217 protein-coding genes, 7 tRNA genes and 1 other RNA gene (2 of these 225 only partly in view) are annotated in these 224,744 nt (G+C 69.2%); 129 read left to right on the top strand and 96 right to left on the bottom strand.

The features are described from left to right. From ACFXP5_RS14405 to ACFXP5_RS14375, 7 genes are all read left to right on the top strand, one after another. A protein-coding gene (locus tag ACFXP5_RS14405; RefSeq protein ID WP_394545196.1) for a hypothetical protein crosses the window boundary here: on the top strand, window positions 1-418 show its 3' portion. It extends 11 nt beyond the left edge of the window; only the last 418 of its 429 coding nucleotides appear in the window; its start codon lies beyond the left edge, outside the window; it ends in the stop codon at window positions 416-418. Window positions 419-847: 429 nt separating this feature from the next. Beyond that, complete coding sequence (locus tag ACFXP5_RS14400; protein ID WP_394545194.1) at window positions 848-1,555, top strand: helix-turn-helix transcriptional regulator; 708 nt, start codon at window positions 848-850, stop codon at window positions 1,553-1,555. Window positions 1,556-1,631: 76 nt separating this feature from the next. Further along, a complete protein-coding gene (locus ACFXP5_RS14395) occupies window positions 1,632-2,006 on the top strand; it encodes a VOC family protein (RefSeq protein WP_394545192.1) in 375 nt (124 codons plus the stop codon). Window positions 2,007-2,199: 193 nt separating this feature from the next. Beyond that, the gene (locus ACFXP5_RS14390) at window positions 2,200-2,442 is read left to right on the top strand and encodes a PLDc N-terminal domain-containing protein (RefSeq protein WP_394545190.1); all 243 of its coding nucleotides are present in this window, start codon (window positions 2,200-2,202) and stop codon (window positions 2,440-2,442) included. A 56-nt stretch (window positions 2,443-2,498) separates the two neighbouring features. Then, window positions 2,499-2,855 carry a nitronate monooxygenase gene (locus ACFXP5_RS14385; protein WP_394545188.1) on the top strand — a complete coding sequence of 119 codons (357 nt, stop codon included), beginning with the start codon at window positions 2,499-2,501 and terminating at the stop codon, window positions 2,853-2,855. Beyond that, entirely contained in the window at window positions 2,765-3,706 is a 942-nt protein-coding gene (locus ACFXP5_RS14380; RefSeq protein WP_394545433.1) for a nitronate monooxygenase, read from the top strand. Before ACFXP5_RS14385 ends, ACFXP5_RS14380 begins: the two co-directional genes overlap by 91 nt. Continuing rightward, the gene (locus ACFXP5_RS14375; RefSeq protein ID WP_394545186.1) at window positions 3,685-4,236 is read left to right on the top strand and encodes an MmyB family transcriptional regulator; all 552 of its coding nucleotides are present in this window, start codon (window positions 3,685-3,687) and stop codon (window positions 4,234-4,236) included. Before ACFXP5_RS14380 ends, ACFXP5_RS14375 begins: the two co-directional genes overlap by 22 nt. A gap of 18 nt (window positions 4,237-4,254) precedes the next feature. Here ACFXP5_RS14375 and ACFXP5_RS14370 read toward each other — a convergent pair whose 3' ends face one another. After that, window positions 4,255-5,238 (bottom strand): helix-turn-helix domain-containing protein, encoded by a 984-nt coding sequence (locus tag ACFXP5_RS14370; protein WP_394545184.1) that lies wholly within the window; start codon window positions 5,236-5,238, stop codon window positions 4,255-4,257. Between the two features lie 96 nt (window positions 5,239-5,334). Between ACFXP5_RS14370 and ACFXP5_RS14365 the strand changes: the two genes are divergently transcribed. Beyond that, window positions 5,335-5,526 carry a hypothetical protein gene (locus tag ACFXP5_RS14365; RefSeq protein ID WP_394545183.1) on the top strand — a complete coding sequence of 64 codons (192 nt, stop codon included), beginning with the start codon at window positions 5,335-5,337 and terminating at the stop codon, window positions 5,524-5,526. Between the two features lie 396 nt (window positions 5,527-5,922). Here ACFXP5_RS14365 and ACFXP5_RS14360 read toward each other — a convergent pair whose 3' ends face one another. From ACFXP5_RS14360 to ACFXP5_RS14345, 4 genes are all read right to left on the bottom strand, one after another. Next, complete coding sequence (locus ACFXP5_RS14360; RefSeq protein WP_394529106.1) at window positions 5,923-6,606, bottom strand: DUF998 domain-containing protein; 684 nt, start codon at window positions 6,604-6,606, stop codon at window positions 5,923-5,925. Between the two features lie 78 nt (window positions 6,607-6,684). Next, entirely contained in the window at window positions 6,685-7,254 is a 570-nt protein-coding gene (locus ACFXP5_RS14355; protein ID WP_394545181.1) for a TetR/AcrR family transcriptional regulator, read from the bottom strand. Between the two features lie 67 nt (window positions 7,255-7,321). Further along, window positions 7,322-8,203 carry an alpha/beta fold hydrolase gene (locus ACFXP5_RS14350; protein ID WP_394545431.1) on the bottom strand — a complete coding sequence of 294 codons (882 nt, stop codon included), beginning with the start codon at window positions 8,201-8,203 and terminating at the stop codon, window positions 7,322-7,324. A 92-nt stretch (window positions 8,204-8,295) separates the two neighbouring features. Beyond that, window positions 8,296-9,237: a LysR family transcriptional regulator gene (locus ACFXP5_RS14345; protein WP_394545179.1), complete on the bottom strand. Its 942-nt coding sequence runs from the start codon at window positions 9,235-9,237 to the stop codon at window positions 8,296-8,298. Between the two features lie 123 nt (window positions 9,238-9,360). Here ACFXP5_RS14345 and ACFXP5_RS14340 point away from each other — a divergent pair, with 123 nt between their 5' ends. Further along, window positions 9,361-10,353, top strand: a complete 993-nt coding sequence (locus ACFXP5_RS14340; protein ID WP_394545177.1) for a DUF1852 domain-containing protein — start codon at window positions 9,361-9,363, stop codon at window positions 10,351-10,353. A gap of 20 nt (window positions 10,354-10,373) precedes the next feature. After that, entirely contained in the window at window positions 10,374-11,402 is a 1,029-nt protein-coding gene (locus ACFXP5_RS14335) for a methionine synthase (RefSeq protein ID WP_394545429.1), read from the top strand. A 46-nt stretch (window positions 11,403-11,448) separates the two neighbouring features. On the opposite strand, the gene ACFXP5_RS14330 is transcribed toward ACFXP5_RS14335, so the two are convergent. From ACFXP5_RS14330 to ACFXP5_RS14315, 4 genes are all read right to left on the bottom strand, one after another. Then, window positions 11,449-11,607 (bottom strand): hypothetical protein, encoded by a 159-nt coding sequence (locus tag ACFXP5_RS14330; RefSeq protein ID WP_394529102.1) that lies wholly within the window; start codon window positions 11,605-11,607, stop codon window positions 11,449-11,451. Window positions 11,608-11,710: 103 nt separating this feature from the next. After that, window positions 11,711-12,196, bottom strand: a complete 486-nt coding sequence (locus ACFXP5_RS14325) for a tetratricopeptide repeat protein (protein WP_394545175.1) — start codon at window positions 12,194-12,196, stop codon at window positions 11,711-11,713. Between the two features lie 52 nt (window positions 12,197-12,248). Beyond that, the gene (locus ACFXP5_RS14320; protein WP_394545173.1) at window positions 12,249-12,518 is read right to left on the bottom strand and encodes a hypothetical protein; all 270 of its coding nucleotides are present in this window, start codon (window positions 12,516-12,518) and stop codon (window positions 12,249-12,251) included. Window positions 12,519-12,618: 100 nt separating this feature from the next. After that, on the bottom strand, window positions 12,619-13,098 hold the full coding sequence (locus ACFXP5_RS14315; protein ID WP_394545171.1) for a DUF1990 family protein: 480 nt from the start codon (window positions 13,096-13,098) through the stop codon (window positions 12,619-12,621). 36 nt (window positions 13,099-13,134) lie between these two features. Here ACFXP5_RS14315 and ACFXP5_RS14310 point away from each other — a divergent pair, with 36 nt between their 5' ends. Further along, window positions 13,135-13,554 carry an NUDIX hydrolase gene (locus tag ACFXP5_RS14310; protein ID WP_394545169.1) on the top strand — a complete coding sequence of 140 codons (420 nt, stop codon included), beginning with the start codon at window positions 13,135-13,137 and terminating at the stop codon, window positions 13,552-13,554. Here the strand turns inward: ACFXP5_RS14310 and ACFXP5_RS14305 are convergent. The 4 genes from ACFXP5_RS14305 to ACFXP5_RS14290 form a co-directional block, all read right to left on the bottom strand. Then, window positions 13,518-13,946, bottom strand: coding sequence for a DoxX family protein (locus ACFXP5_RS14305; protein WP_394545167.1), 429 nt, complete (start codon window positions 13,944-13,946; stop codon window positions 13,518-13,520). The two genes, ACFXP5_RS14310 and ACFXP5_RS14305, sit on opposite strands and share 37 nt — an antisense overlap. Next, a complete protein-coding gene (locus ACFXP5_RS14300) occupies window positions 13,943-14,185 on the bottom strand; it encodes a helix-turn-helix domain-containing protein (RefSeq protein ID WP_394529094.1) in 243 nt (80 codons plus the stop codon). Before ACFXP5_RS14300 ends, ACFXP5_RS14305 begins: the two co-directional genes overlap by 4 nt. Continuing rightward, window positions 14,185-14,670, bottom strand: a complete 486-nt coding sequence (locus ACFXP5_RS14295) for a DUF2975 domain-containing protein (protein ID WP_394545165.1) — start codon at window positions 14,668-14,670, stop codon at window positions 14,185-14,187. Before ACFXP5_RS14295 ends, ACFXP5_RS14300 begins: the two co-directional genes overlap by 1 nt. A gap of 66 nt (window positions 14,671-14,736) precedes the next feature. Continuing rightward, the gene (locus tag ACFXP5_RS14290; protein ID WP_394545163.1) at window positions 14,737-15,078 is read right to left on the bottom strand and encodes a YciI family protein; all 342 of its coding nucleotides are present in this window, start codon (window positions 15,076-15,078) and stop codon (window positions 14,737-14,739) included. Between the two features lie 71 nt (window positions 15,079-15,149). Here ACFXP5_RS14290 and ACFXP5_RS14285 point away from each other — a divergent pair, with 71 nt between their 5' ends. Beyond that, window positions 15,150-15,536 carry a VOC family protein gene (locus ACFXP5_RS14285; protein WP_394545161.1) on the top strand — a complete coding sequence of 129 codons (387 nt, stop codon included), beginning with the start codon at window positions 15,150-15,152 and terminating at the stop codon, window positions 15,534-15,536. 102 nt (window positions 15,537-15,638) lie between these two features. On the opposite strand, the gene ACFXP5_RS14280 is transcribed toward ACFXP5_RS14285, so the two are convergent. Then, complete coding sequence (locus ACFXP5_RS14280) at window positions 15,639-16,343, bottom strand: spermidine synthase (protein ID WP_394545159.1); 705 nt, start codon at window positions 16,341-16,343, stop codon at window positions 15,639-15,641. 126 nt (window positions 16,344-16,469) lie between these two features. Here ACFXP5_RS14280 and ACFXP5_RS14275 point away from each other — a divergent pair, with 126 nt between their 5' ends. From ACFXP5_RS14275 to ACFXP5_RS14265, 3 genes are read left to right on the top strand one after another with little or no spacing between them, the layout of a single operon-like run. Then, on the top strand, window positions 16,470-17,048 hold the full coding sequence (locus ACFXP5_RS14275; RefSeq protein ID WP_394545157.1) for a TetR/AcrR family transcriptional regulator: 579 nt from the start codon (window positions 16,470-16,472) through the stop codon (window positions 17,046-17,048). After that, window positions 17,048-18,232 (top strand): GDSL-type esterase/lipase family protein, encoded by a 1,185-nt coding sequence (locus ACFXP5_RS14270; RefSeq protein ID WP_394545155.1) that lies wholly within the window; start codon window positions 17,048-17,050, stop codon window positions 18,230-18,232. Before ACFXP5_RS14275 ends, ACFXP5_RS14270 begins: the two co-directional genes overlap by 1 nt. Window positions 18,233-18,273: 41 nt before the next feature. After that, entirely contained in the window at window positions 18,274-18,441 is a 168-nt protein-coding gene (locus tag ACFXP5_RS14265) for a hypothetical protein (RefSeq protein WP_394529087.1), read from the top strand. A gap of 68 nt (window positions 18,442-18,509) precedes the next feature. Here ACFXP5_RS14265 and ACFXP5_RS14260 read toward each other — a convergent pair whose 3' ends face one another. Further along, window positions 18,510-21,026, bottom strand: coding sequence for a choice-of-anchor G family protein (locus ACFXP5_RS14260; RefSeq protein WP_394545153.1), 2,517 nt, complete (start codon window positions 21,024-21,026; stop codon window positions 18,510-18,512). Window positions 21,027-21,263: 237 nt separating this feature from the next. Between ACFXP5_RS14260 and ACFXP5_RS14255 the strand changes: the two genes are divergently transcribed. The 3 genes from ACFXP5_RS14255 to ACFXP5_RS14245 all read left to right on the top strand — a co-directional run bounded on the left by ACFXP5_RS14255 (window position 21,264) and on the right by ACFXP5_RS14245 (window position 23,762). Next, complete coding sequence (locus ACFXP5_RS14255) at window positions 21,264-22,208, top strand: aldo/keto reductase (protein ID WP_394529085.1); 945 nt, start codon at window positions 21,264-21,266, stop codon at window positions 22,206-22,208. A gap of 85 nt (window positions 22,209-22,293) precedes the next feature. Continuing rightward, window positions 22,294-22,806 carry a bifunctional nuclease family protein gene (locus ACFXP5_RS14250; RefSeq protein WP_394545151.1) on the top strand — a complete coding sequence of 171 codons (513 nt, stop codon included), beginning with the start codon at window positions 22,294-22,296 and terminating at the stop codon, window positions 22,804-22,806. Beyond that, the gene (locus ACFXP5_RS14245; RefSeq protein ID WP_394545149.1) at window positions 22,806-23,762 is read left to right on the top strand and encodes an LLM class flavin-dependent oxidoreductase; all 957 of its coding nucleotides are present in this window, start codon (window positions 22,806-22,808) and stop codon (window positions 23,760-23,762) included. Before ACFXP5_RS14250 ends, ACFXP5_RS14245 begins: the two co-directional genes overlap by 1 nt. A 183-nt stretch (window positions 23,763-23,945) precedes the next feature. Here the strand turns inward: ACFXP5_RS14245 and ACFXP5_RS14240 are convergent, their stop codons facing one another. The 4 genes from ACFXP5_RS14240 to ACFXP5_RS14225 are packed head-to-tail and all read right to left on the bottom strand — an operon-like array spanning window position 23,946 to window position 28,230. Further along, window positions 23,946-24,974, bottom strand: coding sequence for an LLM class flavin-dependent oxidoreductase (locus ACFXP5_RS14240; protein WP_394545147.1), 1,029 nt, complete (start codon window positions 24,972-24,974; stop codon window positions 23,946-23,948). Between the two features lie 54 nt (window positions 24,975-25,028). Further along, window positions 25,029-26,363 carry a glycosyltransferase family 2 protein gene (locus ACFXP5_RS14235; protein ID WP_394545146.1) on the bottom strand — a complete coding sequence of 445 codons (1,335 nt, stop codon included), beginning with the start codon at window positions 26,361-26,363 and terminating at the stop codon, window positions 25,029-25,031. Next, window positions 26,357-27,337 (bottom strand): glycosyltransferase family protein, encoded by a 981-nt coding sequence (locus tag ACFXP5_RS14230; protein ID WP_394545145.1) that lies wholly within the window; start codon window positions 27,335-27,337, stop codon window positions 26,357-26,359. Before ACFXP5_RS14230 ends, ACFXP5_RS14235 begins: the two co-directional genes overlap by 7 nt. After that, a complete protein-coding gene (locus ACFXP5_RS14225; RefSeq protein ID WP_394545144.1) occupies window positions 27,334-28,230 on the bottom strand; it encodes a WcbI family polysaccharide biosynthesis putative acetyltransferase in 897 nt (298 codons plus the stop codon). Before ACFXP5_RS14225 ends, ACFXP5_RS14230 begins: the two co-directional genes overlap by 4 nt. A gap of 138 nt (window positions 28,231-28,368) precedes the next feature. Between ACFXP5_RS14225 and ACFXP5_RS14220 the strand changes: the two genes are divergently transcribed. The 4 genes from ACFXP5_RS14220 to ACFXP5_RS14205 are packed head-to-tail and all read left to right on the top strand — an operon-like array spanning window position 28,369 to window position 32,451. After that, entirely contained in the window at window positions 28,369-29,493 is a 1,125-nt protein-coding gene (locus ACFXP5_RS14220; protein WP_394545143.1) for a glycosyltransferase, read from the top strand. Further along, window positions 29,490-30,629: a glycosyltransferase gene (locus ACFXP5_RS14215; protein WP_394529077.1), complete on the top strand. Its 1,140-nt coding sequence runs from the start codon at window positions 29,490-29,492 to the stop codon at window positions 30,627-30,629. Before ACFXP5_RS14220 ends, ACFXP5_RS14215 begins: the two co-directional genes overlap by 4 nt. Further along, entirely contained in the window at window positions 30,626-31,630 is a 1,005-nt protein-coding gene (locus tag ACFXP5_RS14210) for a glycosyltransferase (RefSeq protein ID WP_394545141.1), read from the top strand. Before ACFXP5_RS14215 ends, ACFXP5_RS14210 begins: the two co-directional genes overlap by 4 nt. Continuing rightward, on the top strand, window positions 31,627-32,451 hold the full coding sequence (locus tag ACFXP5_RS14205; protein WP_394545139.1) for a glycosyltransferase family 2 protein: 825 nt from the start codon (window positions 31,627-31,629) through the stop codon (window positions 32,449-32,451). The genes ACFXP5_RS14210 and ACFXP5_RS14205 overlap by 4 nt, the downstream gene beginning before the upstream one ends. 314 nt (window positions 32,452-32,765) lie before the next feature. On the opposite strand, the gene ACFXP5_RS14200 is transcribed toward ACFXP5_RS14205, so the two are convergent. Beyond that, window positions 32,766-33,143, bottom strand: coding sequence for a DUF2255 family protein (locus ACFXP5_RS14200; RefSeq protein ID WP_394545137.1), 378 nt, complete (start codon window positions 33,141-33,143; stop codon window positions 32,766-32,768). Continuing rightward, window positions 33,140-33,547, bottom strand: a complete 408-nt coding sequence (locus ACFXP5_RS14195; protein WP_394545135.1) for a (R)-mandelonitrile lyase — start codon at window positions 33,545-33,547, stop codon at window positions 33,140-33,142. Before ACFXP5_RS14195 ends, ACFXP5_RS14200 begins: the two co-directional genes overlap by 4 nt. Window positions 33,548-33,847: 300 nt before the next feature. Here ACFXP5_RS14195 and ACFXP5_RS14190 point away from each other — a divergent pair, with 300 nt between their 5' ends. Further along, the gene (locus ACFXP5_RS14190) at window positions 33,848-34,372 is read left to right on the top strand and encodes a DUF6611 family protein (RefSeq protein WP_394545133.1); all 525 of its coding nucleotides are present in this window, start codon (window positions 33,848-33,850) and stop codon (window positions 34,370-34,372) included. A gap of 7 nt (window positions 34,373-34,379) precedes the next feature. After that, window positions 34,380-36,290, top strand: coding sequence for a potassium transporter Kup (locus ACFXP5_RS14185; protein WP_394545131.1), 1,911 nt, complete (start codon window positions 34,380-34,382; stop codon window positions 36,288-36,290). A 24-nt stretch (window positions 36,291-36,314) separates the two neighbouring features. On the opposite strand, the gene ACFXP5_RS14180 is transcribed toward ACFXP5_RS14185, so the two are convergent. Beyond that, on the bottom strand, window positions 36,315-36,926 hold the full coding sequence (locus ACFXP5_RS14180; RefSeq protein ID WP_394545129.1) for a TetR/AcrR family transcriptional regulator: 612 nt from the start codon (window positions 36,924-36,926) through the stop codon (window positions 36,315-36,317). Between the two features lie 54 nt (window positions 36,927-36,980). On the opposite strand from ACFXP5_RS14180, the gene ACFXP5_RS14175 reads away from it, so the two are divergent. Together ACFXP5_RS14175 and ACFXP5_RS14170 are read left to right on the top strand one after the other, a co-directional pair. Continuing rightward, the gene (locus ACFXP5_RS14175; RefSeq protein ID WP_394545127.1) at window positions 36,981-37,778 is read left to right on the top strand and encodes an SDR family NAD(P)-dependent oxidoreductase; all 798 of its coding nucleotides are present in this window, start codon (window positions 36,981-36,983) and stop codon (window positions 37,776-37,778) included. Then, window positions 37,778-38,692, top strand: coding sequence for an SDR family NAD(P)-dependent oxidoreductase (locus tag ACFXP5_RS14170; RefSeq protein ID WP_394545125.1), 915 nt, complete (start codon window positions 37,778-37,780; stop codon window positions 38,690-38,692). Before ACFXP5_RS14175 ends, ACFXP5_RS14170 begins: the two co-directional genes overlap by 1 nt. Window positions 38,693-38,773: 81 nt before the next feature. Here the strand turns inward: ACFXP5_RS14170 and ACFXP5_RS14165 are convergent. The 4 genes from ACFXP5_RS14165 to ACFXP5_RS14150 all read right to left on the bottom strand — a co-directional run bounded on the left by ACFXP5_RS14165 (window position 38,774) and on the right by ACFXP5_RS14150 (window position 43,544). Continuing rightward, a tRNA-Ser gene (locus ACFXP5_RS14165) sits at window positions 38,774-38,861 on the bottom strand. Between the two features lie 64 nt (window positions 38,862-38,925). Continuing rightward, complete coding sequence (locus tag ACFXP5_RS14160) at window positions 38,926-41,256, bottom strand: transglutaminase TgpA family protein (protein WP_394545123.1); 2,331 nt, start codon at window positions 41,254-41,256, stop codon at window positions 38,926-38,928. Beyond that, on the bottom strand, window positions 41,243-42,502 hold the full coding sequence (locus ACFXP5_RS14155) for a DUF58 domain-containing protein (protein ID WP_394545121.1): 1,260 nt from the start codon (window positions 42,500-42,502) through the stop codon (window positions 41,243-41,245). The genes ACFXP5_RS14160 and ACFXP5_RS14155 overlap by 14 nt, the downstream gene beginning before the upstream one ends. A gap of 10 nt (window positions 42,503-42,512) precedes the next feature. Beyond that, a complete protein-coding gene (locus ACFXP5_RS14150) occupies window positions 42,513-43,544 on the bottom strand; it encodes an AAA family ATPase (protein ID WP_394529065.1) in 1,032 nt (343 codons plus the stop codon). A 115-nt stretch (window positions 43,545-43,659) separates the two neighbouring features. Here ACFXP5_RS14150 and ffs point away from each other — a divergent pair. Then, window positions 43,660-43,756: signal recognition particle sRNA small type (ffs, locus tag ACFXP5_RS14145), an RNA gene on the top strand. A gap of 16 nt (window positions 43,757-43,772) precedes the next feature. On the opposite strand, the gene ACFXP5_RS14140 is transcribed toward ffs, so the two are convergent. Continuing rightward, window positions 43,773-44,453 carry an NUDIX domain-containing protein gene (locus ACFXP5_RS14140; RefSeq protein ID WP_394545119.1) on the bottom strand — a complete coding sequence of 227 codons (681 nt, stop codon included), beginning with the start codon at window positions 44,451-44,453 and terminating at the stop codon, window positions 43,773-43,775. Window positions 44,454-44,571: 118 nt separating this feature from the next. Here ACFXP5_RS14140 and pta point away from each other — a divergent pair, with 118 nt between their 5' ends. The 9 genes from pta (at window position 44,572) to ACFXP5_RS14095 (ending at window position 58,236) form a co-directional block, all read left to right on the top strand. After that, window positions 44,572-46,740 carry a phosphate acetyltransferase gene (gene pta / locus ACFXP5_RS14135; RefSeq protein WP_394529063.1) on the top strand — a complete coding sequence of 723 codons (2,169 nt, stop codon included), beginning with the start codon at window positions 44,572-44,574 and terminating at the stop codon, window positions 46,738-46,740. Next, the gene (locus ACFXP5_RS14130) at window positions 46,737-48,008 is read left to right on the top strand and encodes an acetate/propionate family kinase (protein WP_394545117.1); all 1,272 of its coding nucleotides are present in this window, start codon (window positions 46,737-46,739) and stop codon (window positions 48,006-48,008) included. Before pta ends, ACFXP5_RS14130 begins: the two co-directional genes overlap by 4 nt. Before the next feature lie 159 nt (window positions 48,009-48,167). Beyond that, on the top strand, window positions 48,168-48,893 hold the full coding sequence (locus tag ACFXP5_RS14125) for an HAD family hydrolase (RefSeq protein WP_394545427.1): 726 nt from the start codon (window positions 48,168-48,170) through the stop codon (window positions 48,891-48,893). Window positions 48,894-48,933: 40 nt separating this feature from the next. Next, complete coding sequence (locus tag ACFXP5_RS14120; protein ID WP_394529061.1) at window positions 48,934-51,477, top strand: glycoside hydrolase family 65 protein; 2,544 nt, start codon at window positions 48,934-48,936, stop codon at window positions 51,475-51,477. A 213-nt stretch (window positions 51,478-51,690) separates the two neighbouring features. After that, entirely contained in the window at window positions 51,691-52,971 is a 1,281-nt protein-coding gene (locus ACFXP5_RS14115; protein WP_394545115.1) for an ice-binding family protein, read from the top strand. 294 nt (window positions 52,972-53,265) lie between these two features. Next, entirely contained in the window at window positions 53,266-54,351 is a 1,086-nt protein-coding gene (locus ACFXP5_RS14110) for an ice-binding family protein (RefSeq protein WP_394545113.1), read from the top strand. 131 nt (window positions 54,352-54,482) lie between these two features. Further along, window positions 54,483-56,711 carry a DNA polymerase III subunit gamma and tau gene (locus tag ACFXP5_RS14105; RefSeq protein ID WP_394545111.1) on the top strand — a complete coding sequence of 743 codons (2,229 nt, stop codon included), beginning with the start codon at window positions 54,483-54,485 and terminating at the stop codon, window positions 56,709-56,711. Window positions 56,712-56,713: 2 nt separating this feature from the next. Next, window positions 56,714-57,307: a recombination mediator RecR gene (gene recR / locus ACFXP5_RS14100; protein WP_394529057.1), complete on the top strand. Its 594-nt coding sequence runs from the start codon at window positions 56,714-56,716 to the stop codon at window positions 57,305-57,307. After that, a complete protein-coding gene (locus ACFXP5_RS14095) occupies window positions 57,304-58,236 on the top strand; it encodes a DMT family transporter (RefSeq protein ID WP_394545109.1) in 933 nt (310 codons plus the stop codon). Before recR ends, ACFXP5_RS14095 begins: the two co-directional genes overlap by 4 nt. Before the next feature lie 124 nt (window positions 58,237-58,360). Here the strand turns inward: ACFXP5_RS14095 and ACFXP5_RS14090 are convergent, their stop codons facing one another. Then, on the bottom strand, window positions 58,361-58,849 hold the full coding sequence (locus ACFXP5_RS14090; RefSeq protein ID WP_394545107.1) for a hypothetical protein: 489 nt from the start codon (window positions 58,847-58,849) through the stop codon (window positions 58,361-58,363). A 176-nt stretch (window positions 58,850-59,025) separates the two neighbouring features. Between ACFXP5_RS14090 and ACFXP5_RS14085 the strand changes: the two genes are divergently transcribed. The 18 genes from ACFXP5_RS14085 (at window position 59,026) to galE (ending at window position 81,358) form a co-directional block, all read left to right on the top strand. After that, window positions 59,026-59,574, top strand: coding sequence for a YegP family protein (locus tag ACFXP5_RS14085; RefSeq protein ID WP_394529054.1), 549 nt, complete (start codon window positions 59,026-59,028; stop codon window positions 59,572-59,574). After that, complete coding sequence (locus tag ACFXP5_RS14080) at window positions 59,567-61,228, top strand: serine/threonine protein kinase (RefSeq protein ID WP_394545105.1); 1,662 nt, start codon at window positions 59,567-59,569, stop codon at window positions 61,226-61,228. The genes ACFXP5_RS14085 and ACFXP5_RS14080 overlap by 8 nt, the downstream gene beginning before the upstream one ends. 174 nt (window positions 61,229-61,402) lie before the next feature. Beyond that, the gene (pstC, locus tag ACFXP5_RS14075) at window positions 61,403-62,461 is read left to right on the top strand and encodes a phosphate ABC transporter permease subunit PstC (protein ID WP_394529052.1); all 1,059 of its coding nucleotides are present in this window, start codon (window positions 61,403-61,405) and stop codon (window positions 62,459-62,461) included. Further along, window positions 62,458-63,900 carry a phosphate ABC transporter permease PstA gene (gene pstA, locus ACFXP5_RS14070; RefSeq protein WP_394545103.1) on the top strand — a complete coding sequence of 481 codons (1,443 nt, stop codon included), beginning with the start codon at window positions 62,458-62,460 and terminating at the stop codon, window positions 63,898-63,900. The genes pstC (ACFXP5_RS14075) and pstA (ACFXP5_RS14070) overlap by 4 nt, the downstream gene beginning before the upstream one ends. Beyond that, window positions 63,897-65,501, top strand: a complete 1,605-nt coding sequence (gene pstS, locus ACFXP5_RS14065; protein WP_394545101.1) for a phosphate ABC transporter substrate-binding protein PstS — start codon at window positions 63,897-63,899, stop codon at window positions 65,499-65,501. The genes pstA (ACFXP5_RS14070) and pstS overlap by 4 nt, the downstream gene beginning before the upstream one ends. 212 nt (window positions 65,502-65,713) lie before the next feature. Then, window positions 65,714-68,263: a hypothetical protein gene (locus tag ACFXP5_RS14060; RefSeq protein WP_394545099.1), complete on the top strand. Its 2,550-nt coding sequence runs from the start codon at window positions 65,714-65,716 to the stop codon at window positions 68,261-68,263. Between the two features lie 71 nt (window positions 68,264-68,334). Next, the gene (locus ACFXP5_RS14055; RefSeq protein ID WP_394545097.1) at window positions 68,335-69,444 is read left to right on the top strand and encodes a substrate-binding domain-containing protein; all 1,110 of its coding nucleotides are present in this window, start codon (window positions 68,335-68,337) and stop codon (window positions 69,442-69,444) included. A gap of 32 nt (window positions 69,445-69,476) precedes the next feature. Beyond that, window positions 69,477-70,547, top strand: coding sequence for a hypothetical protein (locus ACFXP5_RS14050; protein ID WP_394545095.1), 1,071 nt, complete (start codon window positions 69,477-69,479; stop codon window positions 70,545-70,547). A gap of 167 nt (window positions 70,548-70,714) precedes the next feature. After that, on the top strand, window positions 70,715-71,797 hold the full coding sequence (locus ACFXP5_RS14045; protein ID WP_394545093.1) for a WxL protein peptidoglycan domain-containing protein: 1,083 nt from the start codon (window positions 70,715-70,717) through the stop codon (window positions 71,795-71,797). Next, complete coding sequence (locus tag ACFXP5_RS14040) at window positions 71,797-72,633, top strand: hypothetical protein (RefSeq protein ID WP_394545091.1); 837 nt, start codon at window positions 71,797-71,799, stop codon at window positions 72,631-72,633. Before ACFXP5_RS14045 ends, ACFXP5_RS14040 begins: the two co-directional genes overlap by 1 nt. 206 nt (window positions 72,634-72,839) lie before the next feature. Then, window positions 72,840-73,637, top strand: coding sequence for a sortase (locus tag ACFXP5_RS14035; protein ID WP_394545089.1), 798 nt, complete (start codon window positions 72,840-72,842; stop codon window positions 73,635-73,637). Window positions 73,638-73,661: 24 nt separating this feature from the next. Continuing rightward, window positions 73,662-74,615, top strand: coding sequence for a phosphate ABC transporter ATP-binding protein (locus tag ACFXP5_RS14030; protein ID WP_394545087.1), 954 nt, complete (start codon window positions 73,662-73,664; stop codon window positions 74,613-74,615). After that, on the top strand, window positions 74,612-75,439 hold the full coding sequence (locus tag ACFXP5_RS14025) for an LmeA family phospholipid-binding protein (protein ID WP_394545085.1): 828 nt from the start codon (window positions 74,612-74,614) through the stop codon (window positions 75,437-75,439). The genes ACFXP5_RS14030 and ACFXP5_RS14025 overlap by 4 nt, the downstream gene beginning before the upstream one ends. 108 nt (window positions 75,440-75,547) lie before the next feature. Continuing rightward, window positions 75,548-76,834 carry an aspartate kinase gene (locus ACFXP5_RS14020; protein WP_394545083.1) on the top strand — a complete coding sequence of 429 codons (1,287 nt, stop codon included), beginning with the start codon at window positions 75,548-75,550 and terminating at the stop codon, window positions 76,832-76,834. 241 nt (window positions 76,835-77,075) lie between these two features. Beyond that, a complete protein-coding gene (locus tag ACFXP5_RS14015; protein ID WP_394545081.1) occupies window positions 77,076-78,146 on the top strand; it encodes an aspartate-semialdehyde dehydrogenase in 1,071 nt (356 codons plus the stop codon). Between the two features lie 47 nt (window positions 78,147-78,193). After that, entirely contained in the window at window positions 78,194-79,666 is a 1,473-nt protein-coding gene (locus ACFXP5_RS14010; RefSeq protein WP_394529039.1) for a malate:quinone oxidoreductase, read from the top strand. Window positions 79,667-79,677: 11 nt separating this feature from the next. Further along, window positions 79,678-80,283 (top strand): thymidine kinase, encoded by a 606-nt coding sequence (locus tag ACFXP5_RS14005; protein WP_394545079.1) that lies wholly within the window; start codon window positions 79,678-79,680, stop codon window positions 80,281-80,283. Between the two features lie 58 nt (window positions 80,284-80,341). After that, on the top strand, window positions 80,342-81,358 hold the full coding sequence (galE, locus tag ACFXP5_RS14000) for a UDP-glucose 4-epimerase GalE (protein ID WP_394545077.1): 1,017 nt from the start codon (window positions 80,342-80,344) through the stop codon (window positions 81,356-81,358). Here galE and ACFXP5_RS13995 read toward each other — a convergent pair. Continuing rightward, window positions 81,355-82,194, bottom strand: a complete 840-nt coding sequence (locus tag ACFXP5_RS13995; RefSeq protein WP_394545075.1) for a DUF1295 domain-containing protein — start codon at window positions 82,192-82,194, stop codon at window positions 81,355-81,357. The genes galE and ACFXP5_RS13995 overlap by 4 nt on opposite strands. 71 nt (window positions 82,195-82,265) lie before the next feature. Here ACFXP5_RS13995 and ACFXP5_RS13990 point away from each other — a divergent pair, with 71 nt between their 5' ends. Next, window positions 82,266-82,967 carry a FadR/GntR family transcriptional regulator gene (locus ACFXP5_RS13990; RefSeq protein WP_394545073.1) on the top strand — a complete coding sequence of 234 codons (702 nt, stop codon included), beginning with the start codon at window positions 82,266-82,268 and terminating at the stop codon, window positions 82,965-82,967. A gap of 4 nt (window positions 82,968-82,971) precedes the next feature. Here ACFXP5_RS13990 and ACFXP5_RS13985 read toward each other — a convergent pair whose 3' ends face one another. The 5 genes from ACFXP5_RS13985 to ACFXP5_RS13965 form a co-directional block, all read right to left on the bottom strand. Beyond that, the gene (locus tag ACFXP5_RS13985) at window positions 82,972-83,742 is read right to left on the bottom strand and encodes an HAD-IIB family hydrolase (protein ID WP_394529034.1); all 771 of its coding nucleotides are present in this window, start codon (window positions 83,740-83,742) and stop codon (window positions 82,972-82,974) included. Between the two features lie 74 nt (window positions 83,743-83,816). Continuing rightward, window positions 83,817-83,893: transfer RNA gene (locus tag ACFXP5_RS13980), tRNA-Pro, on the bottom strand. A gap of 105 nt (window positions 83,894-83,998) precedes the next feature. After that, window positions 83,999-85,513 carry a hypothetical protein gene (locus tag ACFXP5_RS13975; protein WP_394545071.1) on the bottom strand — a complete coding sequence of 505 codons (1,515 nt, stop codon included), beginning with the start codon at window positions 85,511-85,513 and terminating at the stop codon, window positions 83,999-84,001. Between the two features lie 117 nt (window positions 85,514-85,630). After that, on the bottom strand, window positions 85,631-86,542 hold the full coding sequence (locus tag ACFXP5_RS13970) for a metallophosphoesterase (protein ID WP_394545069.1): 912 nt from the start codon (window positions 86,540-86,542) through the stop codon (window positions 85,631-85,633). A gap of 11 nt (window positions 86,543-86,553) precedes the next feature. After that, complete coding sequence (locus tag ACFXP5_RS13965) at window positions 86,554-89,238, bottom strand: transglycosylase domain-containing protein (RefSeq protein ID WP_394545067.1); 2,685 nt, start codon at window positions 89,236-89,238, stop codon at window positions 86,554-86,556. Between the two features lie 99 nt (window positions 89,239-89,337). Between ACFXP5_RS13965 and sp36 the strand changes: the two genes are divergently transcribed. Beyond that, a complete protein-coding gene (gene sp36 / locus ACFXP5_RS13960; RefSeq protein WP_394529030.1) occupies window positions 89,338-89,556 on the top strand; it encodes a Sp36 family protein in 219 nt (72 codons plus the stop codon). Next, on the top strand, window positions 89,553-90,020 hold the full coding sequence (locus tag ACFXP5_RS13955) for a RidA family protein (protein WP_394529029.1): 468 nt from the start codon (window positions 89,553-89,555) through the stop codon (window positions 90,018-90,020). The genes sp36 and ACFXP5_RS13955 overlap by 4 nt, the downstream gene beginning before the upstream one ends. Window positions 90,021-90,578: 558 nt before the next feature. Here the strand turns inward: ACFXP5_RS13955 and ACFXP5_RS13950 are convergent. Together ACFXP5_RS13950 and acs are read right to left on the bottom strand one after the other, a co-directional pair. Continuing rightward, a complete protein-coding gene (locus ACFXP5_RS13950) occupies window positions 90,579-92,741 on the bottom strand; it encodes a PQQ-dependent sugar dehydrogenase (protein WP_394545065.1) in 2,163 nt (720 codons plus the stop codon). Window positions 92,742-93,027: 286 nt separating this feature from the next. After that, window positions 93,028-94,998 carry an acetate--CoA ligase gene (gene acs / locus ACFXP5_RS13945; protein ID WP_394545063.1) on the bottom strand — a complete coding sequence of 657 codons (1,971 nt, stop codon included), beginning with the start codon at window positions 94,996-94,998 and terminating at the stop codon, window positions 93,028-93,030. Window positions 94,999-95,375: 377 nt separating this feature from the next. On the opposite strand from acs, the gene ACFXP5_RS13940 reads away from it, so the two are divergent. The 13 genes from ACFXP5_RS13940 (at window position 95,376) to ACFXP5_RS13880 (ending at window position 108,181) form a co-directional block, all read left to right on the top strand. Further along, window positions 95,376-96,494: a TadA family conjugal transfer-associated ATPase gene (locus tag ACFXP5_RS13940; RefSeq protein ID WP_394545061.1), complete on the top strand. Its 1,119-nt coding sequence runs from the start codon at window positions 95,376-95,378 to the stop codon at window positions 96,492-96,494. Continuing rightward, entirely contained in the window at window positions 96,491-97,375 is an 885-nt protein-coding gene (locus tag ACFXP5_RS13935; protein ID WP_394545059.1) for a type II secretion system F family protein, read from the top strand. The genes ACFXP5_RS13940 and ACFXP5_RS13935 overlap by 4 nt, the downstream gene beginning before the upstream one ends. A gap of 64 nt (window positions 97,376-97,439) precedes the next feature. After that, window positions 97,440-97,655, top strand: a complete 216-nt coding sequence (locus tag ACFXP5_RS13930; protein WP_394545057.1) for a DUF4244 domain-containing protein — start codon at window positions 97,440-97,442, stop codon at window positions 97,653-97,655. Further along, window positions 97,652-97,996 (top strand): TadE family type IV pilus minor pilin, encoded by a 345-nt coding sequence (locus tag ACFXP5_RS13925; protein ID WP_394545055.1) that lies wholly within the window; start codon window positions 97,652-97,654, stop codon window positions 97,994-97,996. Before ACFXP5_RS13930 ends, ACFXP5_RS13925 begins: the two co-directional genes overlap by 4 nt. Next, window positions 97,996-98,325: a helicase gene (locus ACFXP5_RS13920; RefSeq protein WP_394545053.1), complete on the top strand. Its 330-nt coding sequence runs from the start codon at window positions 97,996-97,998 to the stop codon at window positions 98,323-98,325. Before ACFXP5_RS13925 ends, ACFXP5_RS13920 begins: the two co-directional genes overlap by 1 nt. A gap of 62 nt (window positions 98,326-98,387) precedes the next feature. Continuing rightward, window positions 98,388-101,138 carry a type I DNA topoisomerase gene (gene topA / locus ACFXP5_RS13915; protein WP_394545051.1) on the top strand — a complete coding sequence of 917 codons (2,751 nt, stop codon included), beginning with the start codon at window positions 98,388-98,390 and terminating at the stop codon, window positions 101,136-101,138. Further along, entirely contained in the window at window positions 101,135-101,755 is a 621-nt protein-coding gene (gene tmk, locus ACFXP5_RS13910) for a dTMP kinase (RefSeq protein WP_394545049.1), read from the top strand. Before topA ends, tmk begins: the two co-directional genes overlap by 4 nt. Before the next feature lie 73 nt (window positions 101,756-101,828). Then, the gene (locus tag ACFXP5_RS13905) at window positions 101,829-102,992 is read left to right on the top strand and encodes a DNA polymerase III subunit delta' (RefSeq protein WP_394529018.1); all 1,164 of its coding nucleotides are present in this window, start codon (window positions 101,829-101,831) and stop codon (window positions 102,990-102,992) included. Further along, window positions 102,989-104,518: an alpha/beta hydrolase gene (locus ACFXP5_RS13900; RefSeq protein ID WP_394545047.1), complete on the top strand. Its 1,530-nt coding sequence runs from the start codon at window positions 102,989-102,991 to the stop codon at window positions 104,516-104,518. The genes ACFXP5_RS13905 and ACFXP5_RS13900 overlap by 4 nt, the downstream gene beginning before the upstream one ends. Window positions 104,519-104,589: 71 nt before the next feature. Then, a tRNA-Thr gene (locus ACFXP5_RS13895) sits at window positions 104,590-104,662 on the top strand. A gap of 51 nt (window positions 104,663-104,713) precedes the next feature. Further along, on the top strand, window positions 104,714-105,109 hold the full coding sequence (locus tag ACFXP5_RS13890) for a hypothetical protein (RefSeq protein WP_394529016.1): 396 nt from the start codon (window positions 104,714-104,716) through the stop codon (window positions 105,107-105,109). Window positions 105,110-105,157: 48 nt separating this feature from the next. Further along, window positions 105,158-107,413 (top strand): MMPL family transporter, encoded by a 2,256-nt coding sequence (locus ACFXP5_RS13885; RefSeq protein WP_394545046.1) that lies wholly within the window; start codon window positions 105,158-105,160, stop codon window positions 107,411-107,413. A gap of 192 nt (window positions 107,414-107,605) precedes the next feature. Continuing rightward, on the top strand, window positions 107,606-108,181 hold the full coding sequence (locus ACFXP5_RS13880) for an isochorismatase family protein (protein WP_394545044.1): 576 nt from the start codon (window positions 107,606-107,608) through the stop codon (window positions 108,179-108,181). 51 nt (window positions 108,182-108,232) lie between these two features. On the opposite strand, the gene ACFXP5_RS13875 is transcribed toward ACFXP5_RS13880, so the two are convergent. After that, window positions 108,233-108,949: an alpha/beta fold hydrolase gene (locus tag ACFXP5_RS13875; protein ID WP_394545042.1), complete on the bottom strand. Its 717-nt coding sequence runs from the start codon at window positions 108,947-108,949 to the stop codon at window positions 108,233-108,235. 34 nt (window positions 108,950-108,983) lie between these two features. Further along, window positions 108,984-109,463, bottom strand: a complete 480-nt coding sequence (locus ACFXP5_RS13870; protein WP_394545040.1) for a MaoC family dehydratase — start codon at window positions 109,461-109,463, stop codon at window positions 108,984-108,986. Between the two features lie 223 nt (window positions 109,464-109,686). On the opposite strand from ACFXP5_RS13870, the gene ACFXP5_RS13865 reads away from it, so the two are divergent. Next, complete coding sequence (locus tag ACFXP5_RS13865) at window positions 109,687-110,571, top strand: helix-turn-helix transcriptional regulator (RefSeq protein WP_394545038.1); 885 nt, start codon at window positions 109,687-109,689, stop codon at window positions 110,569-110,571. Beyond that, window positions 110,568-111,269 (top strand): helix-turn-helix transcriptional regulator, encoded by a 702-nt coding sequence (locus ACFXP5_RS13860; RefSeq protein WP_394545037.1) that lies wholly within the window; start codon window positions 110,568-110,570, stop codon window positions 111,267-111,269. The genes ACFXP5_RS13865 and ACFXP5_RS13860 overlap by 4 nt, the downstream gene beginning before the upstream one ends. Window positions 111,270-111,285: 16 nt before the next feature. Here the strand turns inward: ACFXP5_RS13860 and ACFXP5_RS13855 are convergent, their stop codons facing one another. The 4 genes from ACFXP5_RS13855 to ACFXP5_RS13840 form a co-directional block, all read right to left on the bottom strand. Beyond that, on the bottom strand, window positions 111,286-112,014 hold the full coding sequence (locus ACFXP5_RS13855; RefSeq protein ID WP_394545035.1) for an MOSC domain-containing protein: 729 nt from the start codon (window positions 112,012-112,014) through the stop codon (window positions 111,286-111,288). An 84-nt stretch (window positions 112,015-112,098) separates the two neighbouring features. Continuing rightward, the gene (locus ACFXP5_RS13850) at window positions 112,099-112,665 is read right to left on the bottom strand and encodes a LysM peptidoglycan-binding domain-containing protein (RefSeq protein ID WP_394545034.1); all 567 of its coding nucleotides are present in this window, start codon (window positions 112,663-112,665) and stop codon (window positions 112,099-112,101) included. A 139-nt stretch (window positions 112,666-112,804) separates the two neighbouring features. Then, window positions 112,805-112,877 (bottom strand) — tRNA-Lys (locus ACFXP5_RS13845). 135 nt (window positions 112,878-113,012) lie between these two features. Continuing rightward, window positions 113,013-113,687 carry a fasciclin domain-containing protein gene (locus ACFXP5_RS13840; RefSeq protein WP_394529007.1) on the bottom strand — a complete coding sequence of 225 codons (675 nt, stop codon included), beginning with the start codon at window positions 113,685-113,687 and terminating at the stop codon, window positions 113,013-113,015. Between the two features lie 243 nt (window positions 113,688-113,930). On the opposite strand from ACFXP5_RS13840, the gene sigK reads away from it, so the two are divergent. The 4 genes from sigK to ACFXP5_RS13820 all read left to right on the top strand — a co-directional run bounded on the left by sigK (window position 113,931) and on the right by ACFXP5_RS13820 (window position 117,101). After that, window positions 113,931-114,521 (top strand): ECF RNA polymerase sigma factor SigK, encoded by a 591-nt coding sequence (gene sigK, locus ACFXP5_RS13835; RefSeq protein ID WP_394545033.1) that lies wholly within the window; start codon window positions 113,931-113,933, stop codon window positions 114,519-114,521. Beyond that, window positions 114,518-115,300 carry an anti-sigma factor gene (locus ACFXP5_RS13830; protein WP_394545032.1) on the top strand — a complete coding sequence of 261 codons (783 nt, stop codon included), beginning with the start codon at window positions 114,518-114,520 and terminating at the stop codon, window positions 115,298-115,300. The genes sigK and ACFXP5_RS13830 overlap by 4 nt, the downstream gene beginning before the upstream one ends. Window positions 115,301-115,362: 62 nt before the next feature. Next, window positions 115,363-116,001 carry a DNA-directed RNA polymerase subunit beta gene (locus ACFXP5_RS13825; protein ID WP_394545031.1) on the top strand — a complete coding sequence of 213 codons (639 nt, stop codon included), beginning with the start codon at window positions 115,363-115,365 and terminating at the stop codon, window positions 115,999-116,001. A gap of 215 nt (window positions 116,002-116,216) precedes the next feature. Then, window positions 116,217-117,101: an aminodeoxychorismate lyase gene (locus ACFXP5_RS13820; protein WP_394529004.1), complete on the top strand. Its 885-nt coding sequence runs from the start codon at window positions 116,217-116,219 to the stop codon at window positions 117,099-117,101. 315 nt (window positions 117,102-117,416) lie between these two features. Here ACFXP5_RS13820 and ACFXP5_RS13815 read toward each other — a convergent pair whose 3' ends face one another. The 5 genes from ACFXP5_RS13815 to ACFXP5_RS13795 all read right to left on the bottom strand — a co-directional run bounded on the left by ACFXP5_RS13815 (window position 117,417) and on the right by ACFXP5_RS13795 (window position 123,046). Then, entirely contained in the window at window positions 117,417-118,241 is an 825-nt protein-coding gene (locus ACFXP5_RS13815; protein ID WP_394545030.1) for a DUF559 domain-containing protein, read from the bottom strand. 565 nt (window positions 118,242-118,806) lie between these two features. Continuing rightward, the gene (gene pstB, locus ACFXP5_RS13810) at window positions 118,807-119,586 is read right to left on the bottom strand and encodes a phosphate ABC transporter ATP-binding protein PstB (protein WP_394529002.1); all 780 of its coding nucleotides are present in this window, start codon (window positions 119,584-119,586) and stop codon (window positions 118,807-118,809) included. 17 nt (window positions 119,587-119,603) lie between these two features. Further along, the gene (gene pstA / locus ACFXP5_RS13805) at window positions 119,604-120,719 is read right to left on the bottom strand and encodes a phosphate ABC transporter permease PstA (RefSeq protein ID WP_394545029.1); all 1,116 of its coding nucleotides are present in this window, start codon (window positions 120,717-120,719) and stop codon (window positions 119,604-119,606) included. Continuing rightward, complete coding sequence (gene pstC / locus ACFXP5_RS13800) at window positions 120,716-121,723, bottom strand: phosphate ABC transporter permease subunit PstC (protein WP_394529000.1); 1,008 nt, start codon at window positions 121,721-121,723, stop codon at window positions 120,716-120,718. Before pstC (ACFXP5_RS13800) ends, pstA (ACFXP5_RS13805) begins: the two co-directional genes overlap by 4 nt. A gap of 192 nt (window positions 121,724-121,915) precedes the next feature. Beyond that, complete coding sequence (locus ACFXP5_RS13795) at window positions 121,916-123,046, bottom strand: phosphate ABC transporter substrate-binding protein PstS (protein ID WP_394545028.1); 1,131 nt, start codon at window positions 123,044-123,046, stop codon at window positions 121,916-121,918. A 174-nt stretch (window positions 123,047-123,220) separates the two neighbouring features. Here ACFXP5_RS13795 and ACFXP5_RS13790 point away from each other — a divergent pair, with 174 nt between their 5' ends. The 3 genes from ACFXP5_RS13790 to ACFXP5_RS13780 are packed head-to-tail and all read left to right on the top strand — an operon-like array spanning window position 123,221 to window position 129,080. After that, entirely contained in the window at window positions 123,221-123,766 is a 546-nt protein-coding gene (locus ACFXP5_RS13790; protein ID WP_394545027.1) for a hypothetical protein, read from the top strand. Beyond that, window positions 123,763-127,725: a Pls/PosA family non-ribosomal peptide synthetase gene (locus ACFXP5_RS13785; protein WP_394545026.1), complete on the top strand. Its 3,963-nt coding sequence runs from the start codon at window positions 123,763-123,765 to the stop codon at window positions 127,723-127,725. Before ACFXP5_RS13790 ends, ACFXP5_RS13785 begins: the two co-directional genes overlap by 4 nt. Further along, window positions 127,722-129,080 (top strand): M1 family metallopeptidase, encoded by a 1,359-nt coding sequence (locus ACFXP5_RS13780; protein ID WP_394545025.1) that lies wholly within the window; start codon window positions 127,722-127,724, stop codon window positions 129,078-129,080. The genes ACFXP5_RS13785 and ACFXP5_RS13780 overlap by 4 nt, the downstream gene beginning before the upstream one ends. Here ACFXP5_RS13780 and ACFXP5_RS13775 read toward each other — a convergent pair. The 3 genes from ACFXP5_RS13775 to ACFXP5_RS13765 are packed head-to-tail and all read right to left on the bottom strand — an operon-like array spanning window position 129,034 to window position 132,752. After that, a complete protein-coding gene (locus ACFXP5_RS13775; RefSeq protein ID WP_394545024.1) occupies window positions 129,034-129,645 on the bottom strand; it encodes a 4'-phosphopantetheinyl transferase family protein in 612 nt (203 codons plus the stop codon). The two genes, ACFXP5_RS13780 and ACFXP5_RS13775, sit on opposite strands and share 47 nt — an antisense overlap. A gap of 3 nt (window positions 129,646-129,648) precedes the next feature. Continuing rightward, window positions 129,649-130,587, bottom strand: a complete 939-nt coding sequence (locus ACFXP5_RS13770; protein ID WP_394545023.1) for an NUDIX hydrolase — start codon at window positions 130,585-130,587, stop codon at window positions 129,649-129,651. Further along, window positions 130,584-132,752, bottom strand: coding sequence for an RNA degradosome polyphosphate kinase (locus ACFXP5_RS13765; protein ID WP_394528993.1), 2,169 nt, complete (start codon window positions 132,750-132,752; stop codon window positions 130,584-130,586). The genes ACFXP5_RS13770 and ACFXP5_RS13765 overlap by 4 nt, the downstream gene beginning before the upstream one ends. Window positions 132,753-132,891: 139 nt before the next feature. Here ACFXP5_RS13765 and ACFXP5_RS13760 point away from each other — a divergent pair, with 139 nt between their 5' ends. Continuing rightward, window positions 132,892-133,437, top strand: coding sequence for a hypothetical protein (locus tag ACFXP5_RS13760; RefSeq protein ID WP_394528992.1), 546 nt, complete (start codon window positions 132,892-132,894; stop codon window positions 133,435-133,437). Between the two features lie 30 nt (window positions 133,438-133,467). On the opposite strand, the gene ACFXP5_RS13755 is transcribed toward ACFXP5_RS13760, so the two are convergent. After that, on the bottom strand, window positions 133,468-134,160 hold the full coding sequence (locus tag ACFXP5_RS13755; RefSeq protein ID WP_394528991.1) for a winged helix-turn-helix domain-containing protein: 693 nt from the start codon (window positions 134,158-134,160) through the stop codon (window positions 133,468-133,470). Window positions 134,161-134,268: 108 nt separating this feature from the next. On the opposite strand from ACFXP5_RS13755, the gene ACFXP5_RS13750 reads away from it, so the two are divergent. The 4 genes from ACFXP5_RS13750 (at window position 134,269) to ACFXP5_RS13735 (ending at window position 137,527) form a co-directional block, all read left to right on the top strand. Beyond that, complete coding sequence (locus tag ACFXP5_RS13750; RefSeq protein WP_394545022.1) at window positions 134,269-134,559, top strand: hypothetical protein; 291 nt, start codon at window positions 134,269-134,271, stop codon at window positions 134,557-134,559. A 128-nt stretch (window positions 134,560-134,687) separates the two neighbouring features. Further along, window positions 134,688-135,287 (top strand): heme-binding beta-barrel domain-containing protein, encoded by a 600-nt coding sequence (locus ACFXP5_RS13745; protein WP_394528989.1) that lies wholly within the window; start codon window positions 134,688-134,690, stop codon window positions 135,285-135,287. Then, on the top strand, window positions 135,287-136,375 hold the full coding sequence (gene ygfZ, locus ACFXP5_RS13740; RefSeq protein ID WP_394545021.1) for a CAF17-like 4Fe-4S cluster assembly/insertion protein YgfZ: 1,089 nt from the start codon (window positions 135,287-135,289) through the stop codon (window positions 136,373-136,375). Before ACFXP5_RS13745 ends, ygfZ begins: the two co-directional genes overlap by 1 nt. A 15-nt stretch (window positions 136,376-136,390) precedes the next feature. Continuing rightward, entirely contained in the window at window positions 136,391-137,527 is a 1,137-nt protein-coding gene (locus ACFXP5_RS13735) for an FUSC family protein (protein ID WP_394545020.1), read from the top strand. A 10-nt stretch (window positions 137,528-137,537) separates the two neighbouring features. Here ACFXP5_RS13735 and ACFXP5_RS13730 read toward each other — a convergent pair whose 3' ends face one another. Next, the gene (locus ACFXP5_RS13730; protein ID WP_394545019.1) at window positions 137,538-138,332 is read right to left on the bottom strand and encodes a class I SAM-dependent methyltransferase; all 795 of its coding nucleotides are present in this window, start codon (window positions 138,330-138,332) and stop codon (window positions 137,538-137,540) included. Between the two features lie 39 nt (window positions 138,333-138,371). Here ACFXP5_RS13730 and ACFXP5_RS13725 point away from each other — a divergent pair, with 39 nt between their 5' ends. After that, on the top strand, window positions 138,372-139,121 hold the full coding sequence (locus ACFXP5_RS13725) for a phosphoglyceromutase (RefSeq protein ID WP_394545018.1): 750 nt from the start codon (window positions 138,372-138,374) through the stop codon (window positions 139,119-139,121). A 68-nt stretch (window positions 139,122-139,189) separates the two neighbouring features. Here ACFXP5_RS13725 and phoU read toward each other — a convergent pair whose 3' ends face one another. Next, on the bottom strand, window positions 139,190-139,858 hold the full coding sequence (gene phoU, locus ACFXP5_RS13720; protein ID WP_394545017.1) for a phosphate signaling complex protein PhoU: 669 nt from the start codon (window positions 139,856-139,858) through the stop codon (window positions 139,190-139,192). A gap of 169 nt (window positions 139,859-140,027) precedes the next feature. On the opposite strand from phoU, the gene ACFXP5_RS13715 reads away from it, so the two are divergent. Together ACFXP5_RS13715 and ACFXP5_RS13710 are read left to right on the top strand one after the other, a co-directional pair. Continuing rightward, complete coding sequence (locus ACFXP5_RS13715; RefSeq protein ID WP_394528983.1) at window positions 140,028-141,245, top strand: sensor histidine kinase; 1,218 nt, start codon at window positions 140,028-140,030, stop codon at window positions 141,243-141,245. Next, entirely contained in the window at window positions 141,242-141,925 is a 684-nt protein-coding gene (locus ACFXP5_RS13710; protein ID WP_394545016.1) for a winged helix-turn-helix domain-containing protein, read from the top strand. Before ACFXP5_RS13715 ends, ACFXP5_RS13710 begins: the two co-directional genes overlap by 4 nt. Window positions 141,926-141,973: 48 nt before the next feature. Here the strand turns inward: ACFXP5_RS13710 and ACFXP5_RS13705 are convergent, their stop codons facing one another. After that, entirely contained in the window at window positions 141,974-142,480 is a 507-nt protein-coding gene (locus tag ACFXP5_RS13705; RefSeq protein WP_394528981.1) for a DNA modification methylase, read from the bottom strand. Window positions 142,481-142,609: 129 nt separating this feature from the next. Here ACFXP5_RS13705 and ACFXP5_RS13700 point away from each other — a divergent pair, with 129 nt between their 5' ends. Further along, entirely contained in the window at window positions 142,610-143,092 is a 483-nt protein-coding gene (locus ACFXP5_RS13700; RefSeq protein ID WP_394528980.1) for a CarD family transcriptional regulator, read from the top strand. A 28-nt stretch (window positions 143,093-143,120) separates the two neighbouring features. Then, the gene (ispD, locus tag ACFXP5_RS13695; RefSeq protein WP_394545425.1) at window positions 143,121-144,314 is read left to right on the top strand and encodes a 2-C-methyl-D-erythritol 4-phosphate cytidylyltransferase; all 1,194 of its coding nucleotides are present in this window, start codon (window positions 143,121-143,123) and stop codon (window positions 144,312-144,314) included. 3 nt (window positions 144,315-144,317) lie between these two features. Here ispD and ACFXP5_RS13690 read toward each other — a convergent pair whose 3' ends face one another. Together ACFXP5_RS13690 and ACFXP5_RS13685 are read right to left on the bottom strand one after the other, a co-directional pair. Beyond that, window positions 144,318-144,782, bottom strand: a complete 465-nt coding sequence (locus ACFXP5_RS13690) for a GNAT family N-acetyltransferase (protein ID WP_394545015.1) — start codon at window positions 144,780-144,782, stop codon at window positions 144,318-144,320. A gap of 1 nt (window position 144,783) precedes the next feature. Next, entirely contained in the window at window positions 144,784-145,704 is a 921-nt protein-coding gene (locus ACFXP5_RS13685; RefSeq protein ID WP_394545014.1) for a DMT family transporter, read from the bottom strand. Window positions 145,705-145,767: 63 nt separating this feature from the next. Here ACFXP5_RS13685 and cysS point away from each other — a divergent pair, with 63 nt between their 5' ends. Genes cysS through ACFXP5_RS13670 form a run of 3 tightly spaced genes read left to right on the top strand, consistent with a single transcriptional unit; the run spans window position 145,768 to window position 148,840 of the window. Next, on the top strand, window positions 145,768-147,177 hold the full coding sequence (gene cysS / locus ACFXP5_RS13680; protein WP_394545013.1) for a cysteine--tRNA ligase: 1,410 nt from the start codon (window positions 145,768-145,770) through the stop codon (window positions 147,175-147,177). Then, a complete protein-coding gene (gene rlmB, locus ACFXP5_RS13675) occupies window positions 147,170-148,171 on the top strand; it encodes a 23S rRNA (guanosine(2251)-2'-O)-methyltransferase RlmB (RefSeq protein WP_394528976.1) in 1,002 nt (333 codons plus the stop codon). Before cysS ends, rlmB begins: the two co-directional genes overlap by 8 nt. Window positions 148,172-148,198: 27 nt before the next feature. Continuing rightward, complete coding sequence (locus ACFXP5_RS13670) at window positions 148,199-148,840, top strand: NAD(P)-dependent oxidoreductase (RefSeq protein ID WP_394545012.1); 642 nt, start codon at window positions 148,199-148,201, stop codon at window positions 148,838-148,840. A 25-nt stretch (window positions 148,841-148,865) separates the two neighbouring features. Here the strand turns inward: ACFXP5_RS13670 and ACFXP5_RS13665 are convergent, their stop codons facing one another. Together ACFXP5_RS13665 and ACFXP5_RS13660 are read right to left on the bottom strand one after the other, a co-directional pair. After that, window positions 148,866-150,167, bottom strand: coding sequence for a DUF4032 domain-containing protein (locus ACFXP5_RS13665; RefSeq protein ID WP_394528974.1), 1,302 nt, complete (start codon window positions 150,165-150,167; stop codon window positions 148,866-148,868). A gap of 74 nt (window positions 150,168-150,241) precedes the next feature. Next, window positions 150,242-151,345 carry an ABC transporter ATP-binding protein gene (locus tag ACFXP5_RS13660; protein ID WP_394528973.1) on the bottom strand — a complete coding sequence of 368 codons (1,104 nt, stop codon included), beginning with the start codon at window positions 151,343-151,345 and terminating at the stop codon, window positions 150,242-150,244. Window positions 151,346-151,588: 243 nt separating this feature from the next. On the opposite strand from ACFXP5_RS13660, the gene ACFXP5_RS13655 reads away from it, so the two are divergent. After that, a complete protein-coding gene (locus ACFXP5_RS13655) occupies window positions 151,589-152,584 on the top strand; it encodes a DsbA family protein (protein WP_394545011.1) in 996 nt (331 codons plus the stop codon). A 69-nt stretch (window positions 152,585-152,653) separates the two neighbouring features. Further along, window positions 152,654-152,726: transfer RNA gene (locus tag ACFXP5_RS13650), tRNA-Thr, on the top strand. Between the two features lie 133 nt (window positions 152,727-152,859). Here ACFXP5_RS13650 and ACFXP5_RS13645 read toward each other — a convergent pair. Beyond that, a complete protein-coding gene (locus ACFXP5_RS13645; RefSeq protein WP_394545010.1) occupies window positions 152,860-153,201 on the bottom strand; it encodes a DUF7882 family protein in 342 nt (113 codons plus the stop codon). A 205-nt stretch (window positions 153,202-153,406) separates the two neighbouring features. On the opposite strand from ACFXP5_RS13645, the gene ACFXP5_RS13640 reads away from it, so the two are divergent. After that, window positions 153,407-154,111 carry a GAF and ANTAR domain-containing protein gene (locus tag ACFXP5_RS13640; protein ID WP_394545009.1) on the top strand — a complete coding sequence of 235 codons (705 nt, stop codon included), beginning with the start codon at window positions 153,407-153,409 and terminating at the stop codon, window positions 154,109-154,111. Window positions 154,112-154,137: 26 nt separating this feature from the next. Then, window positions 154,138-154,845 (top strand): ANTAR domain-containing protein, encoded by a 708-nt coding sequence (locus ACFXP5_RS13635; RefSeq protein WP_394545008.1) that lies wholly within the window; start codon window positions 154,138-154,140, stop codon window positions 154,843-154,845. 30 nt (window positions 154,846-154,875) lie between these two features. Here the strand turns inward: ACFXP5_RS13635 and ACFXP5_RS13630 are convergent, their stop codons facing one another. Then, window positions 154,876-155,454, bottom strand: a complete 579-nt coding sequence (locus ACFXP5_RS13630; RefSeq protein WP_394545007.1) for a nitroreductase family protein — start codon at window positions 155,452-155,454, stop codon at window positions 154,876-154,878. Continuing rightward, window positions 155,451-155,858, bottom strand: a complete 408-nt coding sequence (gene msrB, locus ACFXP5_RS13625; RefSeq protein WP_394528967.1) for a peptide-methionine (R)-S-oxide reductase MsrB — start codon at window positions 155,856-155,858, stop codon at window positions 155,451-155,453. Before msrB ends, ACFXP5_RS13630 begins: the two co-directional genes overlap by 4 nt. 74 nt (window positions 155,859-155,932) lie before the next feature. Here msrB and ACFXP5_RS13620 point away from each other — a divergent pair, with 74 nt between their 5' ends. The 5 genes from ACFXP5_RS13620 to groL all read left to right on the top strand — a co-directional run bounded on the left by ACFXP5_RS13620 (window position 155,933) and on the right by groL (window position 159,994). After that, window positions 155,933-156,922 carry a DUF2332 family protein gene (locus ACFXP5_RS13620; protein ID WP_394545006.1) on the top strand — a complete coding sequence of 330 codons (990 nt, stop codon included), beginning with the start codon at window positions 155,933-155,935 and terminating at the stop codon, window positions 156,920-156,922. A 9-nt stretch (window positions 156,923-156,931) separates the two neighbouring features. After that, window positions 156,932-157,186 carry a DUF3263 domain-containing protein gene (locus tag ACFXP5_RS13615; RefSeq protein WP_394528965.1) on the top strand — a complete coding sequence of 85 codons (255 nt, stop codon included), beginning with the start codon at window positions 156,932-156,934 and terminating at the stop codon, window positions 157,184-157,186. Window positions 157,187-157,221: 35 nt separating this feature from the next. After that, window positions 157,222-157,830, top strand: a complete 609-nt coding sequence (locus tag ACFXP5_RS13610) for a LytR C-terminal domain-containing protein (RefSeq protein ID WP_394545005.1) — start codon at window positions 157,222-157,224, stop codon at window positions 157,828-157,830. Between the two features lie 165 nt (window positions 157,831-157,995). Continuing rightward, on the top strand, window positions 157,996-158,196 hold the full coding sequence (locus tag ACFXP5_RS13605; RefSeq protein ID WP_394518006.1) for a cold-shock protein: 201 nt from the start codon (window positions 157,996-157,998) through the stop codon (window positions 158,194-158,196). A gap of 178 nt (window positions 158,197-158,374) precedes the next feature. After that, complete coding sequence (gene groL, locus ACFXP5_RS13600) at window positions 158,375-159,994, top strand: chaperonin GroEL (protein ID WP_394528963.1); 1,620 nt, start codon at window positions 158,375-158,377, stop codon at window positions 159,992-159,994. 342 nt (window positions 159,995-160,336) lie between these two features. On the opposite strand, the gene ACFXP5_RS13595 is transcribed toward groL, so the two are convergent. The 6 genes from ACFXP5_RS13595 to ACFXP5_RS13570 form a co-directional block, all read right to left on the bottom strand. Continuing rightward, entirely contained in the window at window positions 160,337-160,624 is a 288-nt protein-coding gene (locus tag ACFXP5_RS13595; protein WP_394528962.1) for a WXG100 family type VII secretion target, read from the bottom strand. A gap of 115 nt (window positions 160,625-160,739) precedes the next feature. After that, window positions 160,740-162,449 carry a sensor histidine kinase gene (locus tag ACFXP5_RS13590; protein WP_394545004.1) on the bottom strand — a complete coding sequence of 570 codons (1,710 nt, stop codon included), beginning with the start codon at window positions 162,447-162,449 and terminating at the stop codon, window positions 160,740-160,742. Between the two features lie 82 nt (window positions 162,450-162,531). After that, window positions 162,532-163,224, bottom strand: coding sequence for a response regulator transcription factor (locus ACFXP5_RS13585; protein ID WP_394528948.1), 693 nt, complete (start codon window positions 163,222-163,224; stop codon window positions 162,532-162,534). Between the two features lie 134 nt (window positions 163,225-163,358). Next, window positions 163,359-165,011: a DNA repair helicase XPB gene (locus ACFXP5_RS13580; RefSeq protein ID WP_394545003.1), complete on the bottom strand. Its 1,653-nt coding sequence runs from the start codon at window positions 165,009-165,011 to the stop codon at window positions 163,359-163,361. A gap of 51 nt (window positions 165,012-165,062) precedes the next feature. After that, window positions 165,063-166,790 (bottom strand): helicase-associated domain-containing protein, encoded by a 1,728-nt coding sequence (locus ACFXP5_RS13575; RefSeq protein WP_394545002.1) that lies wholly within the window; start codon window positions 166,788-166,790, stop codon window positions 165,063-165,065. Next, the gene (locus ACFXP5_RS13570; RefSeq protein ID WP_394528945.1) at window positions 166,787-167,053 is read right to left on the bottom strand and encodes a multidrug ABC transporter ATPase; all 267 of its coding nucleotides are present in this window, start codon (window positions 167,051-167,053) and stop codon (window positions 166,787-166,789) included. Before ACFXP5_RS13570 ends, ACFXP5_RS13575 begins: the two co-directional genes overlap by 4 nt. Window positions 167,054-167,168: 115 nt before the next feature. Between ACFXP5_RS13570 and ACFXP5_RS13565 the strand changes: the two genes are divergently transcribed. Together ACFXP5_RS13565 and ACFXP5_RS13560 are read left to right on the top strand one after the other, a co-directional pair. Then, complete coding sequence (locus tag ACFXP5_RS13565; RefSeq protein ID WP_394528944.1) at window positions 167,169-167,552, top strand: cold-shock protein; 384 nt, start codon at window positions 167,169-167,171, stop codon at window positions 167,550-167,552. Beyond that, a complete protein-coding gene (locus ACFXP5_RS13560) occupies window positions 167,536-168,189 on the top strand; it encodes a DUF3027 domain-containing protein (protein ID WP_394545001.1) in 654 nt (217 codons plus the stop codon). Before ACFXP5_RS13565 ends, ACFXP5_RS13560 begins: the two co-directional genes overlap by 17 nt. A gap of 461 nt (window positions 168,190-168,650) precedes the next feature. Here the strand turns inward: ACFXP5_RS13560 and serC are convergent, their stop codons facing one another. After that, window positions 168,651-169,763: a phosphoserine transaminase gene (serC, locus tag ACFXP5_RS13555; protein WP_394545000.1), complete on the bottom strand. Its 1,113-nt coding sequence runs from the start codon at window positions 169,761-169,763 to the stop codon at window positions 168,651-168,653. A 136-nt stretch (window positions 169,764-169,899) separates the two neighbouring features. Between serC and ACFXP5_RS13550 the strand changes: the two genes are divergently transcribed. The 9 genes from ACFXP5_RS13550 to ACFXP5_RS13510 all read left to right on the top strand — a co-directional run bounded on the left by ACFXP5_RS13550 (window position 169,900) and on the right by ACFXP5_RS13510 (window position 180,427). Continuing rightward, window positions 169,900-170,598 carry an iron-dependent transcriptional repressor DtxR gene (locus tag ACFXP5_RS13550; protein WP_394528941.1) on the top strand — a complete coding sequence of 233 codons (699 nt, stop codon included), beginning with the start codon at window positions 169,900-169,902 and terminating at the stop codon, window positions 170,596-170,598. Window positions 170,599-170,836: 238 nt separating this feature from the next. After that, complete coding sequence (locus tag ACFXP5_RS13545; RefSeq protein WP_394544999.1) at window positions 170,837-171,781, top strand: M23 family metallopeptidase; 945 nt, start codon at window positions 170,837-170,839, stop codon at window positions 171,779-171,781. Window positions 171,782-172,118: 337 nt separating this feature from the next. Beyond that, on the top strand, window positions 172,119-172,616 hold the full coding sequence (locus ACFXP5_RS13540) for an HNH endonuclease (RefSeq protein ID WP_394528939.1): 498 nt from the start codon (window positions 172,119-172,121) through the stop codon (window positions 172,614-172,616). A 95-nt stretch (window positions 172,617-172,711) separates the two neighbouring features. After that, window positions 172,712-173,284 (top strand): cysteine hydrolase family protein, encoded by a 573-nt coding sequence (locus tag ACFXP5_RS13535; RefSeq protein ID WP_394544998.1) that lies wholly within the window; start codon window positions 172,712-172,714, stop codon window positions 173,282-173,284. 90 nt (window positions 173,285-173,374) lie between these two features. Continuing rightward, the gene (locus ACFXP5_RS13530) at window positions 173,375-174,094 is read left to right on the top strand and encodes a hypothetical protein (RefSeq protein WP_394544997.1); all 720 of its coding nucleotides are present in this window, start codon (window positions 173,375-173,377) and stop codon (window positions 174,092-174,094) included. Further along, a complete protein-coding gene (locus tag ACFXP5_RS13525; protein ID WP_394545423.1) occupies window positions 174,094-175,680 on the top strand; it encodes a DNA polymerase Y family protein in 1,587 nt (528 codons plus the stop codon). Before ACFXP5_RS13530 ends, ACFXP5_RS13525 begins: the two co-directional genes overlap by 1 nt. A gap of 33 nt (window positions 175,681-175,713) precedes the next feature. Next, window positions 175,714-179,127 carry an error-prone DNA polymerase gene (locus tag ACFXP5_RS13520; RefSeq protein ID WP_394544996.1) on the top strand — a complete coding sequence of 1,138 codons (3,414 nt, stop codon included), beginning with the start codon at window positions 175,714-175,716 and terminating at the stop codon, window positions 179,125-179,127. Window positions 179,128-179,172: 45 nt separating this feature from the next. Next, a complete protein-coding gene (locus tag ACFXP5_RS13515) occupies window positions 179,173-179,559 on the top strand; it encodes a UBP-type zinc finger domain-containing protein (RefSeq protein ID WP_394544995.1) in 387 nt (128 codons plus the stop codon). 94 nt (window positions 179,560-179,653) lie between these two features. Further along, window positions 179,654-180,427 (top strand): EAL domain-containing protein, encoded by a 774-nt coding sequence (locus tag ACFXP5_RS13510; protein ID WP_394544994.1) that lies wholly within the window; start codon window positions 179,654-179,656, stop codon window positions 180,425-180,427. Window positions 180,428-180,436: 9 nt separating this feature from the next. On the opposite strand, the gene ACFXP5_RS13505 is transcribed toward ACFXP5_RS13510, so the two are convergent. Next, entirely contained in the window at window positions 180,437-180,757 is a 321-nt protein-coding gene (locus ACFXP5_RS13505) for a DUF7882 family protein (protein ID WP_394544993.1), read from the bottom strand. A 172-nt stretch (window positions 180,758-180,929) separates the two neighbouring features. On the opposite strand from ACFXP5_RS13505, the gene ACFXP5_RS13500 reads away from it, so the two are divergent. Next, window positions 180,930-181,280 (top strand): hypothetical protein, encoded by a 351-nt coding sequence (locus ACFXP5_RS13500; RefSeq protein WP_394528932.1) that lies wholly within the window; start codon window positions 180,930-180,932, stop codon window positions 181,278-181,280. 25 nt (window positions 181,281-181,305) lie between these two features. Here the strand turns inward: ACFXP5_RS13500 and ACFXP5_RS13495 are convergent, their stop codons facing one another. From ACFXP5_RS13495 to ACFXP5_RS13475, 5 genes are all read right to left on the bottom strand, one after another. Continuing rightward, window positions 181,306-181,587: a hypothetical protein gene (locus ACFXP5_RS13495; RefSeq protein WP_394544992.1), complete on the bottom strand. Its 282-nt coding sequence runs from the start codon at window positions 181,585-181,587 to the stop codon at window positions 181,306-181,308. A gap of 6 nt (window positions 181,588-181,593) precedes the next feature. Next, window positions 181,594-181,977, bottom strand: coding sequence for a DUF7882 family protein (locus tag ACFXP5_RS13490; RefSeq protein WP_394544991.1), 384 nt, complete (start codon window positions 181,975-181,977; stop codon window positions 181,594-181,596). Window positions 181,978-182,096: 119 nt separating this feature from the next. Then, a tRNA-Arg gene (locus tag ACFXP5_RS13485) sits at window positions 182,097-182,168 on the bottom strand. Window positions 182,169-182,256: 88 nt separating this feature from the next. Continuing rightward, the gene (locus tag ACFXP5_RS13480) at window positions 182,257-182,601 is read right to left on the bottom strand and encodes a histone-like nucleoid-structuring protein Lsr2 (protein WP_394528929.1); all 345 of its coding nucleotides are present in this window, start codon (window positions 182,599-182,601) and stop codon (window positions 182,257-182,259) included. A gap of 30 nt (window positions 182,602-182,631) precedes the next feature. After that, on the bottom strand, window positions 182,632-183,486 hold the full coding sequence (locus ACFXP5_RS13475) for a helix-turn-helix transcriptional regulator (RefSeq protein WP_394528928.1): 855 nt from the start codon (window positions 183,484-183,486) through the stop codon (window positions 182,632-182,634). A gap of 132 nt (window positions 183,487-183,618) precedes the next feature. On the opposite strand from ACFXP5_RS13475, the gene ACFXP5_RS13470 reads away from it, so the two are divergent. Both ACFXP5_RS13470 and ACFXP5_RS13465 read left to right on the top strand, forming a co-directional pair. Further along, complete coding sequence (locus ACFXP5_RS13470) at window positions 183,619-183,975, top strand: DUF485 domain-containing protein (protein ID WP_394528927.1); 357 nt, start codon at window positions 183,619-183,621, stop codon at window positions 183,973-183,975. Beyond that, window positions 183,972-185,585: a solute symporter family protein gene (locus ACFXP5_RS13465; protein WP_394528926.1), complete on the top strand. Its 1,614-nt coding sequence runs from the start codon at window positions 183,972-183,974 to the stop codon at window positions 185,583-185,585. Before ACFXP5_RS13470 ends, ACFXP5_RS13465 begins: the two co-directional genes overlap by 4 nt. Before the next feature lie 81 nt (window positions 185,586-185,666). On the opposite strand, the gene ACFXP5_RS13460 is transcribed toward ACFXP5_RS13465, so the two are convergent. Next, window positions 185,667-186,176 (bottom strand): methylated-DNA--[protein]-cysteine S-methyltransferase, encoded by a 510-nt coding sequence (locus ACFXP5_RS13460; RefSeq protein WP_394544990.1) that lies wholly within the window; start codon window positions 186,174-186,176, stop codon window positions 185,667-185,669. Between the two features lie 224 nt (window positions 186,177-186,400). Here ACFXP5_RS13460 and ACFXP5_RS13455 point away from each other — a divergent pair, with 224 nt between their 5' ends. Next, window positions 186,401-190,078 (top strand): AAA family ATPase, encoded by a 3,678-nt coding sequence (locus ACFXP5_RS13455; protein ID WP_394544989.1) that lies wholly within the window; start codon window positions 186,401-186,403, stop codon window positions 190,076-190,078. Between the two features lie 216 nt (window positions 190,079-190,294). Here ACFXP5_RS13455 and mscL read toward each other — a convergent pair whose 3' ends face one another. Genes mscL through ACFXP5_RS13440 form a run of 3 tightly spaced genes read right to left on the bottom strand, consistent with a single transcriptional unit; the run spans window position 190,295 to window position 191,678 of the window. Then, on the bottom strand, window positions 190,295-190,726 hold the full coding sequence (mscL, locus tag ACFXP5_RS13450) for a large conductance mechanosensitive channel protein MscL (RefSeq protein WP_394544988.1): 432 nt from the start codon (window positions 190,724-190,726) through the stop codon (window positions 190,295-190,297). Between the two features lie 31 nt (window positions 190,727-190,757). Then, window positions 190,758-191,063, bottom strand: a complete 306-nt coding sequence (locus ACFXP5_RS13445; protein ID WP_394544987.1) for an FmdB family zinc ribbon protein — start codon at window positions 191,061-191,063, stop codon at window positions 190,758-190,760. 15 nt (window positions 191,064-191,078) lie between these two features. Then, window positions 191,079-191,678, bottom strand: a complete 600-nt coding sequence (locus ACFXP5_RS13440; protein ID WP_394544986.1) for a 5-formyltetrahydrofolate cyclo-ligase — start codon at window positions 191,676-191,678, stop codon at window positions 191,079-191,081. Window positions 191,679-191,743: 65 nt separating this feature from the next. Here ACFXP5_RS13440 and galU point away from each other — a divergent pair, with 65 nt between their 5' ends. From galU to ACFXP5_RS13410, 6 genes are all read left to right on the top strand, one after another. Then, window positions 191,744-192,634: a UTP--glucose-1-phosphate uridylyltransferase GalU gene (gene galU / locus ACFXP5_RS13435; protein ID WP_394528919.1), complete on the top strand. Its 891-nt coding sequence runs from the start codon at window positions 191,744-191,746 to the stop codon at window positions 192,632-192,634. Between the two features lie 23 nt (window positions 192,635-192,657). Continuing rightward, entirely contained in the window at window positions 192,658-193,287 is a 630-nt protein-coding gene (locus ACFXP5_RS13430; protein ID WP_394544985.1) for a GNAT family N-acetyltransferase, read from the top strand. 52 nt (window positions 193,288-193,339) lie between these two features. After that, the gene (locus ACFXP5_RS13425; protein ID WP_394544984.1) at window positions 193,340-194,212 is read left to right on the top strand and encodes an LLM class F420-dependent oxidoreductase; all 873 of its coding nucleotides are present in this window, start codon (window positions 193,340-193,342) and stop codon (window positions 194,210-194,212) included. A gap of 831 nt (window positions 194,213-195,043) precedes the next feature. Continuing rightward, complete coding sequence (locus ACFXP5_RS13420) at window positions 195,044-196,039, top strand: large exoprotein (protein WP_394544983.1); 996 nt, start codon at window positions 195,044-195,046, stop codon at window positions 196,037-196,039. Window positions 196,040-196,094: 55 nt separating this feature from the next. After that, window positions 196,095-196,167 (top strand) — tRNA-Ala (locus ACFXP5_RS13415). Between the two features lie 228 nt (window positions 196,168-196,395). Further along, on the top strand, window positions 196,396-197,733 hold the full coding sequence (locus ACFXP5_RS13410; protein WP_394544982.1) for a right-handed parallel beta-helix repeat-containing protein: 1,338 nt from the start codon (window positions 196,396-196,398) through the stop codon (window positions 197,731-197,733). A gap of 59 nt (window positions 197,734-197,792) precedes the next feature. On the opposite strand, the gene ACFXP5_RS13405 is transcribed toward ACFXP5_RS13410, so the two are convergent. The 4 genes from ACFXP5_RS13405 to ACFXP5_RS13390 form a co-directional block, all read right to left on the bottom strand. Beyond that, on the bottom strand, window positions 197,793-199,217 hold the full coding sequence (locus ACFXP5_RS13405) for a UDP-glucose dehydrogenase family protein (RefSeq protein ID WP_394528914.1): 1,425 nt from the start codon (window positions 199,215-199,217) through the stop codon (window positions 197,793-197,795). 98 nt (window positions 199,218-199,315) lie between these two features. Further along, window positions 199,316-200,386, bottom strand: a complete 1,071-nt coding sequence (locus ACFXP5_RS13400; RefSeq protein ID WP_394544981.1) for a right-handed parallel beta-helix repeat-containing protein — start codon at window positions 200,384-200,386, stop codon at window positions 199,316-199,318. An 11-nt stretch (window positions 200,387-200,397) separates the two neighbouring features. Further along, window positions 200,398-202,302, bottom strand: coding sequence for a right-handed parallel beta-helix repeat-containing protein (locus ACFXP5_RS13395; RefSeq protein WP_394544980.1), 1,905 nt, complete (start codon window positions 202,300-202,302; stop codon window positions 200,398-200,400). Continuing rightward, window positions 202,299-203,606, bottom strand: a complete 1,308-nt coding sequence (locus tag ACFXP5_RS13390; RefSeq protein ID WP_394544979.1) for a glycosyltransferase — start codon at window positions 203,604-203,606, stop codon at window positions 202,299-202,301. Before ACFXP5_RS13390 ends, ACFXP5_RS13395 begins: the two co-directional genes overlap by 4 nt. 312 nt (window positions 203,607-203,918) lie before the next feature. Between ACFXP5_RS13390 and budA the strand changes: the two genes are divergently transcribed. Further along, window positions 203,919-204,665 carry an acetolactate decarboxylase gene (budA, locus tag ACFXP5_RS13385; RefSeq protein ID WP_394544978.1) on the top strand — a complete coding sequence of 249 codons (747 nt, stop codon included), beginning with the start codon at window positions 203,919-203,921 and terminating at the stop codon, window positions 204,663-204,665. Window positions 204,666-204,689: 24 nt separating this feature from the next. Here the strand turns inward: budA and ACFXP5_RS13380 are convergent, their stop codons facing one another. The 6 genes from ACFXP5_RS13380 to ACFXP5_RS13355 form a co-directional block, all read right to left on the bottom strand. Further along, window positions 204,690-205,127 carry a pyridoxamine 5'-phosphate oxidase family protein gene (locus tag ACFXP5_RS13380; RefSeq protein ID WP_394544977.1) on the bottom strand — a complete coding sequence of 146 codons (438 nt, stop codon included), beginning with the start codon at window positions 205,125-205,127 and terminating at the stop codon, window positions 204,690-204,692. Between the two features lie 76 nt (window positions 205,128-205,203). Then, window positions 205,204-205,659, bottom strand: coding sequence for a SixA phosphatase family protein (locus ACFXP5_RS13375; RefSeq protein WP_394544976.1), 456 nt, complete (start codon window positions 205,657-205,659; stop codon window positions 205,204-205,206). 8 nt (window positions 205,660-205,667) lie between these two features. After that, a complete protein-coding gene (locus ACFXP5_RS13370; RefSeq protein WP_394544975.1) occupies window positions 205,668-206,033 on the bottom strand; it encodes a gamma-glutamylcyclotransferase family protein in 366 nt (121 codons plus the stop codon). Window positions 206,034-206,037: 4 nt separating this feature from the next. Further along, window positions 206,038-207,321 carry a DUF445 domain-containing protein gene (locus ACFXP5_RS13365; protein WP_394544974.1) on the bottom strand — a complete coding sequence of 428 codons (1,284 nt, stop codon included), beginning with the start codon at window positions 207,319-207,321 and terminating at the stop codon, window positions 206,038-206,040. A 22-nt stretch (window positions 207,322-207,343) separates the two neighbouring features. Further along, window positions 207,344-208,504 carry an acyl-CoA dehydrogenase family protein gene (locus tag ACFXP5_RS13360; RefSeq protein ID WP_394544973.1) on the bottom strand — a complete coding sequence of 387 codons (1,161 nt, stop codon included), beginning with the start codon at window positions 208,502-208,504 and terminating at the stop codon, window positions 207,344-207,346. Between the two features lie 33 nt (window positions 208,505-208,537). Beyond that, window positions 208,538-209,293 (bottom strand): alpha/beta fold hydrolase, encoded by a 756-nt coding sequence (locus tag ACFXP5_RS13355; RefSeq protein WP_394544972.1) that lies wholly within the window; start codon window positions 209,291-209,293, stop codon window positions 208,538-208,540. A gap of 63 nt (window positions 209,294-209,356) precedes the next feature. On the opposite strand from ACFXP5_RS13355, the gene ACFXP5_RS13350 reads away from it, so the two are divergent. After that, window positions 209,357-209,761 carry a pilus assembly protein CpaE gene (locus ACFXP5_RS13350; RefSeq protein WP_394528903.1) on the top strand — a complete coding sequence of 135 codons (405 nt, stop codon included), beginning with the start codon at window positions 209,357-209,359 and terminating at the stop codon, window positions 209,759-209,761. A gap of 48 nt (window positions 209,762-209,809) precedes the next feature. Here the strand turns inward: ACFXP5_RS13350 and ACFXP5_RS13345 are convergent, their stop codons facing one another. The 8 genes from ACFXP5_RS13345 to ACFXP5_RS13310 form a co-directional block, all read right to left on the bottom strand. Continuing rightward, a complete protein-coding gene (locus ACFXP5_RS13345; RefSeq protein WP_394544971.1) occupies window positions 209,810-212,248 on the bottom strand; it encodes a glycoside hydrolase family 3 C-terminal domain-containing protein in 2,439 nt (812 codons plus the stop codon). 40 nt (window positions 212,249-212,288) lie between these two features. Next, entirely contained in the window at window positions 212,289-213,518 is a 1,230-nt protein-coding gene (locus tag ACFXP5_RS13340) for an MFS transporter (RefSeq protein ID WP_394544970.1), read from the bottom strand. A gap of 96 nt (window positions 213,519-213,614) precedes the next feature. After that, window positions 213,615-214,766: an MFS transporter gene (locus ACFXP5_RS13335; protein ID WP_394544969.1), complete on the bottom strand. Its 1,152-nt coding sequence runs from the start codon at window positions 214,764-214,766 to the stop codon at window positions 213,615-213,617. 2 nt (window positions 214,767-214,768) lie between these two features. Next, window positions 214,769-216,058 (bottom strand): aminotransferase class III-fold pyridoxal phosphate-dependent enzyme, encoded by a 1,290-nt coding sequence (locus ACFXP5_RS13330; RefSeq protein ID WP_394544968.1) that lies wholly within the window; start codon window positions 216,056-216,058, stop codon window positions 214,769-214,771. A gap of 7 nt (window positions 216,059-216,065) precedes the next feature. Continuing rightward, window positions 216,066-216,842: a hypothetical protein gene (locus tag ACFXP5_RS13325; protein WP_394544967.1), complete on the bottom strand. Its 777-nt coding sequence runs from the start codon at window positions 216,840-216,842 to the stop codon at window positions 216,066-216,068. Further along, window positions 216,832-217,449, bottom strand: a complete 618-nt coding sequence (locus ACFXP5_RS13320; RefSeq protein ID WP_394544966.1) for a TetR/AcrR family transcriptional regulator — start codon at window positions 217,447-217,449, stop codon at window positions 216,832-216,834. Before ACFXP5_RS13320 ends, ACFXP5_RS13325 begins: the two co-directional genes overlap by 11 nt. A 185-nt stretch (window positions 217,450-217,634) precedes the next feature. Next, the gene (locus tag ACFXP5_RS13315; protein WP_394544965.1) at window positions 217,635-218,516 is read right to left on the bottom strand and encodes an intradiol ring-cleavage dioxygenase; all 882 of its coding nucleotides are present in this window, start codon (window positions 218,514-218,516) and stop codon (window positions 217,635-217,637) included. Window positions 218,517-218,591: 75 nt separating this feature from the next. Continuing rightward, window positions 218,592-219,797, bottom strand: coding sequence for an MFS transporter (locus ACFXP5_RS13310; RefSeq protein WP_394528895.1), 1,206 nt, complete (start codon window positions 219,795-219,797; stop codon window positions 218,592-218,594). 374 nt (window positions 219,798-220,171) lie between these two features. Between ACFXP5_RS13310 and nrdH the strand changes: the two genes are divergently transcribed. From nrdH to ACFXP5_RS13285, 5 genes are all read left to right on the top strand, one after another. Beyond that, the gene (gene nrdH, locus ACFXP5_RS13305; RefSeq protein WP_394528894.1) at window positions 220,172-220,405 is read left to right on the top strand and encodes a glutaredoxin-like protein NrdH; all 234 of its coding nucleotides are present in this window, start codon (window positions 220,172-220,174) and stop codon (window positions 220,403-220,405) included. A gap of 28 nt (window positions 220,406-220,433) precedes the next feature. Continuing rightward, complete coding sequence (gene nrdI, locus ACFXP5_RS13300) at window positions 220,434-220,898, top strand: class Ib ribonucleoside-diphosphate reductase assembly flavoprotein NrdI (protein ID WP_394545421.1); 465 nt, start codon at window positions 220,434-220,436, stop codon at window positions 220,896-220,898. Then, entirely contained in the window at window positions 220,880-223,036 is a 2,157-nt protein-coding gene (gene nrdE / locus ACFXP5_RS13295) for a class 1b ribonucleoside-diphosphate reductase subunit alpha (protein WP_394544964.1), read from the top strand. Before nrdI ends, nrdE begins: the two co-directional genes overlap by 19 nt. Before the next feature lie 28 nt (window positions 223,037-223,064). Beyond that, window positions 223,065-224,039: a class 1b ribonucleoside-diphosphate reductase subunit beta gene (gene nrdF / locus ACFXP5_RS13290; RefSeq protein WP_394528892.1), complete on the top strand. Its 975-nt coding sequence runs from the start codon at window positions 223,065-223,067 to the stop codon at window positions 224,037-224,039. 205 nt (window positions 224,040-224,244) lie between these two features. Beyond that, window positions 224,245-224,744, top strand: partial view of a TMEM175 family protein gene (locus ACFXP5_RS13285; protein WP_394544963.1) — the 5' portion only. The gene runs 109 nt beyond the window's last position; the window shows 500 of its 609 coding nt (coding positions 1-500); the start codon lies at window positions 224,245-224,247; the stop codon falls past the right edge of the window.

Raw genomic sequence — 224,744 nt, 5'->3', positions numbered from 1 at the left:
GTTGCTGTCACTGACCAGATCGATTCTGATCTCCTCCCTTCATGATGACCCCTCGCTCTGGGAGTTCGTGTGGACCGCTAACCGCATTTTGGGTCTTGATGACCAGTCGAAAACGTACCCAGAAAGGGCCGACCCCCTCGTTGAAATGTACGTGCTCCGGTCGATGCAGGAGCTCATGGATGAGGGGTGGGCGTACCCGGGAGACGACGTGCCTGTCGACGGTGCACCCCCCTCCGGGTTTGGGATGCCCGTGGTTGAACTAGTCAGATGGAACCTCGGCGTCGAGGAGTCGGTCGACCGCATACGCAAGGAGTGGCGGGAACTCAACCATCCTCTGTTCTCGGACGATGTCTGCCGGTTCGGCTCCACGCCTGCGGGCGCAGCGACGGGCAAGCAGCTAGCAACCGAATCGACCTAATCGTTGCGGAACCGGCTCCGTATGCGGGCATTGGGCTCGATCCGAACAACAGATATGCCGTCTTGCGGGCGGTTGGGCTAGGACTACGGTGATTCCAATGTCTGAAGAACCGCGCCCGACTTCGGCCTCAACGCGATACGTCCTGATCTCTCTTATGGCTCTATCGCTTCAAGGGGCGTTTCTTGTGAACGCTATTCAGCACTCCGGGGACGCGGGCGCGTGGGTGTTGTGGGGCGTGATACTTGCCTTCTCGCTCACCATGATTTTCATCGCAATGCGACGAGCGAGTCGGCTTGCGCGAGAGTTTCGCCAGCGTGAATGGGGCGAGAAGCCCAAGGGCGACTTTTCATAGTGCCTCCCTACAGCCCTAACCGCAAAGGGATCGGCTAACGGGCATCTACTGTCGGTCCGCGGATCTATGGTCAGGGTGTGACCCGCACCGACAGGCTCTACGCACTCGTGGAAGAGCTGCGGGCTGTGGCGCCACGACCGAGAAGCGCTCGGTGGCTTGCCGACCGGTTCGGCGTCAGCTCGAGAACCATCGAGCGAGACTTATCGGCGCTCCAGCAAAATGGGGTGCCGATCTGGGCCGAACCCGGGCGCACAGGCGGATACTGCTTGGACACGTCGCATACCCTCTCCCCCCTGGGGTTCACGGTCGACGAAGCTCTCACTGTGATGGTTGCCCTGGGCGCCCTGGCTACCAGCCCGTTCCGTGATTCGGCGACGTCGGCTCTCCGCAAGGTGGTCGCCGTCACGGACGATCGCAGGTTGGAAGAGACGGCCGACCTCGCTGCGCGCATCCATCTCCTCGGCGACGAAAAGCCAACCGAAGCGCCCCACGGTCTCGTTGCTGCCTTGCGAACAGGACAGGTTCTCCGGATCTCATACACCGACCGCGATGGCGGCGCGACCGAGCGGGACGTCGAACCGATGGGGTTCGTTGGCAAGGGTGACAACTGGTACCTGATCGCATGGTGTCGGCTTCGCGATGGTCTTCGCGCATTTCGGGGTGACCGGATCGTCCAAGCAGAGCCTCTGATTGAGCGGGCACCGCGTCGAACGCTCCGGGCGGAAGATCTCGGCATCGTCGAGGGACGGTTGCGAGCGATCGGACCGGGTCAGAACACGGCCTAAACACCGACACGACGGTGTCGCGGAGGGTGCCCAAGATGATGACGTCGGGCCGGACGGCGCGGCCGGAAGGAAAATAATGGACCTCGCCTCAATCCGCATCATCACGCGCGACGTCGACCGCCTCACCCGCTTCTACGAGGCGGTGACGGGAATCACGGCCACGCGGCCTGCTCCGGTATTCGCTGAACTTCGTACGACTTCGGGAGCCTTGGCGATAGCGAGCACGGCGACGGTTGCCATGCTCGGCGACAGCGCGCCACCGCCGGCCAGCAACAACTCGATCATCATCGAATTCCTCGTCACAGACGTCGACGCCGAATTTGTACGCCTCCACGACGCGCTCGAGGACGTCGTGCTACCGCCGACAACCATGCCCTGGGGCAACAGGTCCACCCTCTTCCGCGATCCGGACGGCAACCTCGTCAACCTCTTCTCACGCCCAGCCACGTGATCGAACGGTGCCCTCCACTTGCCCGTTGCGGATCGTCGGCTGTTGGTAAAGGCGTGGGTCCGATCCACCATCAGCGCCCTGGGGACGATCGCGGCAGATTCAAAATGGCCCGCCCCTAGGGATCTCTCAGCGGCCCGCGATAGTTGGCGAGGGCCAGCAATGATGAACGTAGGTGTGGCCTACCCTCTTCGATATGACCAATCCGTTGCTGCCCGCCGCCTATGACATCTGGTGGTCTGCCGCCACGGTTGTACTCTTCGCGCTTCTCCTGATCGCTCTCATCTCCATCGCTCGGCATGCGAAACGGTTGCCATCCGGCCAAGCGTTGATGTGGACAGTTGTTGCCATACTGATTCCCGTTCTGGGGCCTACGGCCTTATTCGCTATCGGGCGTCGCGCAGACGTTACGAAAACCGCGCCTGAGGCGCTCCGATAGACGATCGGCAGGACTTGCCTGGTGAGGATCCCTTCGCTGCCTCAGAGGAGAGAGTCATGAAGACCGTGCTGCCGGAACTGCTTCGGGAGCGAGTGCCTGTTTTCGCGGCTCCGATGGCGGGCGGCCCCTCTACTCCGGAGTTAGTGGCCGCTTCCGCCGCGGCTGGACACTTCGCACAGTTGGCAGGCGGTTACCGAACGACTCGCGAGATGTCGGAACAGATCGGCGCGGTGCGGGCTGAGGGTGCCCTGTTCGGGATCAATCTCTTCGTGCCCACCGTCGGGGCCCAGACCCGGCAGAATACCGACGCTATCGGGATCGGCTGCGCCCTGTCGCGGAACGGCTCGGTATCGCAGCTCTCTCGGCACAGCGCGAGGACGACGACTCGTGGGCAGAGAAAGTTGACCTGCTGATGCAGGACCCCGTTCCCGTCGTGAGCTTCACCTTCGGCATCCCCTCCGCGGGCATTGTGAAGGCCCTGCGCACTCGAGGGACAATCACAATGCAAACCGTGACGTCCGTCGAGGAAGCCCTCGCCGCGCGAGATGCCGGCATAGACGTGATCGTCGCCCAGTCCCGGGACGCTGGCGGTCACGTCGGGACCACCGACCCTCTGAGCGCGCTGCCCACCCATTCTCTTTTGGAACTCGTCCGCGAGATCCGCTCCGTGAGCACCCTGCCGATTATCGGAACGGGTGGAATCTCGACATCGTCCGCAGTGCACACGACGATGGCTGCGGGTGCCCAAGCGGTTGCCGTGGGGACCGCTTTACTCCTCGCCCCGGAGAGCGGCGCGTCAGCTGTTTACAAGACTGCCCTGCGCGATTCCAAGTACACGCGGACGCAAGTGACCCGCGCGTTCACGGGCCGCTTCGCCCGCGCGCTGGTCAATCAGTTCGTCGAGGACCATAGCGCTGCTGCGCCAGCCGGTTACCCAGCCCTTGCATCACCTGACCAAACCGATCCGGGCAGCGGGAGCTGCCGCGGGCGACGCGTCCGTCGTCCACCTGTGGGCAGGAACCGGATGGCAGCAGACGCGCGAAAGGTCAGTGGCCGCCACACTCGCCCAGCTTTCAGACGGCCTTTAGGCGCGGAAGGCCGACGCAATGAATCTCCGTCGGCGGTCGATGCGGTGCCCGGGTGTTCCGACTCCTGTTCAACCGGCCGTCGCCCCTTGCGACCGCGGTTGAATTTCTTCGCGAACCCTTCCGGTGGCAATGCCGCGGCAGCTACCGTGTCGGCATGGTCGCCGACGAATCGCTGACGGAGTCACGGAATGTCATTCGACGGTTGGTATCGGGCTGGGCGGGCACTCCTGCGTTCTTGTGCGACCGGCATTTCACTGTCATCGTCGCGAACGATCTGGCACATGCGCTCTCACCGGCGTTCCGCGAGGGGATGAATCTGGCGCGGTTCACGTTCATGGAGCCGAATGTCGACCGGCGGGACCCCGCGTACGACAGAGTTTCCCAGCAGGTTGTCGCCCTGCTCAGAGAATCGCTCGACGAGCACCAGGGCGACGATGTTTTCCGCTCCATCGTCGGAGACCTGTCGGTGGATAGCGATGAGTTCGCAACAGCATGGGCCGACGACACCTTGAAGGCGACGAGCCGGGGCGTGGCCGAGTTCGTCGACACCCGGGCAGGAAGCCTGAGGCTGCAGTACGAACTTCTCCGCATGCCCGGCAATGGGGAAGACACCCTATTCGTATGGGGCCCCGCTGATGTCGAGTCGACGCGCAGCGTCCGTAATCTCGTCGACTCCTCGACGCGAAGTCACGTGATCAGCAGCTGAATGGGGCGGTGAGCGGGACTACCTGGTCGGCCACCCGGTCAAAGGCCCGCGCAGCGGGCGCCCGGTCAGCTTGGCGTCGCGGATGCGCGTGATCAGTTCATGTGCGCGTGTTCCTTCTTGGGTGGGCATGACCACCATGAAGAACCCTCCCGGTACGTCGAGCACCTGCCACGGCACCGGAACGACCTCGCCGTCGAAATTGTTGAGGACTGTTCCGTTCGTGAACCCACCCGTCGGATGCTCGGCCCACAGTCGGCGGAAGACGGGGCTCTCGACAGACAGTGCCCCGACGATCTCCCTGAGACGCGCATTCTCCGGATCGCCGTGGAATCGCAGAGCCGCGAGGGATAAACGTGCACCCTCGACGGCATCCGCGTCGTCGGGGAAGAGTCTCACCACCTCGAAGTTCGCAATGACCAGGTTGTCCCCGTACAACTGGAGGCTGGGGATCATGAGGTCCGCCATCTCGTTGATGGCGACGATGTCTTGGTTGCTGTCGAAGACGTAGGCGGGCGCGCCAACATACTGACCGATCAAGGCCCGGAGGTCTTCACTGATCGGCACGGGGGCGTGATCCCGTCTCACCGGCTGAGGAGCCGGCGTGGCCAAGCGATAGAAGTACCGGAGCTCGTCCTTGTCGAGCTCGAGAGCGCGCGCCAGGTTCGCGAGCACCTGATCCGACATCTGGATGTCGCGACCCCGCTCGATGCGGATGTAGTACTCGCTGCTGATTCCGGCCAGTCCGGCAACTTCTTCCCGTCTCAGACCGGGCACCCGGCGCGGTCCCAATTCCGGAAGACCTACCGAAGCGGGAGTCAGCTGAGCGCGCCGCGATTTCAAGAAATGGGCGAGAGCGACCGAACGAGTAGAAACGAGAAGTCCTTTGTCCGAATCGGGATCGGGTTCACCTCGGGTGAGCGGATGCCGCTCGGGCGTACCGGGGCCGCCTGTAACGGTACCCGAGCTTCCCCAGGGCCTGGGGGGCCGAGATTCCACCCCCATGAGGAACCCCGATAGGCTCCCGTTCCGAACGGCGGTGATGGAGTTGAGGATGACGCTGCGCGTGGTCGGTGTCCTCCTCCTCGCAGCGGCCGTCGGGTGACGCTGACGGAAGCGGAACAGGAGGTGGGCGGCCACGGCGCGTACGCAGCGGCGCAGCTTTCGGGGGAGACCTGGCCCAGCCCGCTCATCGTCGAGATGGTTCGTGTCATGGAGGGCGAGACGGCCGCGTGGCGGATCACGACCTGCGACACAGCGACCAACGAGCTCTCCACGATGACGCTCCGCTGACTGTCGCGTCCCTCGGGGGACAACTACAGTCCTCACTATGGGAGCGAGCACGTCAAGGAGGCTCCGCTGGCTTGTCGCCGCGATCGTCGTCGTCGTCGTGGTGCCTCTGTTGGCGTTTGGGTACCAGGCCGGACAATGTATCGACTACGCAGGCGCAGCTGCTTCGGAAAGCCAATGCACAGTCGGTCCAGCGGTCGGATATCCGGGTGCCTGGGTGCTCACAGCCGCGGCGGCCCTGTTCGCGCTTTATGCGATCCGGCGCGCGTTTACTCCAAACCCCCACTGAGACCGGGGCAGTACCTCCAGTGTTGACTGGATCGGCGGGCGACCTGTTGCGCCCCGCTCCCTCCCTCTCGCTTCGTCCCACACGATCGGGAGGGCGCGGACTCGTCGGGATCAGCGGGCGGCGATCGTCGGGCTGCTCGCCTGACCCGCCGGCGCACGGTTGCTCCGGAGCAGTGAGATGGCGACGGCGACCTGCCAGATGACGATTGTGTAGACCGAAGCCCGTTCGATGGCGCCCGACGGCAGCCCGGCGCCGAAGGTGAGGAGCAGGGTGATCATCGCGGCCAGGCCAATGGCTCCGATGACGATGCTCGTGACGCCGATCACCCGTGTTTCGGGGGCCTTGCGCCAGTGGATGCCCAGGACGAGTGAGAGCAGGTTGCCGCCGAGGATGGCCAGGGTTGCGCCCGTGAAGTGAAGGGCAAGCGTGCCGTTCTCCTGCGCTTGCAGGGAACCGTGGAACGTACCCACGAGGATGTACCCGATCGTGACCACGACGGCCATCACGGCGGTAAACGTGCGGATGCGGCCGGTGAGGGTGCGGGAGAGCAGCAGGGTAGCGAGTCCGAAAAGCAGTCCCTGAATGATGAACCCGGAGTTCATGACGGCGTTGAGCGGCGAGTTCAACTCCCTGCCCTGGAACACGCCCGCGGTCGCCGAGCCCAGGTCGCTGATCCAGTTGTCGGCGTAGCTGTAGGCGGGTTGTTTCCACGCGGCGGCTGAGATGGCCTCGGCGGCCAGGTAGATCACGGAGCCGACGAGGAAGGCGGCGGCAGAGATCCTGCGAAGGGTCATGAGGTTTCCGATCTGTGCTGACTGATCAAACAGTCACATTTGGACCCAGTCGAGCGACGGGATCATGGGCGGTGCGGTTCAGAGGTGACGGATGCCGTGGGAGAGGGTCTGCGCCCACGTCGAATCGATATCGAACAGGTCGGCCTGGACGATGAGGTGGCACAGCTGCCCGTAGGCCATGAAGCGTTGCACCGCGTCGGCTCCGGCACCGGAGGAGTGGGCAACGGCATCCGTGGTCTTGGCCAACCCGCGCCGAACAGCGTCGCGGATCTCGGGCACGTCGCAAGCGCTCGTCGCGTGGACCTGGAGGGCGATCAGGTCGTGGTCAGCGATCAGCTCGACGTACGCGTCCCTCATCGCGATGAGCTTGTCGTCCGGATCGGTGGACGACGTCCGCCCGGCGCCGGCGATCATCGAGGCCGCGACCTGGTCGTAGCAGCTGTCCACCGCGTCGACGAAGAGTCCGAGCTTTCCGTCGAAAAGGCGAAACACGTATGCGGTCGATACTTCCGCGGCCGCGGCCACGTCGGCGACCGGGGTGGCCCGGTAGCCGCCTCGCGCGAATACCCGCACCGCGTGACCCAGGATGCGGCGCCGCTGCTCTTCCGCGGTCGACCTGGTGCCGGGTTCGTTCGTCTTGGTTCGCATGTGACTGATTGAACAGTAACAATGCCCTCTCTGTCAATCACAGGCCGTTCTCGTGAGCGGAAGCACGTCACCGCTCGGCGAATCGGCTCGTAGCCGCGAGGGTGAGTTCCTTCATGCGAGGACCGCCATGGCCCTCGCTCTCGACGATGTGGAGTTCGCTTCCGGGCCAGGCGGCGTGCAGGGACCACGGAGTGATCGCGGGGCCGCTGACATCGTGCCGGCCATGGATCAGAACACCCGGTAGACCCGCCAGTTGGCCGACGCGATTCATGATGGTGTCGCCATCGCGAAGGAAGCAATCGCTGGCCCAGTAGTGGGCGACCACCGTGGCGAAGTTTCTCTTCGCCCGGGCGTCGCCGAAGTCGAGGCGTCCCGACCAGCGCGGGTCGAGCGACCCGTGGGTGGACTCCCAGTCGATCCATGCGGATGCTGCGGCGTCGCGCTCGGGGGCCTGCTCAGCACGGAGGATCCGGGCGTACGCGTCGACAACCCGTTCACCCGGGCGAGCCCGAGACGCGAAGCGTTCCCACGCCTCCGGAAACAACGCGCGCATCTCGACTGTTATCCAGTCGATCTCCTCTCGACTGCCCGCCGTCACGGCGGTGAGAACGAGCTCTGAGACGCGCGAGCGGTGCTGCAGCGCGTACGCCAACGCCAGGGTCGACCCCCACGAGAACCCGTGAACGAGCCATGTGTCGATCGAGAGGTGTGATCTCAGCGCTTCGATATCGTCGATCAACGTTTGCGTCGTGTTGGTGCTGAGGGTGTCGATCCGATCGATCGCCCACGGGGTGCTTCTGCCACAGCCCCGCTGATCGAAACCGACGATCAGGTATTTCGCCGGGTCGAACCGGCGGCGGTATCCGCCCATCCCGAGCCCGCCTCCAGGTCCCCCGTGCAAATAGACCGCGGGTCGTCCGTCCGGGCGCCCCGACAGTTCGAAGTACACCTGATTGCCATCCGGGCGGCTCAGCCAACCGCTCTCGAAAGGTTCTGAAGCAGTGTGCACGCTGCGACGATACGGCGACCGCGCACCGGAGGCTAGCCGAGCAGCTCGACGCCGAAGCCGCCTACGACAGTCCGAAGTTCGGCCAGGTAACGCAGTGCCTGTTGGGTGAGTGGGATCGCGGAATGGCCGATCCAGCCGATCTCGATGCGTTCGTCCGCGTCGAGAGGGATGGCCACGATGGACGGGTCGAGGTCGTCGCTGATGATGCCCGTCGAGATCGTGTAACCGTCGAGTCCGATCATGAGGTTGAAGATCGTGGCGCGGTCGGAGACTCGGATCTCCTGCTTGCTCGACAGGGTGGAGAGGATCTCCTCGGCGAAGTAAAACGAGTTGTTCCCGCCCTGGTCGAAGGTGAGCCGCGGCAGGTCGGCCAGATCGGCCAGGGTGACGCGATCTCGAGAGGCCAAGGGGTTCTTCCGCGAGATGAAGATATGCGGGTCAGCGAGGAAGAGGGGGCGGAACGCGAGCCCGGAGTCGCGAAGCAGTTTGTCGATGACATTCCGGTTGAAGTCGTTCCGGTAGAGGATGCCCAGCTCGCTGCGGAGCGTTCGGACGTCCTCGATGATGTCCCAGGTACGTGTCTCCCGTAACGAGAACTCGTATTCGTGCGGACCGCTGTCCTTCACCATCCGCACGAAGGCTTCCACCACGAACGAATAGTGCTGTGCTGAGACGCCGAGCAGTCGGCGTGACGGGGGTCGTCCGAGGTATCGCTGCTCGAGGAGCGCCGCCTGTTCGGTGACCTGCCGGGCGTATCCGAGAAACTCCGCACCGTCGGGCGTGAGCGTTACCCCGCGGGCTGAGCGCAGGAGGAGGGCGCGACCCACCCGCGTCTCGAGGTCTTTCATCGCGGCAGACATGGTCGGCTGAGACACGTAGAGCAGGTCGGCGGCGGCGCTGATCGATCCCTCTGCGGCGACTTCGATGAAGTAGAGCAGTTGCTGGAGCGTGAAGCTGCCTGGTCCGCGAGCCATAGGGAGAGACTATTTGGATGCATAGGTGCGCCAAATTTGTCGATGGTTGAGCGTTTCGTCACGATGGCCCTATCAATTTCCGTCAGGCCGAGCCCGGCCGATCAGCTCCGGATTGGCCCGCTCATGGCGAACGAGTTCGCATTCCGCATTTCCACCACCCGTTTCGACGAGGACTATTCGCCCTCGGACAGTTCCCGCATCACGACGAACTTCGCGAATCTGGCTCGGGGGGAGCACCGCCAGGAAAACCTCCGCAACGCCCTGACGATGATCGACCGTCGATTCAACGACCTCGCATCGTGGGACAACCCGGACGGTGACCGGTTCACCGTCGAACTCGACATCGTCTCCGTCGAGTTGCAGTTCACCGCCGACGGCGCGGACCAGGAATTCCCGCTCCTCGAGATGCTCGACGTCCAGATCCTCGACAAACGCACCGGCGATCGCCGGCACGGGATCGTGGGCAACAACTTCTCGTCGTACGTGCGGGATTTCGACTTCAGCGTGCTGCTGCCCGCCGCCAACAAGACGGCGACAGGATTCACCGTCCCCGCCGACTTCGGCGACCTGCAGGGAAAGCTGTTCCAGCATTTCCTCGACTCCGCCGTTTACCAAGAACGCTTCCCAATGTCGCCCGTCATCTGCATCAGCGTGTCGACGAGCAGGAAGTACGTTCGCACGGCGAATCAGCATCCGATTCTCGGCGTCGAGTATCGCCAAGACGAGTTCTCTTTGACCGACGAGTACTTCGCGAAAATGGGACTGAGCGTGCGGTATTTCATGCCCCCCGGAAGCGTTGCGCCTCTCGCGTTCTATTTCCGAGGAGATCTGCTCAACGACTATTCCGACCTGCAGCTCATCGGCACGATCAGCACGATGGAGACCTTCCAGAGGATCTATCGACCGGAGATCTACAACGCGAGCTCAGTCGCCGCGGACGTCTACCGACCGAGCCTGGACCACCACGACTACTCGACCACCCCGATCGCCTACGACCGCGAAGAGCGCAGTCATCTCGCGGTGAAGCAGGGGAAGTACACCGAAGAACACTTCGTGCGGCCGCACCGGAAAGTCCTGGAGCGGTGGGCGGCCGACTACCCCACCCGCGTCTCATGACCAGCCGTGAATCGTCGACCGTGCTGACGATGTTGCCCACCGCCGTCGTCGGCAGCCTGCCGAAACCGTCGTGGCTCGCGAAGCCGGAAACCCTCTGGTCTCCGTGGAAGCTCGCGGGAGACGCCCTGGTCGAGGGCAAGCAGGATGCGATGCGCATCGCCGTGCAGGAGCAGCGCCACCGAGGCGTCGACATCATCAGCGACGGGGAGCAGACCCGTCAGCACTTCGTCACGACGTTCATCGAGCACCTCACCGGAGTCGACTTCGAGCAGCGCGAGACGGTTCGCATCCGCAATCGCTACGACGCGAGCGTGCCGACCGTCGTGGGCGCCGTGAGCCGTAAGAGACCCGTGTTCGTCGACGACGCGACGTTCCTCCGCCGGCAGACCGATCAACCGATCAAATGGGCACTCCCTGGTCCGATGACGATGATCGACACCCTCTCCGACCACCACTACCGAAGCCGCGAGAAGCTGGCGTGGGAGTTCGCAACCATCCTCAATCAGGAGGCGAGGGAGCTCGAGGCGGCAGGAGTCGACATCATCCAGTTCGATGAGCCCGCGTTCAACGTCTTCTTCGATGAGGTTCACGACTGGGGGGTGGCGGCGCTGGAAAGGGCGGCCGAGGGGCTGCGCGCCGAAACCGTCGTGCACATCTGCTATGGCTACGGCATCACGGCGAACACCGAATGGAAGGCGACTCTCGGTTCGGAGTGGCGTCAGTACGAGAAGACGTTCCCGCTCCTGCAGCGGTCGACGATCGACACCGTCTCGCTCGAGTCTCACCACTCCCACGTGCCCATCGAGCTCATCGAGCTCATCCGTGGCAAGAAGATCATGCTGGGGGCCATCGACGTCGCGAGCGAGACGATCGAAACCCCGGAGGAGGTCGCTGCCACCCTCCGCAACGCGCTCCCGTTCGTCGACGCGGACAAGCTCATCGCGAGCACCAACTGCGGCATGGCGCCGTTGTCGCGGAACGCTGCGCTCGGAAAGTTGAGTGCGTTGAGTGCGGGCGCCGCGATCGTTCGCGAGGAGCTCAGCGCCTAGGACAACCTGGCGAACCAGCGACGGGGAGGAGGCGGGCGAAGCCCTGCTAGGCGTCGAGAGGCTGCTGGGGTTGCGTGTCGCGAGTGCGATCCCGCATCACCCGAGGCCGAATGACGTAAAAGATCAGCAGAAGGATCAGCACCACGGCCAGGAGACCGAGATCGACCCACAGGATCAGCAGCAGCGTGAAGGGCTCCAGAAACACGCCCCGACAATAACTCATCCGTCCGGTGCTCGCCGAATGAGGATCGACCGGTGAGTATTCCGCTCGTGAATCCCCGGTGAGCGCGAGCTGAGGCGGCCGACCGTCAGCGCTCGGTCAGGGCCTCGGCATAGGCCCGAACCGAGCGGTGGTAACGGGGAAGAGTCGGTTCGATGGCCTCTATAGCAACGCGGAGTGCTGCATCGCTTCGGCCCGCGCTGTGCAGGGCCAGAGCGAGGAACACACGGGGCGCGGAACCGGTCGCCGGGTGCTCGGGGGCATCCTGGAGCATCGCGATCGCTTCCTCGATCCGGCCGAGGTTACGCAGGGTCGAGGCGTGCTGAACCACCAGCTGCGCTGCCCGCGCCGGGTCCACGGTGTCCAGGCCTGCGGCGGTGGCCAGCGTGTACTGAACGTCGGCCTCGGCCTCCCGGCCGCCGGAGTCGAGGGCGCCCCCGAGTTCGAACGCGCCGAGCGCAGGGTGCGGTGCGGCACCGGCGAGATCGCTCATCAGTTCGATCCGCCGCTGGTCATCGACGGCGTCGTCCACCCACAGGGCGGCGACGCGACTTTCCCAGTCCTCGGTGGTCACCTATCCAGGCTAGGGGGCCGTCGGTCGTGCCGACGATGCAAGGGCTCGAGGGCTACCTCCTGCGCGCGCCTCGAGGGGAAGCCGCGATCGCGCGCAATCCCCAGGAAAACGCAGCGGCGACAAGGGCCACGCTGACGGCGAGGGTCGCGACGATGGCGGCGTCGGCGAAGGGGCGGGCAACGTACGTGTACGTCGAGTGGGCGGCATCCCACACCTGCTGTTCTGCCGCGTAACCGGCACCGGTCAAGAAGACCGCCGGAATCAGCGCGAGCGCGGCGATAGCGAGCAGCGAAAGCAGAATGCGGCGGCGGTTCAGGGGCACGGGATCAGGATGGCAGGGCCGCGGCGTTGCAGGAAGGTCGTCACGCGTTCGGGTCCCTGCTGAACTACCCCGACCGTGGTCATCGCTTGACGGCAGCGGTTCAGCGGAGCGCGCGGAGGTAGCGGCGTCGCGCGACGACCTGCGCGACCCGAAGCAGCGGATACAGCGCTCGCCACGGCTGCCGGCCGGCCGGAGCGGTCAGCGACCGGATGGTGAGGAAGACGGCGTCACCGTCGCGGTGCACGATGAAAGCCTCCTCACCGGAGACGGGGTGACCGGGAAGGGTGCGGTACGAGAATCCGACCCGGGAGGGTGTGTCGACAACGGCGACCACCTGTACGGGCTCGCGGATCGTGACGCCGGCGACGCGGGCCGTGATCTCGAGAGTTTCCCCGGGGATGGCCGTGCGCTGGTCGTCTACCGTGAAGCCACTGCGGGTCTTCACGCGCCACCGCAGGACATCCTGGGCCGCGCGCTCCCAGCATCCGTCTCCGTGACCGATCAGCGCTGCGATCTCCGACCGGCGGAACCCGTCCGACCTGCCTTCGGGCCATGTCGGCAGCTCGGGGTGTGTGGCCATCCCGCCACCCTAGGGCCGCGACTTAGGGTGTTGATCATGTGGGCGATCCGACACGTTGCCGTGGGTCTGCTCGTGCGCAACGGCAAGATCCTGGTGGAGGAGGGTGCCGACCGCGTCAGTGGCGCAACCTATTATCGCGCTCCCGGCGGTGGGATCGAGGTCGGCGAGACTGCGGAGGATGCCGTCCGTCGCGAGTTCCTCGAGGAACTCGGGTTCACGCTCAGCGAGGTCGAACCGCTCGGCGTGCTGGAGAGCTCCTTCACCTACGAGGGAGAGTCGCGACACGAGATCACTCACGTCTTCGCGATATCCGCCGCCGACCCTCTCCCTGCGGCGACTGTCGAGGTTCGCATCCGCGACACCGGCGCGGTAGTCCGATGGATGGCCATCGAGAGTCTCGGGGCCGGTGGTCCGCCGCTCTATCCGCGCGGTGCGCTCGACCTCTTGCGGCGCTGAGCGCGCCACGCCCTCCAGGCCCCCGTGGACCAGAGCGCCCAGATCACGAGAAGAGGTTGGAAGAGAAGGCGGATCCCCCGGGAGAGGTCGGAGTCGAGCCCGAAGGCATCCGTACCGCTGAGGAACTGTTCGACGTTCCCCGGAAAGATGGCGACGAAGAAGGCGGCGGTGAGCCAACCGACCACCACTCGGTAGCGCGAGAGCACGATCAACGACGCGCCCAGGGCGATCTCGACGATTCCGGATGCGACGACCACAACGTCGACGGGAACGGGGAGCCATTGCGGCACCTGCGCGACGAACGAAGCGCGCGCGAAGGTGAGGTGGCCGACGCCCGTGAAGAGGAGCGCGAAGCCCAAGAGCCAGCGGGCGATACCGCGGACGCGGTTCATGAGACCTCCGCCGGCTGCGCGTGCTCTTCCACGCGGGCGGGTTCCCAACGCAGCAGGTCGCCGGGCTGACAGTCCAACACCTCGCACAGCGCCTCGAGAGTCGTGAAGCGCACGGCTTTCGCTCGCCCGTTCTTGAGCACGGCGAGGTTGGCGGGGGAGATGCCGATCCGCTCCGCGAGCGTGCCGACCGGCATCTTGCGTTTTGCGAGCATCACGTCGATGTCGACCACGATCGGCATCAGATGACCTCTTCGAGCTCGGAGCGGAGCTGGGCCGCCTCGGCTTCCCGCGAGATGGCTTGGCGCAGCAGCATCCGCAGGACGTAGACGACGAGGGCGACACCCGCGATGACCAGCGATGCTCCGCAAAGCAGACCCACGATGCCCGGCGCCGTTTCGCCCGGTGCCAGCATGACGGCGATGGCCGCTGTGGTCACCGACCCGGCGCAGACGGCCCCGATGATGATGTCGACATAGCGGAACGCATCTGGGGAGAAGACCGACCCGCGGCTCACCAGCGTCAGCAGCTTCCAGACGCACAGAGCAACCACCTGCAGGACGACGACCTCGAGGACGAGGAGCGAGACCGCGACGGACCGCACGCCGAGGGGAACGCCCTCCAGGTCGTTCCAGATGAGGGGGATCATCCCCACCTGAACGAGGAGTGACCCCGCGAGCGATAGCGCGATCACCACTTTCAATGCTGCGACTGCTGGTGTGTTCACTGGTCTCTCCTGCCGATAGACAGGAGAAATCTATCGATAAACAGGAGAAAAGACAACCCGCCCCCGTCAGGCGGTCGGGTCGTAAGCGAACTCCCGCACCTCTTGCGCGCATCGGCACGCGGTGGCCAGCTTGGCGGCCCACGACAGCGCCGCCTCGCGAGTGGGCAACTCGAGCACCGCGTAGCCACCCTCCAGCTGGCGAGTCCGCGGGTAGGTGCCATCGGTCACGGTGCCGTCGCCGTCGATCATCACGGGAGGGATGCTTTCGTCGATACCTCCGCCGAACACCCACACGCCGGCGTCCCTGGCCTCCTGAACGACAGCGTGCGAGGCGGCGGACACGGCGGGGAGCTCGTCAGCGGTGACGTCCATGGCTGTGCTCGGGAACGAAATGAGGTACTTGGTCATCGATGACTCCTCGCATTCGTGTGCTGAGGCCCACTATGGCGCGAGGCCCCGGCGGATTCTAGGGTGCAGGCATGACCCCATTCGCTGCCCTGACGGTCTTCGCCGGTCTGCCGGTGCGAGACCTGGAAATTTCGACGCCGTGGTACGCAGAGCTCTTCGGCCGAGCGCCCGATGGCCACCCGACCCCTCAGATAGCCGAGTACTACCTCGCAGAATCACGCGTGCCCGAGGAGGGCACCCTCCAATTGCGGGAGGATGTCGAGCGGGCGGGCGGCGGACTGGCCACCATCAACGTCCGTGACATCACGCCCGTGGCCGACGCCCTCGCGCGGCTGGGTGCCGAGTTCGCCACGCAGCAGTTCCCCATCCAGGCGGAGACCGTCAGTGCCGTCACCGTCGGAACCTTCCACGACCCCGACGGGAACGCCGTCACGATCGTGCAACCGCACCTCCGGTGACCGGCTGCTCGGCACGAATGCAGGACGTTCGACGGAGATCAGGACGAAAGAGCCGGTTTCTGTCCTGATCTCGGCGAATCTCCTGCAACGGGTACAGCCGCGTCAGCGCACGGTCGCCACGTAGACGGTGTTCGACGACGTGCCGCCCGTGAGGCGGTTGTCGAAGGCGATGACGTGGGCCGTGCTCCGCGGGAAGACGGTGGCGAGCACCGTCGCGAAGTCGTCGTCGGGCGGGTCGTCGGACCACAGGGCGAAGACCCCGCGGTCGGTGAGGTGACGGGCGAGGGATCGGAGGCCGGCCTCGGTGTACAGGTCGGCGTGGCTGGGATCGAGCGTGTGCCGTGGCGAGTGGTCCACGTCGAGCAGGATCACGTCGTAGCGGGCATCGTCCAATGCGGGCGCTCGCCGGACCACCGCGAAGAAGTCGTCGAGGGTGAGCGTGGTGCGCGGGTCTCGCACCAGCTGCTCGGATACCGGCAGCAGCTCCCTCTCATGCCAGCCGATCACGGCGGGAAGGGCGTCGATCACGTTCAGGCGTCGCACCCGAGGGTCGCTCAGCGCGGTCGCGGCCGTGTAGCCGAGGCCCAGTCCTCCCACGAGCACGTCGAGGTCGCTCCCCTCGGCTGCGGCGAGGCCCAGAGTCGCCAGCTCCTCCTCGGCCACGGTGAACAGGCTCGACATGAGGTACTCGTCCTTGAGCTTCACCTCGTAGATGAGCTCGCCGGTGGCCGGGTCGGTGCGCCGCCGGAGGGTCAGCTCACCCATTCGGGTCTCTTGCCAATCGAGTTCTTCGAATCGGGCGATCATGCGGGTTCTTCGTTCTCTGGGTGGATGCTGCTCGGTACCCGACGGTCATCGGCACTGGCTTCATCCTCCCCGATCACACGATGGAAGGGGCATTAGGTAAGTGCCTACAGGGTGTAGGTTGAGTCCATGCCCCGCACCCGCCTCGACACCGGCCGCGTGCTGGCGGCGGCGGCGGCCCTCGCTGACACCGAGGGGTTCGACGCCCTCACCGTGTCCGCGGTCGCCCGCGAACTGGGCGTACAGCCGGCCAGCCTCTACGAGCACGTCCGAGGGCGAGATGCGCTCCTGGACGGAGTGCAGCGACTCGCCCTCGGCGAACTGGGATCGCGCGTCGCCGACGCCGTCGCGGGGCGCTCCGGCCGCACCGCCCTGCAAGGACTCGCCGACGCCCACCGCAACTACGCCGCGGAGCGACCGGGGGCGTGGGCGGCGATGCAGCGCACCGCTTCGCCCGAGACCGCGCTATCGCCCGAGGCCGCCCGCGTTGCGACGCTGCTGCTGGCCGTGATCCGCGGCTATCCCGTTCCCAGCGACGCCGTCGTGCACGCGGCCCGCCTGGTCGGCGCGACGGTCAACGGATTCCTGGCGCTCACCCGATCGGATGCTTTCTCCCACCGCGCGGACGACCAGGAAGCATCCTGGACCACCGCACTCGACGCGCTCGATCGCGCACTCTCCACCTGGCCCCCCGAAGGAACCCCCTGATGATCACGACCCCGCTCACCCCCGATCTGGTCCGCGGCATCGCGGAGCTCGAACCGACGCCCCGCGGCCTGGCGCCGCACCGCCTGCCCGAATGGGTGCGTCGACAGTTTCCCGACCCGCAGCAGCTCGGGGTCGAGGCCCAGCCCTCGGGCGTGCGTGTCGCCTTCACGACGACCGCGACGCACGTTGAGCTCGTCTCGCAATCGAGCCGCGTCGTCTACCGGGGCACCGATCGACCCCGAGGGCGCGTGGACGTCGTCGTCGACGGGGCGCTCCACGCCCGCGATGAGCTCACCGGCGGCGACAGCGTGGAAGTCGATCTGCAGACCGGGGCGACGGAGGCCCACGCCGGGCCGCCGCACGTCACGACGGTCACCGATCTCGCACCGGGTGCGAAGACGGTCGAACTCTGGCTGCCCCACAACGAAACACTCGCCCTGGTCGAGCTGCGAACGGACGCCCGTGTCGAACCCGCGCTCGCCGACCGGCCGCTCTGGGTGCACCATGGCAGTTCGATCAGCCACGGCTCGAACGCTCTCGCCCCGACCGAGATCTGGCCGGTCGTCGCGGCGCAGGCGGGTGGTGTCGAGCTGCGCAACCTCGGGCTCGGCGGAAGCGCGATGGTCGATCCGTTCCTGGCGCGGGTGCTCCGCGATGCTCCGGCCGACGTGATCAGCGTCAAGCTGGGAATCAACGTCGTCAACTTCGACGCCATGCGGATGCGTGCCTTCGTGCCCGCCGTCCATGGATTCCTCGACACCATTCGTGACGGGCACCCCGATACCCCCCTGCTGCTGATCACGCCGATCTTCGCGGGCATCCACGAGAACACCCCCGGCCCTGGCGCTCTCGACCCGGCGACCTTCGGGTCGGAGCAGGTGCAGTTCATCGCCACCGGCACGCCCGGCGATATCGCGCAGGGCCGGCTCACGCTCGAGGTGATCCGAGACGCGCTGCGCGCTGTCGCCGCTCAGCGCGTGGACGACCCGAACCTGTACTTCCTCGACGGTCTGGAGCTGTACGGGGAGGCCGACGCCCTGGCGCTTCCGTTGCCCGATGCCCTGCACCCGGACTCCGAAGCGCACCGCCTCATCGGGCAGCGGTTCGCCGCTCATGCGTTCGGGGTGGGCGGGCCTTTTACCACGGAGATCGGAATCGCGGGTCGTCGGATCCGCGGCGAGTAGTCTGGGACGCGTCCGAACGTCCCCCGTGAAAGGACCGCTCCATGACCGTCATCGTCGTTCTGCTGGTCGCTTGGGCGGTGCTCACCGTCGTCGGATTCGCCCTCGAAGGCCTGCTCTGGCTCGGCGTCATCGGCATCATCCTCTTCATCGGAACCGTCGTCTTCGGCCTCGTGCGCCGCAACGTCGGCAAGAAGAAGCGTCAGGTCTGACGCTTCTTCCCTTGACATGACGAGAGCGGCGCCGGGGTGATCCCCGGCGCCGCTCTCGTTCGTTCCTCTCAGGCGAGGCGTCGGCGAAGCAGCAGGGTGGCCGCACCGCCCAGGAGCAGCAGCATCCCGAACCCGACGAGGGACGCGACGGCGCCGGTATCGCCACCGGTGCTCGGCAGTGCCCCGCCCCGACCGCCGGTGGCGCTCGAGCCGTCACCGGCGTCCGCTGCTGCTGGGGCGACGTACCGGAACACGCCCGCGTCGCTCGTGCCGGCGGGGGAGACCACGAGAACGACCGCGTCGCCCGGCGCGTTCGCCGGCGTGGTCACGCGCAACTCGGTGTCGCTGACGATCACCAGATCCGTTCCCGGGACACCGTCGAAGGTGACCGAGGTCACACCGTCGAGGTTCGAGCCGGTGACGGTGACCACTGTGCCGCCGCTGGTCGCGCCCGTGGCGGGTGTCAGCGTGTCGATCACGGGGTCAGGAAGGTCGAGGTAGCGGAAGGCGAACCCGAGGGAATCGCCGATACCGTTCGTGACGATCAGATCGACGAGCCCCGGCGCGTGCGGGGGCGCCATGGCTTCGATCTCGGTGTCGCTGATGACCGTGAACTCCGTGGCAGGGACGCCGTCGAAGGTGACCGACGACGTTCCGGTGAAGTCCTCACCGATGATCGTGACAACCGTGCCTCCGCTCTCGGGCCCCTGTTCGGGGGAGAGTCCGGCGATGGCGGGCGCAACCACCGGCAGGTATTCGAACGCGAGTGAGCTGTCCGACCCGTCCACGTTCGTGAGGGTGACCGCGACGCTGCCGGGCTCAGCCTGGGCCGGGGCGATCGCCGAGATCGTGCCGTCGGCGTTCACGGTGAACTCCGCCGCCACGGTGCCGAAGGTGACCCCGGTGGTGTCGGCGAGGTCGGTGCCGGTGATGGTGACGTCCGTTCCGCCGGTGACCGGCCCGCGCGGCGGGTCGAGTGACAGCCCCACGGGAGCTGCGAGAGCGACCGCCCGCACGGTGGCGGAAGCGAGATTCAGCTCGATGGTAGAGCCCAGGAGGTCGGGAGCGACCAGGATCGTCGCGGCGCGCTGAGTGAACGATCCGGCGTCCGTGCCGAGCCCATCTCGGAAATCACCGGGCCGCTCCTGCACATTCACCGTGATGGTCACCACCGTGTTGATCGCGTCGAACACGGGCGTCAGGGCAGTGATGGTGCCGGTGGCAGCATCCGTCAGATCCGCCTCGAGGCCGCCCAGGTCGAACGCCGCCGCCACCACGTCGCCGACGGCGGGCAGGATGCTGTCGACCGCATCGGTCGTGGCCGAGGCCAGGAACTCGTCGAGGTCCAGACCGACAATCTCGGTGTCCGCAACAGTCACCGTCGGTGCCGTGGAGCCGGCGAGACCGAGCAAGCCGCCGAGGGTGGTGTCGATCACCACGTCGAGCGTGCCGAGGTCGCCCTCGCCGGGGGAGGAGACCCCGGACGAGACGGCGATCTCGACCGCCGTCGAGGTGAGCACGTTCTCGATGGCCTCGTCGAGCGCGGCCGGAAGCTGGGTCGTGAGGATGTCGCTCAGGGCTTCCGTGATGGTCGGGTTGAGCGCGCCGTCGGAGAGCAGCACCGTGTTCGGGTCGAGGTCGTTGAGTGCGTACAGCTCGTCGAGATCGATCATGACCTCGCCGGTCGAGAGGGTGAGGGTGACCGGTCCGGACACGAACGCCTCGTCTGCCACCGTGTCGAGTGCGGTACCCAGATCGACTGTCACATCCGACGTGACCGTGGGGTCGTCGAGATCGATGTCCGCGAGCAGCAGCTCCTCGAGGATCCCGTCGAGCCCGCCGAGAAGGCCACCGACCGTGGTGTCGATCGCACCGTCGGTATCGGCGAGGGCGGTGAGTGTCGCACTCGCGTCGGCGAGCTCGCCGTCCAGCGTGGCAAGGGTCTCGGCGAGCACCGGCGAGGTGAAGGTGAGGTCGCCGGCGGCGATCTGATAGACCCCGGTGCTCGTTGCTCCGGTCGCGTCGCGGGTGGCCGTGGCCGTTGCCGCGACGGCTCCGAGCTCGAGGGACAGGTCGCTGAGCAGGCCCTGGACTTCCACGTCATCGAGCACGGGAGCGAGCTCCAGCGTGGTGTTCTCCCCGGGCGAGTCCGAACCCGCCTGAATGCCCCCGGTCGAGGTGATGAGTCCGGATGCTGCGTACGCGCCCGAGGAGTTGGAGCGCGAGTACTGACCCACGCCTCCGAGCGTCACAGCGCTCTCCGGTCCGAACAGCTGGACGCCGAGGCCGACGTCGATGGCGTCGAGCGCACTGACGGCGATGGGGGCGTTCACTTCATCGGCGGGCGGGAAGGAGGTGTAGGCGCCCTCCAAGGTCGCAACGGCGTTGAGGACACCGCCCGACAGGAGCAGTCCTTCGGCTTCGGCCCGGTCGGTCGGCAGCGCGGTCGCAGCGCCCCCGCCGACGCCGGCGGCGACGAGGCCGAGGGTCAGGCCGACGGCGATCGCCGTTCGTGTGCGGCGCCCCCCGGACTCACCTCCGTTCGACCTCGAGGTGGATGATCGAAAAGCGCGTCGTGTGAGCACAGGGAACCCCTTCATTCCGCCGATGACATTCCCTCCACCCTGCGGGGCGTGCTGTTCCCGGCGGCGACCGCGACGGGGAAACCAGTGTCCGCGGTTGCAAGCCCAGTGCCGCGGCCCTGCCGATCGGCGAAATCCCCGTAGTGTCCGCTCTGGTTCGCGGGCGTGAAGACAGCTACCCGATTCAGAAAAGACGCGAGGTCGGAATAGGGCCCTCGCCCTCGGGAGTTGTGGGTAGGTATGACGCGCATCGGAAACAGCGACCTCGACATCTTCCCCCTCTCCCTCGGCGGCAACGTCTTCGGGTGGACGGCGGATCGCGACACGTCGTTCCAGATCCTCGACGCCTTCCATGCCGGCGGCGGCGACTTCATCGACACCGCCGACTCCTACAGCGCCTGGGTCCCGGGCAACTCCGGCGGCGAGAGCGAAACCATCATCGGCGAGTGGCTCGCCTCGCGCCGCCCCGAGAACGTCGTGGTTGCCACCAAAGTCAGTCAGCACCCCGACTTCACCGGTCTCTCCGCGAAGAACGTGCGCGCCGCTGCCGAAGCATCCCTCAAGCGACTCGGCGTCGACACCATCGACCTCTACTACGCCCACTTCGACGACGCGAGCGTGCCGCTCGATGAGACCGTGGCCGCGTTCGGCGACCTCGTCACCGACGGACTGGTGCGCTACACGGCGGTGTCGAACTACAGCGCCGACCGCATCCGCGCGTGGATCGGCTTCGCGCAGGAAGGCGGCAGCGCTCTGCCCGTCGCCATCCAGCCCCACTACAACCTCGTGCATCGCAACGAGGTCGAAGACACGATCGTGCCCGTCGCCGAGGAGTTCGGCCTGAGCCTCGTGCCGTACTCCGCATTGGCGAGCGGCTTCCTCACCGGGAAGTACCGTTCGACGGACGCGGCCGGCCAGGCTTCCCCGCGCGCGCAGGGTGCGGCCAAGTACGCCACCCCGCAGGGCCTGAAGATCATCGACGCGCTCGAGAGCGTCGGCGACGCGCACGGCGTGTCCATCGCCGCGACGGCCTTGGCCTGGCTGCGTGCCCAGCCGACCGTTGCCGCACCGATCGCCAGCGCCAGCCGGGTCGACCAGGTCGAAGGGCTGCTCGATGGAGCCCGGGTCGAACTGACCCCCGACGAGGTCGCCGAGATCACCCGGGTGTCGCAGTGGTCGGCCTGATCTGACCGAGCCCCTCCCGGTGCTCGGCGGCGAGCAATAGCATTGCTGCGTTCGCCCGAGAACACCCCACCCGGAGGTGAGTCCCGTGATCCACGTGCGCGTGCTCGGAGTGGCGCTCGACGATTCGCAGCAGCACGTCATCCTGCTGAAGCCCGTGCACGAGCTGGGCGGCTCGGGGCGGCTGCTGCCCGTGTGGATCGGCGAGCAGGAGGCGACGTCGATCCTCATCGCGGTGCAGGGCGGGGTTCCGCCGCGTCCGTTGTCGCACGATTTGATCGTGCTGATGCTGCAGCAGCTCGGCGCCGATGTCGAACGCGTGGAGGTCACGCGCCTCTCTGAGGGCACCTTCTACGCCGAGATCACCTTGACGACGCCATCGGGCGTGAAGGTGATCGATGCTCGACCCTCCGACGCGATCGCCATCGCCCCCCGCACTGCGTCTCCCGTCTGGGTCGCCGACGAGGTCTTCGACGCCGCCGCCATCCCCGACACGGTCTCGGACGTCGAGGAGATTCCGAGTGACGGTGCCGAGGAGGAGAAGGTCGACGAGTTCCGCCGGTTCCTCGATGAGGTAGCCCCGGAAGACTTCGAGCCCTGATGACGCAGCACGCGATGCGCAACGGCATCCTTCTTCCCCGTGACCTCGCCGCGGACGGCCTCATCCCGTTCGCCGTCCAGGCCGAGACGTCGGGATTCGACGAGCTGTGGGTCGTGGAAGACCTGGGCTTCCGCGGCGGGATCGCGCAAGCGGCGGTCGCCCTGGCGCTGACCGCGCACCTGCGGGTGGGCATCGGCATCCTGCCCGCGGCCGTGCGCAACGTCGCCTACGCGGCCATGGAGGTCGCGACCCTCGCGCAGTTGTTTCCGGGACGCGTCAATGTCGGCGTCGGGCACGGGATGCCGGATTGGCTCAAGGCGGCCGGCACGTGGCCCGAGCGGCCGCTCGCCTACTTACGCGCGTACGTGCTCGCCCTGCAGGGTCTGTTGCGGGGCGAGACGGTCGCATGGGGCAGCGGTGAGCTCGCGCTCGACCCCGCGGCGGTTCCCGCGGTCGTTCCCGATGTGCTGCTCGGAGTGCGCGGGCCGAAGTCGCTCCAAGCGTCCGGTCGCGTCGCTCAGGGCACGATCCTCGCGGAGCCGAGCACCGAGGAGTACGTGACGGCGGCGCGCGAACAGATCGCGGCGACCGGCCCCCACCGCATCGTCGCCTACAACGTCGCGGCCGTCGACGATGATGGCGACGCAGCCGTGGCGGCTGTCCGCCCGGGACTGGAGTGGATCGGCGAGGCCGACTGGCTGCCGCACTTGCGCCCCATCGACATCGGCCCGGAGGTCACGGCTCTCCGAGCGCAGTCCGCCACGCGCGAGGAGTTCGCGCGTCGCCTGCCGCCCGAGTGGGTCGCACGCCTCGCGGTAGCGGGTACGCCCGCGGAGGTGCGCGAGCGCCTCGCGGGCCTTGCCCGTGCGGGTGTGACGACCTCGGTGCTCATCCCCGCGGGGCCCGACCCGCTCGCCGCTGTCGCTGCGCTCGGGCGGGCGCTCCCCGGCCGGTGACCGTAGCGCCGTCGGTCCGCAGCATCCGCCCCGCTTCCCCTGTCACGAACGGCGGGTGGGACCCGCGTTTTGCGACAGGGGAGCAGCGACGTGGCCATGAAAAGACTGCTCCCCCGTCACGAACGGCGGGTAGGACCCGCATTATGTGACAGGGGAGCAGCGAAGTGGGTGCCGAGGGGCGGGTCAGACGCGGGTGCCGACCCAGCCGAGGGCGGGAGCGACGTACTTCGCGAAGGACTCCACGAGGCGCAGGTTGAACTCGACGCCCAGCTGGCTCGGGATGGTGAGCATCAGCGTGTCGGCGCTGCGCACGGCGGCGTCATCGAGCAGCTGCTCGACGAGCACGTCGGGCTCGGCGGCGTACGACTTGCCGAACGTCGAGCGCATGCCGTCGATGATGCCGACCTGGTCGCCGTCCTGGCGTCCGCCGAAGTAGAGGTGATCCTCGGCCGTGGTGAGCGGGAAGATGCTGCGGCTCACCGACACGCGCGGGTCTCCTGCGTGTCCTGCCTCGCGCCACGCGGCGCGGAACGCGTCGATCTGCTGCGCCTGCAGCTCGTCGAACGGCAGCCCGCGGTCTTCGGTCAGCAGCGTCGAGGACATCAGGTTCACGCCCATGCGTCCCGCCCACTCGGCGGTGTCGCGGTTGCCCGCACCCCACCAGACGCGCGAGCGCAGGCCCGGCGAGAGGGGTTCGATGTGCTGCATCCCCGTGCCGCCGCCGAAGGGGCTCAGCGGGTCGCGCTCGGCCAGACCCTCGCCGTCGATCGCGCGCAGGAAGGTGTCGAAGTGCTCACGCGCCAGGTCGGCGCCACGCGGATCGGTGGCCCCGGTGAACCCGAACGCCTCGTATCCGCGGATGACCGACTCGGGTGAACCACGGCTCACACCGAGAGCCAGTCGGCCGCCGCTGATGAGGTCGACGGATGCTGCCTCCTCGGCGAGTGTGAGGGGGTTCTCGTAGCGCATGTCGATCACGCCGGTGCCGACCTCGATGCGCTGGGTGCGCGCGGCGATCGCGGCGAGCAGCGGCATCGGGGCCGACTGCTGGCGGGCGAAGTGGTGCACGCGGAAGTAGCTGCCGTCGACGCCGAGGTCGTCCATGCCCTGGGCGAGGTCGATCGCCTGCAGCATCGAGTCGCCCGCGGTGAGCATGCGTCCTGCGCCGAGGGGTCCGTAATGACCGAACGAGAGTGTGCCGAAGCGTTGCATGCCCTCATTCAACACCCGCGGGCGAAAATCATTCCCGCGAATGGACAGCGCGGCTCAGGCAAGGTGGTGGGGGTGGGCCCAGCCCCCGACGTACGCCTCGACCGCGGGGGCGTCGCCCAGCACGATCGCATCCGGCAGATCGAGCTCAGCGACCTCGAACGCGGCGTCAGTGCCCCAGCGACGCCGGCGCTCGTGAGCTCGACGGCTCTCTGCTCGCCCGAATGTCTCGCCGGAGGCGGCTCGCAGCGAGAGGGCGCCGATGTCGCCTTGTCCGAGGGAACGGATGCCGTCGGCGAGAGCGCTCGCCGAAGCGCCGCGCAGGGCGACCGGGCGATCGAGGTCGACCACCACCCGAGCGTCGGGGCGGTCGGGCCGCACCTCGCCCACTCGGGGATCCGCGGCGAACGGCCACGTCCCGGCGCCGTGCTCGAGCTGCACCCGTGCGCGGGGGAAAGCGGCGAGCACCGAGTCGACGCCGACGAAGGTCGCAGCATCCGGATGTCTGCCGTGCAGCCGGAAGACCACGTCGGGCGTTCCCGTGTCGATCCCGTGACCGCGCGAGCCGTCGAGCGGAATCGCCCGGGTGAGCAGCAGTGACTGGGCATTGCCGTCGCGGCGGCGTTCGGCGGGATCGAGCTTGCGCCCGGCCCACTCCGGTCCGTCGTGCCAGGCGACGGCATCGCGGACGTGTGCGAACACGGCGCCGTGCTGCCAGGCGCGGTGCGCCCACTCCCAGTCCTCGCCGCCGTACACGGTGAAGCTCTCGTCCATGCCGCCGAGCTCGTCGTAGAACCAGCGCGTGCACGCGAAAGCCGCGCCGATGATGTACCGGTACGAGCGGTCGTCGGCGTGCAGCAGATCAGCGGAGCGCTCGTACGCCTCGCTCAGCCAGGTCGGCTCGGGCAGCTCGTGCAGCTCGGCGGCGTTCTCGAGCGGAGCATCGAACGTGACGTCGCTGAAGTCGGCGTGGCGACGGCGCCCGACCGTCACCGCTTCGGGCAGCAGGGCGGGCAAGCGCGTGATCGCCCGCACGTACCCCGGCTCCGGCGCCGTGTCGGCGTCGAGGAAGCAGAGCACGTCGCCGCTCGCCGAGCGCGCCCCGAGGTTGCGCACCGCCGCGGCGCGGAAGCCGTCGTCGTGCTGGCGTACCAGCTCGACGCCCGGCGGCACCGCCGGCACATCGGGCGAGCCGTCGTCGGCCACGATGATCTGCACGAGGTCGGTGGGGTAGTCCTGCCGCTCGAGGGCGTGCAGCATCCGCCGCAGCTCTCGGGGTTGGTCGTAGTGGGTGACGATGACCGACACCGTCGGCAGGGGCTCGGGCAGGTGTCCGTCGAGCTCGTTCCACCCGTTGCCGCGCACCCAGGTGCCGAAGGGGGGCCTCACCACGTGAGCCCCCGCCACCAGGCGAGGTACGCCTCGGCCACCTCGAGGCGGCCATGCCCTACGGCGGTGTCGCCGAGCCAGGTCGATGCCGGGTCTCTAAGGGCCGCGGCCACCGCAGAGGCGAGGCGATCGGGGGCGGCGACGGTCACCGTGCCGGGGCGAAGCGCCGCCATCTCCGAGATGTAGCGGTTGGCGGTGGCGACGGGTCTGCGGCCGGCGGCGATCCAGCTGCCGAGCGACCCCGAGGCCGAGATGTGGCGGTGGGCGATCACCGGAACGGCCACGCTGCGCCCACGGCGCACGAGTGCGTCGTCGTCCAGGTAACCGGTGACCTCGACCGCGACGCCGCGGTCGGCGGCGGCCCGCACGAAGGCGTCGAGGTCGGCCGCGTGCCCCTCCGATGCCCGGCCGAGTACCGTGAGCGCGGGGACCCCGGCCGTCACCGCGGCATCGAGAGCTTCGGCGTGGCCCTTGCCGGGGTAGAAGAAGCCGAGCACCCCGATGCTGCCGTCGAGCGCCGACTCGGTGGAGCGGAGGCCCGGAATCCGGTCGATCGGCAGCGGGATGACGACCGCCCTCTGCGCGACCTCGTGCTCGCGCAGCAGCGACGCCTCGTGGGCGCTGTTGACCACGACCGCCGTCGCGGTGGCCGCGACGGCGCGATACGCCTCGCCACGGCGGATGAGATTGCGCTCGCCGTCGGAGGGTTGCGGCACGTCGTGGAACGTGACGGAGAACGGATGCTTCGCCGCGAGCCGGCGCACCATCTCGCTCGCCTCCTCGGGGGAAGAAGCCCACAGGCGGTCGGTGAAGTGCAGGTGCAGCGGGGTTCCGGGGGCCAGCTCGACCACGGCGGCGCGCAGGATGGCGAGGTCGATACCCGATGCTTCGGCAACAGCATCCGCCACCTGCTGCGCGTAGGTCGCGACACCGTGCTGGTGGACATCGTGCACGACGAGGCGGGGGAGTGCCCTCACGCGGCGCGCCAGCGCTCGAGCGTCGGCGCGAGACGCCGAACCGCGCGGGCGACGAACTCGGGGTGTTCGTGGTACCACGCTGCCTGAGCTGACTGCACGGCATCGGCGGTGACCGGTTCGCCGGTGATCACCCAATCGGGGGATGTCTCGGTATCGAGGTCCCATGCAGCGGCCACCCAGCTCTCCCGCGGGGCGATGATGCTCGACAGCAGCGGTCGGCCGGGGTCGTTCACCGTCGCCGCCGAGCCCAGGGCCGACAGCACGCGCTCGCCGAGGGTGAGCCACACCGGGTTGCCGGGGTGGTTGATCGTGCGCATCAGGTCGAACGACGGCTGGACGAACAGGTCGGAGATCGCGACGTCGATGACCTCTTCGCGCCGACGGAGCTCGGTGAGGGAATCCTCGCCGATCGCCCGCACCGCGGCGCGGCCCAGCGATTCGGGCAACGGGAGACCTGCGGCCCGCGCGAGTTCGCGGACGTCGTGGTAATCGACGACGGGAGGAGCCTCGGGCAGGGCGGGGTCGCGGATCACGGCCTGGAACGGATGCAGACCGGTGTAACGGACGATCGGGATGGTGAGGCCGCGTGCCGTCGGGGCCATCCGGGCGAGGATCTGCCGCGTGCCGAGGGGGAACCCGCGGTAGTCGTCCTTGATCGGTTGGGAGATCACGAACGCCACATCGCTGAGGAGACGATCGAGGTGCGGCAGGTCTTCGGCGGTGAGCTCGTGGACCGGCGGGATGCGCACCGTCGGGAACTCGGGCGACTGCAGCACGATGCGCAACGACTCCGCCTGGCAGTTGCCGACGACGATCGTGGCACCGGCCGGGTGCTCGGCGAGGTCGTAGAACTCGGCGTAATGCTGTCGCCGCGCCTCCGCGGCGGGGGTCATTATCACTGCCCGACCTCCATTTGCAACGGTCGGTTGCGGAGCGTCGTGTGATCCATAGTGATGAACGTAGCCCGAGAGCATCACCACCCGTCGTCCTGCGTATCTCCGTTGCCAAGATACGTTCGATGTTGTACCCCCGTGAAAACCCCACTCGCCAGGAGGTCGACCATTCACCAGACGCCCTCCGTCGACCGCATCCGGCTCGCCGCCGTGCCCGCGCAGCATCCCTACGTCCGGGCCGTGAGTGACCCCGACACCGTGACCGTATTGCCCGATCCCCTCCCGCCCGGAGCGGAACCCGGCCGGTGGTGGCCCCCGCAGGTGCTCGACGAGGGGTGGTTGGTGCACAACGCCGCCCGGTTCGATGTGCTCCACCTGCACTTCGGTGCGGAGTCGTACACGCCCGAGCACGTCGCCGCCGCGTTCGCCGCCGCCCGGCGCGCGGGCAAGCCGATCGTCCACACCGTGCACGACCTCCAGAATCCCCAGCTCGCTTCGCAGGAGCAGCACGAGCGGATGCTCGATGTGGTCGTCCCCTCCGCCGATGTGGTGATCACCCTCACCGACGGTGCTCGCGCTGAGATCGCGCAGCGCTGGGGGCGCGACGCGATCGTCATCGCGCATCCCCGGCTCGGGGACGCCGGCGAGCGCTTGCCGATCGGAAACTCGTCGTCGGTGATCACGGTGGGCACGCACCTGCGCGACCTGCGCCCCAACATTGACGCCGTCGGAGTGGCCTCCACCCTCGTGCGCGCGGTCGCGGGCCTGCGCGCGGCGGGCTCGAGCGTGCGCGCGACCCTGCAGATGAACGAGCGTGTGCGCAACGAGGACACCGCGATGCTCGTGCAGCAGATCGTCGCCGAGCACGACGGCATCGACCTCGTGCGTGGGCCGCGACTGCCCGACGAGCAGTTGCTGGCGGCTCTCGCCGACCTCGACGCCTGCATCCTGCCGTACGCGTACGGCACCCACTCCGGATGGCTCGAACTCTGCCACGACCTCGCCGTGCCCGTCGTGGGCCCCAGCGTCGGGCACTACCGCGACCAGCACCCCGCGGAGTACGCCCGTTTCGACATCGGCGACCCGGTGTCGCTCGCCGCGGCGATCGAACGGGCGACCACGCCCGCCTGGTCGCGGCCCGGCTCCGCTGCGCGCGCCGCCGAGGTGGCTGCGCGGGCGGGCGCTCGGGAGAGCGAGCTGGCCGAGGTGCGTGCCGCCCACACCGATATCTACCGTTCGCTCGTTCCGCGAGCCGCGGCATGAGCGCCCTCGGTCGGAGCCTGCCCGAGGGAGAGGCACTGCGGATCGCGGTGATCGCGCCGTCGCGCCATCCCATCCGCCAGCCCTACCCGGGTGGTCTCGAAGCGAGTGTCTGGGAGCGCGTACGGGGGCTGCGGGCCCGCGGCCACAGCGTCACCCTGTGCGGCCCGGAGGGGTCGGACTTCCTCACCGGACCGCGGCAGTTCGTGCTCCCGCGGCCGAAGTGGGGAACGATCGCGGAGGCGTCCGACACGGCTTACCCCGACGGCTACCTCGAATTGATCGAACGGTCGATGGGGGTCGCGATGGCCTACCTCGCCCGCAACCGTCGCCGCTTCGACATCGTCGACAACCACAGCCTGCACGGCACGCCGTTGTCGTGGAGCGACCGCATCGGCCTGCCGATGGTGACGACCCTGCACACGCCCCCGCTGCCGGCCATGCTGGCCGCCCAGCGCGGCATCGTGGGCGACCGGCACCGCTTCCACGCGGTCAGCCGGCACACCGCCGGCGAGTGGGCCGACGTCGGCGTCGACGCGACGGTCTTTCCGAACGGGGTCGACACCGAACGCTGGGCACCCGGCCACGGCGGCGACCGGTGGACGTGGTTCGGGCGCATCGTGCCGGAGAAGGCTCCGCACCTCGCCATCGACGCAGCGCGGCTCGCCGGCCGCAAGATCGTCGTGGCCGGCCGCGTCGGCGACGCCGAGTACTTCGCCACCGAGATCGAACCGCGGCTCGGCTCGCACGCCCGCTACGTGGGGCCGCTCCGCCAGAGCGCCCTCGCCCGCCTCGTCGGTCGGAGCGCCGTCGTTCTGGTGACCCCGATGTGGGAGGAGCCGTTCGGTCTCGTGCTCGCCGAAGCGCTCGCGACGGGAACCCCGGTCGCCGCTTTCGACGCGGGTGGGGTGCGCGAAGTCATCGGCGGCCTCCCCGGCACCGAGGTGGTGCCGCGCGGCGATGTCGTCTCGCTGTCGCTCGCGGCCGATGAGCTCGCCGCGCGTGCGGAGTACCCCGCCTACCGGGCCGAGATCCGCGCGGCAGCGGCCCTGCAGTTCTCCCTCGATCGGCGCCACGACGACCTCGAGCGCTTGATGTGGTCGTGGGTCGGCGACGAGCAGCGCATGGCGGTCGCGTGAGCGGTGTCGGCTGGTACGTGCACCATCACGGGCACGGCCACCTGACGCGTTTTCGCGCCGTGCGTCCGCACCTCGCGGGGCCTGTCGTCGTGTTCTCCTCGCTCGCCGCCCCCGCACACCTGCCCGAGGACACGACCTGGGTGGTCCTTCCCCGTGACGACGGCCGGTTCGTCGCCGGTGATCGCGAGGTCGACCCGCGCACGGCGGATCCGACGGTGGGTGGGATGCTGCACTGGGCGCCCCTCGGGCACCCCGGGCACCGGCGGCGCCTGACGACGATCGCCCAGGTTTCCACCGAACGCGCGCTCGACGCCTTCGTCGTCGATGTCTCGGTGGAGGTCGCTCTGTGGGTGCGCCTGCTGGGTCTTCCGGCCGTGGTCGTGACGCAGCCGGGGGAGCGCACCGACGACGCGCACGCCCTCGCCTACCGGGCGGCCGATCGCATCCTGGCCCCCTGGCCCGAGGGCATGGTCGCCTCCACCGCCCTCGACGCCGTCCGGGACAAGGTCACGTGGGTGGGCGGCATCTCCCGTTTCGCCGGGCGGGAGCGCACCCGCACCGCCGTTCCCGGAAGTGTGCTGGTGCTCGGCAGCGTGGCGGAACCGGGTGCCGTGACCGCCGCGGTAGCGAACGCCGAGGCCGCCGGGTGGAGGCTGCAGACGGTAGGAGGCGATGCTTCGGGGTGGCTCGATGACCCGTGGGATCTGCTCTGCGCCAGCGAGGTCGTGATCAGCGCGGCGGGGCAGAACAGCGTGGCGGATCTCGCCGCCGCCGGTTCGCGGGCGGTCGTCGTTCCGCAGGAGCGCCCCTTCGCCGAGCAGCTCGGCACCGCCGCGGCGCTCGCCGCAAACGGTCTCGCGGTCGTCGCACCGGCGTGGCCCGGCCGCGACCTGCCCGCGCTGCTCGCCCGAGCACGCGCGCTGCGGCCGGACTGGACGTTGTGGCGCACCGACGGCGCTCCCGAACGCGCCGCCGGCGTGATCGGCTCGGTCGCGGGGTGAGCGTGCGCACCGCCGTGGTGACCGTGGCCTCCCGGGCGCGCGCGGCGCATGTGTACCGCCAGCGCGCGTTCGTGAGCGCTCTGCACCGACCGCGTCTCCTGCGTGCGGAAGCGTGGCTCGACCCCGAGCCTCCGCCCGCCGATCCGCCCGCGCTGCACGTTCCACCCGGTGACCACGGGCTGCGCGTCGGGGAGGGGCGCAACGCCGCCGCCGACGCCGCGATCACCGCGGGCGCCGAGCTGCTGATCTTCCTCGACGCGGATTGCCTGCCCGGCCCCGAGCTCGTGGACCGTTACGTGCAGGCGGCGGCCGCGCTGCCCGGCAGCATCCTCTGCGGACCCGTGACCTATCTCGCGGAGGGGGTCGCTCCGGCGGGCCTGGCAGATCTGGACGCGCTCACCCGCCCGCACGCGGCGCGGCCGAACCCCGAGCCCGGCGCGATCGTGATCGCCGAGCCGGCGGACTACAACCTGTTCTGGTCGCTGTCGTTCGCCGTCGGCGCGGCGACGTGGCGGGCGTCGGGCGGGTTCTCCCCGGCCTATCAGGGGTACGGCGCCGAGGACACGGACTTCGCCTGGCGGGCCCGCGCGGCCGGCATCCCGCTCGCCTGGGTCGGTGGTGCCCACGCGTACCACCAGTGGCACCCGACGTCGGCGCCGCCCTGGCAGCACCTCGACGACATCCTCCGCAACGGTGCGACCTTCGCGGCCCGCTGGGGCGAGTGGCCCATGGGCGGCTGGCTCGAGCAGTTCGCCGCGGCCGGCGCGATCGAGTGGGACGGCGCCACCTGGCGCCGCGTGCCCGACCCGCCAGCATCCTGAGCCCCCCGCGCGGCGTAAGCCGCCCCGGCGGGGTCTTTTCGGCCCCGCGCGGACATAACTCCTCCACTCCGGGGCCCGACCGGGGCGTGTCGCGGCGTGTTCGAGCCCCGCGGAGCCGGAATGGAGGAGTTGTGTCCGCCCGCGGCTTTCGGCCCCGCCTGGCGGGTGAGCCGCCCGCGGGGGGCCTGACCCGCCCCGCGCGGACATAACTCCTCCACTCCGGGGCCCGACCGGGGCCTGTTGCGGCGTGTTCGAGCCTCGCGGAGCCGGGATGGAGGAGTTGTGTCCGCCGAGGGGCCGGCGGATGCTGCGGCTCAGCCGCGCGGGACGATCCGCAAGGTCGTGGCGACCGTGTCGGGGCCGGTTATCGGGTCGACGAAGGCCGGTCCGAAGCGGTCGTACTTCGCGTGCAGCACGTCGTCGAGGGCGTCGGCCACATCGGCATCGGCGGCCACGAACGCCACGTCCTTCTCGAGCCCACCCGCCGAGATTCGCCCGATGCCCGAGTGCTGGGCGCGCCGGAACCACCCGTTCTCCGGACCGTGGGCGGAGCGCACGTAGAGGTCTTCCCCCACCACGCCGCTCCAGATCGTCACGAACGGGCGCAGCGACCCGTCGGGGCGGGCGGAGGCGAGCCGCAGTTCCTCGGCGCCGCCGATCGCGCGCAGCTCGTCGGGCGTCCAGGCGCTCATGCTGACGGGTACTCGTCGGCGGTCAGCTTTTCGCCCCAGACCGTTTCGGGCTCGTCCGCGGTGCCCGATGCTTCCCAGAGGGCGAGGTGGCTCATGAACTCGTCGGTGGCCGCGCCGTGCCAGTGCCATTCGCCCGCGGGCGTGGAGACGGTGTCACCGGGGCGCAGTTCGATCAGCTCTTCACCCTGGCTCTGCACGTAGCCGTACCCCTCGGTGACATGCAGGGTCTGGCCGACGGCGTGCCGGTGCCAGGCCGTGTGGGCGCCGGGGGTGAAGCGCACCAGGTTCAGACGCACGCGTGAGGGCTCCTCGCCCTGGTAGTACGCGTTGAAGTACACGTCACCGCTGAACCACTCCTCGGGGCCCTTCACGGTGGCGGAAACGGGCTGCTTCTGGGTGCTCATGATGTTCCTTTCGTGCCGGATGGCTCGCGTCCATCCGATACCCCCCAGCATGGCCGCGGGAGTGCCGGTCGGTACAGGTACGGCCAGACCCTCCCTCCGACGACGCCCGAATCGCGTCTCTGTCTGCGTACCGTTCGGATCGCGCCCCCGCCCGTATGAAAAGCGTCAGGTGCCGTCTCGGACGGCGCGGGCGGGCGCACGATTACTGGGTGAATTCCTCTGCATCACCGTTCTCCCCCTCCTCGTCGCGCACCCCCGCGAGCACCGAAGACGGCGGCGTCGTCCTCGGCTACAACTGACGTGCCGCCTTTCGCGGGCGTCTATCGCCCCGTCGCGCCGATCCTCACCCGCCGGTCCTGCTGGGGCACGATCGCCGAGGCGTATCGCCCCGACGGCGCCATCCGCCACATCCGTGTCTACCCGCCCGGAACCTCGAACGGTGAGCGGCGGATGCTGCTGCTCGCCGATCTTTCGGTGGCGCTCGGCGCGGGAGTCGGGCTGATCATCGCGGTGCTCTTGCAGGTGACGTCCACCCTGGTGCTCGCCGGCCTCGTGCTCGGCGGGGGACTCGCGGTCTGGGCACTGCTGTCGGTGCTCACTCGGCGCCTGCGCGCCGGCATCCGTTCTCTGACCGCCACCGAATCGTGGGACGACGCGAGCGACGACGAGTTCGCCGCCCTCACGGTGTTCGACGCGGCATCCGCGGTCGCCGACCTCATGGACGCCGATCCGAGTCTCAGCGCGGTGGAGCGCGAGGTGCTCTGGGGGCGGCTGTACTTCCTGGTCCCAGCAGGGCGCCCGGCGGCCCTCGGAATACCGTCATAATCAGCGAGTGGTAGCTGAAGAGAAGCGAAGGTTCGCCAAGACGGCCCTGACGGTCGCCGCGCTCGGTGTCGTGTTCGGCGACATCGGCACGAGCCCGATCTACACGATCCAGACGGTGTTCAATCCGGCCGACCCGCACCCGGTGCCGGTGTCTCCCGAGAACGTGTACGGCATCGCCTCGCTCATCTTCTGGTCGGTCACACTCATCGTGACGATCGCCTACGTGGGCCTCATCCTGCGGGCCGACAACGAGGGCGAAGGCGGCATCATGGCGCTGCTGACCCTCGTCGGGAAGAAGACCGCCGCCGGTCGCCCGCGCACGAAGATGGTGCTCGTCTCCCTGGGCATCTTCGGGGCGTCTCTGTTCTTCGGCGACAGCATGATCACACCGGCGATCTCGGTGCTGTCCGCGGTCGAAGGGTTGCGCGTCGCCGCACCTCCGCTGGCCGCCTTCGTCATCCCGATCACCATCGTGATCATCATCATTCTGTTCTCGTTCCAGCGGTTCGGCACGGCCGCCGTCGCCCGGTTGTTCGGTCCGGTGATGGTGGTGTGGTTCGTCGCGATCGGGGCGCTCGGAATCGGGGGGATCGCTCGCGACCCCGAGATCCTGCTGGCGCTGTCGCCGACCTACGCGATCGCCTTCGCCGTGTCCAACCCCTCGGTCGCGTTCTTCGCCCTGGCCGCCGTGGTGCTCGCCATCACGGGGGCCGAGGCGCTGTTCGCCGACCTCGGTCACTTCGGGCGCCTGCCGATCGCGCGCGCCTGGTTGATCCTCGTCTTCCCGACGTGCATCCTGAGCTACTTCGGACAGGCGGCGCTGGTGCTGGACGACCCCGCCGCCATCGACGGTCCGTTCTTCCTGCTGATCCCCGGACCGCTGCAGTTCCCGATGGTGATCCTGGCCACCGCGGCCACGGTCATCGCCTCGCAGGCCGTGATCACCGGTGCGTTCTCGGTCGCCCGACAGGCCGTGCAACTCGGCTACCTGCCGCGCCTGCGTATCGAGCACACCTCGGCTCGCACGATCGGGCAGATCTACGTGCCCCTCATCAACTGGATCCTGCTCATCGCGGTCATCGTGCTCGTGCTCAGCTTCCGCGAGTCCTCGGCGCTCGCCTACGCGTTCGGCATGGCCGTCACCGGCACGATCCTCATCACGACGACCCTGTACCTGTACTACGCGCGGAAGGCGTGGCGCGCGCCGCTCTGGCTCGTGGTCGTCGGGGGTGGGGCGCTGCTCCTCGTGGAGGCGTTCTTCTTCGCCGCCAACCTCACGAAGATCACGCACGGCGCGTGGCTGCCCTTGGCGATCGCGGTCGTCGCCTTCCTGATCCTCACGACCTGGTATCGCGGGCGGGAGATCGTCACCGCGGAGCGCGAGGAGGAGGAAGGCTCGCTCGACACCTTCCTGGAATCGCTCCACGACCACATCATGCCCGTGGTGCGCGCGCCCGGCACCGCGGTGTACCTCAACCGCGGCTCGGCGACCACGCCGCTCGCGATGCAGGCCACTGTGAGACACCTCGGCTCGCTGAGTCAGAACGTGATCATCCTCTCGATCGAGACGGCGCAGACGCCGACCGTTCCCGACAGCGAGCGCGTGTCACCGGACTCCTTGCGTCACACCGACGACGGGATCATCCTCGTGCGGGCGCGGTTCGGCTTCATGGAGCGACCCGACGTGCCCGCGACCCTCGCGCTGCTCGACCCCGAGGGCCTCGAGATACCTGTCGACCTCGACAACGCCTCGTACTTCCTCTCCACGATCGACCTGCATCGGGGCAACGCGCCGGGATTCGCCCGCTGGCGCAAGGTGCTCTTCATCGCGACCTCGCGGGGAGCCGCCGACGCGGCGCAGTACTTCAACCTGCCACCCGACCGCACGATCCTGATGGGCTCCCGCATCGAGATCTGACCGGATGCTGTCGACCCGGCGGGTTCAGGGCTCGATCGACGCCTGGTGCAGCGGTGCGAGCGCGTTGTCCAGGGCCGCTTCCAAGGGCCAGGCGGATCGTTCCGGTTGACTCAGGATCAGCCCGCCCTGGATCGCGGCGAGGATGACCGTTGCGATCCGGCCGGGATCGGCCGACTCGTCGACGGCTCCCGCGATCTGCATCCGGCGAACGCCCGCGGCCAGCGCATCGCGCCACGCCCGCATGCTCTCCGCGAGGGTGCTCTCCAGCTCGGCATCGGTCTGGGCCGCCTGTGTCGCGAGCGACCCGACGGGGCACGCCCAGCGGCCCCGGTCGATGTAGTAGTCCACGAGCTTGATACGCCACCGCTCCCACGATTCCCAGGATCCGAGGTCGTGGATCTCGGGTTCCTGAGCCTCCAGCAGCTGGCGTCCCTCCCATTCGGCGACTTCGCGCACCAGCTCGGTCTTGCCGCGGGGGAAGTAGTGGAAGAGCTGGCTCTTGCTCGTCAGGGTCGCGGCCCGCACGGTATCCAGCGTGGTGCCGCCGATCCCCGAGGCCAGGATCTGCTCGCCCGTGGCTTCGATGATCCGCTGGCGCGTCAAGCGTCCCCGCTCGGTGATCTCGGCGCGTTCCATTCCGCCATCCTACGCGAATGGACCGTGCGGTCCAGGCTGTGATACCAATGGACCATGCAGTCCAACGACGATGTCCTCCAGTCCCTCCCCACCGATAGCCGCCTCTCCGGGCGCACCGCGATCGTGACCGGCTCCACGAGCGGGATCGGAGAATCGATCGCCCGCGTGCTGGCCGCCTCCGGTGCCGCCGTAGTCATCAGCGGTCGTGATGCAGTTCGCGCCCAGGCGGTGGCCGACCAGATCATCACCGCGGGAGGGACGGCCTACGCCGCGCCCGCCGATCTCGCCGGTAGCTACGACGACCTGCGAGCGTTCGCGGCCACCGCTACGCGGCTGCTCGGTGGTCGCGTCGACATCCTCGTCAACAATGCCGGCATCTACCCGGCGACACCCACGGCAGACCTCTCCGACGCCGACCTCGACGCGATGCTCGCGATCAACGTGCGAGCGCCCCACGTGCTCGTCGCCGAACTCGCCCCCGCCATGGCTGCCCAGGGGTCCGGCTCGATCGTGAACGTCGGCTCGTGGATGTCGCGGGTCGGTGTCCCGTTCGGGGCGATGTACACCGCGTCCAAGGCGGCGATCGAGCAGATGACCCGCACGTGGTCGGCGGAGTTCGGGCCGAGCGGGGTCAACGTGAACACCGTCGCACCCGGCGCGACGAGCACACCCGGAAACGCGGAGAGCGCCGACGTGCTCGCGAGCATGACCGCCGCGACGCCGGCCGGGCGCCCGGTGCGTCCGGTCGACATCGCCTTCGGGGTGCGCTACCTGGTGTCGGACGAGGCCGCCTTCGTCCACGGCTCGGTGCTCGACGTCGACGGCGGCATCTCCCACACGCGGGTCGGCTGATGAGCCCGACGTTCAGTGCCGATTCGACCGCGCTCGACGTGGTCGACGGCCTCGATCTGAGAGGCCGGGCCGCGATCGTCACGGGGGCGAGTTCCGGTATCGGGATCGAGACGGCGCGAGCACTCGCTTCGGCAGGGGCCAGCGTCACGCTGGCCGTCCGCGATACCGCGGCGGGCGAGCGTGCGGCCGCGTCGATCCGCTCGTCGACGGTCACCGGCGAGGTGCGCGTCGCCGAGGTCGACCTGGCGGATCTCGCCTCGGTGCACGCCTTCACGGAAGCGTGGTCGGGCCCGCTGCATCTGCTCGTGAACAACGCGGGGGTCATGCACCTCCCCGAGCGGCGCAACGACCGGGGATGGGAGATGCACATGGCCGTCAACCATCTGGGCCACTTCGCCCTCGCGACGTCGCTGCTGCCGGCCCTGATCGAGGCGGGGGACGCGCGGATCGTGTCCGTCAGCTCGAGCGGCCACGCGTCGAGCGGTATTCGCTTCGACGACATGTTCTTCGAGAGGGATGCTTACGACCCCGGTCTCGCCTATGGGCAGTCGAAGACGGCGAACGTTTTGTTCGCCGTCGAAGCGCGACGGCGCTGGGCCACTCACGGCATCACCACGGCGGCCGTCATGCCCGGAGGAATCTGGACGAACCTGCAGCGGCACTGGGATCCGGCCGTGCTCGCCGACATGAAGAGGCGGTATCCGACGAAGACCACGGCCCAGGGGGCGGCGACCTCGGTGTTCGCGGCCACCAGAGCCGACCTGACCCCGGGCAGCCCTGTCTACTTCGAAGATTGCCACCCCGCGTCGGTCGTCGCGCAGATCGCCGACGGCCTGCACGGCGTCGTGCCGCACGCTCTGGACCCGGCCTCCGCGGAACGGCTCTGGGACGCATCGATGCAGCTCATCGCCTGACCAGCCCGCAACGGCACCGAACGAGAAGAGCCCGACCAGTGGTCGGGCTCTTGGAGTGAGACGAGTCGCAACTCATCACGGTGGCGGAGGATAGGGGATTCGAACCCCTGAGAGCTTTCACTCAACACGCTTTCCAAGCGTGCGCCATAGGCCACTAGGCGAATCCTCCTGAGCCCCGGAGGGCCGACGATCATCCTACCCGGCGCGGGGCATCCGGACGAACGCCCCTCGCTTCAGCTCGTCGAGACCGATGCCGTGGGCGAGATCGTGCCGGCGTACGCGCTGCCGGGGCGCACGGCGAGCGAACGGGGCAGCACCTGTGCGAGGAGGCGACGCGTTCCCGACACGGTCGCGAGCAGCCCAGAACTCACGGTGTCCACAGCATCCATCAACTGCTCCCCCGACCCGGGGTCGGGTTCGCGCGCATAACTCGCCCGTTCGATCGCCGTGACGAGGGTGTCCATCGCCGTGGGGTCGGCCCCGCGTTGGCGCACCAGACGCGAACCAAAGGCGCGCGGACTCTCGGACGCCGGCACGGGGATCCCGAGGTCGACCGCCCGTTCCTGCACGGCGAGCCAGGCCGCCGCGGCGTCTCCGCCCCGGGCCTCCGCGCGACGCCGGCGACGGCGGAGAGCGCCGACGATACCGGGAACACTCACCAGGGCGAGCGCGGCCACCAGGGCGAGCAGGGCGGGCCAGAGGGGGCGGGATGCTGCCCCGCCGCCCGCGGCGGTGGAGCCGGGGTCGAGGTCATCGGCCGGTGACCCTCCCGCGCTCGCCGTCGGGGTGGGAGTGGGGGTTGCCGAGGGGTTCGCCGGAGCGCTGGACGGGGAGGCTCCGGAAGGAGTGGCGGGCGCGGCCGCGAAGTTCGTCGGCGTACCCAGGCTGTTCGTCGGCTCGAACGGTACCCAGCCGACGCCCTCGAAGAACACCTCGGGCCAGGAGTGCAGCTGCGTGCTGACGACCGAGTACACGGTTTGACCGTCGATGCTCTCGCCGGTGCTCGTGCCGGGGAGGTAGCCCACGACGATGCGGGAGGGCATTCCGAGGGTGCGCGCCATCACGGCGAAAGCCGAGGCGTAGTGCACGCAATACCCCTCGCGCACATCGAGGAACTGCGCGATCGCGTCGACCCCGGTGCCGTCGAACCCGTCGGAGACGGGGGAGTCGAGGGAGTACTCGAACTGCGAACCTCGGAACCAGGACTGCAGGGCGATGAGCGCGTCGTAGTCGTTGCGCGCGTTCTCGGTGACCTCGGCGGCCGTCTCGGCGATGACCGCCGGCATCTCGGCGGGGAGGTCGTAGACGTCGGGTTCGTCGGTGCCGCTGGCGTCGCGCAGCCGGATCTGATCGAGGTTCGGTACCGGGCTCGCGGTGACCGCCTCGTACGCCTGACCCTGCACCGTACCGTTTCCCGCGATGACGGTGCGGCTGGCCGGGGCGACGGACCAGTCGCCGTCGAGACCGGTCACGTCGGTCACCGGGTACGGCACCGGAGCCCACCGACTGTTCAGGTCGACGACGTCGACCCTGGCGGTCTGCGGCGTCACCTGGATGCCGGGATCGACGTCGACGGCAGGCAGGTCGGGGGCGTCGGCGGTGAGGGGGAGGGCGCGGTTCTCGTCAGGATCCCACACGCTGCCGTCGAACTCCGACAGGGTCGCCACGCGCAGGTAGGGCGCGCCCTCGCCCGTCCAGCGGACACGCAGCACCTCGACCGGATCGGGCTGACGGAGGTCGTCGCCGAGCTCGAGCGAAGCGTCGATGAGGGTGCCGTTGGCGCTCGCGCCACCCCCGCCGGCGCGGGCGAGAGGGGCGGGCAACAGCGGGCCGGCCACGAGAGCGATGACGACCGCGACCGCTCCGATGCCGAGTGCGGTCGCCGACGCGGTTCCCGCACCGGCGGGCGGCAGCACCGCGAGTGTGCCCCGCGGCGGGGGAGTCTCCGCGGCCGCAGTGCGCTGGCGGGCACGGGTGTCGACGCGGAGGAGATACAGGATGCTGATGGCCAACAGCACGAACGCCCAGGCATCGAAATCGCCCGGGACGGCGATCGAGGGGATGAGCGACACGGCCACGAGCCCGACCGCGGCGAGCAGGGGCATGCGCGCGGTGATCACGACGTGATCGAGCACGATGGCGAGCGCTCCGAGCGCGGAGACGATCAAGAACGACAGGGCGGCCCCGGCGTTGAGGGGGGCGGCGCCGACGGCCACGTCCTCGACGGCCGCGGAGAAGAGCAACGACACGAGCGAGAGGGTGTCGCCGGTCGGGATGACCACCAAGAGTCCGGTGCCTCGAGCGAAGAGGATCATGACCGCCGCGACCCAGATGGCGATCTCGGCGAGGCTCACGGCCACCGCCGCCCAGCGCAGGCTTCGAGCGGCGAAACCGGTGGCCAGCACGACGATCACCAGCATCGCCGCCTGCGTCACCCACGGACCGGCGGAGACCACCCGGAGAAGCGGGAGGGCCGATGCGCCCAGGGCGACGAGCACGCCGACGGCGAGGGCGAGGTCGACCCGGCGGGAGCGGCGACGGCCGCCTCCCTCAGGCGAAGCCATGACCGGCCGATCTCTCCAGGGCCGCGGCCCAGCCCTCGGAGATGTCGCTGTCGGCCGGCACCGCGGCCGCGTGCCACCCGTGCCCGACGGCGCGCGCCACGACGCCGGGCGCGGGCCGGGTGCTCAGGAGCACGGGGAAGGAGGAGTGGTGGGTCAGGGGTGCGAGGGCGTCGATCTCGGCGAGATCGACGCGGCCCGTGACGACGAAGACCGGACCGGCCTGGGTTCCCGCGAACATGCCCGCGGTGCGGGCCAGTCCGTCGCCCGCGCGTGCGATGAGCGTGGCGAACTGGGTCGCGAGGGCGTCGATCTCGTGCACTTCACCGCCGAGGATCCGTTCGGCGAGGGCCGTGCCGTCCGTGTCGAGGATGTCGACGGCGTACCCGTCGCGCACGAGTCGGGCGGCGGCGGAGACCGCGATCGAGACGGCCGTTTCGAAGTCCGGGTCCAGGCCCGGGGCGCGCGTGGCGTCGGCACCCCAGCGCGCGGCGCCCCGGTCGAGCACGACGGTGGCGCCCGGGCTCGCCTCCTGCTCCTCCTGGCGCACCATCAGGGTGTCGCGATGGGCGGTCGCGCGCCAATGGATGCGGCGCATCGAGTCACCGGGCGCGTACGGTCGCGCGACGAGGTTGTCAGCACCCTGACCGGGCTGTGCGGTGACCGTCTGCAGCATCCCTCCCGCCTCCCCGGCGGTCGCGGGAACGCTGGTCAACTCGAGCACGGCGGGTGCCACCGTCACGGGAGTCTTGCCGCCGCGGCGGACGCGCCGGCGGGTGAGTCCGAACGGGTCGGTCGCCGTCAGAGCGAACGGACCGAGGGCATGGATGCCGCGCGTGCGCCCGATGACGCCGTACCGCAGGTCGATCGTGCGTTCCTCGCCGCGCAGACCCGAACCCAGGGCGGGGAACACGCCGCGCCCGACACCGTCGAGGCCGGCGGATACGGCGTCGGTCCAGGTGCTGGCGGCGGCGGGAAGGGCGCTGCGGAGCGCGACGCGCACCGTGACGATGCTCTCGCGATCGACGGTGGCGACGTCGGGAGTCAGCGAGCGGGTGACCGCGTCGATGCGCCGGGTGAGCCACAGCGACACGAATCCCGCGAGCAGGGCGCCGACCAGCAGCACGCCGAAGTAGACCAGTTCGACCAGGCCTGCCGCATGGGCGACCACGAAGCAGGCCACCGCCAGCACGAGGGCGCCGGTACCCCGTGCGGTGAGGGGCCAGTTGCGCTGGAGCGCCCCGATCATGCCGGGCCCATCAGGGACGCGGCGCGAGGGGCACGCGCACGCCTGCGGCGATCTGCGTGAGCACGTCGGTGACCGCGTCCGCCGCCGAGCGGCCGCCCGCGGCGGCGCGCGTGGGGATGAGTCGGTGGGCGAACACCGGCACCAGCAGCGCGGTGAGGTCGTCGGGGATGACGAACCCGCGTCCGTCGAGCGCCGCCCGCACCTTCGCCGCACGCACGAGCTGCAGGGTGGCACGGGGGCTGGCGCCCAGGCGGAGGTCGGGGTGCGTGCGCGTCGCGCCGGCCAAGGCCACCGCATACTCCTCGAGCGCCGTGGCGATGTGGATGGCCCGGGCCCAGGCGATGAGGTCGCTCACCCGATCGGCGTCGACGACGGGGCGGATGTTCGACAGCGGGTTCACGGCGTCGCGCTGGCGCAGCATGAGCGCTTCGGCGGCAGCATCCGGATATCCCATCGAGATGCGGATCATGAAGCGGTCCCGCTGCGCTTCGGGCAGCGCGTACGTGCCCTCCATCTCGAGCGGGTTCTGCGTCGCGACCACGAGGAACGGGTCGGGCAGGGCGTGGGTGCGTCCATCGACGGTGACCTGGTGCTCCTCCATCGCCTCGAGCAACGCCGACTGCGTCTTGGGGGAGGAGCGGTTGATCTCATCGGCGATGACGATGTTCGCGAAGACGGCACCGCGGGTGAACTCGAACTCGCGGGCGACGGGATTGAAGACCGAGACGCCGGTGATGTCACCGGGCAGGAGGTCGGGAGTGAACTGGATGCGCTGCACGCTCGCGTCGACGGATGCTGCCAGCGCTCGCGCGAGCATGGTCTTGCCGACACCCGGCACGTCCTCGATGAGGAGGTGGCCCTCGGCGAGCAGGGCGACCAGCGCGGTGCGGACGGCTTCGGGCTTCCCGTCGATCACGCTCTCGACCGAACGGGTGATCTCGCTGGTCAGCGACGCGAAGGCGTCGGCGGTGAGGGGCTCGTCGGCCGCACGTCCGGCGGACCGGCCACGCAGACGCTGGTCGGTGGTCACTGTGTCTGTCATGGCATCCCTCGGGTGGCGGGGGGCTTCGGAGGCGACGGCGCCCGTTACCCGATCGTAACCCGTGGGCGCTCTGCCGGGCCTGCGAGGAAGCTGACCGCGTTCGGGTAAAGTAGACGTCGGCTCTCCGCGTGGCGGCATCCAGGCCAATTCCCCCAGGACGGAAACGTAGCAAGGGTAACCAGGCTCTACCGGGTGCGCGGAGAGTCTTTTCTTTGCCCTGGCGGCGACTCAGCCCCGGGCGGCGAAGGGTCCTTCGAGCAGCGACCACTGCAGCAGCATGATGGTCTTCGCGTCCTGGATGCGTCCGTCGCGGATCCATTGCCGCGCCTCATCGATGCCCAGTTCGACGATCTCGATGTCCTCGCCCTCCTCGGCGAGACCGCCGCGGTCACCGGTGCGCGTCGCCGCGTCGTACGGGGCGGCGAAGAAGTGCAGGCGCTCGGTCACGGAGCCCGGACTCATGTAGACGTCGAACACGTGCTCGACCCGGCCGATCGTGACTCCGGTCTCCTCCTCCGCCTCGCGGCGGATCGCGGTTTCGGGGTCGTCGTCGTCGAGCAGTCCGGCCGCCGTTTCGACCAGCATCCCGTCGGGGTGATCGTTGACGTAGACGGGAAACCGGAACTGCCGGGTGAGCAGCACGGTGCGCAATTCGGCGTCGTAGAGCAGCACGGTCGCGCCGTTGCCCCGGTCGTACGTCTCGCGGTGCTGCGTCGCCCATTCGCCGTCGGAGTCCTGGTAGTCGAGCGTCGTCTTGCGCAGCACGTGCCAGCCCGAGGCGAGCAGCTCGACGGCCCGCACCCGGACGCGCGGGTTGCGGTCGAGGTCGAGGCCCGTGCGGTCAAGGCCCGTGCGGCCGCGCGAATCGGGGATGTCGATGCCGGCTCGGCCGGTGGTCTGCTCACTCACGGCAGCGACTCTATGACAGCGACCCCACGACGCGTGGGGTGGGGAATTCACCCGATCGATGTCACGCGGTCGAGACATACCCAGCCGGCGCCGAGCGTGCCCGCTCTAGGCTGATCGCGTGGCGCAGAGCATTTACATCACCTCCGCCGAAGGGCATTCGGGCAAGTCCACCGTCGCGCTGGGCGTGCTCGACGCGTTGAGTCGAGCGACCCCGCGGGTCGGCGTCTTCCGCCCCATCGCCCGCTCGACGGTCGAACGCGACTACGTGCTCGAGATGCTGCTCGCGCACGACGGGGTCGACCTCGACTACGACGAGTGCGTGGGGGTGACGTACGACGACGTGCGGAGCGATGCGGATGCTGCACTCGCGCGCATCGTCGAGCGGTACAAGGCGGTGGAGGCCCAGTGCGATGCCGTCGTCATCATCGGCAGCGACTACACCGACGTGGGCAGCCCCGCCGAGCTCACCTATAACGCCCGGATCGCCGCGAACCTCGGTGCGCCCGTGCTTCTCGTCCTGGGTGGTCGCGCCCAGCAGGGGCTCAGCGAGCACCTCGGTGCGAGCGTCTCGCGCACCCCCGCCGAGATGGGCCAGATCGCAGCCCTCGCCCTCGTCGAACTCGTGCACGAGCGCGCCGAACTGTTCGCCGTCATCGCGAACCGCGCCGACCCCGAGCACCTCGAGGAGATCATCGCCGCGGTGAAGGCGGTCGTCGACGACGGGCCCGTGCGCGCAGCGACACCGGCCGCGGAGATCCCGGTGTGGGCGCTGCCCGAAGACCGCTTCCTCATCGCCCCCTCGGTGCGCGGGGTCCTGCGCGCGGTCGACGGTGAGCTCCTGAAGGGCGATCCCGCGCTCCTGACCCGCGAGGTGCTCGGCGTCGTCGTGGCCGGCATGTCGATGGTCAACGTGCTGCCGCGCCTCACCGAGTCGGCCATCGTGGTGATCCCCGGTGATCGCACCGAGGTGGTGCTCGCGGCCCTGCTCGCCAACGCCTCGGGCACCTTCCCCTCCCTGGCCGGCATCGTGCTCAACGGGGGGTTCGACCTGCCGGAGCCGGTCGATACGCTCATCAACGGCCTGGGCTCGTCGTTGCCCATCATCTCCACCGACCTCGGCACCTACGAGACCGCGGTGCGCATCATGAACACCCGTGGCCGTCTGGCGGCCGACTCGCAGCGGCGCTACGACACTGCGCTGGCGATGTTCGAGAAGCACGTCGACACGTCCGAGCTGACGCGTTCCCTGGGCGTCGCGCGTCCCTCGGTGGTCACCCCGCTCATGTTCGAATACGCCCTCGTCGAACGGGCGCGCTCCGACCGGCGCCGCATCGTGCTGCCGGAGGGCGACGATGACCGCGTGCTGCGCGCTGCGGCCACGGTACTGGCCCGCGGCATCGCCGACCTCACGATCCTCGGCGAGGAGATCGAGGTGCGAAACCGCGCGATCGAACTCGGTATCGACATCCGGGACGCCGAAGTGTTGAGCCCCTTCGACGCGGTCTCCGTGCAGCGCTTCGCGACGGAGTACGAGCGCCTCCGCGCCCACAAGGGCGTCACGTACGCGCAAGCGGCCGACACCGTCACCGACGTGTCGTACTTCGGCACCTTGATGGTGCACCTGGGGCTCGCCGACGGCATGGTGTCGGGCGCCGCGCACACCACCGCGCACACGATCCGTCCGGCCTTCGAGATCATCAAGACCAAGCCCGGTGTCTCGGTGGTCTCGAGCGTCTTCTTCATGGCGCTCGCCGACCGCGTGCTCGTCTATGGCGACTGCGCGGTCGTTCCGGACCCCACCAGCGAGCAGCTGGCCGACATCGCCATCTCCTCCGCGGCGACGGCGGAGCAGTTCGGTATCGACCCGCGCGTGGCGATGCTGTCGTACTCGACGGGCGAGTCGGGTTCGGGGGCCGATGTGGAGAAGGTGCGCAGCGCCACCGCCTTCGTGCGCGAGCGCGCCCCCGAGCTGCTGGTGGAGGGCCCCATCCAATACGACGCGGCCGCCGACGCCGCGGTCGCCAAGGCCAAGATGCCCGAGTCCGACGTCGCGGGCCGGGCGACCGTGTTCGTCTTCCCCGACCTGAACACCGGGAACAACACGTACAAGGCCGTGCAGCGCTCGGCCGGTGCCGTCGCGATCGGGCCGATCCTGCAGGGCCTCAACAAGCCGATCAACGACCTCTCGCGCGGCGCGCTCGTCGACGACATCGTCAACACCATCGCGATCACCGCGATCCAGGCGCAGGGCGAGATCGCCGTCCCCGAAACGGAGAACGCCTCGTGAGTGCCGTCCTGGTCGTCAACAGCGGATCGTCGTCCTTCAAGTACCAATTGCTCGACAGCGACACCGAAGAGGTGCTCGCCTCGGGTCTCGTCGAGCGGATCGGCCCGACCACCGGCGCCGAGCCCGGGGGCGTGGCCAAGCACACGGTCACCTCGGCGGCCCTGCGCCGAACGGACACCCCGCTGGCCGACGGGCCGGGGGAGTCGCCGGCGCTGCTGGATGCCACCTATTCGATCGAGGGGGAGATCCCCGATCACACCGTCGGTTTCCAGGTCATGCTCGATGCGTTCGCCGCCCACGGCCCCTCGCTCGAGAACAACCCGCCGATCGCGGTCGGTCACCGGGTCGTGCACGGCGGGGCGCGCTTCTTCGAGCCGACCCTGATCACCCCCCTCGTGGAGATCAACATCGACGAGCTCTCCGTGCTCGCCCCGCTGCACAACCCCGCCAACCTCGCGGGCATCCGCGCGGCCAAACACGCCTTCCCCGACGTGCCGCACGTCGCCGTCTTCGACACCGCCTTCCACCAGACGCTCGCGCCGGCGGCGTACACGTACGCGATCGATGCCGCGCTCGCGGAGGCGCATCGCATCCGCCGTTACGGGTTCCACGGGACGTCCCACAAATTCGTCAGCGAGGCCGCCGCGGCGTTCCTCCACCGCCCGCTGGGCGAGCTCAAGCAGATCGTCTTCCACCTCGGCAACGGCGCGTCGGCCGCCGCGATCGATGGCGGACGGTCGGTCGACACCTCGATGGGTCTCACCCCGCTCGAGGGCCTCGTGATGGGCACGCGCTCGGGTGACCTCGATCCCGCGGTGCTCCTCCAGCTCTCGCGACGTGCCGACATGAGCACGGGCGAGCTCGACGCGCTCCTGAACAAGCGCTCGGGACTGCTCGGGCTGGCCGGTGTCAGCGATATGCGCGATATTCGCGCGGGCGTCGAAGCGGGCGACCCGGCGATCACGCTCGCGTGGGACGTGTACATCCACCGTCTCCGCGCCTACGCGGGTGCGTACCTGGCCGAACTCGGCGGTGTCGACGTGATCACGTTCACCGCGGGAGTGGGAGAGAACGTGCCCGAGGTGCGCGCTGAGGCGTTGGCGACCCTCGGCTTCGCGGGCGTCGAGATCGACCCCGACCGCAACGCCGCCCGCGGCCGCGGGATCCGCGTCATCTCCACGGATGCCTCCCCGGTCACCGTGCTGGTCGTGCCCACGAACGAGGAGCTCGAGATCGCTCGGCAGACCCTGGTCATCGCTCGCCCCTGACCGCCCGCGCCGCTGCGCCGTTCTTCCGCCGTTCACCGGTGCCTCACCGCTCGGAAACACCGCGGCATCGAGGCAATCGCCGTGCCCAGTACGCTGGACCCACGGCACGAGGGAGCGCCGTCGCATCCGCTCATCCTGGAGGTTCCCGTGTCCGACGAACTGACCGCGCTGCCCGACCTCGCGTCGTACGAGGGCGTGCTGTTCGACCTCGACGGTGTGCTCACCCCCACGGCCGAGGTGCACATGCGCGCGTGGCGGTCGATGTTCGAGCAGCTCTTCGCCGACTGGCACATCACGCCCCCGTACACCGACCACGACTACTTCGAATACCTCGACGGCAAGAAGCGCTATGACGGCGTCGCCGGTCTGCTGCGCAGCCGTGACGTCGAGGTGCCGTGGGGAGAGCCCACCGACGCGCCGACCGCCGACACCATCAGCGGCATCGGCAATCGCAAGAACGAGTTCTTCACGAAAGCGCTGGAGACCGACGGCATCCAGGCCTACCCGGGTTCACTCGCCCTCGTCGAGCAGCTGCAGGCCGCCGGCATTCCGATCGCCGTGGTGTCGAGCTCGAAGAACGCCGAAGACGTGCTGCAGGCCGCCGGCATCCGTGATCGCTTCCCCGTCGTGATGGACGGCGTCGTCGCCGAGCGCGACCACCTCGCCTCGAAGCCCGCGCCCGATGTGTTCCTCGAGGCGGCGCGGATGCTGGGAGTCGAACCCGCGCGATCGGTCGCCGTCGAAGACGCCATCAGCGGCGTGCAGTCCGCCGCTGCGGGCGGTTTCGCGGTCGTCGTCGGTGTCGATCGAGGCGCCGGGGCGGACAAGCTGCGCGAAGCCGGGGCGACCGTGGTCGTCGACGACCTTTCCGCGTTCGTAAACTGACGTTTCGAGGAACCCGAAAATCCTCACCGGAAGGCATCACATGATGGATCGTGGTCGGTTCCCCGTCGACGAGTGGCGTCTCGTCGAGACCGAGTGGACGCTCGAGGACGCCGGGGTCACCGAGACCCTGTTCGCGGTGGGCAACGGCTACCTCGGGATGCGCGGCAACCAACCCGAGGGACGCTTCGCGTACGAGTCGGGCACGTTCATCAACGGCTTCCACGAGATCTTCCCCATCCGTCACGCCGAGCAGGCCTACGGCTTCGCCGAGGTCGGCCAGACGATCATCAACGCGCCCGACTCCAAGATCATGCGGGTGTACGTCGACGACGAGCCGCTGTCCTTCGACGTGGCGGACGTGCGCGACTACGAGCGCGCCCTCGATCTGCGCGACGGCGTGCTGCGCCGGCGCCTGCAGTGGTGCACCCCCTCGGGAAAGCTCGTCGAGATCGTGGACGAACGGATCGTGTCGTTCGAGGAGAAGCACCTCGCGGTGATGCGCTTGACCGTCACCGTGCTCAACTCCGATGCGCCGGTGACCATCAGCTGCCAGCTGCTGAACCGGCAGGACGGCGAGGGCATCTACGGCGGTCGTCCGATGACCGGCACGGTGAAGACGGGCTTCGACCCGCGCCGCACCGACAAGCTCGAAGAGCGGGTGCTGCAGCCGCAGGAGTACTGGCAGGACGGCGAGCGTTCGGTGCTCAGCTACCGCGTGACCGAATCGGGGATGACGCTCGCCGTCGCCGCCGATCACCTCATCGAGACCGAGAACGAGTACACCGCTCGCCGGCTCATCGAACCCGACATCGCCAAGAACGTCTTCCGTGTGCAGGCCAAGGCGGGCGTGCCGACGACCGTCACCAAACTCGTGAGCTACCACACCTCCCGCGGCGTGCCGGCGCGCGAGATCATCGACCGCTGCCGCCGCACGCTCGATCGCGTGCGATCGGAAGGGGTGGAGAAGGTGTTCGTGCGCCAGCGCGAATGGCTCGACGCGTTCTGGGAGCGCTCGGACGTGCGGATCGAGGGCCACCCCGACCTGCAGCAGGCGACACGGTGGTGCCTCTTCCAGGTGGCCCAAGCCGCGGCGCGCGCCGACGGTCAGGGCGTGCCGGCCAAGGGTGTGACCGGATCGGGCTACAGCGGCCACTACTTCTGGGACACCGAGATCTACGTCCTCCCGTTCCTCACCTATACGACGCCGCTCTGGGCGCGCAACGCCCTGCGCATGCGCTACCTCATGCTGCCGGCCGCCCGCCGTCGTGCCCACCAGCTCAACGAGGCCGGCGCGCTCTTCCCCTGGCGCACGATCAACGGTGAGGAGGCGTCCGCGTACTACGCCGCGGGCACCGCCCAGTACCACATCAACGCCGACGTGAGCTTCGCGCTGGCCAAGTACATCCGGGTCACCGGCGATGTCGATTTCCTCGATTCCGAAGGCGTCGACATCGCCGTCGACACCGCTCGCCTCTGGGCGACGCTGGGGTTCTGGCGCTCGAGCAACAACACGCACGACGGCGACGGCGACACGTTCCACATCCACGGGGTGACCGGCCCGGACGAGTACACGACCGTCGTCAACGACAACCTCTTCACGAACGTGATGGCGCGCTTCAACCTGCGCTTCGCGGCGCGCACCGTGCGCGAGATGGAGGAGGCCGACTACGACGCCTACCTCAGCATGGTCGAGCGGTTGAACCTCGACCCCTCCGAGCCCGAGATGTGGGACCGCGCCGCCGAGGCGATGCACATCCCCTACAGCGATGCCCTCGGCATCCATCCGCAGGATGCCGTGTTCCTCGAGCGCGAGATCTGGGACCTCGAGCACACGCCCGCCGACCAGCGCCCCCTTCTGCTGCACTTCCACCCCCTGGTTATCTACCGCTACCAGGTGCTGAAACAGGCCGACGTGGTGCTGGCCCTGTTCCTGCAGGGCAACCACTTCACCGCCGCGGAGAAGCTCGCCGACTTCCAGTACTACGACCCGCTGACGACCGGCGACTCGACGCTGTCGGGCGTGGTGCAGTCGATCCTCGCCGCGGAAGTGGGCTATCAGGATCTGTCACTGGAGTACTTCAAGGAGTCGCTGTTCGTCGACCTCGCCGACCTTCACCACAACGCCTCCGACGGCGTGCACGTGGCATCGGCGGGCGGTGTGTGGACCTCGCTGGTCTCCGGCTTCGGCGGTATGCGCGACCACTTCGGCGACCTCACCTTCGATCCGCGCCTCCCCGAGGGCTGGCCCTCGTTGTCGTACGTGCTGCACTGGCACGGCACGCCGCTGAACATCACGCTCACGGCCACCGAGATGACCGTCGAGGCTGGAGAGGGCGACCCCGTCGACTTCTCCGTCCGCGGCACCGGCTACGCCGTCCATGGCGGCACGACGCTCGTCGTTCCGCTCGATGGGCAGGGGCCGTTGATCGCCGGTCGGCCTTCCCTCCGTCAGTTCGCCGACGCTCGTCGGGAGGACGGCACCCTGCTGTCCGCCTCGGTGCCCACGGTGACGGCGGCCATTCCGATCGTCACGGAAGAGACGACCGAAATCGTCGGGGAATCGCCTGTCGAGGTGGATGTCTGATCGCGGAGCCGACCAACCTACCCGTCGGTACGGGATCGCGGAAGAGGGAATCCAATCCGGTGGGCAATGGCTATGCGGTTTCTACCGGGGTTTTACTGGATTGCGTCCCTGACCTCGCATTTGCGTAGGCGGAGCGCTCCTTCTCGCGGACACTGAGGGTGGCTCATTTCGGGCCGTGTTCTCCCGCATCTCGGGAGATTAGAGGCGGTTCCCATGGGGATCCACACGTCCACCCCGACCGAGCCGCAGCGCTCCTCGCGCTTGCTGCGTCGGGCCCGCACCCTCGGCGTCGTCACCTTCGCCGCGACCCTCATCGCCATGACCGCCGGCGCGTCCAGCGCCTCGGCCGCGACCGCCCCCGGACTGGGCGGAGCCGACTCCTACGTCGTGCTCGGTGGAAGCACCGTGACGAACACGGGATCCAGCGTCTTGAACGGCGACCTGGGCGTCAACCCGGGCGAGGCGATCACCGGCTTCCCGCCCGGCCTCGTGGCCGGCGGCACGACGCACGCGGGCGATGCGCATTCCCTCCAGGCGAAGAGCGATCTCGTCGTCGCGTACGACAATGCCAAGGGGCAGGCCCCCGACGTGACGGTGTCCGCGGACCTCGGCGGCCAGACCCTCGTCGCCGGCACGTACTTCTCCGCCTCGACGGCCGCGCTGACCGGCACGGTCACCCTCGACGGTCAGGGCAGCAACGACGGGGTCTGGATCTTCCAGGTCGGTTCGAGCTTGACGACCGCCAGCAGCAGCGTCGTCTCCCTGACCAACGGCGCCCAGCCGTGCAACGTGTTCTGGCAGGTCGGCGAGTCGGCCACGCTCGGAACCGGTTCCGTCTTCGTCGGCACGGTCATGGCCCTGACCTCCATCACCGTCACGAACGGCACGACGGTCGAAGGTCGGGCTCTCGCGCGCAACGGCGCGGTCACGCTCGACAACAACACGTTCGTCAAGCCGCGATGCGACGTGGTCTACGACGACGACGGTGACGACGGCACCGGCGGCGACGATGACGGCACGGGCGGTGGCGGTGACGACGGTACCGGCGGTGACGACGGTACCGGCGGTGGCGGAGACGATGGCACGGGCGGCGATGACGGTACCGGTGGTGGCGGAGACGATGGCACGGGTGGCACCGGCGATGACGGCACCGGCGGCACCGGCGGCACCGATGGCACCGGCGGTGGCGGAACGGGCGTAACGCCCCGCGACAGTTTCTTCGTCCCAGGTAACGGGGGAGAGGATGCCACCCCCGTAACGCCGGACACCACACCGGCGACGCCCAGCGTCACCGGGGGAGAGTCGACGCCCTTCTCCTTCCGGGATCGCGTGGCAGCATCCGACAGCTCGATGGACACGCTGGCCGCCACCGGGAGCGAGACCCCGAGCCTGTGGGTGCTTCTCTCGGCAGGCGCCCTCACCGTCGTCGGTGGAGGGGCGCTGATCACCCAGGCGATCGTTCGCCGCAACCTCCGACGGACGGATGCTGCCTGACAGGCGTCATCCTGCAGAGGCGACAACGCGCTTCGTGGCCATGGTCTCGAGGCGCGTTGTCGCGTCGACGGGGTGAATTGTGTCGATCGACAGAACACAGTAACGGTCCACAAGGTCACGCGAAAGAGGCAATCCAATTCGGCGAGGACCAGATACGCGGAAAGACGCGGTTCGCCCCGAAATAACCCTCTGATCACCCTCTTTCATAGGGAAACAAGTCCCCCCTCGGTACTCTGAGGTAATGCAATTCGGGGCTGTGCCCTCCCGCATTTCGGGAGGTTTGAGGGGGCTATCGTGAATTCGACCATTCCGTCAGAATCGCCGCGTCATCCGCGCTGGCGTCGGCCACGCGCACTCGGCGTCGCCACCTTCGCCGCGACGTTGATCGCCATGACCGCGGGCGCATCGAGCGCCTCGGCGATAGGTTCCGCTCCCGGCCTGGGCGTCGCCGATTCCTATGTCGTCCTCGGCGGGGCGTCGGTGACCAACACCGGCAGCAGCGTGCTCAACGGCAATCTGGGCGTGTCCCCGTCGTCCACCGTCACGGGATTTCCTCCCGGGCTCGTTCAGAACGGCGTGATTCACGCGGGTGACGAGAGCGCCGCCCAGGCGCAGGCTGCCGCTCTGACTGCTTACAACAACGCCGCCGGGCAGGCGTCGGACGCCGCATCACCCGCGGAGCTCGGCAACCAGACGCTCCTTCCGGGCGTCTACGAGTCGAGCTCCTCGGCAGGGTTGACGGGAACCTTGACGCTGGATGGCCAAGGATCCGAAGACAGTGTGTTCATCTTCCAGATCCCCAGCGCCCTCACGACGGCGAGCAGCAGCGTCGTCTCGCTCATCAACGGCGCATCGGCGTGCAACGTGTTCTGGCAGATCGGGTCATCGGCGACCCTCGGAACCGGCTCGCAGTTCGTCGGCACGATCATGGCCGACGCCTCGGTCACGGTCACCACGGGCACCACTGTCACCGGTCGCGCGTTCGCGCTGAACGGCTCGGTCACCCTCGATACCAACACCTTCATCGACTCCCGGTGCGCCACCGATGGTGGCGGGGGAGACGACGGTGACGGGGATGGCGACACGGGCGGCGGTACCGGCGGCGACGGCAGCGGCGGCACGGGTGGCACGGGCGGAACGGGTGGAACCGATGGGGGAACGGGTGGCGGAACCGGTGGCGGTACCGGCGGGCCCGGCACCCCCGGATTCGGGATTCCGGGCGGCCCGGGCGGACGCGGTGGGCTCGACACGCTGCCCGCGACCGGCGGCGACGCCTCGGCTCCGTGGCTGATCCTCGGGGCTGGTGCGCTCACCCTCCTGGGCGGCGCGCTCGTCACCCAGGCGGTGTACGGCCGACGGGTCCGGCGCTCAGCGGAATAGTTCCACCCGGCGCGTGATGCGCGATGAACGCGCTTCGGAGCAGTCGCCCCGGAGCGCGTTCATCGCGTCGGAGAGGAGAAGTCCCCAGGGCCGGCTCTCCCCGGCGCGATGTCGGTGGCACGCCGTAGGCTATGGGGGTGACGACAGCCCTTTACCGCCGGTACCGCCCTGAGGCGTTCGGCGAGATGATCGGGCAGTCCCAGGTCACCGATCCGCTCATGACGGCACTGCGCAGCGACCGCGTCGGGCACGCTTATCTCTTCTCGGGCCCGCGCGGGTGCGGCAAGACGACGTCAGCCCGCATCCTCGCCCGCTGCCTCAATTGCGCGGCCGGCCCCACCGACACCCCCTGCGGCACGTGCGACAGCTGCGTCGAGCTGGGGCGTGGCGGCGGTGGATCGCTCGACGTCGTCGAGATCGACGCGGCGAGCCACAACGGCGTCGACGACGCTCGCGACCTGCGCGAGCGCGCGATCTTCGCGCCGGCGCGCGATCGTTTCAAGATCTTCATCCTCGACGAAGCGCACATGGTGACGCAGCAGGGCTTCAACGCCCTGCTCAAACTCGTCGAAGAGCCGCCCGATCACGTCAAGTTCATCTTCGCGACGACCGAGCCCGAGAAGGTGCTCGGCACCATTCGTTCTCGCACGCACCACTACCCGTTCCGGCTGGTGCCGCCCGCGGCCATGCTGTCGTACGTGCAAGAGCTCTCCGAGACCGAGGGCGTGGCCGTCGAGGCCGGAGTGCTGCCGCTCGTCGTGCGCGCGGGCGGCGGTTCACCGCGCGACACCCTCTCGCTGCTCGATCAGCTGATCGCCGGGTCCGATGTGGCGGCCGAGTCGGGCACCGTCACCGTCCGCTACGAGCGCGCCGTCTCCCTGCTCGGCTACACGCACGCCGAGTTGCTCGACGAGGTCGTCGACGCCTTCGGGGCGAAGGATGCTGCGGCCGCCTTCGCTGCGATCGACCGGGTCGTGCAGACCGGCCAAGATCCGCGTCGCTTCGTCGACGATCTCCTCGAACGCCTGCGTGATCTCATCGTCGTGGCAGCGACCGGGCAAGGCGCCGCCGCCGTGCTGCGCGGATCGTCCGAGGAAGAGCTGCGTCGCATGGCCGACCAGGCCACCCGCTACGGCACCGACCGACTGTCCCGCACGGCTGACCTCGTCGTGTCAGCGCTCGACGAGATGACGGGAGCCACCTCGCCCCGGCTGCACCTCGAGCTGCTCGTCGCGCGCGTGCTGGCCGACGCCGGAGCTCCCCCTGCCGCGGCTGCGGCAGCATCCGTTTCTCCTCCCCCCGCAGCGGCTCAGCCGCCGACCCCGCCCGTGCGCGCCGAGGCGCCCGCGCCGGTGAGCGCCCCGGCCCCCGAGGCCGCGCGGCCCGAGCCGGCCCCCGCGGCCGACACCGAGCCCGCACGGCCCGCGCCTGCCGAGCCGGGCCCCGCGGCCGACACCGAGCCCCCGGTCGCAGAGCCCCCGATCGCCGACCCGCAAGAGAGCGAGCCGCCGCCCGCGGCCGACGCGTTCGCTCCCGCGGCCCCCGCCGGGGTCGTCACGGTGCAGCGCATGCGCGACGCCTGGCCCGAGGTGCTCGCGCAGCTCGAGACGCTGAGCCGCTCGTCGTGGTTGCTCGTCACGGCTGCCCGGGTCGTCGCGTTCGACGACGACGTGCTCACGCTCGCCTTCGCAAGCGCCGCCGATCTCGCCGCTTTCAAGAAGCGCGCAGCCGGATCCGGTCCCAGCGAAGACCTGCGGCAGGCGATCATGGGCGTGCTGGGCCTGCGCGTGAAATACCTCGCGAAGCACGACGGCGAGTCCGACGGCGGTGACGGCCCGGGGGCACCCGAGCGGCCGTCATCGACGCCGCCCGCCGCAGATCGCCAGCCTGCTCCGAGCTCGCCTCCTGCCCCGACTCCTGCGCCCGCGCCGTCTGCGCCGGTCACCGACTGGGCTGTCGCCACGATCCCGTCTTTTCCCGACTCGGGTTCCAGCGCGTCGTATGCGCCCCCGTCGGGCGTCGGCTCGGTGACGGCGCCGCGGTCCGTGAGCCAGTTCCCCGTCGACGACGAACCCGAAGACGCAGCCCCCGCCGCAACGCGCACGGCGACGCTCGCGTCGGTGCGCGAGGGTGCCGTTCTGCCCGAGCGCGAGGTCGAAGCATCCATCGTCGACGAGGACGCCGACGACCTGCCGCCGACGGAGGAGCCGCTCGACGTACCGGTGCCGCCCGTCGTCGCCCCGCGTATTGCAGCGACCAGTACCGGCGTACAGCGCTACGGCGAGCCCGTGGTGCGGCAAGTGCTGAGCGCGCGTTTCGTGCGTGAAGAGCCCTACGAAGCTCCGACGAGGTTCAACTAGCCATGTACGACGGCATCGTTCAAGACCTCATCGACGAATTCGGGCGCCTTCCCGGCATCGGACCCAAGTCGGCGCAGCGCATCGCGTTCCACATCCTGCAGACACCGTCCTTCGACATCTCGCGCCTCTCCGTGCTGCTGGGGGAGTTGCGCGACAAGGTGCGGTTCTGCGAGATCTGCGGCAACGTGTCCGAGCAGGATCGATGCAGCGTGTGCCGAGACCCGCGCCGCAACCCCGCGCTCATCTGCGTGGTCGAAGACGCGAAAGACGTGGCGGCCATCGAGCGGACGCGGGAGTTCCGCGGGCTCTATCACGTGCTGGGCGGCGCCATCAGCCCGATCGCCGGCATCGGTCCCGACGACCTGCGCATCACCTCGCTGATGCAGCGTCTCGCCGACGGCACGGTGCAGGAGGTCATCCTCGCCACGAACCCCAACCTCGAGGGCGAAGCGACCGCGACCTACCTGAGCCGCCTGCTGCACACCCTCGAGATCCACGTCACCCGCTTGGCATCAGGACTCCCGGTCGGGGGCGACCTCGAGTACGCCGACGAGGTCACGCTCGGTCGCGCCTTCGAGGGCCGCCGCACGGCGTGAGCACCGCGCCGGTGACCCGCTTCACCCCTCGCGCTTGGCTGTTGTTCGCCACGATGGCCGTTCTGTGGGGCGTGCCGTACCTCTTCATCAAGGAGGCTGTGGAGTCGCTGTCGCCTCCCGCCGTGGTGTGCATCCGCACTCTCGGCGCCGCCCTCCTGCTGTTGCCGTTCGCTCTTCGGCGCGGAGTGCTGCGCCCGGCTCTCCGGCAGTGGCGCTGGGTGCTCGTGTTCGCGCTGCTCGAGATGGCCGGGCCCTTCCTCCTCCTTGCCCACGCCGAGCAGACCCTGCCGTCGGGGATCACCGGGCTTCTCGTGGCGACGGTGCCGCTGTTCGCGGCGATCATCGCCTTCGCCGGTGGCGACCGGAGTGCCCTGAAGCCGTTGCGGCTCGCCGGGCTCGTGGTCGGGTTCGCGGGCGTCGCCGTGCTCGTCGCCGGCCCGGGGCTGTCCTTCGGCGACGGACCCCTCGGCGCCCTCGCCATCGCCGAGGTGCTGCTCGTCGCGGTCTGCTACTCCATCGCGCCGTTCGTCGTGACCCGCCATCTGCGGGAGGTGCCCGCGCTCGGTTCGGTCACGCTCTCGCTGCTCATCGTCGGTGTCCTCTACCTACCCGCCGCTCTGCTCACCACCCACTCCGCCCCGACGGCGCGCAGCGTGGTGTCGGTGGTCGCGTTGACGGTGCTGTGCACGGCCGTGGCGTTCCTGGTCTTCTTTGCGCTCATCGGCGCCGTCGGCCCTGCCCGGGCGCCGCTGTTCACCTATCTCAACCCGATCGTGGCGATCCTGCTCGGTGTCGTCGTGCTCGGTGAGCACCTCAGCCCCGCTCTGCTCCTCGGGTTCCCGCTGGTGGTCCTCGGCTGCTGGCTCGCGGCGACGGGCGGACGCTTGCGCGTGCCCCGTGATGCGCCGCCGCCGGTCGCGCCCGGCTGACGGCCGGCTCGCGTCGCATCGCCAACTCGGAGAATCGGCTCAACTCGGTGCGATCCCGGCGAATTCGCACCGAGTTCAGCCGATTCTCCGAGTTCGGTGAGCGGATGCCGGCGCCGGAACCCGCTCAGCGCAGCACTTCGACCAGTGCGACCCACGAGGTGACGATCGCCGACACGATCGCCAGGAGGCACCCGGCGGCCGCCAGCGCGAAAGCCGCCGCCGGCTCGCTGAACACGACGATGCCCGCCGCCGCGTAAGCCGCGACCGGGAGAAATCCCACGGTCCCCTTCAGAAGCCGGAGGCGATCAGCCGGGTCGGGGTCGCGCAGGATCACGCGCGCCGCATGGATCGCGAAGGCCGCTGCTCCCGCCGACGCCGCCAGCACAACGGCACCGAACCAGGTCGCCGAGATGTCGGGGACGAGTTGCAGGCCCCCCACGATGATCGCGAGCACCAGGGTGGCGATCGCTGCGGCCAATCGAGAGGTGACCGTGGCGGCCTTGACGATCACGGCGATGTTCACGCTCGAGGCGACGATGACGAGGCCGGCGAGAGCTGCGGTGGCGCCCACCATTGCGACGTTGAACTCGCTCCAGCCCTGCACTGCCTCCATGAGCGGATGCTAGCGCTCGGGCTGCCGGGAGGGGAGGGCGCGAGACGCTCACCGCTCGTATACCGATCGGCCACCTGTCGATGTGTCGCCGTACACGCGGACCAGACAGCTTCAAGGTCCGACGGTCGAGCGCGTTCATCAGGGACTCACAGGAACGGCCGGACGATGGGGGCACGATGAGCGAGGCGCTCCCTCGGCGTGCCACGATCGGCGGCCGTGTCGTCTTCGACACCTTCCGCTCGGTCTACGACCCCATGCTCGACTCGTGGCTGGTCTTTCGCGCGCAGATCCTGCCCGACGTCTCGGCGACACCCCCCGACATCATCGCCGCCGGCTCCGATCGCGAACGCTCCCGTGCCGGCCGGTACGGGGTCTGGCGCATCCTCGCCACCAACAATCGCGAGTTGGGGCGGGGCACCGGACTGTTCGCCACGCCGACCGATGCGATGCAGACGGTGACGGCTTTGCAGCGAGACGCCCCGCTGCTCGCCGCGGCCGTGGTGCGGGGGTCGGCGCCGATGACCCACGGCTGGGTGCTCCGCCGCGAGGGGGAGCCCGTGATGACCTCGTCGCGCTGGTACGAATCCGCATCCGAGGCCGCGACCGCAGCGCGCACGGCACGCGCCGTGCTGGGCGTCGCGACCATCGCGAACGGCGTCAACATCGGCACCCAGTCGGGACGCCGGTTGCGCCGCGAGATCGTCCCTGTGAACCCGATTGTCTGACGGGAACTCTGTCGACCCCGCGGGGCTCGTCGCTGGACGGTTTCGGGTTCTCGGCCTGCTCGGCTCCGGGGCGACCGCCTCGGTGTACGAAACTCTCGACACGGTCGACGGTGGGCGGGTCGCGGTGAAGGTGTTGCACCCGCACCTGGCTGAGAGGGGTGCGCTCCGCGACGCGTTCTTGCGGGAAGCGCGCACGGTGGGTGGCATGCAGCATCCGTCCCTCTGCCGAGTGATCGACTTCGGCGAGACGACGACCGACGGGGAGGCGGAGGCCTGGACGGCGTGGGAGGTGGCTCCCGGCATGACGCTCGCCGAGCACGTCCGCGAGCGCGGGCCGCTGTCGGTCCCGTCGGCTGTCGACATGGCTGCACGCGTGCTGGCCGGTCTCTCCGAACTCCACCGGGCCGGTCTCGTGCACCGCGACATCTCACCCGCGAACATCGTGATCGACGTGGATGCGGCCGGACGCCTGCGCGACGCCCGCGTCATCGACTTCGGTCTCGTCGATGTGGTCGGCTCCACCACCCGCGGCAGCGACGTCTTGCGGAGCGAGGACGGCGACGGCGTCGTCGGCAACGTGCAGTATGCCGCTCCCGAACTGTTGCGAGGGGAGGGCGTCGGCCCGGCGGCTGACCTCTACCAGCTCGCGGGTGTGCTGTACTTCGCGCTCGTCGGCAGCCCTCCGTTCCCGCGCGAGACCTCCGCCGCCACGATCCGGGCCCACCAGCTCGCCACACCCCCAACGGCCTCGGTGCGGGTCGCGGGGGTGCCCGTGGCGGTTGATCGCGCGATCGTGCGAGCCATGCTCAAGGACCCCGAGGCACGTTTCGCCTCGGCGGACGCCCTGCGCGCCGAGCTGCTCGCCGCTGCCGTGACGCGCACGGGCGCCGTCACCGCCGCGGTCGATCGCACGACGCGGACACGGGTCATCGCGGCGCCCGCACCACCGGCTCCTGTTCCGCCCGTCGGCGACGACGAACCGGTGGACCGCGCCGGGTCGCCGTGGATCTGGGTGCTGGCCTTGGTGTCGGTCGCCCTGGTCGTCGGAGTCGTCTTCGCCATGACGTCCGCACGCCCCGAGCAGGTGGCACGACCGACCGCGGCCCCGACGGCGGCGGCGACACCGACGTCCGCACCGCAACCTTCGGCGACACCGTCCGTCGCGCCGGTCGAGGTGGCTTCGGCGGCGGTCCCGGCCCTGGAAGGACTGGATGCGGATGCCGCCCGCTTAGCCCTCGAGGAGGCCGGCCTTTCGTTGGGTGAGGTCAGGACGTCGGATTCGGCGCGGCCGGCCGGCCTCGTCCTCGCGAGCGAGCCCGGGGTGGGTGCCTCGCTGCAACGAGGCGGGGTCGTCTCGCTGACCGTGGCCAGCGGGTCCAACGGGGTACCCGACGTGATGGGGCTCGAACAGCAGTCCGGAGCCGACGCACTCGCCGCTGCCGGTTTCATCCCCGCGACCAGTCCCCAGCCCAGCGCGTCGGCGAGTGGGACGGTCGTCGCCATTCAGCCCGGGGCGGGGGAGAGTGTGCCCCTCGGTTCCACCGTTGTCCTGGTTGTCGCCACACCGCTGCCGGTAAGCCCTCCGGTTGCGCCGTCCACCCCGACTCCCGCGCCGTCACCCTCGCTGACCCCGACGCCGGGGGCAACGCCCTGACCTCCCTCGCTCATGCTTGGGACAGTCGTCCTTCGCCTGCGGGACTCCGCCCGTTCACGTTCGGCGCCCACGATGACCAAGACCCGGCCGGAACCCGCCGCCGGTCGTTCTCTCAGGAAGCCCCATGAGTCGAGCTTTCCGCCTGCCCGCGGGCCCCTGCGGTGAGTCCCGCTCATGACGACCGTCGAACCCGACGACCTGACACAGCTGCTCACCCCTCCGCCGGACGAGCCGGCAGAGCGTACGTCGACGGTTGATCGGGCCACTGCGCGCGAGCTCAAGGCGCGTCCGACGCGATCCGACTCGATCTTCCGCACCCTTTCCTTCGCAGCCGGCGGCATCACGGTCGCCATCATGCTCGCGGTCGGCTTCTTCCTCGCGCTCCGGGGCGGCGAAGCGCTCAGCGTTGCCGGCCCCTCGTTCCTGGTGACCCAGGAATGGTCGCCGGAAACGCGGCAGTTCGGCATCGCCGCCGTCCTGTTCGGGACGTTCACCATCGCGCTGATCGCGACGTGCGTCTCCGTTCCGCTCGCCCTGGGGACTGCGCTTCTCATCTCCGAGATCGTCGCCCCCCGTGCGCGGTCGGTCCTGGTGAGTCTGGTCGACCTGATGGCCGCGGTGCCCAGCGTCGTCTACGGCTTGTGGGGCCTGTTCTTCCTCCAGGCGGCCGTCGTTCCCGTGGCCCAGTGGATCTCGACCTACTTCGGATGGATTCCCTTCTTCGCCGTCACGGGGCCGGACGGCGAGCGGCTGACCGATGCCAGCGCCTTCACCTCCTCGGCCTTGATCGCGGGCATCGTCGTCGCGCTGATGGTCGCGCCCACGCAGACCTCGGTCATGCGGGAAGCGTTCTCCCAGGCCCCGGTCGGCGAACGAGAGGGCGCCCTCGCGCTCGGCTCCACACGCTGGGGAATGGTCCGCACCGTGGTGCTGCCCTTCGGCCGGGGTGGCATCATCGGCGGCACGATGCTCGGGCTCGGGCGCGCTCTCGGCGAGACGATCGCCGTGTACATGATCATCTCGCCCATCTTCACCATCAACTGGCAGGTGTTGAAGACGGGCGGAAACTCCATTTCCGCCCTCATCGCGCTGCGCTACGGCGAAGCGAACGAGTTCGGGCTCTCGGCTCTCATGGCCGCCGGCTTGGCTCTGTTCCTGATCACCCTCGTCATCAACTTCACGGCGTCGTCCATCGTGGCGCGGTCGCGTTCCGGAGCGGAGAGCGACGGATGACCCTCGCGGCAGACGACACCATCACGACCTTCGTCGAGCCGGCCGACGTGCCGGACGCCTCGGTTCTCGCGGATCCAGCGGATGGGCGCGACTACCCCCGGACCGCCCTCCCCAGCCCGGGCGACACCCCGATCGGCCCCCGTCGTCAGCTCGGCGTGGCCGCCGCAGAAGAGTCGTTCAACGTTCTCGGCGCCCTGGGGGCATCCTTGGCCGTCGCGACACTGTTGTTCGGCTGGCTGACGCCGATGACCGGGGCGGTCGGATGGGCGGTGGTCAGCTACCTCGGATTCGTCGCCATCTATGCCCTGCTGATCGCGCTGCGTTCCGACCGGCTCGAGGTCGCGGATCGCGTGATGACGGCCCTTCTCTACACTGCCGGGGCGATCCTGCTCGCGGCCCTCGTGTTCGTCGTCGTCTTCATCATCATCCGGGGCCTGCCGGCGATCGTGCACCTGAACTTCTTCGTTGAGACGATGCAGTCGACCGGTCCCCTCGACTCGCTCGACAAGGGCGGCATCTACCACGCGATCGTGGGCACCCTCATCCAGATCGGCATCGCGTTGGCGATCGCGGTTCCGCTCGGGATCGCGACGGCCGTTTTCATGAACGAGATCGGTGGCCGGTTCGCACGGTTCGTCCGCACGATCTCCGACGCGATGACTGCGCTCCCCTCCATCGTGGCGGGCCTGTTCATCTACTCGGCCGTCATCATCCTCATCACCCACGAGCGCTCGGGTTTCGCGGCATCGCTCGCCATCACCGTGATGATGCTGCCCATCATCATCCGAGCCTCCGACGTGGTCCTGCGCCTCGTCCCGAACAACCTCCGCGAGGCGTCCTATGCTCTCGGAGCATCCCGCTGGCGCACCGTGTGGACGGTCGTGCTGCCGACGTCGCGTTCGGGCCTCGCCACGGCAGTCATCCTGGGAACGGCGCGCGGCGTCGGCGAGACCTCGCCGGTGCTGCTGACGTCGGGAGTGACCGCGTACCGGAACCTCGACCCGTTCCACGGGCCGATGATCTCGCTGCCGCTCCAGGTCTTCGACTTCGTCAAGTCGCCGGAGCCGAACATGATCGCGCGCGGGTTCGGGGCTGCCGCCACCCTCATCCTGCTCGTGCTTCTGCTCTTCATCGTCGCGCGTCTCGTCGGCGGCAAGGGGCCCGGTCAACTCAGCCCGCGGCAGCGTCGCGCCCGCTCGGCCGCGTCGATCGCCGACCTCGAGCGCATCAACCAGCGGACGAAGATGCGCGCTGCCATCTCCACCGCGCTGGTGGCACCGATCTCCGTCGCTGTGCCGGATTCGGGTGAGTTCGAGCCGTCGATCGCCGGTGACGAATCGGACGCGCCGGAAGCATCCCCACCGGCGGCTGGGCCAGCATCCGAACACACCCGAGTCATCTCTCCCGACCCCACCGATTCTCCGAAGGACCCCTCGTGATCCGCCGACGTACCCGCCTGCTCGCGACCGCTCTCGTCGCTCTCCTCGTCGCCGCCGGACTCACGTCGGGAGTGGGGCCCGCGGCAGTCGCGGCAGACTCCTGGGCTCGCATCTCGGGCACCGGCTCGACGTGGTCGCAGAACGCGCTGGACCAGTGGCGCACCAATGTGCAGAACAACTACGGGATGGCCGTCAATTACAACGGTGTCGGCTCCTCAGCCGGCCGGCGCGACTTCATCAGCGGCACGGTCGACTTCGCAGTCAGCGAGATCCCCTTCCAGGCCAAGCCCGAGGACAACACTGCACCCGAGGTACCGACGACCGGGTTCGCCTACATGCCGATCGTCGCCGGTGGTACGTCGTTCATGTACAACCTCAAGATCGGAGGAAAGCGCGTGACCAACCTCCGGCTCTCCGGAGAGGTCATCGCCAAGATCTTCAAGGGTCAGATCACCAAGTGGAATGACGGTGCGATCCAGGCCGACAACCCGGGTCTCGCGATGCCGGACAGGTCCATCGTGCCCGTCGTCCGTTCCGATGGTTCGGGCTCCACCGCCCAGTTCACGCTGTGGATGTCGAAGCAGCACGGCGGGGTGTGGAACACGGGAATGACCTCGCAATTCCCCACCCCGGCCAACGGCAAGGCGCAGAACGGCTCGCTGGGAGTCGCGGGGTACGTCAGCCAGGACTACGGCGAGGGCGCCATCACGTATGTCGAGTACTCCTACGCTCTCAAGTCGGGCTTCCCCGTCGCGAAGGTGCTGAACTCCGCCGGCTATTACATCGAGCCGACCGCGTCATCCGTCGCGGTCGCCATGCTGCAGGCGCGCATCAACACCGACCTCACCCAGATCCTCGACGGCGTGTACAACAACTCGGACCCGCGTACCTACCCGCTGTCGAGTTACTCATACATGATCGTTCCGACCGAGGTGGCGGGGATCTTCACGAAGGACAAGGGGCGCACTCTCGGCGCCTTCGCCGAGTACGTGCTGTGCGAGGGGCAGCAGCAGGCCGAGCAGCTGGGGTACTCGCCGCTCCCGATGAACCTCGTCATCGCCGGGTCCGACCAGATCAAGCGGATCCCCGGCGCGAACACGGGCGGCATCGACACGAACAAGTGCAACAACCCGACTTTCAAGCCCGGGGACTCGCCGTCGAACAACCAGCTCGCGGTCACGGCCAAGCAGCCGGCGGCCTGTGACAAGCAGGGGCCGGATCAGTGCACGACGGGTACGGCCGGCGCACCCGGCACCACGCCGGTGACGGGTTCCGGAGCAGGCGGCTCGTCCACGGATGCCGCAGCGAGCGCCGGTGGCGATGCGGCCGCCGCTGGGACGCCGGCAGCTGGAACAGCGCCGGCGGATGCCGGGCCGGCAGGAAGCGCCGCAGCACCGCTCTACGACGCGAATGGAAACCTGATCTCGAGCGCCTCCGCGGGAGGTGCTGCCGCAGTCTCATCGCCGTTCACCCTCGCCGAAGGCGGCTGGGGAGCGCCTCAGATCCTCATGCTCGCGGCGGGGATTCTGCTCCTGGCGGCGATCATCGCTCCGCCACTGACTTCCCGACGCCTTCGACGCGGATCGGGAAAGCGCACCTGAGCTGTCGGCGGGAACCGGGGTCGACACCCCGGCTCCCCTTGGCGTGCGAAAACGCCTCTCACCAGGACTTCTTGCTGCAGTAAGAACCCCGCCCCGGTGCGCCATGAGAAGGCGGGGCGTCGTTGATGGATTGTTCATCTGGATTTCAGAGCCCGCCCATAATTTCGAGTTGTCGGCAGGTCCCGTCTGCCGTCTAAGTCTGGAGAAGTACCGTGCCGACGGCTGCCCCCGAGCGCCGGTCGACGAGAGGCTTTCTGTCCGGTGTCACCGGCGTACTCGTCACCGCTTTCGTCTTCGCGACGATGACCCTGAGTGGTTTGGCGACCGCCCAGCCCGCCGCTGCTGACGACTCGACGGCGACGTCGGTGAAAGCATCCGATTACGACAAGGATGCGGCGAACTCCCCGTTCCCGGAGCTCGAGCTCACCGTCTCCCAGACGCGCGGACTCATCTCCCAGGGCATCGAGGTCGGCTGGACCGGTGGAAAGGAATCCACGCCGCCATCCAGCCAGACCGGCGGCGAGAACTTCCTCCAGTTCGCCCAGTGCTGGGGTGACGACCCGGCGAATCCCGGCCACCCCGACCGCACGACCTGCCAGTACGGCGCATTCGTGAGTCCCGGCGCCACCCGTGACGGCAATCGAGCCCCGGGAAGCGTCACGCCGGAGGACGAGCAGTATTCCACCCCCGACAACGGGTCGCTCGATCCCGGCTACACGGCCATCCCGTTCAAGTCGGCCAACGGCGAGACCATCGCAGCTGTCGTCGACAACAAGCGTGTCCCGGGCGTGAACGTCAACACCAATGCCTATTTCACGCAGTACACCTCCAATGAGATCCCCTGGGCGGGCTCAGGTGCCGACGGAACCGGCAGCACCAAGTTCGAAGTCCAGACCGTCGTGCAAGCGCAGGGTCTCGGGTGCGGGTCCCGCGTCACGGCCGCCGACGGCAGCGTGAGTGGCGCTTCGTGCTGGTTGGTCGCCATCCCGCGCGGCACGAGCGACGGCGGTGAGGCTTCCATCACCGCCTCCGGCCTCAACTCGGATGTCTGGAAGCACCACGTCGCCGTCAAGCTCGATTTCCGTCCCGTCGGGATCAACTGCGAGATCGGCGCAGCGGAGCGCCAGATCGCGGGCAGCGAGCTCATCGCGACGGCCGTCGGGTCTTGGCAGCCGAGTCTCTGTGCGGCCCCGGGCGGGGACGTCTACACGATCATCACGGGCACGGAGAGCGACGCCGTCGCGACAGCCAATTTCGCGACGGACACCTCCGCCCTGGCGCTGACCTCGCTGCCCTACAGCGGTGAAGGCACCGACAACCTCGTCTACGCACCGATCGGTCTGACCGCCGTCTCCGTCGCGTTCGCGATCGACCGTTTTCCCAAGCAGGACGGGACCGTGCCCGACGAGGTGCTCGACAAAGCGCGGTTGCCGTTCGAGTCGATGAAGCTGACGCCGCGTCTCATCGCGAAGCTCTTGACGACCTCGTATCGGGACTCCCTGCCGAACGACGCGGACCGCACGCACCTCGGTCACAAGAAGGGGGACGAGTACGTCCCCAATCCCCGGAACCTGCTGTTCGACCCCGATTTCCTGGCGATCAACGACGCGGAATGGGCGCAACAGGCGATCGCCGGGGTGGGTATTTCCGACATGCTCATTCCGCAGGGCCGATCGGACGTCGCCACGATGCTGTGGCGCTATGTGATGGCGGATGCTGACGCCCGCGCCTTCCTCGAGGGCAACCCCGACCCGTGGGGCATGGTCGTGAACAAGTACAGCTCGACCAACGGGACGATCAACCCCACCGGCACGGGTCTGAGCCTTCCGCGCGACAGTTTCCCCAAGGCCGATCCCACCGAGGTCGCCGCTCGGGATGACGGCCAGACCGCCATCAACCTCGTGACGTGGCGCCCGTACACGAACAACTTCGACTCGTCCGGGTACCTCACGCTCCGCGGTGACGCGCAAGCGCTGGGTTCGTGGGACGCGTTCGGAAATCCGCCGCGGTTCAGCAAGGTCACCCGCAGTCTCCCCGGGTCTCAGGCGGTCATCTCGGTGACGGACAGTTCAGCGGCCGAGAAGTATCAGCTGGTGACGGCGTCGCTCAAGACACCGTCGGGGAGTTTCGTTGCACCGACGACGGATTCCATCGCCGCGGCGGGAGCAGCCATGACGGCCAGCGCCGCGCAGCCGCAGGTTCTCGGCTTGGACCTGGGCTCGCCCGCGGTTCAGGCTGCGAGCTCCGCCTACCCGCTCTCGATGCCGGTGTACGCCGCGGCCAACCCGAGTCTGAGCGACGCCGACATGCGAGCGAGCTACGCCTCGTTCATCCGCTTCGCCTCCACGACCGGGCAGAACCCGGGCGAGCAGATCGGCGATCTACCCGCCGGTTATGCCCCGCTCCCCTCAGCCTGGCGCGACCAGGCGGCTGTCGCGGCCAACGTGCTCGAGAACGGCCTCCCGCCGGCGGCCACGCCGGGATCGGCACCGGTGAGCGAGCCTCTCGCGAACGGCACACCGCGCTCGACGACCTCGGCGGCGGGTGCCGCACCGGCCGCCCCCGTTGCGCAGGCCGCACCCGCGGCGGGGGAGACCAACCCCACCGCGTCCGGCGAGGTGGCGGGGGCACTCGCGGGCGCCGAAACCCCCGCTGACCCCGACGTCGCGGGACTCGCCGCCACGTTGCCCGCGAGCCTGCTCGCCGGCGCCTTGAGCGCCGCGGCGGTGCTCATCATTCCCCGACTTCCACGTCGAGCCTGACGTCGGACCTTCGCTTCACCTCACTGCACCACCCGAAACAACCATCCAACACCTCACCAGATAGGTACTCAGTGAAGCTCAAGAAGATTGCCGCACTCAGCGCGGCATTCGGCCTCGTCCTTTCGGGCGTCGGCCTCGCCACCGCAGCCTCCGCGGAGCCCGTGTCCAACAGCTACGTGGCTGTCGGTTCGGACACCCTGCAGGACTCGATGAACGCCCTCACCAACGGCACCAGCGCCTCGGGCACGTTCGTCCGCATCTCCGCGGGCGGCCAGAGCGTCGGAAACTACGACGCTTTCGGATCACCGGCCATCCAGACGAAGCCGAACGGCGTGTACTTCGCTCGCCCGAACGGATCGGGTGCTGGTCGTGACGCTCTGCGTCGCTCGCTCGACGGCAACACGTTCGCCGTGCAGGGCAACACCACTCCCGCCCGCGCCATCGCGGGTCAGGTCGACATCGCCCGTTCCTCGGGTGGACCGGGCTCCGGCACCACTGACGCCAACGGCCGTCTGCTCTACGTCCCCTACGCTCGCGACGCTGTCGCTTACGCGTACAAGGGTGGAACAGCAGCATGGGCGAACATCACCCCGGCGCAGTTGAAGGCGATCTACGAGGGCACCCTGACCTCCATCGACGGCGTCAACATCAAGCCCCGTCTGCCCCAGACGAGCTCCGGCACGCGCACGTTCTTCCTGGGCGCGATCGCGGTCACCAACCCGGCCGGCGTCGCTGACGCGTCGAACACCACGGTTCCCGAGAACGACGCCGCCGTCCTCGGTGACGGCGAGATCATCCCGTTCTCCGCGGCGAGCTGGATCGCCCAGGCGAACAACGTCTCGGGCGTCAACACCATCGCCACGGCAACGGGTGTGTCCCTGGGATCGCCCGTCGCAGGTCAGGCACCCTTCACGGGCACCGCTCCCGCGCTCGTACCCAACTCGGGCTTCTACTCGAACACCACGTTCGGTCGGGACACCTACCTGATCGTTGCTCGCTCGCGCGTGCAGCAGGCGTTCACCTACACCGGCTCGCTGCCGTACGACCCGGCCCTCTCCACCCTCGTCACGTCGCTCACGAACTTCGGAAACGCGCCGACGAGCGCGGGTGCCGTCAAGCGCAAGTTCGGCTTCCTCGCTCCGCTGTCCACCACCGCCATCACCGCGTACCCCGCGGGCTGACCCCTAACAGACTGGGAAACACGACAATGAACATGTTCACGTCCATCACCGCGAAGGCCGCCGTTGCCGGCGTCATCGCTGTGGCTCTGGTCGGTGTCAGCGTCACCGCTGCACAGGCCAAGGCCGAGGTCGGCACCGCGCCCGGCCAGTCGTCCGAAGAGATCTACCTGTGGGACGGCACCGAGGGTTCTGAGACCCTCATCCCCGACAACACGGGCGTCATGCAGTGGGGTCAGCGGATCTACGGTTACCCCAAGAACACCGGGTTCGACCAGTACGACACCTACTTCCAGGGACCGGCCGCCGCGACCAACGTTTCGGTCTTCCTCTCCAACCGGGGCGAAGAGCGCGACACCTCCAAGTGGATCTCGCGCGGCCCCAACGCCTTCGCAGACCCCGCCGCCAAGACGGTCCTGACCCCGATGCTCGCACCTGAGGACACCGCCGGTACCGCTCTCGCCAACGTCAAGGCGAACGGTGGCGACTACTCGCTCGGTATCGCGTACACGTCCGGCGCCGGCGTCACCGTCGAGGCTCCGACCTTCGTGCACATCAAGGTTCTGCCCGGTGGAAACTACACCTACGAGGCTTCGAACAGCACGATCGTGGATCCGCCCGCCGAGGGTGCTCAGACCGCCGACATCAACATCAACGCCGGCGTCATCGAAGGAGACGGTGCGTTGAAGCTCACCGTTCCGACCACCTCGGTCACGCTGGACGCCCCGGTCATCAACGCCGCCGGTCTCTCCGAGGCAAACGGCTCGATCACCGGCATCCAGGTCGACGACACGCGCAAGACGGCCGACCGCAAGGGTTGGAACCTGACCCAGTCGGTGAACAACTTCGTCAGCGGTGCCAACACCATCGACAAGAAGAACTTCGGTGTCACGCCGATGGTCATCAACACCACCCAGGGCGCCACGCCCGCCGCACCGCAGCCCGCGGGCTCCGCGGTCTACCCGGCACCGTTCGCCAGCGCCGAGGCAGGCACGACCGCTGGTACCGGAACCACCCTGAGCGCGGGCCTCAAGCTCATCGCTCCGGCGGGTACCCCGGCCGGCACCTACACCTCGACGATGACGCTCACGCTCGTCTCGAAGTAGGCCACACAAGGAGGGGGCGGCGCGCAAGCGTCGCCCCCTCCTTGCTTCCCCCCACCCATCCGTCCCTCGTTCACGCGTCGTTCAGCGACGCGCAGGGCGTCGGTAAGAGCACTCTGCGGAGATGTATCGTGCAGCTTTTCCCGAACGCGGTGCGCCCGAACGCCCGCATGACGCCAGCCATTCTGCTGGCGGCGATCGTCGGCGTATCCGTCGCCCTGAGCGGTCTGATGCCTTCGACTGCTTTCGCCGCAGACGACCCCGCCGAGGACAGCATCAGCATGTCCGCGCAACCCGCGAGCGAGGGTGGCACGGCGGTGCGCACCCGCTTCGACTATCAGGTCGGCCCCGGTCAGACTCTCGACGATGCCTATGTCATCACGAACGAGGGCACCACCGCTCAGACGTATGTCGTCTTCGCGACCGATGCGTTCAACACCGAGGATGGATCCTTCGCGCTGCTCGACACCGGCGTACAGCCCACCGGGGCGGGTTCGTGGGTGCGTTTCGGTACCGAGGCGTCCGTTTCGGTCACTTTGCAACCTGCCGAATCGTCGTCCGTCCCGTTCACGGTGGAGGTACCGGCCGATGCCTCGCCGGGTGACCACGCGGGCGGGCTCGTCGTGTCGCTGCAATCCCCGGAGGGCCAGGTTCTCGTCGACCGCCGCCTCGGCACCCGTCTGTACGTGCGGGTGCCGGGCGATCTGCAGCCCAGCCTCACCGTGGACGGGATGAGCACCTCCTACACCCCGAGTCTCAACCCCCTGTCGGGTGAGACCACCGTGACCTTCACGGTACGGAACGCGGGCAACGTCGCCCTCTCCGGTCAGCTGAAGACCGAGGTGAAAGGCCTGTTCGGCATCGGCCTCGCCTCGGCGGTGCAGCAGGACGTCTCCGAGATGCTGCCCGGGAGCACGCGAACGGTGACCGCCGTCGTGCCGGGAGTCGGCCAGTGGGTCTTCCTCAACCCGGTCGTCACGCTCTACCCGCAGGTCGACCCGACAGCGCAGAACCCCGGTCCGCTCCTCAGCGTGAGCCGCGACAGCATCCTGTTCGTCGTCCCGTGGGTGTTGCTCATCATCGTCCTCCTCGGTCTCGCTATCTGGGCGTGGATCTGGTTCAGCCGCCGCCGTGACGACCGCCGGGCCAAGGAGTGGATCGAGTACACCGAGGCCGAGGCGCGCCGCAAGGCCGAGGAAGACCGCGAACCGGTCGGCGCATCCTCGGGCGATGCACTGCGGTCCGGGTCGTGATGACCCGCATGAGGCCGCTGCCCACGCGCCGCCGCCGCGCGCTCCTTGCCAGCGGCGTGATCGTCGCGGTCGCGATGCTGTTCGGGAGCCCTGGCGTCGCGATGGCGTCGGCGCCCAGGGCCGCCGCCGCTACGGACTGCGCTGCGTCTGCTCCGGCGCCCTCCACCGAGCCTCCAGCCGAGGGCATCGATGTGACCGCCACCGTACTCGGCACCCCGTCATGCTCTCTGTCGGGCAACGGCACCGGGAGCGGGGTTGCCAACGGCACGGGTTCGGGGACGGGCAACAGTGGTTCGTCTCTCTCGAGCGGTTCTTCCTCCAACGTCCCGGCGACCGTCGCCCCCACGGCAACGACCCCAGCCGCGAACGGCGATGAGGTCGACCTGGGCGGTGTGATGTACGTCGGCGGGGTATCGAGCGCGAGCATCCCGTCTCTCAACCCTTTCGGCGGCACACTGCAGCTCTGGTTCACGGTGCGCAACGTGTCCGCGTCCACCATCGACGCGAAGGCGGACTTCTGGATGGAGAGCATCTTCGGAAACCGCATCTCCACGGCCGATGGTGTCCTCATCGAGGATCTCAAGCCAGGGGAGATGCGCACCGTCAGTGCTGAATTGCCGGGAGTGGGGCAGTGGTCCATCCTGAGCGCCCACACGCGCCTCACACCTCCCGACAGCGTCGACGGTACCGCGCTGACCCCGCTCACGCGCGATGCCACGGCATTCGCCTTGCCGTGGCTGTTCGTGCTTCTCGTCGCGGCGGGGCTGGCGACATGGGCCATCGTGCAGGTCCTGCGTCGCCGCGAAGCCACGCAGCCCGCGGGAGTCTTTGCGTGACGATCACCGAAGCGCCTCCGGAGGCGGCGCCCGGCTTCGATCCGCCGCCCGCCGCTGCGAAACCCGTCGTGCAGGCGCCGCCGCGCGCCCCCCGGCCGCCGAAGCCGCCTCGCCCGCCTCGTCGGCCCCCGCAGCCGCCTCGCGTCCGGCCACCTCTCACGCGTGGGGAAGCACTGGCGCGCAGTATCGCTGCAACGATCGCCGTCATGGTGGTGATGTTCATCCTGAATCTCACCGTTTTCAGTCACGTTCAACACCTCGTGTCTCAGCAACGGCTATCCGACGAGTTCCGGGCCCAGCTGGCCGCGGGGACCGCCCCCGTGAGTGAGGGGGACTTCAACGACGTCCTCCTCGCTGATGGTGTCCCGGTCGGCATCCTCGAGATTCCGAGCATCGGCATGTACGAGGTGATCGTCGAGGGCACCTCGTCGGCGGAGACGGCGACGGGCATCGGACACCAGCGCGACACGGTTCTCCCGGGCCAGTCCGGCGTGACGAAGCTCGCGGGACGCGCCGCCGCCTACGGCGGGCCCTTCTCGGGGATCTCGTCACTCAGCCCGGGCGACACGATCACCGTCAGGACCGGGCAAGGACTGCAACAGTTCGAGGTGCTCGGCCTTCGATACGCGGGCGACCCGACGCCGCCGAACCCGGTGCCGGGTGAAAGTCGGATGATCCTCATGACGGCGCGCGGCGCGCCGTACATCCCGACGGGCGTCGCGTACGTCGACGCGCGCTTGGTGTCGGAGACCCAGGACGCGGGTGCGCGCCAGACGACCCCGATCACGCTGCCTCCCGAGGCGAAGCCACTCGCCACCGACACCACCACGGTGTGGGCCCTCGTCTTCGCTCTCCAGTTCCTGCTCGTCATCGAGGTCGCAGCCGTGTGGGCATTCCGGCGCTTCGGGGCGCAACGGACATGGATCGTCTTTCTCCCGGTGCTCCTCCTCGCCGGGTTCCTCGTGGCAGATCAGACCACGCGGCTCCTCCCGAATCTGCTCTGACCCCTCACGTAGAAAGCCGTCTTCATGTCCGACGACACCACCACCGTCATCGATCCGGTTCCCGACCGGCGACACGACGACAGCCGCCAGCCGACGAGCCGCCGACGCCGCGATCAAGCCGGATATGTCGCGCACCCGACCGCGCCCGACGACGTCGCGGAACCTTTTCCGGGCTCCGTCGGGGATCCTCGCGAGATCGGCGCGCTGGCGTCGCTCGACGCCCGCAACATCACCGCGTGGTTCGGTGATCACCAGGTGCTGGACCGCGTCTCGCTGACCATGCCGGCGGGGGTGGTGACAGCTCTCATCGGGCCCTCCGGATGTGGCAAGTCGACGTTCCTCCGCATCCTCAACCGCATGCACGAGCTGATCCCGTCCGCATCCTTGGCGGGCGAGGTGTTCCTCGACGGCGCGGACATCTACGACCAGAGCCGCAAGCTCACCGAAGCGCGCCGCGACATCGGGATGGTGTTCCAGAAGCCGAACCCGTTCCCCGCCATGTCGATCTACGACAACGTGATCGCCGGTCTGAAGCTGACGGGCGTTCGGGCTTCTCGCGACGAGAAGGACTACCTCGTCGAACGATCGCTCACGTCGGCGGGCCTCTGGAAAGAGGTGAAGGACCGCCTCCGCGCACCGGGTGGCGGACTGTCCGGCGGTCAACAACAGCGCCTCTGCATCGCCCGTTCGCTCGCCATCAAGCCGAAGGTCCTGTTGATGGACGAGCCCTGCTCGGCCCTCGACCCGACCTCGACGCGCGTCATCGAGGAGACGATGGGGGAGCTGCAGAAGGAGGTCACGATCGTGATCGTCACGCACAACATGCAGCAGGCACAGCGCGTGTCGCAGCAGTGCGCGTTCTTCCTCGCCGCCCAGGGTCAGCCCGGTCACATCGTCGAGCACGGTGACACCGAGGCCATGTTCGGCTCGCCCATCGACCCCCGCACGTACGACTATGTCAACGGTCGCTTCGGATGACCTACCCCGATGTGTCGTCGCCGTTCGATCAGACGGCGGTCATCGACGATCCGCCCCCGCCACCGGCAGCTGACACCCCTGTCCGGAAGCAGGTGGCCATCATCGTGACGATCATCCTCTCGGTCGCCACGATCCTCGTGCTGGCTCTTGTCATCGCGGATTGGATCGCGCGGTCGGAGGTCGAGCGGACGATCGCGGACGAGTTCCGAGCAACATCCGGCTTACCCTCCACGCAGTTGGTGCAGGTCGAGGTCAGCGGCCCGGTTCTTCTGCAGCTTCTCATCCAGCGGTTCGACGAGGTCACGATCTCCTCGGACAACGTGAACATCGGGCCGGTGGGCGGTGATTTCCAGATGACTGCCCACGGCGTCTCCCTCGACCCGGGGTCCGAGATGGATGCCTTGAGCGGCGAAATCCGAATCAGCGGCGCGCAGGCGGCTGCGCTCTTCCCGAACCCGGGCGCCGTCGACGTCGTCTTCGGCAGCACCGAGATGTCCTTCGTCGTCGACCTGGGGGTGGGTGGGCAGAACGTCCCGTTCACTGTCGCCGTCACCCCGAAATTCGACGCCGGCCGCTTCACGACCGACCTGAGTTCGCTTACCCTGGCGGGCACCGCCATCACCGCCGCAGAAGTCGAGGGTCAGCTCGGGGACGGGGCCGCGGCGAGGATGCAGCCCACGTCGACCTGCATCGCGGAAGCGATCCCTTCCGGCCTTCACGTCACGGATGTCTTCCTCAGCGAGAACGAACTCGTGATGTCGTTCGAGGTTGATCCGCGCATCACCGTCGACCCCGCGCTGCAGCAGCCCGGGGCCTGCGCGTGAGCGCAGCTCGGTGGCCAACCGGGAGACACCGCGGAGCGAGCGCCCGCCGCTCCGTAAGATAGGGCGTTGGGCGAAGCATCCGCCCCGCTCGTTCCCGGGAGTACCCACATGGCGCTGATCGTCCAGAAGTACGGTGGCTCGTCCGTCGCCGATGCCGAGAGCATCAAGCGCGTCGCGAAGCGCATCGTCGACGCGCGGCGCGCCGGACACGAGGTCGTCGTGGCCGTCAGCGCGATGGGCGACACGACCGATGAACTGCTCGACCTCGCGCACGAGGTCGCCCCCATCCCCGCCCCGCGTGAGCTCGACATGCTGCTCTCGAGCGGCGAACGCATCTCGATGGCGCTGCTGGCGATGGCGATCCACTCCATGGGCTTCGAGGCGCGCTCGTTCACCGGCAGCCAGGCCGGCATGATCACCGACGCCACCCACGGCGCCGCCCGCATCATCGACGTGACCCCGATCCGGTTGCGCGAAGCCCTCGACGAGGGCGCGATCGTCATCGTGGCCGGCTTCCAGGGTTTCAATCGTGACACCCGCGACATCACGACTCTGGGCCGCGGCGGGTCTGACACGACCGCCGTCGCGCTCGCCGCCGCCCTCAACGCCGACGTCTGCGAGATCTACAGCGACGTCGACGGCATCTACACCGCCGACCCGCGCGTCGTGCCGAAGGCGCAGAAACTCGACCGCGTGTCGAGCGAAGAGATGCTCGAGCTCGCTGCGAACGGCGCGAAGGTGCTGTACATCCGCGCCGTGGAATACGCTCGCCGGCACGGCGTGCTCATCCACGCCCGTTCGACGTTCAGTTCGAGCGAGGGCACCTGGGTGCTCGACAATGCGCGACACTACGATCTCGTCCCCGAGGGAGAACAGATGGAAGAGCCCATCGTCGCCGGCGTCGCGACCGATCTGAGCCAGGCCAAGATCACGGTCATCGGGGTGCCTGACGTGCCCGGCAAGGCCGCCGACATCTTCAAGATCGTCGCCAAGTCCGGCGCGAACGTCGACATGATCGTGCAGAACGTCTCGGCGGCTGCGACGAGCCGCACCGACATCTCCTTCACGTTGCCGAAGACGGATGCGGCCACCGCCCTGCGCGCTCTCGCCGCCGAGCAGGCCGAAGTCGGATTCGAGAGCCTCGTGCACGACGACCAGATCGGCAAGCTCTCCGTCGTCGGAGCGGGAATGCGCACGCACTCCGGCGTCTCCGCGACGCTGTTCGAGGCGCTGAGTCTCGCGGGCGTCAACATCGAGATGATCTCGACCTCTGAGATCCGCATCTCGGTCGTGCTGCGCGGCAACGACGTCGCCGACGCCGCCCGCGCAGTGCACACCGCGTACGGCCTCGACGGCGACGGCGAAGCGACCGTGTACGCCGGCTCGGGCCGCTGACGTAGCAGCCGCTGTCCGGCCTCCGGTCGGTGAACCGCCTCGGCTGCGGCGGCAGGCGGACATAACTCCTCCATTCCGGTCGCCGGTGGTGGCACGGAGGCCGTTGGGGCGGATTTCGGTCGCAGTTTGGCGGAGTTGTGTTCGCCGACACGGGATGACCGGGCGTGCGGGCCACTAATCTGAGGGTTCAGACACGAATGGACGGTCGCGCGGCGGCCTCCCGAACACCCGAGGTACTGTCATGACCCGCATCTCCGATACCGGAATCTCCCTCGCCGTCGTCGGCGCCACCGGCCAGGTCGGCACCGTGATGCGCGACATCCTGATCGAGCGGTCGTTCCCCATTCGCGAGCTGCGCCTGTTCGCGACGGCTCGTTCCGCGGGCACCGCGATCGAGTTCGGCGGTCAGACCGTGATCGTCGAGGATGTCGCGACCGCGAACCCCGCCGGCATCGATGTCGCCCTGTTCTCGGCCGGCGCCACCGGCAGCCGCGCCCACGCGCCCCGTTTCGCCGAAGCCGGCGCCCTCGTGATCGACAACTCCAGCGCCTGGCGCATGGACCCCGACGTGCCGCTCGTGGTCAGCGAGGTCAACCCGCACGCGATCGCCGAGGCGCGCAAGGGCATCATCGCCAACCCGAACTGCACGACGATGGCGGCGATGCCGGTGCTGAAGGTGCTGGATGCTGCGGCCGGCCTCGAGCGACTGATCGTGAGCACGTACCAGGCCGTGAGTGGTTCCGGCCTCGCGGGCACCGAGGAACTCCTCGGTCAGATCGAAGGAGTCATGGCCCAGGGCGACGTGGAGCGTCTCGTCCACGACGGTTCCGCCCTGGACTTCCCGGGCCCCGACATCTACATCGCGCCCATCGCTTTCGACGTCATCCCCTTCGCGGGCAACCTCGTCGACGACGGGCTCAACGAGACCGACGAGGAGAAGAAGCTCCGCAACGAGAGCCGGAAGATCCTCGAACTGCCCGACCTCCGCGTCGCGGGCACCTGTGTGCGCGTGCCGGTGTTCACCGGTCACTCGCTGAGCATCAACGCCGAGTTCGCCCGCGACATCACCCCCGAGCAGGCCCGCGATCTGCTCGCCTCGGCTCCCGGCGTGCAGCTCGAAGAGGTGCCGACGCCGTTGCAGGCCGCTGGCACCGATCCCAGCTACGTCGGCCGCATCCGCGCCGACCAGTCCGCCCCCGAGGGGAAGGGGCTCGTGCTGTTCGTCAGCAACGACAACCTCCGCAAGGGTGCCGCCCTCAACGCCGTGCAGATCGCCGAGCTCGTCGCCGAGCGCCTGCTCACCCCGGCCTGACCCGGCGCGCGGGCGGGGGAGGGTCCCGACCGCCCTAGGATTGTCGGGTGAGCGAAAACATCGACGTGCTGCTCATCGGTGGCGGCATTATGAGCGCCACCCTGGGCACGTTTCTCAAGGATCTCCAGCCGGACTGGAACATCGCCGTCTACGAGCGGCTGAGCGACGTCGCGCTCGAGAGCTCGAACGCGTGGAACAACGCCGGCACCGGCCACGCCGCGCTGTGCGAACTCAACTACATGCCCGAGGGTCCCGACGGAACGCTCGACCCGGCCAAGGCCGTCACGATCAACGAGCAGTTCCAGCAGAGCCGTCAGTTCTGGTCGTCCCTCGTCGACGAGGGCGTGCTCGACGGGCCGTCCACCTTCATCAACTCCACCCCGCACATGACGTTCGTCACCGGGGAGAAGAATGTGGAGTACCTGCGCAAGCGGTACGAGGTGCTCAAGGAGCAGCCCCTGTTCGCCGGCATCGAGTTCAGCGACGACTCCCGCGTCATCAACGAGTGGGCGCCACTCCTGATGCAGAAGCGCGTGAAGGGCGAGCCGTTCGCCGCCACCCGCGTTCCCGCGGGCACCGACGTCGACTTCGGCTCGCTCACCCGCCAGATGTTCGCCAACCTGAAGGACAAGGGCGTCGACGTCGCCACCAACCGCGAGGTTCGGGGTCTGAAGCAGGAGAAGGACGGCACCTGGCTGGTCACGACGCGCGAGACCATCGGACGCACTCCCGGTCATGTGCGCGCGAAGTTCGTCTTCGTCGGTGCCGGTGGTTGGGCACTCAAGCTGCTGCAGCGCTCGGGCATCCCCGAGATCAAGGGCTACGGCGTCTTCCCCATCGGGGGACAGTGGCTGCGCACCCAGAACCCGGCCCTCGTCGCCCAGCACAAGGCGAAGGTGTACTCGCAGGCGGCCGTCGGGGCGCCGCCGATGTCGGTGCCGCACCTCGACACGCGCGTCGTCGACGGTGAAGCCTCGTTGATGTTCGGTCCGTTCGCGACGTTCAGCCCGAAGTTCCTCAAGAACGGCTCGGTCTGGGACATCGTGACCCAGGTGCGTCCGCACAACCTCTTCCCGATGCTGAAGGTGGCCGTCGACAACCCCGGCCTCATCAAGTACCTCGTCGGCGAGCTGCTGAAGAACCACGCCGCGAAGGTCGACAGCCTGCGCGAATTCATGCCGTCGGCGAAGGACGAGGACTGGGAGCTGCTCGGCGCCGGTCAACGTGCCCAGGTGATGAAGCGCGACCCGAAGAAGGGCGGCGTGCTGCAGTTCGGCACCGAGGTCGTCACGTCCGAAGACGGCACGATCGCGGGGCTCCTCGGTGCTTCTCCCGGTGCCTCGACGGCCGTGTCGATCATGCTGGGGCTGCTCAAGACCTGCTTCCCCGACAGGATCGACGCCTGGCAGCCGCGCCTGCGCGAACTCATCCCCAGCTACGGCACGTCGCTGAACACCCGTCCCGAGGCAGCCCACGAAGAGCTGGCCGAGACGGCGGCCGTGCTGCAGCTCACTGCCTGAAGCGGCGCATCATGGCCAAGCTGTACTTCCGCTACGGGGCGATGAACTCCGGCAAGTCGACCGCGCTGCTGCAGGCCGCGTACAACTACGAAGAGCGTGGTCAGCGCGTGCTGCTCGCCAAGCCCGAGATCGACACGAAGGGCGCTGACCAGATTGCCAGCCGCCTGGGCGTGAGCCGCACGGTCGACTTCCTGATCGGACCCGAAGACGATGCTCGGGATGCTTTTCGCGCGGCCGCGGGTGACGCCCCGGTCGCGTGCCTCCTCATCGACGAGGCGCAATTCCTCACCCCCGGTCAGGTCGACGACCTGTTGCGGATCGCCGTGCTGGATAACATTCCGGTGCTGGCATACGGCATCCGCACCGACTTCCGCACCGAGGCTTTTCCCGGGTCGGCGCGCTTGATGGAGCTCGCTCACAGCCTCGAAGAGTTGAAGACCATCTGCCGCTGCGGCCGCAAGGCCATCTTCAACGCGCGCCTGGTGGACGGTCGGTTCGTCTTCGACGGCGATCAGGTGGCGATCGACGAGGGGCAGACCTCGGGCGAGGTCACCTACGAGTCGATGTGCGCGGTCTGCTACCTCACCGAATCGGGCGGCCGGCTCGACGGTCGCTGAGTCGTCCCGAGCGGTCGCCACGGCTTCGAGCCCCGGGTGGGCTCGCTACGCTGAAGGCATGCGAGTTCTCCTTGCCGGTGGTGCCGGTTACATCGGCGCGCACACCGCCGTCGCCCTGCTGGAATCCGGCCACGAAGTGGTGCTGCTCGACGATCTCTCGGGCACCCAAGCCGTCGCCGCCGAGCGCGTCGAGACCATCACCGGCAAAGCCGCGCCCCTCGTGGTGGGCAATGCCGCCGACGACGAAGTCGTTGAGGCGGTCTTCGCCGAGCACGGCCCGATCGATGCGATCGTGCACCTGGCCGCGTTCAAGGCGGTCGGCGAGTCGACCCAGAAGCCGCTGGACTACTACGCCAACAACCTCGATTCGACCTTCGCGCTCCTGCGCGTGGGGCTGGCCCACGGCATCCGCTCCTTCGTCTTCTCGAGCACCGGCACCGTGTACTCCGACCCGGCCGACCTGCCGTTCACCGAGGACTCGACGACGAGCGTCGACCTGTCCAACCCGTACAGCAAGTCCAAGCGCATGAACGAGGTCATCCTCGCCGACGTCGCCCGGGTGAACCCCGACGTGAACGTCACGATCCTGCGGTACTTCAACCCGGTCGGTGCGCACCCGAGCGGCCTCATCGGCGAGGACCCGACCGGCATCCCGAACAACCTCATGCCGTACGTGTCCCGGGTGGCGATCGGCACGCTCGATCGGATCGGTGTCTTCGGCGACGACTACGACACCCCCGACGGCACGGGCCTGCGCGACTACATCCACGTCGTCGATCTGGCCGAGGGCCACGTCGTCGCGCTCGAGCAGGCCCAGCCGGGCCTCGCCGTCTACAACCTCGGTACCGGTGTGCCCGTCAGCGTGCTGCAGCTCATCGCATCCTTCGAGGCGGCGGTCGGTCGTGAGCTTCCGAAGGAGTTCCTCCCGCGCCGTGCGGGTGACGTCGCGGCCACGTACTGCGACCCCGCGAAGGCGGGGGCGGAACTCGGCTGGCGCACGCGGTTGACGATCGACGACGCCAGCCGGGACTACTGGAACTGGCAGAGCCGCAACCCCCGCGGTTACTCCGCCTAGGCGCTCACCTTCGCGCTGCTGCGCGGCGGCCACGGGATGAGCATCGACGTGGTCTTGCGGTACCCGGCGTAGGCGGGGTACTTCGGAGCCGTGATCGACTCCGTGAAGATCGTCGAGCCGATGAAGAGCACCGTGAGCAGCACCGGCCCGATGATCGAGGCGTTGATGAAACCGCCCCAGAATCCGGCGCCGGCGGTGACGGCGGCGACCGCGCCGAGCAGGTAGAACATCCACCACTGCGCCTGCTCGAAGAAGAAGTTGGGGTGGCGGCTGTAGCGGAACAGTCCGGTCGTGACGAAGCCGGGAGCGAGGTGTCCGCCGGCCGCCTTCTTCGCGCGGTGGAAGTTCCACTGCTGCTGATCGGCCGCGGTCTCGCCCACCAGGAAGGCGACGAAGAGTGCGCCCAGCAGGACGTCCCACCCGGTGAGGGCGGTCGGATGCTGCCAGCCGACGTAGGCGGGGAGGGTGATCAGCACGAGAAGGGCATTCTGGTAGAGCACGATGAAGAAGAGGTTGAACGCCTGGAACTGCAGCGTGCTCATCCGGCCGCGGAGCACCGCCCAGCGGTAGTCCTCCGTGCCGGTGTAGCCACCCTTGCGTGCGAAGTTGTACGTCAGGCGCGCGCCCCACAGGGTGGCGAGCACGGCCATCAGCAACAGCCGCGTGGCATCCTCGCCGTCGGCGAGTGCGGCGCCGGCGAAGATCCAGATGTACACGACGGGAACGATCGACCAGATGCGATCGACCCACGAGGTGTCCTTCGTGACGAGGGAGGCCACCCAGCATCCGAGACACGTCACCCCGGCGACGACAAGCACGATCCCTAGCGGATTCACGGGATCAGAGTAACCCCCGCGGTGTGGTCAGACCAAAGGCGATATCGTCGGCGGGGTCCTGAGGAGGCGCTATGGCGAACACCGCACCGCGAGCCTGGCAGGTCGTGCTCGAGAAGATCGAAGGCGATCTTCTCGCCGGCCGCCTGACGCCCGGCGATCGTCTCCCCGCAGAGCGCGACCTGTCCACCCAGCTCGGGGTGGGTCGCTCGAGCGTGCGCGAGGCTCTGCGGGTGCTGGAAGTGCTCGGCCTGGTGCGCACGGGCACCGGCTCCGGTCCGACATCGGGCGCCACGATCGTCGCGACGCCCCGCGGTGGGCTGTCGGCTCTGCTGCGGCTGCAGCTGGCGGCCAACGGCTTCCAGATCGATGACGTCGTGCGCACGCGTGTGACCCTGGAGTCCGACGTCGTCACCGTCCTCGCCGGGGCCGAGAGCCCCGATCTGCGAGCGGCGGTAGACAGCGCGGATGCGATGGCCGCCCCCGATCTTCCGATCGCCCAGTTCCTCGCCCTCGACCGGGAGTTCCACCTCGCGCTCGCCGAAGCATCCGGCAACGCCGTCGCCGCGGCGATCATGGTCGGGCTGCGCACCGCGATCGACGCGTACGTCGAGGCGGGCGCGACGCGTGTGCCCGACTGGTCGGCGACCGCGCTGCGGCTCGTGGCCGAGCACCGCGCCATCGTGTCGGCGGTGCGGGCCGGGGACGCCGAGGAGGCTCAGCGGCTGGTGCGCGAGCACATCGCCGGCTATTACCAGGAGGCGGCGGCCGTCTGACGGTTCAGCGGGCCGGCAGCGTGGGAAGCAGCTCGTCGAGGAATGCGGCGGTGTCCTCCCAGCCCTCCACGGCCTGGCAGCGCACGCCGAGCGCGAGCACGGGGTAGTCGTTGCCGTCGGGGTCGAGGCGGTCACCGACGAACAGCATGTCGTCGAGGCTGATGCCGGTGGCGTCGGACAGCTGCTTCATGCCGTACGCCTTGTCGATGCCGCGGTGGGTGATGTCGACCGAGGTCGAACCGCCCGAACGCACCTCGAGATCGGGGATGCGTGCGGCCACTGCTTCACGCAGGGCGTTCTTCTTCTCGCCTGTCGGATCCCAGGCCTTCTTCGCCTCGAGCGGCGCCCGCTGCCCGAGAGCCGAGAAGGTGATCTGCGAGCCCCGGTCCTCGAGGATGTCGCCCCAGGTCTCCGATTCCCAGAGGCCGAGTCGCTGCGCCTCCTCGCGCACCGCGTCCAGCGCCCGCGTCTTCTCGTCGTCGGTGAGGGAGTGGGCGTACAGGGTCTCGATACCGTCGGGCGTCAGTCGGTAGTACTGCGTACCGCACGTGGGGAGCAGGTGCAGGTGGCTCAACACGTCGGCGGACGCTGCCGGCAACCGGTCCACGACCTGGGACTCGAACTGCGCCAGTTGTCCGCCGGAGATGATCGCAACCTCCACGCGTTCGGCGAGGGCGATCAGCAGGTCGCCGATGCGGGGGTCGATCGCGCTCTTGGAAGGAGCGAGCGTGTCGTCCAGGTCGAAGGCGATGAGGCGCGGGGTGAAGTCGGGCACGAGGCTCCTGTCGGGGCGAGTGGCGTACACGTGACGAGAGGCCCCGCCGTAGACGGAGCCTCTCGAATGATATGTGGTCGGGGTGACAGGATTTGAACCTGCGGCCTCGTCGTCCCGAACGACGCGCGCTACCAAGCTGCGCCACACCCCGGAGCAACCGTTCGAGTCTACCTTGTGAACGCGGATGCGACGAACCCGCCGACGTCGGATCTGCGGGCCGGGTGGGCCGACGTCGGCGGGTCGCTCGAGGCTCGCCCTACCGGGGCGAGGATTCCGCCCGTCGGCGGCGCTGCATCAGGTGGGCGAGGAGCGCTGCCCCGAGGATCACCGCTGCGGCGCCTGCCCCGCCCAGGCGGGCGGTGGAGCCGTCGGGTCCGGTCGCGGCGAGGGCGCGCGGCCGCTCATCGAGCGGCGCCGGAGGCTGGGCTGCGGGCGGCTGCTCGGGTTGCGGCGGCGGAGGAGGCGCCGCTACGGTCACCATCTGGGTGGCGACCCCGAAGCTCTCCTGCCAGACGTAGCCCGGCTCGAGGTGGGGGACGGTGGCCTCGGCCTGAGAGCCGGCGTCGATCTGCCACACGGCGGTGTAGACCCCCGGCCCCGGCAGCGCCCAGTCGGATGTGACGCGGTACACCCCCGGCCCTTGAGCGGGGTTGGTCGTGAGTGCCAGGTCGCCGACGTGCTGGGCTTCGGCGGGCACGTCGCCGCTCTCGGGGAGCACCGTTTCGGTGCGATAGACGCGGGCGGTCGCCGAGATCGTGACGAACGCGCCGTCCGCCCCGCGTGGCCAGACCCCCTCGATCGCCTGCAGGTCGACGTCGTCGATGAACGGGCCGCCCTGCGCCTCCGGCTCGGCGACCTGGGTGGACAGTCCCGGAGAGAACACCACCGGTCGGGGAGCCGCATCCCTCGCCTCCGCGGCGAAGTCGACGCGACCCGCCGGGCCTGCGGTGTCCTGCTGCCCCGGGGTGGTGAAGTGCCGTACCGCGGGAGCCCACCCGGCGCTGCCGTGCACCGTGGCCTGCACGCTGAACGGGGTACCGTCGTCGGTCGGTGGGACGGCGGTGATGGGGTACGCGATACCGGGCGCTGCGCCGGCGAGCTCGGCGGCACCGGTGTCGGCGAACACCGCGTGGGTGAGTGTGATCGTGCCCGGCCCGGCTGCGTCGAAGGCCACCGAGCCCCGCCGGGCGTCTGCCGGATCGGTGGACAGGCTCAGCGTGGCGGTCGTGGTCGGGACCGCCACGGCGAGGGCTTCGGCGTAGTAGCTCTCGGCCAGGCTCCCCACCGCCCCGGAATGCTCGGGAGCGATGCTCGCAAGGCTCCAGTGCACGGCCTCGGCGAGCGAGTCGCCTCGGTATCCCCAGGCGTGCAGCGTCTCGGTGCGGTTCGCTATCGCCTTCACGGCCCAGCCCACAGCCGCACCCTGCACGGGGTCGGCGGTCTGGCCGTAGGTGCTGACGAGCATGTTGATGCCGGCGAGCTGATGCGGGGAGAGCCCGGCTGCGGAGTCGGACGAACCGTGGTCGGTGGTACCGCCGGTGGGCAGCGGCAGTCCGGGCACGATGCAGTAGGTGTGCACCCCGCCGACGAGCATCGAGCCGTGCCAGCCGTGTGCCGACAACGGGGCCCACGTGCCGAAGCCGGAGCCCTGATCGGCCGCCTGGGCGGGGGGCGCGACGACGGCGATGCCGGCGATGGCAAGCAGGGCGCCGACCAGCGCGGCCACGAGGCCTCGCCGTCGGCGCCGGGGAGATACGGGCACGGGGGTCATTTTCAGCATCCTCTCGACGTGTTCTTCGTCGATCGTCGGATGCGAGAGCGTGCTCAAAAGCTGCGGGCGGGTCGTTGTGGACAACCGTCCCGTCAACCGGGTCTGGGGAGGAGAGGTTCAGCGGGGGAGGAGGGTCAGCAGGGTGACCTCGGGACGGCACGCGAAGCGCACCGGCGCGTAGATCGAGTGGCCGATGCCGGCGCTCACGTTGAGCGGCGCGGTGCGGCCGTCGTGCGTCCACTCGCTGAGCCCGCGCGCCTGGTCGAGCGGGATGTCGCAGTTCGCCACGAGCGCCTCTCGGCTGCCGGGGATGCGCACTTGACCGCCGTGCGTGTGACCGGCCAGGAGGAGGTCGGCGCCGAGGTCGACGTACTCGTCCAGCACGCGCCGATAGGGCGCGTGCGTGACGCCCAGGAGCAGGTCGGTCTCACCGAGCGAGGCGCGGGCGTCGGGAAGGATGCCGAGGTCGTCCCAGTCGCGGTGGGCGTCGTTGACGCCGAGCGCGCCGACGCGTGTACCCCGCACCTCGAGGGCCGCGGCGGCGTTGTCGATGGGCGTCCACCCGAGGTCGTCCGAGAGGTAGGCGTCGAGCGCATCGACATCCATCTGCTCGACCTCGGGCTTTTTGCTCGAGGGGCCGGTGAAGTACAGCAGCGGGTTGCGGAAAGACGGACCCTGGAAGTCGTTGGAGCCGTGGACGAAGACACCGGGGATACCAGCGAAGGGCGCGTACGCCTCGCGCAGTCCGTCGAGGCCGTCGCGATGCCCGAGGTTGTCGCCGGTGTTGACGATGAAGTCGGGCCGGAGGCTCGCCAGGCTCGCGATCCATTGCTGCTTGCGGTGCTGCCACGGCGCCATGTGCGCGTCGGAGAGGTGCAGCACCCGGATCGCGTCGGAGCCGTGGGGCAGCACGCGCAGGGCGTGGTAGCGCACGGTGAAGAGGTAGCGCTCGATGCCGATACCCCATACCGCAGCGCCGACACCGACCGCCCCCACCGCCGAGAGGGCGGTGAGGGCGGTCTTGGCCACGGATGCCGCCACTACGGGCAGTCCCGCGCGCGGATGTCGAGCGCGATCTGCGTGCCACGGTTGACGACCGTGCCGGTGCCCGGGTTGGTGCCCGTGACGGCACCCTCCGCCGGGGCATCTCCGGCCTCGGCGCAGGTACCGATCGCGATGTTCGTGAAGCCGGCGCTCTGCAACTGCTGGGCCGCCTGGCCGGGGTTGCCGCTCACCGCGGGCACCGCGACACCTTCCCCGTTGCTGGGGCTGATCGTGATGGTCCCCCCGGCGGGCGCACGGCCCGACGGGTTCTGTGCGGCGACCACGTTCGTCGGCTGGTTGGAGTCGACGGGGTCGCCCACCTGCACCTCGAACCCGGCGTCGGACAGGGTGGCCTGCGCCTGGTCGATGGTCTGGCCGACGACATTCGGGACATCCTTCTGGATCTCGCGGGAGAGGTTCGTGTCGGGCGCGGGGAACTTGTCGCCGCCGTAGACGTCGTTCGCGACCGCTTGCACGTCCTTGGCCAGCGGATACCGGATGTCAGAGAGGACGCGCCCGCGGTAGTAATTCTTGAACGGGTTCAGGTCGCCGTTGGCGTTGCCCGCCCACACGGCCGTCGTGACGTTGGTGCTCGACTCGATCATCCAGGTCTGCTTCAACTCGTGCGAACCCGTCTTGCCGAGCACCGGGACGCCGTTGTTGGGGTTCGCGCGCGAGCCCGTGCCTCCCGAAACCATGACGCCCTGAAGCGCGTACGCCGCGGTGGCCGCAACTTCGGGGGTGATGGCCTGGGTGCAGCCGCGCGCCGGAATCATCTCGGGCACGTCGGCGCCGTCAGCGTTCGTGACGCGGTCGATCACCTGCGGCTTGCAGTACGAACCACCGTTGGCGATCGTGGCGTAAGCCCCGGCCATCGCCATCGGCGAGACAGCAGCGTCACCGATCACTCCGGCGGGGCCGGCGAGCTTGATGGGGGTCGCGGTGTCGTTGAGCACACTGCCGCCGAGGCTGCCGTTGTCGACGCCGAGCCGGCTCGCGACATTGCCGATGTCGCACAGGTCGAGCTGCGCAGCCATGGCCACGAAGCCGGAGTTGAGCGATTCTTTCGTGAAACGCATCGGGGTTCCGGTGTAGCCGCCCCCGCGGTCGAAGTTGTTCGCCTTCCACGTGGAGTTGTAGATCGGCCCGTCACAGCTGTTGAACTTCTTAATGACGGTGCTGCGACCGTTCACCGATTCGTTGACGGAGTGGCCCTTCTCGAGCCAGTCGATGAGGGTGAACAGCTTGAACGTCGACCCGGCTTGGAACCCGGCCGATGCGCCGAAGACGGGGTCTCCCGCGTAGACGATCGACGAGGCGTTCGGATCGTCCGAGCTGCCGGCCGTGTACACGGTGTTCTGGGCGATCGCCAGCACGCGCCCCGTCTTGGACTCGAGGTTGACGATCGTCGCGCCGTACTTCGTGTTCGGCATCGACTGCGGGGCGTAATCCGAGATCGACTTCTCCGCCGCGGCCTGGATGCGGGGGTCGAGGGTCGTGTAGATCGTCAGGCCGGCCTGGCGGAGGGCGCGCGTGCGGTCCTCCGGGGTGGCTCCGAACGAGACGTCGTTCTGGATCGTGGAGACGACATAGGCGCAGAAGTACGCCATGGCGCCGGTTGATTCACAACCGGTCTGCGGGTTGGTGATGGTGGGCGAGATCGGCTCGAGGATGGCAGCGTCGTACTGCTCCTGCGTGATCTTGCCGTCGTCGAGCAAGCGGCTGAGCACGTAGAGCTGGCGGCCCTTCGTGAGGCTGTACCCGTCGGCGGCCGCGGTGTACTGCTCCTGGGTGATGGCGCCCGCCTGCAGCTTGGAGTCCAGCGCCGCCAGCGTGCCCGCGGGAGCGTCGACGACGCCGTCGGGCTGGCCGTTGGAGGTGCTGTCGGGGCTGTCGATCTTGTACGTGTTCGGGTTCTGCACGATGCCGGCGAGAGTCGCTGCCTGGCCGAGCGTCAACTCCGAGGCCGGCACGTTGAAGTAGTACTTCGCGGCGGCCTGGATGCCGTACGTCGTGCGTCCGAAGTTCGCGATGTTGAGGTATCCGAGAAGGATGTCGTTCTTCGAATACTCCTTTTCGAGCTGGATCGCGTACCGCATCTCCTGCAGCTTGCGCTCGTAGCCCTCGGCGCCGGTGGCGTTCGTGGCCTCCATCCAGCAGTCCTGCAGGACGACGTCGCGGGAACGGATGAGTGTGCCGTCATCGGCGACCTCGTCGGTAGCATCCCGCTCGCACTGCTGGATCAGCACGTTCTTGACGTACTGCTGGCTGATGGACGAACCACCCTGCGTCTGACCGCCCTGCGCGTTGCTGAGCAGAGCACGGGTCGTGCCGATCAGGTCGACGCCGCCGTGCTGGTAGTAGCGGGGGTCTTCACTCGAGAGGATCGCGTCGTACATCACGGGGGCGACCTCGTTGAAGTCGACCGGCTCGCGGTTCTGGTCGTAGAAGGTGGTGCGCACATCGCCCATGACGATGGTCGTCGGCTGCATGAGCTCGTCGATCTTGAGGATGCTCGGCATGTTGTCGAAGAGCGTGATGGCGCTCGACGCAGCAGCACCGGATACCGCGATGGCGGGGGTCACCGTAGCGGTCACGAGAACACCCGCGACGACGCTCAGTCCGACCAGGCCCAGGAGTCCCCCGAGCGCGCCGGTAGGCGTCCGATTCTTGTCAGGCATAGGCTTGATGCTAAGGGAGAACCCTGGGGGAAGGCTCGATAGGCCCGCCCTGCCGCGGGGTCGGAATGCCCCGCTCACCTCGACGAAGCCGGAGCCGCGATGACCACGTGGGAGTACCTGACCACCCCCCTCCTGATCCACAACACCGCTGCGATCCTCAACAACTGGGGCAAGCAGGGCTGGGAACTGGTGCAGGTCGTGACCGGCCCCGAGGGCGGCCTCGTGGCCTACCTCAAGCGTCCGGTCGGCGCAGGATCGGCCAACGAGGGACTCGGCGCCGCGGCCACCGCCGCGCAGCAGTTCGGGGAGACCTCGTGACCGTCTCCGGCCTCCTCGCCGAGCTCGGCATCGAGCTGCCCGACGTCCCCACGCCCGCCGGCGCCTACATCCCGGCGAAGGTGCACGGGAACCTCGTGTTCACCGCCGGGCAGCTGCCGCTCATCTCGGGCGTCCTCCCGGCGACCGGCAAGGTGGGGGAGGGTCGCGACCTCATCGACCCCGCCGATGCCCGCGAGTACGCGCGCCTCTGCGCCCTGAACGCCATCGCAGCGGCCGCCGCCGCGGTCGGCGATGTCGACCGCCTCACCGGCGTTCTGAAGGTGACCGGGTTCGTCGCATCCGCCCCCGCCTTCGCCGGTCAGCCCGGCGTGATCAACGGCGCGAGCGAGCTGCTCGGTCACGTCTTCGGCGATGCCGGCCGCCACGCGCGCTCCGCCGTCGGAGTGGCCGTGCTGCCACTCGACAGCCCGGTCGAGGTCGAGGTCGTCTTCACGCTCGACTGAGCGCCAGCATCCATTGCCCGCCTCCGTGGCGCACAACTTCGGTGAGGTCGCGCACAACTCCGTCGGTCGCACACAACTTCGGAGCCGTCGGGCACAACTTCGGAGCTGCCGGGGCGACACGCCGTGGCGGAGGCCCGGTCGGGCCGATGCGGGCCGAAACCTCCGAAGTTGTGCGGGTCGCACCAGGGCAAGGGCCCGGGCGGCGGTGGGGCCAGGGCCCACAGCATCCGTCCCCTCCGTCGTGCACAGGTTCGGAGGTGCCGCGCACAACTTCGGAGATGTCGCGCACAACTTCGGAGCTGTCGGGGCGACACGCCGTGGCGGAGGCCCCGGCGGGCCACTGCGCGGCCGAAACCTCCGAAGTTGTGCGCGACGCAACAGCAACAGCAACAGCAACAGCAAACAGCAACAGGAACAGGAACAGAGCGGATGCTGGGGCCGCCAGCGCACGGATCGCCGGCGCCAGCGTCGAACTGCCCACGAATGGGGCAAGGGCCCGACCGGAATGTACCGGTCGGGCCCTCGCCGTCTGCTGGTGCCGCGGGAATCAGCGCACGCTCACCCGCCGAGGGTGACGTGCAGCAGTTTCTCGTTGCTGTTGTTCGCGATGCTGTCCTTGTCGCCCTCGTTGCTGGTGGTGAGCCAGAGGCCGCCATCCGGTGCTGGCTCGACCGTGCGCAGGCGCCCGTAGGTGCCGGCGAAGAAGATCTGCACGTTGGTGAGCGAACTGCCCGAGATGACCTCCCGGTAGAGGCGCGTACCGCGTTCGCACGCCACGTAGAGCACATCGCGCACGATGGCGATGCCGGCGCACGACCCGTCGGAGGTGAGGTACGTGTTCTTCGGAGCGATGTACCCGGCCGTCCCGCAGGCGCCCGACGTGCCCTCGCAGGCGGGCCAACCGTAGTTGCCGCCCTTGACGATGAGGTTCGTCTCATCCATCACGCTGTTGCCGAACTCCTGCTCCCACAGTCGGCCCTGCGAGTCGAACGCGATGCCCTGCGGGTTGCGGTGACCGTAGCTGTAGACGTAGTTGCCGAACGGGTTGTCGGAGGGCACCGAGCCGTCGGGGTTGAGGCGCAGCACTTTGCCGTTCAGAGACTGCAGGTTCTGCGCGTTGTCGCCGAACTGGGCATCGCCCGTCGTGGCGTAGAGCTTGCCGTCGGGGCCGAAGCGCAGCCGCCCGCCGTCGTGGAACTTGTTGCGCAGGATGCCGCTCAAAAGCACCTGCTCGCTGCTCAGCACGAGGGCGTTGTTCTCGAGCTTGATGCGCACGATGCGGTTGTCGGAGGGCGAGGTGTGCATGATGTACAGCCAGTGCGTGCTCGCGAAGTCGGGAGCGATGGCGAGACCCATCAGGCCGCCCTCCCCGTCGGTGCCCTGCACGTTCGGCACCGTGCCGACCGTGGTCTTCGCCCCCGTGGTGGGGTTCAGGAGCACGATGTCCTGCGCGTCGCGACGGGTGTAGAGGATGCTGCCGTCGGGCAGGGTCGCGAGACCCCAGGGGATGTCGGTGTCGGTGCCGATCTGAGTGACGCCGCAGACCGACTGCGCGCAACCGGTGCCGGTGGTGATCATGACCTTGTTGCTCTTCGGCGAGACGTTCGCCTGGCCGTCGCGGGCGACCACGTAGTACTGGTAGCTCGTGGCGGCGGCCAGCGCGCTGTCGACGAAGGTCGTGGCGGGGGTGACCGTGGCGGTGCCCGTGATCGAGCCGACCTTCACCGCGTTGCGGTAGATGTCGTAGGCGCGCACACCGAGGTTGTCGGTGGCCGCCGTCCAGGTGAGGGTGACCGTGGTTCCGGATGCGCGGGCCGTCAGGGCGGAGGGCGCGGTCGGCGGCGTGGTGTCTGCCTGGCAGTTGGGGGGCGAGATCTTCACGGTGGTGCTGGCCTGGGAAACGTTGCCCGCGGCATCCCGCGCATTCACGTACAGGCCCCAGGTGACGCCGCCGACGACGGTGAGAGTGGTCGAGAGCGAGGTGGCGGGGACCGACTTCATCAGCTGGCCGTCGTGGTAGACGTCGTAGAAGTCGACGCCCACGTTGTCGGTGGAGGCGTTCCAGGCGAAGTCGACCGACTCGCAGGAGAGGTTGGCGACCCGCGGAGAGCCCGGCACGGTGGGGGCCTGGGCGTCGACGGTGCCGAGGGTGGTCTTCCACTTCTGGTTGGCGCCGCCGTTGCAGGTGTAGAGGGTGACGAGGGTGCTGTTCGCGGTGGCCGCGCCCTTCACGTCGAGGCAGAGGCCCGACTGCACACCGGTGATGGTGCCGTTGGCGTTGATCTTCCACTTCTGGTTGGTACCGCCGTTGCAGCCGTAGATCTGCACGCCGGCCGGGGAGACGGTGGACTGGCCGACCACGTCGAGGCAGCGGGTGCCGTTGTAGAGGGTGAGCTCGCCCGCGGTGGTGTAGGTGAACGCCTGGTTGGCCTGGGAGTTGCAGTCGTAGATGTTCATGCCGGCGCCGACCGTCTGCACGTTGCCGATGACGTCGAGGCAGCGGTTCGACTGCGTGCCGACGATGGCGGCGGGGCCGGATACGGCGGCTGCCGCGGCGATCGCGGGTGCGGCGGCCGCGGGCGCAGATGGGACTGCGGCAACGGCACTGGCGGCGTTCGCGGTGGACGCGACGGCCGGGGTGAGCGCACTCGCGAGCACGAGGGCGAGTGCGGCGCCGAGGAGGCGGCGGCCCCTGCGGCGGCGGGGTGAAGACGTGGACATGAGGCCCTTCATGGTCGTGCTTCAGGAGAGGTGCGTCGATCGACGCACGTCGAGTAAATCCGACCCACGAGCGGTGCACACGCGACAATCGTCGCAACCGCCGTCCACCTCCGGCCACCGTCCGCACCCGGCCACGCCGCTCCGGTAGGGCGGGCCGCAGCATCCGCCCCGCACGACTTCGGAATCAACCGGCGACACGCCGTCGTGACCGCCCTTTACAGGCCGGGACGGCCACGAATCTCCGAAGTTGTGCGCGATGGCGCACGGGGCGAGCGGATGCTGCGGGCTACTTCACCTGGGCGCTGATCACGCTCATGACGGCGGTGTCGGCGAGGGTCGTGGTGTCGCCGACTTCGCGGCCCTCCGCCACGTCGCGCAGCAGGCGCCGCATGATCTTGCCCGAACGCGTCTTGGGAAGTTCGCCCACGATATAGATGTCGCGCGGCCGGGCGATCGGGCCGATCTGCTCGGCCACCCATCCGCGCAAGGTCTGGGCGAGTCCCTCGGCCGAGTGCGCCTTGAGGAAGCTCTGCTTCACGATCACGAACGCGACCACCGCCTGGCCCGTGGTCTCGTCGGACGCACCGACCACGGCCGCCTCGGCGACAGCCTCATTGCCCACGAGGGCCGATTCGATCTCGGCGGTGGACAGGCGGTGCCCCGACACGTTCATGACGTCGTCCACCCGCCCGAGCAGCCACACGTCGCCGTCGTCGTCGAGGCGTGCGCCGTCGCCCGCGAAGTAGTAGCCCTTGTCGGCGAACTTCTCCCAGTACGTCTCCTTGTACCGCTCGGGGTCGCCCCAGATCCCGCGCAGCATGCTCGGCCACGGCGTGGTCACGACGAGCAGGCCGCCGTTGCCCTCGCCGACGGGCTCGCCCGAGTCGTCCACGACGTCGATCGTGATGCCGGGCAGCGGCACCTGGGCCGAGCCGGGCTTGGTCTCGGTGATGCCCGGCAGGGCCGAGATCATGATCGCGCCGGTCTCGGTCTGCCACCAGGTGTCGACGATCGGAGCGGTCTCCTCGCCGATGATCGAGCGGTACCACATCCACGCTTCGGGGTTGATCGGTTCACCGACCGAGCCGAGCAGCCGCAGCGACGACAGGTCGAACTTCTGCGGCACCTCGCGGCCGATCTTCATGAACGAGCGGATGGCGGTCGGAGCGGTGTAGAAGACGGTGACGCCGTACTTCTCGATGACCTCCCACCAGCGCCCCGGGTGCGGGGTGTCAGGGGTGCCCTCGTAGATCACCTGGGTCGCCCCGTTCGCGAGGGGGCCGTACGTGACGTAGGTGTGGCCCGTGATCCAGCCGACGTCGGCCGTGCACCAGTACACGTCGGTCTCGGGGTGGATGTCGTGCACCACCCGGTTGGTGAACGTCGCCTGGGCGAGGTAGCCGCCGGAGGTGTGCAGGATGCCCTTCGGTTTCCCCGTCGTGCCCGACGTATAAAGGATGAACAACGGATTCTCCGCGGGGAACGCCTCCGCCGTGTGGTCGGGCGCAGCATCCGCGATCACCTCGTGCCACCACAGGTCGCGGCCCTCGGTCCACTCCACGTCGTTTTCGCCCCGGCGCACCACGATCACGTGCTCCACCGTGTCCTGCGGGCCGGCGCCGTTGCGGTCGGCGAGGGCCATGTCGACGGCGGGCTTGAGCGGCGACACCTTTCCCTTGCGGTAGCCACCGTCGGCGGTGATGACCACTTTCGCCGCAGCGTCGTCGATGCGAGCGCGCAGGCTGTCGGCCGAGAACCCGCCGAACACGACGGAGTGGATGGCTCCGATCCGCGCGACGGCCAGCATCGCCGCCACCGCCTCGGGGATCATCGGCAGATAGATGGCCACGCGGTCGCCCCGCACGACACCCAGGTCGGTCAGCACATTGGCGAGCCGCTTCACTTCCTCCGTCAGTTCGGCGTAGGTGATGCGGCGCTCGTCGCCGGGTTCGCCCTCCCAGAGCAGGGCGACCCGGTCGCCGTTGCCGGCTTCGACGTGGCGGTCGAGGCAGTTGTATGCGACGTTCAGCGCGCCGTCGGCGAACCACGTCGCGAACGGCGGGTTCGACCAGTCGAGGCCCTGCGTGAAAGGGGTGTGCCAGTGCAGCAGTTCGCGGGCCTGATCAGCCCAGAACCCTTCGCGATCGGCCGCGGCGCTCTCGTACAGCGCGGCCGTGCCGACGGCGGCGGCGGCGAAGTCGTCGGACGGCGCGAACCGCCGGGTCTCACTCAGCAGGTGGTCGATCTGGCTGCTCATAACGGGGCGCTCCTTCGCGTGGTTCCGGTGCCCGCGGCCCTCCCTCTGGGGCGGCCGGTCGGACACGCGCAAATCTAGCCAGCCGCAGCCGGGGAGGGCTACCTCCGTTAGTTGGTCGGCCGTGACGCCGCCCTCCGATTGGACGCCCAGCAACAGACGCGTAAAGTTGATTCCAGCCCGAACTTCGATTCCGGCATCTGCGCCACCCGCACCCCCCCAATCGTGGGTGTCGCAGGGCGGCATCCCAATCCCCCCATTGGGATGCCGCCACTCTTTTTTCCGGCATGCGGTCCTCCCCAACCTCGGACCTCGGCGGGTTGTCCACCGCGGGCCGTTCCGCCGGTGATCAGGCAGATGCTGGCACCTACCGTCGTGGCATGGCTCAACCGTTCGTCGTGGCTCCGCGTGCACGCCCCGGCGACGCCCCGTCGAGCGAGACGGTCGTGGACGTTCCGGCTGCCCCGATGGAGCCGGATGACGAGGAGGGCGCCGGGTTCCCGAGCCCCTCCGGCGCCCAGGCCGGCCGGCACCGCGCGGCGGCCGGCGTCGAGCCCGGGCGACACCCGGCTCTCGAATCCTTCGGGCGCTACCTCGACGACCCCGAGGTCACCGACCTCTTCGTCAACGGCGGCGACGGATTGTTCGTCGACCGCGGCAGCGGCGCCCAACGGGTGCGGGAATGGCGGGCGGCCGAAAGCGATGTCCGCGACCTCGCCGTCGCGCTGATCGGCCTCGGCGGGCGGCACATCGACGACGCGACCCCGTGCGTCGACGTGCGCCTCGATCGTGGGATGCGGGTGCACGCGGTGCTGCCCCCGATCGCGCAACGCGGTACGACGATCTCGATCCGGGTGCCGCGGCTCGCGGTGCCCGGTCTCGACGACCTCGCCCGCGCCGGTCTCGTCGACGCGTCGGGGCTCGAGAGTCTCGAGCGGCTCGTGCGCGAGCGCACCAACGTGCTGGTCACGGGCGCGGGTGGCGCAGGCAAGACCACCCTGCTGTCCGCGATGCTCTCGCGCGCCCCGGCCACCGATCGCATCGTCACGATCGAGGATGTCGCGGAGCTTCGCCCGCAGCATCCGCATCACGTCTGCCTCGAAGCACGCCAGCCGAACCTCGAAGGAGCGGGCGGCGTGGGTCTCGCGCAGTTGGTACGGGAGGCCCTGCGCATGCGCCCCGACCGGCTGGTGGTGGGGGAGTGCCGCGGTGCGGAGGTGCGCGAACTGCTGAGCGCGCTGAACACCGGCCATGACGGCGGCGCGGGAACCCTGCACGCCAATGGCCTGGCCGACGTGCCCGCCCGCCTCGAGGCGCTCGGCGCGCTCGCCGGGCTCGATGACAGGGCGCTCGCGCGCCAAGTGGTCAGCGCGATCGGCTGCGTCGTGCATCTCGCACGGGGCGCCGACGGCGTGCGCCGCGTGGTCGGTCTTGCCCGTCCCGCCCTGCGCGACGACCGGCTCGAGATGCACCCCCTCTCTCCGGCGGGCGCCTCATGAAGTGGCGTCGCTCCGCCGCGGTCAGCGACGCCGCGCTCGCCGCAGACAGCGTGCTGCGGCTGTCGGTGCTGCTGCGCGCCGGTGTCGCGCCGCTGCGCGCATGGACTTATCTCGCCGACGCGGGTGATCCGATCGCCGAACGGGTGCGCTCGGTGTTGGCGGCCGGCGCAGACCCGCGCGCCGTTTTCGCCGACGCCGGTGATCCGTGGCCCGACGTCGGCGCGGCGTGGCGGGTCGCCACCACGGTCGGCGCGCCGCTCGCCGGCAGCCTGCACGACGTGGCCGAGGCCCTGCGCGACGGGCAGCAGGCAGCCGACGAGGTTCGGGTCGCCCTCGCCGAACCCGCCGCCACCGCACGGCTGATGAGCTGGCTTCCGCTCGTGGCCGTCGGACTCGGGGTGGCGCTGGGTTTCGACACGCTCGCCGTCGCCTCGAACCCGGTGGGCATGGTCTGCCTCGCCCTGGGCGCCGCCCTCATCGTGGCCTCCCGACAGTGGTCGGCTGCTCTCGTCCGGCGGGCGCAGCCCGCACCGGGTGTACCGGGGATGGACGCCGAGCTCACCGCGATCGCGCTCGGCGGCGGAGTGTCGATCGAGCGGGCTCGAGCCCTCGTGCGCGAAGCGCGCCCCGAGGATGCCGGCGGCGACGTCGATCGAGCGCTCGCGCTGTCCCGCTCCGCCGGAGTGCCCGCGATCGACCTGCTGCGCTCGACCGCGTGGCTGGCCCGGCATCGCTCGCGCACCGAAGGACGGTTGCGCGCAGCATCCCTCTCCTCCCGACTGCTCCTGCCGCTGGGGGTGTGCACCCTGCCGGCCTTCCTGCTGCTGGGAGTCGCCCCGATGATGCTGAGCATCTTCTCCTCGGGGGTCCTGGCCATCTGATGCGACCCCACCGACCGTGCCCTCCGCCCCACACGCGTGCCCACCGACTGAGAAGGAACCCGCCATGACCCACTCCGCCCGAACGAAAGTCCTGCCGCGCCTCACCCGGCGACGGGCCGCCCGCCTGCTCGGCGACGACACCGGCGCCGCGACCGCCGAGTACGCGATCGCCACGATGGCGGCTGTCGCCTTCGCCGGCATGCTCGTGGTGATCATGCGCTCCGACGAGGTGCGCGGCATCCTCAGCGACCTCGTGCGCCGCGCGCTCACCGTCGAATGAGGTGCTCCCGATCCCGGCAGCTCGGCGAGCGGGGATCGGTCGCGGCGGAGTTCGCCGTCGTCCTGCCGGCCATCGTGCTCGTGGTGCTGTTCGGGGTGGGAGCCCTCAGCGCCGGAGCACGGCAGGTGCGGTTGCAGGATGCTGCGGCCGACGCCGCTCGCCTCGTCTCGCGCGGCGAAGATCCCGGGCGCGCCCACGCGCTCGTGGCGGCGGTGGGGGCGACGGCGTCGATCGAGCTGCGGGGCGACCTGGTGTGCGTGCTCGCCCGCGCCCCGGCGCCGATCGCACTGCCGCTGCCCGATGTGACGGCCTCGTCCTGCGCGCTCGCGGGAGGGCTCTGATGGCCGCGACCACGGCGGCGGTCGGGGTCATCGCCGCGGCGCTCACGCTGACGGTGGCCCTCGGCTCGGTCGCGGCGGCGTCCGTGCACGGTCAACGGCTGGCCGGCGCGGCGGACGCTGCAGCCCTCGCGGCCGCCGACGCCGCCAGCGGGGCGGTGGCGGGGGTGCCGTGCGAAAGCGCGGCCGTGGTGGCAGCATCCGCCGGCGCCGAGGTGACCGCGTGCGAGCTCGTGGGTCTCATCGCGACCGTGACGGTTTCCGCACCGTTCGGGGTGTTCCCCGCCGCCGTCCAGGCCCGCGCCGGGCCTCCGACTCGCGGTGCGCCCTGACGCGGCGAGGAGCCGACCCTCGGATCTCGTGTGTATGGTGTGCAACGAACGAAAGGACCTCAGTGGCAAACGGCAAAAAGCTCGTCATCGTCGAGTCCCCGACGAAGATGAAGTCGATCCAGGGCTACCTCGGAGACGACTATGAGGTGCTGAGCTCGGTCGGACACATCCGCGATCTGGCCAGCAAGAAGGACATCCCCGCCGAGAAGAAAGAGGCGTACGGGAAGTACTCCATCGACGTCGACAACGACTTCGACCCCTTCTACGTCGTCAACGACCGCAAGACCAAGACGGTCGCTGAACTCAAGCGCGCCCTGAAGACCGCCGACGAAGTGCTGCTGGCCACTGATGAAGACCGCGAAGGCGAAGCCATCGCGTGGCACCTCCTCGAGGTGCTCAAGCCCAAGGTCCCCGTCAAGCGCATGGTCTTCCACGAGATCACGAAGGATGCGATCCGCGCCGCCGCCGAGAACACCCGCGAACTCGACCTGGCCCTCGTCGACGCGCAAGAGACCCGTCGTGTTCTCGACCGGCTCTACGGCTGGGACGTCTCGCCCGTTCTCTGGCGCAAGGTCGGCTCCGGCCGCGAAGGCGCAGCGCTCAGCGCCGGTCGCGTGCAGTCCGCCGCCACCCGCATGGTCGTCGAGCGCGAGCGGGAGCGCATGGCGTTCGTCTCCGCGTCGTACTGGGACGTCGAGGCGCTCGCCGCCAAGGGGACCGCGTCGTTCACCACCCGCCTCGCCCGCGTCGGCGGTGCTCCGCTCGCTCGAGGCGGCGACTTCGACGACCGCGGCACGCTGAAGAAGGCCGTCGTCGTGCTCGACGAGGCCGCCGCGCGCCGACTCGCCGACGCTGTCACGGCAGCCGCGAAGGCGGAGGTCACCAGCATCGAAGCCAAGCCCGGCACGCGCAGCCCCAAGCCCCCCTTCACCACCTCGACCCTGCAGCAAGAAGCGGGTCGCAAGCTCTCGATGAGTGCGAAGCACGCCATGAGCGTCGCCCAGCGCCTCTACGAAAAGGGTTTCATCACCTATATGCGTACCGACTCGACCGCTCTGTCGGGCCAGGCGATCTCCGCCGCCCGCGAGCAGGCCGTGGCGCTGTACGGCGACAAGGCGGTGCCGGCCAATCCCCGCGTGTACCGCAACAACGCCAAGAACGCGCAGGAAGCGCACGAGGCGATCCGTCCCTCGGGCGAGCACTTCCGCACCCCCTCGTCCGTCTCGGGCTCGCTCGACCGCGACGAGCAGCGCATGTACGACCTCATCTGGAAGCGCACGGTCGCCAGCCAGATGTCCGACGCCAAGTACGAGACCACCACGGTGACGCTCGCGGTGCAGGCCGGTGACCAGGTGGCCGAGTTCACAGCATCCGGCACCGTCTACACCTTCAAGGGATTCCTCGAGGCGTACGAAGAGGGCAACGACGAGAAGCGACACGCCTCGGACTCCAGCGACGACCAGTCGCTGCCGGCCGTCACCGTCGGCGATGTGCTCGCCGTGAAGGATGTCGAGCCGAAGGGGCACGCCACCTCGCCGAAGCCCCGCTACACCGAGGCGAGCCTGGTCAAGGCGCTCGAGGAGAAGGGCATCGGCCGCCCCTCGACGTTCGCGAGCATCATCGACGTCATCCTCGATCGCGGGTACGTGACCAAGCGGGGGCAGGCCCTCGTGCCGAGCTGGCTCGCGTTCAGCGTCGTGCGGCTGCTCGAAGAGCACTTCGCCGACCTGGTGGATTACGACTTCACGGCCGCGCTCGAGGACGACCTCGACTCGATCGCCCGCGGCGAGCAGGGACGCGGCGCCTGGCTGCGCTCGTTCTACTTCGGCTCCGACGACCAGGTGGGCCTGCGCAACATCGTCGACAACCTCGGCGAGATCGATGCGCGTGAGCTCAACTCGACACGGATCACGGATGCTGCGACCCTGCGCTTCGGCAAATACGGCCCGTACCTCGAGATCGCGAACAAGGAAGACCCCGAGGCCAAGCCGCGGATCGTCAACGTGCCCGACGACCTCGCACCCGACGAGCTGACGCCCGATAAGGCGCAGGAGCTCATCGATGCCCCGGTCGCGGGTGACCGTGTGCTGGGCGAGAACCCCGACAACGGCAAGCTCATCGTCGTCAAGGACGGCCGCTACGGTCCGTACGTGCAAGAGGTCGACCCCGAAGACCCCGAGAACGTCGATGAGTCGACCGGCGAGGTCGTGGAGGCGCCGAAGAAGCGCGGGGCGAAGAAAGAGGTCGCCCCCAAGCCGCGCACCGCTTCGCTGTTCAAGTCGATGTCCGTCGACGAGATCGACCTCGACACCGCGCTGCAGCTGCTGACGCTGCCGCGCGTCGTGGGCGTCGACCCCGAATCGGGCGAGGAGATCACGGCGCAGAACGGCCGGTTCGGTCCGTACCTCAAGAAGGGCACCGACTCCCGCTCGCTCGACACCGAACAGCAGATCTTCGACTACACCCTCGAGGAGGCGCTCGCGAAGTACGCCGAGCCCAAGTACGGTGCTCGGCGCGCCTCGAGCGCCCTGAAGGAGTTCGACAACGATCCGGTGAGCGGCAAGCCGATCCGCCTCAAGGACGGCCGCTTCGGCGCGTACGTCACCGACGGGGAGACGAACGCGACGATCCCGCGCGGCGAGGTCGCGATGGACATCACCTTCGACCGCGCCGTCGAGCTCATCGCCGACAAGCGCGCGAAGGGGCCGGCTCCCAAGCGCGCCACCACGGCACGCAAGGCCCCCGTGAAGAAGGCGGCGGCGCCGAAGAAGCCGGCTACGCCCAAGAAGGCGGCGCCGAAGAAGACGTCGTGACGACGGGACTGTTCGTCACGTTCGAAGGCGGCGACGGCGCGGGCAAGACCACGCAGGCGCGCCTGCTCGAGGAGTGGCTGCGCGGGAGCGGCCGCGAGGTCGTGCGCACCCGGGAACCCGGGGGCACCGAGGTCGGCGTACTCGTGCGCGATATCGTGCTGCATCATCGCGGCGAGGTCGCGCCGCGAGCTGAGGCGCTGCTCTACGCCGCCGATCGGGCCCAGCACGTCGCGACGCTGGTGCGTCCGGCCCTGGACCGCGGCGACGTCGTGATCCAGGACCGCTACCTCGACTCCTCCGTCGCGTACCAGGGGGCGGGGCGGGTGCTGGATGCCAAGGAGATCCGCGAACTCTCGCTGTGGGCCGCCGACGGGCTGCTGCCCGATCTCACGGTGCTGCTCGACCTCGACCCCGAAGCGGCGCGGGTGCGCCTCGACGCCGACGACAAGCCGTTCGACCGGCTGGAGGCCGAGGAAGCGGACTTCCACGCGCGTGTCCGCTCGGCGTTCCTCTCCCTCGCCGCCGCGGAGCCTGACCGCTTCCTGGTGCTCGACGCCGCGCTCCCTGTGACGGAGCTCGCCGCCGCCGTGCGCGAGCGGATCGCCCCCCTCCTCTGACCCGCCTGCGCGGGCGAGCGGAGGCTGTGGAGCAGAGCGGATGCTGTCGGCGGGCCCGTCTAGGGTGGAACCCATGTCCGCAGCCCTGGCCGAATCGCCGCTCGGTTCGCCGTGGGATGCGGTCTGGGGGCAGCGCGAGGCCGTCGAGACGCTCCGGGCGGCTGCGGCCGACCCGGCGACACTCGCGCACGCCTGGCTGCTGACCGGCCCGCCGGGGTCGGGGCGCTCGACACTCGCGCGCGCCTTCGCCGCGGCGCTGATCGCCGAGCCGGGAGATGAGGCGGCCGTCCGTCAAGTGCTCGCGGGCACGCATCCCGACCTCACGGCCCTCCGCACCGAGCAGGTGATCATCCGCATCGACGAGGCACGCCGGCTCGTCGAGCGGGCGTACTTCGCCCCCTCCCTGGGGCGGCACCGGGTGATCGTCGTCGAAGATGCCGACCGCATGACCGAGCGCACCTCGAACGTGCTGCTCAAGGCTCTGGAAGAGCCGCCCGAACACACCGTGTGGGTGTTGTGCGCCCCCAGCGACGCCGATCTGCTGCCGACGATCCGTTCGCGCGTGCGCATGCTGCGCCTGCGCGAGCCCGAGGTCTCGGACGTTGCCGCACTGATCGTGCAGCGCACGGGCGCTCCCCACGACATCGCCGAGGAGTCGGCCCGCCACGCGCAGCGCCACATCGGCATGGCCCAGCGCCTCGCCACCGATGCCGACGCGCGAGCGCGGCGCGCCGAGACGCTGAGTGCCGTGCTGCGCGTGCGCGGTGTCGGCGACGCGGTGGAGGTCGCCGGCCAGATCGTGCGGGTCGCCACCGAGGACGCCAAGTCTTTGACGGCCACTCGCGACGAGCAGGAACGCTCCTCGCTGCTGCGCACACTCGGTGTGCCCGAGGGTGCGGCCGTGCCTCCAGCGGTGCGCGGGCAGCTCAACGCACTCGAAGACGACCAGAAGCGGCGGGCCACACGCAGCCTCCGCGACGGCATCGACCGCGTGCTCACCGATCTGCAGGCCCTCTATCGCGACGTCGTGGTGCTGCAGTTCGGCCGGGACGCCGACTTGATCAACCGCGAACTCGAGAGCGAACTGCGAGCGGTGGCCGCGGCGTGGACGCCCGAACGCACCCTGGCGGTCCTTGACCGGATCGCCGCCACCCGCAAGAACATGGAGCAGAACGTGGCACCGCCCCTCGCCCTGGAGAGCATGCTCATCACCGTCGCGAACGGTACCGCCCCGTGATCGGGGCGCGTCGAGCGTGGGTCGCGGCTCTCGCGGCCGCCGTGCTGGCGCTGAGCGGATGCTCGATGTTCGCGCCCGCTCCGCCGGCGCCCTCCGCGACGCCGGACATCTCGGGGGCGTCCGCCGACCTCCTGCCGTTCTACGGCCAGCAGATCGACTGGCAGTCGTGCGGTGCCGACGGTGCCGACTTCGACTGCGCGCGGGTGCAGGTGCCCCGCGACTGGGAGAACCCTGGCGTCGCCTCGATCGAGATCGCGATCATCCGCCACCGCGCGGGAAACGGCGCTCCGGTCGGCTCGCTGCTGGTCAATCCCGGCGGCCCCGGCGTCAGCGGTGTCGACTTCGTGCGCACCTCCCTCGCTAGCCTTGTCGACGCTCAGCTCGAGGATGCCTACGACGTGGTCGGCTTCGACCCGCGCGGCGTGGGATCGTCCACGGCGGTCAATTGTTACGACGGCGCCGACCTCGACGCCTATCTGTTCGACATCCCGCAGGCCGAGCGGGGGTCGGATGCTTGGGAGGCCGAGCTCGAGGCGCACAACGCCGCGTTCGCCCAGGCGTGCGAGGCCAACAGCAACGGCATCCTGCCCTACGTGTCCACCCAGAACGCGGCGCGCGACCTCGACGTGCTGCGCGCGGTGCTGGGGGAGTCGTCACTGGATTACCTCGGCTACTCGTGGGGCACCGCGCTCGGCACCGACTACGCCGAGCTCTTCCCCGACCGGGTCGGGCGGCTGGTGCTCGACGGCGCGCTCGATCCCTCCGTTCCCGGCTACCTCGTCGGAGTCGGGCAGATGGAGGGGTTCCAACGCTCCCTCGACGCGTTCCTCGCCGACTGCCTCCAGGGTCAGGACTGCCCGTTCCGCGGCACCGTCGACGATGCGCAGGCCGACCTCGATGCGCTGCTCGCGGCCGTCGACGCTCGCCCGCTCACGGCGGCGGACGGCCGCCGACTCGGTGCCGACACGCTCATGACGGCCATCCTCACCGCGCTGTACTCGCCCGGCAACTGGCCGTTCCTTGCACAGGCATTGACCGCGGCGCAGGACGGCGATCCCGCGCCCGCGTTCACGCTCGCCGACTCGTACAGCGACCGTCAGGGCGGGGAGTACCTCGGAAATTCCGAGGAGGCCTTCCCCGCCTACAACTGCATGGACTATCCGCTCTCCACCGATGAGCAGAACGACGAGGCTGCAGCCGACCTCGCACAGGTCGCGCCCCTCGCCGCGGAGTATTTGCTCGGCCCCGACGTCTGCGAAGACTGGCCCTACCCGCCCACCGGCACGCGCGAGCCGGCGTCGGCGCCGGATGCCGCGCCGATCCTCGTCATCGGCACGACGAGCGACCCGGCGACGCCGTACGAATGGGCGGTCTCCCTCGCCGATCAGCTCGAAACGGCCACTCTGATCACTCGGGTGGGGGAGGGACACACCGGCTATAACAAGGGCAACACGTGCGTCGACGACGCCGTGGATGCCTATCTGATCGACGGCACCGTGCCCTCGGGCGACGTCCGCTGCGAGTGATCGAAAGCGTGTTCGCGGTGCCCGTCCCGAGCGGGTAGGATCGATGATCGTGCATCGCGCAAGCGGCGCGCGCCACCTTAGCTCAGACGGCAGAGCGATTCACTCGTAATGAATAGGTCAAGGGTTCGATTCCCTTAGGTGGCTCCGGATGACGGGTCGCTCCGGCGGCCCGTTTCCCGTACCCCGGGAGGATTCATGACGAACGCCGTCGATGCGATCGTCGAGATCTTCACCTGGGTGGGCTTCGGCGCCGGCGCCCTGCTGGCGGGGATCGCTTTCATCCTCTACGTCGCCGACGGCACGTGGTTGCCCGTGCGGGCCATGATCGACGACCACGGCGACGACCGGGTCGCGCGCTGGTTCGACGCTGACGGGGGAGTCGGCGAGGCCCACCTCACCGCGGCGCAACGCGACGAGATCGGCGACGCCGACGCGGCCGACGTGTTCGTGCGCCAGGGGTCTCTCGATCGGATGCGACTGACACGCCGATCCCCGAACGTGCGCTCCGTTGCACTCCTCGCCGGCGGACTGATCGGGGTCGGCCTGGTGGCGACGATCATCTCCGTCGTGACGCTCTTCGCCCGAGGGTGAAGCGCAATCGTTATCCCGCGCGGTGCTATCGCTAGATAAGCTAGCGATATGTCGACTACGCGTAGGTCCTCTCGCCGTCCGACCCGCTGGCTCCGGGTGGGCATTCCCGCGCTGCTGGTGCTGGTCTGGCTCGTCGGCGGCTCCGTCGGCGGACCCTACTTCGGCAGAGTCGATGAGGTCGCGACGAACGACCAGTCGTCCTTCCTCCCGGAATCCGCCGACGCGACGCAGGTGAGCGAGCGACTCGCCGCGTTCACGGGGGACGACACCCTCCCCGCCCTCATCGTGGTGACCGCGGACGAGGGAACGCTCTCCGATCAGCAGATCGCGGCGCTGCAGGATCTGACCGACGACATCGCTTCGTCGGGGAACGTCTCGGGAGACGTCTCGCCGCCCGTGATCTCCGACGACGGCGAAGCCGCCCAGATCTTGGTGCCGGTCGACAGCTCCGGCGAGGTCGCCGAGAGCGTCGCCGAACTGCGACAGCTGGTGATGGACACCATCCCCGACGGCACCGAGGCGTGGGTGACGGGGCCGGCAGGGTTCACCGCTGATCTGGTGGCCGGCTTCCAGGGGATCGACGGCCTGCTGCTGATCGTCGCCCTCGCAGCCGTCTTCGTGATCCTCATCGTCGTCTACCGCTCCCCGCTCCTGCCCATCCTGGTGCTGCTCACCTCGACCTTCGCGCTCTGCGTCGCGCTGCTGACCGTGTGGTGGCTCGCCAAGGCCGGCATCTTCGTCCTCAACGGCCAAGTGCAAGGCATCCTGTTCATCCTCGTGATCGGCGCCGCCACCGATTACGCGCTCTTGTACGTCGCCCGCTTCCGCGAAGCCGTGGCCGACGGTTCGGCGCGGTGGGAGGCGACCACGCGCGCGTGGCGAGGGGCGTTCGAGCCCATCCTCGCGTCGGGGGGCACGGTCATCGCGGGTCTGCTGTGCCTGCTGCTGTCCGATCTCGCCACCAACCGGGCGCTCGGGCCGATCGCGTCGATCGGGATCGCCTTCGCGGTGCTCTCGGCGCTGACCTTCCTGCCCGCGCTGCTCGCCCTCACGGGCAAGGCCGCGTTCTGGCCCTTCTTCCCCAAGCCCCGCTCGCACGACGTGCCGGAGGACCTCGCCCAGCCGGTGTCGGGCCTCTGGCCGCGCCTGGCGCGGTTCGTCGCCCGTCACTCCCGGCCGGTGTGGATCATCTGCGTGATCGTGCTGCTGGGCGCATCCGTCGGCGTCACCCAACTACGCGCCGACGGCGTGCCCTCGAGCGATCTCGTGCTCGGCACCTCGCAGGCCCGTGACGGCCAGGACGTGCTCGCCGAGCACTTCCCGGCCGGATCGGGCAGCCCCGTCTACGTGCTCGTCCCTGAAGACCGGGTCGCCGACGCGGTCGCAGTGCTCGATGCGTCCGACGGGATCGACGCGGTGGCGGCAGCATCCGCCGACTCCCCGACCGGTCAAGCCGGCGTCACGATCGAGAACGGCGCGCCGGTGTACACGGCGGTCGGGCCGCCCGGTGGCCCCGCCCCGGCGCCGACCGTGTCGGACGGCGACGTGCTGCTGAGCGCCACGCTGACGGATGCTGCCGACTCCGTCGCCGCGGAGGACACGGTCCGCCAGCTGCGGAGCGACCTCACCGCGCAACTCGGCGACGGCACCGCCCTGGTCGGGGGAGTGACGGCGACCGACGTCGACTCCAATGCCACCTCGATCCGCGATCGCACCGTCATCATCCCGGTCGTCCTGGCGGTGATCCTCATCATCCTCATGCTGCTGCTGCGCTCGGTGCTGGCGCCGGTGATCCTGATCGGCACCGTGATCCTCTCGTTCGCCGCGTCGCTCGGTGTCAGCGCGCTCGTCTTCGACGGCATCTTCGGCTTCCCCGGAGCCGACCCCGCGGTGCCGCTCTACGGGTTCGTGTTCCTCGTGGCCCTGGGCGTGGACTACAACATCTTCCTGATGTCGCGCGTGCGGGAGGAGTCGCTCAAGCACGGCACGCGACCGGGAATCCTCCGCGGCCTCGTCGCGACCGGCGGCGTGATCACCTCGGCGGGGCTCGTGCTCGCGGCGACGTTCGCGGCGCTCGGTGTCATCCCGATCCTGTTCCTCGCCCAGATCGCGTTCATCGTCGCCTTCGGCGTGCTGCTCGACACGTTCGTCGTGCGCTCCCTGCTCGTGCCTGCCCTGTCGTACGACCTCGGCCGGCACATCTGGTGGCCGTCGAAGCTCGACCGGGCGACTTCTTCGCCGCCCGCCGAACACAACTCCTCCGATCCGGCGTCGCGGGCGGCGAATCGGGCCGGTCGGGGGTAGATCCCGCCCGGATTGGAGGAGTTGTGTCCGGGTCGGGGTCGTACCCTCGCACTTCGGCCGAATGGGCTCGTCGCCGCCGGCGGACACAACTCCTCCCATCCTGCTTCGCCGGCGTCGAATCGGCCCGCTCGGGGGTGGATCCCGCCCGGATTGGAGGAGTTGTGTCCGCGTCGGGGGTCGTACCCTCGAGTAATGACGCGCGCCCTCTTCATCGTCGATGTGCAGAACGACTTCACCGAGCACGGCGCCCTGGGCGTTGCCGGGGGCGACGAGGTCGCCGAGCGCATCTCGCGCTACCTCGACGCGCACGCGAGCGAGTACGAGATCGTCGTCGCGTCGCGGGATTGGCACGACGGCGACAACGACAACGGCGGGCATTTCGCCCCCGAGGGCCCGGACTTCATCGACACCTGGCCGGTGCACTGCGTCGGAGGCACGTTCGGGGCCGACTACGACGAGGGCTTCGACACCACCGCCGTGACGCACCACCTGAAGAAGGGGCAGGGCAAGCCCGCCTATTCGCTGTTCGAGGGGGTCGGCGACGACGGCGTCACTGCTGCCGCCTTGCTCGAGCAGCACGGCATCCACGACATCGACGTCGTCGGGCTCGCGACCGACTACTGCGTCCGCGCCTCAGCGCTCGACGCGCTCGCGGCGGGCCGCGGCGTGCGGGTGTTCAGCGACCTCGTGGCGGGTGTCCATCCCGAGTCCAGCGCCGCCGCTCTCGCCGAGCTCGCTGCCGCCGGCGCCGAGGTCCGGCCCGCGTAGGCCTGAAGGAACGAAGGGGGCGGATGCTGCAGCATCCGCCCCCTTCCGCTTTCAGCCGAGGTCGGCGATCGCGTCGATGATGAAGGTCGCGACCTCGGCGGGCTTCGTCTGCATCACCAGGTGCGGCGCATCGAGCTCGATGACCGTGCGCGCACCCGCTCGCTTGTACCCGAAGCGCTCGACGTCCGGGTTGATCGTGTGGTCGTTCTTCGACACGATCCCCCACGACGGCTTGGTCTTCCACGCGGCGACGGGCGCCGTCTCGGAGAACGCCACCGCGGCGAGCGGACGCTGCGAAACGGCGAGCACCCGGGCGGTGTCTGCGGGCACCCCGGCGGCGAAGACCTCGGGGAACGCGTCGATCTTGACCGAGACGTCGGTGCCGGGGTCGGCGCCTTCGATCGGGTAGGGGGAGTACACGAGGTTGGCCGCGAGATCGGAATCGGGGAAGCCGCCCTGCAGCTGTCCCAGGCTCTCGCCCTCGTCGAGCGCGTAGCCCGAGACGTAGACGAGTCCGACGACGTTGTCCGCGGCGCCGGCCACGGTGATGACGGCGCCGCCGTAGGAGTGGCCGGCGAGGATTACGGGGCCATCGATCTGCTCGACGAAGCTGCGGATGTAGGCGGAGTCGCCGATGAGGCTGCGGTTGAACACCGGGGGGACGAGCACCGTGTAGCCCTGATCGAGCAGGGCCAGGGTGACCGGCGCCCAGCTGGATGCATCGGCGAACGCGCCGTGGACGAGCACGATGGTGGGAGGTGTGGACATGAGTCGCTTCTTTCTTTGAGGGGGCGGAGGGCGTTCAAGCGGGTGAGCGGCGCAGGAGGTAGGTGTGCTCGCCGGTGAGCACGACCTCGGAACGCTGGTTGTGCACGGTGACGGCGGCGGTGACGATTCCGTTCGCGCCGTCGGGAGTGAGGGCGGTGATCTCCAGCTGCGAGTAGAGGGTGTCGCCGGCGTGCACCTCGACGAGGAAGGTCGCCGACACGGCGGTGAAGGCGATGAAGACCTCGCCGATCTCGTGGGGGAAGAGTGTGGCGCCGGGTGCGGTGAACGCGAGCACCTGCAGGCCGTGCACGACCGGGGCGCTGTGACCGTGCGCTTTCGCCCACACCTCGTCGTAGTGCACCGGATGGTTGTCTGCCGAGACGGCTTGGAACGCGGACGCGTGGGCGTCGGTGAGGGTGCGGCTCGGGGCGCGGTACACCTCGCCGACAGCGAGTTGCTCGAAGGTGCGTGGCGGCACGATGGCGAAATCCAGCGGGCTGAAGGCGGTGGCCATGAAGCGGTCCTTTCGGGGTGATCTGGGTGCGAACGCCTTCACTGTGCCGCTCGTTCGTCACCGCATCGCCCGGATTTCGGCAAACGGACGATCCGACGCAGAAAAAGCCGATTCCCTCGACAAACCGAGCAAGCCCTTCCCGGCGACGGGAGAGATGATCGGGGGGTCCGCTCATCCGAGGCGTCAGGGGGTACCCGTGCTGTTGCCGACCAATCCTTCGTGCGTGCTCGTACAGATGAGCGCTCGCACGTTGCGTGAGGCGCCGGCCCACCGGGTCATGTCACGGCACGATCTGGGCGAGTTGGCGTTGTCGCGGATCGCCTCGGTGGCGCAGACGGTGACAGCCCAGCTCCACGAGGTGCCATCGGATGCTGCGAACAGTGCGCAGGTGCAACTCGTGCACACCGGCCGCCTGGTGCTCGAGCAGGACGGCCGGCAGACGATGGTCCGAGCGGGCGAGATGGTGATCTACGACGTGAGTCGTCCCTTCTCGTTCGTGTACCCGGAGGAATTTCGCACCACCATCGTGCAGGTGCCCATGACGACTCTCGGGGTGACCCCGGCGCGCCTGCACTCGCTGTCCGAGCGGCCCGCACCGGACACGTCGGCGAACCGTCTGCTGGCGACGCTGACGCGGGCCATCGACGTGAACGGACAGACGCTGGGCGTCGCCGGGCGAGCGGCGGTGTCGCGAGCGCTCGTCGACGCGATCCGCCCCGTCACCGGGGCCCACCTCGGAACCGCCGACACGAGAGCGGGCCTGCTGGACGCCGCCCGTCACCGGGTACGGGGGCGTCTGGGGGACCCCGGGTTGACCGCGGCCTCGCTCGCCGCCGAGCTGCACGTTTCGGTGCGCACCCTGCACGCCGCTTTCGAGGACGCGCCCGAAACGCTCCGCGCCTCCATCCGCCGTCTGCGTCTCGAGCGTGCTCGCCACCTGCTCCTCGAGACGAACGAGACCGTCAGCCGGGTGGCGCTCGCCGTCGGGTATGTCGACGTGACGCACTTCATCCGCTCCTTCCGCGAGGCGACCGGTGCCACTCCCGCCCAGTGGCGCCGGGAACGTCTCGGCACGCTCCCGCTCGACACCGAGTCGGTGGACGCGTGACGACGGCGGAGGGCGGCCCCGAGGCGGTGGTGATCGCGGGGGCGCTGGACGACATCGCAACCATCGAGGTGCAGGATGCTCGGATCCTGGCGCACGGCCCCGGCTGGGCTGCGGAGACGCCGAGCGCCGGGGTGACGGTGATCGCGCCCGTGGTGTGGCTGACGCTCGCGGAGCGAGTGATCCTCGCCGCAGGACCGATCGATGCGCACAACGGCACCGGGGCGGTGCTGGCTGCGCTGCTTCCCCATCTCGCCGACGCGGGCACGGCCGTCGAGCAGCGCCGACTCGCGGTCATCGTCCGTGACCTGCTGTCTGCGATCGCGGTGGAGCGCAGCGACGCCGACGAGGGCCAGGTCGCTCCCGAGCACCGGGTGGTGGCGTGCGCGATGCAGGTCGTCTACGGGCGGATGCAGGATCCAGGACTCACGGGCGCGCAGATCGCCGGACGGTTGGGCGTGTCCATGCGCACGCTGCAGGCGGGGTTCCATGCGTCCGGGATCTCGCTCTCGGCGCGCATCCGCGCCCTGCGGCTCGAACGGGCGCGCATCGATCTGGAGTCGGGCCCCGCGACAGCATCACGCTGGAGCGCCGTCGGAACGCAGTGGGGGTTTCGCAACCGCGCGCACTTCGTCCGGGCCTGGCAACGCGAGTACGGGGTCGCTCCTGAGGCATTCCGCCTCGACCTCGTCAACAACTGACCTCGGAGCGCGTGCGTCACGCCGCTGGGCCACCGAACACGATCTCGTCCCCCACGTTCACGACCCCCTCGCCGTGCGTCGGCAGCAGCAGGATGCCGAGCGTCGCTTCAGGCTGCCCGAAGGTCGTCGTCAACAGGCGCAGCAGGCGGGCGTCGCGCTCGCCGGTGTCGGGGTTGGCCATGATCGCCGCGCATCGCTCGATGGGTTGCCGCACGTCGAAGAAGACATCGCCGATGCGGATGCTGCCTTCCCAGCCCAGCTCCTCCCACGGCTCGGTGCCCTCGATCACGATGTTGGAGCGGAAGCGGCGGTCATCCACAGGCGCGGAGACCTCAGCATCCACGTCTCGAACCGATGCCGCACCGTGCAGCGAGACGAAACCCCGCGGACGGTCTTGGAATCGCGAGGTGCGTCCGTCGCCGACCAGGCGCAGGGGAAGCGCGCCCTCCACGTCGAGCCGGCGGGCATCGGTCGTGGCGGCGACGTAAGCGGTCACGGCTTCTTCGAGTTCGCGGCGGCCTTGGTCGTCGAGCGGCGCCGCCACGAGCAGGCGTTCGCCCTCGGAGATGCGCAGGGTTGCGCCGTCGAACGCCAACCGCAGCCGCGCGAGCGAGGGGAAGTCCATGAGGGCGAGGCCCTGGCTCTTGGGCCAGTAGTCCAGGCCGCCACGGTCTCGGGGCTCGACGTCGGAGGCGAAGCGGAACGCCAGCACTCGGTCGCCGGCGATACGGCCGTCGGCCTGCACCGTGAGCTGCTGCTGCGGCTCGGGCGTGAAACCTTTGACGGGGTAGCGGTAGAGGGCGGCGACGTGGGGAACGCGCCCATCTTTTCACTGCGCCGTGGCTTCGCCCTTCTTGGGGCGGAGGATCAGGACGTCGCCGGGCTGGATCGTGCTCGGTCCGAAGCGGTCGTTGTAAGCCCCGATGGTCACGTAGTCGACGCAAAACCGCTCGCCGATACTGATCAGCGAATCGCCGGGCTCGACGGTGTACGTGGCGATCTGGCCGTCCGCGTTGTAACCGACCGCGCCTGCCGCTAGCTCGGTCGCACCCATGTCCACCAGCTCGCCGAGGAGGGCTGCGTCGGGGTCGCCTGCGCCGTACGGGGAGATCGCGGCGTTCGTCGTGCAATTGCCGGGGCCTTCCGCCGAGAAGGTCTGACCGTCGATGGTTTGCAGGCGCGTTCCGTCCTCCAGCACGAACGTCGTGTCATCTTCGAGCGGGGCGACCTGGTCCATGGTCACGGTGGTCGCGGTCGATTCGGTTACAACCGGACCGAAGAGTGTCCAGGACGAAGCAAGAGCGATGGTCGAGGCGACGGCCGGGAGAGCGAGAGCGACGAGGCCGCCCACGACGACGGCGCAGGCTGCCAGGGTGATCGTCTGCCTACGTTCCATCCGCATCAGCTTGGCAGGTGGACCGACGTCTCACCAGGGCGCGTCGGCCCCGTGGGGCTCGAAGCGTCTTTGTCCGGCGGGTTGCTCGCCAACACGCGGCTGACCCGAATCGGACGCCCTGAAGGGCAACCGATTCGCGTGGGCCCCGTGGGGCTCGAACCCACGACCCGCGGATTAAAAGTCCGATGCTCTACCGACTGAGCTAGGGGCCCGTACAGCATCCAGCCTACCCGGCGCGAAAGCACCGATCCGCGCGCGCCGGGCGCACGAAGAAGCGGCCGCCGGAACCCCTCGCCTGGGTTCCAGCGGCCGCCGTGTAGTCCAGCCCGAAGGCTGGCCCGGCCTTATTACATGGTCGGGGGCATGAGCACCGTGTCGATGAGGTACACGGTCGCGTTGGCGGTCTGGACGCCACCGCAGATGACGGCGGCCTGGTCGCCGACCATGATGTTGTCGCCGCTACCGGTGATCGTGAGGTCAGCGCCGTTCACCGTGGTGAAGGTGCCGTCGATCTCGTCGGGCGTCATCTGGCCGGGGATCACGTGGTACGTGAGGATCGAGGTCAGCAGGGCGCTGTCGGTCTTCAGCGTCTCGATGGTCGCGGGGTCGATCTTCGCGAAAGCGTCGTCAACGGGAGCGAAGACGGTGAACTCATCGCCATTGAGCGTGTCCACCAGGTTGACGTCGGGGTTCAGGCCACCGCTGACCGAAGCCGCGAGGGTCGTGAGGATGGGGTTGTTCGAGGCGGCAACGGCCACCGGGTCCTGCGACATGCCCTCGACGGAGCCGGCGCCGTCCGGAACGGCCGCAGCGTAGTCAGCGCAGCCGGAACCTACGAGGTTGGCCATGGGGTCCATGGTGTCGGCCGAGGGCGAGGCGCTCATCGAGGGAGCCGAGGACTCCATCGAGTCGCTGGACGGCTCAGCGGAGCTGGTCGAGCCCATCGAACAACCGGCGAGAGCGAATGCCGACGCCATGATGAGAGCGAGACCGCCGGTGATGTGCTTCTTCTTGGTAAGCATGACTTCCTCCGAAATCGTGAGCCCGGGAATCGGACTGCTGTACCCATCCCCGGTGCGGGGGAGGGATGCACCGTTGAGGCGGTGTACAGGCTGTTCGGGACGGGTTGCGAATCGGATTGCATGGATGCCGGCGGCCCGGCCCCGCAGCATCCGTTCACCTCGTCCGGCCCGCCGTGATGCACGACGGGACGGCTCACCGCAACGGAGTCGGGCGCCGGCAGGCGAGTGAGGCATGCTGGGGGGATGGTAATCGACGGTGTGGACGTGCCTGAGGATGGCGCTGAACCCGTCGACCATGTCGGCGAACTGCTCGCGCGCGTCGCGCGCGGAGACGCGGGCGCGTTCGCGCGCATGTACGACCTGATGTCCCCCCGGGTGTTCGGACTCATCCTGCGCGTGCTGGTCGACCGCTCGCAGAGCGAGGAAGTGCTGCAGGAAGTCTTCCTCGAGGTCTGGCAATCCGCAGCCAAGTTCGCTCCGAATAGGGGACAGGGAAGGTCGTGGGTACTCACGATCGCTCACCGCCGGGCTGTCGATCGCGTGCGATCTTCACAGGCGAGTGCCGATCGCGACATACGTGTGGGTTTCCGAGATCTTGATGTTCCCCACGACCACGTCGCGGAGACCGTCGAGTTGACGATCGAAGGTGAGCGTGTGGCGCAGGCTGTCGCAACGCTCCCTGCAGCGCAGCGCGAGGCCATCACCCTCGCGTACTACGGGGGATACAGTCAGAGCGAAATCGCCGCGCTCGTGGGTGCCCCGCTCGGAACGATCAAGACACGCATGCGGGACGGTCTGTCCCGCCTCAGAACTCAGATGGGGGTGACGACATGAATGAGACCACCTTCGCCGAACTCGCGGCCGGCTATGCGCTGAACGCGCTCTCCGACGCTGACCGCGACGCTTTCGAGACGGCTCTCGCGGCCCACCCCGAATGGGCTGCGTACCTTCAGGCCGACTCCGACACCGTCCTTCTCCTCTCCGACTCCGTCGCCCCGGTGATGCCGCCCGCACCGGTGCGTTCCGCACTGCTCGCGCGCATCGCGTCGACGCCGCAGACTCCGGATGCTGCATCTCAGCCCGCAGCCATCGACGAGGAGGATTACGCCGCCGCAGGACCTGCCCCCGTGGTGCCCACCACGACCCGCGCGGGCGCGGGCATGCGCCGCCGATGGTTCACCCTCGCGGCCTCGATCGTCGTCGTGCTCGCCCTGGGCGTCGGAACCGTCGTGATCGGCCAACAGCTCGCGCGCCCCGCGGCGGTGGTCGCGCTCGATCAGATCCAAGACGCCCCCGACGCCGCATCCGCCACCGTCGAACTCACCGACGGGGGAGCGGCGACGCTGCACTGGTCGGCCTCGCTCGGCGACGCGGTGCTGGTGTCCGACGGGCTGCCCTCGCTCGCCTCGGACGAGACGTTCGAGCTGTGGCTGGTGCGCGATGACGCCGCGATCGCCGCCGGAACCTTCACCACCGACGACGGTTCGGCAATGGCCGCGCTGGCGGCGGACTACCAGTCGGGCGACATCATCGCGGTGACCGTGGAGCCCGCCGGCGGAGCGCCCGAGGGCGTTCCGACGAGCGAACCGATCCTCGCGATCGCCACGGCGTGACTCCTGCCGCGCGCGGGGGTGCGCAGCATCCGCGTCCCTCCTCCGCGGGTTAGCCTGGAGGGGTGACGGACGACGAACGGGAGTACCACAAGCCGGTTCGCCGGCCCGCGGAACTCTTCGACCGACTCTTCTCGGGGGATGACCCGGCCGAGGTCTCACGCGTCGCGCACAGCACGGCGCACGCCCTGCTCGCGCGGGTGCGCGATGACCCCACCGCCGACGTCGTTCAGCGACTGGTCGCCTTCACCGACGACCACGGCATCGACGACATCGCGGAGCTGTGGTCTCGCTCGCCGGCGCGGTCGCTGCCGGGCGCGTTGTGGCGGCTGTACCTGCTGCAGCTGATGATCCACGACGATCCCCTGACCGCGGCGCTGCTGTACGAACGCGGGCGGGTGGAGATCGCGTCCGCGGATCCGGTCGTGGCGGGAGCGCCGACGCCCGCGAGCCCCGACGAACTCGTCGCGTTGATCGACACGATCCTGCGCGGGCTCTTCGAAGGCGATTTCGCCGTGGCCCTCGACCGCGCCGCCGCGTTCTGCCGCGTGCAGGCCGCCGGTGCGACGTACCTCGCGGATGATTACGAGGCCACGGAGCCCGACCGCGCGTCCGTCCTCACGACGCGGGCAGCCCGCCTGGCGACGTACGGCGCCGACCTCACGGCGTGCGCCGCCCTCCGGCGCCGCGACTCGCTCGACTGAGCTCTTCGGCCGCGACTGGCTCGACGGAGTTCTCGGCCGCGCCGTGCGAGCGCGCGTGCACCTGCGCGAGGGCGCGAAAAAGCCGGGCCGCAGAAACGCCTCTCGGCGCATGGCCGCTCGCGGCGGCAAATTTTGGAGCCCGGGGTTACTGCGGCCCGGCTACACCAGTGTAACAAGCGCGCTGGTCGGCTATTCCCACGGCCTAGGCTCGGGGCATGGCTTGGCGTCTCGCTCTCGTGATCGACCCCGCAGCATCCGATGATCCGCGAAGCGAGTTCGCGGACACCTTCACCCCTATCGATCCGACCGCCCCGGCGCTCAGCGTGGGGGAGCTGAGCACGCAGCGCGGAGACGGCATCTTCGAGTCGATCGGCGTCGTCAACGGCCATCCGCAAGAGGTCGGACCCCACCTCGAGCGCCTCGCGCACTCGGCGGCGCTGTGCGACCTCCCGGCGCCGAACCTCGCGCAGTGGCGACAGGCCGTGGCGCAGTTGGCGGATGCTGCCGAGCCCGGCGAGAGCGTCATCAAACTCATCCTCAGCCGCGGCGTCGAACACGGACCCGCTCCGACGGCGTGGGGAACCCTCGCCCCCGCAGCGGACAACTCCCGCGTCCGGGAGGAGGGAGTGCGGGTCGTCGCCCTCGATCGCGGTTACGGGGTCAACGCCTCGGTCGACGCGCCCTGGCTGTTGCTGGGCGCGAAGACCCTGTCGTACGCCGTCAACATGGCTGCGATCCGCGAGGCGAAACGGCGCGGCGCCGATGACGCGGTGTTCGTGTCGTCGGACGGGTACCTGCTCGAGGGGCCGACCTCATCGCTCGTGCTGCGCTTCGGCGACACCTTCGTCACTCCCGCGCCGGGAGGCGGCATCCTGCACGGCACGACCCAGTTGAGCCTGTTCGCCCACCTGGCCGAGCTCGGCTTCGCGACGGAGTACCGCGCCGTGGAGACCGACGAGCTCGGACGAGCGGACGCTGCCTGGCTCGTCTCGAGTGTGCGCCTCGCCGCGCCGATCGCCGCTGTCGACGGGGTTCCCCTCGCCGTCGACCGGGACTTCACCGCCGAGCTCAACGCCTACCTGTTGTCCCCCCGCGACTGACCCTCCCCGGGCGCCCCTGACCCGCCCTGTCTCCGCACAACTTCGGAGGTTTCGGCCGACACGCCGTTCGGCGGCGGGTCAGCCGAGCCGCTCGGGCGAGAACCTCCGAAGTTGTGCGCGCGGGGTCGGTCGCAGCATCCGCCGTGGATCGTTCCCCTGACGCGCCTCCACCGGGCGACCCCTTCGCGGCGCCGCACAACTTCGGAGGTTTCGGCCGACACGCCGTACAGCGGCGGGTCAGCCGAGCGCTGGGACGAGAACCTCCGAAGTTATGTGCGCGCGGGCGCGGCGCATCGGCCCCGGCACCCGCCCGGGTCAGAGGTGGCGGCCCGCGGCGAGCTGGGCGAGGATGGCCCGTTCGACCAACGGCCAGTCGTGCACCACGAGGGCGTAGTCGAAGCGGAGGGTGAGGTAACCCTGGGCGGCCGCGCGCGCGTCGCGCAGCAGGTCTTTGTGGCGGAGGTTCGCACCGTCGTGATTCTCGCGCCCGTCCACCTCGACGATGAGGTGCTCGCCGATCAGGAGGTCGACACGCCCGACGTTGGCGATGAACACCTGGGTGCGCACCACGAGACGATATCGGCGCAGCCGCCACCGCACGAGCGACTCCAGACCGCTGTCAGCGTCCCATCGAGCAAGCCTCAGGGCCTCGCGGCCGGCCTTGTTGGTGTGCGAGCGCAGCCAGGTCAGGCCCTTTCGAGTGACGCGACGCAGCCGCATGGCGGATTCGAGCGCGACGAAGAACTCCTCCGTCCCGCAGCAGCGCAGGATCTGGCGGAGGATCCGTGGAATCGAGGGCAGCCCGAAAGCATCCATCGTCTGCCGCTTGTCCCAGTGGATGACGCAGCGGCAGTCCTCCTCGTGCGGGTACTGGTGATCGCCGGCTCGCACGCCCACGTGAAGATCCGCCCCGTCGGCGAGGACCCACAGGCCCTCATGGCGTGCCGCGCTCAGGCAGTGGAGCGTCCCACCGTGCCGGGCCGCAGCCGTCGCCTCGTCGCACGCCTCGTCGGTGGCGTAGATCCCCCGACGAACGCGGGTCAGCGACCCCTCGGCCAGGGCGTGATCGATCGCCGTCCGCGACCATCCGTCGGCGCACAGACCGCGATACGTCGAGAACTCGCGGTCGATCGTGCACACGGCTCCACCCTCGCCGGTCGGTCCCGCGGCTGTGCCCTGTCAGGGCTCACCGGTGCACAACCGGCCCGGTCGAAGCGGCTGTGGAGGAACCGACGTCGTGCAGAACTTCGGATGCTTTGGCCGAAACCTCGGGAGAAACCCCGATCGGAGGGGGCGTAGGCGAAAGCTCCGAAGTTGTGCGGATGGGAGCGCCGGGAGAGGGGGTGAGGGCAAAGAGGGCGGGAAAGGAAGGGGGTGGGGGTCGGTCCACGCACAACTTCGGATGCTTCGCCCCGAACCCCGTGAGAAACGTCGATCGGTGGGGGTCTCGGGCGAAACCTCCGAAGTTGTGCGGATGCGAGAGCCGGGTGGAGGGATGGAGGGCAAGAGGGCGGGAAAGGAAGGGGGTGGGGGTCGGTCCACGCACAACTTCGGATGCTTCGGCCGAAACCCCGTGAGAAACCCCGATCGGAGAGGGGCGTGGGCGAAAGCTCCGAAGTTGTGCGGATGGTGGGGGGAGGAGGCAGAAGAGGGAGGGGGAAACACGAAGGCCCCCGCCGGAGCGGGGGCCTTCAGTGAGTTCGGATCAACCGAAGCGGCCCGAGACGTAGTCCTCGGTCGCCTTCACGGTCGGCTGCGTGAAGATCGCCTTGGTGTCGTTGTACTCGATCAGCTTGCCGGGCTTACCGGTGCCGGCGATGTTGAAGAACGCCGTCTTGTCCGACACGCGGCTGGCCTGCTGCATGTTGTGCGTCACGATGACCACGGTGTACTGGTTCTTGAGCTCGGAGATGAGCTCTTCGATCGCGTAGGTCGAGATCGGGTCGAGGGCCGAGCACGGCTCGTCCATCAGGATGACGTCGGGCGAGACCGCGATCGCCCGCGCGATGCACAGACGCTGCTGCTGGCCACCGGAGAGACCGGCACCCGGCTTCTCGAGGCGGTCCTTGACCTCGTTCCAGAGGTTGGCGCCCTGCAGGGACTTCTCGACCAGGGCGTCGGCGTCGGACTTCGACAGGCGGCGGTTGTTGAGTCGCACACCCGCCAGCACGTTGTCCCGGATCGACATCGTGGGGAACGGGTTCGGACGCTGGAACACCATGCCCACCTGGCGGCGGACGAGCACGGGGTCGACGCCCGGGCCGTAGAGGTTGTCGCCGTCGAGGAGGACTTCACCCTGCACGGAAGCGCCGGGGATCACCTCGTGCATGCGGTTCAGGGTGCGCAGGAACGTGGACTTGCCGCAACCCGACGGGCCGATGAAGGCGGTCACGCTGCGCGGTGCGATCTCGATCGAGACGCCCTCGACCGCGAGGAAGTCGCCGTAGTAGACGTTCAGGTCATTGACTTCGATGCTCTTGGACACGCTGAGTGCCTTCCTTGCTAGCGGGTCTTCGGCGCGAATGCGGTCGCGACGATCCGGGCGATGAGGTTGAAGATGACGACCAGGACCACGAGCAGGAACGCGGCGCCCCACGCCTGGGACTGGCTCGCGGAGATGTCGGTCGTCGGGAAGCTGTAGTTCGTGTACGCCATGACCGCGAGGGTCTGCATGGGGCCGGACGTCGGGTTGGTGTTCAGCGCGTCGGTGAAGCTCGCCGCGATGAAGATCGGTGCGGTCTCACCGACGATGCGTGCGATAGCGAGCACCACACCGGTCACGATTCCGCTCACGGCCGTGCGCAGCACGATCTTGATGATCGTGGTCGAACGCGGCACGCCCAGGGCGTACGACGCTTCGCGCAGTTCCATCGGAACGAGGCGCAGCATCTCCTCGGTCGATCGGACGACGATCGGGATCATCAGCACGCTCAAGGCCACCGCCGCGGAGATACCGCTGAACGATCCCGGTCCGAAGATGAGGGAGAACAGCGAGAACGCGAACAGACCGGCGACGATGGAGGGGATGCCGGTCATGACGTCGACGAAGAACGTGATCGCACGACGCAGCGGGTTGGTCGGCTGCGCGTACTCCGTCAGATAAATGGCGGTCAGGATGCCGATGGGCACCGAGATGAGGGTCGCGAGCCCCGTGATGATCAGCGTGCCGACGACCGCCTGCAGGGCGCCGGGAACGTACACGACCTCGAGGGTGTCGGGGTTGAACTGCGAGCCGCCGACCTTCGTGATGAAGTCCCAGTTCACGACCGAGATGCCCTGAGCCACCACCGTGAAGAGGGTGGACACCAGCGGAATGACCGCCAGCACGAACGCGCTGGTCACGAGGCCGCGGATGACGCGATCGGTCGCCTTGCGGCGGCTCTCGACGATGGCGGACGCCACCGCGATCGCGATCAGGTAGAGGATCGCGGTGAAGAACAGCCAGACGCCGATATTCAGGGTCTGAGTGACCGCGAACAGCACGAGTGCGACGACGACGGCCGTGCCCACGAGGATGGCCGGCTCGATGAACCGGGGCAGCTGACCACTCGTGAGCTTCGACGCGCTCGACGCGGGGCGCTGACGGGGGTCGGCGGTGTTGGTCGTGGTGGCGGTCATGCGCGCTTTCCTTCCTTACGGCGCTTGGTATCGCCCTTCTTACGGGTGACCAGGAAGCGAGCGAGCATGTTGACGCCGAACGAGATGACGAAGAGCATCAAACCCGTTCCGATGAGGGCGGATCGCTGCAGTTCGTCGGAGATGGGGAAGTTCAATGCGATGTTCGCGGCGATCGTCTGCGAGTTGTAGCCGTCCGTGAGGAGGTGCACGGAGAAGATCAGCGACGGCGAGATGATGAGCGCGATGGCCATCGTCTCACCCAGCGCGCGACCGAGTCCGAGGAGGGTCGCCGACACCATGCCGCTACGGGCGTAGGGCAGCACCGCCAGCTTGATCATTTCCCATCGAGTGGCACCGAGCGCGAGCGCGGCCTCTTCGTTGAGACGCGGGGTCTGCAGGAAGATCTCTCGGCTGATCGAGGTCACGATCGGCAGGATCATCACGGCCAGCACCACGCCACCGGCGAGCATCGTGGAGCCGGTCGAGGACACGGGGCCTTCGAAGAGGGGAATCCACCCCAGGTACTCATTGAGGAACTGCGACAGCGGCAGCAGCAGGGGGCGGATCACGATGATGCCCCACAGCCCGAACACGATCGAGGGGACGGCCGCCAGGAGGTCGATGACGTATCCCAGGGGGCCGGCGAGTCGCCGCGGGGCGTAGTGCGAGATGAACAGCGCGATGCCGATCGCAACGGGAGCGCCGAGGATCATGGCGATGAAGGCGGCCCAGATGCTTCCCCACAGGAGGGGGGCGACGTACTCCCAGAAGCTTCCCCACGGCACCTGCGCGGGGTTCTGGATAGCGCTCAGCGACGGATTGTCGACCCAGTTCGCCGAGATGGCGGGCAGACCCTGGATGATCAGGAAGATGGCGACGCCCGCCAGGATCACGAGGATCGATATCGCGGACGCGGTGGAGAGGCCGAGGAAGATCGTGTCGCCCGGACGGCGCTTCGCAGCGATCTTCGCGGGCGTGGGGGCGGAGGCGGTCGCGTTAGTCATTGCGCTCCTGTGGGTGACGGGTCGACACCTTGACTCCTTCAGTCGGGCTTCGCCGGGTGGTCGGGTTGCGCATGAGCTGGTCGGACACTCAGCGCGGCCTCCGAAGCAATGACTTCGGCAACCCCGCTCAGTGTTGTCCCCGGCCGAGGAGAACCTCGGCCGGGGACAGCTGTTTCAGATCAAAGATCTGAATTACTTGATCGCGGCGATGCTCTCCTGAGCGGCCTCGAGGATCTCGGTCGGCAGCGGAGCGGAACCGGCGTTCTTGGCAGCGATGGCCTGGCCATCGGTGCTGGTCACGAACGAGAGGTAGCTCTTCGTGAGAGCAGCCTGGTCGGCGTCCTTGAAGGTGGAGCAGACGACCGCGTACGAAGCCAGCGGGATCGGGTAGGTCTCAGCCGTCAGCTTCGAGTAGTCGAACTTCTTCGACAGGTCGCCGGTCACGCCGTTCGAGGCGTCGACCGCCGCGGCGGTGAACGTTGCGGCGACAGCGTCGGGGCTGAACTCGATGGGAGTTCCGTCCTGGATGATCGCGACCGAGCTGAGGTCACCGATAGCGGAGTGGTCGGCGTAGCCGATCGTGTTCGCACCCGACGTCACGGTGTTGACGACGCCCGAGCCGCCCTTCTGAGCCGACACGTTGCCGGTGACGGGCCACGCGTTGGCGGCGGGGTAGGGCCAGTCGGTCGTCTGCGCAGCGGCGAGGTAGTTGGTGAAGTTCTGCGTGGTGCCCGAGCCGTCCGAACGCACGACGGTGGTGATGGCGCCGGCGGGAAGCGCGGTGCCGTTGTCGGCCGTGATGGCGGGGTCGGACCAGTCGGTGATCTGCAGGTTGAAGATCTTGGCGATCGTCGCGCCCGAGAGCTTGAGGTCGGTGACGCCCTCGACGTTGTAAATGATCGAGACGCCGTCGAGGTAGACGGGGATGTTGATGCCACCCTCGCAGAGAGCCTGCGACTGCTCGGTCTGGTCGGCCTTCAGGGGCGAGTCGGAGCCGGCGAAGTCGTAGGCGCCGCTCAGGAAGTTGGTGACGCCACCGCCGGAGCCCTGCGACTGGTCGTAGTTCACGGTCACGCCGGCGACCTGCGCCTTGTACGCGCTGATCCAGGCGTTCTGGGCGTTGCCCTGGGCGCTGGAACCGCCCGCGGTCAGGGTGCCGGTGCCACTGGTGTCGATGGTCGCGGCGACCTCGTCGCTGGCTGCGGAGGACGAGGAGCTGGGGGCGGCGCTGGAGCCGGCCGTGCTGCCGGACGAGCAGCCGGCGAGGGCGAGGGCTGCGACGGCAGCCACGGCGCCCAGCTGGGCGAAACGAGTGAGCTTCACTGTGTGAATCCTTCGGATAAGGAGGAGAAAACCCGGTAAGGGTTCGAAACCCGGTGCAGGGTTCGCAGTGCACGCTAGACAGCCACTCTTAAGGGCCCGGGCTGAAGAGGTGAACGGAAGGTGAACGGCCCCGGGATTCCGCGGGTAAACGGGCCGCAAGATTAGGATGGGGTCATGGCTAAGACGACGAAAACCGAGCGCCGGGCATTCGACGCGTTGAAAGATGCCGCGGACGCATCCAAGACCGCGAAGAAGGCCGCGAAGACGCTCGAGGGCAAGCCGGCACGTGCCCTGAAGGAGCTCGCGAGCGAGGCGGCGGAGATCGCCGACCTGTCGAAGAAGGCTGTGCGCAAGCATCCGAAACGCGTCGCCAAGCGAGCCGAGAAGGTGACGGCGAAGACCGAGGCGGCCACCGAGGTCGCCCTGAAGGCCAAGCGCCGGCCCCCGATGGTGCTCAAGGGCAAGAAGGCCCCCATCACGGTGACGCCCTCGGCCGAGGCGCCGTCGGTCGCCCCTACCCCCGCGGTCAAGGCTCCCGGGGCCGTCCCCGACTCCCTCGAGGTCGCCGAGCTGCTCGTGGCCGAGGCGGCGGCACCCGTCGTGGTGTCGCACGAGAGCTGGACGGTCGCGCAGCTGCGGGCCCGGGCCCGCGATGAGGGTCGGGCCGGGTACTCCCGTTTGACCAAGAGCCAACTGGTCGAACTGCTCGGCTTGGCGTGACCGACCCCGCCTCCTCGACCGCACAGGCGGTACTCGACCGCTCGGCAGAGGCGCCGGCGCCGCGCACCCTCATCGACGTCCTCGCCTCCGTGGCGAGCCGCCATCCCGAGGCCTCGGCGATCGACGACGGCTCCGGCGCCCTCAGCTATCGCGAGCTGATGGCCCGCGTCCGGCTGACGGCCGCTCGTCTGCACGCGGCGGGCGTGCGTCGCGGCGACCGTGTCGGGGTGCGCATGCCGTCGGGCTCGAAGGAGCTTTACGTCTCGATCCTCGGCGTCCTCGCCGCGGGCGCCGCCTACGTACCCGTCGACGCCGACGACCCCGACGACCGCGCCCGCTTGGTCTTCGGCGAGGCCGGCGTCGTCGGGATCGTCACCGGCGGGGGCACCTACACCCCGACGTTGCCGGCCGAAGAGCAGGAATCGGATGCCGGCGCCGCCCTCTTCGCGGGAGCAGCCCCCCACCCGAGCACCCGGGCGATCGAGGTCGTGGCCCCACCCAGCGTCGACGATGACGCGTGGATCATCTTCACGTCCGGCTCGACCGGGGTGCCGAAGGGCGTGGCCGTGTCGCACCGCTCCGCCGCCGCCTTCGTCGATGCGGAGGCGCGACTGTTCCTGCAGGACGCTCCACTGGGTCCGGGCGATCGCGTGCTCGCCGGTCTCTCGGTGGCCTTCGACGCTTCGTGCGAGGAGATGTGGCTGGCGTGGGGGCACGGCGCATGTCTCGTGCCCGCTCCGCGCTCGCTCGTGCGCTCGGGGGAGGACCTCGCCCCCTGGCTGCTTCGGCAGGGCATCACGGTGGTCTCCACCGTTCCCACTCTCGCCGCGATGTGGCCGAGCGATTCCATCGAGAACGTGCGCCTGCTCATCTTCGGTGGCGAGGCCTGCCCGCCCGAACTGGCTGCCCGACTGGTCGCCGAGGGGCGAGAGGTGTGGAACACCTACGGCCCGACCGAGGCCACCGTCGTCGCGTGCGCCGCGCTGCTGGACGGCTCTGTGCCCATCCGCATCGGGCTGCCCCTCGACGGCTGGAAGCTCGCCGTCGTCGACGCCGCGGGCCACCGGGTCGCCGAGGGCGAGATCGGTGAGCTGATCATCGGCGGCGTCGGCCTGGCCCGCTACCTCGATCCGGCGAAGGACGCCGAGAAGTACGCCCCCATGCCGACGCTGGGGTGGGAACGGGCGTATCGCTCCGGTGACGTCGTGCGCTTCGATCGCGAGGGTCTGGTGTTCCAGGGCCGCGCCGACGATCAGGTGAAGGTCGGCGGACGTCGCATCGAACTGGGCGAGGTCGAGTCGGCCCTGCAGGATCTGCCGGGGGTGGCCGCGGCCGCCGTCGCCGTCCGGCACACCGAGGCGGGTGTTCCCATCCTCGTCGGTTACCTCGTCCTGGAGGGCGGGGGAGACCTCGACCGCGCCGCAGCGCGCGCCGCGCTGGGCGAACGGCTCCCGGCTGCGACCATCCCGCTGCTGGCCGTGGTGGACGAGTTGCCCGTGCGCACCTCCGGCAAGGTCGACCGGGCGGCACTGCCCTGGCCGCTCCCCGGTGTCGACGCCCCGGTGGCTGCCGGACTCACGCCCACCGAGGCGTGGTTGGCCGAGCAGTGGCAAGCGGTGCTGGGAGCTGCGGTTCCCGACCGCAAGGTCGACTTCTTCGATCTCGGAGGTGGCTCGCTCAGCGCCGCGCAACTCGTTTCGCGCATCCGCGCCCGAGTGCCGGAGTTCTCCGTCGCCGACATCTACGACGTCCCGCGTCTGGGTGCGATGGCCAAGGCGCTCGGTTCTCTCGACGAGGACGACGCGGCGGCGGCGTTTCACCGTCCGCTGCCGACCCCGCGCTCGACGCAGTGGGCGCAGACCCTGCTGGGGGTACCGTTGTTCATCCTGGCGGGCATCCGCTGGCTGCTGTACCTGCTGACCGCCAGCGCCCTGCTTCAGCTCGTCCCCGGGTTCGAGGTGCTCCCCGCCACGCCCTGGGGAGTGCTCGTGGTCGGGCTGCTCGTCTTCTCCACCCCGTTCGGCCGCATGGCGATCGCAGCGGCATCGGCCCGACTGCTGCTGCGGGGCGTCCGCCCCGGTGACTACCCGCGAGGCGGCAGCGTGCACCTGCGGTTGTGGCTCGCCGAGCAGATCGCCGACCAGATCGACGCCGTCGGACTCGCCGGGGCGCCGTGGATCTCGTACTACGGCCGGGCGCTGGGCGCCAAGATCGGTCGCGACGTCGACATGCACACCCTTCCTCCGGTGACGGGGATGCTGGAGATCGGAGACGGCGCTTCGATCGAACCCGAAGTCGACCTCACCGGCTACTGGATCGACGGCGACCTCGTCCGGATCGGGGAAGTGCGGATCGGTGCCCAGGCCGCCGTCGGCGCGCGCAGCACCCTCGCGCCCGGCACCCGGATCGGCCAACGCGCCGAGATCGCCCCCGGCTCCGCGGTCTTCGGCCGCGTGAAGGCCGACCAGTACTGGGCGGGTTCGCCCGCCGTGCGCGTCGGCGGTGCGGCCGAGGGCTGGCCCGTCGGACGCCCGCCCGCCCCGCACCGGTGGCTGTGGGCCTACGGCGCCTCCGCCGTCGTCCTCGCGCTGCTTCCCCTGGCAGCCTTCGCCGTCGGCGGCCTCGTGCTGGCTCAGGGTCTTCGCGGCGCGTCGGATCTGGCGACCGCCCTGGTTGCGGCCCTGGCCTGGCTCATCCCCGCCGTCCTCGTCGCCGGGGTCGTCTTCGCCGGCGCCGTGGTCGTGCTCGTGCGCGTCCTCTCGCTCGGGCTGCACGAAGGCACCCACCCCGTGCGCAGTCGCGTCGCCTGGCAGGCGTGGACCATCGAGCGGCTGCTCGACTCCGCCCGCACGATCCTCTTCCCGCTGTACTCGAGCCTGTTCACCCCCGTGTGGTTGCGGATGCTGGGCGCCCGCGTCGGGCGCGATGTCGAAGCATCCACCGTCCTGCTCATCCCCTCGATGACGCGCATCGAGGACGGCGCCTTCCTCGCCGACGACACCATGGTCGCCTCGTACGAACTGCACGGCGGGTGGCTGCGCATCGGACAGGTGCGCATCGGCAAGCGGGCGTTCCTGGGCAACTCGGGCATGGCGGCGCCCGGTCACCGGGTGCCGCGCGACGGCCTGGTCGCGGTGCTGTCCTCCGCCCCCCTGCGGGCGAAGGCAGGGTCGTCGTGGCTCGGCTCGCCCGCCGTGCGCCTGCGCCGTCTCTCGGCGGAGGGCGACGAATCGCGCACCTACCGTCCGACCACGCGCCTGCGCGTGGCGCGGGCCCTCTGGGAGCTCTGCCGCATCGTGCCCGTTGTCGTGACGTGCGGGCTCGGCCTGCTCGTGCTCTTCGCGCTCGCCGGCCTGTGGGTGAGCGTGGGTCCGGTCTGGACCCTGCTGCTGTCGGGTCTCGTGCTGCTCGCGGCGGGCGCGGTGGCCGCCGGGGTGACGACTCTCGCCAAATGGGCGATCGTCGGCCCGATCCGCACGGGGGAGCACCCCCTGTGGTCGAGCTTCGTGTGGCGCACCGAGGTCTCCGACACCTTCACCGAGATGCTCGCGGCACCCTGGTTCGCCCGCGCGGCCACCGGCACGCCCGCCCTGGCGATCTGGCTGCGCAGCCTCGGCGCCCACATCGGTCGCGGCGTGTGGTGCGAGAGCTACTGGCTGCCCGAACCCGACCTCGTGACCCTCGGCGACGCGTCGACGGTCAACCGCGGCTGCGTCGTGCAGACGCACCTCTTCCACGACCGCATCATGAGTCTGGATGCTGTCGAACTGGAGGCCGGTTCGACCCTGGGCCCGCACAGCGTCATCCTGCCCGCCGCGACCGTCGGCGCGCACGCGACGGTCGGTCCCGCCTCCCTCGTCATGCGCGGTGAGACCGTGCCGGTGGGCACGCGGTGGAGCGGCAACCCGATCGGACCCTGGCGCGCGGTGAAGGCGCGCGCCTACCAGTCCACCCAATGATCTCTTCAGCCGTCACACCGCTGACCTCGCCGAACCGGAAGAGCGTGACTCCGATCCTCCCCGACTCCTATACCCCGCAGAGCGGCGACCCGACGTTCGCCGTCGCCTCCTACGACCTGCGCCTCGACTATCGGGTGCGCACCAACCGCCTGGAGGGCGTCGCCGTCCTCGAGGCGGTGGCCGTGACCGAGCTGCGTACCTTCACCCTCGATCTCGTCGGGTTGCGCGCAAGCCGCGTACGGGTCGACGGGGCGGCCAAGACCGCGTACCGGCAGGGTCCGCGGAAGGTGCGCGTGACCCCGCCGCAGACCATCGCGGCCGGTGCGCACTTCACGGTCGAGATCGTCTACGCGGGCCAGCCTGCGCCACGGCGCTCGCGGTGGGGGGCGGTGGGTTGGGAAGAGCTCGAGGACGGGGTGATCGTGGCCGGTCAGCCGACCGGAGCTCCGACATGGTTCCCCTGCAACGACCGTCCGAGCGACCGCGCCCTCTACCGTCTCGAGGTGACCACCGACGACGGGTACGAGGTCGCAGCCACCGGGATGACCGGCCGGGTGGTCCGCCGAGGCGGCACCGTCACCACGACCTTCGCCTCCTCGACCCCCACGGCCAGCTACCTGGCGGCCGTGCACATCGGGCGCTATCGCACGTCGACGCTGCCGGGCACCGGGTCGGCGGGTATCCCGCAGGTGCGGGTGACCGCACCCCCGGCGTTGCGGGCGCGGGTCGCCACGGCTTTCGCCGCCGTACCGCGCATGCTCGCAGCGTTCGATGCCGCGTTCGGTCCGTACCCGCAGGACACCTGCACGCTCGTCGTCACCGCCGACGTGCTGGAGATCCCGCTGGAGGCACAGGGTCTCGCGGTCTTCGGTGCCAACCACCTGGTGCCGGCGGCCCAGCGACTCGTGGCACACGAGCTTGCCCACCAATGGTTCGGCAACAGCGTGGGCCTTGCTCGATGGCAGGACATCTGGCTCAACGAGGGCTTCGCCTGTTACGCCGAATGGGTCTGGTCGGAAGCATCCGGCTCCGCCTCTGCCGCGGTCCTCGCCGCAGCCGCGCATGCCGGTCTGCTCGCTCAGCCGCAGGATCTCGTCATCGCCGACCCGGGCGCCGACCTCATGTTCGACGACCGCGTGTACAAGCGCGGGGCGCTCGCCCTGCACGCGCTACGGATCCAGCTGGGCGACGGGGGCTTCTTCGCGCTGCTGCGGGAATGGGCGGACACCTACCGCCACGCGACAGTGGTCACCGACGACTTCCGCGCGGCCGTCACCCGAGCCGGGGGAATGGCCGCCGCCGCGGTGCTCAGCGCGTGGATCGATCGGGCTCCGTTGCCGCCGCTGCCGCGCTGAGCGGCTCTGCGGATGCGAAGAGCGCTGCGGGTGTCAGCAGCGCTGCGGGGGTGACGAGCGCTGCCGACACGACGATCCCCGGCGGGCCCGTCAGGTCGAAGCCGCTCAGCGGTGCGTAGCGCCCGGGCACCCGGGCGGCCCACCCCGAGGCTCCACGGGTCACCTCGACCTCGGCGGGCTCGATGCGAAGGCCGCGCCCGTCGGCTTTGAGCGCCGCCTCGACGCGGGTCCAGGCACGCACGTCGGCAGGGCGGCCGCGGCCGAGGACGCCGGTCAGGCCCGCGCGGTCGCGCACGCCGTCGACGAGCGGTTCGGCGTCGATGCCGAGTCGGGAGGCGTTCGCCCGCGCGGTCAGGCCGACGATCGCGTAGACGCCGGCGTACGTGACCGAGGCGAGCAGCGGGGCGTCATCGAGGCGTACCGGGCCGTGCGGGCCGCCGCAGAAGGGGCAGGGGTTCGAGATGCGCGCGGCCGGGACGAGGGTCCGGATCAAGCTCCACGCCACGTCCCGGCGGTCGTCGCCGTCGGCGACTGCCGCCCACACGAGGTGGACCGTCTCGGTCATGACTCAGAAGCGGGGATCGTGCGTCTCGATCGCGATGATGCCCGAACCGGGGTCATCGACCGAGAGATGGGCGACCGAGAACGCCGCCGTGTCCAGGTTCGACGGACTGCCGAGGTAGGCCCCGGGCATCGTGCCGGTCGTGTACGCCAACTCGGTCATGATGTCGGGCAGCACCGGTCCGTGACTGCAGAGCACGACGGGCTTGCGCGCAGCGACCCGTGCGCGCACGACGGTCTTCGCATCCGAGGCGCCGATCTCCCACGCCTCCTGACTGATGAGCTCCGTGCGTTCGATGCGGCGGCCGAGGGCGGCGGACAGCGGGGTCACGGTCCTCACGCAGCGCTCGGCGGGGCTCGACCAGATGCGGCGCACCCCGAACGCCAGCAAGGGGGCGACGAGGGCGTTCGCCTGTCGACGCCCGCGGGTCGTCAGCGGACGCTCGCCCTCCGTGCCCTCCCACTCGGTGCGCGCCTTCGCCTTCGCATGGCGGAGCGCCACAAGGGGGAAGGTGCGCAGCACCCCTTCGTCCACGCGCGCGGCGAACGACTCGAGGATCTCGCGGTCGACGGGGTAGCTCAGCCGAGCGCGCGCCTTCTTCAGACTCAGCCACTCGACGGCGGCGATCTCTTTGTTGGGCGTGAACGTGGAGGTCTGGATCGCAGCATCCGTCGCCTCGGCGGCCCAGTAGTGCACGATCTTCTCGCGCCCGTTCGGCAGACGGTAGTGCGAGACGCCGACCGGGATTCCGAGCGAGACGCGGATGCCGGTCTCTTCCCGGATCTCGCGGACGGCCGTCTCCATGAGCGTCTCGTTCGCCTCGACCTTGCCCTTCGGCAGGGTCAGATCACGGTAGCTCGCCCGCGAGACGAGAAGCACGCGCAGCTTGCCGTCGACGAGGCGCCACACCACTCCGCCCGCCGCGAAGACGGTCGAGTCGGTCACCGCACCGCCCGCGCACGTCGACGCCGCTGAATGTTCGCCATTGTGCGCTCCTGCATATCGACGAGCGGTTTGCCCTCGTCGTCGGTGCTGTGCCGGTACCACTCGCCGTCGGCGTCGAGGTGCCACGAGCTCGTCGTGGGGCTCATGGCCAGATCGAAGAGGTCGTGCAGCTCGGTGAGCTGCAGCGGGGCGATCACCCGCACGAGGGCTTCGACGCGCCGGTCGAGGTTGCGGTGCATCATGTCGGCGCTGCCGATGTACACCTGCGGGTCGCCGTCGTTGTCGAACGCGAAGATGCGGGAGTGCTCGAGGTAGCGACCCAGGATGCTTCGGACGGTGATGTTCTCACTCAGTCCGGGCACGCCCGGCTTCAGCGAGCAGATGCCGCGCACCCACACCTCGACCACGACGCCGGCCTGGCTGGCGCGATAGAGAGCATCGATGATCTGCTCATCGACCATCGAGTTGACCTTGATGCGCACCCGCGCCGGTCGACCCTCCTGGGCGTTCTGGCGCTCCTTCTCGATGAGGCGCAGCAATCCCTTGCGCAGGTGCAGCGGCGCCACGAGCAGACGCTTGAACTTCTTCTCGATCGCGTAACCGCTGAGTTCGTTGAACAGGCGGGTGAGGTCGCGTCCGACCTGGTCGTCCACGGTGAACAGCCCGAAGTCTTCGTAGATACGACTCGTCTTGGGGTTGTAGTTACCGGTTCCCACGTGGCTGTAGTGACGCAGCACGCCCTCTTCCTCGCGGATGACGAGCGCGAGCTTGCAGTGGGTCTTGAGTCCGACGAGGCCGTAGACCACGTGCACGCCGGCCTTCTCGAGCTTGCGAGCCCAGACGATGTTGTTGGCCTCGTCGAAGCGCGCCTTCACCTCGACGAGGGCCAGCACCTGCTTGCCGGCTTCGGCCGCGTCGATGAGGGCCTGCACGATCGGGCTGTCGCCGGAGGTGCGGTAGAGGGTCTGCTTGATGGCGAGCACGTGCGGATCGCGTGCGGCCTGCTCGAGGAAGGCCTGCACGCTCGTCGCGAACGACTCGTAGGGGTGGTGCACGAGCACGTCGCCGCGGCGGATGGCGGCGAACAGGTCGGCGCGGCCGTTCTGCTCGGCCGGCTGGAAGGCTGCCGCGGTCTTCGGCACGTGCGCCGGGTAATGCAGGTCGGTGCGATCGATGCGCGACAGGTCGAACAGACCGCGCAGGTCCAGCGGGCCGGGGAGGCGGTAGACCTCCTGTTCGGTGACGTCGAGCTCGGTGAGGAGCAGATCGAGTGTCACGTCGTCCATGTCGTCGGTGATCTCGAGGCGGATCGGCGGGCCGAACCGGCGACGCAGCAACTCCGCCTCGAGCGCCTGGATCAGGTTCTCGGTCTCGTCCTCCTCGATCGTCATGTCCTCGTTGCGGGTGAGGCGGAAGAGGTGATGATCGAGCACCTCCATCCCCGGGAAGAGGTGGCCGAGGTGGTTGGAGATGAGCTCTTCGAGCGGCAGGTAGCGCACGCGATCGCCGCCGCCGTCCACCCGCACGAACCGCGGCAGCATCGGCGGCACCTTCAGGCGCGCGAACTCCTGGCGACCGGTGCGTGCGTTGCGAACGCGGATCGCGAGGTTCAGCGACAGGCCGGAGATGTAGGGGAACGGATGCGCGGGGTCGACCGCGAGCGGCATCAGTACCGGGAAGACCTGCGTCTGGAAGTAGGTCGTCAGGCGGCCCTGATCCTCCTCGTCGAGCGAGCCCCACGTGACGACGTCGATGCCGGCGTCGGCGAGGGCCGGGCGCACCTGGTCGTTCCAGGTGGCGGCGTGGCGCAGCTGGAGGGCGTGCGCGTCGGCGGAGATGTCGGCCAGCACCTCTTGCGGGGAACGGCCGACGTTGGTCGGGACGGCGAGGCCGGTGAGGATGCGTCGGGCGAGGCCCGCGACACGCACCATGAAGAACTCGTCGAGGTTGCTCGCGAAGATCGCGAGGAAGTTCGCCCGTTCGAGCGTCGGGAGCGTGGGGTCTTCGGCGAGCTCCAGCACACGCTGGTTGAACGCCAGCCAGCTCAGCTCTCGATCGAGGTAGCGGTTCTCCGGCAGCTGTGCGTCGGCCGCTTCCACGGCCTCGTCGAAGTCGTCGTCATCCGCGTCTCCGAGACCCGAATCGAGGGCGTCGTGTTCGATCATTGCTTCATCATTGCAGGGTGAAGTGACACATGGATGAACGCCCGGGCGGCCGAACACCCTTTCGCCCGCGCGTCAACCCGTTCGACGGAGCTTTCGGCGGCGTGTGGGGTGGGCCCTCCCTGAACCGATCGGATAGACGATGTCATCACGCAACACCCTGGTCCGCTCCCTGCACGACCTCGGCCTCGCAGCCTGGTTCGGCGGCACTCTGATGGGTGCGGTCGGACTCAACGGCGGTACGGCCGCCGCCCAAGATCCCACGGAGCGGCTGCGCCTGTCCTCGCTCGGATGGGCGAAGTGGGCCCCCGTGCAGCTCGCCGCGATCGTCGTGCACGGCGTGGGCGGCATCGGACTCATCCTCGGCAACGAGGGACGTCTGGCCGCGCAGTCCGAGGCCCGCACCAATACGTCGGTGAAGCTCGTGGTCACCGCCCTCGCCGGCGGCGCGAGCCTTTACTCCGCCCTCCTCGGCGCGAAGATCGGCAAGCACGCGGCAGAGGGCGCCGAGGGCGTCACCGAACCCTCCGAGACGGCCTCGTCCGCCCTCAAGGCGGCTCAGAGCAAGCAGAAGGTGATGCAGTGGGTCATCCCGGTCCTCACCGGCGTGCTCATCGTCCTCGGAGCCCAGCAGGGCGAGCAGCAGCGCCCGGTCGCGGGCTTCCTCGACCGGTTCACCGGCAAGTAAGCCAGGCTTCGCCTCCGCGCCCCGTGCGTCTCAGGACGTGCGGGGCGCGACCGGTGGCTGGTCGTCTTCGTACACGTTGAAGCGGTAGCCCACGTTGCGCACCGTTCCGATGAGCTGCTCGAGGTCGCCGAGCTTGGCGCGCAGTCGTCGCACGTGCACGTCGACCGTGCGGGTGCCGCCGAAGTAGTCGTAGCCCCACACCTCGCTCAAGAGCTGCTCGCGGGTGAAGACCCGGGAGGGGTGCGTGGCGAAGAAGTGCAGGAGTTGGAACTCCTTGTAGGTCAGGTCGAGCGGCTTGCCGTGCACCTTCGCCGAGTACGACGACTCGTCGATCGAGATCCCGGAGGTCTGGATGCGACTGGACACCTGCTCCTTCGACATGCGCCCGATCGCGAGGCGCACGCGGGCGTCGACCTCGGCCGGCCCCGCGGTGACGAGGATCACGTCATCGACGCCCCAGTCCGTCGAGACCGCCGTGAGGCCTCCCTCGGTGACGACGAGCACCAAGGGCGCGTCGAGTCCGGTGGTGTTGAGGATCTTGCACAACGACTTCGCCCCGACCAGGTCGAGACGGGCGTCGACGAAGATCACATCGGCGCTGGGGGCGTTCACCAACTGCGCGGGCTCAGCGGGGATCTGCCTGACTCGGTGACTGAGCAACTCGAGTGAGGGCAGCACGGAACCTCCGCCGTGGGCGGAGCTCAGAACAAGAAGCTGTGCCAACCAGGACCTCCGATGTCGCGGCGTCCCGCGACGTGCCCATCTTAGGGCGCCGGGAACTCACCGGCGTTCGCGGTGCGCTGCGCGCCCGCCGTGCGCGACAATATGCGCATGGCCGTTCCGGAGCTCGTCCCACGTCGCACGGTCGGCGGAGTCATCGCCGTCTGGGTCGTCGCGGCGCTCCTGGGTATCGCGATCGCCGTCTTCGTCCCGGGTGACGGCCAGGCGCAGTGGCTCATCGTCGGACTCGGGGGCTGCATCGTGCTCTCCTTCATCGTGCAGCTCGGTTACGGGCGGTCGCAGCAGTTCGTCGAGCGGGTGGCCGCGAGCGTTCTCGGATCGCTGGTCGTGCTCGGCGTCATCAGCGCCGGGATCGGGCTCGCGGCGATCCTGCCCCGGTAGGATGGGCGCATGGATCTCCTCGCGCTCGAAGTGTTCTACGTGGGCCTGCTCGGCTTGGCGTCGCTCTCCATCGCCTTCGTCTCGGGCGTGGTGATCAAGAACCTCTACCGCGGTCAGCGCTGACGGCCATGTTCGACCTGCCGACCGATCTGCCCGCCGACCTGGCTCCCCTCTCGTGGCTCGTCGGAGTCTGGGAGGGCACCGGGGTCATCGACTACGAGGTCCCCGATCACCGCTACACCGGTGAGTTCGCCCACCGCGTGAGCTTCAGCCACGACGGCGGCGCACACCTCAACTACTCCGCGACCGCGTGGCTCGAATCCGACGCCGGTCCGATTCCCCTGGTCTCCGAGATCGGTTACTGGCGGCTCAGTCGCCCGGCCACCGACACCGACGCCGGCCCGGGCTTGCTCCCGCCGCGCACCTCGGGCGCGATCCGCACCGCCGACGATGTCGAAGCTCTGCGCAATGCGGAAGGCGCCTTCGACATCGAGGTGTCACTCGTGCACTCCGACGGCATCAGCGAGCTCTACCTCGGTCAGGCGAAGGGGCCCCGCATCGACCTGGCCACCGACGCCGTGGTGCGCCCCTCCGGCGCCCGCGACTATGCCGCAGCGACCCGGTTGTACGGGCTCGTCGACGGCCACCTGCTCTGGGCGTGGGACATCGCCGCCTTCGGCGAGGAGCTGCGTTCGCACGCCTCCGCGCGGCTCGCGCGGGCGGAGTGATGGGCGCGGACTACTCCCGCGTCGCCGGCGCCGTCGCGGACGAACGCGGGCTGCGTCATCTCGGCAGTCCTCTCGCTGAACAGCGCACGCTCGCCGAGGGGCGCGCTCTGGCCCCGCTCGGCGACCGCCGGGTGATCAGCGTCAGCGGCGAGGATCGACTCACCTGGCTGGATTCGCTGTCGTCGCAGGCGCTCAGCCACCTCGGGTCCGGGGTGAGCACCGAGCTGTTGATCCTCGACCCCCAAGGGCGTATCGAGCACGCCGCCGCCGTGGTCGACGACGGCGCGACGACCTGGCTGATCGTGGACGACACGGATGCTGCGGGCCTCCTCGCCTGGCTCCTGAAGATGCGCTTCCGCCTCCGCGTCGAGGTGCGCGACCGCGCCGACGAGCTCGCCGTCGTGGGCGGTACCGCCGCCGCGGTCGGTGCGCTCCGCGCGGAGGCGTTCTGGCACGACCCCTGGCCCGACGTCGCACCCGGCGGGCACGGTTACGCCCTCGTCGAGCCGCATCCGGGCCGCGAACGGGACTGGACCGAGGCGATCATCCCGCTCGCCGAACTCGACGCGATCATCGCCGCTGCCGAGCGCGGCGAGGCCGCGCTCGCGGGCCTCTCCGCCGTCGACGCCCTGCGGATCGCCGCCTGGCGGCCGCGGGCGAGCGCCGACGTCGACGAACGGACGCTGCCGCACGAGCTCGACTGGATGCGTACCGCGGTGCACCTGGCCAAGGGCTGCTACCGCGGTCAGGAGACGGTCGCGAAGGTGCACAACCTGGGCCACCCGCCTCGACGCGTCGTCGCGTTGCACCTGGACGGCAGCGAGAGCGTGCTGCCCGAGCCCGGCGCCGCCGTTCGCGACGGTGACTCCGTGCTCGGTGTGGTGACCTCGGTCGCCCTGCACTACGAGGAGGGGCCGATCGCCCTCGCTCTGATCAAGCGTTCCGCTCCGGTCGACGCCGACTTCGTGGTCGATACGGCGGACGGTCCGATCGCGGCGGCTCAGGAGGTCGTGGTTCCGCCCGATGCCGGGGCCACCGCATCCGTCCCGCGTCTTCCTCGTCTGGGCCGCCGCGCCCCCGCCTCATGATCGGATCATGGGGCCGTGGTGACACCGCCTGAGAAGACACCGCCGGCTGACGAGCCCACCCCCACCACGGGGGTGATCACGACCGGATGGCGCTCACGCTTCGATCTCCGCCCGGCGCTGGCGCGGGTGCGTGACTCCGCGACCGCCATCGTGCAGATCGTCGTCGCCGCCACGGGCGCGTATACGTTCGCCCAGCTCGTGCTGGGCCACCCCGTGCCCCTCGTGGCGGCGACCGTGACGGTGTCGAGCCTCGGGCTCGTCCGAGACGCGCGTCCTCGCCGCGTCGCGGAGACCGTCGTGGGGATGCTGGTGGGCATTCTGATCGCCGAGATCATCTACGTCGTCGCCGGCAGCGGGTGGTGGCAGCTCGCTCTTGCTCTCGGCGTCACCTTGATCGTCGCGCGCTTGCTCTCCGCCCAACCCGGCTTCGCGATCGCGGCGGCGATCCAGGCCCTCATCGCCCTGACGATCGCGGCGGGAGCGCCCCCGTTTCTCCGCCTCCTGGACGGGCTCGTCGGGGGAGCGGTGGCGCTCCTGGTGACCGCCCTCGTCCCGCGGACGGCCCGCCGCACCGAGCTGCGCGACGCGCTCGCGCTCTTCGACGGCTTCGAGAGCGCGGCTTCCACCCTCGCGCAAGCCCTGCGGCGGGGCGACCGGATGCGGGCCGAGCGGGGGCTCGAGAAAGCGCGCGCCCTGCAGTCGCGCGTCGACGCCTGGCGGACGACCCTCGAATCGAGCATCGGCATCGCCCGCATCTCCCCGTTCCTGCACCGGCAGCGCTCGGAGCTCGCCCGTCACGCCCGGGTGCAGCAATCGATGGACCTCGCGACGCGCAACCTGCGAGTGGTCGCTCGGCGCACCCTCTACCTCTCCGACGACGGCGTCGCCCGGCCGGTGGCCGCCGACCTGCTCGGCGAGCTCGCCCGCGGAGCGCGCCTGGTGGCCGACTCGCTCGACGACATCTCGCTCGAACCCGCCGCGCGCGCGACGGTCCGCGCGGTGGCCGCCCGCCTCGACCCGGAAGCGGTGCTTCCCGGCGCAAGTCTCGGGGAACACAACCTGATCGCGGCCCTGCGGCCGCTCGCGGTCGACCTGCTCACGGCGACCGGCATGACCTACGACGAGGCCCGTCGCGTCGTGCCGCGCATCTGAGCGCACACCCTCAGCTCGGCGCCACCGCGCTCCACGGCACGGTGATTTCCCCCAGCCGCCAGCGCGCCCGATCACGCAGCTCCCACCCCGACTGCGCCATCGCGCCCAGCGCGGTGCGCCACCGCACCACCGGCCCGAACGGCGACTGCACGGCCGCGCGCTCCCACTCCCGATCGAGGGCGGCGAAGAACGCGTGCACCCGCTCGCCGGGGACGTTGTGGTGGATGAGCGCCTTCGGCAGGCGCTCGGCGGCGATCGAGGGGCGCTCGAGGCCCGCCAGCCGCAGCGACAGGGTGAGCGTCTGCGGCACCGTGTCGGCGGAGATCTGCGCCCACGTCACGACCCGCCCGATCTCATCGCAGGTGCCCTCCACCAGCACGCCACCCGGGGCGAGTCGCCCCGCCATCCGCCGCCAGGCATCGCTAACGGCGGCCTCGTCGTACTGACGGAGCACGTTCATCGCGCGAACGATCACCGGGCGCCGGCCCGCAGGCAGCGGGATCTCGAAACCGCCGCGCCCGAAGGAGACGCCGGTCACGCCGCTCGCTGCCAGCTGTTCCTGCGCGCGTGCCACGCGGTCCGCGTCGATCTCCAGGCCTCGTACCTGCACATCAGCACGTTCTCGCCGCAGACGGGCGTGGAGTTCGAGGGTGGTGACGGCGCTCGCACCGAACCCCAGGTCGATCACGAGCGGGTCGTCGGCACGGCGGAGGGCCGGGTGCCGGGCGATCCACCGATCGACCCGGCGCAGCCGGTTGGTGCCGGTGGTGCCCCGCGTGACCTGCCCCACCACAGCCGCGCCCATGGCCCCATGATGCCAGCCCCCGCTGGATAGACTGGCGCCATGACTGCGCCTTCTACGCTCATCCTTCTTCGTCATGGCCAGAGCGAGTGGAACGAGCTCAACCTCTTCACCGGTTGGGTCGATGTCCGCCTCACCGAGCAGGGCAAGGCCGAGGCCGCGCGCGGCGGACAGCTGCTGGCCGAAGCGGGCCTCCTTCCCGACGTGCTGCACACCTCGGTGCTCAGCCGGGCGATCCAGACGGCCAACCTCGCGCTGGACGCGGCCGATCGACTGTGGATCCCGGTGACGCGCTCGTGGCGCCTGAACGAGCGCCACTACGGCGCCCTCCAGGGCAAGGACAAGGCGCAGACGCTGGAGGAGTTCGGTCCCGAGCAGTTCAAGCTGTGGCGCCGTTCCTTCGATGTGCCGCCGCCGCCGCTCGCCGATGACAGCGAGTTCAGCCAGGTGGGCGATCCCCGCTACGTCGGGATCGACGGCGACATCCCCCGTACCGAATCGCTGAAGCTCGTCATCGACCGCCTGCTGCCCTACTGGGAGTCCGCGATCGTGCCCGATCTGCGCGCCGGCAGGACGGTGCTCGTCACCGCGCACGGCAACTCGCTCCGCGGCCTCGTGAAGCACCTCGAGAACATCGGCGACGACGAGATCGCGGAGCTCAACATCCCCACCGGCATCCCGCTCGTCTACCGACTCGACGAGAACCTCGAGCCGCTCGGCAAGGGCGAGTATCTCGACCCCGCAGCCGCCGCCGCGGGTGCCGCGGCCGTCGCGGCGCAGGGCAAGGGCTGAATTCACGCGTGAAACGAAGAAGAGCGGATGCTGACAGCATCCGCTCTTCTTTCGTTACGGCGAACTGATCAGGCGACCACGACGCTCTCGTCGGCGCCGGCCCAGTCGCCGGTGGCGAGGTAGACCACGCGCTTGGCGACCGAGACCGCGTGATCCGCGAAGCGCTCGTGGTAGCGGCTCGCGAGGGTGGCGTCGACGGTCGTACCGGCTTCGCCCTTCCACGTCTCGCCCAGCACCTTCTCGAAGACGCTGAGGTGCAGCTCGTCGATCGAGTCGTCGAGGTTGCGGATCTCTTCCGCGTGCTTCAGGTCCTCGGTGCGCAGCAGCTCCACGAGCATGTGGGCGACCGTGACGTCGAGTTCGCCCATGCGGGTGAAGGTGGACTTGAGCCCGCGCGGGATCGCCCGCTCGGGGAAGCGCGAGCGGGCCAGCTGAGCGATGTGCTCGGCCAGGTCGCCCATGCGCTCCAGTGATGCGCTGACGCGCAGGGCCGTCACGACGATCCGCAGGTCGCGGGCGACCGGCTGCTGACGGGCGAGGATCTCGATCGCCAGCTCGTCGAGAGCTGCGGCCTTATCGTCGATCACGGCGTCGGCTTCGATGACCGCCTCGGCGAGGGCGACGTCGCTGCTCGCGAACGCCATCGTCGCCCGCTCGATTGCGACGGCGACGAGCTCGGCGATCTCGACCAGCCGTCCTTGGACGTCCTCGAGGGACTGGTGGAATACTTCGCGCATCGCACTAACCTTCCTGAGTCGCGGCACATCGGTTTACATCCCGCGACTCTGCGATTTTCTCCAGCCGAGGTTAACGAGCGGTGCCGTAGGAGTGAATACTAACGGCGCGCCTGGCCGCGCCACCGTCCGGAGGCGGGGGTTGACGTCTCCCGCCGTTTACCCTTGAGCCATGGATCAGACGCGGCTCGCGCTGCTCTCCCTTCTTCTGGGAGTGGTGATCGGCGGCAGCATCGTCGGTCTGGTCGTGACCGCTTTCCGCATGCGCGAGCGCGCGATGACCGCCACCTCGGACGAGATCCCGGAGGGCGTCGGCGAAGTTCTGGGCGCGATGGACGATGCGGCCATCGTGACGGATGCGTCCTCGACGGTGCTCGCCGCATCCGCCCCGGCGGAGGCGTTCGGCATGAGGGTCGGCGAGGTCGTCCCGAGCGACGAGGTGCGCACTCTGGCGCGCTCGGCCCGCACGACCGGCGCCACGGTCACCGAGACCCTTCGACTGCGACGCGGGAGCGCACCGGCCGAAGCGCGACTGATCGCGGCGCGGGCGACGGTCATCTCGCCGCGCCTCACGCTCGTCGTCATCCGCGACATCACCGAACGCGAGCGGGTGGAGGAGATGCGACGCGACTTCGTCGCCAACACCAGTCACGAGCTGAAGACGCCCATCGGCGCGGTCAGTCTGCTCGCCGAGGCCATCGAGTCCGCCGCCGACGATCCCGATCAGGTGCGGGTGTTCACCGCGCGCCTCAGCGCCGAAGCATCCCGCCTCGCCGCTCTCACCTCGCGCATCATGAGCCTCTCCCGCCTGCAGGCTTCGGACGAACTCAACGAGGTGCGCGACGTCTCGATCGACGAGGTCGTGGCCTCGGCCGTGGACGCCCACACCCTCCAAGCCGATTCCGCACAGGTGACGCTCGTCCGCGGGGGCACCCGCGGGCTCTACGTGCGCGGCGACGGGCAGGTGCTCAGCGAGGCGCTGGGCAACCTCGTCGCCAACGCGATCGCCTATTCTCCGCTGGGTTCGAGCGTGGGGGTGGGGGTCAAGGCCGTCGACCAGATCGTGGAGATCGCCGTCACCGACCGCGGGATCGGCATCCCCGAAGCCGACCAGCAGCGCGTGTTCGAACGGTTCTACCGTGCCGACCAGGCGCGCTCGCGCCGCACCGGCGGAACCGGACTCGGCTTGTCGATCGTCAAGCACGCCGTCCAACGTCACGGCGGCGAAGTCCGGCTGTGGTCTCGTCCCGGCCGCGGCTCCACGTTCACCATCCGCCTCCCGCTGACGGCGACGCCCGACCATGAGGCGCCGCGCACCAAGGCCCGCCGGAAGTCGCGCAAAGCGGCACCGGCGGTTCGCACCACACCCGTGAAGGGGGACACCGCATGACTCGAGTGTTAATCGTCGAGGACGAACCCGACCTCGCAGACCCGCTCGCCTATCTGCTGCGCCGTGAGGGCTACGACGTGGAGATCGCCGAGGACGGCGCGATCGCTCTCACGGCCTTCCGCGAGCGGGGAGCCGACATCGTGCTGCTCGACCTGATGCTGCCGGGGATGCCGGGAACCGAGGTGGCTCGACAGCTGCGGCTCAGCTCGGCGGTGCCGATCATCATGCTGACCGCGAAGGACTCGGAGGTGGACATCGTGGTGGGCCTCGAACTCGGGGCCGACGACTACGTGACCAAGCCCTACTCGGCGCGGGAGCTGCTGGCCCGGATGCGCGCCGTGCTGCGCCGCTACGCGCAGGTCGAGGCCGACCTCGACGATCGCGTGCTCAACGGCGGGCGGGTGATGCTCGACATCGATCGGCACACCGTGTCGGTGGAGGGCGGCGAGATCAGCATGCCGCTCAAGGAGTTCGAGCTTCTCGAGGTGCTCATGCGCAACGCCGGTCGCGTTCTGACCCGCGGTCAGCTGATCGACCGGGTGTGGGGCACCGACTATTTCGGCGACACCAAGACGCTCGACGTGCACATCAAGCGCATCCGCTCACGGATCGAGCAGAACCCCAGCGATCCGAGCATGCTCGTCACCGTTCGCGGGCTCGGCTACCGCTTCGAGGGCTGAACCCGGCGCTGATCGATGGGCTTCCCCTTCGGGGGGAGCCCATCTGGGTTAGGGCAGGAGGTCGCTGTAGTAGTCGAGGCGGCCGTCGAGGACCGGCACCTGGTAGAGCACGCCTTCGGCGTCACCCGACTGGAAGTAGACGGGGATCGTCTCGCCCGGGAGGGCGCCGATCGATTCGAGCTCGAGGGGTTCGGTGTCCTCATCGGGCGCGCCGAAACTGACGGTCTCATTGGCCGGCACGCGGACGGTGGCCGTCTGGGCGCTCGAGCCGTCGCCGATGTCGAGGGTGAGGGTCTCGGGGTCGTCGGTGGCGTTCACCACGGCCGCGATCATGGTGGCCGTCTCGCCCTCGTCATCCGTGATGATCAAGGCGTTGCGCACCTGCAGCGGCCCGGAGTCGGGGATGTTGACCCCGTCGCCCGGCGAGTACGGGATCTCTGTGGCCTGCTCGGACACCAGGGCGCAGCCTGACGTCCCGAGAAGGACGACGGCACCCAGGGCGACAGACGCGATGAGGCGGGAATTCACAGATCCTCCCAGCGGAGCAGACGACATCCCCTGCAGTCTATGCGGTCGCCGGTGCGAGCGGCGGACGGCCCGGCACCACAGGGCTGCCTGGGGGTGGAGAACCTTAGCGCAAAGCCGCCTGTGGTATCCTGGACGTTGCCGAAAGGACATAACTCCATGCTTTTTGAGGTTGGCGAAACCGTCGTCTACCCCCATCACGGGGCGGCCACGATCATCGAGGTCAAAGACCGGATCATCAGGGGCGAGACGAAGAAGTACCTGAAGCTCAACGTCACGCAGGGAGACCTCGTCATCGAGGTGCCTGCGGAGAACGTCGATCTGGTGGGTGTCCGCGATGTGATCGGTAAAGAGGGGCTCGACCGCGTGTTCGAGGTCTTGCGTGCCCCCTTCACCGAAGAGCCCACGAACTGGTCCCGCCGGTACAAGGCGAACCTCGAGAAGCTCGCTTCCGGTGACGTCATCAAGGTGAGCGAGGTCGTGCGCGACCTGTGGCGCCGCGACCAGGACCGCGGGCTGTCGGCCGGCGAGAAGCGGATGCTGGCGAAGGCCCGTCAGATCCTCGTCTCCGAGTTGGCCCTGGCCGAGAAGACCGACGAGGAGCGCGCTGGATTGGTGCTCGACGAGGTCCTCGCAAGCTGAGGCCGCCCGCTAGCGTGGGGTGGTGAGCATGCTCCCCGTCCCACGCCTTGCCGTCATCGTCGTCGCCGCCGGTGCCGGCACGCGCTTGGGCGCCGGAGGGCCGAAAGCCTTCATCGGCCTCGACGAGGACTCGATCCTTCGTCACGCCCTCGCGAACGTGTTCGCCGGGCCCGAGGCGCAGGTCGTCATCGTCACCCCGACAGGGTTCGAAGGCGACGCGCTGACCGATGCGCTCGCCGTGGCGGGCGACCGTCGTGAGCTGATCACCGTGGTCACCGGTGGACGCGCCCGCCAGGACTCCGTGGCGGCGGGGCTCGCGGCCGTCTGGGCAGACGTCGAGTACGTGCTCGTCCATGACGCTGCCCGCGCCCTGACCCCACCCGCCGTCTTCGATCGGGTGATCTCCTCGCTCGACGCCGGCCTACCCGCCGTGATCCCGGCGCTGCCCGTGGTCGACACGCTCAAACGGATTGCGGGAACCTCGGTGAGCGCCGCCGTCGATCGCTCCGAGATCGTTGCGGCGCAGACACCGCAGGGCTTTCGGCGAGACGTGCTCGTCACCGCGTACCGGGTGGCTTCCCGCGAGTTCACCGACGACGCGGCGCTGGTGGCGGACGCCGGGCACCCGGTGGCCGTCGTCGCGGGGGATCCGCTGGCCTTCAAGATCACCACCCCCCAAGACCTCGACCGAGCGCGTCACCTGGTTGCGCCGTTGCCGACGCGCGAGGTCAGCATCGACCCCGTGCCGAGCGAGCCGCGCGTGGGGGTGGGTACCGACGTCCACGCGTTCTCGCCCACCGGCACCCTCTGGCTGGCTGGTCTCGAATGGCCGGGCGAGCAGGCGTTGTCCGGTCACTCCGACGGTGACGCGGTTGCGCACGCGATCGTCGATGCCCTTCTGGCCGCGGCTGGACTCGGCGACATCGGTACGCACTTCGGGGTCGATCGACCCGAGTACGACGGTGCGCATGCCGACGTGTTCCTCGCCCGCACTCTCGGCCTGATCGGTGAGGCGGGGTGGCGCATCGGCAACGTCTCGGTGCAGGTGCAGGCTCAGCGTCCCCGTTTCGCCGCACGCCGCCGCGAAGCGGAAGCGACGCTGTCCAGCGCCCTGGGCGGTGCCGTGGTGTCGGTCAGTGCGACCACCACGGACGGCCTGGGATTCCCCGGCAGAAGCGAGGGCGTCTTCGCCGTCGCCGTCGCTGTGCTGCTGCCCGCCTGAGCGTCAGATCGCGCGGGTGAGGAACAACGAGAACGGGTCCTCCCGGTAGGGCGGAAACGGCGGACAGCGGGTGAACCCCTCCCGCTCGTAGAGACCGAGTGCCGGGCCGAAGGGGGCCGTCGAGCCCGTCTCGAGCCAGAGGCTGGTCATGCCGCGCGAGCGCGCCTCCGCGATCACGTGACGCAACAGCATCCGTCCGATTCCTTCACCGCGGAAGCGATCAGCCACGCGCATCGACTTGAGCTCACCGCGTTCGGCGTCGAGCGTCTTGAGCGCGACGATACCGGCGACCTCGGTGCCGACCCACGCCGACCAGAAAGTCACCTCGGGATGACGCAGGCTGTCGATATCGAGCGCGTGCACGCTCTCAGGGGGCGAGGTGGCCCACATGTCGGAGAGGTGGAACGCCACTAGCGCGCGCGTCGGCGCACTCGTGAGGTCATCGAGCCGGATATCCACGCTTGTCATCTCATCCCTCCATGGCGAACGGTCGGGGGTCGCGTCGGCTTCGCGAACCCCACGCGAGCAGCAGCAGTCCTGTGCCGAGCACGATCAGTCCGGCCACGGCGAGCGGCGAGAGCTGTTCCCCGAGCACCGCGACGCCGAGGAGCCCCGCCGTCAGCGGCTCGGCGAGGGTCAGGGTCGCGGCCGTCGCCGCGGTCAGTCGCTGCAGCCCCCAGGTGAAGAGCGCGTAGGCGATGGTGATGGTGGCGAGTCCCAGCCACAGGGCCATCACGACGCCGCGCTCGGAGGCGAGCCAGCCGAGGCCGACGAACGGCAGCACAGCGAGTGAGGCCAGGGCGGAGAAACCGCCCATGCCACCGGCGACGGTGAAGGCGTCCCACCCGGTCGAGAGCAAGCGGCGTTGCGCGTTCGCGAGCACCGCGAACGACGCGCCGGCTCCCACCGACCCGGCAAGACCCAGCGGGTCGGTGGCACCTGCGTCGGTCGACCCGCCGAGGGCGAGCAGCACGACCCCCGCCAGGGCGAGGGTCGTCGCACACGCCCACACGCGGGACGGTCGCCGCCGCGTGAGCAGCCACTCGATCGCCCCCGCCATCACCGGTGCCGAGCCCAACGCGACGACCGTCCCCACGGCCACCCCGTTGCGCTCGGTTCCGAGGAAGAACAGCGGTTGGTATACCGCGAGGCCGAGGCCGGCGAGGGCCATGAGCGCCACGGCCGATGGGGTGCATCGGGGGTGAACCGGCGATCGTCGTCGAATCCGTCTCCCCCAGAACAGGCCGATGACGGCCAGGGCAGTGCCGCCGATCACGAGACGCACCGCGCCGACCGCCCAGGGTGTGGTGTCCGCCGGACCGAGGGCCTGCGAAGTGCCCGAGGTGCCGAACAGCACGGCGGCTGCGATCACGGCGAGGAGGGCGGGCATCTTTCCTTTCTAGCGGCTGAGGCCGCCCGGATCGGAACCGGTGCCCCCGGGTAGGCTTGCGAGGTGAACATTCGGCTGTACGACACGAAAGCGCAGACCCTGCGCGACTTCGAGCCGCTCGACCCCTCGAATGTCACCCTCTACGTCTGCGGGCCGACGGTGCAGTCCGGCCCGCACATCGGCCATGTTCGCGCGGCTCTTGCCTTCGACGTCCTCCGCCGCTGGCTCTCCTATCGCTTCGGGCGCGTCACGTTCGTGCGCAACGTCACCGACATCGACGACAAGGTGCTGGCCAATGCCACGGTCGACGAGCCGTGGTGGGCGCTCGCGTACCGCATGGAGTTGGAGTTCGCGCGGGCGTACGCCGCGGTCGGCATCCTGGCTCCCACGTACGAGCCGCGAGCGACAGCGTCGATCCCGCAGATGCAGGAACTCATCGCCCGACTGATCGAGGCCGGGCACGCCTATGCCGCCGATCCGGCGACGGATGCTGCGGGCGACGTCTACTTCGACGTACGGTCCTGGGCCGATTACGGCTCGCTGACCCATCAGCTTCTCGATGCGATGGAGTCGGCCACGGACGCCGACCCGCGCGGCAAGCGCGACCCGCACGACTTCGCGTTGTGGAAGGGCACCAAACCGGGGGAGCCTGCCAGCGCCACGTGGGACTCACCCTGGGGGAGCGGGCGCCCCGGCTGGCACATCGAGTGCTCGGCGATGTCGCGCCGCTACCTGGGGCCCGAGTTCGACATCCACGGCGGCGGCCTCGACCTGCGTTTCCCGCACCACGAGAACGAGCTCGCGCAGTCGACGGCGGCCGGCGACGCCTTCGCGCGGTACTGGGTGCACAACGGCCTCGTGACCGTCGATGGGCAGAAGATGTCGAAATCCCTCGGCAACTTCGTGCTGGCCGACGACGTCCTTGCCGTGCGCGACCCGCTGGCGGTGCGTTACGCCCTGATGGCCGCGCACTACCGCTCGAACCTCGACATCTCCGACAAGGCGTTCGACGAGGCGGAAGGCGCGCTCGAGCGCATCGCGACGTTCCTGCAGCGCGCCGAGAAGTTCTCCGGCGATGCTCTCGGCGACCCGGGTGAACTTCCCGCCGCGTTCGCCGCCGCCCTCGACGACGATCTCGGGGTGCCCCAAGCCCTCGCCGTCATCCATGAGACCGTTCGCACCGGCAACACCGCCATCGACGGCGGAGACGTCGACGTTGCGGCGACCGCAGCGCAAGCGGTGGCGGCCATGCTCGAGGTGCTCGGCCTCACCGCGCTGCAGGACACTCGAGCGTCCGGGTCGGAAGCATCCGCCCTCGACGCCCTCGTGCGCACCATGATCGACCAGCGCGCCGAGGCGCGCGCAAGCAAAGATTGGACGGCGGCCGACCGCATTCGCGACGCGATCGCGGCGGCCGGCATCGTCCTCGAAGACGGTCCCGAAGGGACCCATTGGAGTGTGAACCGTGGCTAGTTTCGGAAACCCGTCCGCCGGGCGAGGCAAGAAGAAGGGCCCCACGAAGGGCACCGGCGGCAAGAACCGCCGCTCCCTCGAGGGGCGCGGACCGACACCCAAGGCGGAAGAGCGCGCCTGGCACCCGGCAGGCAAGCGCAAGGCGGCCCAGGAGCGGTTCACCGCTGCCGGGGGAACCGGTCGTCCGGGCGTGCGCGCGACCGGCGGCAACGCCAGCCGCGGCGGACGCCCCAAGCAGAGCGACGACACCGAGATCGTGACGGGTCGCAATTCGGTGCTCGAGGCGCTGCGGGCGAAGATCCCCGCGACCGCGTTCTACATCGCGCAGCGCGTGGAGATGGACGATCGCACCAAAGAGATGCTCGCCCTCGCCACGAACCGGGGCATCCCGGTTCTCGAGGTCACCCGTCCTGAGCTCGATCGCATGGCGGGCTTCGACGGTGTGCACCAGGGCGTCGCTCTGAAGGTGCCGCCGTACGAGTACGCGCACCCGCAGGACCTGCTCGAGAAGATCATCGCGAGGGGCGAGACGCCTCTGCTCGTCGCTCTGGACGGCGTGACCGACCCGCGCAACCTCGGCGCGATCATCCGCTCCACCGGGGCGTTCGGCGGACAAGGCATCATCATCCCGCAGCGGCGATCGGCCGGCGTCAACTCCGCCGCGTGGAAGACCAGCGCCGGAGCGGCCGCCCGCGTGCCGGTGGCGATCGCCCCGAACCTGACGTCGACCCTGAAGGAATTCAAGAAGCAGGGCGTCTTCGTTCTCGGTCTGGATGGCGGCGGCGACGTGTCGCTGCCGGCGCTGGATCTCGCCGACCGGCCCGTGCTGATCGTGGTGGGCTCCGAGGGCAAGGGCCTGTCGCGCCTGGTCACCGAGACGTGCGACCAGATCGTGTCCATCCCGATCTCCGCCACCACCGAGTCGCTGAACGCGGGGATCGCGGCCTCGGTCGCGCTCTACCAGGTCGCCACGCTGCGCGCAGTCCGCGAGTAGTCCCGCACGACGAACGGAAGGAACACCATGGCTCGGATCGCTGTCATCGGGGGAACCGGCTACGCCGGCCGGCACATCGTGGCGGAGGCGGTGGACCGCGGGCACACGGTCGTCTCGGTCGCCCGCACCGTTCCCAACGAACGCGTCGAGGGTGCGACCTACCTCGAGGGCACGCTGCTGGACGTCCCCGGGCTCGTCGCGGAGTTGGAGGGCGTGGACGTGGTCGTCTCGACAGTGCCGGGCCGCGGAGACATGCTCGGCAAGGTGCGTCCCGCCGTCGCCCAGCTGGTTGCAACTCTCCCCGACACCGTGCGCGTCGGTGTGATCGGCGGCGCCGGCGGCAGCCTCGCGTCCGCTGACGGACCGCGCCTGGTCGACACCGAGGAGTTCGCCGAGGAATACAAGCCGGAAGCCCTCGAGGCGGCGGACATCCTCGAAGACCTGAAAGCGCTGCCCGAGGATCGCGACTGGTTCTACATCCACCCGGCGGGCGGCTTCGGCGCGTGGGCCCCGGGGGAGCGCACCGGCACCTACCGTGACGGCGGCGACGTGCTCGTCGTCGACGAACAGGGCGAGTCGTACATCTCCGGCGCCGATCTGGCGGTCGCGGTGATCGACGAGATCGAGTCGCCCCAGCATCCGCGAGACCGCTTCACCGTCGGCTACTGAACCCGCCCCGCTCCGGGGGCGGTGCTCAGACCAGGTCGCGCCAGTTCACCTCGTCGGAGGCGTCGGTGGGGATGCTGCCGGTGATCACGGGCAGCGACAGGGTGTCGGTGGAGGGGCCGATCACCGTCGCCTCGTCGCGGCGGTGGCGCAGCACATCGTCGATGTACGACGTCAGCACCTCCGCCAGCGGTACCGACCGCCCGCGCGCCTGCGACATGTACCATCGGTGCTCGAGCACCTGGTGGAACACCTCGGCCGGCTCGAGCTTGGCGCGCAGGTCGAAGGGGATCGCCATCACGATGGGCTCGAAGACGCGGGTGAGCCACTCGTGCGCGACCATCTCCTCGTCGGCGCCCAGCCGTGAGATGCGTGCGCGGAACTCGTCGAGGTCGTTGAGCAGCCGTCTGGCCTGATTCTCCTCGACGTCGAGGCCGGTCAAGCGCAGCAGGCGTCGCTGGTGGTGTCCGGCGTCGACGACCTTCGGCTCGATCGAGACACGGGTGCCGTCGGGGGTGGTCAGCATCGACATCTCACCGATATCGAAGCCGAGCGCGTTCAGTCGCTGCACCCGCTCGGTGATGCGCCAGGACTCATCGAGACCGAAGGTCTCCTGGTCGGTGAGCGCCGCCCAGAGCGAGTGGTACGACGACATGATGCCGTCCGCGATCTGCACGGCATCGATTCCGCCCTCGAGGCGTCCGCCCGCTTCGAGGTCCATGATCTCGCCCGCGATGTTCGTGCGGGCGACGTCCAGATCGTGCGCCCGCTGGCCGGGGGTCAGGCCGCCCTCGTGCAGTTCGCCGGTCTCGGCGTCGACGAGGTAGGCGGCGAAGGCACCGGCGTCGCGGCGGAAGAGGGTGTTGGACAGCGACACGTCGCCCCAGAAGAAGCCGACGTTGTGCAGGCGCACGAGCAGCACGGCCAAGGCATCGACGAGGCGCGTCGCCGTGTGGGGACGCAGCACCTGGGTGAACAGGGCGCGATAGGGAAGCGAGAAGCGCAGGTGAGCGGTGACGAGCGCGGCCGGGAGGGGCTCGCCCTCGGCATCCGTCCGGCCGGCGATCACTGCGACGCGTTCGACGCAGGGCGCATCCAGGCGGTGGAGGTTTCCCAGCATGTCGTACTCGCGGCGTGCCATCTCCTCGGTCGTCTCCTTGATGGCGACCACCCGTCCTGACAGGTTGGCGAAGCGCACCAGGTGGCGCGAGAGCCCCTTGGGGAGGGAGACGATGGTGCTGCTCGGCCAGTCCGCGAGGGGCAACGACCAGGGGAGGGCCAGCAGACCGGGATCGACGGAGCTGGCGGTGATGCTGAGGGCGTCGGGCACGAGAAACCTCCCCGAGAAAAGGCCGCGGCGCGGGAGTCGGTTGACTTCCCGCGCCGCGGCGTTGCGAAAACGGATCAGGCGGAGGCGATGGCCCGGTCGGTCAGACGCTCGCCCGAGGTGACGTCGAAGACGTGCATGTGTCCCGGGACGGGCGCGAGCACGACCGACTCACCCGCGTTGGGGTGGTTGCGTCCGTCGACGCGCGCGACCAGGTCGGTGCGCTTGCCGCCGACCTCGGTGTGGCCGTACAGGTAGCCGTCGGCGCCGAGCTCCTCGACGAGGTCGACGGTGACCCGCAGACCCTTGCCGTCGGCCGGCGAGACCACGATGTCCTCGGGGCGCACACCGATGGTGACCTCGGAGCCGTTCGCCTTGCCGATGGTGTCGGCCTCGATGCCGACCACGGCGTCGCCGAAGCGCACGCCGCCTTCGGCGAGGTCGGCGGTGAACAGGTTCATCGCGGGCGAGCCGATGAAGCCGGCCACGAAGACGTTGTTCGGCTTCTCGTAGAGGTCGCGGGGCGTTCCGACCTGCTGCAGCACACCGTCCTTCAGCACGGCGATGCGGTCACCCATCGTGAGCGCCTCGGTCTGGTCGTGCGTGACGTAGACGGTGGTGACGCCGAGACGACGCTGCAGCGAAGCGATCTGCGTGCGCGTCTGCACGCGCAGCTTCGCGTCGAGGTTCGACAGCGGCTCGTCCATGAGGAACACCTGGGGCTGACGCACGATGGCGCGGCCCATCGCGACGCGCTGACGCTGACCACCGGAGAGCGCCTTGGGCTTGCGCGTCAGGTACTCCTCCAGGTCGAGCAGCTTCGCGGCCTCGAGCACGCGCGCGGCGCGCTCGTCCTTGCCGACGCCGGCGATCTTGAGCGCGAAGCCCATGTTCTCGGCGACGGTCATGTGCGGGTACAGCGCGTAGTTCTGGAAGACCATGGCGATGTCGCGGTCTTTCGGGGGCACGTCGGTGACGTCGCGATCCCCGATCAGGATGCGTCCTTCGTTGACCTCTTCGAGGCCGGCGAGCATGCGCAGCGAGGTGGACTTTCCGCAACCCGAGGGGCCGACCAGAACCAGGAACTCGCCATCGGCGACCTCGAGGTTCAGCTTGTCGACCGCGGGGCGGGTGCCGCCGGGATACAGGCGGGTTGCATTGTCAAACGTGACGGACGCCATGTTCTCTTCTCCTTCACCGGCAGGTACGTGCCGGACGATCCGTAGTGATGGAATGAGCGGGGCATGCCCCGGCGCCCCCCATTGGGCGCAGGGTCATTATGTCACGGCGTCCTCCCGCACGGGTGGTCTCTCGCATCCCGTCGTCTGGGCTTTTCCCAGCCTGCCTGGCTAGCATCGAGACACGACCGCGTTCCCGTGCGGCCCGCCGAAGCTCTTTCGGCGTGTGCTCTCCCAGAAGGTTTCATGCCCAACGACGACCCATCGAACGTGCCCGCCAAGCGCGACCGCCGCGAAGCGGTGCGCGAGAAGGCGCAGCAGGTTCAGACGAAGCAGTCACGCCTGCGCGTGCTGCGGCGCGTGCTGCTCGGCGTCGCCATCCTCGTCGTGGTGGGCGTTGCCGCTGTCTCGGTGAGCTGGGCGGTCACCTCCGCCACGTCGCGGCCCGTGCTGCAGCCCGACAACGCCGACGCCGACGGCTTCCTCGTGACCTCCGTGGCCGGTTCTGCCGACGCGGGAGTCGCCCCGAACCCCGACGAGGCCACGCCGACGCCCGGAACGGAGTCGGCGACTCCCACTCCCGAGCCCAGCCCCACCACCACGGCTGCGCCGCCCGTCGACATCCGCGTCTACGTCGACTACCTCTCCGCCGGTGCGCGGGAGTTCCAACTCGCGAACGCCTCGCAGCTGACGAAGTGGGTGGAGGCCGACACGGCCACCCTGACCTACTACCCCGTGGCGATGCTGACGGCGAAGTCGAACGGCACGAAGTACTCGCTGCGTGCGGCGAGTGCAGCCGCGTGCGTTGCGACCTACTCGCCCGACACCTTCTTCCGCTTCAACCACGAACTCCTGCGTGCGCAGCCGGGCATCGATTCCGACGGCCTGACCGACGAAGACCTGGCGAACCTGGCGATCGGCTCGAGCGCCGAGGACCCCGACGCGACCCGCACCTGCATCGAGGACGAATCGTTCGCGGCCTGGGCCAAGTCGGCGACGGACCGCGCCCTGAAGTCCATCCCCGGCACCGACGGTATGACCCTCACGGGGACGCCGGTCGTACTGGTCAACGGCACCCCGTACGTCGGTGCGCTGGATGACCCGAAGGAGTTCCAGCAGTTCGTGACGGCTGTGGCCAGCGACGCGTACTACCGCACCGCCAGCCCGACCCCGACGCCGACGGCTACCCCGACGCCGACGCCCACCGAGACCGCGACACCGTCGCCGACCGCCACGCCGTAAGCCCGCTCGTACCGCCGCCGACCGCCACGCCGTAAGCCCGCTCGTACCGCCGGATAGACTGGCGGTTCTGCCGGCTTGGCGCAATTGGTAGCGCACCGTACTTGTAATACGGGGGTTGCAGGTTCAAGTCCTGTAGCCGGCACGACGGGCGTCGACCCGCACGTTGTCATACGGGGGTTGCGGGTTCACGTCCTGTAGCCGGCACCAGGGGCGTCGACCCGCACGTTGTCATACGGGGGTTGCAGGTTCACGTCCTGCAGCTACCGCCGCCCAGGTCAGACCAGGACCGCGAGATCCTCGCTGACAGCGGTGCGTGCGTCGACGGCCGGCTCGCGGACGGCGTAGAGGCCCGTGGGGGAGTTGGCCGTATAGGTGAGGGCCTTCAACCACGGATGGCTGATGGCGGGCTGACGGCTGCCGTGGAACTTGAATTTTAGTCCGGCGCCCGGGTGGATCCACACCATGATGCGACCGGACCCGAGGCTGACGTCTTCTTTCCAACTGAAGAAGAAGCTCTCCGATCGGCGCAGCTTCGTCCCCATGACGATCTGCAGATGCGCAAGGAGCCGATCTTCGATCTCGGTCTTGGTGACGTTGTCGTACGTGAAATACCCCATGGCCCGACTTCCCAGTTCTTACGTGACGCGGCGAATGAATGAGCGTCGACCGGGGTCTGGGGCAACTACTTGCGAAGCTACACGCCGAGACGACATCCCACAACGCCCTCCCCGTCCTGATTGCATTTCAGCAGAGGATGTTAGCTTCGGAGTGACGGCACCAGGACCCAGCGCCACGTCACTCGATGAGGACAGGCGGTAATCCATGGGTAGGCCTTTGCCGGGCGATGATCGAGCTGCGTTCTCCGCGGCGCTCGCCCGAGTCACCGGAGCGCGGGCGGGCGACGATCTCTGCACGCCTTTCGTCGATGTCGTGGGCGTCAGCGGAGCAGCGATCTCCACCCTGGGGCGGCCGCTCGGCAGCGAGACCCTCTCGGCCAGCGACACCGTTGCGGCTCGGATCGCGGAGATCCAGATCGACCTGGGCGAAGGGCCGGGCTGGCGTGCCCTGAAGATGCGGCGCCCGATCCTCGAGTCCGACCTGCAGGCGGCCGGCGGCGCCGAATGGCCCCTCGCACGCGAGGCCCTGCGCGGACTCGGTATCGGCGGGCTGTACGCCTTCCCCCTGTACGTCGGGGAGCTCAGCGTCGGCTCCGTCGACCTCTACTCACCCACCCCGCACCGGCTGTCGCAGCGAGCGGTCGATGACGCCGGAGTCCTGGCGGTCATCGCATCACGGCGCCTGCTTCGTACCGCCCTCGACGATCTCGAGAACGTGGACGACGGTCTCGCCGACGGGCCCCATTCGCGGCGAGAGGTGCATCAGGCGTCGGGCATGGTCGCAGCCCAGCTCGGCCTCAGCGTCGACGACGCGATGCTCGTGCTGCGCGGGCGGGCGTTCTCCTCGGGACTCACCGTCGCACAGGTGGCGGCCGACGTCGTCGCTCGGCGCATGGTCTTCGAGCGCTGACCGACCCCGCGACCTACACTCGGACTATGGCCACTCGCGAAGATCAGCTTCTGCAGACAGTGTCGACGCTGGCCGACTCCCTCGTCGACGACTTCGACATCGTGGATCTCCTTCAGCTTCTCGTGGAAGAAAGCGCCCGCATCTTCGACGCCACGGCGGCGGGGATCCTCCTGGTCAGCCAGGATCGTGTTCTCGAAGTGATCGCCTCCACGAGCGAGCGCAGTGAATTCGTCGGGCTCATGCAGTTGCGCGCCGGAGAGGGCCCGTGCGTCGAGGCCGTGGCAACGGGCGCGGTCGTATCGGTGGCGGATCTCGCGAAGATCACCGACCGCTGGCCGGACTTCGCCGCCGATGCTCTCCGATCGGGCTTTGCCTCCATCCACGCCATCCCGATGCGCCTCCGCGACTCGGTGATCGGATCGCTGAACCTCTTCCGCGATCGTGTCGGTGAACTGAACGCCACCGACGCTGCGGCAGCGAAGACGCTGGCCGACATCGCGACGATCAGCATCCTGCAACACCGTCTCGTCGAAGAGTCCGTGGTCGCACAGGGGCAGCTGCAGCGCGCTCTCGACAGCCGAGTCGTGATCGAGCAGGCGAAGGGCTACATCGCGCAGAGCCACGACCTCGACATGGACGAAGCGTTCCGCCTCATCCGCGCCCACGCGCGCTCGACGCAGTCCCGGCTCAGCGACATCGCGGCCGACATCACGGCCGGACGCCTGACGCTCTGACCGCACAGCACGGCGGTCGCAGCATCCTGCTCACTCGTCGTCGGTCTGCTCCAGCTCGAGCGCCTTCTTGCCGCGCGGCATCCGCGAGAGGTGCCGGCGCGCGTCGACCGCTTTGCGCCGGGCCAGGCGGCGCACCGGCGGTTTGCCGCCGACGTACAGCCACCCCAGCAACTCTTCGTTCTTCTCCAGGCCGTGCGCTTTCGCGACCGCCTTGCTGCGTGTGTAGCTGCCGGTGCGCCACAGCACGCCCCACCCGGCGTCGTCCAGCAGCAGGCTGAGCATGTGGGCCACGCCCGAGGCGACCGCCTCCTGCTCCCACTTCGGCACCTTGTCGGTGCGTCGGTAGCTCGCCACGATCGCCAGGAGCAGGGGCGCCCGCATGGGCTTGGTCGAGAAGCCCTTCTCGCCCTCGGCCTTGGCGATCGCGCGGCCGAGCCGCTCCCGGTCGGTGCCGCGCAGTTCGACGACCCGCCACGGCCGCAGGGCGGAGTGATCCGCCACGCGCCCGGCAGCCGAGACGAAGGTCTCGATCTCGGCCCGCGTGGGTGCCTCGTCGGTGACTTTCGACCACGACCGTCGGGCTCGGACGGCCTCGAGCGCGCCTGTCACGCCTCGTCGCCCGGAGCGAACTCGAGGGCGAGGGAGTTCATGCAGTACCGGTCACCGGTCGGGGTGCCGTATCCGTCGGGGAAGACGTGGCCCAGGTGCGAGCCGCAGGTCGCGCAGCGCACCTCGGTGCGGGCCATTCCGAGCGAGCGGTCCTCGATGAGTTCGACAGCCTCGGGACGCACGGATTCGTAGAAGCTCGGCCATCCGCAGTTCGAATCGAACTTCGTGCCGCTCTGGAACAGCTCGGCGTGGCAGGCCGCGCAAGTGTACAGACCTGCTCGTGCCTCCTCGAGCAGTTCCCCGGTCCAGGCGCGCTCGGTGGCCGCCTGGCGGAGGACGGCGTACTGGTCGGGATCGAGCTCGGAGCGCCACTGCTCGTCGGTCTTGTTCACGGCGTAAGTCATGTGCTCCTCCTTTCCCCTCTATTCAACCCGACTGCAGAGGCGCCGGAGCCGTTCCAGCAGGGATGATGGGCGGGATGGATGAGGATGCTGCGGCCGCGGTCGCTTCCCGGTACCGCCGGTTCGCCGAGCTCGAGGCGCCGGGGCGTTCCGACCTCTACGCCGCGTGGGCCGACGGGGTCGCGGGCTCTCGCGTGGTGCAGGCCGTGTTGGCACGCATTCCGGCGACGCATCGCCAGCCTCCGCTGGTATTCGCGGTCACCCGTCTCCTCGGTGCGCCCGAGGCGGACTTCCCGACGTGGTCCCGATGGCTGGTCGCCCACGCGGACGAGGTCGTCGAAGAGTGCGGTGCGCGCAGCATCCAGACCAACGAACCCCTCCGGTGCGCAGCGCTGTTGCCCGCACTGTCGCTCATCGAGGGACCGATCGCGCTGCTGGAGGTGGGAGCGAGCGCCGGACTCTGCCTGTTCCCCGACCGGTACTCCTATCGATACGACGCCTCCGACGCGGTGGTGGCGCTCGATCCCGTCGACGGCGTGAGCGCGGTGGTGCTGGAGAGCACCCTGGTGGGGGCACCGCGGATGGCACTGCCCGAGATCGTCTGGCGCGCGGGGATCGACCTGCAGCCCCGATCGGCCGCCGATCCCGCCGACCGGGCGTGGATCACCGGGCTGGTGTGGCCGGGGGAGGAGGGTCGAGCCGAGCGGATGACCGCGGCGCTCGACATCGCCGCGTCCGATCCGCCGCTGCTGGTGGCGGGCGACGCGGTGGCGGGCCTGGCCGACCTCGCGGCGCTCGCACCCGCCGATGCGACGCTGGTGGTCACCACGCCGGGAGTGCTCGCCCACGTGGCGCGCGCGAACCGGGCCCCTCTCATCGCGGCTGCCCGCGCCGCCGGACGATGGATCACGCTCGATGACGTGGGGCTGCACGAGGGGTGGCGCGGTGTGCCCGACCCCTGGCCGCCGGGCTTCGCCCTCGCGCTGGACGGTGAGATCCTCGCGTCGGTCGATCCATTGGGCTCGCGCGTGGTGTGGCTCCGCGGTGGGGAGGAGTTCGGGGGTTAGCGTGACGAAGTGCCCCTGAGTGACCGTGATCGCGCCTTGCTCGCCTTCGAGGCGGAGTGGCGACGGCAGGGTGGCGCGAAAGAGGAAGCGATCCGCGCCGAGTTGGAGATGCCGCCCGCGCGGTACTACCAACTGCTGGGCCGGCTCATCGATACCGCCGAGGCGCTCGAGCACGACCCCATGCTGGTGCGGCGCCTGCGCCGCTTGCGCGACGCCCGCGAGGCGACACGCGCTGCCCGCGTGACGCGCGCGGGCTCGCGCTGACACGGCGCGAGCACCCTGGCGGGTAGCATCGTCGGGTGCCGAAAACGACCTTCCCGCGAGACCGCTTCGACGATCTCGCGGACGAAAGCGGCCGGGTCGGCGCTCATCGGGCCGAGAATCCGCGCATGCGCGGCGGCGCGATCTTCCTCTGGGCGGTCGCCGCGGTCGTCCTGCTGACGGTCGCCGGCATCTTCGCCACCCTGCTCATCTCGGGCCGCATCTCGCTGACGCCGGAGGCCGAGCCGACGGCGGCGCCCGCCCCCGTGGTCGTGCCGGTGCTGGACACCACCTCCACGGTGATCGTGTTGAACGCCTCTGGTCAGCCCGGACTCGCGACCGCCGTCAAGGACACGCTCGTCTCGGCGGGGTGGCCCGCGGAATCGGTGTTCCCCGGAGATGCGAGCTCGGGATTCGACACGACGACGGTCTACTACTCCCTGCCCGAGGACGAGGCGGCTGCGGCCGGAGTCGCCGAGGCCATCGGTGGCGCCGACGTGCAGCAGAGCAGCGTGTACGACGCCTACCCGGTCGAGGACGATCCTGACACCGACACCAACGAGACGGATGCGCTGCGCTTCGTGGTGGTCGTGGGCGCCGATCGTGCGACGGGGGAGACTCCGACGGTCGAGCAGACGGCCGGCTGAGCGCTGCCGGACGGGCGCACCGCCGCGCTCGCGCCCCCGAGAGGGCACTGTGTTTCGGGCCGGTAAATAGTTCGGTGCACGCGTGTCAACAGTTGCCCGTGCGGCCTGATCGGCGTCGCGCCGCGTGGTTACGATGGCGGCGTCCCACAGCATCAGGAGAGCAGCATGACCCAGGGCACCGTCAAATGGTTCAACGCCGAAAAGGGCTTCGGTTTCATCACCGCAGGTGATGGGCAGGACGTCTTCGTCCACTACTCGAACATCGACATGACGGGTTTCCGCGTGCTCGAAGAAGGGCAGGCCGTGGAGTTCACGGTCGGTACCGGTCAGAAGGGTCCGCAGGCCGAATCCGTTCGCGTGGTCTGACCCGCAGCATCCGCTTCACGCCGCAGCATCCGTCGTCGGATGCTGCGGCGTTTCTGCGTCCGGGAGCGGCGCGTGCAGCTTGCACTCGCCTTGGCAGAGTGCCAAGATGGGCATTAGCACTCGACTCCGTTGAGTGCTAAAGATCTGTTTACCCAACGTCCGGGAGGGACGACAACCCATGGCAAAAATCATCGCTTTCGATGAGGAGGCCCGTCGCGGTCTCGAGCGCGGCCTCAACATTCTCGCCGACGCCGTCAAGGTGACGCTGGGCCCCCGTGGCCGCAACGTCGTGCTCGAGAAGAAGTGGGGTGCCCCCACCATCACGAACGACGGCGTCTCGATCGCCAAGGAGATCGAACTCGACGACCCGTACGAGAAGATCGGTGCGGAACTCGTCAAGGAGGTCGCCAAGAAGACCGACGACGTCGCCGGTGACGGCACCACGACGGCCACCGTTCTGGCTCAGGCGCTCGTTCGCGAAGGCCTGCGCAACGTCGCGGCCGGCGCCGACCCGATCTCGCTCAAGAAGGGCATCGAGAAGGCCGTCAAGGCCATCACCGACGAGCTCCTCTCCAGCGCCAAGGAGGTCGAGTCCAAGGAGCAGATCGCTGCCACCGCATCGATCTCTGCTGCTGACCCCGCCATCGGCGCCCTGATCGCCGAGGCGATCGACAAGGTCGGCAAGGAAGGCGTCGTCACCGTCGAGGAGTCGAACACGTTCGGCACCGAGCTGGAGCTCACCGAGGGTATGCGTTTCGACAAGGGTTACATCAACCCTTACTTCGTGACCGACCCCGAGCGCCAGGAAGCGGTCTTCGAAGACCCCTACATCCTCATCGCGAACCAGAAGATCTCGAACATCAAGGATCTTCTCCCGATCGTCGACAAGGTGATCCAGGAGGGCAAGGAACTCCTCATCATCGCCGAGGACGTCGAGGGCGAAGCTCTCGCGACGCTCGTGCTCAACAAGATCCGCGGCATCTTCAAGTCGGTGGCCGTCAAGGCTCCCGGCTTCGGTGACCGTCGCAAGGCCCAGCTGCAGGACATCGCCATCCTCACCGGTGGTCAGGTCATCACGGAGGAGGTCGGTCTCAAGCTCGAGAACGCCACCACCGACCTGCTCGGCCGCGCTCGCAAGGTCATCGTCACCAAGGACGAGACCACGATCATCGAGGGCGCCGGCGAGGCGTCGGCGATCGAGGGTCGCGTCACCCAGATCCGTCGCGAGATCGAGAACACCGACAGCGACTACGACCGCGAGAAGCTGCAGGAGCGTCTGGCCAAGCTCGCCGGCGGCGTCGCCGTCATCAAGGCGGGTGCGGCGACCGAGGTCGAGCTCAAGGAGCGCAAGCACCGCATCGAGGATGCTGTCCGCAACGCGAAGGCAGCCGTCGAGGAGGGCATCGTCCCCGGTGGTGGCGTCGCGCTCATCCAGGCCGGTCACGCCGTTCTGGGTGGCCTCAACCTCACCGGTGACGAGGCAACGGGTGCGAACATCGTGCGCGTCGCCATCGAGGCTCCGCTCAAGCAGATCGCGCTCAACGCCGGTCTCGAGCCGGGTGTCGTCGCGAACACCGTCGCCGGTCTCCCGCTGGGTCACGGCCTCAACGCCGCGACCGGCGAGTACGGTGACCTGTTCGCACAGGGCATCATCGACCCGGCCAAGGTGACGCGCTCTGCCCTGCAGAACGCGGCATCGATCGCTGGTCTGTTCCTGACGACCGAGGTCGTCGTGGCGGACAAGCCCGAGAAGGCGGCGGCTCCGGCCGGCGACCCGACCGGCGGCATGGACTTCTGATCCCTCGCTGAATCATCGGAACGGCCCCTCCTTCGGGAGGGGCCGTTCTGTGTTTCGCCCGCTCCGTCTTCCGCCCGCTCCGCGACGTGCCCGTCGGGGACGCATGCCCGGCGGCGGCCTGCGGCCGTCGCCCCGCCAGTCCCGGTGCCAGCGTCGCCGACGGGCACATCGCTGCGCTCGCGCAGGCCCGTTCGATGCCGCTCCGCGACGTGCCCTTCGGGGACGCATGCCCGGCGGCGGCCCGGGGCCGTCGCCCCGCCAGTCCCGATGCCAGCGTCGCCGACGGGCACATCGCTGCGCTCGTGCAGACGCGTCGGGGACCGGAGGCGCTCCGGGCCTTGGTCAGCGGAAGAGGTTCGTGCTGGCGTGCTCGACGTCGGCGTACTGGCGGCCGGCGACGGTCAGCGCGCCGCTGATGTCGGCAAGGGCCTCCTCCACCTGGTGCTGGGTGGCGCGCCAGCGCTCGAGGACGCCCTGGAAGGCGACCGCGGCCGTGCCCGTCCAGGAACCCTGGAGGCTCGAGAGCTGGGAGAGCAGGGCGGAGGATTCCGCCTCGAGTCTGCTCACGGTGCCCTGAGCGGCGGAGGTGGCGGAGAGGACGGCGTCGCTGTCGACGGAGAAGATGGCCATGGTGGCTTCCTTTCGGGAGGATGCGCGCCACGCTACGTCCCGCTCGAGGGCCGCGCCGCAGGTTCGCTGCCCGCTGTGCAGGACTCCTGGTCCGACTGCTGCTGGGGAGGAGAGGCTACGACTCGGAACGAGTCTGCTGCGGGGTCGTGTCGGTCGCCGCTTCCGCGACAGCATCCTGTTCCTCCGCCAAGGGGAGCGAGACGCGGAATGTCGCTCCGCCGCCGGGCGTCTCGGTCACCGTCACGCGTCCGCGCAGCGCGTCGACGATCGAGGCGACGATCGACAGACCGAGGCCGGAGCCGCCGGTCTCGCGAGTGCGCGAGTTGTCGGCGCGCCAGAAGCGCTCGAAGATCTGATCGCGGATCTGCTCGGGAACACCGTCACCGTGGTCGATCACTTCGATCCACCCGAAACCGGACTGCCGGTCGGCACCGACGCGCAGACCGATCGGTGAATCCTCGGCCGTGAACCGACGGGCATTCCCGATGAGGTTGGCGATCACCTGACGGATGCGGTTCTCATCGCCCAGCACGACCGGTTCGACGACCTCGATGGGCTCGCCCAAGGGGCCGGCCACGGTCGTGTCGGCTGTCCCGTCGCCGCGCTGGCGGCGGCGCAGCCGCGAGATCGTGGCCCCGGCGATCGCGATCGCCGAGGTCGCGGGCGATCCTCGGCGCCGTAATCCGTCGGCGGGCGCCGCCGGAATGTCGTCGGGCGCGGGACCGGCCGGCGGGTCGGTCTGCTCCTCCGTCTCGGCGGTCACCCTCTCGATGAGGAAGATCTCGGCGCCGACGGTGGTGTCATCGACCGTGACCTCGCGCTGCGGCGCCGTGGCGCGCAGGTCGAGGGCGGCATCGCGCGCGATCGGGCGCAGATCCACCGGCGTCATCTCGACGTCGCGCCGCTCGTCCAGGCGCGCGAGGGCGAGCAGGTCCTCGACCAGGACGCCCATGCGGATGGCCTCCTTCTCGATGCGCTCCATCGACTGCGCAATATCCTCGTCGCTGCGGATCGCGCCCATCCGGTACAGCTCCGCATAGCCGCGCACGGTGACGAGCGGGGTGCGCAGCTCGTGGCTGGCGTCACCGATGAAACGCCGCATCTGCCGAACGGTGGAGTCTCGTTGACGCAGGGCCGCGTCCACGCGTCCGAGCATCGCGTTGATCGCCGCCTTGAGGCGCCCGACCTCCGTGCCGGGCACCACGTCGGCCAGGCGCTGGCTGAAATCGCCGGCCGCGATCGACATCGCCGTCTCCTCGACCTGACCGAGCCCCCGGAACGTGAGGGTCACGAGGTAGCGGGTGAGCACGGCGCTCGCGACGAGGATGAGCAGGGCCAGGATGCTGTAGATACCGAGGAAGGTGCCGACCACCCGCTCCGTCGGCTCCAGCGGTTGGATGACCATCTGGGTGTAGATCTGAGAGATGCCTTCGATCGGCAGTGGCGCCACGGCCGCGCGGAACTCCGCGCCCGTCTTCGGGTCGCGCATCGACAACGGCTCGTTCATCGAGAAGTACGTCTTCTCGAGGGTCCACACCTCCGGGATCGGAGGTTCGGCCTCATCCTTGGTCCCGTCGTAGAAGGCCTGGATCGCCCCCTCCGGGCTGTACACCACGATCAGGTTGCCGGTCTGACCGGCATCCTCGCGGGCACGGAAACGGACGGCGCCGTCCTCGGTGTCGATGGTGAACACGGTGCTCGCGATGTCGCCGGAGACCGACTGTTCCAGCGCAGCGTCCAGGTTCGTGATCAGCGTCGAGCGCAGGAACGCCATGGTGCCCGCACCCGCGGCGAACAGCCCGATCGCAAGCAACGCGACGGTCACCCCGGTGACTTTGGCACGCAGGCTGACACCGCGCCACCATCGGGTGACCGCGTCGAGGGAGTCGGGCAGGGGGAGCCTCCGCTCAGGCCGTCTTGCCGGCCTTCAGCATGTAGCCGAAGCCGCGCTTGGTCTGGATGAGCGACTCGGTGGAGTGCGGGTCGATCTTGCGACGGAGGTAGGAGATGTAGCTCTCCACGATGCCGGCGTCGCCGTTGAAGTCGTACTCCCAGACGTGGTCGAGGATCTGCGCCTTCGACAGCACGCGGTTGGGGTTCAGCATGAGGTAGCGCAACAGCTTGAACTCGGTGGGGCTCAGGTCGATCGAGACGTCGCCGATCGTGACGTCGTGGGTGTCCTGGTCCATCGTGAGCTCGCCGGCGCGGATGACGGACTCCTCGTCGGCCTGCATCGTGCGACGCAGGATCGCCTGGATGCGGGCGACGATCTCGTCGAGGCTGAAGGGCTTCGTGACGTAGTCGTCACCACCGGAGTTGAGACCGGTGATCTTGTCCTCGGTCTCGTCCTTCGCCGTCAGGAAGAGGATCGGCGCGGTGTAGCCCGCCCCCCGCAGACGTTTGGTCACGCTGAAGCCGTTCATGTCGGGCAGCATGACGTCGAGCACGATGAGGTCGGGTTCTTCCTCGAGCACGGCGGAGATGGTCTGCGCGCCGTTGGCGACGGCTTTGACCTGGAAGCCCGCGAAACGCAGGCTCGTGATGAGCAGGTCGCGGATGTTCGGTTCGTCGTCCACGACGAGGATGCGCGGTGCGGTCATGGCCTCATTATCGTGACTCAAACCATGTACAGGCTGGATATCGGGCGGATCGGCGCTCAGGCGGCCGGGGCGAGGATGCTGTCCGCGTCCTCAGTTCGACGCGCTGCGCTGGCTCAGCACGGACCCGCACGGCCTCAAACCGGCTGCGCCGCTGTGATGCTGTCCGCGTCGAGGATCGTGTACGCGTACCCCTGCTCGGCCAGGAAGCGCTGGCGGTTCTGAGCGAAGTCCTGATCGACCGTGTCGCGCGCGATGAGGGTGTAGAAACTCGCGGTGTTGCCCGACTTCTTGGGGCGGAGCAACCGGCCGAGGCGCTGGGCCTCCTCCTGCCGCGACCCGAACGATCCCGACACCTGGATGGCGACGGATGCTTCGGGGAGGTCGACGGAGAAGTTCGCCACCTTCGACACGACGAGCACCGAGATCTCTCCGACGCGGAACGCCTGGAAGAGTTCTTCCCGCTCGGAGACCGGAGTGGCGCCGGTGATCTTGGGAGCGCCCAGAGCTTCGGCGAGTTCGTCGATCTGGTCGAGGTACTGCCCGATCACGAGGATGCGCTCGCCGGCGTGCCGGTCGACGAGACCGCGCACCACGCTGATCTTCGCCGGCGCGGTGGCCGCGATGCGGTAGCGCTCGTCGTCGGCAGCCGCCGCGTACTCGAGGCGGTCGTTGTCGGGCAGGTCGATGCGCACCTCGTAGCAGGCGGCGGGGGAGATGAAGCCCTGTGCTTCGATCTCCTTCCAGGGCGCGTCGAAGCGCTTGGGTCCGATCAGGCTGAACACGTCGCCTTCCCGGCCGTCCTCGCGCACCAGGGTGGCGGTCAGGCCGAGGCGGCGACGGGCCTGCAGGTCGGCGGTGAGCTTGAACACCGGTGCGGGCAGGAGGTGCACCTCGTCGTAGATGATGAGCCCCCAATCGAGGGCGTCGAGCAGGGCGAGGTGCGCGTACTGACCACCGCGCTTGGCGGTGAGGATCTGGTAGGTCGCGATCGTGACGGGCTTTACCTCTTTGACCTGACCGGAGTACTCCCCGATCTCCTCCGCCGTCAGCGAGGTGCGACGCAGCAGCTCGTCGCGCCACTGCCGCGCGCTGACGGTGTTGGTCACGAGGATGAGCGTGGTCGTCTTGGTCTCGGCCATGGCGCCCGCCCCGACGAGCGTCTTACCCGCACCGCAGGGGAGCACGACGACGCCGGATCCGCCTTCGGTGAAGGTGTCGACCGCCTGGCGCTGGTACGGGCGCAGGCCCCACTCCGCCTCGTCGAGGTCGATGCGGTGCGGCGTGCCGGGGGTGTAGCCGGCGCGATCCTCCGCCGGCCAGCCGATCTTCAACAGCTCCTGCTTGATCTGGCCTCGCGCCCACGCGTCGATCGCGAAGGTGCCCGGGGCGGGCTGACCGACCAGCAGCGGTTGGATGCGCTTGTTGCGGGCAACTTCGGCCAGCACCGCAGCATCCGTCGACCGCAGCACGAGCACGCCCTCATCGTCGCGTTCGATGACGAGGCGGCCGTAGCGTCCGACGGTCTCGCGGATGTCGATGGAGACGGATGCGGGCACCGGGAAGCGCGACCAGCGCTCGAGGGTGTCGAGCATCGTCTCGGCGTCGTGGCCCGCGGCGCGCGCGTTCCACAGGCCCAGGCGAGTGACCCGGTAGGTGTGGATGTGCTCGGGGGCGCGCTCGAGTTCGGCGAACACCGCCAGTTCGTGGCGGGCGCTCTCGGCATCGGGGTGCGCGACTTCGAGGAGCACGGTGCGGTCGCTCTGCACGATCAGGGGGCCATCAGCCATAACGCTAAATTCTACCGGGGTCCGGGCGTACGGCGGCTCCTGTGGCGGGGATCAACCGGCGGGGCGCACGCTCACGATGCTGGTCAGCGGCAGCGTGCGTTCGACGTCGGCGCCGCGGTCGCGCCCCCGCAGCCGGCCGCCGCCGAGGCCGGTCGCCTCGAGCCGGAAGGTGCGCGTCGTGCCGTCGGGGAGCGCGACATCCACGTCGACGATCGCGCGGGCGCGCACGGCGTGGTCGAGTTCGCGCTCCAACCACGCCTCGTCGCCGTCGCTCGCCGAGGCGTGGAGACGCTCCAGGAGGGCGGCGTAACGCTGCACCGGGGCATCGAGCGGGGAATCGCCGGCGAGGCGGGCCCGATCGAGCGTGCGCGGCGCGCCCTGGGCGTCGACCGCGATGACGGGGTACTTCGCGTCCGCGAGCGCCCAGAACACGGTGTCGTGCGCGGCGCGTGAGACGAGTTCGTCGCCGTCGTCCACGAGTCCGAGCGGGCGCAGGGCCTGGTCGACCGCGATCGTGGCGAGCAGGGCGGGGTCAGCGCTGGTCACCCGGGTCAGTCCGGTGTCGGCATCGCGGTGCACGCGCACCCGGCCGTGCCGGGCGGCGGTGCTGTCGATCACGTAGGCGAGTGGCTGGGGGAGGCCCGTCAGGGACAGCTTCTGCAGGAAGTCGCGGAGGGACTCCGCGGTCTCGCCGCCCGTGATGGCCGCCGCGACCGTATCGGCGGTGAACCGGTACGTCGACGCCTGTGCGCGCGATTCGCGTCGAGCCATCGTGCGCAGCCGCACGTCCAGCTCGGGCGCGAGCGGGCCGGGCGCGATCGCGGTGAGGTCGTTCTGCAGGTACACCCGATCGACCTCGGGCGGCAGCATCCGCTCCCAGGAAGCGGTGTCGGCGTGCGCGCCGCGGGCGAGAGGTGCGGCCCACGTGGGCTCGGTGCCCTCGTCGGTCAGCAGTCCCCAGGCGGTCAGCCGTCGCCGCCACTCGGTGGCCACGGCGGGCCAGGAGCGGTCGAACGGGTAGGCATCGGGCCACTCGGGGGCCGGAATCCAGCCGCCCGTCGGTTCGCGAAGACCGGCGGGCAGGGCGTCGCGCAGCGCGAGCGCGATGCTCTCCCAGCGAGCGGCCGTGGTGGTGCGCAGCCATTCGCGACCGACCGGTGACACCAGGAAGGTGCGCTCCCGCCCGGTGAGAAGGCCGCCGGTCTCGGCGATCTCGACCAGCAGGTCGGCGTCCTCGACGGCCGGGATCGCGCCGGCCTCCAGGAGGCGTCGCCGGTCGACGGCGCCGAGGCTCCCCGACCCGATGCGCCCGAGCGGGGTCTCGAGGCAGAGCAGCAGGATGTCCGCGAGCGAGGCCGCCGAGGTGAAGGCCCGTTCCGCCGCGGTGGCGTCGTCGCTCGCGTTGTTCGTCGACGCTGCGGGAGCGGTCGGGGGCGCGAGGGCGCCCACCTGGCGAACGGCATCGGCGACAGCGTCGAAGATCTGCCCGTCGGTGCCGGCGAACGCCCGCCCGGCGAGGTCGGCCGCGGCAGCGTCGGTCAGGGCGGAGCCGGTCAGGACGGCGGCGGAGAGGGCGCGGGCGGGCGTTGCGGGAAGGGACTCGAGCGCTCGGGAGACGGCGGTGGGCTCCAGCATCCCGTCGGCAGCATCGAAGAAATCACGCCAGCCGACGGTGGGGGAGATGCCGCGGGCCGTGAGGAGCGCGGCGAGTTCGGGCGCGCTGAGCGTGGCGAGCATCGAAGCGAGCACGCGTTGGTCGGTGGCGGCAGGCACGGTCACCGGCCCCGGTTCGCCCGGCCCCTCCGCACGAAGCTCATGATGAGCACCGTGAGCATGAGCAGGAATGCCACGGGCAGTCCGATCATGGGCAGGACGATGACCGTGGGCCACAGCCCTTGGGAGAAGTCGGTGACACCCAGGGGCTGCGCGAGGATCACGGCGAAGAAGCAGACGACCGAGACGATCAGAAGCCCCAGCGACATGAACGCCAGGACGCGATCGATTCGGCGCACGGGAATGTCGCCGGGGCTGCGGGTGCTCATCCGGCTCAGCCTACCGCGTGGCGGGGTTGACGTAGTCTTGGATGAGGGGCCCGTCGGCCCCGACTCCACTCGTCCGCGTCTCGCGCGGACATCCGTTCCGCAGCGAGGTTGTGCGATGCCCACCGGCAAGGTCAGGTTCTACGACGAGGAGAAGGGGTTCGGCTTCATCACCTCTGATGACGGCCAGGACGTCTTCCTGCACGCCACCGCCCTCCCTGCCGGTACCGAGGCGCCCAAGGCCGGCACGCGACTCGAGTTCGGCGTCGCCGACGGCAAGCGCGGTCTGCAGGCACTGTCGGTGCGCGTGCTCGACACGCCCCCCAGCCTCGCCAAGCGGGCGCGCAAGCCCGCCGACGACATGGCGATCATCGTCGAAGACCTCGTGAAGCTGCTCGACGGCATCGGTGGCGACCTGCGCCGCGGCCGCTACCCCAGCGGCGCGCACGCGAAGAAGATCGCCGCCGTGCTGCGCAAGGTAGCTGATGACTTCGAAGCCTGAGTCGGCCGATCCCGAGCTGCTCGCCGCGCACGACCTTGCCATCGCCGCCCTGTGCGAGGTGACGCCGCCGCAGACGATCGGCGAGCCCGTCGGTTACAGCGTCGAAGACGACGGCGTCGTGTCGCTGCGGTTCGAGAATCGTCTCGCCGGGTACCCCGGCTGGTTCTGGACCGTCTCGCTCGCCCGTGTGGCCGACGCGGCTCCGACCGTGCTCGAGGTCGAGCTGCTTCCGGGCGCTGACGCGCTCGTCGCACCCGACTGGGTGCCGTGGGCCGTGCGGCTCGCCGACTACACCGCCGCCCAGTCGGCGCTCGCCGAGGCCGCGGACGCCGTCGGCGAGGACGCTGAAGAAGACGACGACTTCGACGGCGAGCTCGACGCCGACCTCGATGAGGACGCTGACGACGACGATGCCGATGTGGATGACGACGACCTCGACGAGGTGGTCGTCTCCTCGCGCCTGCACGCCGGCGACGTGGATGGTGTCGACATCGACGAACTCGACGACTCGATCTTTCCCGCCGATGCCGACTCGGACGACGCTGACTCGGACGACTCTGAGGTCGACGACGACGATGACTCGGACGACGCTGAGGTCGACTCGGACGACGAGGACGACGAGGACGACCGGGCTTAGTCCGCGCGAGCGGTCACCGCGCGCTCGCGCGGCAGCGTCCGCTCGCCTCATCCGCGTCGGAGAATCGCACCGATGTCGGAGCATTTCAGCGCGATGCTCCGACGATGGCGCGAATCTCCGACCGGGGTAGCGGGACCGGGCGCATCCCCACCCGGGAGCGGTCGCCGCGCGCTCGCGCGGCAGCATCCGCTCGTCTCACCCGCGTCGGAGAATCGCACCGATGTCGGAGCATTTCAGCGCGATGCTCCGACGATGGCGCGAATCTCCGACCGGGGTAAGAGGTTCGGACAACGCTGAGGTCGACTCGGGCGACGAGGACGACCGGGCGCATCCCCACCCAGGAGCGGTCGCCGCGCGCTCGCGCGGCAGCATCCGCTCGCCTCACCCGCGTCGGAGAATCGCACGAATGTCGGAGCATTCCAGCGCCATGCTCCGACGATGGCGCGAATCTCCGACCGGGGTCAGAGGCGCTCGGCGGTGAAGTCGATGCAGCGGATGAGCTGACGCACGTCCTCGGGCTCGATCGAGACGAACGTCGCGACGCGCAGCTGATTGCGGCCGAGTTTGCGGTACGGCTCGGTGTCGACGATGCCGTTCGCGCGCAGGCTCTTCGCGATCGCCGCCGCATCGATGTCGTCGGTGAAGTCGATCGTGACCACGACCGGTGAGCGGTCCGCCGGGTTGCTGACGAACGGCGTCGCGATGCTCGACGCCTCGGCCCAGGCGTACAGCGCGTCGGAGGACTCACGGGTGCGCGCGTCGGCCCAGGTGAGTCCGCCGTTGCCGAGGATCCACGCGAGCTGGTCGTCGAGCAGCAGCAGCGTCGTCAGGGCGGGCGTGTTCAGCGTCTGCTGCAGTCGCGAGTTGTCGAGCGCGTTCTTGAGGCTCAGGAACTCCGGAATGTAACGACCGGATGCTGCGATCCGCTCGATCCTCTCGATCGCGGCGGGTGACACGATGGCGAACCAGAGGCCCCCGTCGGAACCGAGGTTCTTCTGCGGGGCGAAGTAGTAGACGTCGGTCTCAGCGATGTCGAGGTGGATGCCGCCGGCCGCGCTCGTCGCGTCGATGACCGTGAGGGCGCCGGGGTCGCCGGCCACGCGGGTGATGGCGGTCGCGACTCCGGTGGAGGTCTCGTTGTGGGGCCACGCGTACACGTCGACGCCCTCGACCGCGGTCGCGGCGACACTGGTGCCGGCGTCGACCTTGCGTACGTCGGGCGCTTCGAGCCACGGGGTCTTCGCCGCGGCCGCGAACTTGCCGCCGAACTCTCCGAAGACGAGGTTCTGACTGCGGCGCTCGATGAGGCCGAAGGCGGCGGCGTCCCAGAACGCGGTCGAGCCGCCGTTGCCGACGATCACCTCGTACCCCTCGGGGATGCGCCAGAGGTCGGCAAGCTGGGCGCGCACGCTGGCCACGAGGTCTTTCACGGGGGCCTGCCGGTGGGAGGTGCCGAGGATGCTCGCGCCGCGCGTGACGAGGGCTTCGAGCTGGGCGCCGCGCACCTTCGAGGGTCCGCAGCCGAAGCGGCCGTCGGAGGGGAGCAGTTCTGTGGGCAGTTGCACGTGCGGCATGGCCTCCACTCTAGAGTCCGCCGGGTGCGCGCCCCGGAGCCGGGTGCGCGACCCGGAGCCGGGTGCGCGCCCCGGACCGGGCGTCCACCCCAGCGGATAGGCTGAACAAGCATGTTCGCCCGGCGGAGGAAGCCCCATGACAGACCTCATCGACACCACTGAGATGTACCTCCGCACGATCCTCGAACTCGAGGAGGAGAACATCGTTCCCCTGCGGGCGCGCATCTCGGAGCGGCTCGGACACTCCGGCCCCACGGTGTCGCAGACAGTCGGACGCATGGAGCGCGACGGACTCGTCGTGGTCTCGGAAGACCGCCGTCTCGAGCTGACCGACCCGGGTCGGCAGAAGGCCGTCGACGTCATGCGCAAGCATCGCCTCGCCGAGCGCCTCCTCAGCGACGTGATCGGCCTCGACTGGGCCTTCGTGCACGAAGAGGCCTGCCGGTGGGAGCACGTGATGAGCGAGCAGGTCGAACGGCGCCTCGTCGAGCTTCTCGGTCACCCCACGGAATCGCCCTACGGCAACCCGATCCCGGGGCTCGACCAGCTCGGAGATCACCCCGCGAAGACGTTCGAGCAGGGCGTCGTCGGACTCGTCCGCGCGCTCAACGAAGCGGGTGCGCCGATCACGGGCACCGTGCGGCGACTCGCCGAACCGGCGCAGGTCGACCCGGAACTGCTGCAGCAGCTCAAGCAGGCCGGCGTCATGCCCGGCGCCTCCGGCGACTACCGCTTCAATGAGGGCTACGTGCTCGTTCAGATGGACGGCAACGACGAGGGACTCGAGCTGCCCGTCGAGGTGGCGTCGCACATCTTCCTCGTCGACGAGCGCTGAGAGCGCTCCTCCCCAGTCGCCGGGCGCAAGGGGGTTATCCCCAGGGGCGCCGCCTGAGCGTGACTTATTCGTTACCTTCAGGTAGCTTGAGAACGTCCAGAGGCCGAGAAGCCCGCCATCGGACCCCCCCGCAGATTGCCTCATCGGCTCGTCGTCAGCAGGGGGTACCCGCACATCGTGCCCCACACTGAGTGTCGACGAGCCAGCGCCGTGTGCGCAGAGGCGCCGGAGGAAAAGCTTGGCTGAAAACACTGATTCCGTCGCGAGCGCACCCGAGCCCGACGCGACGGATCTCACGCGCAGAAGCCGTGTGCGCACGTCGACCCATCGCACGTCGACCCATCGCGTCACGGGCCGCGCCCGCGCACCGCGGGCGGTGCCGCGCCCGACGGCTCCCGTCCAGCGCGTGACCGTGCCCAAAGCATCCGCTCGTGCCCGGCTGAAGCCCGTGCGCAGCGCCGTGATCGTGACCATGGTGGTCGGACTCATCGCCACCGTCGCCCTCCCCGCCTACGCCGCCTGGCGCCCCGAAGCCGAGACGATGACCCTGCAGCAGGCCGCCGCCGACGATGCGCAGTCGCTCGTCGTGGCCTCCGATGCCGCCGCCGCCCAGCTCGACCGCAGCAGCTACTCGGCGACGACCGCCGAGGAGATCGAGAAGAAGAAGGCCGCCGAGGCCGCCGCAGAGCGCGCCCGTCAGCTCGCCGCCCGGGTCACGACCACCTCGACGTCGTCGTCGCCCTCCACCTTCTCGACCCCGATCGACCTCACCATGACCGCCCCCGGCTCGGGCGAAGTGCGTTGGCCCCTCTCCGGCTTCAAGAAGGGCCGCGGCCTGGGCGACTCCGGCTATCACCAGGGCGTCGACCTCCTCGCGTCGTGCGGTACTCCGCTCTTCGCCGCGGCCGCGGGCGTCGTGCGCGTCTCGCAGGAGAGCTTCGGCGGCTACGGCGTCGCCGTCACGATAGATCACGTCATCAACGGTCAGCGGGTCAGCACGCTCTACGGGCACATGACCTACGGCAGCCGGCAGGTCACCTCCGGTCAGACGGTCGAAGCCGGACAGTTGATCGGCCTCGTCGGCAGCACCGGCAGCTCGACGGCGTGCCACGTGCACTTCGAGGTGCACATCAACAACGCGGTCGTCGACCCGTGGGCCTGGCTGGAGCAGAACGCCAGCTGACGTCTTCACGTCGAAGCGGCGTGTCGGGGACGATTGTTCTCCGACACGCCGCTTTTCGTTCGCCGAACCGTGTACCTCGGGCGTGTCGGGGTGGGTTACCCTTTCCTCGACGCTGAGAGAAGCGGAGGACGCCGATGGGCAGTACACCTCGCATCCGCACCATGGATGCGCTCGGTCTGCTTGTCCTTCGGCATCGTATGAGCGGATGCTGCGGCCCGGCCGCAGCGCCCTGGCGCTGTCTGTGAAGACAGCGCTTTTTTCATACCCTCCGCCATCGCACGCGCCGCACGTCGAATAACCCGGGAAGCCGTCCCGGACCGTTCGAGAGGATGCTGAAATGCGCACTCTGGTACTCAACGCGGGCTACGAACCGCTCGCGGTGGTGTCGTTCAAACGAGCCCTCGTGCTCGTCATGAACGACAAGGCCACCGTCGTCGAGCACGTGGAGGGGGATCCGGTGTGGGGGAGCACCGGCCACTACCACCGGCCCGCGGTCATCGTCTTATCGCGCTACGTGCGCGTGCCGGGCGCTCGCCGGGTGCCGGTGACGCGGCGGGGCGTGCTGCGGCGCGACGCGCATCGTTGTGCGTACTGCGGCAAGGCCGCGTCGACGATCGACCACGTGCAACCGCGTTCGCGCGGCGGTAAGGACACGTGGGAGAACCTCGTGGCGTGCTGCCTGCGGTGCAACAACGTCAAGGGCGATCGCACCCCGCAGGAGATGGCGTGGGAGCTGCGGCTGGTGCCGCAGGCTCCCCGTGGATCCCAGTGGACCGTGCGGGGCACCGAGCGGGCCGATCCCCGCTGGGAGCCCTATCTCGCTCTCGCGGCGTGACCGGCGGCCATCGACGCGCTGATTCGACGGGATTGCGTCGCCGTCGTGGCAGCAATCCGGCGACCACCGTCGGTGGGGTGTGATGTGCTGGAGGCATGTCTCGTGCGCTCGTGGTCATCGATATGCAGCGAGGTTTCGACGACCTCGGGTTCTGGGGAGCGACGACGAATCCCGCCTGCGCGGCGAACGTCGCCGCCCTCGTCCAGGCGTGGGAGCGCTCGGGGGAGAAGATCGTCGTCGTCCGCCACGATTCGACGTCGCCCGGGTCGCCGCTTCATCCGGATGCTGCCGGCAACGCGCTGATCGACGAGGTCGCAGCGGCCCCCGCAGCGGTGCTGATCACCAAGCACGTCAATTCCGCGTTCTACGGTGAGCCCGACCTGCACGCCTGGCTGCAGGAGCGCAGCATCGATTCCCTCGTGATCTGCGGCATCCAGACCAACATGTGCGTGGAGACCACGGCGCGGATGGCCGGCAATCTCGGCTACGACGTCACGGTCGCGCTCGACGCGACGCGCACGTTCGATCTGGTCGCCGATATCCCGGGCCTGGGCACGGTGCACCGAACGGCCGACGAGCTGATGGCCGCGACCGCTCTCGTGCTGCAGGGCGGCGGATTCGCGCGGATGGCGACCACCGCCGAGCTGGTCTCCGAGTCTCGAACATAAGTAGCGAATATCGCCCGAAGGCCATGTCGGAGGCGCTCCATACGCTGATCTCATCTTGATCCGCTAGAACATTAGTTCTAGCCTGATTCGATGAGGGCGATCATGGCGACAGGCGCTGAGGCGGTGAGTGACATCCACGAGCTGCGCGCGCAGCTCGAACGGATGCAGGGGCGCCGCCTCGATGCACCGGTGCTCCCCACGCATCCGGCCTTCACTTCGCTGCTGCCCGGCGGCGGTCTGCGTCCCGGTGCCGCCTACGCACTGGCCCCCTCCAGCTCTCTGCTGCTCGCGCTGATGGCCCGGCCCTCTCAAGACGGACTGTGGTGCGGTGCGGTCGGCATGCCCGAGCTCGGCATCGAGGCGGCAGAACGCTACGGCCTCGACCTCGAGCGACTCGTGCTGATCCCCGACCCCGGACCCCGGTGGCTGGCGGTGACCGCCACGATCGCCGAAGTTCTCCCCGTGGTCGCGGTGCGGCCACCATCGCGGGTGACCGATGCCGAGGTGGCGCGGTTGTCGGCGCGGCTGCGCGATCGGGGCACGGTGCTGCTCGTGCAGGGCGCTTGGCCGCAGGTCGAAGCCACCATCGACGTCGCCGACCCGCGGTGGGAGGGACTCGGGGCGGGGCACGGCTATCTCGCGGGGCGTGAGCTCACCGTCACGGTGACGCATCGCCGCTCTCCCGGGGCGCGGAAGGCGCGGATGCTGTTACCCGCCGCCGACGGATCCGTCACCCTGCTGGGTCAGCCGAGCGAACGTGCGCGCCTGCGCGCCGTCCCCGAGGCGTACGAAACGGCGGCGGCCGGATGATGGACGCCCCCACCCGCAGCCTCGTGCTGTGGTTTCCCGATTGGCCGGTCATCGCGCACCACCGCGAGGCGGCAGCATCCGCGCGCCCTGAAACGCCCGTGGCGGTGTTCGCCCGCAACATCGTCGTCGCCTGCTCGGCGTCGGCGCGCGCTCGCGGCGTGCGCCGTGGCCAGCGGCGTCGAGACGCGCAGGCCGCGTGCCCGGGGCTCGCCGTGATCGCCGCCGACGACATGCGCGATCACCGGGCCTTCTCGCCCGTGGTCTCGGTCATCGAGCAGCTCGCCCCGGGCGTGCAGGTCATGCGTGCGGGCCTGTGCGCTCTGCGCGCCCGCGGTCCGGCGCGCTATTACGGCGGCGAAGCCGAAGCCGCGCGGGTCTTTCTGGCCGCGCTCGCCGAGCACGGGATCGCCGACGTGCGGGCGGGTGTCGCCGACGGGCCGTTCACCGCCGAGCAGGCCGCTCGCGCCGCGCGGGGCGACGATCCGGTGCGCGTCGTGCCGTCCGGAGAGTCGGCGGCGTTCCTCGCGCCGCTGTCGGTGGCCGTGCTCGACCCGGCGACAGGTTCGCCCACCGCGGGCACAGACTCGACGGGCGCGAAAGTGCTCTCCGACCTGCTCGCCCGCCTCGGCGTGCACACCCTGGGGGATTTCGCGGGGATGGACGTCGATCGCGTGCGTGAGCGGTTCAGCGAGCAGGGCGTGCGGCTGCACGCCCTCGCCTCCGGCCGCGACTCCCGACCGGTGCAGGCGCGCACGCCTCCCCCCGAGCTGCACCGGGAGATCGCTTTCGAACCCCCGCTCGAACTCGCCGAGCAGATCGCCTTCGGCATGCGCATCGCCGCCGATGAGTTCATCGCCGGCCTCGGCGCCGTCGATCTGGTCTGCACCGAACTGCGCGTCGAACTGGTCGGTGACCGGGGGGAACGCAGCGAGCGGGTGTGGTTGCATCCCGGGTCCTTCGATGCGGCGGCGGTGATCGATCGGGTGCGGTGGCAGCTGGCCGAAGACGGCCAGGGCATCTTCGGCAGCGGGGTGGCGAAGGTGCGCATCTCTCCCGAGGCGGTCGATGACGCCTCCCATCACGCGATCGGACTTTTCGGTGTGGGTCCCGAAGAACGCGTGCACCACGCGCTGTCCCGCGTGCAGGCGATGCTCGGGCACCGTAGCGTTGCGACGCCGGTGATCGGGGGCGGTCGGTGGTTGGCCGAGCGGCAGGTCGTCGTGCCGTGGGGGGATCGCGCCGTCACGGCGAAGGAGCGCTCACGGCCCTGGCCGGGCAGTCTTCCCGACCCGCTGCCGACGACCGTGTACCCCGAGCCGCGCCTCGTCGAGGTCACCGACCTCGCCGGAGCCGCGGTGTCGGTGGGCGAGCGGGAGGTGCTCAGCGCGCCTCCCGCGGTGTTGGACGCGGCGGGCAGGCGGCGACGCATCGACGCCTGGGCGGGTCCGTGGCCGATCAGTGAGCGCGGCTGGGATCCGCTCCGGCAGCGTCGCGCCCACCGTTTCCAGGTCGTCGACACCGACGGGGTGGCGTGGCTGCTGATCTGGGAGCAGGGCGAGTGGCGGGCGGAGGGTCGCTATGACTGAGCTCGTCATGGGACCCGGCAGGGGGAGGATCTGATGGGCTGGCACAATCCCCCCGTCAAATGGTCCGAGCTCGAACGAATGCTCAGCGACACGCGGCGCCCGCGCGACGTCCCCGCGGGCGCCGACGGCGGCGACAGTCCCGCCTGGTCGCACAAGCGCGGCGCCTATGTGCCGCCGAGCATCGAGCGCCCGGCCGAGGTGGTGCCCTACGCCGAGCTGCACGCGCACTCCTCCTACTCCTTCCTCGACGGCGCCTCCTCACCGGAAGAGCTCGCCGAAGAGGCCGAGCGACTGGGGCTGCACGCTCTCGCCGTCACCGACCACGACGGCTTCTACGGGATCGTGCGTTTCGCCGAGGCCGCCGAGCACCTGAAGGTCAAGACGGTGTTCGGGGCAGAGTTGAGTCTCGAACTGCCCAAACCCCAGAACGGAGAGGCCGATCCGGCCGGCGCGCACCTGCTCGTGCTCGCCCGGGGAGAGGAGGGGTACCACCGCCTTGCGGCCGCGCTCACCTCCGCTCAACTGCGCGGAGCGGAGAAGGGTCGCCCTGTCTACGACCTCGACGAGCTCGCAGAGCGCTCGGGAGGACCGACGGACCCGCACTGGGCCGTGTTGACCGGGTGCCGCAAGGGGGCGGTGCGTCGTGCGCTGGCGACGGAGGGGACGGATGCTGCGGCCCGTGAGCTCGATCGACTGGTCGCCCTGTTCGGCGTCGACGCCGTCCATGTCGAACTGATCGACCACGGCGATCCCCTCGATTCGCGCACGAACGACACCTTGGCAGCCCTCGCCGCCGAGCGCGGACTACCGCTGCTGGCGACGAACAACGTGCATTACGCCGCCCCTCAGCGCGAACTGCTCGCCGCAGCCGTCGCCGCCGTCCGTGCCAACCGGGGGCTCGATGAACTCGACGGGTGGCTGCCCGCCCATGCCGGCGCGCACCTGCGATCGGGCGCCGAGATGGCCCGCCGCTTCGCGCGCTATCCCGGAGCGGTGGCGCGCACCGTCTCGCTCGCCGACGAACTGGCGTTTCCTCTCCGGCGGGCGAAACCGGCTCTTCCGAAACAGAAGGTGCCGGAGGGGCACACCCCGATGACCTGGCTGCGCCACCTCGTCTGGGAGGCGGTGCCGCGGAAGTATCCCGGGTTGACGCCCGAGGATCACGATCGCATCGAACGCGAGCTCGGGGTGATCGAGATGAAGGACTTCCCCGGCTACTTCCTCATCGTGCACGGCATCGTTCAAGAAGCGCGACGCCGCGGCATCCTGTGTCAGGGGCGCGGTTCCGCCGCCAACAGCGCCGTCTGCTTCCTGCTGGACATCACCGCGGTCGATTCGATCTTCTACAAGCTGCCGTTCGAACGCTTCCTCTCGAGCCTGCGCGACGAAGAGCCCGACATCGACGTGGACTTCGATTCCGACCGGCGCGAAGAGATCATCCAGTGGGTCTACGAGCAGTACGGCCGGGAGCGCGCCGCCCAGGTCGCGAACGTCATCCAGTACCGCCCCAAGAACGCCGTGCGCGACATGGCCCGAGCGCTGGGCCATTCCCCCGGGCAGCAGGACGCGTGGTCGAAGCAGGTCGAGCGGTGGGGCGCATCGCTGGAGACCGGCGGTGATCACGACATCCCCGATCAGGTGATCGAGTTCGCCTCCGAGCTGCTCAAGGCGCCCCGCCACCTCGGCATCCACTCCGGCGGCATGGTGCTCACCGATCGCCCGGTCGGCGAGGTGGTTCCCATCGAACACGCGCGCATGGCGAATCGCACGGTCATCCAGTGGGACAAGGACGACGCCGCGTGGATGGGGCTGGTCAAATTCGACCTGCTCGGACTCGGGATGCTGGCGGCTCTCCAGTACTGCTTCGACCTCATCCGCGAGGCCACGGGCGAGGAGTGGGAGCTCGCCACCCTGCCGAAGGAGGAGAAGGCGGTGTACGACATGCTCTGCCGCGCCGATTCGATCGGCGTCTTCCAGGTGGAATCCCGCGCGCAGATGGGGTTGCTTCCCCGTCTGCAGCCGCGACGGTTCTACGACCTCGTCGTGCAGATCGCCTTGGTGCGGCCCGGTCCCATCCAGGGCGGGGCGGTGCATCCCTTCGTCCGGCGCAAGCTGGGGCAGGAGAAGGTCACCTATGTGCACCCCAAGCTCGAGCCCGTCCTCTCCCGGACCTTGGGGGTGCCGGTCTTCCAGGAGCAGCTCATGCAGATGGCCGTGGCGATCGGGGACTGCACGGCCGAGGACGCCGACCTGCTGCGTCGGGCCATGGGGTCCAAACGCGGGCTGGAGCGCATCGAGAGCCTCCGCGACAAGCTGTACGCGGGGATGGCGCGCAACAACCTCACCGGTCAGGTGGCCGACGACCTGTACGCGAAGATCCAGGCGTTCGCGAACTTCGGTTTCGCCGAATCGCACTCGCTCTCCTTCGCCCTCCTCGTCTATGCGAGCTCGTGGATCAAGCTCCATTACCCGGCGGCCTTCCTCGCGGGGCTCCTGCGGGCCCAGCCGATGGGGTTCTACTCGCCGGCGACGCTGACGGCCGACGCGCGCCGGCACGGCGTCGAGGTGCGTCGCCCTGATCTGCTGCGCTCCGACGTGCAGGCCACGCTCGAGCCGCTCGGCGACCCGGGCGCTTCGGAACCGACCGGGCTCGACGCGTGCGCGCACCCGCACCAGCCGCCGGTCGGAGAGTTCGACCGGCGTGAACCCGACGAGTACGCGGCCCACCGGCGCGACGGGGGATTCGTCGTACGGCTCGGGCTCGCCGGTGTGCACGGCATCGGTGACGCGGTCGCCGGTCGGATCGTCACCGAGCGGCAGCGCGGGGGAGCGTATCGCGACATGCGCGACCTCGTCCGCCGCGCCGCCGTCACCGCCGCCCAGTTGGAGTCGCTGGCGACCGCGGGGGCATTCGAGTCCCTCGGGCTGAGTCGACGCGAGGCGATCTGGCTGGCCGGTTCGGCCGCGCAGGATCGGGCGGAGTACCTGCCCGACTCCCTCGTCTCCGTGCAGCCGCCGTTGTTCACCGACCCGAGCAGCTATGAGGTTCTCGCCGCCGACCTCTGGGCGACCGGGGTCTCCACCGACGATCACCCGCTCGCGCACTATCGCTCCCAGCTCGATGCCCGAGGCGTGCTGACCTCTCAAGAGTTGCAGGCGCACGAATCGGGTCGCCGGATCGAGGTCGCGGGCCTCGTGACCCACCGACAGCGACCGGCGACAGCATCCGGAATCACCTTCCTCAACCTCGAAGACGAGCACGGTCTGGTCAACGTGATCTGCTCGGTCGGAGTCTGGGACCGTTATCGACGGGTGGTGCGCGATTCGCCGGCGCTCATCGTGCGGGGGATGCTGGAACGTTCGGTCGAGGGCGTCACGAACGTGCTCGCCGACGGATTCACCGACCTGCAGGTGGGGGTGGCGCACGCGTCGCGGGACTTCCGCTGACCGCGGGCGCACTCGTTAGACTCGGCTGATTCCGAGGGGACGGCGATGAGCACGGATCAGATCGACACCACCGCTGCACCGTCGGGCACCAGCTGCCCGGAATGCGACGAGCTCGACGGGTGGTGGGTGCATCTGCGGCGGTGCGCGGCGTGCGGACACATCGGATGCTGCGACGACTCCCTCGGACAGCACGCCACCGCGCACTGGCAGGAGAGCGGCCACCGTTTCATCCAAAGCTTCGAGCCCGGCGAGGACTGGTGGTGGGATTACGAGGCCCAGACCCCGGTCGAGGGTCCGGCGCTCGCGGAGCCGACCAGCAGGCCCGAGGATCAGCCCTCGCCCGGGCCGCTCGGACGTGTGCCGGGCGACTGGCGGCGACAGTTGCTGGCCCGCGCTCGTGCCCGCGCCGACGATGAAGCGGGGAAGCGCTGACCCCGCAGCCCGCTGGACGCAGCCGGTGCCGCCCTGTACCGTGCCAGAGAGCGAACGGACGCCACCGCACCGCGCGATGACCCGGGCGCAGCCTATGACCACTGAGACCCTGATCGACACCTTGCTGCCCACAGCCGTCGCCGACGGCGTTCTCGGAGCGGTGTTCCAGCCGCTCGTCGACGTGAGCACAGGACGGATCGTCGGTGCGGAAGCACTCGCGCGGTGGACGGATCCCGTGCTGGGTGAGGTTCCGCCCCACGAATTCATCCCTGTCGCCGAACGGACCGGGCTCATCGAAGACCTGGGCCTTCAGATGCTGCGTTCCGCCTGGCAGGCCACCGAGCGGTGGGGCGCCGCCGGTCATGCCGTCGGCGTTTCGGTGAACGTCTCCGCCCTGCAGCTCGCGACGCATCTGCTCGACGACGCCGTCGCCGGCATGGTTGCGGGCGGCCCGGGTGACGCGCAGCGCTTGACGCTCGAGATCACTGAGACGCAACTGTTCGGCGACATCGAGACCGCCTCCGCCCGGCTCCGCGATCTGGCGGCGATGGGGGCGCACGTGTCGATCGACGACTTCGGCGTCGGTTACTCGTCGCTCGAGCGGATCGAGGACCTCCCGGTGTCGGAGATCAAGATCGACATGTCGATGGTGCACGACTTCTCCCCGGGTGGCGAGGAAGCCCTGCGTGCCATCGCTGACTACGCTCACGCCCGCGACATCGAACTCGTCGCGGAGGGGGTCGAGACCCCGGAGCATCTCGCGCGCATCCGCGAGATCGGGTGTCACCGCGCGCAGGGGTACCTGTTCGCACGTCCGATGAGCGAGGACGCCTTCCTCGAGGTGCTCGAAGAGAACGCCGCGGCCTGAGCCCCGGCGTTACTCGGGCTCGGGGACGAGCCGCAGGCCCGATCCGCTGTTCGCCGAATCGGCCAGCGCGCTCAGCCACTTGCGATTCAACGGGCGCTCGTTCGGTCCGTCGAAGGCGAAGTACAGCGACGAGCTCTTCGAGATCCAGACCGTGCCACGCAGTCCCGGCGTTTTCAGGGCATCATCGCCGTGCACGCGGGGCTCGTCATCCCAGTTGAAGCTGAAGCTCTCGTCGCGTCGCAGCTTCGTGATGATCACGACGCGCAGGTGCTCGAGGCCTCGGTCATCGATGTTGATGGCGGGAGCAGTCCCGTAGATCAAATGGCCCATTGCCGCTCCTCTGCATGGTGTGCCGCGACTTCGCATCTTCCGAAGGGCACGATTCAGTTTAGAGCCCCCTTCGTTCGGCCACCCACCGCGACGATCTGTCTTCTCCTACTCGACGGAACCGTTCGGCAACAGGGTGAGAAGGAAGTGCGGTGCCGCGGTGTAGATGTGGAGCATGCACAGGATTCACTACGCGGGCGATTCGATCCTCACGGGCAGCGCGATCGCGCTCGGCCTGCTCGACTACGCGCGGGCGCTCGCGCAGGCCGGATCGGCCGACACGGTGAGCATCCCGACGCTCGACGAGAACTGTGGGGCGGGCCGTTCCGAAGTGCTGGTCGGGCCTTCGAGTCAATTGATCGCCGACGAGGAGAAGTCGCGCTGCGAGGAACTGATCGACGAAGGACTCGTGGCGGATCTGGCCGGCAAGTCCGACCGGTTGCGCCGCTATGGCACCTCCACGCCCCAGGACGCCCTCCCGCCCATCCAGCCCGGCGACGGCTGGTCGGAGTTCGACGGCATCTAGGTCGCGACGGAAAGCGGCGCCGCCGTCACACGTCGGGTCGAGCCCGCATCCGGTTGTGGATGTCCTCGACCGCCATGTCGGCGCCGTCGATCGTCGTCTCGAAGGCCCCGTCGTTGATGTGCGCGATCGCCGCGGTCGGCTGCAGCAGCACATCGCACATGCGGGCGGTGCCGCTCACGACCACGGGGATGCGGATCACATCGGTGAGCTTGCCCGCGGCCAAGGCCGAGGCGTACTCGATGACGGCTTTACCGACCGCGTCGGTGGTGAGCAGGGTCACCCCGGACGACATCATCAATTCACCCATGGGCGCTCAGACCGCCGTGGCCAGGTCGTCGCTCGGCATTGAAACCGCTGCCGGCTCGTGCACCGCGTACAGACCGCCCGGCATGTTGGCCGCGTAGCTCAGGGCGTTCAGCCACGCATGACTGATCGCGGGCTGCCTGCTGCCGGCGAAGCGGAACTTGAGGCCGACGCCCGGGTGTATCCAGACAGTGGTGCGGCCGGAGCCGAGGCTGACGTCGTCTCTCCAGGTGAAGAAGAAGCTCTCCGCGCGTCGGAGCTTGGTGCCCATCACGATCTGGAGATGCGCGAGAAGGCGATCTTCGATCTCCGTCTTGGTGTCGTTGTCGTACGTGAAGTACCCCACGATGGCCTCCGGCCTGACACCTCCCCATCGCGCGGCGTCCTGAGACATCAGGATGCGAGAGGCCGCAGGGTGAGGGGCGTCCGTTTCCTGTGACGCTCCTCGGCGATGACAGAAACGTCAAGGGGGTGTGCAGCGGGTTTCTCGCTGTCGCGAGAACCATCCGGAAGTGCCCCTGGAGGGACTCGAACCCCCAACCCTTTCCTTAGGACGGAACTGCTCTTCCATTGAGCTACAGAGGCCAGGACGTCAGTCTATCGGCGCGCTCGATCGTGCCCACCCGCGGGCGACGACCGGGGTGACGGCCCGGATGAGGAGCGGCGCGGCGGGTCAGTTCGCGGCGTCGTACGCTTCGAGGACGGCGGCCGGCACGCGACCGCGCTCGGACACGCTGTGTCCGTTCTCCTTCGCCCACGCACGGATCGCGGAATAGTCCCGCTGGCCGGTGCGTCGACGGGGGCGGGCGGATGCTGATCCCCCCGAGGTGCGCGAGATCGAGCGGGCGGCCTCTACATAGGGTGCGAGAGCGTCGCGCAGGGCCGCCGCGTTCTCCTCGGTGAGGTCGATCTCGTAAGCGATGCCGTCGAGGGAGAACAGAACGGTCTCTCCGGTCCCCACCTCGAGCTCGGTGCCATCCAGGTCATCAACGAGTTGGTGCACGATTCTTCGGGCCATGGACACACCCTACTGACTGAGCAGGCCAGGTCAGGGCAAGATTCCGGCGCGCCGCGCCCGGGTGACCGCCGCGTGACGGGTCGAAGCATCCAACTTCGCCATCGCCGAGGCGAGATACGACTTGACCGTCGTTTCGCGCAGGGCGAGCGTCGCGCCGATCTCGGCGTTGGTGGAGCCGAGCGCAGCGCACGCCAGCACGTCCAGTTCGCGCGGCGACAGCCGCACGTCGAGCGGCTCGGTGCGGGCAGGGGTCGCGTCACCCGAGAGGGCGGCGAGGCGATGCTCGAGGCTCTCCAGACGCGCTCGAACACCGAGATCGTCGACGGTCGCGACGATGCTGCGCAGCTCGGCGTAGGTCTCGCGCAGCTCTTCGCGCGCTCCCGCGGCGAGCGTAGGAGAGGGGGAGGGGAGGGCGGTGAGGCGGCGGTCGACCTCCTCGCGCACCCGAACCTCGGTGGCCAGCTCCTCTGCGACGCGAAACGCAGGACCTGCCACGACGTCGCCGACCGGCGCCTCGACCCACGACCCGCAGTAGAGCACGCCGCGGGCGAGGCCGGCGACGACGATGGGCACCGCGAACAGGGTCGCAACGCCCTCGCCGAGGATCGCGCGGTCATAGTCGTGGGTGATGCCCCGCGCGGTGCGGTAGTCGAGGGCGAGCCGGGGGCGCTTCTCGACGAGCGCGCGTCCGCCGAGGCCGCGGTGCGGCTTGACGACGAGACCTTCGATGCTGCGCGTACGCGCCCCGTGGATGGCGGTGACGTGCACCGCGCCGGCGTGTTCGAAACCCCCGAAGGCGATGGGGAAGCGGGTACGTCGGGCCAGGTCGCTCACGGCGCGCGTCAGAAGCGCTTGATCGCTGTCGTTGCCCGTTCGTGCGCCCACGCACTACCTACTTCCGGGGGTGACGGCACCGTCGCCGCCTTCGTAGCGTCGACCATACCACCGGGGGCATCGACGCCCTCGGCACTCGCCACCGGTGCAGCGACGCGCCGGTCAATGAGCCAAGGAGACCACATGTCGGACTCTCGCCTCGGCGCCGCCCCCACGGGCGGCATCGACTACATCGCGGTCGAGGAGTCGCCACCGTTCCAGGACCTGAAGCGCCGTCAGCGCAGCTTCGTGTTCCCGCTCGCGGTGGCGTTCCTCCTCTGGTACTTCGTCTACGTGCTGCTGTCCTCGTTCGCCACCGACTTCATGGCGCAGCGTGCCTGGGGAGACGTGACGGTCGGCCTGTTGTTCGGACTCGGCCAGTTCGTCACCACCTTCGTGATCACCATGACCTACGTCTGGTACGCCAACAAGCGTCTCGACCCTCGGGCCGAAGCCATCCGCGACGAGCTCGAAGCCGCATCGCTGGGAGACCGCTCATGAGCGGCGTCGTGCGCGCGGCCGTCGAGACCACGGAGAACAACCCCATCCTGAACATCTCGATCTTCGGCGCGTTCGTCGCGATCACCCTGTTCATCGTCATTCGGGCAAGCCGCAACAACAAGACCGCGGCCGACTACTACGCGGCCGGGCGTTCGTTCACCGGTCCGCAGAACGGCTTCGCGATCGCCGGCGACTACCTCTCGGCCGCGTCGTTCCTCGGGATCTGCGGCGCGATCGCCATCAACGGCTACGACGGATTCCTCTACTCCGTCGGGTTCCTCGTCGCCTGGCTGGTCGCCCTGCTGCTCGTGGCCGAGCTCATGCGCAACACGGGCAAGTTCACGATGGCCGATGTGCTGTCGTTCCGTCTGAAGCAGGGCCCGGTGCGGATGGCTGCCGCCCTCACCACCCTCGCGGTGTGCTTCTTCTACCTGCTCGCGCAGATGGCCGGAGCCGGCGGGCTCGTCTCGCTGCTCCTGGGCATCTCCGACCAGCTCGGACAGTCGCTGGTGGTCGCGATCGTCGGCATCCTGATGATCGTCTACGTGCTGGTCGGCGGTATGAAGGGCACCACCTGGGTGCAGATCGTCAAGGCGTTCCTGCTCATCGGCGGCGCCTTGGTGATGACGATCTGGGTGCTCGCCATCAACAACTTCAACTTCAACGCGCTGCTCGAAAGCGCGGTGGCCGCCTCGATCACCGAACCGAAGGACGCGATCCTCGGACCGGGCCTGCAGTACGGCAAGAACCCGTGGGACTTCGTCTCGCTCGCGCTTGCGCTCGTGCTCGGAACCGCGGGTCTGCCGCACGTCCTGATGCGCTTCTACACGGTGCCCACCGCCAAAGAGGCGCGCCGTTCGGTGGTCTGGGCGATCTGGCTTATCGGTGGCTTCTACCTCCTGACCCTGGTGCTCGGCTACGGCGCGGCAGCCCTGGTCGGCCCCGAGGCCATCAAGGCGGCACCGGGCGGCGTGAACTCCGCGGCCCCGTTGCTGGCGCTGGAACTGGGCGGGCCGATCCTGCTGGGCCTCATCTCGGCGGTCGCGTTCGCCACGATCCTCGCTGTCGTGGCAGGACTCACCATCACCGCGGCAGCGTCCTTCGCCCACGACATCTACGCCAACGTCATCAAGAAGGGCAATGTGCCCGCCGACGGTGAGGTGAAGGTGGCCCGTCGCACGGTCGTCGTCATCGGAGTCCTGGCCATCCTGGGCGGGATCGGCGTGCAGGGGCAGAATGTGGCCTTCCTCGTCGCCCTCGCGTTCGCGGTCGCCGCGTCCGCGAACCTGCCGACGATCCTGTACTCCCTGTTCTGGCGCAAGTTCACGACCCGGGGCGCGGTGTGGAGCATGTACGGCGGCCTCGCTACTGCGATCATCCTGATCGTGCTCTCGCCCGTCTTCTGGGGCACGCCCACCAGCGTGTTCAAAGACACCGGGGCGGCCATCTGGCCGCTCAACAACCCGGGCATCGTGTCGATCCCGGTCGGGTTCTTCCTCGGCTGGCTCGGTTCCGTGACTTCGACGCGCAAGGAGGACCCGCGGCTCGCCGCCGAGATGGAGGTGCGCTCGCTCACCGGGTTCGGAGCCGAGAAGGCCACCGACCACTGAGTCGAGCAGCCATCACGAAAGCCCCGACGAGCTGGGATCCACGATCCTGTCGCCGGGGCTTTCGTGTGCGCGGCGAGCGGCCTACTCGCTGACCACGCCCTCGAGGGCGAGCAGGGCGTGCTTCACTTCGGGGTGGCCGCCGTATTCGCCGATCGAGCCGTCGGCGCGCACCACGCGGTGCACGGGGACGACGAGGGAGAAGGGCGTGGTCCGACACGCCGCGCCGACGGCGCGTGCGGCTCGAGGGCTGCCCGCGAGAGCGGCGACCTCTCCGTACGACGCCGTCTCGCCATAGGGGATCTCGCGGATCGCCTCGAGCGCCTGTCGGGTGAAGCCGTTCGCGAGACGCCAGTCGAGCTGCAGGTCGAAGGTGCGGCGAGACCCCGCGAAGTACTCGTCGAGCTGGGTGCCCAGCTCTGCCGCCGCGGTGTCGTCGTGCTCCGGCGCTTCGCCCAGCACGCCCGAGATCCGGGCGATCGCCTCGTCTCGTGCACCGTGCTCGAGGCTCACGGCGATGAGGGCGTCGTCGGCGAACGCCGCCAGGACGTCGCCGACCGGAGTGGGGTGCCAGGAAGTGGTGAATCGGGTCATGAGCTCATCCTCGGGGGCGGACGCCCGGCGCGGCATCGCTCGGACGAGGTTGGGGACGGATGCTGCGCTCCGGCCGCCTGTGGAGGAACGGCCGATGATGCGGCGTGTCGTCCAATCCCGCGAAACTCGCCGCACGATACCGGGCACCACCCCCACCCGCGCCTAGTCTGGCTCGTGTGTGGCGAGCTGAGGACGTTGTCGTGGGTGCGGAGGGTGACGCATCGATGTCTTCCGTGAACCCGGGCGACCTCGGTCTCTCGGAACCCGGTGTGACCGTGATGCACGTCGCCGCTCCCGAACGGGCGCGCCTGCGGGCCGAGGCGACCGTGCTCGGCGGCCGCTCGACCCTGCTGCAGTTCGACGACGCCTCCGACGCGGGGATCGACATCACCAAGGCCCACCCCGGCAGCCTGCCCCAGTTCATCACCGGTCGCTCGACGCTGCTGTCGAACCTCTTCCGCGACGAGGTGGCCCTTCGGACCGCGCGGATGGCCGCCGAGCGCATCACCGCCAAGAACGTCGAGCTGCGGACGGCGCGCGGCCTCGAACCCGTGCACCTGGCCGTGGGCCTGGCCGCCTGGCGGGTCGGCGGCGTCGGGTGGTCGGCCCCCGTGCTGCTGCGCCCGCTCGCGATCCGCCGCCACCACGGCGACTTCGAGTTGAAGCTGCACGGCTCGTTCTCGGTCAACCCCGAACTGGCGAAGGCTTTCCGCACCCACTTCGGCATCCGGATCGACAGCTCGGCGCTCGCGGGGCTCGCCTATGACCGCGGCGTCTTCAAGCCGCAGCCGGTGATCGATCACCTGCGCGCGCTGACCACGCACCTGCCGACCTTCGTGGTGCACCCCAGGCTCGTCATCTCCTCGTTCGCCGACGTCGGTTCGGCGATGGCGCGCGACACCGCCGATCTCGATCACCCCCTGCTGAACGCGCTCGCCGGCCACCCCGCCGATCGCGCAAGCATCACCATCCGCCGCGCGACCCCCGTGGTCGCCGGCCCCGACGAGCGCGCACCGGCTTCGGACACCCTCCTGCTCGACGCGGACGCCGAGCAGGAATCCGTGCTCGCTCGTGTCGCCGCCGGCCACTCGCTCGCCGTGCACACGCTGCCCGGAACGGGCGGCACGCAGACCGTCATCAACGCCGTCGGCCAGCTCGTCCAAGCCGGCAAGCGGGTACTCGTCGTCAGCGCTCGACGCTCGACCCTCGAGGGGATCCGCCACCGCCTGGCCGGCATCGGTCTCGACGGCCTCGCGGTGTCCCCCACGCATGTGCGCCGCGATCTCATCCGCGCGATCGGGCGCAATGAGAAGGCCGAGCAGCCCCGCGTCTCCGACGTCGACGATGCCCTCGTGCGCTTGCGCACGGTGCTGCGCGACTACCGGAATTCGGTCACGGTGCAGCATCCGTCCCTCGGTGTCTCCGCCCTCGACGTGCTGCGCACCCTGACGACGCTTGCGAGCCGGTCACCGGCACCGTCGACGACGGCGCGCTTCGACGTCGCCACGCTCGAGCGCCTCGCCGACCGCCGCGCGGAGGCCGGGGCAGCACTGGCGGCTGCTGCCCGCCTCGGCGAGTTCCGTTTCGGTCCGAACGATTCGCCCTGGTACGGGGTGTCGTTCACCCGCACCGAAGACGCCCGCGCCGCACACGCGCTGGCGCGGAAGCTGCACAAGCAGGACGTGCCCAGCCTGCTGGAGCGCGGTTTCGAGTTGATCGCGCAGACGCGGATGCGCCCGTTCCAGACGATCACCGAGCTGGGCGAGTACCTCCGTCTGCTGCAGGGCATCCGGGATTCCCTCGACCGCTTCAGCCCGACGGTCTTCGAGCGGCCACTGGGCGAACTCATCCAGGCCTACGCGCCGCGGCGCGACGCGGGCGACATGAGCGGCCCGAACCGCCGCCGCCTCAAGCGCCTCTCGCGCGAGTACCTCCGGCCGGGCGTGCACGTGACCGACATGCACGAGGCGCTCGTGCGCATCCAGCAGCAGCGCACCGAATGGCAGCGCTTCGTCGAGGCGGGGGTCACCCCCGAGGTTCCGCTCGGACTCGCCGACGTGCACGTCGCCTGGCAGCGCGTCGACGCGATGCTGAAGGAACTGGACGACATCCTCGGCCGGAGCGACTCGCTGCGGTTGGCGACCCTCCCGGTGGCGCGCCTCGTGCGCACCCTGGCGGGACTCGCCGCCGACTCCACCTTCTTCGACAACCTGGTCGAGCGCGCGCAGCTGCGCAGCGAACTCGCCCACCTGGGTCTCGAACCCCTGCTGCTCGAGCTGTCCGTCCGTCACGTTCCCGAGGACCGCGTCGCCGCGGAGTTGGAATTCGCCTGGTGGCAGTCGGCCCTCGAACACCTGCTGCGCACCGATCGCGCCCTGCTGGGTGCGAACACCGCTGTCGTCGACCGGCTCGAACGCGACTTCCGACTCGTCGACGAAGCTCACGCCGCAGCATCCGGCCCCCTGCTCGCCGCCCAGCTCGCGCAGCAGTGGCGGATCGGCCTGGTCGACCACGCCGATGAGGCCACCGCCCTCAAGGACGCGCTCAAGCGCGGCGCGACGACGGCCGGCGAGCTCACGGACGCCGCTCCCCTCCTCTTGCGCACGCTGGCCCCGGTCTGGCTCGCCTCGCCCTACGAGGTGCCAGAGATCCCCGACACCTCCCCGTTCGACGTCGTGATCATCGCCGACGCCGGCGCGATCTGCCTCGCGGAAGCCGCCCCCGCGCTGCGCCGCGCCCAGCAGGTCGTGCTGTTCGGCGATCCCGTGACCCAGCGACCGACCCCGTTCCGCGTGAGCGCCACGTTCGCCGCCGACGAGGACGACGTCGAAGAGGTGCCGTTCGACCACACCTCGGTCTTCGAGCGCCTCGCCGAACTCCTGCCCGTCGAAACGCTCACGCGCAGCTACCGCGCCGGTGGCGAGGACCTCGCCGAACTCGTCAACGACGCGTTTTACGGCGGCGAGATCGTCTCGCTCCCGTGGGCGGGGTCCTACCTCGGTCGCGGCAGCCTGAGCGTCGACTACGTCGAAGGCGGCACGGGCGCCCCCGATCCGATCTCGGGAGCGGTCGAGAGCCCCGACGCCGAGGTCGCGCGCGTCGTGACCCTCGTCGTCGAGCACGCCGTGAACCGCGGCAACGAGTCGCTCATGGTCGTCACCGCCAGCGCCCGCCACGCCGAGCGCGTGCGCGCCGCCGTCGAAGCCGCCTTCTCCGGCCGTTCCGATGTCGCGGACTTCGTCTCGCGCGACACGGCGGAGCCGTTCGCGGTGCTCGCCCTCGAAGAGTCGGTCGCGGAGAGCCGCGATCGCGTGATCTTCTCGCTCGGCTACGGCCTCACCAAGCACGGCCGCGTGCTGAGCGACTTCGGCGACCTGTCCACCCCCGACGGGGAGCGGCTGCTCACGGTGGGGATGACCCGCGCGCGCCGCTCGATGGTGATCGTCTCCTCGATCCGACCCTCCTCCTTCGACGACGGTCGCCTCGAGTACGGGGCAGCGACCCTCATGGGCATCCTCGGCAACCTCGCCGCTCGCGGCAGGGACGCGCGCCTCGAAGACCTGGCCGATCCGCTCACCCTGGCGCTGGCCCGCGAGCTGCGGCGTCTCGGCATCGCCGTCGACGTGCACTATCGCGGGCTGCTGCCGCTGGTCGCGCACCACGGCGGCAAAGCGGTCGTGGCCGAGAGCGACCCCGAGACCATCGGCGATTCGCTGCGCGAGTCCTTGCGGTTGCGTCCGCAGATCCTCCGCCGCCTGGGCTGGCACTACGTGCGCGTGCACTCCTTCGACCTATATAGCGACCCGGCGGCCGTGGCCGCTCGGATCGCCGCGCTGCTGGGTCTCGAGGGCGACCGGCCGACCTCGGACACCACGACGCAGCCGATCGACGTCATTCAGTGAGATGTCGGCCGGCGACCCGCCGCCGACCGGCGGCCAGCGCATCGAGCGCGTTCCCGGTTCGCGTCGCGCGCGTCTGACGCCCGCGCCCGGAAGCTCGGCCGAACCGGTACCGGCCGACGACGACGCCCGAGACCGGACGCCGTCGGATTCACCTGCCTCCGGCCCGAACGACGAGCGGATGCTTCGCGACGTCCCCCCGCACTACTGACTGCTGCGTCAGACCTTCGCGGCAGAGCCGTTCTGCTTCTCCAGCAGATCGCGGATCTGCATGAGCAGCTCCTGCTCGGTGGGAAGCGTCGGGGTGTGATCGGCTCCCGTCTCGACGCCGGCGCGCGCGGCAGCCCGCTGCTTGAACCGGTTCATCGGGAAGACGAAGACGAAGTAGACGATCGCGGCGACGGCAACGAAGTTGATGAGGGCGACGACGATCGTGCCGAAGGCGAAGGTCGCTTCGCCGCCGGAGAGCGTGCGCACGGTCCAGTTCCAATCCGACAGGTCGCCCATCTGGAAGACGAAGCCGATCAGGGGGTTGATGAACCCCTGCACCATCGTGTTGACGATCGCGGTGAAGGCCGCCCCGATCACGACGGCGACCGCCAGGTCGATCACATTCCCGCGGAGGATGAACTCCTTGAAGCCCTTGATCACAGTGCGTCCTCCTTCTCCTCCGCGCGCGGGCTCACGACCCTGACGCCGGCGTGGTCGTCTTCGTTTCCGAGGTCGATCCTGTCGAAGATGACGAGGAGTCGCCACTCGCGGGGGAGGAGCTCGCGCCCGAGGCGGCAGCATCCGCCTTCTTGGTCTCCCCGGCGCGGGAATCGGTGCGATAGAAACCCGAACCGTTGAAGGTCACTCCGATCGAGCCGTACTCCTTGCGCAGGTCACCGCCGCACGTGGGGCATTCGGTGAGGGCGGCTTCGGAGAAGGACTGCACGGCATCGAAGCGGTGTCCGCAATTTTTGCAGGCGTACGCGTAGGTGGGCATGAAAGCTCCTGGGGGTCAGCGGTGGCTCGCAGCGGCGAACGTGACGGTCTGGGTCGGAGTGACGACGCCTGTGACGGGCTGGTCGTGCACATCGCGGGGAACCTCGTCGACGAGCTCGCTGTCGTAGATCGCGGCGTAGACGGGAGGGCAGCGTTCCATCGAGCCGATGGTCTTGTCGAAGTAGCCGCGACCCCAACCGAGCCGCATGCCCGACCGGTCGACGGCGGCCGCGGGGATGATGAGCAGATCGACATCGTTCACCGCGATCGGGCCGAGCACCTCGCCCACCGGTTCGGGCAGGCCGAACAGGCCCTCGGCGATGTCGCCGTCCGGGGTGGCGATCGACCAGTCGAGTAGGCCGTCGTCGCGGGTGATGGGGAGGAGGACGCGGATGCCGCGGGCCATCGCCCCCTCGATGAACGGGCGCGTGTCCGGCTCGGTCGAGGTGGAGAGGAAGCAGGACACGGAGCGGGCGCCGAGGCGATCGACGAGCGCGTCGAGCTGCTCCTGGATCCCCCGTGACGCGTCGAGACGAGCGGTCTGCAAGCGCGCGTTCCGCCGCTCACGCAGGTCTGCGCGCAGAGCGCGCTTTGCCTGGTCGATGCTGTCGAGCATGGTGTCGATTGTAGGCGCGCCCGCGCGTCACATTCCGTTCACATGAACCCCGCTACTGTGGTGCCATGTCGCACAAGCCCTTCAAGGCCGTTATCCCTGCCGCTGGACTCGGTACGCGTTTCCTTCCCGCCACCAAGGCGATGCCGAAGGAGATGCTGCCGGTCGTAGACAAGCCGGCCATCCAGTACGTGGTCGAAGAAGCCGTGGCTGCCGGCATCTCCGATGTCCTCATCATCCTCGGCCGCAACAAGAACAACATCGCCAACCACTTCGATGCCATGCCGGAGCTGGAAGAGAAGCTGCGCCAGAAGGGCGACCTCGACAAGCTCGCCAAGGTGGAGCACTCCTCCGACCTGGCCGATATCCACATGGTGCGTCAGGGTGAGCCGAAGGGCCTCGGCCACGCCGTGCTGCGCGCCGCCGGTCACGTCGGCGACCACCCCTTCGCGGTGCTGCTGGGCGATGACCTCATTGACGAGCGCGACCCGCTGCTGACGAAGATGCTCGAGGAGTACGACAAGCGCGGCGCGACCGTGATCGCCCTCATGGAGGTCGACCCCGAGCACATCCACCTTTACGGCGTCGCCGCGGTCGAGGCGACCGACGAAGAAGACGTGGTCAGGGTCACGCAGCTCGTCGAGAAGCCGTCGAAGGAAGACGCGCCGTCGAACCTCGCGATCATCGGGCGCTACGTGCTCGGACCCGACGTCTTCCCGATCCTCGAGAAGACCCAGCCGGGCAAGGGCGGCGAGATCCAGCTGACCGATGCGCTCGAAGAGCTCGCCAACGGCGGAGGCGAGGGCGGCGGCGTGTACGGCGTGGTCTTCCGCGGACGTCGCTACGACACCGGCGATAGAGTGGATTACATCAAAGCCATCGTGCAGCTCGCCTGCGACCGTGAAGACCTCGGCCCGCAGCTGCGTCCCTGGTTCAAGGAATTCGCGGCGACACTCTGACGCCGCCGGACGAGGGAAGTGCCATGGATCTCTCGGTCTCCCGTCAGCACGGCCCGATAGGCGTGCGCCTCGTGCGCGCCCGCGACGCGCGGGTGCTGCAGAACGAGCTGCTGTCGAACCGCCCGTGGCTGCAACAGTGGGAGGCGACGAGTCCGGACGGGCCCGTCTCCTTCGACATGCGGGTCGGTGTGCGGCGACTGCTGCAACAGCACCGTGACGGTCTGGGCGTTCCCCTCGTGATGGAGTACGACGGCCAGGTGGCCGGTCAACTCAACGTCTGGGGGATCGCCCGCGGTTCGCTCGCGTCGGCGACGATCGGCTACTGGGTGAGCGAGCGGTTCGCGGGGCGGGGGATCACCCCCACCTCCGTGGCGATGGCGACCGACATCTGCTTCGAAGAACTGCGGCTGCATCGGATGGAGATCTGCATCCGACCCGAGAACCACGCCAGTCTTCGCGTGGTCGAGAAGCTGGGCTTCCGTTACGAGGGTCTTCGCCGCCGTTACATCCACATCGACGGCGATTGGCGCGATCACTACGCCTTCGCACTCGTGCAGGAAGAGGTGCCCGAGGGCGTGCTCGAACGGTGGGTCTCGGGACAGGCGCCGCGGAACGCGGCGACCGTGCCGCCGACCGATCGCCTCCACACATGACCATCCGGTGACAACGCGTCCGTCGGGTTGTGGCGCGGGTTAGCCTGACGTCATGCAGGCAGGCTTCCACTTCTGGAACTTCACGATTCCCGGCGCTCCCCAGGCCCTCCCCTCCGTGCTCGCGCAGACGGCTCGCACCGCCGAGGAGGGTGGGTTCACGCAGTTCACCGTGATGGACCACTGGTTCCAGATGGAGTCCGCCGCTCCAGCATCCGAACCCATGCTCGAGGCGTTCACCACCCTCGGTTTCCTCGCGGGGCAGACCTCCACGATCCGCTTGGGCCCGCTCGTCGCCGGCGTGACGTACCGCTACCCCGGCTTGCTCGCGAAGATCGTCACGACGCTCGACGTGCTGAGCGAGGGCCGCGCGATGCTCGGCATCGGCGCCGCCTGGTACGACCGGGAGCACCGCGGCCTCGGCGTGCCTTACCCGGCCATCTCGGAGCGGTTCGAACGCCTCGAAGAGGCGCTGCAGATCGCGCTGCAGATGTGGAGCGACGACGACGGCCCGTACCGCGGCACCCACTACTCGCTGGACGAGACGCTGAACAGCCCGCGTCCGATCCAGTTGCCGCACCCCCCGATCATGATCGGCGGCAAGGGCGAGAAGAAGACGCTGCGCCTGGTCGCCCAGTACGCGCAGATCGTCAACCTCACCACCGATGACCCCGCCGAGGTCGCGCACCTGCTCGATGTGCTGCGCGCCCACTGCGAGCGGCTCGGCACCGACTACGACGCGATCGAGAAGACGGTCATCTCGGGCGGGACCGATCCCTTCGGCCCGGAGTTCCTGCCGCGCATGGAGAAGCTCGCTGCTCTCGGCATCACCCAGGTCGTCGTCGGGCGCAACCCCACCGACCCCGACCCAGTCGGCCAGGTCTCGCGCCTGTCGGAGCTGGTGCTTCCCCGCCTCGCCGCCCTCTAGCGGCTGCGGCGCCGGCGCCCGTTCGTTCGCCGTCCGTCCGTCCGTCCGTCCGCCCCTCCGTCCGTCCATCCGTCCGTCCGTCCGCACAACTTCGGAGGTTTCGGGCGAAGCGGGTGATTCGGGCGGGCCAGCCTGCGGAAACTCCGACGTTGTGCGCGGTTTCGGCGCCGCGCCGGTTCGTCTTCCCTTGAGGGTGGGCCGCAGCATCCTGCCCCTCCGTCGCCGGTCCTTCTCCGCACAACTTCGGAGGTTCTGGCTGACACGCCGGGGGACGGATGCTTGCGGCCGCGCTCGGCGCGAATACTCCGAAGTTGTGCGCGGGCCGGGGATCCGCGGCATCCGCCCGTGGCTCGGACCTCCGAACTTGTGCGGGGTTTCGGCGCCGCGCCGGTTCGTCTTCCCTTGAGGGTGGGCCGCAGCATCCTGCCCCTCCGTCGCCGGCCCTTCTCCGCATAACTTCGGAGGTTCTGGCCGACGCGCCGGGAGAACGGATGCTTGCGGCCGCCCGCGGCGTGAATACTCCGAAGTTGTGCGCGGGCCGGGGATCCGAGTCACCCGCCCGTGGCTCGAACCTCGGAACTTGTGCGGGGTTTCGACGCCGCGCCGGGTCGTCTTCCCCTGAGGGTGGGCCGCAGCATCCTGCCCCTCCGTCGCCGCTCCTTCTCCGCACAACTTCAGAGGTTCTGGCCGACAGGCTGGGGGACGGATGCTTGCGGCCGCCCGTGCCGCGAATACTCCGAAGTTGTGCGCGGGCCGGGGATCCGAGGCATCCGCCCGCGACACGCCTCGCCTTGACGGACGATTCGGATGCTGTCGCATACCGTGGTGCGCATGGGTGGACAGGTATGGGGTGGCGGGGTGATCGTCCTGGTGGCGGTCGTGCTGTGGCTCGTGTACCTGCTGCCGTCCTGGCACAGCCGGCACCTCTACACCTCCGCCGAGCGCAACGCCGTGCGCCTGAACCAGGCGCTCCGCGTGCTCGCGGAGACGAGTGAGACGCCGAGGGAAGTACACCTCGAACTCACCGCGCGCACCGCTCTCGCCCAGCAGAAGCTTGCTCGTCGCGCCCAAGAGGAGCGAGAACAGGCGGAGCTCGCGATCGCCCGAGCGCAGCTCGAGGTCGAGAAAGAACAGACGGCCGCCGATCGCGAAGCCGCCCTCGCCGAGATCGCCGCCGCCCGCGAGACCGCGCGCGCCGAGGCCGCAGCGGCCCGCCGCAAAGCGCGCGCCGAGGCCGTCGCAGCCCGCGCCGCCCAAGCCGCCGAACGCGCGGAGCCGAACGCACGTCGGGCGCGGACGCGCCGGGCGTTCCGCCTCACCACGACCCTGATCGCCGTCGCCGCTCTCGTTATCACCGGCGTCGGCGTGTGGCAGATAGCGGTCGGAGCTTCCGCCGCCCTCGTGTGGGCCGGCGCCACGGTCACCGTGATCTGCGGACTTGTCCTGCAGCGCCTCGCTCGGGTCGCCGCGCGCACCTCGGTGCACGCCGTCGCGGTTCCGGTCGAACGGGTGTCGTCGGCCGTTCAAGACGTGGCCCTTCCCGCAGAACGCGTCACCTCCTGGACCCCGCGCGAGTTGCCGCGTGCGCTCGTGTCGTCCGCGGGCTCGCGCGCCGCTGCCGTGCTCGACCAGCAGGCTGCTCGCGAGGCCCTCCGCGCGGCCGCTCGGGAGCAGGCGCTGCGCGAGATCGCCGAGCAGCAGGCTCCGCCCTCGATCGACACTGCGCGGGTTGCTCGGGCGTCGAAGTACGAGGGAATGGGCTACGTGGACGACGCCGAGATCGAGGCCCACGTGCGCCAGATATTGGCGCGTCGAGCGGTCGGCTAGCGGTCACCGCGAGCCGGGTCGGCCAGTCGGCCCGTGATAGTGTTGGTGAGTTCTCGGGCCTGTAGCGCAGTTGGTAGCGCGCCTCGTTCGCATCGAGGAGGTCAGGGGTTCGATTCCCCTCAGGTCCACCGAAGGACACCGAAATGCCCCCGCTTCGTCGGGGGCATTTTCGCGCCCGTCCGGTCCCGACATCCTGGGTGATCCACACCTCCACTGGGTTTGCAAGCCCCTTGCACGGGTTAACCCGAAAGCAGTTGTCCCTGCCCACGAAAAGTGCGACGTTGTCGACAAGGGGCTTGACGGGACATGGCGTGTTGTGCCCGACAACACGCCGTCCTCCATCCGAAGGACGCACAGTGCACACTCGAAACCAGACGAGGAGCTCTCTCTTCCGAGCAGTCCTCGTCGTCGCGGCGGTCGCCCTCAGCGCCACCGCGCTTCCCACCATGGCGACCGCGCTGTCGCCGGCCGTCGTTTCGGCGGAGGGGGCCGCTCTCGCCGGAAGCATTCAGCAGGACGGGGACTTCACGGTGAACGTGGCGGCGCCGGACGGAGCGAAGGTCAAGTTCAAGCTGGATGGCGCATATCTGGGGCAGGATGCTTCGGCGCCCTACTCGTGGTCGGTGCATGCCGACAGGGGGGCTCACACGGTGAACGTGCGATGGGAAGGCGACGCGGGTCGGCAGGAAGTCGATGTGGCGTTCACGGTCGGCGCGAGCACTCCGTCCTCGCCCCTCCCGTCGGCAACGCCCCGACCGTCGCCCACCGCCTCGACGTCACCCACGCCGGGCCCGACCCCACCGGTGTCCGGCAACAGTGTCGCCGTGTCGTCGACCGCACAGCTGACCGCTGCGCTGAAGGCCGCGAAACCCGGTCAGACGATTGCGCTGGCCGACGGAACCTACACCGGCGCGTTCATCGCGGCTGCCGCGGGCACCACGTCGCAGCCCATCACGCTGACGGGTTCACGCCGGGCCGTTCTCACCACGGGGAAGGTCTCCTCCGAGTACGGGCTGCACGTGACGGGGACGTATTGGAACCTCACCGGGTTCTCGGTGACCACCGCGGCCAAGGGGATCGTCCTCGATGGCGCCTCCCACACGATCATCGACGGTGTCGACGTGGGAAACACCGGAGCCGAAGCTGTCCACGTTCGAAAGAACAGCGTCTCGGTGATCGTTCGCAACTCGACCGTGCATGACACCGGACGCGTCCAAGCCGCCTACGGGGAAGGCATCTACATCGGCTCCGCGAAGAGCAACTGGTCCTCGGTCATGGGTTCGCCGTCGTCGCCTGATCGGTCCGACTACGTGCAGATCCTCGACAACACCATCGTGAACACGACGGCGGAGGGCATCGACATCAAGGAGGGGACGACCGGTGGGGTGGTGTCGGGCAACGTCTTCACCAACGCCGGGTACTCCGGGGAGAACTACGGGGACTCGTGGATGGATGTGAAGGGCAACGGCTACCGCATCACGGGGAACTCCGGCTCCACCACCCTGCTCGATGCGTTCCAGGTACACGTGGCGATCGTCGGCTGGGGTCGGGACAACATCTTCCGGGGCAACCTGGTGCGCGGGGGAGTGCCGGGCTTCGAGGTGTCGGTGCAGTCCGGCGCCGTAGGAACCGTCGTCGGTTGCGGTCCGACGGCCGCCGGCAGAGGGCTGAGCAACATCGCCTGCACGCCGTAACCGCAGCGTGGGCCGCTGCGACCGGAGCGAGATCACCCGGTCGCAGCAACCACGCCCCCTCAGCGGTGGAGGGGCGCCTCCGCGTCGTCGCGGGCGTCTTCGTGCAGCGCGACGGTCTGCGGATCCGTCGGCCGACCCAGTGCCCGGTAGACCCATCCGTCCGCACGGTAGGCGTCGGCGTCCAAGGCGTGGCGACCGTCGACGATCCTCCGGTGTGCGACCAGCTCACCGATCTCGGCCGGATCGGCGATGCGGAACTCGTCCCACTCGGTCAGAAGCGCGACGACGTCTGCCCCCTCCAACGCCTCACGCATGCTGTCGACGTAGTTCAGGTCGGGGTAGGCACGGTGCGCGTTCTCGTTCGCCTCGGGGTCGTAGACCATGACGGTGGCACCCTCCAGATAGAGGAAGCGGGCGACGTCCAAGGCGGGGGCATCACGAACGTCGTCGGAGTTGGGCTTGAACGCAGCTCCCAGGGCCGCGATCTTCTTCCCCGCGAGGTCGCCGTCGGCCAGTTCGCGGATGAGGTCGACGGTGCGCACCCGTCGGCGCTGGTTGATCTTGTCGACCTCCTTCAAGAACCCGACGGCCTGACCGACGCCGAGCTCCTCGGCGCGATAGACGAACGCCCGGATGTCCTTGGGCAGGCATCCGCCGCCGAACCCGAGCCCGGGCTTGAGGAAACGTCCCCCGATCCGGCTGTCGTACGACAGGGCGGTCGCGAGCAGATTGACGTCGGCGCCCGTGGCCTCGCACACCTCGGCCATGGCGTTGATGTAGGAGATCTTGGTCGCGAGGAACGAGTTCGCCGCTACCTTGACGAGCTCGGCGGTGGCGAGGTCGGTGACGACCGACGGGGTGTCCTCGTCGAGGATGGGTCGGAATGCGGCCTCGAGCTGGCGCTGCGCCCACGACGAGGCCACGCCGAACACGAGGCGGTCGGGGTGCATCGTGTCCTTGACGGCGAAGCCTTCGCGCAGGAACTCGGGGTTCCACGCGAGCTCCAGCTCGCTTCCGATGGGGGAGACGGACTGCACGAGTTCGGTCAGGCGCGAGGCGGTCCCGATGGGCACCGTCGACTTGCCGACGAGCAGGGCCTTGCGATCGATGCGCGAGGCGATCTCGGTGAAGGCGGAGTCGACGTAGCGCATGTCGGCGGCGTGCGAACCCTCGGCCTGAGGCGTGCCCACGCAGATGAAGTGCACGTCGCCGAAGCGCGCAGCCTCGTCGAAGTCGGTGGTGAAGCGCAGGCGTCCCGACGCCAGTGCCGCGCGCAACTGCTCGTCGAGTCCGGGCTCGAAGAAGGGCACGGTTCCGGCGGCGAGCAGCGCGATCTTCTTTTCATCGACGTCGACGCCGAGCACGTCGAAGCCGAGGACGGCCATGCAGACCGCGTGGGTCGCACCGAGGTAGCCGGTGCCGATCACGGTCATCTTGGGGTGGTCGGTGATGGGTGCCTCGGAGGCGGGGATGCTGGTTTCCATGTCGATCTCCTGGTCGGTGGTGACTGTGTGGTGCGGGTCGATGGGTCGACGGAAGACTGCAGCGGCTGCTGCAGTTCCCGGGCGACGGGGGAGCGGTCTTAGGAGGAGCCGGCGGAGCAGTCGATGTTGCTCACACCCTCACCCGCTCCCGAGGCTGAATTGCTGCACTCGACGACGTTGTCGAGGTCGTCCGTGACGGCGTAGCCGAACCCCGATCCGTTGACGTCGGCGGTGTTCGAGCTGAAGACGTTGCGAGCGCCCCACCCATCGAGGATCTCGTGGGTCTGGAACCCGTCGACGGGGGAGTTCACCCCGACGTTGCCCCGAATGATCCACTCGTTGCCTTTGATGTCGACCCACGAGTCGGCGTCGTCCTCTTCCAGCGCGGATCCATCGAAGGAGTTGTTCTCGACGATGCCGCCCGTCGTCCCCTCCTTCACATCGATGCTCTCGGCGGTGGTCGCCGAGATGGTGTTGTCGCGGATGACGTTGCGGTCACTCCGGTCGGGGTCGCAGGCGGTGATGTCGCACCAATTGCTCTCGGCGGAACCGATATAGATGCCCTCGCCGAATTTCGCCCGTCGCTTGCCGGTATCGCTGATGACGTTTCCCGCAATGACGTTGTCGGTGCTGTCGGCTCGGAAATGGACGGCCTCATCCCCGATCTCGGTGATCGTGAGCGCCTCGACCAGGGTGTTGGTCGTCGCATCCGCCATGAGTCCCTTCTGGCCGTTGCGGATGCTGAATCCCGCCAGCTGCCAGTACGAGACGCCATCGAGATGCAGCACGTACCCGTCGTCGACGCGTCCGCCGTCGAGCACCGCGTCGACCGGCCCGCACAAGCGGATGGGCGCCTGTTCGGTGCCGCTGGCGGTGAGGTCGAAATTGCCGGGGTAGGTGCCCGAGGCGAGCATGATGAGGGAACCGGCGGCCGCCTCATCGAGGGCGCTCTGCAACTCGGCGGAGGTGCGCACTGTCACCGCCTCGCCGGTGCAGTCGACGGTGGATGCTGTCGGCCCGGTCGCCGGCGGCGCGCTGGGCTCGCTGCTGGCCGAGGGCGCAGGCGTGGGGGCCGTCTCGACGGAGCCCCGGCCGAATGCCCACACGAGACCGATCACGATGGCGCCGAGGACCACGATCGTTCCCGCGCCGACCAGGGCGATTGTCACGCTCCGGCGGGTCATCGGACGCTCGCCCCCTGACTGCCGTCCATCGATACGACGCCTCTGGTGAGAGAGGTCAGCGGCACCCGCTCGGCGTAGGGATCGCGGATCTTGCCGTACTGGCCATCCTTGCGGGTGAGCGCGGTCCCCACCAGAAGCAGGGCGAGCAGCAGCCAGACCACGGTGAGCGGCTGGAAGACGAAACCGACGACGGATGCGGGCGTGATGGCGGGGCGCCAGGAATCGAGGTCGTTCTCCCCGATCACGGCGCCGAAACCGGAATCGGACCAGAGGGCGGTCTGACCGGTGCCCCCCAGCTCGTTGCCCGCGACCGCGGTGCCTTCGACGTCGCCGAGAAGGGTCACGGCATGGTTCGTGACGTCCGACAGCGTGTTCGCGCTGACATCAGCCGCGGCGTTGCGCACGTGGATCCCGGTGTCGCCGCCGCGGATCGTGTTGTCCTGGACCGTCGCGTCGGTGACGTCGTCGCGGATGGCGACGGCAGCGGCGGTTTGCTCGAGGAACTGATTGCCGGTGATGGACACAGCATCCGCCCCACGGTCCACGACCAGTCCGTCGGGATTGGCGGTGAACCGGTTGTCGCTGACGTCGATGTCGCCGCCCCCGGTGATCTCCATGCCGTAGCGGCCGTTCGCGTCGATCGTGCTGCCGACCACCGAGTTGTCTCCGAAGCTCTCGACCGCGGTTCCGGAGGCGCTCGGCCCGTCGGCGAGCGACTGACCGTCCATCGACACCCCGTTGCGTCCGTTCTCGGCGACGGTCACGGTATCGACGCGGATGCCCACCGTGGATCGGCCGAGCGAGATGCCGTCGACCGCGTTCCGGCTCGACTGCGAATCCGCGATCCGGCTGCTCGAGACGGACCGGTGCAGGGTGATCCCGTCGACCAGGCTGTCGGTCACGACGGTGCGCTCGATGGTGACGTTCTCCGCGCTGGAGACGAAGATGCCGAACGCGTTGCCAGTGATCTCCGAATCGAGGATCGTGGCGGTGGACAGTCCCAGGTCTGCGAGGTCCTCCCGGGGGGCCGCAGAGGTGCCGGCCGAGGCGGCCGTCTGCATCCCCTCGACGTCCTCGGGGGGAGTCGTCTCGAACACCGCCGTGGCATCGACGACCGGGGCGCCCGCGGGGACGGGAAGGGGGTCATCCGTCGGTTCCATCGAGCTCGCGAGGGTGGTGTCGTCCGCCTCGTCATTGCCGGTGATGGCCAGTCCGCCCGTGCTGCCGCCCCAGAATCCCAGCGAGGAGATGTCGGCGTGCGACAGTCGGATCGACCCGCCGATGGCCCGGAGGTAGGCGCGCCCGTCGGCGGTGTCCTCGTCGGGGGAGTCGGTGACGCTGTCCCAGCTCGTCACCGTCGTGGGGGCCTTGCGCGTGCCGGCCAGATCGAGGTGTCCGCCGAAGGCGACGATCGAGGTGAAGCCGGCAGCCGTGCTCTCCAGACGCACCTCGACGCTGTTGAGCGACAGTGTGGCGCCCTGCATCACGGCGACGTTCTCGCGCAACAAGTAGGAGCCGTCGGGATTCTGCACGAGGGTGTCGGGAGCGAGGGAGCGCAGATCATCGACCGTGTAGGGCAGCTCTCTGCCCGGCAGCACGATGGTCCAGCTGTCGCCGGTTCGGAAGCGGTACGGTCCGTCGACGGAAAGCGTCCAATACGCCGCAGAGGCCACCCGGCGGGTGTAGACGATGCGTTCGTCCTCCTGCTGGACGAGGGCGGCCTCGGTTGCCGGGTCGCCCGGGTAGAGGATCCCCTGCACGTTGCCGTTGCGAGCGATCTCGTTCAGGCCGTAGGCCTCGGGCTCGGCGGTGGAGTTGGCGAGGGTGGCAGCCGTGACCGCGACGCCCGCGCCGGTGAGGGCGGCGACGACGGCGATCGCTACGGCGGTCCAGGCCCTCACAGCGCGCCCGCCGGGGCGAGGTCGCGGTTCGAGGACTCGAGCGAGGAGGCTTTCTGCCCCTCGCCGCCGATCTGATCGGCTTGACGGGTGAGCCAGCCCTGCTTGTTCATCGTGACCAGCGCGTAGGCCTTGATCGGTAGTGCGATGAAGATCACGACGATCGCGTAGAGCGGCAGGATCAACAGGTCGCGCGGATTACGCCGAAGGTGCGAGAAGCCGCGGATGCCGCGTCCGAGCAACAGCCAGGCGACCGCTGCGATGATGCCGATCGTCGACAGTTCGAGCCTGCTGAAGACCAGGTAGAAGAGCGTGAGTCCCATCGTCAGCGGGGTGAGCAGGATCTGCAGAACGGTCACCTTGGTGATGAAGGGAACGTGCCACAGCCACCCCTTCCCCACGGCGGTGAGGTAGCAGCGGTAGGAGTTGCGACTCCAGCGCACACGCTGTTTCACGAAGGCGCGGAAGGTGTCGGGGAACATGCTGAGCGCGCGGGCCGAGGACTGGTGGACGGTCTTGTACCCCGAAGCCAGGATCAGCCAGGTGAGCCTGCCGTCGTCGCCGGCGATGCATCGACGCCCGAGGAAGAACTCGTTCTCCAGGTGCTCCAGGACCGACATCACCGCGGAACGGCGGTACGCCGCGGTGCGCCCCGAGAGGCAGGGCACGGCGCCCGCACGGCCCATGGCGGGCACGTAGTCGTAGTACCTCAGGTCGACCATCCAGTCCGCGATGCGGCGCCAGACGCTGGTGCGCGCCTGGAAGACGTTCTGGTGAGTCCCCACCCCGCCGACGAGGGGGTCGGCGAACGGCATCTGCACCGCGGCGAGCAGCCCGTGACGCCACCATGTGTCGGAGTCGGTCAGCACGATGATCTCGCCGATGGCCAGACGGATGCCTGCGCCGAGCGCCGAGCGCTTGCCGACGTGGTGGAAGAGGATGGGCCGCACCGAGGCGTCGCCGAGAGCGATGATGCGCCCGTAGGCCTCGAGGTCCGCCTCGTCGAGAACGATGATGATCTCCGCCGGCCCCTGGGCGCGCCACGATTCGAGACAGTTCATGAGGATGTCGGGATCCTCGTGGAAGGACGGGACGATCACCGACGTCGACGTCGAGAACCCCGTCACGATCGGAGCCGCGCGTCGGGACAGGATGAAGCGGTACAGCCACAGGCCCCAGACGATGATGCCGGCGATGGCGAGCGGGAAGTACCGGGAGAAGTCGGCGTAGCCCGCTTCGAGAGCCTGCCAGACCGCGGGGAGGTCGAGCGGTGGGAAGAAGGAGAGCGCGGAGGACAGGGTCGCCATGCGGACGTCATTTCTCGGGGAGGGTCGGGGGAGAAGCTCACCGCGTCGCTTTCAGAAGCGGCAGACGCTGATCGACGGTGGTCATCATCCGAGGCGATATGGCGAGTCGCTTCGGAATCGGGGCTGTGGCGCCAGTAGAGGCGGGCCGCCGACGCCTCAAGAGGGGGTTGCCTTCTCCGGTGCGGCGCCTTACTCTCGCGAGCGCGCATCCGCCCGGCTGTCTCGCGCGGGCGCGCGACAGCGGAACCCACATTCCTGCAGCGGCATAGACCTTTCCCGGGGCCTCACCCGCCGCCGCCGTAGGGTTGCGACGTGACCTCTCGCCCAGCCGAAACCGTTCTTTCTCCGCACCCCCTGACGCAGTTCGCGGTGCTCGACGCTCTCCTCGCGGGTGCGTACGAGACCGGGATGACGGTGTCCGACGCCCTCGATCACGGGGGATTCGGCCTCGGATGCTGCGACCGCCTCGGCGGCGAGGTGGTGCTGCTCGACGGGGAGGCCTTCGAGTGCACGGTCGATGGGCCGCCGTCTCGGATGCTCGGCGACGCCGTCCTGCCGTTCGCGGACGTCTGCCGGTTTCCGGCCGCGACGGCCGTAACCGTGGCGGACGTCGACCTCGACGGGTTCACGGCAGAGGTGGAATCACGCCTGCTGAGCCGGAACCTGTTCCACGCGGTGCGCTGGGACGGTGTCGTCGCGAGCGTCCGTCTTCGCGTCACGCCGCGCCAACAGCATCCCCTTCCCCCACTCGACGAGGTGACCCGTCAACAGGTGGAGACGGTCGTGACGCGGCGCGCCGGCACCCTCGTCGGGTTCTGGGCGCCCACGATCTACCAGGGCATCACCGTCGCGGGCCTGCACGTGCACTTCCTCGCGGAGGACAGATCGATCGGCGGGCACGTGCTCGACGTGACGGTGAGCGGCGGGGAGCTGCGTCTGGCAGCCTTCGCCCGGTTCGACTTGCATCTTCCCGTCGACGAGCTGTTCCTGAGTACCGAACTCACTCATGACGCCGACCACCGCATCGTCGCGGTGGAGGGTGGCGCGCACGGTCGCTGACGCGCGCCTACCGGGTCAGCGACGTCACCAGGTCAGCGCACGCTGCGGCGTGAACACCAGCGCCGTGGAGAACTTCGACACGATGTCCTGCAGCGGCAAGCCGTAGGCGGCGACCGCGTCGGCATACTTCTCGACGTAGGCGTTGCCGAACTCGTCGAGCCAGGATGCTGCGTCTCGCTCGGAGATCTCGGCGCGCCCGTTGAGGATCACGACGTCGTCGGCGTGCGGTCCCCCCGCCTGCAGGTGCACGAGCACGGGTGAGCCTTCGCGGACGTGTTTCACCTTGACCGTGTCGGGCTCGCTGAAGACGATGACCTTCCCGTCGAACCAGTAGAACCAGACCGGCACCGCGTGCGGCTCGCCATCGCGTCCCACGGTTGCGAACCAGACGATCTCGTCGGTCTCCAGCATGCGGCGGGCCTTTTCGTCCTTCGCACCGCCCAGGTCGAGAATGTCGCTCATCCTGCCTCCTCGCTCGATGGCACCGAGGCTACGCCCGACCACCCGCACGCGACAGACCCGGGCGGAGCCCCCGAGGTCAGTTCGGGCTGATGAGGGTGACCTCGTCGGGCGGGAGGATGCCGACGTCGTCCCAGTCGCCGTCGCTCCAGGTCAGGATCGCGACGGCACCCGTGGCCATCGGGATGTCCTCGCCGGTGAGCTCGCTCACCAGGGCGCTCATGCCGGGGTCGTGGGCGACGATCGCGATCTCGGCGGCACCGTTCGCGCGCGCCACGTCGAGCATCACGGCGGCGGGGGCGGCGTACAGGTCGGCGCGCTCCGTGACGTCCGCGCCGAACGCGGCGCCGAAGGCCGCGGCGGTGTCGCGGGCCCGCACCGCTGTGCTGGCGAGCACGACCTCCGGGCGCGCTCCCGAACGCAGCGTGCGTTTCGCCGACTCCACCGCGTCGCGCACACCCCGCGAGGTGAGCGGACGCTCGTGATCGTCGAGGTCCACCCCGCCGTGTTCGGCGGACGCGTGGCGGACCAGCACGAGCTGGATCATTCGCCTGCCCCGTCCGCTGAGATGTACACCCAGGCGTCGCGTCCGCTCGCGAGCGGGAGCAGCACCCGACGGTAGCGTTCGAGCTCGTACTCGTCGGCCGCGTCGAGCTCGTCCTCCGTGATCATCAGCACCGTGCCGACGACCTTGTCCAAGTCGCTTCCGGTGGCGTGGAGCACCGGGTGAACGGCGGAGCCGGACACGGCGACGACGCGGCGGTCGGTGATCTCGATGTCCACCAGTCGGAAGCCGGGGAGCACGTCGCTCTCGCCGCTCACGAGTCGGCCGAAGGTGTCGAGCTGCACCTCGGGGCGCTGCAGTGTGCCGTAGGAGAAGAGCGCCTGGTCGGCGAAGGCTGCGGCCACGCGCTCAGGCTACCGCCCCGCCGAGCACGAGGTGGGCGAGAGTGAAGATCGTCACGCCGGCCAGGGCGCCGACGATCGTGCCGTTCAACCGGATGTACTGCAGGTCGCGCCCCACCATGAGCTCGATCTTCTCGGTCGTCTCGGCGGGATCCCAGCGCTGCACCGTGTCGGTGATGATCGAGGCGATGTCGTGACGGTAGCGCTCGACCAGGAAGACCGCGGCGCCGATCGCCCAGCCGTCGACGCGGCGCTGCAGGGCAGCGTCCGTCGTCAACCGGTCGCCGACTTCGACCAGGGCGGCCGCCGCCCGCACGCGCAGGCCGCTGGTGGGGTCGGCGAGGGCGGTGAGCAGCCCGGTCTTGGCCGTCTCCCAGGCCTCGGCGGCGAGTCCGCGCACGCGAGGACTGTCGAACACCGATGCTTTCGCATCCTCCAGTCGACCGATGGTCTCGGGGTCGTGCTGCAAGCTGTCGGACAGTCGGGCGAGGTAGTCGTCGATCGCGCGGCGGGCCGGGTGGTCGTCGTCGGCGCGGACGGCAGCGACGAAGGAGACGGCCTCGCGGTAGAGGGTGTCGTCGATGAGGCGCACGACCATGCCGGGCACCCACGACGGCAGCCGCTTCGAAACGAGTCCGTCGAAGGTCTGGGGGTTGTCGGCGAGCCAGGTGGAGATGTGGTCGGCAGCGAGGTCGACCGCGCCGTGGTGGGCGCCGGTCTCGACGACCTTGCCGAGCCAGCCGCCGAGGGACGGAGCCCAGTCGGGGGCGATGAGGTGTTCGCGGGCGAGGTCTTCGATGAGGTCTCCGACGTCGTCATCGCTCAGTGCGTTGAGCACCGCGGTGGCGACGGTCGCGCCCTCGGTGGCGACGCGCTCGGCGTGCGCGGGCTGCTGCAGCCAGGCGCCGAGGCGGGCGGCGAGGGGCGTGGACTCGAGCCGCTCGCGGACCACCTGTCCCGAGAGGAAGTTGGTCTCGACGAACTCGCCCAGCGAGCTTCCGATCTCGTCCTTGCGGCGCGGAATGATCGCGGTGTGGGGGATGGGGAGCCCCAAGGGCCGGCGGAACAGGGCGGTCACCGCGAACCAGTCGGCGAGGGCGCCGACCATGCCGCCCTCGGCCGCGGCGCGCACCCACTGCAGCCAGGGGTAGCGCGTCTGCAGCACGAACGCCACGGCGAACACCACCGCCATGAGCACGAGCGCGCCGAGCGCGACTGCCTTCATCCGCTGCAGCGCACGGCGCCGTTCCTGATCGGCGGGGCTCAGCAGCGCCGTGGGGGTAGGGGGCATGTCGTCATCCTCGCATGAGCGGCTAGGGCTCGATCGGACCGAGCCACGCGCTCGCGAGCGTGGAGTGCGCCGACTCGGGGTCGGAGGGGTGGAACATGCCGGCCAGCACGTCGCGGTACAGCCGGGACAACTCGTTCGACGCGAAATACGCCGAGCCGCCGGCGACCAGGATGGCGTCGTCGACGACCTGCTTGGCCATGACGACCGCGCGGTGTTTGACCCCGGACAGGAGGCCGAACCACCGGGAGCCGTGATCGACCTGCCCGTCGACGTCGGCGGCCAACGCGGCGACCTGGGGCGGGAGGGCGTCGTAGGCGAGAGCCATGTCGGCGACGCGCCAGCGGATGTCGGGATCCTGGCTGTACGCCTTGCCGGTCTTCTTCGAACGGCGACCGGATGCTGCTGCCACCGCCAGGTCGAGGGCCCGACGCGCGATGCCGGTGTACACCGAGGCGATCAGGATCTCGAACACACTGAAGATGCCGAAGACGATCGGGTCGGGCTGGGGTCCGGGCGAGACGCGCCGGACGATGCGGTCGGCGGGCGCGACCGCCCCGTGCAGCTCGGTCGTTCGGCTCTGGGTGCCCCGCATGCCGAGGGTGTTCCAGTCCTCCCGGGAGACGACCGCGTCGGTGCGGGGGAGGAAGCCGTAGACGAGCTTCGGGGCGTCGGCCGAGGTGGTGTCCAGGCCGTGCACGCCGAGCTGCGTCCACACCGGTGACAGCGACGTGAAGATCTTCGTCCCCGTGTAGGCGTAGCCGCCCTCGGGGGTGGGAGCAGCATCCGTGTCACTGCCGAAGAGCACGAGGTCGTTGCCGGCCTCGCTGATGCCGAAGGCGAACACCTCGCCGGCGGCTGCGCCCTCCTGCACGAAAGCGAGGTCGTCGATGCCGCGGTCGCGCAGCACCTTCGCCACGCCCGTCCAGACGAGATGCATGTTGATCGCGAGCGCCGTCGCCGGCGCGGCGGTGGCGAGGCGCTGCTGGAGAACGGATGCTTCGGCCAGCCCGAGCCCCAGACCGCCGCGGTCGGTCGGCACGAGGATCGCCAGGTACCCGGCTGCCTGCAGGTCGCGCAGGTCGTCTTCGGGGAAGGTGTTGTCCCGGTCGTGCACCGCCGCACGCTCGCGGAAGCGGTCGAGGAGGTCGTCGGGGAGGATCCCGGTCGGGTCGAAGTCGGTCACTTGCCTATTGTCCTCCGCCGGGAGGGCACGGGCTCAAGCGAGCGCGGCCAGAAGTGCGGCCGTGGCCTGCTCGGGGCGGTCGCGGTGCACCGAATGACCGGCGCCCGCAATGACCTCCATCGTGATGCGCGGGTTGCGGAGCACCTCGTCGGCCAGCCCGCCGGTGAACAGCGAGTGCACGGCGGGGTCGGCGGCGATGACGTGGGTCGGCACCTCGAGGCGGGCGGCATCGGCGCGGACGTCCCACGGGGCGTTCTGCTCGCTGGTCTGCTCCACCGCCCATCGGCTGGCCTCACGGGTCGCCTGCGCCTTGAGCTCGACATCCTGCGGGTGCCAGTGCGGGTGCGCGGCGGTCACGGCGTCGAGCGAGGAATCGTCGAAGGCGCTTTCCAGTCCCTCCCGAACGGCGGCGCGGTCCCGGTCGGTGAGCATGATCGCCGGGTCGACCAGTACAAGGCTGCGCGTCCACTCGGGCAGGCGCGCCGCGGCGACGGTGGCCGCGGCGGCTCCCAGCGAGTGGCCGAGTACGAGGTCCCAGGTGCCCGCGCCGTCGGGAAGCGTGCGGGCCACGTCGCTCGCGTACGCCTCGATCGTGTAGTCCAGCGCGCGGGGTGCTGTGCCATGCCCGCGGAGGTCGACCGCGACCGCGCGCCAGCCGGCGTCGGCCAGCGCCGTGCCGTAGCGCCACATGAGCGCACCGTTGGAGCCGAGCCCGTGCACGAGCAGGGCCGAGCGCTCCGCTGCGGGGTCGCCCCAGGTGAGGCGGGGGAGCGAGAGGGGAGATGGCATACCGCCATGCTATTCATCGCCCGTGACGCGGCCGGCCCGCGTGGCGGTCGGCACAATAGAGGGATGATCTCGACGGAATCAGCTCAAGCCCTGCGCGACGCCGGCCTGGTGTGGCGGCCGCGTTCGGGCGACCGGTTCCAGCTCGACGAGCCCGAATTCGACGCCGACGTGTTCACGGTGAGCGAGATGACGATCGAGGCGCGTGCCTATTCGACGGGCACGATCCTCGCGTTCAACGGCACGACCGAGTGGGCCCTGGATTCCGTGGCGCTGCAGGACGCGCTCTGGCTGCCGACCGAGGAGCAGTTGCGCGAGATGCTGCGCGGCGGGTTCCGGGCCCTCCGCCGCCTGGATGACACCTACGAGGTCGAAGCGGTGATCGGCGGGGACAACCTCACCTTCCGCCACCCCGAGCCGTCCGACGCGTACGCCCTCGCCGTGGCGGCGCTCCTGAGCCGACTCGCCTGAGCGGCCGCGCTCGCCCCGAGGTCGCTGCGCTCTTGTGACGCGCAGCTTTCACGCCTTGCTCCCCGACGCTCGAGCGACCTGTCGACGTGTGCGGCGGTCGGCGCGACGTCCGCCGAGGAAGGCGCGCACCGCTCCCCCGAGACCGCGGATCACCCGACCGTCGGCGATGCGCATCACGGCGTCCGTGAACACCGGGGTGAAGGTTCCCATGGTCAGCTTGTCGAGGGTGCGCAACGGCGCGGTGAAGATGAACGCCATCGTGATGTCGGGATAGCTCTGCGCGTCCGCGCGCCGTTTCGCGCGCTCCACGAAGCCGAAGGCGAACCGCACCAGTCGGCTCGGCGAGCGGCGCAGCTGATCGAGCGGGGTGTTGCGGTCGAACGGGGGAGAGATCCACTCGCGTTCGGGCACGGCTCGTCCGAGCAGCGCCGCGAAGGCCGCGTCGGCTACCTGGCCGACGTCGGCCGCCGCGTAAGCCGCCAGGGCCGGGTCGCCGTGGCCCGCGGGGACGGTGCCGTCGAGGTGGCGGATCGCCCGGAGCGGCAGGTCGGCGCTGTTCGGTCCGACGAGGATCTCGTAGTCGCCCGCCTCGACCTCCCAGTCGGAGGTGCGGACGTCGAAGAAGCGGAAGGTGCGCTCGCCGAAGGGGAGGGATACCCGGGTGCTCTCTCCGGCGGCGAGGCGCACCTTCGCGAATCCCTTCAGTTCTCGGGCCGGCCGGTAGACCGCGCTGGGCGAAGTGCGGGCGACGTAGAGCTGAGCGACGTCGGAGCCGGCGGTGTCTCCGGTGTTGGTGACGGTGAAGGATGCTTCGGACTCGGTGAGCGCGAGCTCGCTGTACGCGAATCGGGTGTAACTCAGCCCGAATCCGAACGGGAAGGCGGGCGCCACGCCGGCGCTGGTGCTGTAGCGGTAGCCGACGTAGAGCCCCTCGCGGTACTCGGCCGTGCGGTGGTCGGAGGGGAACGCCCGCGATGCGGGGGTGTCGCCTGCTTCGACGGGGAGGGTCTCGGCCAGACGCCCACCGGGGTTCACGGCGCCCGTCACGACGTCCCAGACCGCTTCGGCACCGGCCTGGCCCCCGAGGTAGGTGTGCAGCAGCGCGGCCGTGTCACCCAGCCACGGCATCTCGACCGGACCGCCGCCGGCCAGCACCGCGACCACGGGCGTTCCAGACCCGGCGACGGCGCGCAGGGCGTCGATCTGCGCTTGCGGAAGCCGAAGGTGGGGACGATCGCGCCCCTCGCTCTCATCGGCATCGGGGATCGCGAGCGCGACGACGGCCACGTCCGCGCCGCCGGCGAGCCGTGCGGCCTCGGCGAGCAGCCCGTCATCGGTCGTGCCGTCGGGTCGGTAGCCGGGCGCATACCCCGCGAGCGCGAGCGGGGTCTCGGCGATCGCGTCACGGAGGTTCGTCAACCGCGTCGGGTTCACCACCGACGATCCGGCGCCCTGATACCGCGGTGCGTCCGCGAAAGCGCCCACGAGCGCGACCCGGGTGGCGGGCGCCAGCGGAAGGACGTCGCTCTCGTTGCGCAGCAGCACGATCCCCTCCGCGGCCGCCCGCCGCGCGAGCGCGTGGTGGGCGTCGTCGTCCACCACGACCGACGTCTCGCGCGGGTTCACGCGGCGCGTGAGGGTGAGGATCTCGTCGACGCGGGCCTGCAGATCACTCGCGGCCAGGGTGCCGTTCTCGACCGCCGAAACGAGCGCGCGCACCGACGCGAACCCCGGGAAGGGCATCTCCAGGGTGCCGCCGGCCGCCGCCGCGGCGACAGGGTCGTTCGACCCGCCCCAATCCGACACGACGACCCCGTCGAAGCCCCATTTCCCCCGGAGGATGTCGGTGAGGAGGTGGGCGTTCTCGTGCGCGTACGTTCCGTTGACCAGGTTGTACGCCGACATGATCGCCCACGGTGCCGACTCGCGGACGACGATCTCGAATCCCGTGAGGTACAGCTCTCGCAGCGTGCGCTCATCGAGCACCGAGTCCGACACGAGGCGGCGCAGCTCCTGACTGTTGACCGCGAAATGCTTGGGCGTCGCGGCGACGCCCTCGGACTGGATGCCGCGGACGTAGGCGGCCGCCATCCGGCCTGCCAGCTCCGGGTCTTCGGACAGGTACTCGAAATTACGACCCCCGAGGGGGCTCCGCTTGATGTTCAGGCCCGGTCCGAGGAGCATCTGCACGCCCTTGGCGGCCGCTTCCCGCCCGAGAGCCTTCCCGAGTTCGGTGGCGAGGTCTTCGTCCCACGTGTTTCCGATCGTCGCCGCGGTCGGATAACACACGGCGGGTTCGCTCTGCCCCAGACCGAGGTGGTCGGCGTCGCTCTCCTGCTTGCGAAGTCCGTGCGGTCCATCCGACATCCAGATCGCGGGAACGCCGAGCCGGGGGATCGGGCGGGTCTCCCAGACGTCGGCGCCGCTGAGGAGGGCGGCCTGCTCGAGCAGGGTCAGGTCGGTCGCGCGGACGGGGTCGTCGGTCACCGGCGGGAGGTTCCGTTCAGCTGAGGGGTGGGGAGCGCGGTCATCGGATGCCCCGCAGCAGCGGGATCAAGGGGAGGGCGAGCAGGGCGACCACCGCAGTGGCGAGATAGAGGGCGGTGTACCCGCCGACCCCGGTCACCACGGGTGCCGCGATGACGGGGGCGAGTACTTGGGGCAGCGAGCTGCCCAGGTTCGCGACGCCCAGCAGCGTACCCCGGGTGCGGGCGTCGGGCAGCGCGTCGGTGACGATCGCGACGTCCACGGCGAGGAACGCCCCGTAGCCGATACCGAGCACGACCACCGCGGCGATGATGAACGGGATATCGACGGCGAAGGCCATGGCCACGGCTCCGAGAGCGAGCAGGAGGGATGCTGCCGCCATCACCGGTCGCCGACGGTGATAACGATCGGAGAGGGCGCCGCCGACCACCGCGCTGATCATCGCGACGGCGGCGTAGCAGACGGTCAGCACGAGGACCCAGGTGTCGGGAACGTCGATGCCTGCACGGTCGGTGAGGAAGAAGAAGAGGTACAACAGCCCGAGGGCGCTCACGAGGTTGATGAGGAAGCGCAGGAGGAAGGCAGCCACGAAGGTGCCGCTGACACGCCACGAGATCCGGCCCTCGTCGGCTGCCGGCGCAACGCGCTCCGCCGCCACCGGTGGGGAACCCGGACGGGTGAAGACGATCGGCAGCACGAGCAGCGGCACGGCGATCACCACGGCGATGTAGCCGATCGCTCCACCACCGGTGACCGTCGCCAGTGCTGTGCCCACCACGGTCCCGACGAGCTGCGCCACGCCGAACAGCGAACCCACCCATCCTCTACGCCGCTCGGGGACCCGGTCGGCGATCGAAGCAGCCAACACCGCGAAGGGTCCGTTCAGGCCGATCTGGGTGACGATCCATCCCGTCAGCATCACGGCAGGAGCCGTCGCCACGGCGAGCAGGACGAGTCCGACCAGGCCGACGGCGGTGCCGGCCAGCAGTACGGGAGTCCGGCTTCCCGTCCTCGCGCGGACCCGATCCGACAGTGCGCCCCACGCGGGGTTCGCGAGCATCGAGGCGCCGGCGCCCGACCCGATCACGAGGGCGAGCAGAGCCTCTTTCCCGCCATCACCTGCGAGCGTGGCCGCCTGCGCGGGAAGGAGGATCGAGATGGGCGCGAACCAGCCGATGGCCACACCCACGACCGCCGTGAGGAGCGCGGCCACCCATCCGCGCCGAGGTGCATCGCTCGTCGCCGGGGTCGGCGGGTCGGAGATTCGCATGGTCGACTCCTCGGGTCGAGGTGGAAGTGCGGCGGTAGACCTCCATTCGGACGAGGGCGGCAGGGCGGGTGCGCATCCGGATGGGATGCGACGAGGTTAGCGGCGTGAGGCGATCACGGCAGGGAGGGCGGTCGCGAGGAGCAGAACGGGGAGCAGGAAAGCCAGGGAGGCGCCGCCCGCGTCGATCACCAGACCCACCCCGACAGCACCGAAGACGGCGCCGGCGTAGTTGAAGAGGTTGACGCGCGCGATCACCTCGTCGCTGCGGGCGGGATCGATGCCGCCCGCTCGGGTGAAGGCGATCGGCACGAGTGCGCCCACGGCCAGCCCGCTGAGGGCGAACCCCGCGATCGCTGCCGTGGGCGCGTCGGCGAACGCGACCACGAGGCCGCCGAGCGCCCCGGCGATGACCGCACCGGCCAGGACGAGGGGAGTGCCGACCCAGCGGACGAGGAAGTCGGCGGCGAGACGCACGAGAAGAACGGCCGCCTGGTAGACCGCGTACCCGACCGGAGCGAGGGCGGCGGCGGCGCCGAGGCCGGTGAGGTGCACGGTGCCCCACGAGCTGATGGCCGAATCGATCGTGAATGCGGCCAGCACGACCAAACCCGTCACCACGATCGCTCGGCGAGGAAGGGGCGTCCGCGCTGTTCTCGCCTCGCGCGGGGCGCGTGCCGCCCGCTCGGGATCGAGGTGGCGGGTCGCGACGACGACCAGCACGATCTGCAGCACCGCCGCGGCGATCAAGGCGGCCATCGCTCCCATGCCGGCGGCGAACGCCCCCGACATCGTCATCGCGCCGAGGATGGCGCCGGCCGTGTAGGCCGCGTAGAAGCGGCCCAGGAGGGGCACGACGTGTCCGCGCTGCACGAGGACCGCCTGCATGTTGGAAGCCGCGTCGACGATCCCGAGTCCGAGACCGTAGATCAACGCTGCACCGATGAAGAGGGCCGGAAGCGACGCGGTCGCCATCACGAGCAACGACGCGGCCTGCACGGCGAAGCCGAGGGCGACGGCCTGCCTGCTGTTGCGGCGGATCGCGACGGCGTCGGCGACGACCGAGCCGAGCGCCGCGGTGACGCAGACGCCGAGCAGGATGATCGACAGGGCCGCAGCATCCAAACCGATCCGGGACTGGAACGACGGCAGGGCCGTCACCACGACCGCGTAGCCCGCGCCCTGCAGGGCGAAGACCCCGCCGACGGCGATCGCGCGGGAACGGGTGGGGGTGAGGACCGGAGTCGCCATGATCAAACCGCCTCGGGGTGGCGGTCGCGGAGGATACCGAAGGCCTCGTGCGCGATCTCGACGGTGCGGTCGATGTCGGCGTCGGTGAGGGCGGCGTTGATGAAGTGGTTGTGATGGGAGGTGAGGTAGGCGCCGCGCTGCACGCATTCGGCGATCCACTCCTGGTGCAGGAAGAGCGAGTCGGCCGGGTCGGCGATGCGCAGGTAGAACAGCGCCGGGGCGCCGGAGACGACGAGCTCGAAACCCTGGCTGGCGCCCGCGTCGACCAGACCGTCGGTGAGGCGCGTCCCCAAGCGCTGGAACAGGGCGGGCGCATCGATCTCGCGAAGCTTCCGCTGCGTGGCGATTCCAGCGGCGAACGGCACGGCGCTCATCCAATAACTGCCGGTGTAGGTGATGGCGCTCACCGCTTCGCGGAGCGAATCCTTCCCCATCAGGGCCGAGACGTTGTAGCCGTTCGCCAAGGCCTTGCAGAAGCAGATGAGGTCGGCTTCGAAGCCGAAGAAGTGGTCGCTGCCGGCGAGGTCGAGGCGGAATCCCGCGCGCACGTCGTCGACGATCAGCACGACGCCGTGCAGGTCGCAGAGCCTGCGCACGGCCTGCCAGTAGCCGTCGGCGGGCAGCGCATTGTCGAGGAAGTTGCCGTGCATGTAAGGAGTGGCGATCAGGGCTGCGACGTGGCCGCGGTGATCCGACAGCAGGGTCTCGAGGGCTGCGATGTCGTTCCACGGCACGTAGAGGTTGTTCGCCACGTCCTCCTCGAGCACCCCGGGGTAATCGAGCTTCTGGGTCCACGGGGCGACGCCGTGATAGAAGCCCTTGATGAAGACGACCTTCTTGCGGAGCGTGGCCGCGCGGGCGGTCATGATCGCGAGAGTCGTGGTGTCGCCGCCGTTCTTCGCGAAGATCGCCCAGTCGGCGCTCGCCACCTGGTCGACGAGGAGTTCCGCGAAATCCACCATGATGTCGGACGGCAGGCTCACGACGTCTTCGAGCCGGGCCTGCGCCACCGCGGCGGCGACGACGTCGGGGTCGTTGTAGCCCAGGATGTTGGGGCCGTAACCGCACATGTAGTCGATGAACTCGTTGCCGTCGATGTCCCAGAACCGGGTGCCCTCGGCGCGACGGGAGAACTTCGGGAACTTGTCGTAGGGCAGGTGCAGCCCCTCGGTCGGACCGAGGTGCCCGGGGATGCCCGCGGGGATCACGCGGCGGGCCCGCGCGAAGGTCTCCAGACTGCGGGTGAAGTCGAACGGGGCGGTCGTGGATGCTGGCGCGGAGGCGATGCTCATTCGGTGCTCACTTTCCGAGGTATTGACCGACACGGTCGAGGATGCGGCTGGTGTTGTCAACGAGGGGGATGTAACCGCGCAGCGCGATGCGCCCGTCGCCGACGCAGGCGAGGGCGCTCTCGCGGCCGGCGAGGACGTCGCCGGCCGTTCGAAGGTCGGCGAAACCGAACACGGCACGGGGGGCGGAATCGGTGACCTCGGCGCGTGTGATCGCGTGGTCGCGGACACGCAGGCGGTAGCGGAGGGCGTCGCCGACGGTGATGTCGAGGTCGCCGTCGCTCATGTGCGAGGCGCTGAAGCGGCCCGAGCGATCGTCGTTGGCGACGACGGCGATGGCGGAGACGGCCACGTCGAGCAGCAGCATCCGACTCGTATCGGCGAACTCCGGATCGGCGAGGTCGTCGGCGGAGGGTCGCAGGTAGCGGCCGAGCAGCACCGTGAGCGGCGTGAAGACGCTCGTCAGGAAGCGCAGCCCGGCGAGCCCCGCGAGCGGGATCGGCTGGGCCGTGCCCGTGACCACGGCATTCAGGTGCTGCGCGGAGCGGAACAGCAGCCGCGCCTTCGTCGCTCCCGGGGTCGGGTCGGTCGCCGAGATGCCGTCGCGGCGGCAGTGGAGCCGGGTCGAGTCGCCTCCGGCGACCGACAGGGTGAGCGAGACCGGAGCGCCCAGGCCTGCCAGCAGCTCGCGGGCTTCGGGCGCGAGCTCGGCGAGGCGGGGGAGCGCCCCGAAGACGGCGTGCAGGTTGATCGACGCCAACACCTTCTGGTCGGTTTCAGTGAGCATCTCGTACTTCCTGGGTTCGGAGCGGGCGGCTGTGGGATGCGATGGACGCGGCGGCGAACGCAGCCGTCCGCCGCGCGGCGTCGGTGTCGCGATCGGCAAGCCATGCCAGGGTGATGCCGTCGATGAAGGCCACCAGGGGGCGCGCGAGTTCGGCCGTGGGCGCGGTCCATCGCGTTCGGGTGAGGTCGGCCGCGTACTGCAGCATCTGCGCTCCGGAGGAGAAGTACGTCTCCCACTGCGTCGGCTCCTTAACCGTGCGATGCCGAGCGGCGAACAGTCCGAGTTCGAGTGAGACCAACTCGCGCTCGGGGTGCGCGACGAGCAGGTCGATGTAGGCGTTCAGACCGTTGCGGATGGCGGCTTCCACCGAGGTGGCGGCGATCGAGCCCGCTTGCGCGGCGAACCGCTCCTGCTCCGTGACGGTCTCGATGACCGCGTGCATGAGTTCGTCCTGCGTGCCGAAGATGTAACTGAAGGCGCCGAGGGGCATGTCGGCCTCGGCGACGATCGCCCGGGTGGTCGCGGCGGGGACGCCCCTCTGCGCCATCACCCGGATCGCTGCCGCGACGAGCTCTTCCCGGCGTTGCTGGGGCGGGATGCGGCGCATCAGCTCGTCATCCCGCTGAGAGCTGCGGCGACCTGCCGGATATCGCTTTCCATCGTCCCGCCTCCGAGTTGTACAACTGACCAAGTCAGTGTGGGGAGGGGACGGGGCCGAGCGCCAGATGCGAGTGGGAACGTTTACACGGCGGTAACGCCGCCGAATCAGCGCCGTCGATCGGCCCCGCGGGATCAGACCCCGATGGTGAGTGACGCGGTGTATCCGGCGCCCACGGAACCGGCCATCGAGGCGATCTGATGGATTCCGCCGTCTTCGCCGAAGACCATGTCCCCAGCGAGGGAGACCTGCGCCTGGTTGCGAACGCTCTGCTCGTATCCCGCCGTCGCGTAGACGAGGTCGTTCGTCTCGGCGGGTAGTGCGATCTGCGAGGTCTTGACGATGGGGCCCGTCGCGACGGCCGTCGCGACGTCCTGGTAGACCTCGAAGTGGATATGGGGCCACCGTCCGCTGTAGCAGGCGGGGTAGATCGAGGTGAAGGTCACCGTGCCGTTCGCGTCGGTCTGCTGCACCCCGCGCAGGTAGTTCTCATTCTCGACCCCCGAGCTGTAGAGCGAATAGTCGCCGGCGCGGTCGCAGTGCCAGAGGTAGACGCCGCGACCGGCGAGGGCCTCCCCGCTCGTCGCGTCGCGCACCGTGAGGGCGATGGTGAGCGCCACCCCGCCCGCGACGGTGGTGGACGAACCGAACGAGGAGCGGATGTCGCTGCGCACGATGCCGGAGTCGTCCAGCACGTTCACTCCGTTCGAGCCGTCCGCGGGATAAGGGCCACCGGTCTCGTCCGGCACCTCGTCGACAGCGGCGGATGCTGCCGCGCTCGCCGTGCGGGAGGCGGTCGGGGTCGCGTTCGGTGAAGCCGTGTCGGTCGGGGCGGTCGCAGCATCCGTTGTACTCGTCGTGGCTCCGCACGCCGCGAGGAGAGTGGTGAGCGCGACGCCACCGAAGATGCCGAGGGCGCGGCGCCGGCCGACAAGGGTCTGGATGTCGTAGACGAGACCACGGTGGTCCTCGTCGATCTCGCGGCCGTTCTCGTCTGTCCAGCGCGGGTCGGTCATGGGCTCTCCTCCGGTCGATGCGACCACCCAACGTCACCGCCCTATGCGGCAGCTATCACCGGACCCAGCAGTGCCTCAGGTGATCGTGGGGACCGGCTCGGTGTCGGGCGTGGGGGCAGCGTCGCGACCACGGAGGTCGGGGAAGCCGCGGACGAAGACGACCGAGACCACGACGCCGGCCACGGCGAACACCACCGCCGCGACGTAAGCGCCCGGTGCGCCACCGGCATCGATGAGGAACCCGGCGACTGCGGAACCGGCAGCGGCGCCGATGAGCTGTCCGGTACCGACCCAGCCGTACGCCTCGGCCGTCTCGCTGAAGCGCACGCTGGCTGAGGTGATGGCGAAGATCACCGCGAGCGCGGGGGCGATGCCGATCCCGGCGAGGAAGAGCGTGCCGCCCAGCCACCAGATGTCGAGCGAGAAGAGGGTGAGCGCGAGGCCGGCGGCGACGATCGCGAGGCGTCGGGCCATCGCCCACGGCCCCATCGGGATGTGGCCGAAGCTCAGGCCGCCGGTGAGGCTGCCGATCGAGAAGATCGCGAGCATGATGCCGGCCTCGGCGCCGCCGTGACCGAAGGTGGCGACGACGCCCACCTCGACCGCGGAGCACGCCCCGATGAGGAGGAACCCGGTGACGGTGGCCAGCAGCACGGGAGGCTTGGCGAGCACGCGGCCGATGCCGCGGCGGCTGCGGGGGATGCGGACGCGACCGACCTCGGGGGAGAGGATGAACCACGCCCCGCCGCCGATGAGGATCGCCACCACCAGCAGCAGGGCCTCCACGGTGCCGATCTGGGTGGCCACGAATGTGGTCACCACCGGGGCGACGATCCAGATGATCTCCTGCAGGGAGGCGTCGAGGGAGAAGAGCGGGGTGAGCTGGCGCGAGGACACCATCTTCGGGTAGATGGTGCGCACGGCTGACTGCACGGGGGGCGTGGCGAGTCCCGCGAGCAGGGCGAGGGCCATGTACCCCGGCACCGGGAGCCGCACGAGCGCCAGCGCGGTGATCGCGGCCGCGCAGACGACGAGGGTCAGCACGAGCACGCGGCGCATGCCCCACCGACCCATCCACCGGCTCGTGATGGGTCCGGAGATGGCCTGACCGACGGAGGTGGCGGCGAGCACGAGGCCGGCAGCGCCGTACGAGCCGGTGACCTGCTCGATGTGCAGCAGGATGGCGAGGCTCGTCATCCCGTTGGGAAAACGAGCGGTGAGCTGCGCGGCCATGATCCGCGCGATGCCCCGCGTCTGCAGCAGATCCTTGTACCCAGCCATGACCTGTCCACGCTACCGACTTCGACCCCTCCTCGGGGACACGCGGCGACACGTCGCGGCGACACGCCGAGGCGTCCGATTCCACAGGTATCCGGTGTCGGAGGGTGCTCGTACCGTCGCCCCTGTGGATGGATCTGCGACGGCGCCGCGAAAACCGCGGGATTCGGCGTCTGCAGGGCCTGCGAGAAAAGCTGCCGCCTGTGGATGAATCGGTGGACAACATGTGTTGTATCTGGGGAGAGCGGTGGAAAACTACACGAATGTAACTACTACCCCTTGTGGTGACTTCCGATGTCGGCACCCATATGTAGTATTGAGCTCCCGGCGGGGTACCACCGGGCACAGCACAGGTTTTGAGGGGAGAAACGGTTCTTATGGCTATCACGGTGTACACGAAGCCCTCGTGCGTGCAGTGCACGGCGACGTACCGCGCATTGGACTCGAAGGGGATCGAATACGAGGTGCTCGACCTCTCGCAGGACGCGGGCGCTCTCGAGCAGGTGAAGGCCCTGGGTTACCTCCAGGCGCCGGTGGTCATCACCGACGAAGACCACTGGTCGGGCTTCCGTCCCGACAAGATCAACGAACTCGCTTCGCGACTGGCCTGATCGAGAGACAGGGTTCGGGGCCGTGGAGATGAGTGCCGCGGTCGCGGTCGGTGATCCGGTGCGATCCAGCGCCGACGCTTCGCTGCTCCTGGTCTACTTCTCGAGCGTGTCGGGCAACACCGCACGTTTCATCGAGAAGCTGGGGATGCGGGCCGCGCGAATCCCTCTTCTGCCGAGCGATCCCGAGCTCCACGTCGACGAACCCTTCGTGCTCGTGACCCCCACCTACGGCGGGGGTCAGGGGCGCGGCGAGGAGAAGGGTGCCGTTCCTCGACAGGTCATCCGTTTCCTGAACGACGAACACAACAGAAGCCTCATCCGCGGAGTGATCTCCGCGGGCAACACGAATTTCGGTGAGCACTTCGGTCTCGCCGGTGACATCATCAGCCGCAAGTGCTCCGTGCCGCACCTGTACCGGCTCGAACTGTTCGGCACGCCCGAAGACGTGGACCGCGTCGGCGAAGGATTGGATCAATGGTGGAAGCAGCACTGAAGGAAATGGACCTGGCGACCCAGGCCCGCTTCGAGGGCATGGATTACCACGCCCTCAACGCGATGCTCAACCTGTACGACGCGAACGGCAAGATCCAGTTCGACGCCGACAAGCGCGCTGCCCGCGAGTACTTCCTGCAGCACGTCAACCAGAACACGGTGTTCTTCCACTCCCTCAAGGAGCGTCTCGACTACCTCGTCGAGAAGGAGTACTACGAGCCCGCCGTGCTCGAGCAGTACCCGTTCGAGTTCCTGCAGGAGATCAACGACTTCGCCTACGGTAAGAAGTTCCGTTTCGAGACCTTCCTGGGCGCGTTCAAGTACTACACGAGCTACACCCTGAAGACGTTCGACGGCAAGCGCTACCTCGAGCGCTTCGAGGACCGCGTGGTGATGACCGCTCTCGGTCTCGCTGACGGCGACCAGAAGCTCGCCCTCGAACTCGTCGACGAGATCCTCTCCGGCCGCTTCCAGCCCGCCACCCCGACGTTCCTCAACACCGGCAAGGCGCAGCGCGGCGAGCTCGTGTCGTGCTTCCTGCTGCGCATCGAAGACAACATGGAGTCGATCGCCCGCGGCATCAACTCCGCCCTGCAGCTGTCCAAGCGCGGCGGCGGCGTGGCATTGCTGCTGTCGAACATCCGCGAGGCCGGCGCCCCGATCAAGCAGATCGAGAACCAGTCCAGCGGCATCATCCCCGTGATGAAGCTGCTCGAAGACAGCTTCAGCTACGCCAACCAGCTCGGCGCGCGTCAGGGCGCGGGCGCGGTGTACCTCAACGCGCACCACCCCGACATCATGCGGTTCCTCGACACCAAGCGTGAGAACGCTGACGAGAAGATCCGCATCAAGACGCTGTCGCTCGGCGTCGTCGTGCCCGACATCACGTTCGAACTGGCGAAGAACGACGAGGACATGTACCTCTTCTCGCCGTACGACGTCGAGAAGGTCTACGGCGTCCCCTTCGGCGACATCTCGGTGACCGAGAAGTACCGCGAGATGGTCGATGACGCGCGCATCAAGAAGACCAAGATCAAGGCTCGCGAGTTCTTCCAGACCCTCGCCGAGATCCAGTTCGAATCGGGCTACCCGTACATCATGTTCGAGGACACGGTGAACAAGGCCAACCCGATCAAGGGCCGGATCAACATGTCGAACCTGTGCTCCGAGATCCTCCAGGTCAACACCCCGACGACCTACAACGAAGACCTCTCGTACAACCAGATCGGCAAGGACATCTCCTGCAACCTGGGTTCGCTCAACATCGCCCTGGCGATGGACGGCGGAGACCTCGGACGCACGGTGGAGACCAGCATCCGGGCCCTCACCGCGGTGAGCAACCAGAGCCACATCCGCTCGGTGCGCTCGATCGAGGACGGCAACGACCGCTCCCACGCGATCGGCCTCGGCCAGATGAACCTGCACGGGTACCTGGCGCGCGAGCACGTGTACTACGGCTCCGAAGAGGGCATCGACTTCACGAACATCTACTTCTACACGGTGCTGTTCCACGCGCTGCGGGCGTCGAACCGGATCGCGATCGACCGTGGTTCGGTCTTCGACGGCTTCTGGGACTCGACCTACGCCTCGGGGGAGTTCTTCGACAAGTACCTCGAGCAGGAATGGGTTCCCCAGACCGACAAGGTGAAGGAGATGTTCGCGGGTCACCACATCCCGACCCAGGCGGACTGGGCCGAGCTGAAGGCGTCGATCCAGCAGTACGGCATCTACAACCAGAACCTGCAGGCCGTGCCGCCGACCGGTTCGATCTCGTACATCAACAACTCCACGAGCTCGATCCACCCGATCGCCGCGAAGGTCGAGATCCGCAAGGAAGGCAAGCTCGGCCGCGTCTACTACCCGGCGCCGTTCATGACGAACGACAACCTGGAGTACTACCAGGACGCGTACGAGATCGGTTACGAGAAGGTCATCGACACGTACGCCGCGGCGACGCAGCACGTCGACCAGGGCCTGTCGCTCACGCTGTTCTTCAAGGACACCGCGACCACGCGCGACATCAACAAGGCTCAGATCTACGCCTGGCGCAAGGGCATCAAGACGATCTACTACATCCGCCTGCGCCAGATGGCGCTCGAGGGCACCGACATGACCGAGTGCGTCAGCTGCACGCTCTGATCATCCGACCGGCAACGAAGGACGAACGATGAGCGAGAAGCTCCCGCTCCTGGACCACGTCCAGGCCATCAACTGGAACCGCATCCAGGACGACAAGGACCTCGAGGTCTGGAACCGCCTGGTGAACAACTTCTGGCTGCCCGAGAAGGTGCCGCTGTCCAACGACATCCAGTCGTGGAACACGCTGACACCCGATGAGCAGACCCTGACGATGCGCGTGTTCACGGGGCTGACCCTGCTCGACACGATCCAGGGCACCGTGGGCGCCGTGTCGCTCATCCCCGACGCGATCACCCCGCACGAGGAGTCCGTCTACACGAACATCGCGTTCATGGAGTCGGTGCACGCCAAGAGCTACTCCTCGATCTTCTCGACGCTGTGCTCGACGAAGGAGATCGACGAGGCGTTCCGGTGGTCGGTGGAGAATCCGTACCTTCAGAAGAAGGCGCAGATCGTCATGGAGTACTACCGCGGCGATTCGCCCCTCAAGCGCAAGGTCGCCTCGACCCTGTTGGAGTCGTTCCTGTTCTACTCCGGCTTCTACCTGCCGATGCACTGGTCGTCGCGGGCGAAGCTGACGAACACGGCCGACCTCATCCGCCTCATCATCCGTGACGAGGCCGTGCACGGTTACTACATCGGCTACAAGTTCCAGAAGGGCCTCGAGCGCGTCTCCGAGGCGGAGCGTCAGGACATCAAGGACTACACCTTCTCCTTGCTGTACGAGCTCTACGACAACGAGGTGCAGTACACGCAGGATCTCTACGACAGCGTTGGTCTGACCGAGGACGTCAAGAAGTTCCTGCACTACAACGCCAACAAGGCCCTGATGAACCTCGGTTACGAGGCGATGTTCCCGTCGTCCGTGACCGATGTGAGCCCGTCGATCCTGTCCGCGCTCTCGCCGAACTCCGACGAGAACCACGACTTCTTCTCCGGCTCCGGTTCGTCCTACGTCATCGGCAAGGCCGAGGCGACGGAAGACGACGACTGGGACTTCTGAGCCGAGTCGAAGAAGGGGGCGGATGCTGCGGCATCCGCCCCCTTCTTCATGCCCTTCCCTCTCGAGGCGGCCCGGGCCGGGGCAGGGTGGTGCCGTCGGTGGGGTTGGCGCTACTCTCCACGCAAGGGGAGGCGAGGTGGGGCGGGAGAGGGCGGGGCGGCAGCGGGCAAGGGAGGTCCCGTCGTTCACGTCCGCCCGAGTCGTGATGTTCAGCGACGCGGTGTTCGCCATCTCCATCACGCTTCTTGTGCTCGATCTGCCGGTGCCGACGTCGGGGTCGTTCGGTGAAGAGCTGTTGGCCGCCTGGCCGTCGTTCGTCGCCTACCTCGCGGCCTTCCTCACGATCGCGGGGATCTGGGTTCATCACCACACGGTCTTCGCGAGAGTGAAGCGCGTCGAGCCGGTGATCGTGGTGTTCAACCTGCTGCTCCTTCTCGGGGTCTCCCTCCTCCCGTGGCCGACCGCGCTCCTGTCCCAGTCGATCCGCGGAACCGATCACCTCGATGGAGTCATCGCGTGCGTGGCGTATGCGGCCGCGGCGCTCGTGGTGATGATCGCGTGGCTGGCGATGACGCGGGTTCTCGCTCGCCGGCCGCACCTTCTCAGACGCCCGAGCGATGCCGCCTGGATGCGGCGCAGCGTCGCCGAGGTCGCGTGGGCGGGTACCCCGGTCATCGCCGCACTGGGGGTCGCGTTCCTCAACCC

The sequence above is a fragment of the Microbacterium hanjuni genome (assembly GCF_043556395.1).
GTDB lineage: Bacteria > Actinomycetota > Actinomycetes > Actinomycetales > Microbacteriaceae > Microbacterium.
Note: the sequence above shows the minus strand (reverse complement) of the source record. Positions and strands in the feature narration are given on the sequence as shown.

Coding starts and splice junctions, on each gene's coding strand:
- ACFXP5_RS14395 (WP_394545192.1), top strand. CDS start 1,632: ATGGACCTCGCCTCAATCCGCATCATCACGCGCGACGTCGACCGCCTC.
- ACFXP5_RS14390 (WP_394545190.1), top strand. CDS start 2,200: ATGACCAATCCGTTGCTGCCCGCCGCCTATGACATCTGGTGGTCTGCC.
- ACFXP5_RS14385 (WP_394545188.1), top strand. CDS start 2,499: ATGAAGACCGTGCTGCCGGAACTGCTTCGGGAGCGAGTGCCTGTTTTC.
- ACFXP5_RS14375 (WP_394545186.1), top strand. CDS start 3,685: ATGGTCGCCGACGAATCGCTGACGGAGTCACGGAATGTCATTCGACGG.
- ACFXP5_RS14370 (WP_394545184.1), bottom strand. CDS start 5,238: ATGGGGGTGGAATCTCGGCCCCCCAGGCCCTGGGGAAGCTCGGGTACC.
- ACFXP5_RS14360 (WP_394529106.1), bottom strand. CDS start 6,606: ATGACCCTTCGCAGGATCTCTGCCGCCGCCTTCCTCGTCGGCTCCGTG.
- ACFXP5_RS14355 (WP_394545181.1), bottom strand. CDS start 7,254: ATGCGAACCAAGACGAACGAACCCGGCACCAGGTCGACCGCGGAAGAG.
- ACFXP5_RS14345 (WP_394545179.1), bottom strand. CDS start 9,237: ATGGCTCGCGGACCAGGCAGCTTCACGCTCCAGCAACTGCTCTACTTC.
- ACFXP5_RS14340 (WP_394545177.1), top strand. CDS start 9,361: ATGGCGAACGAGTTCGCATTCCGCATTTCCACCACCCGTTTCGACGAG.
- ACFXP5_RS14315 (WP_394545171.1), bottom strand. CDS start 13,098: ATGGCCACACACCCCGAGCTGCCGACATGGCCCGAAGGCAGGTCGGAC.
- ACFXP5_RS14310 (WP_394545169.1), top strand. CDS start 13,135: ATGTGGGCGATCCGACACGTTGCCGTGGGTCTGCTCGTGCGCAACGGC.
- ACFXP5_RS14305 (WP_394545167.1), bottom strand. CDS start 13,946: ATGAACCGCGTCCGCGGTATCGCCCGCTGGCTCTTGGGCTTCGCGCTC.
- ACFXP5_RS14300 (WP_394529094.1), bottom strand. CDS start 14,185: ATGCCGATCGTGGTCGACATCGACGTGATGCTCGCAAAACGCAAGATG.
- ACFXP5_RS14290 (WP_394545163.1), bottom strand. CDS start 15,078: ATGACCAAGTACCTCATTTCGTTCCCGAGCACAGCCATGGACGTCACC.
- ACFXP5_RS14285 (WP_394545161.1), top strand. CDS start 15,150: ATGACCCCATTCGCTGCCCTGACGGTCTTCGCCGGTCTGCCGGTGCGA.
- ACFXP5_RS14280 (WP_394545159.1), bottom strand. CDS start 16,343: ATGATCGCCCGATTCGAAGAACTCGATTGGCAAGAGACCCGAATGGGT.
- ACFXP5_RS14275 (WP_394545157.1), top strand. CDS start 16,470: ATGCCCCGCACCCGCCTCGACACCGGCCGCGTGCTGGCGGCGGCGGCG.
- ACFXP5_RS14270 (WP_394545155.1), top strand. CDS start 17,048: ATGATCACGACCCCGCTCACCCCCGATCTGGTCCGCGGCATCGCGGAG.
- ACFXP5_RS14265 (WP_394529087.1), top strand. CDS start 18,274: ATGACCGTCATCGTCGTTCTGCTGGTCGCTTGGGCGGTGCTCACCGTC.
- ACFXP5_RS14255 (WP_394529085.1), top strand. CDS start 21,264: ATGACGCGCATCGGAAACAGCGACCTCGACATCTTCCCCCTCTCCCTC.
- ACFXP5_RS14245 (WP_394545149.1), top strand. CDS start 22,806: ATGACGCAGCACGCGATGCGCAACGGCATCCTTCTTCCCCGTGACCTC.
- ACFXP5_RS14240 (WP_394545147.1), bottom strand. CDS start 24,974: ATGCAACGCTTCGGCACACTCTCGTTCGGTCATTACGGACCCCTCGGC.
- ACFXP5_RS14225 (WP_394545144.1), bottom strand. CDS start 28,230: ATGACCCCCGCCGCGGAGGCGCGGCGACAGCATTACGCCGAGTTCTAC.
- ACFXP5_RS14215 (WP_394529077.1), top strand. CDS start 29,490: ATGAGCGCCCTCGGTCGGAGCCTGCCCGAGGGAGAGGCACTGCGGATC.
- ACFXP5_RS14200 (WP_394545137.1), bottom strand. CDS start 33,143: ATGAGCGCCTGGACGCCCGACGAGCTGCGCGCGATCGGCGGCGCCGAG.
- ACFXP5_RS14195 (WP_394545135.1), bottom strand. CDS start 33,547: ATGAGCACCCAGAAGCAGCCCGTTTCCGCCACCGTGAAGGGCCCCGAG.
- ACFXP5_RS14180 (WP_394545129.1), bottom strand. CDS start 36,926: ATGGAACGCGCCGAGATCACCGAGCGGGGACGCTTGACGCGCCAGCGG.
- ACFXP5_RS14175 (WP_394545127.1), top strand. CDS start 36,981: ATGCAGTCCAACGACGATGTCCTCCAGTCCCTCCCCACCGATAGCCGC.
- ACFXP5_RS14170 (WP_394545125.1), top strand. CDS start 37,778: ATGAGCCCGACGTTCAGTGCCGATTCGACCGCGCTCGACGTGGTCGAC.
- ACFXP5_RS14160 (WP_394545123.1), bottom strand. CDS start 41,256: ATGGCTTCGCCTGAGGGAGGCGGCCGTCGCCGCTCCCGCCGGGTCGAC.
- ACFXP5_RS14155 (WP_394545121.1), bottom strand. CDS start 42,502: ATGATCGGGGCGCTCCAGCGCAACTGGCCCCTCACCGCACGGGGTACC.
- ACFXP5_RS14150 (WP_394529065.1), bottom strand. CDS start 43,544: ATGACAGACACAGTGACCACCGACCAGCGTCTGCGTGGCCGGTCCGCC.
- ACFXP5_RS14120 (WP_394529061.1), top strand. CDS start 48,934: ATGATGGATCGTGGTCGGTTCCCCGTCGACGAGTGGCGTCTCGTCGAG.
- ACFXP5_RS14115 (WP_394545115.1), top strand. CDS start 51,691: ATGGGGATCCACACGTCCACCCCGACCGAGCCGCAGCGCTCCTCGCGC.
- ACFXP5_RS14105 (WP_394545111.1), top strand. CDS start 54,483: ATGGGGGTGACGACAGCCCTTTACCGCCGGTACCGCCCTGAGGCGTTC.
- recR (WP_394529057.1), top strand. CDS start 56,714: ATGTACGACGGCATCGTTCAAGACCTCATCGACGAATTCGGGCGCCTT.
- ACFXP5_RS14090 (WP_394545107.1), bottom strand. CDS start 58,849: ATGGAGGCAGTGCAGGGCTGGAGCGAGTTCAACGTCGCAATGGTGGGC.
- ACFXP5_RS14085 (WP_394529054.1), top strand. CDS start 59,026: ATGAGCGAGGCGCTCCCTCGGCGTGCCACGATCGGCGGCCGTGTCGTC.
- pstC (WP_394529052.1), top strand. CDS start 61,403: ATGACGACCGTCGAACCCGACGACCTGACACAGCTGCTCACCCCTCCG.
- pstA (WP_394545103.1), top strand. CDS start 62,458: ATGACCCTCGCGGCAGACGACACCATCACGACCTTCGTCGAGCCGGCC.
- ACFXP5_RS14050 (WP_394545095.1), top strand. CDS start 69,477: ATGTTCACGTCCATCACCGCGAAGGCCGCCGTTGCCGGCGTCATCGCT.
- ACFXP5_RS14045 (WP_394545093.1), top strand. CDS start 70,715: ATGACGCCAGCCATTCTGCTGGCGGCGATCGTCGGCGTATCCGTCGCC.
- ACFXP5_RS14040 (WP_394545091.1), top strand. CDS start 71,797: ATGACCCGCATGAGGCCGCTGCCCACGCGCCGCCGCCGCGCGCTCCTT.
- ACFXP5_RS14035 (WP_394545089.1), top strand. CDS start 72,840: ATGGTGGTGATGTTCATCCTGAATCTCACCGTTTTCAGTCACGTTCAA.
- ACFXP5_RS14030 (WP_394545087.1), top strand. CDS start 73,662: ATGTCCGACGACACCACCACCGTCATCGATCCGGTTCCCGACCGGCGA.
- ACFXP5_RS14025 (WP_394545085.1), top strand. CDS start 74,612: ATGACCTACCCCGATGTGTCGTCGCCGTTCGATCAGACGGCGGTCATC.
- ACFXP5_RS14020 (WP_394545083.1), top strand. CDS start 75,548: ATGGCGCTGATCGTCCAGAAGTACGGTGGCTCGTCCGTCGCCGATGCC.
- ACFXP5_RS14015 (WP_394545081.1), top strand. CDS start 77,076: ATGACCCGCATCTCCGATACCGGAATCTCCCTCGCCGTCGTCGGCGCC.
- ACFXP5_RS14005 (WP_394545079.1), top strand. CDS start 79,678: ATGGCCAAGCTGTACTTCCGCTACGGGGCGATGAACTCCGGCAAGTCG.
- galE (WP_394545077.1), top strand. CDS start 80,342: ATGCGAGTTCTCCTTGCCGGTGGTGCCGGTTACATCGGCGCGCACACC.
- ACFXP5_RS13990 (WP_394545073.1), top strand. CDS start 82,266: ATGGCGAACACCGCACCGCGAGCCTGGCAGGTCGTGCTCGAGAAGATC.
- ACFXP5_RS13975 (WP_394545071.1), bottom strand. CDS start 85,513: ATGACCCCCGTGCCCGTATCTCCCCGGCGCCGACGGCGAGGCCTCGTG.
- ACFXP5_RS13965 (WP_394545067.1), bottom strand. CDS start 89,238: ATGCCTGACAAGAATCGGACGCCTACCGGCGCGCTCGGGGGACTCCTG.
- sp36 (WP_394529030.1), top strand. CDS start 89,338: ATGACCACGTGGGAGTACCTGACCACCCCCCTCCTGATCCACAACACC.
- ACFXP5_RS13950 (WP_394545065.1), bottom strand. CDS start 92,741: ATGTCCACGTCTTCACCCCGCCGCCGCAGGGGCCGCCGCCTCCTCGGC.
- acs (WP_394545063.1), bottom strand. CDS start 94,998: ATGAGCAGCCAGATCGACCACCTGCTGAGTGAGACCCGGCGGTTCGCG.
- ACFXP5_RS13940 (WP_394545061.1), top strand. CDS start 95,376: ATGGCTCAACCGTTCGTCGTGGCTCCGCGTGCACGCCCCGGCGACGCC.
- ACFXP5_RS13935 (WP_394545059.1), top strand. CDS start 96,491: ATGAAGTGGCGTCGCTCCGCCGCGGTCAGCGACGCCGCGCTCGCCGCA.
- ACFXP5_RS13930 (WP_394545057.1), top strand. CDS start 97,440: ATGACCCACTCCGCCCGAACGAAAGTCCTGCCGCGCCTCACCCGGCGA.
- ACFXP5_RS13925 (WP_394545055.1), top strand. CDS start 97,652: ATGAGGTGCTCCCGATCCCGGCAGCTCGGCGAGCGGGGATCGGTCGCG.
- ACFXP5_RS13920 (WP_394545053.1), top strand. CDS start 97,996: ATGGCCGCGACCACGGCGGCGGTCGGGGTCATCGCCGCGGCGCTCACG.
- ACFXP5_RS13905 (WP_394529018.1), top strand. CDS start 101,829: ATGTCCGCAGCCCTGGCCGAATCGCCGCTCGGTTCGCCGTGGGATGCG.
- ACFXP5_RS13890 (WP_394529016.1), top strand. CDS start 104,714: ATGACGAACGCCGTCGATGCGATCGTCGAGATCTTCACCTGGGTGGGC.
- ACFXP5_RS13885 (WP_394545046.1), top strand. CDS start 105,158: ATGTCGACTACGCGTAGGTCCTCTCGCCGTCCGACCCGCTGGCTCCGG.
- ACFXP5_RS13880 (WP_394545044.1), top strand. CDS start 107,606: ATGACGCGCGCCCTCTTCATCGTCGATGTGCAGAACGACTTCACCGAG.
- ACFXP5_RS13875 (WP_394545042.1), bottom strand. CDS start 108,949: ATGTCCACACCTCCCACCATCGTGCTCGTCCACGGCGCGTTCGCCGAT.
- ACFXP5_RS13870 (WP_394545040.1), bottom strand. CDS start 109,463: ATGGCCACCGCCTTCAGCCCGCTGGATTTCGCCATCGTGCCGCCACGC.
- ACFXP5_RS13850 (WP_394545034.1), bottom strand. CDS start 112,665: ATGGAACGTAGGCAGACGATCACCCTGGCAGCCTGCGCCGTCGTCGTG.
- ACFXP5_RS13840 (WP_394529007.1), bottom strand. CDS start 113,687: ATGCTTACCAAGAAGAAGCACATCACCGGCGGTCTCGCTCTCATCATG.
- sigK (WP_394545033.1), top strand. CDS start 113,931: ATGGTAATCGACGGTGTGGACGTGCCTGAGGATGGCGCTGAACCCGTC.
- ACFXP5_RS13830 (WP_394545032.1), top strand. CDS start 114,518: ATGAATGAGACCACCTTCGCCGAACTCGCGGCCGGCTATGCGCTGAAC.
- ACFXP5_RS13820 (WP_394529004.1), top strand. CDS start 116,217: ATGGCTTGGCGTCTCGCTCTCGTGATCGACCCCGCAGCATCCGATGAT.
- pstA (WP_394545029.1), bottom strand. CDS start 120,719: ATGACCGCCACCACGACCAACACCGCCGACCCCCGTCAGCGCCCCGCG.
- pstC (WP_394529000.1), bottom strand. CDS start 121,723: ATGACTAACGCGACCGCCTCCGCCCCCACGCCCGCGAAGATCGCTGCG.
- ACFXP5_RS13790 (WP_394545027.1), top strand. CDS start 123,221: ATGGCTAAGACGACGAAAACCGAGCGCCGGGCATTCGACGCGTTGAAA.
- ACFXP5_RS13780 (WP_394545025.1), top strand. CDS start 127,722: ATGATCTCTTCAGCCGTCACACCGCTGACCTCGCCGAACCGGAAGAGC.
- ACFXP5_RS13775 (WP_394545024.1), bottom strand. CDS start 129,645: ATGACCGAGACGGTCCACCTCGTGTGGGCGGCAGTCGCCGACGGCGAC.
- ACFXP5_RS13765 (WP_394528993.1), bottom strand. CDS start 132,752: ATGATCGAACACGACGCCCTCGATTCGGGTCTCGGAGACGCGGATGAC.
- ACFXP5_RS13760 (WP_394528992.1), top strand. CDS start 132,892: ATGTCATCACGCAACACCCTGGTCCGCTCCCTGCACGACCTCGGCCTC.
- ACFXP5_RS13750 (WP_394545022.1), top strand. CDS start 134,269: ATGGCCGTTCCGGAGCTCGTCCCACGTCGCACGGTCGGCGGAGTCATC.
- ACFXP5_RS13745 (WP_394528989.1), top strand. CDS start 134,688: ATGTTCGACCTGCCGACCGATCTGCCCGCCGACCTGGCTCCCCTCTCG.
- ygfZ (WP_394545021.1), top strand. CDS start 135,287: ATGGGCGCGGACTACTCCCGCGTCGCCGGCGCCGTCGCGGACGAACGC.
- ACFXP5_RS13730 (WP_394545019.1), bottom strand. CDS start 138,332: ATGGGCGCGGCTGTGGTGGGGCAGGTCACGCGGGGCACCACCGGCACC.
- ACFXP5_RS13725 (WP_394545018.1), top strand. CDS start 138,372: ATGACTGCGCCTTCTACGCTCATCCTTCTTCGTCATGGCCAGAGCGAG.
- phoU (WP_394545017.1), bottom strand. CDS start 139,858: ATGCGCGAAGTATTCCACCAGTCCCTCGAGGACGTCCAAGGACGGCTG.
- ACFXP5_RS13715 (WP_394528983.1), top strand. CDS start 140,028: ATGGATCAGACGCGGCTCGCGCTGCTCTCCCTTCTTCTGGGAGTGGTG.
- ACFXP5_RS13710 (WP_394545016.1), top strand. CDS start 141,242: ATGACTCGAGTGTTAATCGTCGAGGACGAACCCGACCTCGCAGACCCG.
- ACFXP5_RS13705 (WP_394528981.1), bottom strand. CDS start 142,480: ATGTCGTCTGCTCCGCTGGGAGGATCTGTGAATTCCCGCCTCATCGCG.
- ACFXP5_RS13700 (WP_394528980.1), top strand. CDS start 142,610: ATGCTTTTTGAGGTTGGCGAAACCGTCGTCTACCCCCATCACGGGGCG.
- ispD (WP_394545425.1), top strand. CDS start 143,121: ATGCTCCCCGTCCCACGCCTTGCCGTCATCGTCGTCGCCGCCGGTGCC.
- ACFXP5_RS13690 (WP_394545015.1), bottom strand. CDS start 144,782: ATGACAAGCGTGGATATCCGGCTCGATGACCTCACGAGTGCGCCGACG.
- ACFXP5_RS13685 (WP_394545014.1), bottom strand. CDS start 145,704: ATGCCCGCCCTCCTCGCCGTGATCGCAGCCGCCGTGCTGTTCGGCACC.
- ACFXP5_RS13670 (WP_394545012.1), top strand. CDS start 148,199: ATGGCTCGGATCGCTGTCATCGGGGGAACCGGCTACGCCGGCCGGCAC.
- ACFXP5_RS13660 (WP_394528973.1), bottom strand. CDS start 151,345: ATGGCGTCCGTCACGTTTGACAATGCAACCCGCCTGTATCCCGGCGGC.
- ACFXP5_RS13655 (WP_394545011.1), top strand. CDS start 151,589: ATGCCCAACGACGACCCATCGAACGTGCCCGCCAAGCGCGACCGCCGC.
- ACFXP5_RS13645 (WP_394545010.1), bottom strand. CDS start 153,201: ATGGGGTATTTCACGTACGACAACGTCACCAAGACCGAGATCGAAGAT.
- ACFXP5_RS13640 (WP_394545009.1), top strand. CDS start 153,407: ATGGGTAGGCCTTTGCCGGGCGATGATCGAGCTGCGTTCTCCGCGGCG.
- ACFXP5_RS13635 (WP_394545008.1), top strand. CDS start 154,138: ATGGCCACTCGCGAAGATCAGCTTCTGCAGACAGTGTCGACGCTGGCC.
- msrB (WP_394528967.1), bottom strand. CDS start 155,858: ATGACTTACGCCGTGAACAAGACCGACGAGCAGTGGCGCTCCGAGCTC.
- ACFXP5_RS13620 (WP_394545006.1), top strand. CDS start 155,933: ATGGATGAGGATGCTGCGGCCGCGGTCGCTTCCCGGTACCGCCGGTTC.
- ACFXP5_RS13605 (WP_394518006.1), top strand. CDS start 157,996: ATGACCCAGGGCACCGTCAAATGGTTCAACGCCGAAAAGGGCTTCGGT.
- groL (WP_394528963.1), top strand. CDS start 158,375: ATGGCAAAAATCATCGCTTTCGATGAGGAGGCCCGTCGCGGTCTCGAG.
- ACFXP5_RS13595 (WP_394528962.1), bottom strand. CDS start 160,624: ATGGCCATCTTCTCCGTCGACAGCGACGCCGTCCTCTCCGCCACCTCC.
- ACFXP5_RS13585 (WP_394528948.1), bottom strand. CDS start 163,224: ATGACCGCACCGCGCATCCTCGTCGTGGACGACGAACCGAACATCCGC.
- ACFXP5_RS13580 (WP_394545003.1), bottom strand. CDS start 165,011: ATGGCTGATGGCCCCCTGATCGTGCAGAGCGACCGCACCGTGCTCCTC.
- ACFXP5_RS13570 (WP_394528945.1), bottom strand. CDS start 167,053: ATGAGCACCCGCAGCCCCGGCGACATTCCCGTGCGCCGAATCGATCGC.
- ACFXP5_RS13565 (WP_394528944.1), top strand. CDS start 167,169: ATGCCCACCGGCAAGGTCAGGTTCTACGACGAGGAGAAGGGGTTCGGC.
- ACFXP5_RS13560 (WP_394545001.1), top strand. CDS start 167,536: ATGACTTCGAAGCCTGAGTCGGCCGATCCCGAGCTGCTCGCCGCGCAC.
- serC (WP_394545000.1), bottom strand. CDS start 169,763: ATGCCGCACGTGCAACTGCCCACAGAACTGCTCCCCTCCGACGGCCGC.
- ACFXP5_RS13550 (WP_394528941.1), top strand. CDS start 169,900: ATGACAGACCTCATCGACACCACTGAGATGTACCTCCGCACGATCCTC.
- ACFXP5_RS13540 (WP_394528939.1), top strand. CDS start 172,119: ATGCGCACTCTGGTACTCAACGCGGGCTACGAACCGCTCGCGGTGGTG.
- ACFXP5_RS13535 (WP_394544998.1), top strand. CDS start 172,712: ATGTCTCGTGCGCTCGTGGTCATCGATATGCAGCGAGGTTTCGACGAC.
- ACFXP5_RS13530 (WP_394544997.1), top strand. CDS start 173,375: ATGAGGGCGATCATGGCGACAGGCGCTGAGGCGGTGAGTGACATCCAC.
- ACFXP5_RS13525 (WP_394545423.1), top strand. CDS start 174,094: ATGGACGCCCCCACCCGCAGCCTCGTGCTGTGGTTTCCCGATTGGCCG.
- ACFXP5_RS13520 (WP_394544996.1), top strand. CDS start 175,714: ATGGGCTGGCACAATCCCCCCGTCAAATGGTCCGAGCTCGAACGAATG.
- ACFXP5_RS13515 (WP_394544995.1), top strand. CDS start 179,173: ATGAGCACGGATCAGATCGACACCACCGCTGCACCGTCGGGCACCAGC.
- ACFXP5_RS13510 (WP_394544994.1), top strand. CDS start 179,654: ATGACCACTGAGACCCTGATCGACACCTTGCTGCCCACAGCCGTCGCC.
- ACFXP5_RS13505 (WP_394544993.1), bottom strand. CDS start 180,757: ATGGGCCATTTGATCTACGGGACTGCTCCCGCCATCAACATCGATGAC.
- ACFXP5_RS13500 (WP_394528932.1), top strand. CDS start 180,930: ATGCACAGGATTCACTACGCGGGCGATTCGATCCTCACGGGCAGCGCG.
- ACFXP5_RS13495 (WP_394544992.1), bottom strand. CDS start 181,587: ATGGGTGAATTGATGATGTCGTCCGGGGTGACCCTGCTCACCACCGAC.
- ACFXP5_RS13490 (WP_394544991.1), bottom strand. CDS start 181,977: ATGTCTCAGGACGCCGCGCGATGGGGAGGTGTCAGGCCGGAGGCCATC.
- ACFXP5_RS13480 (WP_394528929.1), bottom strand. CDS start 182,601: ATGGCCCGAAGAATCGTGCACCAACTCGTTGATGACCTGGATGGCACC.
- ACFXP5_RS13470 (WP_394528927.1), top strand. CDS start 183,619: ATGTCGGACTCTCGCCTCGGCGCCGCCCCCACGGGCGGCATCGACTAC.
- ACFXP5_RS13465 (WP_394528926.1), top strand. CDS start 183,972: ATGAGCGGCGTCGTGCGCGCGGCCGTCGAGACCACGGAGAACAACCCC.
- ACFXP5_RS13460 (WP_394544990.1), bottom strand. CDS start 186,176: ATGACCCGATTCACCACTTCCTGGCACCCCACTCCGGTCGGCGACGTC.
- ACFXP5_RS13455 (WP_394544989.1), top strand. CDS start 186,401: ATGTCTTCCGTGAACCCGGGCGACCTCGGTCTCTCGGAACCCGGTGTG.
- ACFXP5_RS13445 (WP_394544987.1), bottom strand. CDS start 191,063: ATGCCCACCTACGCGTACGCCTGCAAAAATTGCGGACACCGCTTCGAT.
- ACFXP5_RS13440 (WP_394544986.1), bottom strand. CDS start 191,678: ATGCTCGACAGCATCGACCAGGCAAAGCGCGCTCTGCGCGCAGACCTG.
- galU (WP_394528919.1), top strand. CDS start 191,744: ATGTCGCACAAGCCCTTCAAGGCCGTTATCCCTGCCGCTGGACTCGGT.
- ACFXP5_RS13430 (WP_394544985.1), top strand. CDS start 192,658: ATGGATCTCTCGGTCTCCCGTCAGCACGGCCCGATAGGCGTGCGCCTC.
- ACFXP5_RS13425 (WP_394544984.1), top strand. CDS start 193,340: ATGCAGGCAGGCTTCCACTTCTGGAACTTCACGATTCCCGGCGCTCCC.
- ACFXP5_RS13420 (WP_394544983.1), top strand. CDS start 195,044: ATGGGTGGACAGGTATGGGGTGGCGGGGTGATCGTCCTGGTGGCGGTC.
- ACFXP5_RS13405 (WP_394528914.1), bottom strand. CDS start 199,217: ATGGAAACCAGCATCCCCGCCTCCGAGGCACCCATCACCGACCACCCC.
- ACFXP5_RS13390 (WP_394544979.1), bottom strand. CDS start 203,606: ATGGCGACCCTGTCCTCCGCGCTCTCCTTCTTCCCACCGCTCGACCTC.
- ACFXP5_RS13380 (WP_394544977.1), bottom strand. CDS start 205,127: ATGAGCGACATTCTCGACCTGGGCGGTGCGAAGGACGAAAAGGCCCGC.
- ACFXP5_RS13365 (WP_394544974.1), bottom strand. CDS start 207,321: ATGCCCCCTACCCCCACGGCGCTGCTGAGCCCCGCCGATCAGGAACGG.
- ACFXP5_RS13355 (WP_394544972.1), bottom strand. CDS start 209,293: ATGCCATCTCCCCTCTCGCTCCCCCGCCTCACCTGGGGCGACCCCGCA.
- ACFXP5_RS13350 (WP_394528903.1), top strand. CDS start 209,357: ATGATCTCGACGGAATCAGCTCAAGCCCTGCGCGACGCCGGCCTGGTG.
- ACFXP5_RS13340 (WP_394544970.1), bottom strand. CDS start 213,518: ATGCGAATCTCCGACCCGCCGACCCCGGCGACGAGCGATGCACCTCGG.
- ACFXP5_RS13335 (WP_394544969.1), bottom strand. CDS start 214,766: ATGGCGACTCCGGTCCTCACCCCCACCCGTTCCCGCGCGATCGCCGTC.
- ACFXP5_RS13330 (WP_394544968.1), bottom strand. CDS start 216,058: ATGAGCATCGCCTCCGCGCCAGCATCCACGACCGCCCCGTTCGACTTC.
- ACFXP5_RS13325 (WP_394544967.1), bottom strand. CDS start 216,842: ATGCTCACTGAAACCGACCAGAAGGTGTTGGCGTCGATCAACCTGCAC.
- ACFXP5_RS13320 (WP_394544966.1), bottom strand. CDS start 217,449: ATGCGCCGCATCCCGCCCCAGCAACGCCGGGAAGAGCTCGTCGCGGCA.
- ACFXP5_RS13315 (WP_394544965.1), bottom strand. CDS start 218,516: ATGACCGACCCGCGCTGGACAGACGAGAACGGCCGCGAGATCGACGAG.
- ACFXP5_RS13310 (WP_394528895.1), bottom strand. CDS start 219,797: ATGGCTGGGTACAAGGATCTGCTGCAGACGCGGGGCATCGCGCGGATC.
- nrdH (WP_394528894.1), top strand. CDS start 220,172: ATGGCTATCACGGTGTACACGAAGCCCTCGTGCGTGCAGTGCACGGCG.
- nrdI (WP_394545421.1), top strand. CDS start 220,434: ATGAGTGCCGCGGTCGCGGTCGGTGATCCGGTGCGATCCAGCGCCGAC.
- nrdE (WP_394544964.1), top strand. CDS start 220,880: ATGGTGGAAGCAGCACTGAAGGAAATGGACCTGGCGACCCAGGCCCGC.
- nrdF (WP_394528892.1), top strand. CDS start 223,065: ATGAGCGAGAAGCTCCCGCTCCTGGACCACGTCCAGGCCATCAACTGG.